Genomic DNA, 184,415 nt, shown 5'->3' with positions numbered 1-184,415 from the left:
TCGGCGTCGGTGAGGTGCCGGCCTTTATCCAGGGCGGTGCTGATGATCGTGGCGGAGCGGGAGGGTATTTGGGCTGATCCGATCGCGTCGGCGAGCGTTTCCCGTCGGGCGGGGAGGGATTGTCCGGCTGTTCCGGGCTGGGGGAGGACCTCGGCGGCGAGGGCGAGTCTGCGGCGGGCTTCGCTGATACTGATCCGCAATCGGGCGCGGAGGAACTGTGCCGTGTTCGGGTACCCGTCATCGAGCAGGGCCGCGTCCCCGGTCCGGGCGACCGCAGGAGCGTCGCTGCCCTGAGCGGCCTGAGCGGCCTGAGCGGCCTGAGCGGCCTGAGCGGCCTGACCGGCCTTACTGGTGACAACGTGTTCCTGGGTGCCTGACGGGGGCTCGGTCCAGCCCGTGCGCCAGCCGGGTTCGGCTGAGGACTGGGCGCCTCGAGCTTCATTCCGGGTTCGTTCCACCGCATGGGCCGCGACGACCTGCAAATACTCCAATGACCGCGACAGCTCCTCCACCCGACCAGCAAAATCCGCAGCCGCCTGGAAACCCAGCAGCCCGGCCTCGGTCGTGGCTGTGGTGCGCAGCTCTTCCACCGCCGAGGCACTGTCCTCCAACGCATGTGAAAGGTCGCCCGGCCGGGCGATGGTGTCTGGTCCATCAGGGGTCCATGGGAAAGGGGAGGCGGTCGCTGGGGAGGTCGTCGCTGGTGAGGCCGGACCGTCGAAACTCGTTGTTGCGGGACCGTGACTCGTTGCAGGACCCTGACCGGAGGCAACAAGCAGCGTCCCGGCGCCCGACGAATCCGTCCGCCGCTCCATCACCTGCCCGTCGCTGTCCATAGGAAAACCCTGTCACCCCGAACCCCCTACAGATCAGCCCCCAACCGGCCTATGTGGAAAAACTCCCTGCAACGAGCCCGAGCCGCCACCCGCGGAGGCGGCAGGTCGCCGTCGAGCGTTACGCCCGTCGAGCGTTACGGCCGTCGAGCGTTAGAGGGATCCAACCCGCACCGGATTACGGCGTTTGCGAAGCCGCTGCCGACGGTTCAAGATCCGCGAGCGTGAGAAGACGGACCGGGTCGACGCCAAATGGCACCGTGGAGGTCGGTGTAAGGTCCGCCCCAACATGGACCAGTTCGCCGGACGCCAGGGGGTGCCACCCGGGATTGTTGTCCATGGGCTCGGTGGCGAAGAGGACGTGGGGTGCCCGGGCAAGATCTGTGCTGCGGGAACTGATCCGCTTGCTCCTGGCATCGAGCGGGGCTCCGCGGTCCGGCGCTGTCGCGGGATTCCGTTTCAACATATAGAGAGGGTGGGTTGCTGGATACCGGAGGGCCCACATGTCGGTCGCCGTGGACAGGATGAAGTTGAGGCTGAAGACGGGCAGTTCGTGCGCAATCCAGTGGACAGCCTGCACAATGCCCGCACTAACATCGCCGCCGGCCAGACGGGTTTCTGCAGTGATCAGCGCGAAGAACCGCTCACTGTCGGATTGCCCCTGCACCAGTCCCATGACGCCGAGCGAGGTCAGCCGCCGGTCGAGTTCGTCCAGACCGTGAAGCACTCCGTTGTGGGCAAACAGCCGGTTGTCCTGCTCGAAGGGGTGGGTGTTGACCATAGTGAGCGCACCAGTGCTTGCATACCGGACGTGTGCCAGGAAGGTGGTGCTCTTCAGGTCGCGCGCCTCGCGGGCGAAAGCATGATCCTCCCAGGCCGCCAATGGTTGCTTGGCCACGCGGGCCTCGCCCTCGGCGTCGTACGTGCCTATCCCGGCCCCGTCCGGCTCTCGGTGGCTTTGCACCGAGAGGCTGTCCGGGGCGTCCAGCAACCAGAAGGTGGCTCGTACCGGTCGGGCTCCGGCATGGAGTCCAAAGAGACGGCACATGTGTGCCTCCTGTTCACGGGGTCAGTGATGGAATCCTTCTGCTTGCTTGTCGCCGGGCATTGGCGCGGTGAGGCTGTCCAGGTAGTCGACCTCTTTCTTCAGGTCTGCGAGGAAACTTGAAGCGAGGTCGCGCGTGAAACCGTTCCGGACCACGATCCTTTGAACCGTGATGTCACTGAGGCCGTCGGGCAGGGGATAGGCCGGCACCAGCCATCCATTCATCCGCAACCGCTCCGACAAGTGGTGCAGGTTCCAGTGCTCGGTGTGGCCGTCCTTGAGCTGCCAGGCGAAGACGGGTATGTCTGAACCATCGCTCCATAGGGTGAAGGCGTCCATGGCGCCGATTTCGTTGGACAGGTAGAGCGCAACGTCCCGGGAGGTCGCCTGAACCGACCGGTACCCTGCAAAGCCGAGCCGCAGAAAGAGGTAGTACTGCAACAGGACCTGGGCGCCGGGCCTTGAGAAGTTCAGCGCAAAGGTGGGCATATCACCACCGAGATAGCTGACGTGGAAGATCAGGTCTTCGGGCAGTGCCGCTGCGTCCCGCCAGACAACCCAGCCGAGGCCGGGGTAGACCAACCCGTATTTGTGGCCTGAGGTGTTGATGGAAGCAACCCGAGGGAGCCTGAAGTCCCAGACCGTTTGTGGCTGCAGGAAAGGTGCCACCATGGCTCCGGAGGCGCCGTCGACGTGGATGGGAATGTCCAGGCCGCGGCGTTCTTGAATGTCGTCGAGGGCCTCGGAAATCAGGCGGACGGGTTCGTAGACGCCGGTGTATGTGACACCCATGATGGCTACGACGCCGATGGTGTTTTCGTCGACGTACTGGTCCAGGTCATGCCCGTCGAGCATCGGGTGTTCAGCGGAGACAGGAACGAACCTGGGCTCCACCTCCCAATAGTTGCAGAACTTTTCCCAGCACACCTGGACGGCGGAGCTGAGGACGAGATTGGGCTTGTCGGTTGGCTTCCCTGCCTCGCGCCGGGCGTGCTGCCAACGGCGTTTCAACGCCAGGCCGCCCAGCATGCAGGCTTCGGAGGAGCCGATGGTGGATGTTCCGATGCTCTTTTCCGGGTCCGGCGCATTCCACAGGTCCGCGAGCATCCGCCAGCATCGAGTTTCGATGAGTGCCGTTTGAGGGTACTCGTCCTTGTCGATCATGTTCTTGTCGAACGTTTCGGCATACAGCTGGGACGCTTCGGGTTCCATCCATGTCCCCACGAACGTCGCGAGGTTCAGTCGCGAGTTTCCATCGAGCATCGCTTCGTCGTGGACAACCTGGTAAGCCGTGGAGGGCAGGGCCTCGCCCTCGGGCATGGTGAAGCGCGGAAAGATGGTTGATTCTCCGGGCCTGCTGAACAGGGGATTGAGTTCGACGGCGTTGTTCGGCTCGCGCTGTGACGTTCGATGGGATCTGCTCATGGGCTGGCTCCTAGGGGCTCGTCCTCGGGAATGGTCCGCGCGCTGCGGAGCAATACCTGTCTGTGGCTCACGCTACCTGCGGAAGCTGGCAAGCCCAAACACTGGCGGGCGCTTCATGGCGCGGTAATGCGCGGTCATCCGCGATGTTTAGTGGTGCTGCGCGACTGGCTAGTCCGGAATTTCCATCTGGAAGCCACACCCGTCGCAGTGCAGGACCCGGGTGTTGAGGTAGACCTCAAGCTCCGGATCGACGATGCGCCCTGTGGTGGCGGACAGCCGGGTCAGCTTCCCCGGGCCGGTGTGCATGGGGAGCCCGCAATGCAGGAAGTGCTTACCAAACTGCAGCAGCCCGGCGGATGGCTTTGCGGTGTTGAGGACCTCGGCCACGTCCGCGACGGTTGCTGCGTGGGCGCGGAAGGAACCGCAGTTTCTGCAGTTGTAACCGACGCGAACAAGGCCCATCGAGAGTTCGGAATGGGCATCGATGGTGTCGACCATGAGGTGTTGGTTGGTGCGGCACTTTTCGCAACTGGGTTGGCGTGCCTGGTGGGAGGAAGAAACAGGTTGCTGTGCTGACTGAGCAGTCATTGTGGACCCTGACGGGTTAAAGAGAGGTGGATACCTTTGGCACAAGTACGGTGTCTCCTCCCTGAGCGTAAGCTCCTCCCGCCCTGAATGGCAAGCGCCGGAATTCCAGTGAGACATCATGCTCGTGAGGGAAAACATTGACCGCCTGATTGGCCTGGACGGAAACGTCCGCACTGGTTGACGGCGATGTATCACCGCAAGTGCCGCTACCGCAAAGGCGCTGGCGATGGGACGATCTTCGTATGGGCGAACAGGAGCGAGACCAGCCCGACGCGTCGTCGGGTGCAGCGTCAGAGGACCGGGGAGACCCGACAACCCAGCAGATGAGGACCGTAGGGCAGCGCCGTCGGGAAGCCGAACGCAAGTTGGACCTGCACCTCGAAAAAGCCAGCCACAAGGGTGAACCGTCCGCTAGCGAAGGCGAGGATCATTCCGAAGCATAGATCCGCCGGCCGAGGACGGATGCTTGGGATGGCCCATCGGCTGGTCGCTGCTGTGGGCCTCTCCGTGGTGCAGCTGCATGGCGCTGTGGATGAGCGGGAAGTGGCTGAAAGCCTGCGGCGTATTGCCCAGCTGCCGTTGGGTGCGCGGGTCCCATTCTTCGCTGAGCAAGCCAACATCGTTGCGCAATGTCAGGAGCCGTTCAAAGAGTTCCGTAGCCTCATCCTTGCGGCCTATGCCCAACAAGGCGTCGACCAGCCAGAATGAGCAAGCCAGGAAAACGCCTTCATCGCCGGGCAGTCCGTCGTGGCCGGAATCGGTGCGGTAGCGCAGCACGAAGCCGTCCTCGGTGAGCTCCTTTTGGATGGTGTCCACCATCCCGACCACTCCGGGGTGCCTGTGCGGCAGGAAGCCAACACGGGGTATCAGGAGCAGGCTCGCGTCGAGTTCCTTGCTGCCGTAGGCCTGGACGAAGGTGTTGCGGGTTGTGTCGAAGCCCTTGGCCATGACGTCGGCGTGTATTTCGCTCCGCAGGGCGGCCCAGCGGTCGTGGGGTCCCGGCAACCCGGACGTGCGCACGGCCTTGACCATGCGGTCGGCGGCAACCCATGCCATCACCTTTGAGTGGGTGAAGTGCTGCCGCGGGCCACGCATTTCCCACAGGCCGTTATCTGGCTTGTCCCAGGCTCCTTCGAGGTACTCCATCAGTGCCACCTGGATGTCCCAGGAATTGTCCACGGTGCCCGCGGGAGAAGCGGCACGCGTGAGGGAGAGGCCGTCCAGCACCTCACCCCAGACGTCCAGCTGCAGTTGCGGCGCGGCGGCGTTGCCGGTGCGGACCGGCTGTGAACCTTCGTAACCGGAAAGCCACGGTACGTCTGCCTCGGGGAGTCTCCTGGCGCCGTCGAGCCCGTAAACAATCTGAAGTTCGGAAGGGTCTCCGGCGATGGCGCGGAGCAGCCAATCACGCCAGGCGGCGGCCTCTTCCGTGTACCCGGCCGCGAGGAGGGATTGCAGGGTCAAGGTGGCGTCACGCAGCCAGCAATAACGGTAATCCCAGTTGCGGGGACCGCCAATCTGCTCCGGCAGCGACGTGGTCGCTGCTGCGACGATCCCGCCGGTGGGCGCGTAGGTCAGGGCCTTGAGGGTGATCAGGGACCTCTCGACGGGTTCTTTGTATTTGCCCGCCATTTCACTGCGGCCGATCCACTCAAGCCAGAAAGACCCGGTGGCCCCAAGGGCGCGGTAGGGGTCGATCCGCCGTGGTTCTTTCTCGTGGCTCGGGGCCCAGCGGAGCACGAAAGGGACCTTGTCGCCGGCGCGGACGGTGAAGTCGCTGTAGGTCCGGCGATCCCGGCCTTCGAGCGGGGCGTGTGTTGTGAGGTAGGCGGAATCAGGGCCGGCCACCGCGCTGATGCCGTGCTTTCCGTGCCGTACCCACGGCACTACCCGGCCATAATCGAAGCGCAGGACCAGCTCCATGTGCATGTCCACCTCGCCGGAGAGCCCTTCGACGATCCGCACCACGTCCACTGCGTCATCGCGGACCGGCATGAAGTCGATGACCCGCACGGAGCCGCCGTCGACGTCCCATTCGGTTTCCAGGATCAGTGTGTCTTCGCGGTACTGGCGGCGGGTGCAGACTCCCTCGCTTGGTGTCCCGGCGGGTGCGATCAACCAGCGGCCCGCTTCGGGGGAGTCCAACAATGCCGCGAAGCACGCGGGCGAATCAAACCGGGGAAGGCACATCCAATCAATGGACCCGCTCCGCCCCACGAGGGCGGCAGTGTTCAGGTCCCCGATCATCGCATAGTCCTCAATCCTGGCCATGGAAACGATCCTAGTCCGCGCCACCCCGGCAATGACCACCACGGTGATGCGCGGGAGGGTCTGGCCTCGCGTGGGTGGTCGTGCTACCAATGACCCAGGAACTACTTCCGGGAGAATCCATGGCTGACGATCTGCCTGTCCTTGTAGTTGGCGCCACCGGTTTCCTGGGTGGCCAGGTTGTTGATGAGCTGCTCAAGCGCGGCAAGAAGGTCCGGGCCCTGGTCCGGCCGCAGTCCAGCGCGGCGAAGCTCGAGGCGAAGGGCGTGGAAGTAGTCCGGGGCGATATGCTCGACGCCGGTTCCCTGATCACCGCGATGACGGGCGTGTCCGCGGCTGTCTCGACGGCTGCCGGATATACGCGGAACGACAAGAACGCCAAAGCCATCGATACCTATGGCAACAGCAACCTCGCGGTTGCGGCCAAATACGCCGGCGTGCCGCGGTTCGTTCTCATCAGCATCGTCACCAGCGACCAAACACCACAAATCCCGCACTTCTGGAACAAGAAGCTGGCAGAGGACAAGCTGGAGGAACTCGGAGTGCCTTTCGTTGCCCTCCGTCCCGGGGCTTTCTTCGACCAGGTGGCCACCATGGGTGGCGGGAACCCCTTCGATAGGGGGCGGCTCACGTGGCTGGGTTCCAAGGATGTGCCGCTCACGTTCGTGCTCGCCAGCGACCTTGCCGGGTATTTGGCGGAGGCGGTGGACGCCGACGTGGCTGACGGGGAGAGGATCGATATCGGCTGGACCCGCCCGGTCAGCATCCTCGAGGTGGCCTCACTGGTTGAGAAGCACTCCGATAAGCCGGTCAAGGTCATGGCAATGCCCGAGCCCTTGCTCATTGGCCTCGGCAGGGTCACCTCAAAGGTCGTCCCGCTGGTCAGTGACATGGCCAGCATGGTGGCATGGTGGGATACCGGGAAATACGTGGCCGACACCCGCCGCCAGGAGCAGGTCTTCGGCCCGGTTCCCACCCCGGAGGAAGCAATCGCGAGGCTGGCGGCCCGCTTCGGGCGCTGAACACAGCGTTGCGCAAATGCTGGTGGCAGAGGCGAAAGATAAGTATCCTGATGACACGAATCCGGCGGAGGTCGCTACCTCGCGCTGGACAAACATGAGGAGCACTTTATGAGAATCGGTTCTTCCATTGCCCTGATCGCCATCGGTGCCATCCTGGCGTTCGCGCTCGCCCCCGGACTCATCCCCTTCCTGGACCAGGTCCTGGTGGGGTACATCCTGATCGTCGTTGGCGTCATCGGCCTGATCATCTCCATTGCCATGTCCAACAGGACCCGCCGCACCGTCGTGGAACGGCGCACGGCGCCGACGACAGTAGTTGAGCATCGTCCCGAGGTCTGAGCGCGGCTACAGGTTCAGCAGCCGACCTTAAGGCAAGAAAGGCACGACGGCGACCTTCCGCCGTCGTGCCTTTCCTCATGTCCCGCGGTGGGCGGCAGGACACTGCGCACGGCGTAGGCTGCTTTCATGGAGAAGACATTCGACATCGAGCCCGTGAACCAGAACGAATACCTGGTGCGCTGGCGATCTGAAGGGCAAACCGGGGAATCCCTGGTCCACACCAACCCGGAATTCCTCGCCGAAGCCGGCCTGGACGGCTTCGACGAGCAGCTGGTGGTTGAAGAAACCACCACCTACTTGGCGGAGCACCAGCCCGTGATCGACTTTCCCCAGACTGTGGACCTGGAAGAGATCGCGGCAGCCTACGGGGATTATGCGGAGCAGCTCAAAGCGCGGCTCGGGGCCCGGTAGTTCCGATTCCGATGCGGACCAGTGACTACTTGATCAGGTCCGCGGCCTGTTTCATGAGTGCTCCCGCAGTAGCCGCGCCGTTCTCTCCGGCCCCCTTGCCGGACGCCGTTGCGGAGATCATGACGCCGTCCTTGATGGCGTAGGCCATGTACGTGCTCTGCGAGGAGCCACCCGGCGTCGTGATGTCCGTCTTGTAGGCGACCGTTCCGGGAACGGTGTTGATGCCGTCGTACTTCGCGGTGGACACGTTCATCGATTGGCCCGCCATGGACAGCGTCATCTTCGCGCACTTCGCAGCTTCGGCGCTGCTTGCGTCAACGCTTTCCTGGAGCTTCTTGACATCCAGACCCGACGTCAGCGTCACCATGGTCATCACGCCGGATGCGGCGTTCAAGTCCGCGCCTGCTGCGGTGGTTGAACCGGCCAGGACATCCGATCCACCAAGGGTGGAGAGCTTGTTGCACTCGGCCGGTTCCACCGTGAACATGCTCATGAGCGCTTTCATCGGATTTTCCTGGGCGAGTTCTTCGCTGGAAGCGACGGTAAGGTCTGCGCCCGACGGGCTCTTGATGCTTTTTACCAAGGCCACGAGCTCGTCATTGGTGTACTGCTTGGCTGCGGTAGGGGTGGCGGAGGGCTCCGGCTTAGCCGCATCCGTAGACGCCGACGAACCCCCACAGCCGGTCAGAGCCATCATTACCAGCGCCGATGCTGCCGCGCCCTGCAGTGCAAACTTCTTCACAATCTTCCCCCATTGGTCCTGTGCGTGGTGCCCGGACTATTCCCAGGCTATTCCCAGACGGGATAACACTATCGATAACCGCCCACGTGGACCAGCGAGGTTGGCTCAGGCGTCGACGTCGGCCGTCACCCGTTCGCCGTTGAAGTACTCCAACTCCCAACCGTCCGTGACGTGGTGGTGGGCAAGGTTCAGGACGGCGTTCTGGACGCTGTCCAGCGTTCGGCCGATGGCGCGATTGAGCGTCAAACGGATCAGGGTGCCGTGCGCAACCACCAGGACGCGCTTGCCGGCGAACTCACTGGCCAGTGACTCAAGTGCCGCCAGTCCGCGCGTGGCAGCGTCGTCGTCGCTCTCGCCTCCGCGGAAGCCGCCGGGGATACGCAGTGCCTCCAGCTCGGGGCCCGCCTGCAAGCCTTCCGCAGGCCCAAAGCTGCGTTCGATGAGGTCGGGAACGAGCCGCGAAACAGTGAGTCCCAGGCCCTCGGCGATGATCTCCGCGGTCTCGGCAGCACGGCCCAACGGCGAAGACACCACCACATCCCACTGCCGGTCCGACAATGCGGCCACCGCGTCGCGCGCCTGGCCACGACCGACGTCGTTGAGCGGGATATCGGTGGAACCCTGCAACCGGCGCTCTGCGTTCCAGTCGGTCTGGCCGTGGCGGACGAGGGCGAAAGTTGTTCGGGTCATGCTTTCCATTGTGCCTTGCGCCCAGGCGGGTGGTCGAAGTCAGCTCTCCTGGACGGCGGTCTCTGTCGTCTCGCGCTGGGTGGCTGCCCAGCTGGCGAGCATTTTCAGTGCGTCATCTGAAGGTGTGCCCGGATCGGCGGTGTACACGTTGATGCGCAGTCCGGGGTCGGCGGGAAGTTCCATTGCTTCGTAGCTCAGGTCCAGGTCACCGACGACGGGGTGGTGGAGCCGCTTGCGGCCGGTGCGGTGGTATTTCACGTCGTGCCGGGCCCACCGTGTGCGGAACTCTTCGCTGCGGGTTGAGAGTTCACCCACCAGGTCCGTGAGGTCCTTGTCGTAGGGGTTTTTCCCTGCCGCTGAGCGCAGAACCGCTACGACGTCGTCCGCGCTGCGTTCCCAATCGGCGAAGAACTCCTGCGCTTTCGGGTTCAGGAAGGTGAACCGTGCGCTGTTCGGCGGGGTGACCTTTTCGGCCATCATGTCCAAGTACAGGGCCCGGCCGAGTTCGTTGGCGGCAAGGACGTCGCCACGGTCGTTGCGTACCCAGGCGGGCGCGGTGGTGATCGCATCGATGACGCGCTGCACACTGGGACGCACCGTCTGCGGGCTGCGCTTTCGCCGTACCCGCGGGGAAGCGGTGGCAGCGCGGGCCAGATCAAAAAGGTGGGCCGTTTCGGCGTCGTCGAGTTTGAGCGCACGGGCGAGGGCTTCAAGGACGCTGTCGGAGGCGCCGGAGAGGTTTCCGCGCTCAAGCCGGATGTAGTAGTCGATGCTCATCCCGGCGAGCATCGCGACTTCCTCGCGGCGCAGCCCGGTAACGCGCCGGTTACCGCCATAGGCAGGCAGGCCGGCTTCCTCCGGCGTGATCCGTGCACGGCGGGAACTCAGGAACTTCCGCACGTCATCGCTCTGTGTCATGGCATCCACGCTACGCGCCCCCACTGCGATCAGGGAGGGACTGGCGGTACCCGGATCGACAGTGACTCCCGGAGCATAAGGAACCACTGTTGCATTGAAAGCACGAAACCTGCCACGGCCCTAATCCGGCCCACCTGCATACCGTGAAAGGCATGATCATGGAACTTACCCTCAACAACGGCGTAACGATGCCGGCCCTTGGTCTTGGCGTCTTCCAAAGCGCCCCCGAGCAGACAACGGCGGCCGTTGAGGCTGCGCTCGCTGCCGGGTACCGGCACATCGACACCGCCGCAGCGTACGGCAACGAACGAGAGGTCGGCCAAGGCATCAGGAAATCGGGACTTGACCGTTCCGAAGTGTTCATCGAGACCAAGGTCTGGGTGAGCGACTATGGCTACGACCAGACGCTGCACGCCTATGAGAAGGCTGTCGGCAAGCTCACCTCGGGTTACCTTGACCTGCTCATCCTGCATCAGCCGGCCCCCGACCGCTTTGACAAGACCGTCGCGGCATATAAGGCACTTGAAACCCTTCTGGCCGACGGTCGGGTGCGGGCTATCGGGGTCAGCAACTTCATGCCACACCACATGGAGCAGCTGCTCGACTCCACGACTGTTGTCCCGGCAGTGAACCAGATTGAGCTGCACCCGTACTTTGCCCAACTGTCCGTCCAGGCAAAGGATGCCGAGCACGGCATTCTTACCCAGGCGTGGTCACCGATCGGCGGCATCACTTTCTATCCAGGATGGGGCGGTGAGGACCGCCGCAACGTCATGCAGGACCCGGAGATTGCCGTCATCGCTCAGGCCCACGGGAAAACCCCGGCGCAGGTCATGCTTCGCTGGCACCTGCAGCAGGGCCGTTCGGCTATCCCCAAGTCAACCAATCCGGCGCGCATCGCCGAGAACTTCGACGTGTTCGGCTTCGAACTCTCTACCGCGGAGCTCGCGGCCATCGACGCCCTCGACACCGGCGTCCGCAGTGGACCGGACCCCGACGTGGCGCGCGAAGAACGTTTCGCCATGGTCATCCCCGAAGCCTGAGAGCCACCACCCACAACGAGTATCACGGACGATGACGCCGCATTGCCCTTCCCCCCTCTTAATAAGTATCCTGATTACTAATCTGGTGAACCGGATGATGCTGTTTGGGCTGGGGGTCGCTCAAGCCGTGGTTGTTGAAGCAGTCGGCGACGCGCGGCTACCGTGAAAGTTTGATTGACGGCATTGCTTGGTAACGGCGGACCCCACGGGGTTACGTGGAGCCGGGTGGGGCCTGAAGGGCGTGACAATTCGTGGGCAACAATGACGAGGCCGTGGACTCCCGCGTCCCCGATTCCATCGACGACACACTGGATGGCCGATACCAGCTGGGTCCGGTTTTGGGCCGTGGGGCCATGTCGACCGTGTACCGGGCCACTGACCTGCTTCTTGGCCGTGACGTGGCCATCAAGATCTTCCTCCCGGGCTCCGGCGACGATTCGTTCCGTGCCCGGCAGGAAACTGAGATGCGTCTCCTGGCCAGTTTTGACCACCCCGGGCTGGTGGCTGCCTTCGACGTGGGCGTCGATACCCGCAACGACGAAGAGCGGGCGTACCTGGTCATGGAACTCGCTGAAGGCCGTGACCTCCGGGCCCTATTGGCCGACGGTCCGCTCACCGTCCCCGAGGTTGCCCGCATCGGGGCGCAGATCGCGGGCGCACTCTCCCAGGTGCATGGCCACGGCGTCATCCACCGGGACATCAAGCCGGCCAATATCCTGGTATCCGACGACGCCGGGCTCGCCCAAAAGGTTAAGCTGGCGGACTTTGGCGTCGCCCTGGTGGTGAACGACAGCCGCCTGACGGCAACGGGCTTTACCGTGGGCACCGCCCAGTACCTCAGCCCCGAGCAGGCGCAGGGCCTGGGCCTGACACCCGCGAGCGACATCTACTCATTGGGGCTGGTGCTCCTTGAGTGCCTCACCGGCAAGGCTGAATACCCCGGCACCCCTATCGAGACCGCTTCGGCGCGCCTGCACCGAGCGCCCGAAATTCCGGCCGGGTTGCCTGCCCCGCTGCGTTCACTGCTGGTGTCCATGACTGACATGGATCCCGGAAAACGTCCCGCCGCGGCTGGCGTAGAGCAGGCCCTTGCGGATGACCGAATCCAGGCCGGGCGCAGGACGGCGGTGCTGCCGCCTTTGCCCTCCCGGCCGCCGGTGCGCGCTGCCGAAACCAAGGTTTCGATGGCCACGGTCATGACCCTTCACAAGCGGCGGCCCAAGACTGTCTGGGGTGTCGGAGCGGCCGCGGTGACCGTGCCTTTGGCGCTGGTGCTGTTCACGCAAGGGCTGGCTCCCTCAGGTTCCACAGCAGACAACTCCCTGCCCGCAGAATCGGAGGTGTCGCAAGCGGATCCGCAGCCTGCCGCACCGGTTGTTCCGGTTGTGCCGACGCCCGCCGGTGTCACACCCGTCGAGGCCGACCCCGCGGCCGCCGTTCCTGCTGAAGTGGTCAACCTGCCGCAACCTGCGCCGGTCCCTGCCGTCCAGGCGCCTGCTCCCGTCCCGGCCGTGGTGCCGGGGGCAGTGACGGCGGATGAGAAGGGCAAGGATCGTGGCGGCAACAAGCCGGACAAACAAAAAGGAAGCGGCCCCGCCAAGCAGCCCAAGGACCGGTAAGAAAGGCACGACGGCGGGTGTCCGCCGTCGTGCCTTTCATCGCCAGGTGCGTGGCTAGGGTTCGGCGGGAAAGCTGACCGCCACCGTGGTGCCGCCGCCCGGTGTTTCTGCGAGGTTGAGATCCCCACCGTGTGCTTTGGCGATGTTGCTGCACGTAGCCAGGCCGAGGCCGGAGCCTGGTCCATCACCATTGCGTCGCAGGCGCACCAGGGGTTCCAGGACTTTGGCGCGGTCCTCCAGCGCGATGCCCTTGCCGTTATCGGCCACGAACACGGTGGTGCCGTGGTAGTTGGACACGCCGCTGATGCGGATCCTGAGTTCCCGCTCGGGGCTGCTGTAGTTCATGGCGTTGGACACCAGGTTCTGGAGCAGGATGCGGAGCTGGCCCCGGTCCGCACGCAAGCTGATGTCTTCAACTTCCACGATTCCGGCGTGCTCCACCCCGAGGTCGCCGATGACCTCCTCCGTGACTTCCCGCAAGGAGATCTGTTCCGGCTGGATTCCGCCACCCACGCGGGAGTAGCTGAGGACGTCTTCGAGCATGCCCAGCATCCGCCGCCCGCTGGCACCGATCCGGTCCAGGTATCGTGCGGCAGTGCTGTTTGGTTCGACGTCGGGGTCGTCCTCCACCAACTCCACATAGCCCAGGATGGTGGTCAGCGGGATGCGGAGGTCGTGGCTGACCCTGCCCGCGAAACCGGCAAGCTTGGCGTTGCTGTCCTTGAGTTCGCTATAGGTCCTGTCCAGCTGGACGGTGCGGTGCTGCAGCTCAAGCAGCTCCACCACCTGCTTGGCGAGGACCTCCAGCATGCCCACCTGTTCAGGCCGCAGTTCCTTAGTCTTGTCGGAGAAAACGCAGAGTGTGCCCGGGACAAAACCCGACTCGGTCTGCAGGGGCACGGAGGCATAGAAGCGTACTTTGCCGATTTCCCCGGTGACGAACGGGTTGTCGGCGAAACGCGGATCCTTGGAAGCGTCGGCCACGACGGTCCGTTCACGCGACAGGAAGACTTTTGCGCACATCGAATCTTCGCGGGAGCACACGCCCGGGTCAACGCCCCAGGCGCCGATCTGGTGCTGGTACTCGGCACTGATGATGTTCACCACTCCGAATGGAGCGCCGCACAACTCGGTGGCGAGACGCACGAGGTTCTGCAGGGCGCTCATCACCGCTGCGTTGGGAAGCAAGGTGGAGCCTGCCTCGGGGTCCAATCCGTACTCCTGAAGTTGCAGGTCACGGCCGAGGTCGTCGGTGAAGGACAGCTGCCCCCGAACTTCCGTCATTAGAACATTCCCCCCAAGCTTCTTCAGGATTCCCTGCCGATACTACCGGGGAAATAGCCCGGATGGTTTACTAAGGGGCATGAGCGAGCAGGTCCCGGCTCAGTCCGGCGATTCCGACGCCATCGACCTCTCCCTACGGACGCCGGCAGAGCGGTCCCGTACCTTTACCGGGATCCTGGTCAACACTGCCCTGGCGAATATCACCACCAGCTATCTGTGGTTTGCGTTGACCTTCTGGGTGTACCTGGAAACCCGCAACGTCATTGCCACAGGGGTGATCGGCGGCGCTTACATGCTGTTGATCGCCCTTTCCAGCATCAGTTTCGGCACGTTCGTGGACCGATACCGGAAGCTTGCCGTGATGCGGTTCGCCGGAGCCTTCACCATGGTGATGTTTGTGCTCTCAGGCCTCATGTTCCTGGTGACGCCGGAACCGGCGCTGCTGGACCTTGCCCAGCCGTGGTTCTGGATCTTCACGGTCATCATCCTTGTCGGTGCGGTGGTGGAGAACCTGCGCAACATTGCCCTCTCCACCACGGTGACCATCCTGATCGAACCCGATCGGCGGGCCAACGCCAACGGCCTGGTCGGGATGGTGCAGGGGCTGATGTTCATTGTCACTTCCGTGCTCTCGGGCCTGTCCGTGGGCCTGTTGGGGATGGGCTGGACGGTGGTGGTGGCCATCGTCATGACCGTTCTCGCCTTCGCTCATCTGCTGAGTCTCCGGCTGCCCGAAGAAGTGCGTGCTGCTGCGTCCGATGCCCAAGGCGGCTTTGACCTGCGCGGATCATGGGCGGCCGTCATGGCGATCTCCGGGCTGTTCGCGCTGATCCTGTTCTCAACGTTCAACAACTTCATCGGCGGCGTCTACATGGCGCTGATGGACCCCTACGGCCTGGAGATGTTCTCCGTGGAAATGTGGGGAACTGTCTTCGCCATCGGAGCCACGGGCTTCATCCTGGGCGGCGCGTTGATCGGCAAATTCGGTCTTGGGCAGAACCCGTTGCGGACCTTGCTCCTTGCCGTGGCAGTCATGGGACTTGTGGGGGCCGTGTTTACGTTGCGCGAATGGGCCTGGCTCTACATTGTGGGGATCTGGCTCTACATGGCCTTGGTTCCCGTGGTGGAAGCGGCTGAACAGACCGTCATACAGAAGGTGGTGCCGCTCCACCGCCAAGGCAGGGTCTTTGGCTTTGCCATGGCTTTCGAATCCGCAGCGGCACCTGTTACTGCTTTCCTCATTGCCCCGATCGCCCAGTTCTGGCTCATCCCCTATGCCCGCTCCGCGGATGGTGCAGCCCGGTTGGAGCCGTTGTTGGGTGAGGGGACGTCCCGCGGCATCGCGCTGGTGTTCCTTGCGGCCGGCACCATCATGATCGTGGTGGCCGGGATCGCGTTCCTTACGCCGGTCTACCGGAGGGTCTCCGCTTCATACGCCGGGTCCGGGGCGAAGGAGACGGAGAGCGAGAACGCGGCGACCAATTGAAAGCCCACGCCGTAGGCGACAGCCCGCTGGGCCGGACACCAAAGGCAAGAGACGCACGACGGCGGGAGGTCGCCGTCGTGCGTTTGCGTCAGTCCGCGCTCGGGTCACCTACGCCATGAAGGCGAGGTCCTCACGCCTGACCCTGAACCGAAGGGGTTCGCCGCGTGCCAGCCGCAGTGCCTCGTCGACGGCGCTCGCCGCCATCCGCTCAAGCTCGCTGCCCAGGGAACCCGCGACATGCGGGGTCAGCAGCACATTGGGATGGGTGTAAAAAGGGGAATCGGAGGGCAGCACCCAGGGCGTCGTGACGTCCAGGATGGCGTACAGGTCACCCTGTTGGACCCTGGCGAGCAGCGCATCCTGGTCCACCAGCTCGCCTCGGGAGGTGTTGATGAACGTTGCGCCCGGCCGCATCCGCTGCACCATCGCCGCGTCCATGAGGTTCCTGGTGGAGGGCAACGACGGCGCGTGGAGGCTCACGACGTCCGAGGTCGCCACCAGTTCGTCCAGGCTGACGCTGACGACGCCGAGGGCCGCAGCCGCAGCATCGTCCAGGTAGGGATCCGAAACCACGACCTCCAGATCGTAGGGGGCGAGCAGCCGGATGACGTGCCGGCCGATCTTTGAAGCCCCAATGATCCCTACTCTTTTGCGGTAATTTCCCATGTCCGGAAAGAGCTGCTCGGGCAGCACCTCGGTCCGGGTAGTGTGCAGGGCCCGGGCAATCTGGAGGACCCGCTTGTTGGCGAGGATGATCATGGCCACGGTGTATTCGGCCACGGGGATGGCGTTGGCGTCGGCCGCGGAGCTGACCTGGATGCCACGTTCCCAGCAGGCTTCACCAACGTGGTGTTTCACGCTTCCGGCGGCATGCAGGACGTAACGCAAACGCGGCGCGGCATCCAGGACAGTTTCGTCGATCAGGGGGCAACCCCAGCCGGTGATGAGGACATCGGCGTCAGCCAGCAAGGAACGGCCGGCCGATGAATGGAAGTCCTGGATGGGCGCGCGGCCCAGCAGGTTGACGGAAGGTTCCAGTGGGTCCAGGCTTCGCGGCGGAAACACGGCCCGGGCTGTGTGGGCCGGCATGGCCAAGGCAACGTTCAAGTTCACTTGACGCTCCCTGCAGTGAGGCCGGATTTCCAGAAGCGCTGGAGCAGGATGAACGCCACCAGCAGCGGAATGATGGACAGCAATGAGCCGGTGATGACCATGGGTGTGAACTCGGGTTGGGGCAGCGCGTAGCCCTGCCAGATGGAGATGCCTACACTGACGGGAAGCAACTTCTGGTCCTGCAGCATCACCAGGGGAAGCATGAAGTTGTTCCACACGCCCACGAACTGGAACAAGGCGATGGTGACATAGCCGGGCATCATCATGGGCAGGCCCAGGGAGAAGAAGCTGCGGATCGGTCCCGCGCCGTCAACGCGGGCTGCTTCCAGGGTCTCAGCAGGGACATACGCCGCCGAGTAGACCCTGGCCAGGTACACGCCGAACGGATTGCACAGCACCGGGATGAGAATGGCCCAGACGGTGTTGGTGATACCAAAGACCGAGGCCAGCAGGTACATGGGCAGGACGGTCGCGGTGTTGGGAATCAGCACGCCCACCAGGACGATGCCAAAGAATGAGTCCTTGCCACGGAACTGGAATTTGTCGAAAGCGTAGCCGGCCAGGACAGAGATCAGCCCACCGAAGACCGCGCCGAAGGCGGCATAGAACATCGAGTTCGCCATCCAGCGAAGGAAGACTCCGCCGTCCTGGTTCAGCACGGCGGCGACGTTGTCGAAGAATGCCGGCTGGCCGAATGCGTAAGCGGCGGTGCCGTAGAGGTCTGCCGTGTTCTTGGTGGATGCAAAGAGCAACCACACCACGGGAAGGACCATGTAGGCGCAGCCCAGGATCAGGAGCGCATTGACGGTGAACGAACTGGCAAAACCGCCGCTGCGGGCAGAACGCCGCCGTTTCAGTGGCGAAGCCGGAGCGGAAATCCCCGGGCGCGACATCGTTGAGGTGCTCATGCTTTGTTCGTCCTTGAGCTGAAGCGGGTGACGGCCCAGGACAGCACGGCGGCCATGAGCGCGATGATGATGGAAGCGGCGGCGGCCTGGTTCAGGTTGTGCCGGTTGAACGCGGCGTCGTAGGCCCACATGTTGGGAACCCAGGTGCTGGTGACGGACGCCGTGGCCTTGGAAATAATCGACGGTTCCGTGAACAACTGAAGCGTTCCGATCACCGTAAACAGCATGATCACGCTCAGGGCCGGGAGGATCAACGGCAACTTGATGCTCAGGGCACTCCGGATCTCACCGGCCCCGTCAACGCGGGCTGCTTCCAGGATTTCCCGCGGAACAGCCTGCAACGCGGTGAAGAGGATGATCACGTTGTACCCGGTCCATTCCCACACCGCAATGTTCACGATGGAGGGCAGGATCATCTGGTGGTCCAGGAAGTTCACCGCAACCCCACCCGATTCCAGGGCTGACACGATCGGGCTGACACCGGGTGTGTACAGGTACGCCCAGATCAGTGCGGCGATGACGCCTGGGACCGCATGCGGGAGGAAGACCAGCAACTGAAAGAGCTTCCTGGCCCGTGCCACGGCAGCATCCAGCAGGAGCGCGAAAGCGAGCGCCCCGCCCACCATGCACGGGATGTAGATGGCACAGTACAGGGCGAGCCTGCCGATTCCTCCCACAAAGCTTTCCGACTGGAGGACCTGCAGGTAGTTTTCCAGGCCCACGAACGATGTTTTGGCCTCGCTGAAGCCAAGACCGGATTTCTGCTGGGCAAAGAAGCTCAGCACCACCGCGTAGATAACAGGTGCCACCATCGCGACGGCGAATACTGCGAAGAAGGGGGTGAGGAACAGTGCCGCCGTCCGTCCTCCCGTTCCGGACATGGGGCGTTGTTTGCGGGATCCCGGGCGTTTGGTGCCTCGGACGGAAGGTACTTGGGTGACCATGGTTAATCTCCTCGCCGGCTGGTCGGCCCGGTACTCCCGGGCCGACCAGCCTCGCGGGCCTACTCCTTGACGGAGAGGCCGTTCTGCTTGAGTCCGTCAACGGTGGCCTTCTGGGCCGCATCCACGGCATCCCGGACCTTGCCCCCCGTGCTCAACGTGCCGTAGGCGTCCTTGAGGGCAGTGTTGGTGATGTCCCAGTTGGGACCCCACTGCCAGCCCGGTGTGATGGTGGAGTAGGCCTTGTTGAAGACTTCGTAGATGTCGTTACCGAAGTAGCTGGCATCGAAAGCGCTTTGCGCAACGGGGGTCAGCCCCGGCGAGGCGAGGAAAGCGGAGCCGGTGTTGCCGCGGGCCTTGATGGCGTCCGGGCTGGTGGTCAGGTATTCGATGAACTTCGCCGCCGCAGCAGGGTTCTTGCTGCTCTTGGTGACGTTGAAGCTGGAGCCACCGTAAAAGGCGTCCGACGGCGAACCCCAGTTAGGCACCTCCGCTGCGATCCACTGGCCCTTCTGCCCGCTGGCTTCGGTGCGCTTCTGGATGCCGGTTGCGCTCCAGTTGGCCCCGAGGACACCCACGACGGCGCCGCTGGCCAGGTCCGCGGACCATTCGTCGCTGAAGGACTGCTGGACTTTGACGATTTTCTGGTCGATCAGCTTCTGCCAGTAGTCCGCTACCTTCTGCGTGGACTGGTCATTGATCCCGACCTTCCAGCTGTCCGCGTCGGTACCGAACCATTTGGCCCCGGCCTGCCAGGAGAGGGCTGCGGTCAGGGCAGCTTCGTTGGGGTTGAAGCTGGCCAGGTGGGCTTCGGGCGCCACGGCCTTGATCTTTTGGCCTGCGGCCTCGAACTCTTCCCAGGTCTTGGGCACCCCGACGCCGGCCTTCTCCAGCACGTCTTTGCGGTACCACATGATCATCGGGGCTGCGTCGTAGGGGAGCGCGTAGGTCTTTTCGTCGAATTGCACCAGGGCTTTGGTCTCATCGCTCAGTTTGTCGAGGGTTGCGGCCTTATCGATCAAGCCGTCCAGGGGCTGGAGTTGGCCGTTGCTGACGAACTGCGGCAGCTGGGGGTATTCGATGGTGGCAACATCGGGGCCGTTGCCGGCTGTGATGGCGGTGGACAGCTTTGCGTACCCTCCGCTCGCGCCGTTGGGAACGGTCTCGAAGGTGACTTTGATCTTGTCCTGGCTGGCGTTGAACGCGGCAGCCACTTTGTCCATTCCGGCCAGCGATGACCAGAAAGTGACGGTGCCGGTGGGGTCCCCGGTAGGGGCGGGCGCGGATGTCGCGGCCGGGGAACTGCCGCAGCCGGTGATGAGGGCGGCGCTGGCCATGAGGCTGACCGTTCCGAGCAGAAGCTGGCGACGCTTCATTCTGTTCTCCTTTGAAGTTCACGATGCGAAGTTGCGGAGTGCTCAGGGGCACTTTCGAACTAATCACCATTGAATCCACAAAAGTGAACATTCACCACGAAGTGAACAGAAGTAAACAAGAAGGGGCTTGAAGCTACCTTCGCGTTGAGTCCCGGACCACCAACGCGGGCGATAGGTTGACCCGCTGGAGCGCGGACGTGCCTCCACGTCCGGCTCCGATGCGGTCCAGGCACATCCGCAAGGCCTGGTGGCCGACGTCGTACTTGGGTGGTGCCACAGCAGTCAGAGGGACTGCCCCCAAAGCCGCAATCTCGTCGTCGTACGCGATGATCGCGAAGTCCTTCGGGATCCGGACTTCCTTTTCCTGGCAGACGCTGGCGAACTGGAGGGCGTCCTCGTCCGTGTGGACGATTGCGGCCGTGACCTGCGACCCGGCACACCAGGACAGGATTCCGTCCACCATGACCCGATGCGCCTGGGGATCGTTTTGCGCGCGCGGCATAGTGCGCACCAGGGAATCGTCCCGGGCATGGCCTGCCCGCTGCAGGGCCAGGTGGAAGCCACTGATGAGCTGTGGGGCGGTGGGGCTGTCCTCGCGCAGACAGATGGCGATGCGTTGGTGGCCCAGCCCGAGGAGGTGGTTCACGGCGATTTCCGCGCCGCGGACGTGGTCGCTGCGGACCGATTCGAGGCGGCCGTGGTCCAGGGCGTCATCGATGGATCGCTCCACCACTACCACCGGAACCTCCGCTTCCGCGAGCAGCCCCAGTGTTTCAGTGCCCGCGAGCGACTGTCCGCCGGGCGTGACAAGGATCCCGTCCACGCCGTGCTCGTAAAGCCGTTTCAGCTGGCGCCGTTCTTCCGCCCCCGAGTAGTTCGAGACCCCCAGCACCAGCCGTACGCCCGCTTCCTGCGCCGCCGCTTCCGCACCCCGGATCACGCCCGGAAAGTAGTACGACGCCGACGGCACGATCATGCCGACCGTCGCCAGCGGCCGCCTGCCGCCGGGACGCCAGGTGGTGGATCCGGCGTTACCAGGGCCAGGCTTTCCGCCGCTTGAGATGGCACCCCCGTGGACCCGCTCCAGGAGGCCCCGCTCGGCGAGGACCGCCAGGTCCCGCCTGATGGTCATCCCGGAAGTGCCGATCTTGGCGGCGAATTCCCCGGCGTTGAGGGATCCGTGAAGGGCGAGTTCCTTCAGGATGAGCTGTTGGCGATCCTCGGACAGCATGCGGGACTCCGTCTATCAAGTTCACTTGTGTTCAGTTTGTTCATTATGAACCAGAAAACCTCGTCGGCGGGAGCGCGAATGCCCTAGCTGCCAACTTTCACAACGGAAACCTCGACGGCGGCGGCGCGGGGGAGGAGGTGCCTCCGGATCGCGTCGGCTACTTCGCGGGCTACGGCCGGGGCCGGACGGGGTGTGCTGACACCGATCCGCGCTTTGACTGCCAGAGTGCCGGCCGTGTCCGTCAGGCCAATCAGGGGGAGGGGTTCGCCTGTGACCGCGGACAGCGCTGCGCCGGCGATTGACTGCCACAGCGGCTGCGCGGGGTAGACCGCGCTGACGCCAGGAACGGATTGGACCACGTCCAACAGTTCTTCGGCCACGCCGGTCGGAGGGGTGGACGCGGATGGCTCCGCGGCTTCCAGGGGCTCGGTCATGGCTGCTCCTCCAGGACATCGGTGACGGTGATGTTGATGGCTTCGATGGCGAGTTCGGTGTGGGTGGCCAAGGTCCTGGCCAGTTCCTCCCGCAACTGGTCGGCCCGCTCCTCCATGGAGTGCCCGTAGACAACCGCTATCTCTACCTCCACGGTGATCAGCGTCCCGGGGGTGGTGACGTCGCCATGTAGTCGGCATTTGCCGGCGGCCGTGCCTGGATGTGCGTCAACAACGGACCGGATCAGTGCCGAGATGGATCCTTCGGTTTCCCAGAGGGTGTCATCAGGATGGACCGACTGCAGGGGGATGCTCCGCCCCGGCCGCAGTTCCAGCCGAAGGTTGTCGAGAATGGACTGCATCCAGTCATCACTGCCTGAACCGGCGTCGGCCACGTCCGAGCTGAGGAGCTCACTGCCCAAAGCAGAGAGCTTTCGCAGGGATGCGAGGCCCGCTTGGCATTCGGGGCATGAGTCCAGGTGGGCAGGGTCAGCGATCTGCCCCGTGTCCAGGTAGGCGCTCAATTCCGCCAGGCTATGCCCGCATTCGAGGGTGTCTCGGGGGTAGTTCATCGCCATTCCTCCATCCTGCGCGCCAGGGTAATCCGGGCCCGGGCCAGACGGCCCCGGACACTGTCGGGGCTGATGTTCAATGTCAGCGCAATCTCCTCGTAGCTCTGGTCATTGAATTCCTTGAGCACCCAGCAACGCCGCTGTTCCTCGGGAAGGGCTGCCAGCGCGGCCTTCAGCGCCTCCACCCGTGAGCTGCTGAGGGCATTCCCCTCGGGGTCTTCAGGCCGGGGCCGTGTGTGCTGGTCCACGTGGTTCTCCGCATCATCAAGGTCCGCGTGGTTACGGCGTTTGCGCAGGTAATCGATGCTCCGGCTGCCAACGATCCTCAACAGCCAGCCCTTGACCGCAGCGGGGTCGCGAAGGCTGTCCAGCTGCTTCCATGCCTGCACCAGGGTTTCCTGGACGACGTCGTCGGCGTCTGCCAACGAGCCGGTCAATCGTCGCGCAGTGGCCCGCATCAACGGACCGTGCCGGCGGGCAAGCGCTTCGAAGGCAGCGGTGTCGCCGTCGGCCGCGCGGCCCGCCAGCAGGGCGTCGGGTACGAGGTCCAGTTGATGCTGGGCTGCGGGTGAACCAGTCACGTTCCTGCCTTCCTGTCCTCGTTGGTCTGTCCGGAATCACGTTGGCTCATCGCGCGCGCTGGGCCCCGGACGTCCGGGTGCGGGCGCCGCTGGTGATTCTCACCAGTACGGGCACCGGATGGCCCAGCCACGAATCGATCTGCCGGACCAGCTGTTCAGCGGTATCCGCCAGCTCCCGCGGCGAGCTTCCGTGACGGGCTTCCATGCGTAGCCGCAACGCTGTTCCCTGCCGGGACTCCCACGCGGAGACCGATGTGGCCAGGACGTTCCGGTTCCCGCTGAGGGCATCCTGCACCGCCGCGGAAATGAGTCCGACGTCCACCACGGTCCGCCCGTCGGCTCCTTCGGATCGTTCGGCCAGGCGTGGCGTCCGCCCCCCGCCTTGGGAAGCCAGCCATGCGGCGCTGAGTCCAGCACCGAGCAGGAGGACGCCGATTCCGGCCACCAGCCACCAGCTCCGTGCCGGTCCCGGGATGGGTGCGGTGCTTGCCAGTTGCCGAACCTGGTCCGTGAGGTTCGAGCCGATGGTCGTCCACGTGTCGGCAACTCCCGGCAGGGTACCGGCCGCGATGAGTGCGGCTCCGGCGCCCAGCAGGATGATCCCCAGGATCGCCAGCAGGATGCGGTTAAGCGCCCGATTGGTTCGTCTCATTGTCCTACCGCTCCTTCGTTCGCGACCCGGACTTTGCCCGTGACCTGCCGGTCGAGCGCGTAGGCGGCCAGTTCGCCGTCGAGCGCTGTTTTGATGGACGCAAGGTCCAAGGAAACGCCCGACGTCGGACGCACCTGGACGCGCACGGAGCGTCCGCCGACGGTTGTGGTCACTTGACCCGGTGCCAGGCCCGCAGCGAGGCGCGACGTGCTGGACACTGCGGCGGCGATGACGTTGTCGTCCACGACTGTGGCGATGCGGTCGCTGGCCAGCGCGCGCCGGGCGCGGCGACCTTTGCCTACGGCCACGCTAACCAGCAGGAGCCCCAGGATTCCCACGCCGACACCGGCGGCGGTCAGCCCTGCCGGCACGGTGGAGCCGGGGAGCCCGACGAGCCACTGACGGAGGTGGGCTGGGCTGGCCAGCAGCGGCCGGTCATTGAGCAGCCACAGGACGCTTTCCGCAGCCAGCCAAAGGAAAACGAGGAGCAGGATACTTGCCACAATGATCGACGGGAGGGCCCGCGAGGAATGGGTTTCGCGTCGGACCAAGCGCCGAAGGGTTCGATCCTGGGTCATTCCACTCTCCTTTCCTTGGATTGCTGGGGCTTGGCTCCCATGAGCCTGATGTCCACGCGGCCAAGTTCCAACCCGGTCAGCTCCAGCCCCCGGGCCACCAGTTCGGTGCGCACTGCGTGGGCTTGGTCGAAAACGGTGCCGCCCCCGTCCCTACGTGGTGCCAGAAGCGGGGGAAGAGCCATCTTCACCGTGAGGTTGACGCCCAGCTTTCCGGCGTCGTCCTCCAATTCAGCCCGCACTTGGTGCGGGTCCACCCGGAATGCGCGGGCGGTGATTGCTTCCACAGTCTTTTGCAGTGCCGAACGGGCGATTCGGGTGTGTCCTGCCCTGGCCGGCGTGGTCGTGGCAGGCATGGTCCCGGCTTCCCCGCTCATGTGGAGGAGCGCTTGCCCGACAAGGCATCCAGCACCCCGCGGAGGTCAAGCTTTCCTTCGGCGGAGCGGCCCAGCACCGCCCCGATCGCCATGAACAGGGCTGTCAGCAGCAGGCCCCAGAACCCGAAAGCCAACGAAACGACAGCCAGGACCGCGCCTACGGCCAGGCCGGTGATCGTGTGGCTCATGCGACCCTCGGCTCACGCCCGGCATCATCGGCGTCCGAATCCTCGGACGGGACATGGATGTCCGTGATCGTGATGTTGACTTCCGTTACTTCCATGCCCACCAGGTCCTCGATTGCCGTATAAACGGCGTCGCGGGCGTTATCAGCCACTTCCTGGAGCGGGTGCGGGTACTCGACGACCAGGGTGACGTCGACTGCCACTTGGGTCTGGCCAACTTCAACGCTGACACCTTGCGTGAGGTCTTTCTGGCCGACCTTTTCACGGAGTGTTCCGATAGCCCTGGCTGCGCCGCCGCCGAGGGCGTGGACACCGGGGATTTCCTGGATGGCGATACCGGCGATCTTGGCAACGACGCCGTCGGCGACGGTCGTGGCTCCGCGCCCGTCCTTACCCTTATCCAGTGCCCCTGCCGGGGTGGTGGCGGCGGTGTTCTTGGCCGGTACGTCTGCCGGGGTGTGCGTCTGAACGGTCATGGCATTGACTCCTATGCGGTGGGTTTGCGGTGGGTTTGCGGTGGGTGCGGCGCGTTCTGCGCCGTCATGAATAAGACGTGCCGGTGCGGTGATTCCTCACGCACAGTTTTGTGTGACGTGCATCACTGCTGGTTTCTTGATGCGGAATCATGTAGTTAGATTGCCATATAACTAGCCAATCAAGTTACATCTGTCCTTGGAGGAAGCGCTATGACTGTTGCATTGACGACGGGAACGACGGCCCAAGCTCTTCCCGGGCCTGCGCAGGAGGGTGCCCCCTCCCTGTCTGCGCCATCGCGGCGAACCATGTTGCTGGACGACGTCTGGGCGGCCTCGGCTCGAGTTGAGAGCCTGCAGTGGGAAATGGACGGAGCAGAGGACTCTTTATTGCAGGCCATGAGAAGTGCGGCCGCGGCGGGAGCGCAGCTCCCCGATCTTGCGATCGCGTCAGGGCTGGGCTTCGCCGACATTGAGCGCCTGCTAAACAGCGGCCCCACTCAGGCGGGTCGGGCGGAGATCGGAAATTCTTGACCCAATCTTGAGATGACCCGGCGGGGTTCTTGAGGGCCCGGTCCGATGGTTGAAACATCAGCCAACAGAGTTGATGGAACTTCCAGGAAGGACCACCGAGATGCCTGACCAGATCACCGCCCTGTCCGTCAGTACCGGCCCGGCGCCTGTCACGTCCAGCCCGCTCGCCGGAACGGCCGAGCCTTCCCGGCACGCAGCCGAGGTCCCGGGCCAGACCCGGGCCGTGGTGAGCGTACGCGAGCAGTTCAACCCGCTCGGCGTGGGCCTGAGGAGTATCTGGCCTCAGTCGGTGGTCGGGTTCTAAAGCCCGCAAACGAGTTGTGGCGGGCAGGCACCCAAGGTGCCTGCCCGCCGTCGTTAATGCGGTGGCTTGGACAACGATCGAATGGCACCATGGAGTGCAGGCGATAGCTAAGGAGGCTTGTCATCAAAGAGGAGATGAAGAAGGCAGCTGATGTGGCCGAGGACGCCTCGAACTCCCGTGCCTTCGAAATCGTTGCCAGAACCGGCTTTGCCGTGAGTGGGTTGTTGCATCTGCTCATCGGTGTCATCGCCTTGCAACTGGCGTTCGGGCGTACGGGTGAAGCCGATGTGTCCGGGGCTGTGGCATCCCTGGCTAACCAACCTGCCGGTCCGTTCCTGCTCTGGGCCTGCTTCGCTGCTTGTACAGCGTTGGCGCTGTGGCAGTTGGGCAACGCCGTCCTGGGTTACCGCAGGAAGTCGGACAATAAGCCTGGCAAGCGGTTCTCCGCAGCTGGCCAGGCCCTGGTATTCGCCGCGCTCGCCGCCACGATCATTTCCTTCATCATGGGCAAAGGCCGGAACAGCCGGGAATCCACCAGCGACTGGACCCTAACGCTCCTGAAAGCTCCTTTCGGGGTTTTCCTGCTGGTCGCAGTGGGCGCGGGCATTGCCATCACGGGCATAGTTTTCGCAGTGCGTGGCTTCAAGCAAACGTTCACCCGGGACTTGTCCCTGTCGTCCAACCACAGTGTGCGGAAGTTCCAAACCGGTGTTGGCGTGGTGGGCTACATTGCCAAAGGAATAGCCCTCTTCCTTGTGGGGCTCTTGGTGGTCATTGCAGCGCTGCGGGCACAGCCCGAGCAATCCACGGGGCTGGACGGCGGCCTCAAGGCCCTCAAGGAGCAACCGTACGGGCCTTACCTTCTGGCGGCGGTTGCCGTTGGCCTTATTGCGTATGGGTTGTTCATGATGGTCAAGGCCCGGACGTTGCGGACGTAGACCCTGGCAGAATGCGGCCCTGCCGCGTCGGGGGCCTACGGAAGAACGACCAACGTAAAGAACCCGGAGGCTGCAGTGCAGTCCTCCGGGTTCTTTGCTGTATTCAGGTGTTACGGATGGCTGGAGCCCGAGGCTTCGTCGTCCGGCTCGGATGAAAATGGACGATCCTTCGGGGTGTCCTCCGTGTTGCGCTCATCAAGCTCGGCGTCAGCTGAAGGGACCGTCTTCTCGGCGTAGTCACCTTCGGTGTAGTCTCCGCCGGCGTCGTCCTTCAGCGTTTCGGGTGAAGCGCCTGCGTCGCCGTAGTCGCCCTCAACATACTGGCCGTCCAGTTCCTCGCCGTTGGCGTCCCGATTCTGGTTGTTAGCCATGGTGTGCCCTGCGGTTGGTGAGGAGTCCCCAGATCAGCAGGACAATGATGGAACCGCCGATGGCCAGCAGCCAGGTGGTCAGGGAGAAGAATTCCTGCAGGCCCGTGCCAAAGATGAGGCCGCCGATCCAACCACCCAGGAGGGCACCGACGACGCCCAGCAGGAGGGTTACCAGCCAGCCGCCACCCTGGCGGCCGGGAAGAATAAGCTTTGCGATAGCGCCGGCCAAAAGACCAAGCAGTAGAAAACCAAAGAAACCCATTTTTGTTCCTTCTTTCTTGTTGATGGAAATTCCATGAACATTATGAAGAGGTTCAGTTCATCGGGTGCCTGTTCCAGTGTTCAGGCACCTTATTGGGGCCCTTGAAGGCCCTTTTCAATGCGGGGATTGGAACGGTTACGAAACCCCGATGAATTTGTTAACGACGGCCAATAAAGCACTCCTGCCGATTGGGTCGGTCTTGCTGCTACACCAGTAACGCTAGCCGCTCAGCGGACTAGTAGCAAGTAACCTGTCTAATTGTGGGCATGCGGCCCCCGCCACTGGGATCCAAGGATTTGCGGGCAGGCGGCTATGAACGGAGCCTTCAACACCCTTGGCTACCCCTTGGGGTTACCCGCCGAGCCGCTTCAGCTTGGCCTGGCCGAGGTTGCCTTGCTCCCCACATGGAGCACCCTGTTGGTGGTCGATTAATAGGTCTTCGGCTCCAACTTGTCCAGCCCTGGAATAACGGCTGGATGGTTGCTCTAAATTCCGCAAATGTTCACGGATCGGCACATTAGTAATGTACGCGTGACAGCAGGTGCGCTACCCGGCTAGTGTCGAAGGACAAACACCTCGGAAGGAGTGATTGCTGTGAAAGGGAAGGCATTGTTCGCCGTTGGCGTGGCTGTCGGCTACGTGTGGGGATCCAAGTCCTGGCCGGAGGTGTACCGCCGGCTTCGCGGGGGTACCGAGAAGGTTCTGAACAACCCCGACGTCCAGCAGAACGTCCACCAAGCCACTGAGGCCGTCCAAGAGTCCGTACCGGACATCCTGGACAACCTCTATGAGGCGGGAAAGAAGCTGCTCGAGAAGGCCGAAACCCTGTTCCCGGGGATCAGTGCCCCGAAGTCAGGCCAGGATTCCAACTCCAAGCCCACTGTTACGACGGTGCCCACGGTCACGTCGGACGTCATCTCGGATCCCGCGTTGGATGACAGCACGGGCGCAGACTGGACGGACGAGGGCGGCGCCGCGCCGGAGGGACCTGCAACTAATACGCGACCCCGCTCCTAGTTGGAGCGGTCAATGGACCGCAGGATCGCCTCGCCCAACTCCTTGGGCTTGGTGAACTGCGGCCAGTGGCCTGTTGGCAGGTCGATGTAGTCCACGTCCCGGATCCTCGCGAGCTCAGCCGTGAACGGATGCCCGGCGTCCATCCACTCCTTGAGGAGCGAGGACGGGAATTCGCAGGCGATGATCGTGGCGGGGACCTCGTAGCGCCGCACATCCTGTAGGTGTTGTTGGTCGAACGCGACACCCTTGGGCTGGGGAATCGCGCGGGCGCGGAAAGATTCGCGCAGTTCGTCGGTGAGGTCAACGAGGTCTTCCTCTTCGAAGGCTTCCCACGGCGGCAGCGGAATCTCGTCGCCGTCGTCGGGCAGTTCGTCATTGATGACACCGCCCTCGCCCAAGGGGCCGCTGTCCACGTAGATGGCGCGGGCTACGCGGTCCGGGCGGGCATCCGCCACGCCATGAATGATTGCCCCTCCGCCTGAGTGCCCTACCAGGATGACCTTGCCTTCGAGGGAGTCCACGGTGGAGGCAACGGCGTCGATGTGTGTCTGCAGGCCGATTCCCGCACGGCTTGCACCGGCCGACTCCAGTCCGGGCAGTGTGAGCGGATGAACTGTGTGCCCTGCTGCCACCAGTGGAGGCGTTACCTCCGCCCAGGATGAGGCGTCCAACCAGAAACCGGGTACAAGGATGATGTCCATGCCGGTACCCTACGGGAGCCCACCGACAGTATGTAAGGCCTCCCCGCCCTGCAGCCCCTCGGCCTGCATCGGATGCTAGTTGGATAGGGGTTGACGTGCCGTGGATCACGAGCCATAGTTATCGTATACGATTTCGTACCTGATAACGCTTGATGAAGCGTGCTCGCCGAAGAGGAGGACCCGTGACGCTGGAGTTCCGGACCCAGGAAGTCAACCAGGACATGCTGGCGCGGACGCGCAAAGTCATTGCCGTCCACATCAACTACCCCAGCCGCGCAGCCCAGCGGGGCCGCACGCCGCAGCAGCCCTCCTACTTCCTGAAGCCAGCAACGTCCCTGGCGCTTGGTACGGCCGACGCTCCGGGAACTGTTGAACGGCCCGCCGGTTGCGAGCTGCTCGGCTACGAAGGGGAGATCGCCTTGGTCATGGGCAAGGCCGCCCGCCGGGTAGGGCTGGAGGACGCGTGGAGCCATGTCCAGTGGGTTACAGCGTCCAACGACCTCGGCGTCTACGACCTCCGTTACGCGGACAAGGGCTCCAATGTCCGGTCCAAGGGCGGCGACGGCTTCACGCCTGTCGGTCCTGCACTGATCCCGGCAGACGCTGTGGATCCCGCTGCGCTGCGGATCCGGACCTGGCACAACAACGATCTCGTCCAGGACGACACCACGGAGGACCTGCTCTTCCCGTTCGCGCAGCTCGTCGCGGACCTCTCCCAGCTGCTCACCCTGGAAGAAGGCGACATCATCCTCACCGGCACCCCGGCCGGCGCGTCGGTCGCCCAGCCGGGAGACGTCGTCGAAATTGAGGTCACCGGCGGTGAATTCAGCAGCGGACGGCTGGTTACCAAGGTGACGGAAGGTACGACGCCGTTCGCGGACTTTGGTGCCCAGCCCAAGAGCGATGACACCCAGCGGGAAGAGGCATACGGTTCGCGGGAAGCTGCGGGTCTTGAGGCTTCGGAACCGGCGGCTGCCGCAAGTGTGCTGACGCCGGAGTTGAAAGCCAAGCTCGAATCCGTCGCGACGGCCACGTTGTCTTCGCAGCTGCGCAAGCGCGGCCTCAACAACGTCAGTATCGATGGGCTGCAGGCCACCCGCCCGGACCGCAAAGTTGTGGGCCTCGCTCGGACGCTGCGCTACGTTCCCAATCGGGAGGATCTCTTCAAGACCCACGGTGGCGGGTTCAATGCCCAGAAGCGCGCCATCGATTCCGTCAACGAAGGCGAAATCCTGGTCATGGAAGCCAGGGGAGAAAAGGGTACCGGCACGGTGGGGGACATCCTCGCGCTGCGGGCCCAGGTTCGCGGGGCAGCTGCGATCATCACCGACGGCGGCGTCCGCGACTACTCCGCCGTGGCCGATCTGGAGATGCCCACCTACTTCGCCAACCCGCACCCGGCCGTGCTGGGACGCAGGCATATCCCGTGGGATACGGACATCACCATCGCCTGCGGCGGGGCCACCGTGCAGCCCGGCGACATCATCGTGGCCGACTCCGACGGCATTCTGGTGATCCCGCCGGCCATCGCCGATGAACTCGTGGATGACTGCATTCAGCAGGAAAAGGAAGAGACGTTCATTTTCCAGATGGTCCAGGAAGGCAACAGCGTGGACGGGCTCTACCCGATGAACAAAGAATGGCAGGCGCGGTACGCGAAGTGGGTCACAGCCGAGTGGAACGCCACGCAAAGCCCGGAAGGAGCATCCGGTGACTGAAGCCGCCGTCGGAAGTAAGTCCCAGCAGGCCTATGACGCCGTCAAGGCCAGGATTGTCGAGGGTACCTACACCCCGGGCTACCGGCTGGTGCTGGCGAAGATCGCCGAGGATCTGGGCTTCAGCGTGGTTCCCGTTCGCGAAGCAATCCGCCGCCTGGAAGCCGAGGGGCTGGTGAAGTTCGAACGTAACGTCGGAGCGACGGTGTCCGGAATCGATCCCACCGAGTACCTGTACACGATGCAGACGCTGAGCATCGTCGAGGGTGCGGCTACTGCGCTGTCCGCACCTCTGATCGATGCCGTTGCCATAGAACGCGCACGGGCGGTAAACGAGGAGATGCGCGAATGCCTGGACCACTTTGATCCCGTCCGCTTCACAACACTTAACCAGGATTTCCACAGCATTCTGTTCGAACACTGCCCCAATCCACACATCCTTGACCTCGTCCATCGGGGCTGGAACAGGCTGGCGTCCCTTCGCTCGTCCACGTTCCGCTTCGTGCCCGGCCGGGCCCAGGAATCCGTGCGCGAACACGAGGCACTGCTGCAGCTCATCGAATCCGCAGCGGATGCCGACACCATCGAAAAAGCAGCCCGACAACACCGCGCCGCCACCCTGGACGCTTACCTCTCCACAGCAAAGAACCAGTAAGGACTTCAACGATGACGACCTCAGTAGAAACCAGCAAGCATTACATCCCCGAGAACCTCCCCACGCACATCCAGCACTTCATCAACGGCGAGTTCGTTGACTCCCTCTCCGGCAAGACCTTCGACGTCCTGGACCCCGTATCCAACGGCAATTACGCCACGGCCGCTGCCGGCCAGAAGGAAGACATCGACCTCGCCGTCGCCGCAGCCCGCGAAGCATTTGTGAACGGTCCTTGGCCGAAGATGAAGCCCCGCGAACGTGCCCGCGTGCTGAACAAGATCGCCGACGCCGTCGAAGCCCAGGAAGCCCGCCTCGCCGAACTCGAAACCTTTGATACCGGCCTGCCGATTACCCAGGCCAAGGGCCAGGCCCTCCGCGCCGCCGAGAACTTCCGCTTCTTCGCGGACCTGATCGTCGCCCAGTTCGACGACGCCATGAAGGTCCCGGGTTCACAGATCAACTACGTCAACCGCAAGCCGATCGGCGTCGCTGGCTTGATTACGCCGTGGAATACCCCGTTCATGCTCGAGTCCTGGAAGCTCGCACCGGCCCTGGCAACCGGCAACACCGTGGTCCTGAAGCCGGCCGAGTTCACGCCACTATCTGCCTCCCTGTGGGCGCAGATCTTCAAGGATGCGGGGCTGCCCGACGGCGTGTTCAACCTGGTCAACGGCCTGGGCGAGGAAGCCGGGGACGCCTTGGTCAAGCACCCTGACGTACCGCTGATTTCCTTCACGGGCGAGACCACCACCGGACAGACGATCTTCCGGAACGCCGCCGAAAACCTCAAAGGCCTGTCCATGGAGCTCGGCGGCAAGTCCCCGTGCGTCGTGTTCGCTGACGCGGACCTGGACGCTGCGATCGACTCGGCCCTGTTCGGGGTGTTCTCCCTTAACGGCGAACGCTGCACCGCCGGCTCACGCATCCTGGTAGAACGCGCCATCTACGACGAATTCTGTGAAAAGTACGCCGCCCGCGCCAAGAACATCGTGGTGGGCGATCCCCACGATCCCAAGACCCAAGTGGGTGCGCTCGTCCACCCTGAGCACTACGAGAAGGTCGCATCGTACGTGGAGATCGGCAAGTCCGAAGGCCGCCTCCTGGCCGGTGGCGGCAGGCCCGACCACCTGCCCGAAGGCAACTACATCGCACCCACGGTGTTTGCCGACGTCGCACCTGACGCACGGATCTTCCAGGAAGAAATTTTCGGGCCGGTCGTGGCCATCACGCCGTTCGAGAACGACGACGAAGCCCTCGCCTTGGCGAACAATACCAAGTACGGCCTGGCGGCCTACATCTGGACCCAGAACCTGACCCGTGCGCACAACTTCTCCCAGAACGTCGAAGCCGGCATGGTGTGGCTAAACAGCCACAACGTCCGTGACCTCCGCACCCCGTTCGGCGGTGTGAAAGCCTCCGGCCTGGGCCACGAGGGCGGTTACCGTTCCATCGACTTCTACACCGACCAGCAGGCCGTGCACATCACCCTCGGCTCAGTCCACACCCCCAAATTCGGCGCCTAAGACCTTTCAACGAAGAGAGACCATCATGAGCAACCCCTTCACCGGCCCCATCCCCACTCCCACGGTTCCTGCTCCGGATATTGTCCGGTGCGCGTACCTGGAACTCGTGGTCACGGACCTGGAAAAGTCCCGCGCCTTCTACGTGGACCTCCTCGGCCTGCACGTCACCGAGGAAGACGAGAACACCATCTACCTGCGCTCCTTCGAGGAGTTCATCCACCACAACCTGGTACTCCGCAAGGGCCCGGTCGCCGCAGCCGCTGCCTTCGCCTACCGCGTGAAGTCCCCGGCCGAGGTCGACGCCGCCGAGGCCTACTACCGCGAACTCGGCTGCCGGGTGGAGCGCCGCAAGGAAGGCTTCACCAAGGGTGTGGGCGATTCCGTCCGCGTCGAGGACCCGCTGGGCTTCCCGTACGAGTTCTTCTACGACGTTGAGCACGTCGAACGCCTCACCCAGCGCTATGACCTCTACTCCGCCGGAGAACTGGTCCGCCTGGACCACTTCAACCAGGTCACCCCCGACGTTCCCCGTGGGCGCAAGTACCTCGAAGACCTTGGCTTCCGCGTCTCCGAGGACATCAAGGACTCCGACGGCGTCACGTACGCCGCGTGGATGCACCGCAAGCAAACCGTGCACGACACCGCCCTGACCGGCGGCAACGGGCCGCGCCTGCACCACATCGCGTTCTCCACCCACGAGAAGCACAACATCATCCAGATCTGCGACAAAATGGGCGCCCTGCGCATCTCCGACAGGATCGAACGCGGCCCAGGACGCCACGGCGTTTCGAACGCGTTCTACCTCTACATCCTTGACCCGGACGGGCACCGCGTGGAGATCTACACCCAGGATTACTACACCGGCGACCCGGACAACCCCACCGTCACGTGGGACGTCCACGACAACCAGCGCCGCGACTGGTGGGGCAACCCCGTGGTCCCGTCCTGGTACACCGAGGCCTCCCTGGTCCTGGACCTCGATGGCAACCCGCAACCGGTCATCGAGCGGACTGATGCTTCTGAGATGGCTGTCACCGTAGGCGCCGACGGCTTCTCCTACACCCGCCCCGAAGGCGCTTCAGATACGGCAGAGGGCTTCAAGCTCGGGGCGCAGGTCTAAACCATGATGGACGCGAAGACGATCGAAGCCATTGCCGACGAACTCCTTGAGGCGAACCGCAACCGCAAGCCGGTGCCGCGCCTGACCGCACGCTACCCGGAGATGACGGTGGAGGATTCCTACGCCGTACAGCAGTTGTGGCGGCAACGGAACGAGGAAGCCGGGCGGACGCTGGTAGGGCGCAAGATCGGCCTCACGTCCAAAGCCATGCAGGCCGCCACGGGCATCACCGAACCGGACTACGGCGCGATTTTCGATGACATGGTCCTCGAAACCGGGTGCTCCGTGGAATGGGACCGGTACACGCATCCGCGGGTGGAGGTGGAGCTGGCCTTCGTCCTCAAGTCCGCCTTGAAGGGGCCGGGCTGCACCATCTTCGACGTCCTCAACGCCACCGACTACGTGGTTCCGGCCCTCGAAATCCTGGACTCCAGGATCGAAATGGAGGGCCGGACCATCGTGGACACCATCTCTGACAACGCCGCCATGGGTGCGATGGTGATCGGTGGGCGGCCGGTGCGTCCCGACGCCGTCGACCTCCGCTGGGTGTCGGCGATCCTCTACAAAAACCAGACCGTGGAAGAGACCGGGGTCGCTGCCGGAGTGCTCGATCACCCGGCCAACGGGGTGCACTGGTTGGCCAACAAGATCGCCGCGCACGGTGATTCGATGAAGGCCGGAGATATCATCCTGGCGGGCTCGTTTACCAGGCCGTTGTGGGTGTACAAAGGGGATACCGTTCACGCGGACTATGGACCGTTGGGAGTTGTGACATGTCACTTCAGCTGAGCCCTACCTTTTATTCGGCCCTTGCTTCCGCTGGCCGTCCACTCGCCGGCATGTGGGTGTGCTCCGGCAGTCCATTGGTAGCGGAAATCTGCGCCGGGTCCGGACTGGATTGGGTGCTGATCGACGCCGAGCACAGCCCCAACGGCCTCGAATCGATCCTCGCCCAGCTGCATGCCGTCAGCGGATATCCCGTCCAGGCCATGGTCCGGCCGCCGGTGAACGACACCGTGGTCATCAAGCAATACCTGGACCTCGGCGTGCAGAACCTCATGGTGCCCATGGTGAACTCGGCGTTCGAGGCGTCTGCCGCCGTTGCTGCGGTGAGGTATCCGCCGCATGGGGTCCGCGGCGTGGGATCCGCCTTGGCCCGTTCCTCGCGCTGGAACCGTGTTCCCGACTACCTTGGCTCCGCGTCGAATTCCATCAGCCTCACGGTCCAGATCGAATCCGAGGCTGCGGCATCGGCTGTGGAGGAGATCCTGGCCGTCGACGGCGTCGACGGCATCTTCCTGGGGCCCTCGGATCTCGCCGCCTCCATGGGGTTGCTGGGACAGCAGGAAAACCCGTTGGTGAGGGCCGTCGTCGAGCATTGCCTTGAAGCCGCCAAAGCGGCCGGTAAGCCTGCCGGCGTGAACGCCTTCAACCCCGATACCGCCCACGCCTACCTCGACGCCGGTGCCTCCTTTGTGCTGGTCGGCGCCGACGTTGCGGTGCTGGCGAGGGCGTCCGAAGGGTTCGCTTCAACGTTCATCCCGGTTCCCGAAACGGCCGAGCGCGAGAGCTACTGACGGGACTACTTCCGGGCCATGTACCACTCGGTGAATTCGCGGGCACGGCCGTCGTCGGCGAAGCGGATGACCCAGAGGTTGTCGTACGTGGGGTCGCCGTTGAGGTACGTGGTGAGGCCCTGGACGAACGCTGTGTCTCCGTCCTGGCCCAGGAGAGTCCATTCAAACGTCCAGTCCTCCGGCTGATCGGCCGAATCGCCGGACCAGTGCTGAACGATCTCATCATGCCCGTGCCACGGTTTCTCGGTGTTTGGCCGGTCGTAGTAGACGGCGTCCTCGGTGAACATGGCCCGGATATCGTCGGGCTCATTCGAGGTCCACGCTTGCAGGTACAGATCCATCCATGCGTTTACGTCGCTCATCCCACCGTTCTACCGTCTGCGGCCGTCGGGTTCAACGGGTTCTCCCCCCGCAGTGGACGACGCCGGCCCGTCAGTCTTCGTCGAGCGTCTCCGTTAGGTGGTGGGTTGGGATGCGGTCCCGGTCGTAGGTGATTTCGGTGTAACCGTGCGGCTGGGGACGGCCATCGGCGCCAAGGTTCACGAAGACTATTTCCTCGATGGTCAAGATGGCCTGGCGGGTGATCATGTTGCGGACTTCCGCGCGCATGGTCAGCGAGGTACGGCCGAAACGCTTCGCCGTCAGGCCCATCTCGATGAGGTCACCCTGGACCGCGGAGCTCACAAAGTTGATCTCCGAAATGTACTTCGTGACGGCCCGGCCGTTGCCCAGCTGGAGGATGGCGTAGATCGCTGCCTCTTCATCGATCCACTTCAGCAGGCTGCCACCGAAGAGTGTGCCGTTGGCGTTGAGATCCTCGGGCCGCACCCATTTGCGGGTGCGAAAGGTGATGTCTGCTTTTTCCATATCCCGAGATTATCGAACTGCCGCCGACTCCGCTTGATGTTGCTTAGCTACGCGGCTCCGCTCACGCCATCGCCGTGTGCGAGGCACTGTGCGAATCAAGCCGCTTGGAGTAGCAGTAGGACTCGTCGACGCCCACATACGGACCAAAATTGGGCACGGCCGCGAACCCGGCGCTTTCATAGAAGCTCCGGCCATCCGATTGGGCCGAGCCCGCCTCCGCCGCGATCACGGTGAATCCGTGGGAGTGCGCCTGGGCTTCGAGAGCTGCCAGGATGGAGCTCGCCACTCCTGAACCCCGGGCATAGGGGACCACGTACAACCTCTTGATTTCGGCTGTGTTCTCGTCCAGCATCCTGAGCCCACCGCAGCCCAAGGGCTGGCCTGAGCATTTCTCATAAGCCACGACGAACACCGCAGTGTCCGCTTCCGACGGCGGTGGTCCTGGCTCATGGTCGGTGCTCCCGAAACGGGAGTCCAATTCGGCTTGCTGTGCGGCCCGGAGGTCGGCGCCCACGGGGTTGGCCCACGTGACCTGCCGGATGTTGAGCCGTGGGTTGGTCTGCATCTATGCCTCAATTCGCCGGGTTCGTCGGAGGTGTCTATGCGTCTCAAGCCTAAGGAGCGGTGGTTACCACGGTGTTTCCTGCGCGTAAGCGTCGGGAGAAATGCTGGGCTTTCCCGCGTTGCGGGGCCCGGTCTGCACCTTTCGGAGTGGTTTTAGGGTGAAGAGCAGGCCTCGCAGTGTCAGATCAGGGTTGAAGAGCTTCGCCCGTGGGGTCCTCGGCGGTTTGGTCCGAGAGGGCCATACCGCCCACCGGCATCTGGTCCCAGTGAAGGACTTTCCAGCCGTTCTCCGGGTCGCCTTCCAGCGCGACTATTCCGGTGTTTGGGAGCTGGTGGGTTTCGGCGAACATCGTGTCGATGTCAGTTGCCCGCCGTCCCGCCCAGCAGCGGATCGCGGCACCGTGGCTGACGATCACAGCTGTCGAATGCCCTGCGGCGGCAACTTTGTCCACCGAAGCATCGAAGCGGGCGAAGAAGTCATGGCCGTTGAAAGCTCCCGGCATGCGCACGTCTAGGTCACCGTCCGTCCAGGCAAAGACTGTGCCCATGTAGCGCATGTGCGATTCGTGGTCGGTCTTCTTCTCGAGGGCGCCGGCTTCGATTTCGTGGACGCCCTCCAGGATCTCCGGTTCCAAGCCTGTAGCCTTCGCCAAGGGTGCCGCGGTCCGCTGGGTCCGCAGCAGGGTGGAGGTGTAAAGGGCCTCAATGCCTTCGCCCGCCAACGCCGCCGGCAACGCAGCCGCCTGTCGCTCCCCAAGTTCGGTCAGGCCAGGTCCAGGAAAAGCCGTGTCCAACTGGCCAGCAACATTTCCGGGGGTCTGTCCGTGCCTGATCAACAGGAGCTTCATGGCCGCTCCGCTCCTCTACGTCTAGCTGTTCGGGTGTGGACTGGCTGCGCTCCTGCCCGGTTGCTTCAAGCCAATCAGCTGCATGAGCCCGGCCAAAGCCCGACACGCCGTGTCTCGAACCCTTGGACGGGATGCTGAGGAAAACAACTGGGAAGGAGCGCTCTTCCGCCTGCCCACTGATACGCCCACGACGCGTTAAACGCCGACGGCGGGACGAGGCACCCAGCCCCGGCCCGCCGTCGTCGTGCGTTCCGCTTTACCGCAAGTGATCCACTTACTGCAGGTGGTCCACGAGTTTGTCGGCGATGCCGGTGTACTTACCCGGGGTCAGTGCCAGCAGGCGTGCTTCGGCGTCGGCTGAGAGGCCCAGGCCTTGCACGAATTCCTGCATGCGGGCACCGTCCACGCGCTGGCCGCGGGTGAGGTCCTTGAGGCGTTCATACGGGTTTTCCATGCCTTCAACACCGGCAATGGCCTCTGCGCGCATGACCATCTGGATGGCTTCGCCGAGCACTTCCCAGTTGGTGTCGAGGTCGCCTGCGAGGACTTCCTCGGCCACGTCGAGTGCCTTGAGGCCCTTGGCCACGTTGGAGATCGCAAGCAGCGAGTGCCCGAAGGCCACCCCGATGTTGCGCTGGGAGGAGGAATCCGTGAGGTCGCGCTGCCAGCGGGAAGTAACCAGCGTTGCTGCCAGGGTGTCCAAAAGGCCGTTGGAGATCTCAAGGTTGGCTTCGGCGTTCTCGAAGCGGATCGGGTTGACCTTGTGCGGCATGGTCGAGGAACCTGTGGCGCCCGCAACTGGGATCTGGCGGAAGTAGCCGATGGAGATGTAGCTCCAGATATCCGTGCAGACGTTGTGCAGGATGCGGTTGAACCGTGCCATGTCTGCGTAGAGCTCAGCCTGCCAGTCGTGGCTTTCGATCTGGGTGGTCAGCGGGTTCCAGGTGAGCCCGAGGCCTTCCACGAACGACTTGGCGACGCCTTCCCAGTCCGCACCCGGGACGGAGGCGACGTGGGCGGCGTAGGTGCCGGTAGCGCCGTTGATCTTGCCCAGGTATTCGGTCTTGGAGATACGTGCCAGCTGGCGGTTCAGGCGGTGCGCAATGACGGCCAGTTCCTTGCCGAGCGTGGTGGGCGTAGCTGGCTGGCCGTGGGTGCGCGACAGCATGGGAACAGAGCGGTTCGCTTCCGCCATGGCTTCGATCTGCTGGACGAGCGCCGTGGCATTGGGCAGCCACACGTTCTCCACTGCACCCTTGATGCCGACGGCGTAGGAGAGATTGTTGACGTCCTCGGACGTGCAGCCGAAGTGCACCATGGCCGTCAGGTGCTCAATGCCGATGGCGGGCAGGCGGCGGGCGATGTAGTACTCGACAGCCTTGACGTCGTGGACAGTGACGGCCTCGATTTCGGCAAGCTCGTTGACCGAGGCGGCGTCGAATTCGCTAACGATGGCGCGCAGCTTGGCGTTCTGCTCGTCCGACAGGGGACCGGCGCCCGGCAATACCGACTGGCTGGTCAGGTGGATCAGCCACTCGACTTCGACGTGAACGCGATCGCGGTTCAGGGCCGCCTCGGACAGGTAGTCGACGAGGGGCGCGACGGCGGCACGGTAGCGGCCGTCAAGGGGGCCAAGGGCGAGGGGTTCGGAAGCGAGGGACACGCGAGGGGATTCAGCCATGATGCCTATTCTTTCATGCCCGGCACGGAGGCCGGGAGTTGGTGACGGGGCTATGTGGACAGCCCTTCGGGTTATCCACATACACGACGGCGGCGCTTCCGCCAGGTGGTGCCGCTCCGTAGCGTCGTACCAACCGATCAGCCCAACCAATCAAGGGAGAACAAGGACATGAGCGTCGGCTTGATGCCTGCAGCCAACCCGCCGGTTTTCGATTCCCTGGAATGCGTGTCCCGTAGCCATGAAGTCCAGAGGCTCGCATGGCGAATCAAGGCTTGCGTTGACCAAGCAGATGCTGTCCTGGCAACACTGCGACGCGCGCAGCTGGACCACTGGCTGTCCCCGGCCGGACGCGCCTACCGGACCACTATTGCGGTGCACGCGTCTGCGCTCATGCGCGCCCGGGAGTCGTTGGATTCCGCGGCGGCCCTGGTTCTCCGGCACTCGCAGAACGTGTCCGTCTCGGGCGAGAGGGGTCCTTGATGTCCGACGCAGCTCCGGTGGGTGCCGATGAAGCTCCGAGGCCCGTGCCGCCTGCTCCCGACGGACCCCTCGCCATCAGGGGCGGTGTAGGTGGGGTGTCGTTCCAACTGGAGGAACTGCTGAGGGGCGCCAGCCAGCTTGATGATTTGGTACAACAACTTCTTCGGATCGAGGAGGAGACGCGTCGTGTCCAGGATGATTTGGAGCCCTTCCTCTACGACTCCTATGGTTCCGGCTGCGAGGCCATCAATGCGGTGGCCGATAGCCGAAAGGACGTGGGGCGAGTGCGCCAGGAACTGGTGGACGTCAGTTCCGATGTGCGGGCGAGCCACCGGGACTATGTCGAGGCGGAAGCCAAGGCCGCGCTTCCGCGGATCCTCAGCATTGAGGAGATGCGTTTGTCCAGCCCGCCCTGGCCCCCGGGCCGGGAAATGACGAGCGATCTCGCATCAGCCATTGTGCCGTTTTGGCTTGGAACGCGTGGGGCTGTGCGGAATGTCCTTGAGTCGCCGTTCGGTCCTGACATGCGCCCGAGGCCTGTGAGCGTGGAAAGAACCACCGAAACTGTGGAGAACGTGGAGCCGACCATGGGGGCGAGCCTCCGCCGGCTGGAGCAGCTCCATGCCCGGGGAGACGGCGAGATCGAGATCATCCGCCTTGGGAACAATGGCCAGACAACATGGATGGTCCTGATTCCCGGCACCCAACCCGATTCCGCGGCCACCAACCCTTTCGATATGCAGGGAATCGGGGAAGGGCTGGGTTACGACTCTGAAGCGATCATCCCGGCCGTAAGCCAAGCACTCCACGAAGCTGGTGCCGGGACTGGAGACCAGGTCGTCGCCGTGGGGCATAGCCAAGGAGGGATCCATGCCATGAACCTCGGCCAGAACAAGGCGTTCCTCAGTGAATTCGACCTCAAGTACGTGCTGACGGCCGGAGCACCCGTTGGGGGGATCACAACTGAACCTGGAATCAGTTCTCTGCATTTGGAACATGCCCAGGACTGGGTTCCCGGCACTGACGGCCGGATGAATCCGGACACGAAGGACAGGGTCACTGTAACGCTCAACAACGAGGTCAGGACGCCCGAGGGGGAAGGGCTAGGACTCGGGCCAGGGCACAACCAGGAGTACTACGCGGAAGGTGCGGATTTGGTGGGTGCAAGCCATGACGCATCCCTGATGGCGTCCACCGCGGTATTCGCTGGCGTCGTAGGGGCCGGCGGGGCAGCGAAGGTCACCCGTTACAAACTGACAAGGGCGCCCCTGCCGTTACCGTCATCGGACATAAACCCGGACGCGCCACCAACGCTCAGGGAGGCGAAAACGGCGGCCGGAGCACAGTAATCCGGCCTGTATTTAGCGTTTCCGGGCTCCAGGGATGAGTCCGGCCACCATGGAAATGATGCTGATGATGATTGAGGCCAGAATGGCGCTCCAGAAGAAGGAGTCAAGGGTGAGGTGTACTGGGGTAAAGCTGCTAAGCCAAGCCGTCAGGTACAGCATCGCGGCATTGATGACGATGGTGAACAGGCCAAGTGTCAGGATGGTCACCGGGAGGGACAGCAGCCTCACCAGGGGCCGGACAAAGGCGTTCACCACCCCGAAAATCAGTCCGATGAACAAATACGCCAGGACGATGCCTGCTGTGTCTGCCCCTTGGGTCAGTCCCGCGTTCGTGGCAGCCTTCTCGGTGGCGTTGGTGGTGATGTCCATGCCATCCAACAACCACGTGGCTACCCAGAGGGCGAGCCCGTTGATCAGGACGCGAATAATGAATGAACCCATGGCCCCATGCTTTCACACGGACCTGTTAAAGGGCTCGGCATCTCCCGCGGTTGGGCAAGTAGGCTTGAGGCCATGACTACTACTGACAACGCACCGGAGGGCGTAATCCCTCGTCCGGTCGTAGACAGGCTCCCTAAATACGCGGCAGGTAAACCACCAGCCCCGATTGAGGGCCTCACCAGCTACAAATTGTCGTCCAACGAAAACCCGCTGCCGCCGATTCCTGCAGTGTTGCAGGCCATCGCCGACCAGTCCGATATCAACCGCTACCCTGATCCGCTGGCCACAAAGCTCCGTAACGCCCTGGCCGGATTCCTTGACGTCCCCGCTGACGATGTTGTTACGGGTGCGGGCAGCCTTGGCGCGCTGAACCAGATCCTCGCCACCTTTGCCGGACAAAACGACGACGGGAAGCCGGATGAAGTCATCTACGCGTGGCGTTCCTTTGAGGCCTACCCCATTTGCGTAGGTCTCGCCGGCGCCGCCAGTGTCCAGATACCGTTGCTGGCAGATGGTCGGCACGATCTCGACACCATGGCTTCGGCGGTTACAGTGCGCACAAAAGTCATCCTGCTTTGCACTCCGAACAACCCCACTGGGCCGATCCTCACCGCAGCGGAAACGGAGCGCTTCATCCAATCCGTTCCCTCAAACGTGGTGGTGGTGATCGACGAGGCCTACCAGGAGTTCGTCCGCAACGGTGATGCGGTGGACGGAATCAAGCTGTACCGGAAATACCCGAACGTCGTAGTGCTGAGGACCTTCTCCAAAGCGCACGGTTTAGCTGGATTGCGTGTGGGATACAGCGTTTCAGGTCCGTCGCTGACCCAGCACCTCAGGGTTACCGCGACTCCCTTCGCTGTTTCGCAAATCGCGGAACGCGCAGCCGTGACGTCGATCGAGCATTTCGACCAGGTTGTGGAAAGGGTACAAAGCCTTGTGGAGGAGCGCGACCGCGTTTCTGCCGGGCTGAAGGAATTGGGCTGGTTCGTCCCTGAAGCCCAAGGCAACTTCGTTTGGTTGAATCTCGGCGAAAATAGTGCTGATTTTGCGGCGTTGGCGGCGGAACAGGCACTGTCGGTCCGAGCCTTCGCCAATGAAGGAGTCCGGGTAAGCATTGGCGAGGTTGAGGCCAATACCCGATTCCTGAATCTCTGTGCGAGTTATACAAAGGCGCCGCGCGGTTCCTAGCGGTTAACAAATGCGCCTCCGTTACTTACTGCGGATAAAGTAAGGGACGAAAGCCACAAGTATGCCCGTTCCGGAATGCATTCCGGAACGGGCATATATCCCAGCGACAGACATTGCCTGGCGCCCCGCCAACGGCAAGCAAGGAGACGGAATGGGCTCGACACAACTGCCCCCCGGGACGGAAGAAACTCTCGCGGCAACCACCGCGGCAGCGGCCGCGCCAGGCGAACCAGTCGAAATGGTTCAGTTGCTCGGGCCCGACGGAAAGCTCGGCACTGATCCGGTTTTCTCCGACTACGCCAAGCGAATTGATCCGGAGAAACTTCGCGTTTTCTACACGGACATGGCCAGAATCCGGCGTTTCGACCAGGAAGCCACCGCACTTCAGCGCCAGGGCGAACTTGCCCTGTGGGTTCCACTGACGGGGCAGGAAGCCGCGCAGATTGGGTCCGGCCACGCAAGCCAGTCGCAGGATTACATCTTCCCGACCTACCGCGAGCACGGCGTTGCGCTGGTCCGAAACGTGGATCTTGCCGAACTGCTTAAGCAATTCCGGGGTGTTTCGAACGGTGGCTGGGATCCGCGAGAGAACAACTTCCACCTCTATACCCTGGTCTTGGCCGCGCAAACCCTCCATGCAGTGGGGTACGCCATGGGTATCCAGCGGGACCAGAAGCTTGCAGCTACGCAGGACTCCACCGATTCCAAGGCTGCCGTGATTGCCTACTTTGGAGACGGTGCCAGTTCCGAGGGCGATGTCCACGAGTCCATGGTCTTTGCTGCGTCCTACAACGCTCCCGTGGTCTTCTTCTGTCAGAACAACCACTGGGCCATCTCCGTGCCCACTGAGGTCCAGACCAAGGTGCCCCTGGCCAACCGCGCCAAGGGATACGGCTTCCCTGGCATCCGTGTGGACGGCAACGACGTCATCGCAGTCCATGCCGTCACCGAATGGGCGCTCGAGCACGCCCGCGAAGGACGCGGCCCCGTGCTGATCGAGGCCTACACCTACCGGGTGGGAGCGCACACCACCGCCGACGACCCCACCAAGTACCGGGAATCCGCGGAAGAAGCGGCCTGGCGCGAGAAGGATCCGCTGGAGCGCCTGGAGAAGTACCTGCGTGCCGAGGGCCTCGCGGACGAAGCATTCTTTGACCAAGTGGACGCCGACGGCGACGAGCTGGCCAAGTACGTCCGCAGCACCACCCACGGCCTGGAAGTACCGGACATCCGTGAAGCCTTTGCCAACGTCTATGCGGAGCAGCACCCGCTGATTGCGGAAGAACTTGCCTGGTTCGAGGAATACTCGGCAGGCTTCGAAAGCGATGAGGAGACAGCTAACTGATGGCTACCATGACCATTGCGAAGGCCATCAACGAGGGCCTCCGTGCGTCGCTGACGAAGAATCCGAAATCGCTTCTGATGGGCGAGGACATCGGGCACTTGGGCGGCGTCTACCGAGTGACCGACGGTCTCATCAAGGAATTCGGCGATGATCGTGTCCTGGATACCCCCCTGGCCGAGTCCGGCATCGTCGGCACCGCCATCGGCTTGGCGCTCCGCGGCTACTCCCCGGTCTGCGAGATCCAGTTTGACGGGTTCGTTTATCCGGCCTTCAACCAGATCACCACCCAGCTGGCCAAGATCCATTCCCGCAGCTTGGGCAAGCTCACCGTTCCCGTCGTTATCCGCATTCCGTACGGCGGCGGCATCGGCTCGATTGAACACCACTCCGAGTCTCCGGAGGCACTGTTCGCCCACACCGCCGGTCTGCGGATCATTTCGCCTTCCAACGCCCACGACGCTTACTGGATGATCCAAAAAGCCATCGAATGCCAGGACCCGGTGATCTTCTTCGAACCCAAGCGCCGCTACTGGCTCAAGGGCGAGGTGGACGTGGAGAACGCCGGCCTGTCCGAGGATCCCTTCAAAGCGCACGTGGTTCGCGAGGGAACCGACGCCACGATCGTGGCCTACGGACCGTTGGTTCCCGTTGCCCTCGCAGCTGCCAACGCTGCCTTGGAGGACGGTCGAAGCGTGGAAGTTATCGATCTGCGTTCCATTTCGCCCCTGGACTTTGACACTGTGGAAGCTTCGGTCAAGAAGACCGGGCGCCTGATTGTTGCCCACGAAGCGCCCACCTTCGGAGGCATCGGCGGGGAGATCGCTGCGCGGATCGGCGAACGGGCCTTCCTGCACCTCGAAGCGCCGGTGATCCGGGTCGGCGGATTCCACATGCCGTATCCCGTTGCCAAGGTGGAAGAGGATTACTTGCCGGACATCGACAAGATCCTCGAAGCGCTCGACCGCTCCCTGGCTTACTAAACCGCCCTGATCCAGCCCGGCTCGCCGCTGGGTAACCGGAAATCGAGGACCACTGTGACTGTAAAGAAATTCAACCTGCCGGACGTCGGTGAAGGCCTGACCGAGGCCGAGGTCGTGGCTTGGAAGGTCAAGCCCGGCGACACCGTTGCGATCAACGATGTCCTGTGCGAGATCGAAACCGCCAAGTCTTTGGTGGAACTCCCTTCGCCCTTCGCCGGTACCGTCACTGAGTTGCTGGTGGAGGAAGGCATCACGGTGGAGGTCGGGACTGCGATCATCGCTGTCTCGGAAGGCGGTGCAACGGATGACGCCACCCCTGACGGAGCTGCGCCCCAGGGGCAGCCGACCGATGCGGTAGCGGCTGCGCAGGCCCCGGCCGCCGAGGAAGTTTTCACGCCCACGTACGGAAAGCTTGTTGCGGACGACAGTTCTGACTCAGGGCTCGCGGGCGGTCCGTTGGTAGGGTCCGGGCCCAAGGCCGACGCCGTCAAACGTCGTGCGCGCAAACGCCCGGCAGGGTCCGTGGTTCCGGCCATAACGGTTGCCGAGAACGCGGAAGGCACCGTCCAGGACAACCAGGCGCTGCTGGCCGCCAAAGCAGCCGAAGCACCGGTCGCCCACCGCACGACGCCGGTACGCGCCGTCGTCGAACCTGTCACCCAGGTGCCGGCAGCTTCGGCGCCGCAGACGCCTGCCTCCCAACCGGCCGTTTCCCAGCCCGCCGCCTCACGGGGTGCGGCCATCGGCGGAACCATCAGCGGCTTGGTCAGCAGGGTTCTGGCGAAGCCGCCTGTCCGTAAGTTCGCCCGTGACCTGGGCATTGACCTCGCCGACGTCGTCGCAACCGGACAACGCGGAGAAGTAACCCGCGAGGACCTGGTGAGCTACCAGGCGCAACGCGATGCCGAGCACGATCAGGCCGATTCCTTCTGGGGCACATCGAAGAAACCGCAGGACCAGCGCATAGAACGTGTGGCCGTCAAGGGCGTGCGCAAGGCCACCGCCAAAGCCATGGTGGATTCAGCGTTCTCGGCACCCCACGTGAGCATTTTCGTGGATGTGGATGCCAGCCGAACCATGGAGTTCGTCAAGAGGCTCAAGGTTTCGCGCGACTTTGAAGGCATCAAAGTGTCTCCGCTGCTCATCCTGGCCAAGGCTGTCATCTGGGCCGCGGCGCGCAATCCCAGCGTGAATGCCACGTGGGTGGAGAACGCTGACGGCAAGGGCGGTGCTGAGATCCATGTCAAACACTTCATGAACCTCGGCATCGCTGCTGCGACGCCGCGCGGGCTCATGGTTCCCAACATCAAGGATGCACAGGACCTCTCCCTCAAGGAGCTGGCGCTGGCGCTGAACGAGTTGGCCACCAAGGCGCGTGCGGGAAAGACGCAACCGGCGGAGATGCAGGGCGGAAGCCTGACGGTCACCAACATCGGCGCCCTAGGCATTGATACCGGCACTCCGATCATCAACCCGGGCGAAGTGGCAATCATCGCGTTCGGAACCATCAAGCAGAAGCCATGGGTCCTGGACGGCGAAGTGATTCCGCGCTGGATCACGACGCTTGGCGGTTCCTTCGACCACCGGGTGGTGGACGGCGATCTGTCGGCTCGTTTCATGGCAGATGTCGCCGCCATCCTGGAAGAACCGGCGCTGCTGCTTGACTGAACGGAACAGTGTGCCTGAAACGGCTACCCACACGGCCACGACCACTGGCGGCGAGCCCGACCACGTTCATCCCCAGCTGGTGGCGGGACCGTGGCGGACCGTGGCACGGGTGCTGACGGAGGTCTTCCAACCCCCGGTCGTTGTCCTGGTACTTTTGCTGATCAGTCCAGCGGTGGAGCCCGGCTTCCCCGGGACCATATGGTTTGGCCTGCTCGGGGCTTTCTTCGTGTGTGTCGTGCCGCTGGCCTATGTTCTGGTGATGGTCAAGCTGGGCCGGATCACCGACCACCACGTCAGCGACCGGCGTCAACGACCTGCCCTGCTGCTGATGGCCTTGGTATCGGTCGTTGCGGGCCTGGTAGTGCTCCAGCTCCTGAACGGTCCGGCCAGTGTTTCCGTGATGATCATTTCACTGATCGGCGGCATCGCAGTTTTGGCGGTGGTCAGCGCCTTTTGGAAGATGAGCGGGCACGCCTCAGCCTTGTCGGCCGCGGTGGTTATCGCCGTCCTGATGTTCGGACCAGCGTGGCTGCCGCTTCTCCTGCTGGTACCGGCAGTGGGTTGGTCCCGTTTGGTGTTGCGTGCGCACACGTTGGCGCAGGTCGTTGTGGGTTCTCTGTTTGGTGCCGTTGTTATTGCGGGCCTGTGGTGGCTGTTGCGTGGGTTGATGCTTTAGTCGACCGACTCCCGGGTCACCGCCTTGCCGTTCCTGATGACGGCCAGCGGAGAAGGCCGGTCAACAACCAATTCGGGAATGGACTCTGCAGCGAACTCGAGTCGGTCCGCAGATGCGGTTCCGGTAAATTCCTTGATGGCAGGCGCATTCAACAGCTCCGCCCCGGACGTGGTGGCAATCCGGAAGCACCGCTCCAAGTCGGAGTCCGTTAGAGCCCCTGTCCGGTAACCCAACAGATGCATCCGGTCCACCATGCTGCCCGTGCCAAACGGTGACCACGCATCCCGTACTCCGTCCGACCCGAGCGCAACCCTGACGCCATGGTGCTCCAGGACATCAAGGACAGGCACGGGGTCGGCCCCCAGGGCGCACGTCGCCATCCACATCCCTGCCTCAGCCATCACATCCAAGGTGGCCCCGAGCTCCGGCTGGTTGCTGTCGCTGAGGGCAAAGGCGTGCCCCACCGTGACTCGACCCTGCATGCCCTCCGCCATGGTCCGCTGTGCAATGAGCCGCAGCTGGGCCAAACCTGCAGCTCCTGTGTCGTGCAGGTGGATGTCCACGTCCCTGCTGTGCCTTCCCGCCAGGCCGAAGACAGCATCCAGATGACCGTGGACGTCGCCGTCGAGTGATTCCGGGTCGATTCCGCCTACTACGTCGGCTCCTTCTCCCAGCGAAGCCTCCATGAGTTCCACTGTGCCGGGATTGCTCAGCAAACCGAACTGAGGGAACGCGACGATCTGTACATCCAGGACTGACGATAGCCGCTCCGCTGCAGCCCTGACGCCATGGATGTTCTTCAGGCCAATCTGCGGACCGACGTCAACGTGGGCCCGCATCGCCATTGTCCCGTTGAGGACGGCTTGCTTCATCAAGGCGAAGGCGCGTTCCTCCACGCTGGCCGCGGCAGCAAGCTGTGCTTGCAGATCATTGCGGATCAGGGTCGCCAGATCGTTCGCCGGTTGACGGGATAACCAGCCCGATCCCCAGGTCGTTTTGTCGGGGTGAATGTGTGCGTCGACAAACCCCGGCGTAGTCAGGAGGGGACCGCCGGTGGAACGGGCAGGCGACTCCGATTGAAGAGAAAGTGTGTTCATGGGACTCCTGTCGTTTGAATTCATGATGGTATACCGAAAGCTCCCAAATAAACACGTTGGCAGTCAACACCCGCACAGTTCCGGGCAGGATAGCCGTGGTCGCTCCCATTTTCGCTCGGCCCCGCAAGCTTTGGCATACCAAAACCTGTACAAGTCGAGGCTGGGCGCCTACTCTAATGAACGACATTCATTTATGTGACGCGGATCGCATCGAGGAGAGCGCTATGAACACCAAACCTAAGCCTGCAGCGGGAGGGTCCTCCGGGGGACCGACGCTCAAGCGTGTCCTGGGGCTGCCATCGTTGGTGGCCTTTGGCCTGACGTCCATGGGGATACTGTCGGTCGTGGCGGTTTACGGGGCCGGAACCGAGATCAGCGACGGGCACTTGCCCGCAGCGTACCTCGCGGCGTTGGTTGCCATGTTGTTCACTGCCCATAGTTACGGCCAGATGGCCCGTCACGTCCCCGTCACCGGAGGGGCGTACGCGTACGCTTCGCGGGCGTTTGGCCACCCCGTGGGGTTCTTGGTGGGTTGGGCGATGATGCTTGACTACCTGTTCCTGCCCATGGTGAATTTCCTGCTCTTCGGCCTCTACCTCAACAGCCTTTTGCCCGGCATCCCCCCTCAGCTCGCCGTCCTGCTCTGCCTTCTGGCGGTGGGCGTCTTTAGCGTGATCGGAGTCGGCTGGATCAAGAGGATGAACTTCGTGGTGGTGTCCGCTTCCGTTGCGGTGATCCTGGTCTTCGTTGTCCTGGCGATCCTGAACGCGCCGAAGTTATCGCTGGAAAACGTGGTTCGTCCCCTTAGCCTTGGCGACGGCGGGATAGCGCCGGTTATGGCGGCAGCCGCAATTGTGGCTTTTGCCTTCCTCGGCTTCGATGGCGTGTCCACTTTGTCTGAAGAAGCCCGGAACCCCAAAAGGGATATTCCTCGGGGCATCATCCTCTCCACGCTCTTCGCTGGCCTGGGCTACACCCTGTTTTCCGTGGCCGGCAGCCTTATCGCACCGGAGTGGCGGACGATTCAGAACCTGGATGCCGCGGGGACGGAACTCATGCAGGCTGCCGGCGGAGATGTGCTGATGGTGGTGTTCGTGGTGGTGAATCTCGGCGGCCTGGTCCTGTGTGGAACTGCGGCCCAGATGAGCGTCAGCAGGGTCATCTATGCCATGGGAAGGGACGGGATCCTGCCCTCCGTCCTTGCCCGGCTCCAGCCGCGTTTCCGCACTCCGTATGTTGCTGCTTTGGCGGTTTCGGCCGTCTCGCTGGTTGCCCTCTTCATCACGTTGGAGCAGGCCGTCTTCATGATCAACTTCGGGGCGCTGATTGCTTTCGCAGTGGTGAACCTGGCAACCATCAAGGTGCTGTTCTTTGACCTGCGGAAGCGGGGAGGCGTGGGGATCCTGCGGAATTTGGTGCTGCCGCTGCTGGGGTTCGCCTCCATTGCCTGGCTGTGGACATCGCTTGCCTGGTTCACATATCTGCTGGGCGCGGCCTGGCTTGCCGTGGGAGTGGTTGTGCTGGTGCTTCGCCGCAGCAAGGCCGGGAATCAGCTGGCGCTGGACTTCGACGACGCCGTCACCAGTCACGCCGTCACGAGCCACGCCGCCCCCGGCGGCGACGCGACTCCCGGCAGCGACGAAACAGGCGGCAGCACGCCGTCGCAGTCGGCCGAGGGCGCGGGAATCCGCTAGAAGGCCGGGTAGTTGACCAGCAGGGCCTGGAGTTCCGTAGTGGACATGTGGTTCGCCATTTCCACGCTGATGCCCATGGCGACGGCGGCGACGGTGAGCATAGCCACGCATGCCACAGACAGGAAGCGCCAGTCCTTGCGGAAAACGCTGCGAATGGTCTCCGGCATTTCCAGGCTCGGGGAGATCATGTTGGGCGCGCTGTCCCAGGAGCCGTCGTCCAGCATCGCGATGATGCGGTCGTTGGCGCGGTCGAAGCGCATTGTGCTGATGTTGTTGCCGTGGCGGGCAAGCAGGATGTCATGTCCCACGCGTTGGCGCGGCTGCAAGGTAAGCAAGAAAAATCCCCTGAAAATCGAGAAGTGAAGGTGGCACGCGCCATTGGGGGCATCTCGATTTTATAACGGTTCAGTCAGCAGCCAGGCCGAAAAGACGCCAAACGCCGGGTGAGGCTCCCCACCCGGCGGCGTGATCCAGCTCGCTTACGGCTGGTCAGTCTTGGCGATGTAGACATCGCAGGGCGCCGTGTGGGCGACAGTGTTGGCGACGCTGCCCAGCACCCGGCCCAAGCCCTGCATGCGACGGTTTCCGACGACGATCAGCCGGGCGTCCTGCATCTCGGCTTCCTTGACGAGTGCCTCGCCCGGCTTGCCGCGCGCGGCTGAATAGGTCACTTCAAGGCGTTCGTCCTTGAGCCGCTCTGCTACGTCGCGGGCTACAGCCTCAGCTTCGGCGGCGTCGGAAACGATCCACCTGTCGGTGCCGATCTCCACAACTTCTGTCCGGTTGCTGTCGAAGGCGCTCACGACGCGCAGGCTCGCCCCCAAGCCGATGGCCAATTGCTGGGCTGCCTGGGCCGCCCTCATTGCCGTTTCGCTGCCGTCTACTCCTACAATCACAACTCCGGTCATTGTGCTGCTCCTTCAGTGGTGGCTTCGATGGCTTCCGCCAGGACGGGGGCCAGGCGGCGGACGCCTTCGGCTATCGTATCCGGGGGCACGGCACTAAAGGCGAGCCGAAGCTTGTTGGAGGGTCCGTCGGCGGGTGAGAAGGCTGCGCCGGGGATGAAGACAACGCCGGCGTCGATCGCTTTGCCCAGCAGTGGGTAGGTGTCCACGCCTTCGGGCAGGGTGACCCAAACGAAGAACCCGCCGTCGGGCCGCGTCCATGAGAGTCCGGACGGCATGTAGGTGTCCAGCGCCGACAGCAGGGCCTCGCAGCGTTCTGCGTACAACGACCGGTACGTGTCGATTTGGCCTTTCCAGTCGTAGTCCCGGAGGTAGGCCGAGACGAGCATCTGGTTCAACGGCGGTGGGCAGAGTGTTACAGCCTCGGAGGCAAGGTAGAAGCGGCGTTGGAGGTGCGCGGGTACCAGCGCCCAACCGATACGCAGGCCCGGGGCGAAGATCTTGGAGAATGAGCCCAAATAGATGACGTCGTCGGGGTTGGATGCACGCATCGGCGCAATCGGATGGCCGTCGAACCGCAGCAGTCCATAGGGGTTGTCCTCAAGAACGATAATATTCGAACTGCGGCATATATCGACGATGCGCTGCCTGCGTGCTTCCGCCAGCGTGATCCCGGAGGGATTGTTGAAGTTGGGGATCGTGTAGAGGAACTTGATGTTCTTGCCCTCTGCCTGGAGCGCCGCGATCCTGGCCTCCAGAAGCTCCGGCACCAGGCCGTCGTCGTCCATTTCGATCGGTTCCACCTGCACCTGGTACGCCTCGAACGTGTTCAGCGCGCCAACGTAGGTGGGGTTCTCAACCAGGACGACATCGCAGGGGTTGCAGAAGACCTTGGTGGCGACGTCCTGTGCGGACTGGGAGCCCGCGGTGATTACCACATTCTCGGGTAGTGCATCAGTGATGCCTTCAGCTGCCATGATCTCGCAGATTTGCGCGCGCAGTTCCTCGGTACCCTGGCCGCCACCGTACTGCAGGGCGGTCATGCCTTCTTCTGCGATGATGCGGGCTGCGGTCTGTCCAAGCTGCTCCAAGGGCAGCGACTGCAGGTACGGGTTGCCGCCTGCTAGGGACACAAGCCCGGGCCTCATCGATATGTCGAAGACATCGCGGACTGCGGACTGCTTAATGTTGGCGGCCCGCGCGGAGAACAGTTCCTCGTGCGGGTGGGCGGCCGTGGCGGCCCGCTCAATGGCGTCGATGGCTTCAGCGGGCAGTGTTGCGCCGGCATCCAATGTTTCGTGGGTCACAGTGAAAGGATACTCCTCGAGGTTGCTAATTAGGCAACATTTGTTTCGCTTACCATCCATTTTGACGGTCGCGCTTTACGCCGCGGACGCGAGGGGCTGGAATGTAGTTATGACAGCACATCGGGCATCCGTGACTAAGGCCGAACACTTCCACAAGCTCCACGACGCAGGCCGTGCGCCCTTGGTGTTGGTGAATGTGTGGGACGCGGCTTCCGCCCGCGTGGTCCAGGAAGCCGGTGCCGCGGCCATTGCTACCTCAAGCTCGGCAGTCTCCTGGAGTTTGGGATATCGGGACGGCGACCACGTGCCGTGGGGGCTGGCGATGGCAGCCCTCGGCCGCGTGGTTGCAGCCACCACGCTGCCCGTGACGGCGGATATAGAGACAGGCTATGGACGTACCGATGACGAGCTCCGGGCAACGGTCCACGCTGTTTTGGATGCCGGTGCCGTGGGCATCAATATCGAAGACTCCGGTGACGAGCCCCTGACCGATATCAACGAGCAGTCCCGCCGCATCGCCTTGATCCGCGCAACGGCGGACGACCGCGCCATCCCTTTGTTCATCAATGCCCGCACTGACACTTACCTTTCGGGGCGTTTCAACGAGGCCGCCTACGAGGAAACCCTGCGCCGCGCCGAGACCTACCTGACCGCCGGGGCGGACGGAATTTTCGTCCCCGGCGTCGTGGATCTGCACGTCCTCCACCAGCTGTCCAGCCGGATTCCGGCGCCACTCAACGCGCTGGCAGGGGTTGGGGCGCCGTCGCCTTTGGAATTGCACGACGCCGGCGTCCGCCGCGTCAGTATTGGCGGTAACACCGCCAAGGCTGCGTACGCCAAGGTGGCCAGGGTCGCCACGGAAATTCTGGGCGACGGAAACTGGGCCGGCCTGGCAGGGACGCGCAGCCACGAGCAAATGGACGCGTTGTTCGCGGAGGGCCCCAAGTACAGCCTGTAATTCCGGTATGGCAGTTGGGGCACGACGGCGGCCCCTGGCTTTAATGTCGGTCCTCGCCGGTAGCTTTGGTTCCGTAGAGGACGAGGGGAGGGTCCATGGCGCGACGCAGCGTGCAGTTCTGGCGGATCGAGCAACTTAATGGTGACGAGCTCAACCGGCCGTTTCCCGCCCGGCGGGTTGCCGAGGTCTTGAAGAATGCCCAGGATGCCGGGACGGACAGGCACTTCACCAGCGTGGATGGCACGGTGTTGCTTGCCCAGACGGCGTCGATGGCACCCCATCCCGTCATGCTCCTGGACCGGGTCCGCGACACCAACCTGCCAAGCGTGGGTGACTTCCTGGGGCGCCGCAAACCGCTTCCCCTGGCACCTGGCGACCACCTTTTGGAGACCACATATTTCGCATTCCTCAAACGGAATGTCGTCGCGGTCCTGACCAGTGGCAACGGTCCAAGGGCGTCCCGAATGGCCGAGTACCTGGAGGGCATGCTGGGGCTGGAACCCGGCCTTGTTCCGGTGGTCAGGGAGGATATCGAGGAAATCCTTGCCCGGCTGGAGGTGAGCCGGTTCGAGTTCGCGCTTCCCGCTGAGCGGTTGTCCGGAAGGCTCATGGAAGGTGAATGGGCTGACGTGCTGGACAGTGCCTCGCGCCTCATGAATGAGGGCACGTTCCGGATTTCCCTGAGCGTTGGCAGGTCAGGCAAGGCCGAGGACAAGCAGAGGATACGCGACCGCATTCAGCAACTGATCGACCTCTTCCGCAGGGCTGGATCAGTGGAGCACTTCGATTATGTGGTGGCTGAGGGCAAGGATTCGCTGACAGGAGACCGGGAAGTGGTGGACCTCTTGAAGGAAAGGTTCATCTCGCATGTCGAGGTGGACCGGGATGTCTTCAACGATCCCCAAAAATCGGTGGCGGAAGCCATTGCCATCCTCAACAAGCAGGCACGGGACAACGAGCCCTTCTTCGCGAGGACGTTGCCTGACCTCAAAGGGCCGCCAGATGCGGGCATCGTGCCTGACCTTGTCAGTGGGGGCATGTCCGCGATGCGCGCTGCCCTCGCCGACGCCGAAAGCCCGGACGTCGAAAGCCCGGACGTCGAGGAAGAGGCGGGCGGTGCCGGCCATGAGCTTGTTCGGGGTTGAGGTGGAGTCATCCGGCCCTCGACGAACCGCTTGGCGATGGTTTCTCTTGCATCCCATGGCGGACTATCTCTGGGCGGCCGTGGCGGTGTCACTGTGGTTGGGCGTAGCCCTGATCGCGGCTCACCCGCTGATGCTGGAAGATGTCGACGCCGGTGCGCGCCGGGCGCTGTTCCAAACCCTGGCCACCTTGGCGGGTGCGACGGCGGGCCTGACGCTCACCAGTGTTTCCATGCTGATCAACGTACTCGGCAAGAAGTCCGCCCCGGGGCAACGGGAGCTGCCCCTCGAGAGGCTCTCACCCCTTCATCGTCGCCAGATTGGCGAAGTGTTCCTTTTTGCCATTCCCGGACTGGGCCTGTTGGTGGTTGGTGCGCTGGTCACCGTCGTCCTTGAGGGTGATGGGCCCACCGGGCTGTGGATTCCGGAAGCGGTGGTGTTCGTCCTGGCGTTTGCCTCGGTCCTGGCCCTTCTGCGGGTGGCATGGGCACTCCGCCGGGTGTTGGCAATCGCCACTGCTTAGCGGGCCCACCTAGTCGGCCCGCGAATCCGTCGCCAGCCCGCGAATCCGTCGCCGGGCAGCGACGTGATAGCGGTCCAGGAACGGCTCAGCGCAGATTCTGGCTAGCGCACGCTCAGCGCCTCCGTGAGTGTCCTGCCGTTCACATAGATCTCAGCCCGCGAAGCCCCGCTGGCCGCGACGGCGGTGTGTGTCAGCTGCGCCTGGATGCGGGGTACGTCGCAGACACCTCCGGGACGCAGCGATCCGCTGAGGTTCACTACGACGGTTGAGCCGCTCATATAGCCGGACAGGAAATGCAGCGATGAGCCAGCGAGTGCGTCGTACAAGGTTGCGTCACCGTCCACAGGCAGGCCCCCTTCAAGCAGCCGTCCCAGCGTCACGGACAGCGGGTCGCCGGGGGTGGTTGCTCCACGCACCGGAACCAGGCTGTCGTTGCAGCCGAACCGCACGCCGCGGGCGCCGCCGTCGTTTATTGCAACGTAGTAGACCGCGGGACCCGCAGCGTCGACGTCGTCCGGCACCCGGGCGGCGCGGTTCGAGGGGAGGGGGACCGGCAGCGGTGTGGCTGGGTCGGTCGAAGGCGCGACGGCGGAGCCCGGTCCGGTCGCGGCCGCCGCGGGAGTGCTGACGGCGGGAGTGGGTGACGGGGGAGTGGCGGTGACCGGGCGGGCCGGAGCTAGCGAGGCTGATGGGATGGCAACTGACGGCATGGCGGGCACCGACGAAAATGACGGGCCCGGCGAGGCAGGGGCCACAGGACTGGCTGGCCGGGGAGGCGGCGTCACGGAAACTGTGGGCAGCGGCTCGGCGCTTTGCCGAGGGAGGGTGCCGGGACCCGTCGTGCAGCCAGCCACCCACAGGGCCAACGCCACGCAGGCAGCCGCGATCGTCGTCGTACCTTTGAGTCCCCGTCCGGCATGCATGACAGCCCCGCGCTCCTGTCCGTCCACCTGTACGTCCAACGTTAGGGCCGCAGGCCACAACGCAACATGCCGTTACGGTGACGGTTCGGACAAGAGTTGATCACGCCTGCCGGGTCATGGGCGGGTGGCCAGGTACGCAAATGCCCCCGTGGCGCAAGCTGCGGCACGGGGGCATTGAAAGCGGAAAGACTAGGCGGCTGCTTCTTCGTCTTGGGCAGCTGTCAGGGGCTCGAAGATGCCCTTGATCTGCTCAACGATCTCGGCGTCGTCCTTGGGGTGGAGTTCGGCGAAGCGGATCATGGAACCCGGCACGGCGAGCTTGACGTCCTCGAGGACCTTGGCGCCGGCGATGCCGACAGCCTTGCGGGCCTCGTCCTGCGCCCACACGCCACCGTACTGGCCAAAAGCGGTTCCGACGACGGCGGTCGGCTTGCCGGAGAGGGCACCGGCGCCGAACGGGCGGGACAGCCAGTCAATGGCGTTCTTCAGGGAAGCGGGAACGGTGCCGTTGTGCTCGGGGGTGACCAGCAGGATGGTGTCGGCGTCGGCTGCTGCTGCGCGCAGGGCGGCGGCCTCGGCCGGGACCTGGCCTTCGACGTCGATGTCTTCGTTGTAGAAGGGGATGTTGCCCAGGGAGTCGTGGATCTGGACGTCCACGTTCTCCGGTGCGTTCAGCTGGATGGCCTCCGCGAGCTTCTTGTTGTGGGAATCGGCGCGGAGGCTGCCGACGAGGGTAAGTACGGTGCTCTTGGACATGGTGTCTCCTTTGGGAAGCGATGTAAGCGTTGGTGCCTTCATCGATACTAAACGGACCGCAGTCCGCTTTCTATTCCCGGGTCTAGAATGTTTCTTGTGAGCTTCGTCCCCCTGCAGCCGGACCTGCCTCTCGGTTCGCCGCATGAGCGCAGCGATGCCGCGCGGAACCGTGAGCGGCTTCTCTGTGCTGCACGCGAGTTGGTGGACGAGTTCGGGGCTGAGGCATTAACCATGGATGCCCTGGCGTGCAAGGCGAAGGTTGGCAAAGGGACGGTCTTCCGCCGCTTCGGCAGTCGTGCGGGCCTCATGATGACCCTGCTGAGCGATGCGGAGTCCGACTTCCAGCGGGCCTTCATGTTCGGGCCGCCCCCTTTGGGCCCTGGCGCCTCGCCAGCGGAGCGACTGACGGCATTCGGTGAGGGCCGCATCTACTTCGTTCTCGAAAACGGCGAACTGCTGAAAGCGGCTGGTGCTGCCACCCGGAACAGGTTCGACGTCCCCGCGACGAAGCTCTCGCATCGGCATATGGAGGTCCTGCTGCGCGAAGCCGGTATCGCCGACCCCTGGGTCATGGCCATGTCCCTGACCTACGCCTTGGATCCTGAGCGGATTGTCGACGACGTACGGGTGCGTGGCATTTCCCCCAAGCGGCTCACCGATTCGTGGCGCGATGTCGTGGCCCGCTTGATGCGACCTGCCTAAGCGCCCCGCCTAAGCGCCCTGCCTTGTAGCCGGCATCGCGGCGCCGCAAAGAAACACTAACGGTCCAATTCGTGACGCAGCCTGTACATAACAATCTGGCAGCAGGCGGGAAACTGGCCCCGCCGAAGCAAAACGTGAAGCAGTTATTGTGGTAGTTTCCTCTTGAATGTGACGCATGCCATACATGGCTGGTGATCACTGAAGGGGTGTGGGGGCTCAACAAACCACTACGCCAATTCGTAGCTGACGCCGGCCACAGCCGGGAACCGCGGAAGGACGAGCTTTGAGTTTTGCCACGATTCGGGGCAGCAACCCGACATGCTGAAATATCTGATGAAGCGGTCGGGAATCTACCTGATCATGATCTTCCTGACCACAAGCGCCGGCTACTTCCTGGCCGTCTCGTCGCTCAAACCGGCGGTCCTTGAGCAGGAAAAGATTCCGCGGCCCACCCCCGAACAGGTGGCAGCATCCTTCAGGGGCCTCGGCCTTGACCCCGACAAGAATGCGTGGGAACGCTACGTCGAATGGCTTGGCGGCATCGTCACCAAGTGGGACTGGGGACGCAGCCCGAACGGCGCATATGTCAACGCCGAATTCGCGGATCGCGTGCTGGTTTCCACCCGGCTCTTCATTGCCTCGATCATCCTGACGCTGATCATCGGCGTCGCACTTGGCGTCTACTCCGCAGCACGCCAGTACAAGTTCCAGGACCGCGTCATCACGTCCTACAGCTACCTGGTCCACATTCTTCCGGCGCCCATCGCCTACTTCCTGGTCCAGCTTGGTGCCATCAGCATCAACGAAACCGTTGGGCAGCGCATCTTCTTCGTGACGGGAATTTCGACGCCGGGAATCGACCCCGGTTGGCCCGCTTTCGTTGACCTTGTGGCCCACTACGCCGTGCCCACCTTCGCGATGACCATCTTCGGTTGGGCCGGCTACCAGATCGCCCAGCGGCAATACCTGCTGGACAACGTCAACGCCGACTTCGTCCGCACCGCCCGCGCCAAAGGCCTCACCCGTAACCAGGCCATCACCCGCCACGCCCTGCGTGTCTCCTTCATTCCCGTGGCGCAGAGCATCGCGTTCACCATCCCGGCGATCTTCACCGGAGGCTTCTTCGCCGAAGCCATCTTCGCCTGGCCCGGCATTGGTTTATGGAGCATCCAGTCGATCGGTCTGCAGGACGTGAACGTAGCCACAGCCACGTTGGCTTACGGCTCGGTGATCTTCGCGATCGGGGCTATCCTGGCCGACTTCGCCACAACGCTGGTTGATCCACGAGTGAGGGTCCAGTAATGACGAACATCATCGATCCCATCGCGGAAATCGACGAGTCCCGGGTTGCCGACCAGGACGTCGTCATTGGGAAATCCCGCATCATCTTCCGCCGGTTCATGCGGAACCGGACCGCCGTCGCAGGTTTGTTCATCTTCCTGGCACTGTTCCTGTTTTCCATTTTTGGCGGGTTCCTGACCCCGTGGGACAAGGAAACCCTGGATCCGTTCAACATCGGGATGCCGCCGTCCCCGGACCACCTGCTCGGCACGACGCAGGCCGGCATCGACCTCATGGCGCTGATCGTTGATGGCACCAGGACCTCCATCCTCATTGGCCTGATTGTTGGCGGCCTTTCCGTCCTGATCTCCGCCGTGTACGGATGCACCATGGCGTTCTTCGGCGGCAAGGTCGATGCCACCATGCTGTTCATCCTGGAAGCGCTCATCATGATGCCCGCCATCCTGGTGGTTGCCGTGGCGACCAGTGGCAGCGGAGGACTCAAGAACCTCCCCAGCTGGCTCCTGCTGGTCATCGTCCTGCTCTTCTTCAGCTGGATGGGCACAGCCCGCCTGGTGCGCTCGCTGTCCATGTCGCTCATGCAACGCGACTACGTCAAGGCCGCCAAGTACATGGGCGTCCCCTCCCGCCGCATCGTGTGGCGCCACCTGGTTCCGAACATCGGCTCGCTGCTGGTGCTCGACTTCACCCGCGGCATCACGGGTGCGATCCTGGCCGAAGTGGCGTTTTCGTTCATCGGTATCGGCATCAAGCTTCCTGACGTCAGCCTCGGTGTCCTGATCGGCCAGGCCACGGGCCAGGTCTCGTCGTTCCCCTGGATGTTCTGGGTTCCGTTGACCGTCATGTTCCTGCTGACAGGCTCGCTGGCCATGATGAACGACGGACTCCGTGACGCTTTCGATCCCAGCTCCAGTTCCGTCGGCCGGGCGAAGCGGACCAAGCCCCAGACTGCGAAGAAGATCACCAAATGAGCACCAACACCACTCCCGCCGAACGCCTCCGCGATGCCGGACTGTACGCTCCGGGTGACGCCGTCCTCAGCGTCCGCGACCTCAACGTCCGCTTCAACTCGGAGAACGGGGTGGTCCACGCGGTCCGCGGCGTGGACTTCGACCTCATGCCCGGCAAAACCCTGGGCATCGTGGGTGAGTCCGGCTCCGGCAAGTCCGTCACGTCCATGGCCATCATGGGGCTCCTCCCCGAGACCGCGGACATCACCGGTTCCGTCCGGTACAAGGGCAAGGAACTGCTGGGCCTGAGCGATAAGGCCATGTGCAAGCACCGCGGCAGCGACATCGCCATGGTCTTCCAGGACCCGCTGTCCTCGCTGACGCCCGTCTACACGGTGGGCCACCAGATCATCGAGGCGCTCACGGTCCACAACCCCACCATGACCAAGCAGGCAAAAGAAGCCCGCGCCGTCGACCTCTTGCGGATGGTGGGCATCCCCAGCCCGAAGGACCGGCTAAAGGCGTTCCCGCACGAGTTTTCCGGCGGCATGCGCCAGCGCGTCATGATTGCCATCGCGATTGCCAACGACCCCCGCGTCCTCATCGCCGATGAACCCACGACGGCGTTGGACGTCACCATCCAGGCGCAGGTGCTCGAAGTCCTGCACACCGCGCAAGAGGAAACCGGCGCCGCCGTCGTCATGATCACGCACGACCTCGGCGTCGTAGCGGGCATGGCCGACGACATCATGGTGATGTACGCGGGCAAGCCCGTGGAAACCGGCACCGTGGAGGACATCTACTACAACCCGCGAATGCCCTACACGCTGGGCCTGCTGGGAGCCGTGCCACGCGTGGACTCCTCGGACAAGCAATCGCTGGTGCCCATCGAAGGGACGCCGCCCAACCTGGCGCAGCCCGTCATCGGATGCTCTTTCGCGGCCCGCTGCCCGATGGTCAGCGACGCCTGCCTGCACGGCGAACCGGAGCTGCTCGCGGTACCGGGTGTGCAGGGGCAGACACTTGGACACAAGGCAGCCTGCATCAAGGCCGATGAACTTTCCGGCGACGCCGATGCGCACAAGATCTTCCAGGCACCGCCCAAGCCCGTTTCAAAGTTCGACGGCGTAGCGCGCCTTGAGCGCGCAAAGGTCCTGGAACTCAAGGACGTGAAGAAGCACTTCCCGCTGCTCAAGGGTGCACTCATCAAGAAGCGCATTGGCACGGTCAAGGCCGTTGACGGGCTGAGCTTCGACATCCGCGAGGGCGAGTGCGTCTCGATCGTGGGCGAGTCCGGCTGCGGTAAGACCACCACTTTGCTTGAAATCATGGAGTTCCACCCGGACCAGATGGGCGAGGTGGTCATTGGAGGCGTGAGCAACAAGGCGGCCACAGACCGCAAGACCACCATGGCGATGCGCAAGGAAATGCAGATGGTGTTCCAGGACCCCACGGGTGCCCTGGATCCGCGCTTCACGGTGTATGAAGTCCTGGCCGAGCCCCTGGAAAACCTGGGGATGCCCAAGGCCGCCATCAGGAAACGCATCATGGAGCTCATGAAGCTGGTTGGCCTGCAGCCGGACCACGTGAACCGCTTCCCCAACCAGTTCTCCGGTGGTCAACGGCAGCGCATCGGCATTGCCAGGGCGCTCGCGGTCAATCCCAAGCTGGTGGTCCTGGACGAGCCGGTCTCTGCTTTGGACGTTTCAGTGCAGGCTGGCGTGATCAACCTGCTGGACAAGCTCCGTGCCGAACTGGGCCTGAGCTACCTCATGGTGGCCCACGACCTTTCTGTGGTCCGGCACATCTCGGACCGCGTGGCCGTCATGTACCTGGGCAAGATCGTGGAGACCGGGGACGTGGACGATGTCTTCGACAACCCGCGCCACCCCTACACCCGGGCCCTGCTCTCCGCTATCCCTGTTCCGGACCCGAACCTGGAACGTACCCGCGAGCGCATCATCCTGCAAGGCGACCTGCCCAGTCCGCTTGACGCACCCAAGGGATGTAACTTCGCTACACGTTGCCCGGTGTTCGCCGCGCTTCCCGCAGGGAAGCAGGAGAAGTGCCTTACTCTGGAGCCGCCACTGGCTTCTGAAGGTGCACAGGACTTCGCATGCTTCTACCCGGACGGAGAATTAGATGCCGACATGCTGGTGGTGCATGCCTGACAACACATGACGCATTGACATATATCCCTGGTCTCAACTCGCAAAAATATTCCAAGTCGTAAACATGAAGGGCAAACCATGAAGAAGTACACGACGATCGGTGGCGTAGCACTCGCAGCAGCGCTCATGCTCACCGCTTGCGGCGGGGGAACGCCGTCGGGTCCTGCCTCCCAGAAGGCAGAAGAAAGTGGCGGTGACATCAGCAAGCTGATCAGCGTCAACGCCAAGGAAACGAAGGACCTGGACCAGGGCGGCACGGTCACCCTGGCGACAGGCAGCATCGGCCCAGACTTCAATAACAACTCCAATGTGGGCAACAGCGCAGACACGTCGGCCCTGCTGACTCCGGTCAATCCGGTAGGCATGAGCAGCGGCGGAATCGGTGGTTGTTGGAAGCTGGACTTTGACGGCAAGGCTTCGCCCAACAAGGACTTCTGCGAGGACGTCAAGAGCGAAGTCAAGGACGGCAAGCAGACCATCACCATCAAGGTTAATGACAAGGCAACCTGGAACGACGGTACGCCGATCGACGTCAAGACCTTCCAGAACACCTGGAACATGCTCAAAGGCGAGGACAAGTCCATCGACATCGTCACCGCCGGCGCTTACGCCTTCGTTGATTCCGTCAAGGCTGGTGCCAACGACAAGGAAGTCATCGTCACCACCACTCAGCCCGTCTACCCCCTGGAAAGCCTGTTCTTCGGCCTGATCCACCCCGCGATCAACACCGCCGACATCTTCAACAAGGGCTTCGCCGGCGAGATGCACCCGGAGTGGATGGCCGGTCCGTTCAAGGTGGAGAAGTACGACTCGACGGCGAAGACCGTCACCATGGTTCCCAATGACAAGTGGTGGGGCCAGAAGCCGGTCCTGGACAGGATCATCTGGCGCCAGATGGAACCGAGTGCAACCATCGCGGCGTTCAAGAACGGCGAAATCGACGCAACCAGCGGCCGTACCCTGGGCCGCTACAAGCAGCTCGAAGGCACCAAGGACTCCGACGTCCGCCGCGGCCAGCGCCTCTTCGCCGGCGGCTTGAACCTCAACGCCAAGAAGCCCGCGCTGACTGACGTGGCCGTGCGCAAGGCGATCTTCACCGCCGTCGACCGCAAAGCCATCCGCGACGTCCGTTTCAACGGCTTGAACTGGTCGGAAGAGAGCTCGGGCTCCATGATGCTCATGCCGTTCTCCCAGTACTACCAGGACAACTACCCGGTGAAGGACACCGGCGCCGACGCCGCCAAGAAGGTCCTGACCGATGCCGGCTACACGGCCAACGACAAGGGCATCATGGCGAAGGATGGTGTTCCTGTTGCTTTCAAGATCACCAACTTCGGCGATGACCCCACTACCGCTGCCACTTCACAAACCCTGCAGAAGCAGCTCCAGGCTGCCGGCATGGACGTGACCATTGACCAGCGCGGCGACGCCGACTTCGGCAAGGTCATTGGTACCCGCGACTTCGATGTCACCATTTCCGGGTACACCGTTGGTTCGGATGCCACTGATGGTGTGAAGCAGTTCTACGATTCCTCCACGAACGAGAACGGTCTGGGCGACGCCGAGCTGGATGCTGAAATCAAGCGCCTGGCCTCCATTGCCGACGACAAAGAGCGCAACAAGGCAGCCATGGACGTGGAAAAGAAGCACATGGAGAAGTACTTCTCCATGGGTACGGTGCTGAATGGCCCGGAGATCCAGTTCGTGCACAAGGGCCTGGCCAACTACGGCCCGGCCCTGTTCAAGAGCAACTCCAACGTTCCGGACTGGACCACCATCGGTTGGGAAAAGGGCACCAAGAAGTAGCCCGCCCGCTGTAGTTTCCTGAAGGCCGGGAACCACGCCCAACCTGTTGATCGGTTTATCCGGTTCGATCGGTTCGGGGTTGGTTCCCGGCCTTCGCCATACCCCGATCCCTCTCTCACATCCCTCCCGTTTGGACCGATCCCTCTCTCACATCCCTCCCCCTTGGGCCGATCCCTCTCTCACCCGGTGAGAGAGGGATCGCGGGAAGGGGCTGTTTCGTGAGCGAGGGTCGGTAGCCTAGGGGCATGACTTCCACGCCTATCCGCACAGCCGTTGCCGGTTTCGGGCTCTCCGGCAGTGTTTTCCATGCTCCGTTCATCGCCGCCAACCCCGCGTATGAGCTCGCCGTCATTGCAACATCGGACGCGGCACGCCAAGCCAAAGCGAAGGACCGGTACCCGCAGGCAAAGATCGTCGACACTCCCGATGGCGTCCTGGCCCTCGCGGACCACCTGGATCTCCTCGTCATTGGCACACCTCCCGCAACCCACTACCCGCTCGCGAAAGCGGCGCTGGAAGCCGGTCTGGACGTCGCCGTGGATAAACCGTTCGTGGTCCACAGCAACCAAGGCGAGGAACTGATCCGGCTCGCGGCGAAGCTGGGTCGCGTGCTCACTGTCTATCAAAACCGGCGCTGGGACGCCGACGCCCTTACCGTGCAGAAACTGCTCGACGCCGGCACGCTGGGGACGGTGACCCGTTTCGAAGCGGGGATGGAGCGGTGGGCGCCGGCGATCGCGAAGGAATGGAAAGCCAGTGCCACGGCGGAGGACGGGGGCGGGGTGCTGTTCGACCTCGGCACCCATGTGCTGGACCTGGCTTTACGGTTCTTCGGGCCGGCGGAAGTGACTCACGCGGAGATCCGGGCCCGCCGCCCCCAGGAGAGCGCCGACGACGACGTATTCCTGGTCCTCGACCACAGATCGGGAGTGGTCAGCCACGTGACCATAAACCTCAACAGCCAGCTTCCCGGTCCACGCTTCCGGATTCTGGGTACCCGCGGCGGTTTCGTGAAGTTCGGGGCGGACCCGCAGGAACCCTACTTGTCCGAAGGCGGGCTGCCCACCGACCCGGAGTACGGCGTCGAGCCCGCGCAAAACCATGGGACCTTGGCGGTAGACGGCGAGCGCACCACGGTCCCCACCGAACGTGGAGCGTATCCGGAGTTCTACCGGTTGCTGGCGGACAAGATCGACGACGGCGGTACGGCGTCGTCGCGCCCGTTGCCTGTTGATCCGGCTGATTCGGTGGCCGTGCTCAAGCTGATTGAGCAGGCCCGGGGGCTGGTGTGATGTCGGCGCTCGCAACCACCGAGTAGATCGCTTTCAGGTCCGCATTGCCCTCGCGCGGCTGGCAGCTTCCGGTCAGCTGGACGACATCCGCCGCAGCGTTCTGGTCAACCACGGTGACCGCGGTGAACTGCGCCAGGGATCCAGCCTGGGGGTGGGTGTAACGGGCTTCCCGCACGTGCCAATCCCGGCCGTTGATGGTCACCGGCTCGGTACCCAGAAGGACAGCCTCGGGCAAGGATCCCAGGAACTGGTCTACCGATGCGGCAATGTCCTGCAGCCCGTACCCCGTGCGGCGGCGCGAGACGGAGATGACGACGTTCGCGGTGTAATTTCCTTCCATGGCCGGTGCCATCAACGCTCCCACCGCTTCGGGCACAACGTGCTGGGTCCAACCGGCCGGTGGGTTGAGTTTGATGGTGGGGTACGCGGGGAATGCTTCGGACGGGAAAACCTGCTGCGATGTCACGGGGAGCCCTTTCGGAGCCTAGTTGTTGACGAAGTCGATGAAACCGGTGACGGAGTCCATGAACCCTTTGGGGCTGAGCGTGATCTGGCCGCCTGCGCCCAGGCCCAGCTCTGCGGTGATCTTGGCACCTGCGCCGAGCGTAAGCCCGTCCTCGTCCAAGGAGACGGTGTAGTAGTGACTCTCACCTGCGCCCGCAGCAACTGTGCCGTTGAGCGTTATCTTCTGCCCCAGCACTTCCACGTATTGGCTCCCGGTCAGTTCAGCACCCGCGCCGGCGCTGAACGCGCTGCCTGTGACGTCCTTGTTCTTGACGCTGACTTCGCCTTCACCTGCGCTGGCCCATGCCCCGGCCCGCAGCTCTCCGCCTTGGCCCACACTGAACAGGCCTCCGGCAAACTCGGTCTCATTGTCCGTGGTGATCTTTTGGCCGGCGAACCCCTCACCGCCGCCGGAAAAGAGGAAGGGGCTGCTTGCGTTGGCATGGGCGCTGGCCTCTACCCCGGTCATGGCCCGGGTTGTGGAGGTGTTGGTAATCCAACCGTCAAAGAACTCAGAGCGAACCGTGGTGGTGTTCTCGGCCCCTGCAAACGCTTCACCGTTGGCGCTGGCGTGGGGGAGTCCGAGCCCGAACGGCACGCTGGCCTCAAACTCGCCGTTGGCGCGGGCTCCCACGAACGTTTCGTTGGTGACAGTGGTGTCCATGGGCCCGTATCCGCCCTTGGCCGCCCACGTCATCTGCCCGCCGGTGGATGCTTCGCCGGAGCCGCCCACTGTGATCCCGCCCGGTCCCATGGAGCCATGCGTTTCACCCGTTGCCTGGCTGTCGAAAGAACCCTCACCTTCAACTGTGACGGGGCCGTAGGTTGTTGGATCAAACGTGAAACCCAGTGTCCCTGAGCCGCTCCTGCCCTTTCCATCACCCAGCCCACGCCCCGGCCCGCCCAGGGAGGCTTGCTCCTGCTGTTCGGCATTGAGTTTCAAGGCCCGGGCGTTCTCCTTGAGGCATGCTGCTGCGGCGCCCAGCCGGCCCTGGAGATCACTGTGCCAGGCACTGCGGAAGCGGTCGGCGTCGTTGCCCCGCCAGTAGTTGCCTTGCTGGATCAATGCGTTGAGCTGCTGCCGCAGGCCACTGATCTTTTGTGCCTCAGAGTCCATTACTGCCGAAAGCCGCCGGAGATCTCCGACGTCGGCGCCCACCAATCCCTGTGCCATTACCAAACCAGTCCCATCACGTATCCCCTGAACGTAGCGACATTTGAAAACCTGCAGGCCAGTTTGGCGCCAGGCGTCTCCCGAGCATAACCAGTGCCAGGCAGGGCTGCCATGGGGAGAACTGCCGGTGTGAATAAAGCCCGCCAAAAAAACTTTCAGCAGGTGCGTAACCTCGTCGCGGTCCCCAGCGATGTAGGGGGTGTACGGGTCATGCCCGTGCATTGATCATCCGGCAGCGACCCAACAGCTGCCGGGGCAATCCCAAGTTTTTCGGAGGGTTTTATGTCCTTGTTCACTGTCCTTGCCACCAGCAAAGTCGCCGCGGGCGTCCTGGCCGCCGGAGCCGTGGCCGCCGGCGGAACAGGCGTAGCTGCCTTCAACGGCGCGCTTCCCCACGGTTTCCAGCAAACGGCGCATGATTTTGTTGGCGCTCCGGCCCCGGTCGACGGGAACACCGCCAAAGCAGTCACGTCTGAAGCAGCCGCCGCGACCGAAACGGCCAAGTCCAAGGCCGCTGACGCCGTCGGGACCGCGCAGTCCAAGGCCGCAGACGCTGCCGATGCGGGCCAGGCAAAGGCCGCCGACGCTGTATCCGACGCGAAGGCCACAGCCCAGCGCGCCCTCGCCACCTCACCGGAGGCCTTCGGCCTCTGCACGTCATTCCTCAATGGCGGACTCAAGTCTGACACCACGGTCCAGGGCTTCAAGTCCCTGACCATTGCCGCGGGCGGCGACGCAAAGGTTCAGGCGCACTGCCAGGCCGTCGTCGACGCCGGTAAGGCTGCCGGTCTGAAGGTGGACGGCTCCGCGAAGGCAGACGCCGACGTCGATGCTGCCGCCACTTCCGGACTGCCGGCGACGCCCCCGGTCCCTGCCGTCCCCGCGGTTCCGGCTGTTCCAGGTGTCCCCGCGGTTCCCGCGACCCCGGCTGCACCCGCAGTCCCGGTTCAGGTTCCCAGCCACGTTCCGGCCGTTCCAGGAGCTTCCCTCGATTCTGTCCGCTAAGCGGACAGGGGCTACGGTTTAAAGGCGGGGCTCCTTGGCTTAGGACAAGGAGCCCCGCTACTCAACGTGGGATGGAGGCGTCCACGGGTGCTTAACCCTTTGGCTGATGAATATGTGCAGGCGGATCAGGACGACCCCGCGCTGCTCTTCACGGCTGCCTACAACAGCTTCGCGGGGCCGGTCTTCGGCTACCTCCGTGCCCGGGGTGTGGACGACCCCGAAGCCGTCACGCAGGACGTCTTCCTGGCCCTCCATCCGCAGCTCGAAACACTGCAAGGCGGGCTGCAAGGGGCAAAATCCCTGCTGTTCTCCATTGCCCATGCCCGCATGGTGGACTACTACCGCAAACGTGCACGAACACCCGCTTCCACGCCTTACGAGCAGGACCTGGATGGCCGGCGCGCCCCGTCGGCTGAGGACCAGGCGTTCGGGAGGGACGCTGGCCTGGGGGTCTCGGACCTCCTGGAGGGCCTCGCGGACGACTATCGGGAAGTGCTGGCGCTGAGGGTCATTGCCGATCTTTCCGTTGAGGAGACAGCGGCCATCATGGGCAAGTCGCAGGGAGCGGTGAAGCAGTTGCAGCGCAGGGCATTGGGCGCACTGAAGAAACGGGCACAACAAACGAACGGCACGTCATGAGCGAACATTTTCCGCCCCGCGGGCGGCACGACGCGGAAGCGATCGACCACTTGTTGGCCGGTTCCGGGTTGGAGGGCGACGCCGGGGTCCGCGCCGAACTGCTCGAACTCCGCTCACTGGCGGCCACGGCGCCTTTGCCGTCCGAAGCGGTCCGGGCGCTGATGGTCCCGGCCCCCGCGGTGCGTGACGAACCTGCCGCACACGACGAACTTGCCGCGCGCGCCGAACCTGCCGCCCACGACGAACCTGCCGCCCACGACGAACTTTCCGCGCGGAGACGGAAGAAGCGCCGCACCGCCATTGCCGGCCTGGCCGTTGTTGTCTCCCTGGCAGGCGGTGCCACGGCTGCGGCCGCGTCCGAGGGTGGCATCCCGGGTGCTTTCCAGCATCTTGGGGCAGCCATCGGTTCGGTGGTTTCACAGCTGGCGCCCGGCGCGGGATCCGCTCCGAAACAGGGTGGCCCGGCGGGTTCGACCACTGAGTCGCCTTCCGGGGACGTCAGGCCCACTCCTGTGCAGAGCCAGCCCGGCCAGTCGCCCGCTTTGCCGGAGCCAAGCGCCCATGAACGCGGTTCCCAGGCGCAACCCGGCGGGAGCGCAGCAACAAAAGCGCCCAAGGTTCCCTCGCGGGGCGAGCCCGGCAACGGGGTCATTCCCACACCCCCGGCAGTACCCGTGACGCCTCCGGCCGTGGTTCCTCCTACCATCGACCCGGGAAAGCTTCGCCCGTCGGACCTCCCGGTACCCGTTCCCATCCGCCTGGAACCCTCACCGCCCGTCATCCCCTCGAAGTGACAGAAAATGCCAATGTTCGTCAGGAACATTGGCATTTTCTGCCATGTCGGCACGCCTTAAACCACGACGGCACGCCTTAAACCACGACGGCGGGGTGCGGCTTCGTGTGGAAGCCGCACCCCGCCGTCGTGCGGTTGTGGTTTTGTACGTTAGGCGGAAACCAGGCTGTGCCAGTCGTTGACGAGGGGCAGGTTGTGCGCCTCGGAAACGGAGTGGTGTGCCACGTGGCCGGCGGCGATGTTGAGGCCGGCAGCCAGGGCGGGGTCGCGGTCGAAGGCGGCCTTGACGCCCAAGTTGGCCAGTGCCACAGCGTAGCGCAGGGTGACGTTGGTCAGTGCGTACGTGGAGGTGTTCGGAACGGCGCCAGGCATGTTGGCAACGCAGTAGAAGATCGAGTTGTGGACCTTGTACGTCGGTTCCTGGTGGGTGGTGGGGTGCGAGTCCTCGAAGCAGCCGCCCTGGTCCACGGCGATGTCCACCAGCACCGAGCCCGGCTTCATGCGGGAGACGAGCTCGTTGGTCACCAGCTTGGGAGCCTTGGCGCCCGGGATCAGGACGGAGCCGATCACGAGATCTGCGTCGATAACTGACTTCTCGATCTCGTAGGCGTTGGAGGCAACGGTCTTCAGGCGGCCCTGGTAGAGGGCGTCGAGTTCGCGCAGCCGGTTGATGTTGATGTCCATGATGGTGACATCGGCACCGAGGCCCAGCGCCATGGCCGCGGCGTTGGTTCCCGCAACACCGGCACCCAGGACAACAACCTTGGCCGGGCGCACACCCGGTACGCCGCCCAGCAGGACGCCCTTGCCGCCGGCCGGAGCCATCAGCGAGGAAGCGCCGACCACGACGGACAGGCGGCCTGCTACCTCGGACATCGGGGCCAGCAGCGGAAGGGTGCGGCCTTCCTGCACGGTTTCGTAGGCGATGGCCGTGACGCCGGAGTTGATGAGCTCTGCAGTGAGTTCGGGCTCTGCGGCGAGGTGCAGGTAGGTGAAGAGGATGAGGCCCTTGCGGAAGCGGTGGTACTCGGCCGCGATGGGTTCCTTGACCTTCATGACCATGTCCGCACGGCCCCAGACGTCATCGGCTTCGTTGACGATTTCGGCGCCGGCGATCGAGTATTCCTCATCGGTGATGCCCGAGCCGAGGCCTGCGCCGCGTTCAACCAGAACGGTGTGTCCGTGCGTGCGGAATTCGTGGACACCTGCGGCCGTGATGGCTACGCGGAATTCGTTGTTCTTGATTTCTTTGGGGACGCCGATGATCATTTGTGGGCTCCATCGTTAGCGGCCTCTTCGGCCGAAAATGTGTTGCGGGCTGTGATTCCAGAATAAATCCGCCTGTGAGGCAGGCGACATGAAAGCCCGGGCGACCAGTGGGGAAAAGCCCGGAAATTCAACGATCTTCTTCCCATGGGCTCGACATTTGTCGAGCACTCAAGCGTCAGGTGTCGCCTCCTGTTGGTACGCTTTCCAAATGCAGCAGGACGTGGAACAGATCGTAGAACGCGTCGCGTTGAAGCTCGGCCGCGGCTTGTCACTGGAGGACCTCGACGGCGTCCTCCTCGCCTACAGCTCCAACCAGTCGCACGCCGACCGCGTCCGTGTGAACTTCCTGCTCAGCAAGCGCGTCCCCACTGACGTCAGCGCCTGGCAACTGTCCCACGGCATCTCCACGGCAGTACGCCCGGTGGTGGTTCCCGCCAACGACGAACTCGGGATGTTGGGTCGGGTCTGCGTCCCGCTCCTGGTCCGCGGATTCCGGGTCGGCTATCTGTGGGTGCAGCTGGACGTTGAAGAGCAAAGCGCGACGGCGATACTCGCCGAACTGCCCGGCGTACGGGATGAGCTGGACCTGCTGGCGGGACTGCTCCTCGACTCAAACACGGCCGAATCAGAGTTTCGGCGCCGCCGCGAGCAGGAGTTCCTTTCGGCCTGCAACGGCGAATCCAACGCGGTGGCTGCCGTAGCCGGGTGGAAGGAAATCCAGGGGCGGGGTCCGTGGCAGCTGGTGACCATCCTCGACCCGGACGGTGCCGGGTCCGCCGTCGACCCCATCGCAGCAACCCTGACCCACCGCTCGGCGGCGCTGCAGTCCACGATCGGTGTCAACGCTGTCTTGTTCAGTGCCGGAACCGAGACGCATTCGGTGGTCCTGTTCCGGGAATCAGGCGGGAGGGCAGACCACGCACAGGTACTGGTGCACTACCAACTGGAACTCGCCAAGCGCGCCGGAAGGACGGTGGACCGCGTCATCCTTGGCATCAGTGAACCATTCCAGGTGATCCGGCAGATCTCCAGCGCCTACCGCCAGTCCAAAGTAGCGGCCCAGGCTGCCGCGGTTGACCTGCCGCTGGGCGAGCTCGTGGAAAGCCGGGCGGTAGGGGTTTATCAGCTCTTTGATCGCCTTTTGGCGCCCGGTGGCTGGGATGACACCGGATCGGTCCACTACAGGACGCTGGAGGACCAGGACAGGAACGGCGAGCTCCTCCCGGTCCTGGAGTTGCTCTACGACAATGACAGTTCCGTCCAGGACGTCGCAGCGAAGCTCCATCTCCACAGGAGCAGCATCTACAACCGGCTGGGCCGGATCCGCCAGCTCATCGGGGCTGACCCGTTGAGCGGCGCGATCCGGCTTGAACTGCATGCGGCCCTGAAAGCACACCGCTGGGCTCGGCGACCCAGGATCTAGGTGGCCATTGCCAGGCGGTGGAGAAGCGGTTCATGACGAATGGTTGGCCCACATCAGACGAGCGAGGGGGCCAAACAGGGAAAAGCCCCTTCATATTGGCCCGAGACCGGCTGGACCATTTCCGGAAGCTGGGCGAAGTGGTACGTTGCGGTTTGTCTGCTGTCCGCGGACGTCGTGTGGGGGACGGACTGCTCCGTCACTGGTAGACGGAAGGTCTGACATTGCTGAGAAAATTTCGAGGGTTGGCGGCAGGAGCGGTTCTGGCTTTGGCGATGGGTGCAACAGGCTTGGCAGCACCCGCAATCGCAGCGGACACGACCGTCACGATAGACCCAACGATTGCCGGGGAAAGCGTTTCTGCAAACGGTGCCCCCGTTACCCTGCCAGGGGGCGCAACGTCGCTCGTCATCAAACTGCCCGCGGATTCGGCCGATATCGTAGCCAAGGGCATCACAAGCCTCAACTACTACTTGTACAACGGCCCAAATAGCCACTTCGCAGATGGGTCGGTGAACATTGACCCTGTGCACCTCACGGTCACGGTACCCATTCCGGCGAACTTCGCTGGACACGCCCCGGCCGACATGACCTACTGCAAGAACTCGTTCAACGTCTGCGGCAACGATCCGACCGCAACCCACTACACGGGGTACGAGGTGATAGTGGAAAGCTACGCGGATAGCGGGACGACATATCTGCCGATCTTCGCCTCAAGCGGCCTGATACAAGGCACGGGGCCTGGTGCAGCCACAGTGCCGATCGATCTGAGCGCACCCTCGGCTGTCACGAACACGTACTACGCCATGAACGCCAAGACAGCCACGTTGGCTGAGGCATCCGACAAGCTCATTATCAAAGCCCCGGCGGGGTACTTCACCACCGGCCCTGCGGGAACCTGGTCCGGGGTATCGACCCGGGCCTTCTTGATCGGAGGTTTCGGTGTCGACGGAGACGTCGCACTTTCGGCCAACGGCGCCACGGCTGTCGTCACCGTCAAATCCTCGCACATGTGGTACTTCTGCCAATCCGGGGATTCGGACCTTGAGCTTACACTCGACGGTAACAAAGGCGGCAAGACGGCGGTCACGAACATTAGCGTGGGGGCGCCGGCCTGCACCCAATCCTTTAGCGATGTCCCGGTGAGCAACCAGTTCTACAAGGAAATCCAGTGGCTCGCGAACAAGAAGATCACAACTGGCTACAGTGGCGGTCTTTTTCTGCCTTTGAACTCTGTAAACCGTGACGCGATGGCGGCGTTCATGTATCGGATGGCAGGCGAGCCTTCCTTCACCGCCCCTGATATCTCACCGTTCGCTGACCTCAAACCCAGCGACCAGTTCTATAAGGAAATAACCTGGCTCGCTCACCAGGGCATCAGCACAGGCTGGGATGAAGGCAGCGGAATCCACACTTACCGACCAGTACAAGCCGTCAACCGTGACGCCATGGCAGCGTTCCTCTACCGCTTCAGCGGCAAACCCGCGTTTGCCCCTCCTGTGTCGTCTCCTTTCCACGATGTCGCCACCGACAACCCCTTCTACAAAGAGATCACCTGGCTCGCGGCGCAGGGAATCTCCACAGGCTATGCCGACGCCACATTCCGGCCTGTCCAGCCCGTCAATCGCGACGCCATGGCAGCGTTCCTCTACCGCGAAGACACCTGGAACCTAACTCGCCGCTAGACGGGGGTTCAGCGTGCTGATGGGCTCGCTACGCAACAAACGGCGGTAGAACCTCCCTGGCATGGTGGGCCTGCTGGTGGTGCTTTCCTTGTCCGTCAGGCTGATCCTGAACTTTCCTCGCCGGAAGAAGCGCGCCTAGGAACGCCTCAACCGCTGGCAGCTCCACCGGCCCATCCTTCGCCTGAAGGTGGCGGTCCGGCTGCTGGTGCAGTACCGGCCATGCCATCCGATCGGCGTTGCCGTACGGGGCAGCCGGGTGCTCACTTCACGGCCTTCTTGGCCGCGTCCAGGATTGCGTCGAGGGCGGTCCCACTGGATTGCGGATTCGTTCCGGCGGAGGGGTTCCCGGTGGGGCGCGGCTTGGGAGTGGCGGTCGACGTCGGCGTGGGTGTCGGCGCGGGCGTCGGGGTGGTGGTCGGCGCCGGCGTGGTTGTCGGGGCAGGAGATGGCGCCGTGGTGACTGTATCGGCGGGCACATCGGTGGGGGCCGGGGCAGGCTGCGTCGGGACTGCCGCGGAGGTGCCCGGCGCCGGGTTAGCCGCCGAAGGCGCCGCCGAAGGAACCCAAACCGGGGCCGCAAGCGAGACGTGCGGGGCCGGAATCGACGACGGCGACACTTCAGAAGGTGTCTCGGGGACGGTCGCCGGCTGGCCGGCTGCCGATGAGGATGATGCTGTTGGTGCTGCCGACGAGGCCGACGGGGAGGACGCGGTGGAGTAGGAAGCCCGAGGCCCGGGCGCAGCCGAGCCTGAATCCCTGTCCCCACTGGCGCTCGCATCCTGGGCGGGGGTTTCATGGCCGAAGAACGGCAGCTCAAGGGCCTGGCCGAGGCCTCCGGCCGTGAGAACCAGTCCTACAGCGCCGGCAACAACGGCCATACGCTGGCTCATGTGCTTGACCGATGCGGCCTTTCGAAGCACGGCTTGGGGTTCGCGGTTGAACGACGACGAAGAGCCAAAGCCGGTCCTGGCTGGGACGGGAGTAGGTGCCGGCCCGGCAATGTCCACGATGGGGATGGCTGCCGTGGCGGGCTCCGAGGGTGCGGCCAGCTGCGTGTCCGGCTTGGGAGCTGCCGACGGCACGATGGGAATGGCTGCTGTGGGAGGGCCCGGAGTGGTCGACCTCGGTGCCGCGGCCTGGGCGGCCTGCACAGCCGGGATCGCGGCGGTGGCCGGTTCTGCGGGTTCGGCTTCAGCCCGGGCTGCCCTTTCCCGCTCGGCTGCCCGGGCAGCCGCGCGCGTGGTGGGCTGGGCAGCAGCGGCGGGTTCCGGCGTCGTACTTGGTGCCTGAGGCGCTGTTGTTGCTTCGGTGGCGGATCCGCTGGGTTCGGCCCGACGGCGTCCGGTTGGCTTGGTGCGCTCGCGTTCGATGAGGGCGCGGCGCGGCTGATCCATGGTTGGGGACATGGTGGTTGCCTCTCAACGCCTTCGAGGTTAGCTGTCGGGTTCGGACGAGGCCGTCCGGCCGCCAAAGCGGCTTCACCCCGAGGACTTGGAAAGTCCGGGAACTTGTGGGTCCCCCGCCTCTGCCGCGGGTCTGGCGGATCCCGGATTGCGGCAGAGCTCGGCGTCAATCCGGAAGCGGCCCAGCGGAGATACGGGTCGCCCTACGACGGTACATGAGCCGGAAAGTAAAGTCACATTAATGTAACGGACGGTAGGTCGGGCTAGAGGGGAGGCTCTGTGCGCCTAGGCTTCGGGGCCGGTGCGGGAGCCGGCAGCTCGTGCTGGAACTCCGAGCACTGCCGCCAACACGGCCAAGATATCCACCGCCTAAGACTAGCTTCGGCGTCCGACGGCAGGGTAGACATTTCCTATGGACCTGCCAGTGATGCCGCCCGTCTCGCCCATGCTTGCCAAGTCAGTTCCGGACATCCCCGATGTGGGCCACTACGAGCCCAAGTGGGATGGCTTCCGAACCATTGTCTTCAAGGACGGTGACGAGGTCATCCTGGGCAGCCGCAACGAGAAGCCCATGACGCGCTACTTTCCCGAGCTGGTTGAGGCGCTGAGGAAGAACCTCCCGGAGAAGTGTGTGATCGACGGTGAGATCGTCCTGATCGAGGGCAACAGGTTGGAGTTCGAAGTCCTCCAGCAGCGGATCCACCCCGCGGACAGCCGGGTCAGGATGCTCGCCGAGAAAACGCCGGCTTCCATGGTCGCGTTCGACATTCTTGCCTTGGGCGAGGAAGACCTGATGGGCAAGCCGTTCTCTGAGCGCCGGGCCATCCTTGAGTCCGCCTTGGCCAAGGCCGAACCGCCCGTCTATGTGACTCCGGCGGTAACAGACCTTGAGCGGGCCAAGGAATGGTTCGTGCAGTTGGAGGGTGCCGGCCTGGACGGGGTCCTATCCAAGCCGCTGGATGGAACCTACCAACCCAATAAGCGCGTGATGTTCAAGACCAAGCATGTTCGGACCGCGGACTGTGTGGTGGCCGGGTTCCGTTGGCACAAAACTGCGAAGGTGGTGGGTTCCATGTTGTTGGGGCTCTACGACGACGCCGGTCGGCTGCACCACGTGGGGGTGGTGGCATCGTTCCCCATGGCCAAGCGGGAAGCACTGGTTGCCGAGCTTGAGCCCTACCAGGTGGACCTCGCTGATCACCCGTGGGGCGAGTGGGCCAAGCAGGACGAGGCGGCCGGTGGTTCACGGATGCCTGGTGCCCAAAGCAGGTGGAGCGGGGGCAAGGACTTTTCGTTTGTGCCACTGCGCCCCGAGCTCGTGATCGAAGTGGCGTACGACTACATGGAGGGCGACAGGTTCCGCCACACCACGCAGTTCCGCCGCTGGAGGCCGGACCGGACTCCGGAGAGCTGCACGTACGCGCAACTGGAGGAGCCTGCCGATTACGACCTCGGGGAGATCCTGAGCCTGCCGTAGCGCGTTGCCACCCCGCTGTTACGTTGTTGGCCCGCAACGTAACAGCGGGGTAGCGACGAAATTACTCTTCGTGTCCCTGGTCGCTGCTCATGCTGCCTTCGGCCGGCGGTGTTTCGCCTGGGGGTACCCCTCCGCCTGGCTCCAATCCCGTGACGTTGCCGTCCAGGGGATCAGGGTTGGCCGAGGCCGCGGGATCGTCGTCCTCGTCCTGGCGCATGTCCGGATCTTCGTGGATGCTGTCCGCATCGGCGGTGGTGTCGAAGGGTCCGGTCGCGCCGCTCACGCCGAAGGTTTGGGGATCGTCTTCCGGGTCATAGCTGGTCATGGTCAAACCCTTTCGTAAGCAGACTTACTATTCGCTTGCCTGGCCAGCCTAGCGCGATCCCGCCGGAGCCAACAAGGGGCACCCAACCCAGGCTCCGGCGTCGTGCTCCGGCGCCTAACTGTGCTGGGTGGCCTAACTCCGCTGTGTGGTCGCGGCGACGAAGCTGCGGATGGCGTCCGCCACCGCTTGCGGCCGCATATGCTGCGCTACGTGCCCCACTCCGGGAATCTCCACCAGGCGCCCTTGGCCCACGGTTCGGGAGAGCCGGAGCGACCAGTCGGGGCCTGCCACCTGGTCCCGGCTTCCGCGCAGGACCAGCACAGGCACCTTGATGCCGGCCAGCCGCTTTTCGGTGGGATAGCCCATCATCACCGGGAGCTCGGTGAGGTACCAGCGGAGCCCGCAGCGGAAGTAGTCGGAGATGACGATCCAATTGGACGAGGGACTCTCGCGCAGGACGCCGTCCAAGGCAAGCGCCAGCGATTGCCGGAGGATACTCTTGTGCCTCGAATCCACCACCGGCCCCATCAACACCAGGCGCTGGACCCGCTCGGGCGCATGCAATGCCGCTTCGATGGCAAACTGCACACCCATGGAATGACCCACCAGGACGTACCGATCGATGCCCCGGGACGCCAAGGCTTCTGCGATGAAGGCGCCGTAATCCTCCACCTGAAGCTGCCTGTCCGGCTTGGCCGTGCCCGCGAAACCGGGCAGGTCGAAAGAGTAGGTTGGCGCGTGGGCAGCGAGGACAGCGTGGAGCCGCGACAAATACCGGTGCGACACCCCGATGCCGTGGATCAGGACGTACGCCGGTTCGTCCCCGGAGCCAGTCGCGGGTGTCCCAGCGGTCCAATGGATCCGACCGGCCAGTCCCGAAACCTCGACCTCGGCAACCTCAAACGTGGGCCGCTGCCTATTCGCTGGTTTCGTCATGGTCCTCGGACTGCTTCTTTCGCTGCGTTTCAAGCCACTCCATGATGGCTGCCTGCCGGATGCGACGATGCGTGCCCCGGTACTCCACGGGAATCTCGCCACGATCGGTCATGTTGCGCAGATACGTGTGCGAGATGCCCGCGAGCTCCGCTGCCTGGGATGTGGTGAGCATTTCCTCCACGCTGCTGACCGTCACCGTATCGCCCCGGCCCAGCCGGGCAAGGAGGTCGACGACGGCGTCCCTCGCCTGATCGGGCAGGCGGTGGACTGTGCCGTCAACGAACACAGTGATGTCGTTGCTGTCCTGGAGGGAACGCGCGAGATTCCGGGCGTCGTCGGCGGGGAGGCCGGCCGTGACGCGGGGAGCTATCAGTGCCATGCCAGAAGCCTAGCCCGGAAGAACCTACTCCGCGTCCAGGTCCGTCTCCAGCAGCTTCACCAGTGCGTCCAGCGCAGCATCGGCGCCATCGCCCTCGGCCCGCAACACCACAACATCGCCCTTCGCTGCGCCGAGCGTCATGAGCGAAAGGATGCTGGCGGCGTCGAGCGCGTCATCGGCAGGGGCGCCCTGCATGGCAATGGTGACCTCCACGGGCTGTTCGCCGGCTGCCTCTGCGAAGAGGGCGGCCGGGCGGGCGTGCAGGCCGGAGCGGCTGGCGATGGTGGCTGTGCGTTCAGGCATGGTTTTCTCCTGGTATTCCGGACGGATAGGGGCTAGAGCCCGAGCTCTTCAAGCACGGGAAGCTTGGCACGGACCCAGTCGCGCGCTTCGGTGGCGCTGGGAGCTGACAGGGCAAGGCGGGCCAGCTCCTGCGCCTGTTCCAGCGTGACGGTCTTCAACACGGTGCCGACTGCAGCGAGGGAGCGCGCGGTCATGGACAGTGTGGTGACTCCCAGCCCGGTCAGTACGACGGCGAGGGCCGGGTCCGCGGCTGCCTCACCGCAGACACCCACCGGCTTGTTGTTGCCTTCCTGGGCTGAACCTTCCACGGTGAGCTGCACTAGCCGGAGGACTGCGGGCTGCCACGGGGTGTTCAGTTCCGCGAGGGGCCCCAGTTGGCGGTCGGCCGCCATGGCGTACTGCGTGAGGTCGTTGGTGCCGAGGGAGGCGAACCCGACTTCGCGAAGGACGGTGGCGGATGTGAGGGCGGCTGAGGGAACCTCCACCATCACGCCCGGTGTCTTGATCCCGGCCGCGGCGCAGAGCGAAGCGAAGCGTCCGGCTTCGGCGGCCGTGGAGATCATGGGAGCCATGACCCAGACGTCGGCCTCGGATTCGGAAGCTGCCCGGGCGATGGCTTCGAGCTGCCGCTCAAGGACACCTGGAGTGGTGAAGTCCGTACGGTAACCACGCACACCCAGCGCGGGGTTGGGTTCGGTGGCATCCGTGAGGAACGGGAGGGGCTTGTCGGCGCCGGCGTCCAAGGTCCGCAGGACAACTTTCTTGCCCGGGAACGCATCAAACACGGCCTTGTACGCTGCGGCCTGCTCGTCCACGGAGGGTTCGGTGTCGCGTTCCAGGAAGCAGAATTCGGTGCGGAAAAGGCCTACGCCCTGGGCTCCGAGGCCGGCGGCTGCCACGGCATCCTTGGCTCCACCAACGTTGGCGAGGAGCGGTACCAGGTGGCCATCCGCCGTCGTGCCGTTTCCGTCGAATTCGGCGAGGGTGGCGGACGTTTCCGCCCAGGCGGTCGCAGCTGCGCGCTGTTCCTCACCGGGATCCAAGGTGACGGATCCCGCCGCGCCGTCCACGTACACTTCGGAGCCGTCGGCGATCGAGTCGACGCCGTGGGCGGCAACCACTGCCGGCAGGCCGAGTGAGCGCGCGATGATCGCGGTGTGTGACTGCGGTCCGCCTCCGGACGTTACCAAGGCGAGCACCACGGCCGGATTCAGCGTCGCGGTGTCCGCGGGAGCGAGGTCCTCGGCCACAAGGATAAAGGGGGTTTCGGAGGACGGGATGCCGGGAGCGGGCACGCCACGAAGTTCGGCCACAATGCGGGCCCGCACGTCCAGGACGTCTGTGGCGCGTTCTGCCATGTAGCCGCCGAGGTTGTGCAGCATTTCGGAGACGGATGCACCGGCTTCCCAGATGGCGCGTTCAGGGGAGGAGCCTGCATTGATCAGCTTGGCTGCCGATTTCAGGAGCATGGTGTCCTTGGCCATCAGGGCCGTGGCCTCCAGGACAGCTTTGCCATCGCCTGAGGCAGTGTCGGCGCGGCCCTTGAGTTCGTCGTGGACGGATTGGGCGGCCGCCTTCAAGCCGGCGACGGCGTCTTCCGGACTCAATCCCGCGGCCAACCGTTCGCCCGACGGCGGTTCGCTCACCGGCTTGGGCATCTGGCGGACGGAACCAATGATGCGGCCAGGGCTTACCCCTACGCCTTGGAAATTCTGCACTGAATCCTCTGTTCCTGCTTGTTGGTTCAGACCCGCCGGCGACGGCACCGGGAGCCCCATAAATAACTCTTGTGAGCCACTTCATATAGCAACGCTATAGGTGCTAGGGTAGCGGTTATGAGTTTCGATGACCAGCTTCCGCCCAAAATTCGGTTGCTTCGCGCAGCTGCCGAATTGCTGGCGAATTCGGAAGGGTCAGCGGTCTCAACGCGCCAGATCACCAAGCTTGCCGGGGTCACGGCGCCCACGCTCTACCACCACTTTGGCGACAAAGAAGGGCTTTTCGACGCCGTCGTTTCCGCCGGTTTCGAAGAGTATGTGGCGGGGGAGCGGGATTTTGCACCGTCCGGGGAGCCCTTGGAGGATGTCCGGCGGATGTGGGATAACCACGTCCAGTTCGGGCTGACCCAACCCCATCTGTATCTGGTGATGTTCGGCAACATCAGGCCGGAAAGCCGCCCAGCAATCGTGGCCGATGCTGAAGCGCTTCTGGAAGAGATGCTGAACAAGGCCGCTATCTCCGGTCAGATCAACGTGCCGCCCCGCGAAGCGGCACGAAGCATCCTTGCGGCCAACGTGGGCGTCACGCTCATGCTGATCGCAGAACCGGTGGAAGAACGGAACCTCGAGCTCTCAACGATGACCCGGGATTCCATGATTTTCGCCGTCTCCACGGACACCGCCCGTGGCGCCGCAGCGGACGACTCCGGCAAGTCCTCGGTTGTTGTTGCGGCAATCGCCCTGAATGCGGCACTGCAGGCCTCGCATTCGGACCAACTATCCAGCTCTGAACTGAAGCTTTTCCTTGAGTGGCTTCACCGTATTTCCAGCAGCTCCTAAGGCTGTTCTCGCTCGATCTGTATCGACTGACCCCGCGCCGCCGCGGGATACACGTTAGGAATTCACATGGCAACAGAGACAGTTGCGAAGCCCCGCACCAGCGCCCGCGTTGGTGTCCAAAAGTTCGGAACATTCCTGTCCGGCATGATCATGCCCAACATTGGCGCTTTCATCGCCTGGGGCCTCATCACGGCTTTGTTCATCAAAGTAGGCTGGATTCCGGTCCCGGAACTGGGTGGTTTCGGCACCAATGACAAGGGTGCCCCCAACGTCGGCATCGTTGGCCCCATGGTCACGTACCTCCTTCCGCTCCTGATCGCCTACACCGGCGGCCGGATGGTCTACGACGTCCGTGGTGGCGTCGTTGGCGCCATTGCCACCATGGGAGTCATTGCCGGTACGGACTCGCCCATGTTCATCGGTGCCATGATCATGGGCCCGCTGGGCGGCTGGACCATGAAGCAGATCGACCGCCTGTGGGACGGCAAGATCCGTCCGGGCTTCGAGATGCTGGTGAACAACTTCTCCGCCGGCATCTGGGGTGCAGCATTGGCGTTGGGTGGCTTCTACGGCCTCTCCTGGGTCGTCAAGCGTTTCACGGAAGGCGCAGGCAGCGTGGTCGAATTCCTGGTCAACAACGGCCTGCTGCCGTTGACCAGCATCTTCATCGAACCCGCCAAGGTACTCTTCCTCAACAACGCCATCAACCACGGTGTGCTGACTCCCTTGGGTATCCAGCAGTCGCTTGAACACGGCAAGTCCATCCTGTTCCTGCTCGAAGCCAACCCCGGCCCGGGCCTGGGCATCCTGCTGGCGTACATGTTCTTCGGCCGCGGCGCCGCACGGGCATCTGCTCCTGGCGCTGCCATCATCCAGTTCTTCGGTGGCATCCACGAGATCTACTTCCCGTACGTCCTGATGAAGCCGATCCTCATCCTCGCTGCCATCGGTGGCGGCATGACTGGCATCGCAACCCTGGCCATCACCAACTCCGGCCTCGTTGCTCCCGCAGCACCGGGTTCCATCATTGCTGTCATTGCCCAGACTTCACGCGATAGCTACATTGGCGTCATCCTCGCAGTTGTCCTTGCAGCGACGGTGTCCTTCCTCATTGCCTCGCTGATCCTGCGAACCTCCAAGAACAAGGGCGAGGACGATCTTTCCGCGGCCACGTCCCGCATGGAGGCCATGAAGGGCAAGAAGAGCTCGGTCTCCTCGGCACTGGTGGGCGACGCCGGCGGCCGCAGCGATGTGGCAGTACTGACCCGTCCCGTACGGAACATCGTGTTCGCCTGCGACGCCGGCATGGGCTCCAGCGCCATGGGCGCTTCGGTCCTGCGCAACAAGATCAAGGCAGCCGGCTTCCCGGACGTGAAGGTCACCAACTCGGCCATCGCCAACCTGAGTGACACTTACGACGTCGTCGTTACCCACCAGGACCTGACCGAACGCGCCCAGCCGAAGACCTCCAGTGCAGTGCACTACTCGGTGGACAACTTCATGAACAGCCCCAAGTATGACGACATCGTCGAACTCGTGAAGACCAGCAACGCCGAAGACGTGGCTTCGGGTACGGGCACGATCACGGAACCAGCCGCTGCCACAACTGAAGCAGCCGCCGCCCATGGTGCGCATGCTGCCGAGCCGGCCGCCGACGTCGAAGGTAAATCAGTGCTGCTGCGCGAAAGCGTGATCCTCAACGGCAAGGCGGGAGACCGCGACTCGGCGATCGACGAAGCCGGACAGCTCCTGCTGGACCGTGGCGCAGTGGACATGAGCTACGTCCACGCCATGCACGAACGCGAAGAATCAGTGTCCACCTACATGGGCAGCTTCCTGGCCATTCCGCACGGCACCAACGACGCCAAAGAGCACATCATGCACTCCGCGGTGTCCATCATCCGCTACCCCGAAGGCATCGATTGGGGCGGCAAGCAGGTGAAGTTCGTGGTCGGCGTGGCCGGCATCAACAATGAACACCTCCACATCCTGTCCTCCATCGCGAAGATCTTCACCAACAAGGCACAAGTTGCCCAGTTGGAGGAAGCCACCACGGTTGAGGAAGTCCTGGAGCTGTTCGGAAAGGTCAACGCATAGTGAAGGCAGTCCATTTCGGGGCAGGTAATATCGGGCGCGGCTTCGTGGGGTTGCTGCTCCACGAAGCGGGCTATGAGGTGGTGTTCGCCGACGTCGCGGACGCCCTGATCAGCCAGCTCGCCGAGGCCACCAGCTATGACGTCCACGAGGTTGGCGACAACCCTGCGGTGAAGACCGTGGAAGGCTTCCGGGCTTTGAACTCTGCGACGCAGGAAGCCACCGTTGTGGAGGAAATCTCGACGGCGGATGTGGTCACCACCGCGGTGGGGCCCCACATCCTGAAGTTCGTCGCTCCGGTGATCGCCCGCGGGTTGGCCGCCCGCCCCGTGGACCTGCCGCCGCTGCAGGTGATGGCATGCGAGAACGCCATCAATGCCACTGATGTGCTGCAGTCCGAGATTCGGGCCGCTTGGGACGACTCCGCCGGGGACCTGGACGCCGTCGCTGTTTTCGCGAACACGGCGGTGGACCGTATTGTCCCCAACCAGGCACCAGGCCAAGGCCTGGATGTCACGGTGGAGACGTTCTACGAATGGGTCATCGACCGGACGCCCTTCAAGGGCAACGCGCCGGTGATCCCGGGCGCCACGTTCGTGGACGAGCTTGGACCCTATATCGAGCGCAAGCTCTTCACGGTCAACACCGGCCATGCGTCGGCAGCCTACTTCGGTTACGCGGCGGGTATAGAGAAGATCTCCGACGCCATGGCTGATCCTTCGGTGGCCGCCAAAGTACGGGCCGTGCTGGAGGAGACCAAGGAACTCCTGGTGGCCAAGCACGGTTTCGATGAGGCTGCGCAGGAGGCGTACGTGCAGAAGATCCTGCAACGCTTCACCAACCCGCACCTCCCCGACACCGTGAACCGCGTGGGCCGCGCGCCCCTGCGGAAACTCAGCCGGCACGAGCGGTTCGTTGGTCCGGCAGCTGAGCTTGCCGAGCGCGGCGTCACCCCCGTGGCGCTGCTAGAGGCGATGTCCGCAGCCCTTCGGTTCGACGATGCTTCGGATGTCGAAGCCGTGGAGCTCGGAAAGCTGCTGTCCGAGCTGGACGCGGCCGCCGCCGTTGAACGGCTCACGGAACTCACGCCTGCGCACCCGCTGTTCCCCGCGCTCCAAAAACTCGTGGAGGACCGCCAAGCGGAGCTCTGACGCTCTCTCATGTTCCGCCCGGTTGGGCGTGACGCTCTCTCACGTTCCGCCGTGTTGGGCGTGACGCTCTCTCATGTTCCGCCTAAAGGCCCGGCGTCGAGCACTCACCTGAGTGTCCGACGCCGGGCCTTTCCGCGCCGGTGAGTGAGGGTTGGGGGGAAGCGGTTGGGATGTGAGTGAGGGTTGGGGGGGAAGAGGTTGGGATGTGAGTGAGGGTTGGTGGGAAGCGGTAGGGATGTGAGTGGGGGTTGGTAACAGAAAAGCACGACGGCGGGCACCCAACCGGGTGGCCGCCGTCGTGCTTTCAGTGTGCGGGTTTAGCGCGCTGCCGCGGTTTCGGCGTCTGCCATCGCCTTCCATTCGGCCACGCGGGCCTGATGCAGGGGCGATTTCCGGACCACCGCGTAAGCGGCACCCAGGATTGCGAACCAGATGGGCGTCACCAGCAGGGCGGTGAGTGTGTCCGGCTGCGTGGTCAGGGCCCACACCAGGAATGCGAAGAACGCGAACACCACCCACACCATCACAATGCCGCCGGGCATTTTGAACGGTGAAGCGGCGTGCTGCTCGGGGCGGCGTTTGCGGTACACCAGGTAGCTGGCCAGGATGATGGACCAAACGAACATGAAGCAGACGGCGGACACGGTGGTGACCATGTCGAACGCCACGCCAACGTCCTTGCCCGCGTAGAGAAGCGCGACGCCGGCCAGCAGCAGGACGCACGAGAGGAACAGTGCGTTCTGGGGTACTTTGCGGCTGGAGAGCCGGCCGAAGAGCTTGGGTGCGTCGCCGTCGTTGGCCAAGCCGTAGACCATGCGCGACGTCGAGTAGATGCCGGAGTTGGCCGAGGACATGGCAGAGGTAAGGACCACGAGGTTGACCACTGTGGCGGCCATGCCGAGCCCGGCAAGGGAGAACATGGCGATGAACGGGCTTTGGCCTGCCTTGAACTCGGTCCATGGGGTGACGGACATCAGGATGATGAGGGCGCCTACGTAGAAGAGCATGACGCGCAGGGGGATGGCGTTGATGGCGCGGGGAAGGTTGTGTTCCGGGTTCTTGGTTTCGGCGGCGGCTGTGCCCACCAGTTCGATGCCCACGAACGCGAAGACGGCGATCTGGAAGCCGGCCACGAAGCCCATGAATTCCTTGGGGAAGAACCCGCCGTGGCTCCAGAGGTTGGTGAAGCTGGCCGTTCCCGCATTGGACTGGAAGCCGGTGAAGATCATGACCAGGCCCACTACGATCAGCGCAACGATGGCCACGATCTTGATGAGCGCGAACCAGAATTCGGTCTCGCCGAAGGCTTTGACGGTGGGCAGGTTCAGGAGCAGAAGGATGATGATGGTGGCCAGGCCCGGGATCCAGAGCTGGATTCCCGGCCACAGCTCGTTGGCGTAGCCTGCGATCGCGATGACGTCCGCAACGCCGGTGACTACCCAGCAGAACCAGTAGGTCCAACCCGTGAAGAAGCCTGCCCACGGGCCCAGGAGATCGCCCGCGAAGTCACTGAAGGACTTGTAGTTCAGGTTCGACAGCAGGAGCTGGCCCATGGCCCGCATCACAAAGAAGAGCATGAAGCCGATGATCATGTATACGAAGATCACGGAGGGGCCGGCAACCGAGATGGTCTTGCCGGAGCCCATGAAGAGGCCCGTACCGATGGCGCCGCCGATAGCCAGGAGCTGGATGTGGCGGTTGCTGAGCGAGCGTGACAGGTGAGGCTCGCTGTCCCTGCTTGAGGAGCGGAGTCGCCCCTGTGTTGTCTGGTCGGACATTAGTTCAAGAACCCTTCGAAGGACCCGCCATAATAGTGACGGCCGTTACAAATGTGTTCGATAAAGCTATAGCTAATGTCTGACCAATTGCGAATCGGTCTGCATGGCGAAAGCTCCCCTGGTGAGAAAGGGAGCTTAGGCCGTTGTTTTGGTTGCTCGGATCAGGCGATTTGGCGCTTGTAGGCCGCGGTGGCAGATACGTAGGCGAGGACCAGGATTCCCAAGCACCAGGCCAAGGCTACCCAGATGTCGCTGCCCACCGGGCGCTGCGCGAACAGATCCTGGATGGTGTTCACAATCGAGGTGACCGGTTGGTTCTCCGCGAACCAGCGAACCGGTCCCGGCATGGTCTCCGTGGGGACGAAGGCCGAGCTGATGAAGGGCAGGAAGATCAGCGGGTAGGAGAAGCCGCCGGCACCATCCACTGACTTGGCGGACAGGCCTGCAATGATGGCGATCCAGGTGAGTGCCAGGGTGAACAATGCCAGGATTCCTGTCACAGCGAGCCACTCCAGCACGCTGGCTGAGGTGCGGAACCCCATGAGGAGCGCCACCAGCACGATGATTACCAGCGAGAGTCCGTTGGCAACGAGCGAGGTCAGGACGTGTGCCCACAATACCGACGAGCGTGCGATCGGCATGGACTGGAATCGCTCGAAGATGCCGCTCTGCATGTCGGTGAACAAGCGCACCGCGGTGTAGGCGATGCCTGAAGCGATGGCGATGAGCATGATTCCGGGGAGCAGGTAATTGACGTAGTTGTCAGTGTCGGTCCTGATGGCGCCGCCGAAGACGTAGACGAACAGCAGCATCAGGGCGACGGGTGTGATCGCGGTGGTGATGATGGTGTCCACGCTGCGGAAAATGTGCCGCATGGACCGCCCCAGCAGGACAGTGGTGTCTGAGAAGAAGTGGGTGTTCATGACCTGTCCTTTACTGAATCGTTGCTGCCTGCGCCCACGAGAGCCAGGAAGATGTCCTCCAGGCTGGGCTGCTTCTCGACGTATTCGATCTTGGCCGGTGGAAGGAGCTGCTTCAGTTCGGCGAGCGTTCCGTTGGCAATGATGCGGCCCTCATGAAGAATGGCAATGCGGTCCGCGAGTTGCTCGGCCTCGTCGAGGTACTGCGTGGTGAGCAGGACGGTGGTTCCCTGGTTGGCGAGCTTCTTCACGATATGCCAGACCTCCAGCCGGGCTTCGGGATCGAGGCCCGTGGTTGGCTCGTCGAGGAAGATCACTTTGGGGTCGCCGATCAAGCTCATGGCGATGTCCAGCCGGCGGCGCATGCCGCCGGAGTAGGCCGCCACTTTCCGGTTTCCGGCGTCGCTGAGGTTGAACTGGGCCAGCAACCAGTCCGCAATCCGGCCCGGGTTCTTCAGGTGGCGGAGCTTCGCCACCAGGACCAGGTTCTCCTTGCCCGTGAGGATCCCGTCCACCGCGGCGAACTGTCCGGTGAGGCTGATGGACTCCCGCACCCGCAGCGGCTCTGCCGCGACGTCAAAGCCTTCGACGGCGGCCGTTCCACCATCCGCTGCGAGCAGCGTGGACAGGATCTTCACCATGGTGGTCTTGCCCGCACCGTTGGAGCCGAGCAGGGCGAAGATGCTGCCTGACGCTACCTCGAAGTCCACCCCGCGGAGCACGTGGAGGTCCTTGTAGGACTTCTCGATGCCTTGGACGCTGATGGCCGTCATGATTCCGCTTCCTTTGCTTTGTCGATGGCCTTGATGAGGCGATCGCGTTCCTTGTCGATCCAGCGCTTTCCGCCATAGGCCTGTGCGAACGCTTCGGCGAATTCGATGGGGTCCTCGCCGACGATTTCGCTCACGGGCGTGCTGTCAATCGCGGCCCGTTCCCAGAGGTCTGCGAGGTCGGTGAACATCTGCACCATGGTGTCGCCCTCGGTAACACCGCCGTAGTACATGAGGTACCGGTTGAAAGCCGTCGCTGCGGTGAGGTACGGCTCCGGCAGGGCCTCCAGCCGGGCCCTTGCCTGCTTGAACTGCTTCTTCTGCTCGAGTGATCCGGTGACCAGTTCGATCCATTTCGCTGCCATGTTATTTCCCTTCCTTGCGGAGCTGTTCAAGCCGTTCGGACAAGAAGCTCCAGGTGTTCCAAAATTCGTTGAGTTCTTTTTCGCCTTGGGTGTTGAGCGTGTACACCTTGCGGGGTGGCCCTTTTTCGGACGGCCGCTTCTCGACGTCCACCAGGCCCTTCTGTTCGATCCTGACCAGTAGTGCGTACACGGTGCCTTCGGCGATCTCGGTGAATCCCTGCTCCCGGAGGAGCGTGGTGATTTCGTATCCGTAGGCTGCCTTTCCGGTCAGGAGGGCCAGGACGATTCCCTCCAATGTGCCTTTGAGCATCTCGGTCATTTGCTTGCCCATCAGACACCTCCATTCGCTACTCAGTATTACTAGCTACCACTACATAGTAGAACTAGGTACCGGTACTTAGCAATACTGAGTTCTAATGAAGATGGCATGCTGGGCTGGTGACTACAGAGTCCGGTTCCGCAACCACTTTGATGACCGCCGCCGTCGAGCCTGGAGTCTTCACCCTCCGCCGCGCCCAAAAGGGCGACCTGCCGCGGATCCTCGCGTTGCTCGTTGACGACCAGCTCGGCGCCGCGCGCGAAAGCCTCGAGGATTTGGGCCCTTATGAGCTGGCTTTTGACGCGATCGACGGCGACCCTTCCCACCTTCTGGTAGTGGGCGAACTCCAAGGCGACGTCGTGGCCACTTTCCAGCTCAGCTTCCTCCCGGGGCTTTCGCGGAAGGGGGCGTGGCGGGCGCAGATCGAAGCGGTCCGGGTGTCTGATGTCCTGCGTGGCCAGGGTGTTGGTGCGTTGATGATCGAGTGGGCCATTGACCAGGCGCGGGAGCGTGGATGCTCGCTGGTCCAGCTCACCACGGACAAGTCACGGGTCGATGCGCACCGTTTCTACGAGCGCCTGGGCTTCGTTGCGAGCCACGAAGGCATGAAGCTCGCGCTCTAGCCACTTGACTATTAGGTACCCTAACTATTAGGCTACCTAAATATGACGAGCACTTCGGATAACGCCCTTACCAACCTCGCGAAGGAATACCGCGAGGCCCTCCGTTTGGGCGTCTACATGTTCCGCCGCCTGGACCCGGAAGGCGAACTCACTGCCGCGCAGCTGAGCCTGCTCTCCATGATCCAGGACGCCGGCCTCAGGGTGGGCGACATCGCCAAGAACCTGGGGATCAAAGTCCCCAGCGCCACGGAGCAGATCATCAAGCTCGAGCGGGCAGGCCTGGTCACCCGCCAGCCCGATCCCGACGATTCCCGGGCCGTCCAGGTGGCCATTACCCGGGCCGGGACAGCCGCCGTCGAATCCGCCGACCAGCGGCGCAACGCCATGGTGGCCGAACTGCTCCAGGGCCTCAGCAGCCAAGAGATTGAGCAGCTCGCGGTTGCACTCCCAGTGATCGCCAAGCTCAACAGTTCATTCCAGAACTAACCAGAATCAACGCACCGACAAGGAGCCATTGAATGTCACGCCCGTTGGCTGACGCTTCAGCAAGCGCCGAAACAACCATCGAAAACACCCTCGAGGCTGAGAAAGCATCCCTCCTCAAACAGCCGAAAGCTGTATGGGCCACCGCCCTCGCGGCAGTTTTCGCGTTCATGGGCATCGGGCTCGTGGACCCCATCCTCCCTGCGATCGCCAAGAACCTCGAGGCGTCCACCAGCGAAGTGTCGTTGTTGTTCACCAGCTACTTCCTGGTGACCGCCGTCGCGATGTTGATCAGTGGTTTCGTGTCCTCCCGCATTGGCGGCAAGAAGACCCTGCTCATCGGTTTGGCGATCATCGTGGTGTTCGCGTCGCTCTCTGGCTTGTCCGGCAGCGTTGAACAGCTGGTGGGCTTCCGCGCCGGTTGGGGCCTCGGCAACGCGTTGTTCGTTGCCACGGCGCTGGCTGTCATTGTCGGCGTGGCCAGCGGTGGAACCGGCACGGCCATCATCCTGTACGAAGCCGCCCTTGGCCTGGGTATCTCGCTTGGCCCGCTGCTGGGCGCACTCCTTGGTGGATGGCAGTGGCGTGCACCGTTCTTCGGCACGGCAGTCCTCATGGCCGCCGCCTTCATTGCCCTGCTGGCGCTGCTGCCTAAAACCCCAGCCCCGGCCAAAAAATCGCGGCTCCGCGACCCGCTGCTGGCGCTTGGGCACAAGGGCCTCCGCACCACGGCCGCCAGCGCACTGTTCTACAACTACGGCTTCTTCACCATCCTCGCTTTCACGCCATTCATCCTGGGCATGGACGCTTACGGGATCGGCGGCGTGTTCTTCGGTTGGGGCGTCGCCGTGGCCGTCTTCTCGGTGTTCGTCGCTCCCGTCCTGCAGAGGCGCTTCGGTGCCGTCAAGGTCCTGACCGGCACGCTGGCCGCACTGATGCTCGACCTGCTCGGGCTGGGACTGGCTGCGTGGCACTCGGTGACTGCCGTCGTCGTGCTCGTTATCGTGGCCGGTGCCCTGCTGGGCATCAACAACACGGTCTACACCGAGCTGGCCATGGGCGTCTCGGATTCGCCGCGTCCTGTCGCGTCAGCCGGCTACAACTTTGTCCGCTGGATGGGTGGAGCGCTGGCTCCGTTCGCGGCGGCCCAGCTGGGCGAGCACTTCGGGCCGCAGGTTCCGTTCTTTGCAGGCGCTGTGGCCATGGTGATCGCGATCCTCGTGGCCTTCGGAGGTCGCAGTTACCTCAGTTCGCACGAGCCGCACCTGGTCTAACCCTTTACCTAAAAAACGAGCCCCGCGGTGATCCGCGGGGCTCGTTGTGCATCTACTTGGTTTCGTCCGAGGTGACCGGCAGCGGCGCTACCGGCGCCCCCTTGGGAACGAACAGTGTCTCGGCCTGCTCAAGGGACATGCCGTTCGTCTCGGGAACCTTGAACATCACAAAGAAGAACGACGCCGCCGCGAACGCCGCGTACATGGCGTACGTCAGGGGCAGCGAACCCGCCGCCATGATGGGGAAACTGAGCGTGATGGCAAAGTTCGCGATCCATTGCGCGGCCGCAGCCAGGCCCAGGGCGCGGGCCCGGATGCGGGACGGGAAGATCTCGCCCAGCAGGACCCAGACCAGCGGACCCCAGGAAGCCCCAAAGCTGACGACGAAGACGTTGGCAGCGACCAAGGCCACGGGTCCCCAAGCGCCGGGCAGCGAGATCTCGGAACCTGTTCCAGTCGCCGAGGAGAACGCCAACGCCATGACAGCCAGGGAGACGGCCATGCCGATCGAACCGGTCAGCAGGATGGGCCGGCGGCCGATGCGGTCCACCAGCGCGATGGCTACCAGTGTCACCAGGATGTTGGTGACCGAGGTGGCAACGGAGATGGTCAGGGAGTCCTTTTCCTGGAACCCGACTGCCTTCCAGAGCGTCGTTGAGTAGTAGAAGATCACGTTGATGCCCACGAACTGCTGCAGGACCGACAGGATGATGCCGATCCACACCACGGGGAGCAGGCCGAACCGGTTGCCGCGGAGGGAGCCCTTCTTGGTGGAAAGCTTTTCCTGCTGGATGGACTCGCGGATCTCGCGGATGTGCCGTTCGATGTCGTCGCCCGGGATGAGCCTCTGGAAGATGCCGCGGGCCTGGTCTTCCTTGCCGTTAAGCACCAGGAAGTGCGGGGACTCGGGCAGGCGGAACGCGATCAAACCGTACACGGCAGCTGGGATGGCGCACGCGATGAACATCCAGCGCCACGCCTCGATGCCCAGCCACAGCATTCCACCGGCACCGCCGGCTGTGTTGGCAAGGACAGCGTCGGACAGGAGAGCCGCGAAGATACCTGTGGTGATGGTCAACTGCTGAAGTGAAGCGAGGCGTCCGCGCACGTGGCGCGGGGAGATCTCGGAAATGTATGCGGGAGCAATGACGGAGGCCAGTCCGATGCCCAACCCGCCAACCAGCCGCCAGAAGACGAGGTCCCACACGCTGAACGCCAGGCCGGTTCCCACGGCACTCACCAGGAAGAGGAGCGCACCGATTTTCATGGCGGGGATACGGCCGTAGCGGTCGGCTACTTTGCCGGCCAGGTAGGCACCCGCGGCACAGCCCAACAAGGCAACAGCGACAGCGAAGCCCGTTACTGCCTCGCTCATGACGAACTCGTCCGCCATTGCGTCCACGGCGCCGTTAACAACGGACGAATCGAAGCCGAAGAGGAAGCCGCCCACCGCGCCGGCAACGGCCAGGCCGATCACCTTCCGCGAAACTGGGGGTGCGCCTTCGGTGCTGGAACTGGACATGGGACTCCCTTGGGGAATGGTGGTGTGGGATCGCGGTGCGGGACGTCGTCGGCTGTTCCGACGGGGACGCCGGTGCACTCGCGCTACACAGTGTGGCACGGCCCGTCACGCAAGTTCCAGTCAAGGCCTGCCAGATGACCTGTGTTCACTTTCTTAACCCAATAGGGGCTGGCTGTGAGCTGAGTGTTCCCTGAATGCTTCACAGGGTGTGTTTTCGGGGCTAAGTAGTCCTTGTTGGGTCAACTAATTGAACACAAAGCACGACGGCGGTCCTTGGGTCTGGTGCCAAACCCAAGACCCGCCGCCGTGGAGAGCTGAATCCGGTGCTAGTGAGCCGGAACGGAATCCTTGGCCGCGGCCTTGGGATCCGTGAGCTTCTTGTTGGGCAATGCGAAGCTGATCAGGAACGCGATGATCATGAGCCCGGCCGCAGTCAGCATGACCACATCGATGGCTTGGGCAAAACCTTCGGTGATGGGCCGGGTGAGCGTGCTGTTGGCCGAATGCAACCAGCTGGTGTCGTTCAGCGAGTCGTTATTGGCGCCGTTCTTGAAGAAATCAAAAAGCTTGGCATTCGCAGGGTCTGAGGCCACGGCTGGATCCCGCATGACGGCTTGGTAGTCAGGGCTGGCCGCGGCCGTCTTCATGCCATCGGCGATCTTGTCAGCTGCCGTGCTGAACAGCATGGAGATGAATACTGCCGTGCCCACTGCGCCACCCATGGAGCGGAAGAACGCAGCCGTGGAAGTACCCACGCCCATATCCTTCGGCGGAACCGAGACCTGCATGGCCAGCGTGAGTGGCTGCATGCAGAAGCCCAGGCCGACACCGAAGAACACCGCAATCAATCCGGGAACCCACAGGCCTGTGTCGACTCCCAGTACGAAGCCCATGACGGTGGCCGCGGCTGCCAGGATCGCGGTTCCCAGGATGGGGAAGATCCGGTAAACGCCGGATGAGGAGATGGTCCGCCCGGCCGAAATGGAACCGAAGAGGATGCCCACGGTGAAAGTGATCATCATCAGGCCTGCCTCAGTGGGGGTGAGGCCCTTCACCAGTTGCAAGTACATGGGCAGCATGGCAATCGCACCGAACATGCCGATGCCGATGATGAAGTTCAACAGCGAGGACAAGCCGAAGGTGGTGTTGCTGAAGAGGCGCAACGGGATCAGCGCGTAGTCGCCGGCACGCTTCTCAACCAGCAGGAATGCCACGATGCCGATGACGCCGAGGCCGTAGCAGAGCCAGGAACCGCCCGAAGACCATCCCCACGTGCGCCCTTGTTCAGCAACCAGCAGCAACGGAACGATGGCCAAAGTGATGGCCGCCGCGCCCCAGTAGTCGATCTTCTGCTTCACATGACGGGCAGGCAGGTGCAGGTACAGGAAGACCACCACAAGCGCAGCAAGGCCGATAGGCAGGTTGATGAAGAACACCCAGCGCCAGCCATCAAAGCCGAGGATGTTGGCTGAGCCGGCGAAAGCGCCACCAATTACCGGGCCAAGAACGGAGGAAATACCGAAGACGGACATGAAATAGCCCTGGTACTTTGCCCTGTCCTTCAGCGCAACGATGTCGCCGATGATGGTCAGCGCCAATGCCAGCAAGCCGCCGGCGCCAAGCCCCTGGATGCCACGGGCAATGGCGAGCTCAGTCATGGAGTGGACCGAACCCGCGTACAGGGAGCCGGCCAGGAACACCAGGATGGCAGTGAGGTACAGCGGCCGACGGCCAAAGATGTCGCTGAGCTTGCCATAGAGCGGCGTGCTGACGGTCGACGTGATGAGGTAGGCAGTGGTGGCCCATGCCTGGAGGGACAAACCATCCAGGTCGTTGGCGATGGTGTAGATGGACGTGGACACGATGGTTTGGTCCAACGACGACAGGAACATGCCGAGCATGAGTCCCACCATGACGGTGAGCGTCTGACGATGCGTCAGCACCTCACCGGCTGCCCGCACGGGCGTGGATTTGGACATATCTTCTCCAGAGATGGCAGAAAAGGGATTAAGCAGGATAGTTGCTTTCAGTAACTATCCTAATGCCTGTTTGATTCCCGGAGTGAGAATATTTCCTGGGCAGGGTCCGTTATTGACGGATCCGGCGGTATCAGCGCTCCACCAGGATGCCGTCCGGGTCGCAGTAGATCATCACGCCGGGCCGAACACGAACGCCATCGATGACAAGCTCGACATCTGCCTCGCCTGCACCGGTTTTGCTGCTCTTTCTGGGGTTGCTGCCGAGGGCCTTGACACCCAGGGGCAAACCGGAGATGGCCACGCGGTCCCGGACAGCGCCGTTGATGACCACGCCGGCCCATCCGTTGGCTACGGCGCTCTCAGCGATCATGTCGCCCATGAGCGCCGTCCGCAAGGATCCCTGGCCATCGATCACCAGGACGGCTCCCTCTCCTGGTGACCCGAGCACAGTCTTGACCAAGGCATTGTCCTCGAGGCACCGAATGGTCCGCACGGGCCCACTGAAGTGCGAGTGTCCGCCGAGGTCCTGGAACTGCAGGGATATGGACTCAAGTTCTTCGCCGCGTTCGTCGTAGAGGTCGGCGGTATTGGGGTGCTCGTTCACAATGCTGCTCCTTCGTCGGTTGATGCCACAGTAACCTCCCGAGTTCCCTCCCACCGTGCACTTTTCGGGCATATGTGGATAAAGGTCAGGATGGCGGTCCGGTGTCGTCCCGCCACGCTAGGCTGAATCCAAAGATTGATACGAGGGGGAATCTTCCATGAGCCTGTCCGACCTTCCGGGCCCGGTGCCGGACCCAGCCGCCATCCACGGCGGCACCGCCACGGCACTCGCCGAGCCGGTTGATCGGGTCAGGCCTCTTTGGGTCACTGGCGTGGTGCTGGTCAACCTGGGCATCAACGCCGCGTTTTTTGGTCCCCTCCGGGTGCTTCTGGGTCAGCAGGCCGCCCACTTTGACGAGGGCCAGAAGGAAGCGATCCTTGCGCTGGTGACGGGGTGCGGCGCGGCCGTTTCGATGGTGGCCAACCCCTTGTTCGGCGCCTTCAGCGACCGGACTACCTCCCGCTTTGGTCGCCGTGTCCCATGGGTCCTCATGGGTGCCATTCTCGGCGCGGTCGCCCTTGTGGCCTTGGCAGGTGCTCCGAACGTTGCCGTGATGGCGTTCCTGTGGTGCCTGGTGCAGGCGGGCGCCAACGCCATGTACGCCGCAATAACGGCCGCTGTCCCGGACCGCGTTCCTGTACCCCAGCGTGGAACGGTGGGCGGCTTGGCCGCCATGGGACAAACGGTGGGCATCCTCGTTGGTGCGGTGATCGCGGCCGTCGTGGCCGGAAACTTTGCCGCCGGTTACTGGGTGTGCGCAGCGGCGCTGTTGGCCGGCGTCGTGCTTTACCTGTTCAAGAGCGACGACCAACCCTTGCCGCAGCAGGAGCGGCCGCCGTTCAGCCTGTGGCAGTTCATCAAGGGGTTCTGGGTTTCGCCCAAACGCTATCCCGACTTTGCGTGGGCCTGGCTTACACGGCTGCTGGTCAGCACGGGCAACCACATGATCACCCTGTATCTTCTCTTCTTCCTCAGCGACATTGTGCGCCTGAAGGAGACCCAAGGGATTGAGCCTGAGTTCGGTGTGCTGGTCCTGACCGGTCTTTACGCGGTGACCGTCATCCTCACCAGTGTTCTGGGCGGACGCTTAAGTGACCGGATGGGAAAGCGGAAGCCCCTGGTCATAGCGTCGTCGGTCATCATTGCCGCGGCATCTCTGATTCTTGCTTTTGCTCCGACGTGGATCGGCGGACTTGCCGGCGCGGCCGTGCTCGGAATAGGTTTTGGGGCCTACCTTGCGGTGGACTTCGCGCTCATTACCCAGGTACTGCCCACTGCTTTGGACCGCGGCCGGGACCTTGGCGTCATCAACATCGCGAATTCCCTGCCCCAAGTCCTAGCCCCGGCGATCGCCTTCGTGTTCGTTCAGTTCTGGGGCGGCTACGTCTCGCTGTACGTAGCCGCCGCAGTCATCGGGCTCCTGGGCGCCGTGTTCGTGGTGAAGATCAAGAGCGTTGACTAGGCCTGGAAGACAGCCGTTGCGCGGCGGCTCTCGGTGCGGGGTCCCACGAAGCGAAAACTAGAAGAGGTCCGTGAACCCGCCCCAGCCCCAACCAACCACTCCGGAGCCGTTCCAGCCGCCCTTGCCGTTTCCGTAGTAGGCCTTCAGCTGGCCTGATCCGTCGACGGCGAAGACGTCGAAGTTTCCGTCACCGTTGATGTCTCCGGCACTGCCAATTTTGCTCAAGCCGTTCCAACCCTGACCCACAACACTCATGCCGTTCCAGCCGCCGGCGCCGTTGCCGCGGTATAGCTTCAAGGATCCTGCGGAGTCGCGTGCCAGGACGTCGACGTTGGTGTCGCCGTCGAAATCGCCGGGAGTGATGATGGTATTCAGGGCGTTCCAGCCCTGCCCGGCTACGGAACGCGGCAACCACCCTCCAAGCCCGTCGCCGGGGTAGAGATAGAGGACGCCGTTGGCATCGCGTGCGAGGACGTCGTTGGTGCCGTCGCTGTTGAAGTCCCCGGGGGAGACCAGCGCCGTGAAGATGTTCCAGCCGGTGCCCACCTTGCGTGGGCCCGTCCAGCCCCCGGCGCCGTCGCCGCTGTACAAGTAGAGGCCCCCGGCGGAGTCCCGGCCGAGCACGTCGTTGTTGCCGTCGCCGTCGAAGTCACCCGGGGACAGGACCGTGGGGAAAATGTTCCAGCCGACGCCTACCGTACGTGCGGGCTCCCAGGTGTTGTTGATGCGCGGGTACATCATCAGTGCGCCATCCGAGCGGCGGGCCAGCAGCTCGAAGGCGCTCCGGCTGGTGAAGCCGCTGGGCCGGTGGGACGCGGAGATGGGGGCGGTCTCTTCGCTGGCCACCTCCATGTTTTCGCAGGGGTAGTTTGCGACCAGGTGGGCGGCTATGGTCTTGCCGCGGTCCTCTTCGCCAAGGACGTAGTTGGGCCATGTGGGGTGGTCTGTGGCTACCTCGCCGTCGCGGGTCCAGTAGATGCGTGTGTCGGGACCGGCTCCGGCGCCACAGCCCTTATAGGCGTACGGGTCCCATGAAACTGTGAGTGTCGATCCGACGTAAGGGGCTCCGGTGATAACCGGCGGCTCCGGATCCATGGTTGCCATGGCGGGAGCCGGCGCAAACGTTGCCATGGCAACGACGGCCGCCGCGATCCCAGCCAGCGCCCGGCGCACGCCGAACGCAGGGCGTGATGAAGCACTCATTGTGTCCTCCCCAGACTTTTATGGGGTTAATGGTACCCCGGCTGGGATGTTGCTAGAAGATCGCTGTAAACCATCCGAAGCCTGCGCCGACGGCCTCCGAACCCTTCCAGCCGCTGCGTCCATCGCCGTAGTAGGCAACCAGCCGCCCCTGCTGGTCCACGGCATAAACATCGGGGAAGCCGTCGCCGTTGAAGTCCCCCGCAGCTCCGATCGACTTCAACGCATTCCAGCCGACGCCGATCATCCAGGATCGGGTCCATCCTCCGGAGCCGTTTCCTCCATAGAAGTACAGGTACCCGTTGCGGTCCCGCGCCAGGACGTCCACGGTGCCGTCACCGTTGAAATCTCCCGGGGTCACCAGTGCATCCATCACGTTCCAGCCGGTCCCGACGGCGGTACGCGCCAACCAGCCGCCGGCACCGTTGCCGGGGTAGAGGTAGAGGGCTCCGCCGGGCTCGCGGGCGAGGATGTCGTTGTTCCCGTCGCCGTTGAAGTCGCCCGGGCTGACGATGGAATCGAAGACGTTCCACCCGTTGCCGATGCTTCGGGCGGGCTTCCAGCCACCGGCGCCGTCCCCGCTGAACAGGTAAAGCCCTCCAGCTGTGTCGCGGACGATCACATCGCTTTTGCCGTCCCCGTCGAAGTCGCCGGGGGAGAGGGCCAGGTTAAAGATGTTGAACCCCCAACCCACCGTTTTAGCGGGGTCCCAGGCGCCGCCTTTCCGCCCGTACAGCAGCAGTGAGCCATCGTTTGCCCGGGTCAAAAGCTCGAAGCTCCGGCCAGTAAAGCCGGCTGCCCGGTTGACGTCCCCCACTGGCCTTGTCTCCGTGCTGTGCAGGGACTCGCCACCGCACGCGGTTTTGCTGGCAGTGACATGCACCGCCATGCGCGCCCCGGTGTCGTCGGGCCCCAGGTCGTAGCTTCGCGCCGTTTCGCCTGCCACCAGGAAACCGTCCCGGGTCCAATAAACAGTAAAGTCCGGCCCCTTGCCGCCTCCGCACCCGTAAAACGTGTACGGGCCAATATCTGCGGTCAGCTTCTGCCCGACGAACGCTGCACCGTTGAGGATGGGATCGGGACCGCTGGGAGCTGCCGACGCCGGTATTGCGCCAAGTGCCATGGCCGCCACAGTGGCGGCCAGCAGAGCTGCTGCCACCCGACGTCGAAATCCCTGCATGTGTTTCCTCCCGTGTACCAGACCTGTTGAGAAGTGTATGTGGGGGCGGCCACAATACGGGGGATCGGCGTGCATGCCGCGGCCTCGGTCCAACTCTCAGGAAACGGTCATTTAGCTCCCGTATCATTGATGCGATCGGCCAGCCGTGGGTCTCAACCCAGCCGGCCGTTTCCTTGTCAGCCTGCCAAGAGATCGCCGGAAATGCCCGTATCAAATTCACTGGAACCGTACTCCCTTGACCTGACCACGGGGTTGCCCCGTATGGCTGCCGCGCCCACCACACCGCGGCAGCAGCTCCGCTATGCCCGGATCCTCAGGACAGCAGCCGGCTTTGCCCAGCGGCAGTTCGATACCTTGAGCCTTTCTGACGTCGCTGCGCGCGCGGACGTGCCACTCGGCACGCTGTACCGGTACTTTCCCTCGACGGCCCACCTCATGCTCGCTGTGTACCGGCAACAGCTGCGTGAGCTCCGGGAGGGCGTCCGGCGTCGGGAAGGCAAGGGGCACGCGCTCGCTGGTTTGATGATGGAGATTTTCCACTTGAGGGTCATGCAGCCCGGCGTGGAGCACTGCCTGATCCGTCCCGCAGGCAAAGATGAGGATACGGCGCAGCTGTTGCGTGAAATTGACACCCTGTCCGAGGAAGTCGTTGGCTCGCTCAGCAAGGACACCGGTAAGGACACTGTGCGTGCCCGCATTCTGCTGCACCTGGTGAGTGGCCTCGTCCAGGCTGTCCGGTGCCGCCGGTTGTCCCTTTTTGAGGCAGAAAAGGACCTGAAGAAGGCCTGCACGCTGCTGACCGGCGATTAGCAAAGTCACCCGGTGGTCTAGACCGATCCCCTCCGAGAAGCCGCTTTATGGCATGACGTGGCTCACACTTTCGCTTGGTTGAACGTTTTACTCCTGAATCGTCTCTCTTGGTATTGAATCTTGTACCCTTCGCCGTTCCCTAGGCTGGAAGCACCGAAGCGGCTAGCAGCCCCCTTACCTGCAGAAGCAACGCCGGGCCAGCCACCCTTGGCCTGCACAGCAGTTCTGTTCCTGCCCTGACATCGTGCCGTGGGACCACGGCTAGCCTGAGGAGACAACGACGTGTCCATCGAGACAATTGCTACTGACAACGACGCCCTGGTACTGAGCGAAGAAGAGATCTTTGCAGCCCACGAGGGCGGCAAGCTGACCATCTCCAGCACCGTACCCCTGGACAACAAGCGCGATCTTTCCATCGCCTACACCCCCGGAGTTGCGCAGGTCAGCCGCGCAATCCACGCCAACCCGGAGCTCGCCCGCACTCACACCTGGGCAGAGCGCCTGGTTGTGGTTGTCAGCGATGGCACCGCAGTCCTCGGCCTCGGCAACATTGGGCCCAGCGCTTCCCTGCCCGTCATGGAGGGCAAGTCTGCCCTGTTCAAGTCCTTTGGCGATCTCGACTCCATTCCGTTGGTACTGAACACCACCAACGTCGATGAGATCATCGAGACCCTGGTCCGCCTCCGTCCGAGCTTCGGCGCAGTCAACCTAGAGGACATCTCGGCTCCCCGCTGCTTCGAGCTGGAAGAGCGCCTGATCGAAGCACTGGATTGCCCCGTCATGCACGATGACCAGCACGGCACCGCCGTCGTGGTCCTCGCAGCGTTGACCAACGCCGCCAAGGTGACCCAGCGCGAACTCGCCGGCCTCAAGGTGGTTGTCTCCGGTGCTGGTGCCGCAGGCATCGCCATCGCCGAAATCCTGCTGGCGGTTGGCATCAAGGACGTCATCCTGCTCGATTCCAAGGGTGTGGTGAACGCTGAGCGTGCCGACCTCGTGGCTGATCCCGGCAGTGTCAAAGCCCGCATGGCCGCACGCACCAACCCCCGTGGCGTTACGGGTGGCCCGGGCGAAGGCTTGACCGGCGCCGACGTTTTCGTGGGCGTCTCCTCCTCCAAGCTGGACGAAGAGCACTTGAAGCTCATGAATGATCAGTCGATCGTGTTCGCGCTGTCCAACCCGGATCCGGAAGTTCTCCCCGAGGTCGCCCAGCAGTACGCAGCCGTTGTCGCCACCGGCCGCAGCGACTTCCCCAACCAGATCAACAACGTCCTGGCCTTCCCCGGCATCTTCCGCGGCGCGTTGGATGCCGGCGCCCGCCGGATCACCCCGGCCATGAAGATCGCCGCTGCGAACGCCATCGCCGAACTGGCCGCCGAGGACCTTTCCGCCGACTACATCGTGCCGAGCCCGCTGGATGCACGCGTGGCACCGGCCGTCACCGCGGCAGTTGCTGCCGCTGTAGCTGAGTAGCGTTCACCAACACAAGACCGACGACGGCGACGCCGCCCGTGCTGGGGAGCGTCGCCGTCGTTCTTTAAGTGGCAGGCGGGGCGGCTGGCCGCACCTAGACTGGGGCCATGAACGCCGAACTCATCGTGACCATCCTGTGCGGCCTGGCCATAGCAGTGGGTGTCGTTGGAACCATCATCCCCGTATTGCCGGGCAGCATCCTGATCGGTGCAAGCCTTTTGGCATGGGCCATCTGGGGCGGCGCCGGTGGCATGGGATGGGTGATCTTTGCCGTGGGCATGCTGTTTGTGGTGTCCGGAATGGCGGCCAGTGCCGTGCTGACCGGCCGCAAAATGAAGCAGCACGGGATCCCCAACAGATCGGTGCTGATTGGCGTGCTGCTGGGTGTGGTGGGCATGTTCGTTATCCCCGTGGTGGGGCTCTTTGTGGGGTTCGCCCTGGGGCTTCTCCTCAGCGAGGTCCAACGCACGCGGAACTTCAAGATCGCGCTGCGGTCCAGTGGTGCCGCGCTGAAAGCCACCGGCATAGGGATGCTGGTGGAATTCGGACTCGCCTGCGCGGCGGCGACCACATGGATCATCGGAGTGTGGGCCGAGGCGGTCTACGGGGGCCCTTAAACACCCCCGCCGAGATGGCAGTTGATGACAATCCCGCGGCGCAGGACTGTCATCAAATGCCATCCCGGCGGAAGAGTCACCGGAGGGCGGGTGTCCCGGCAGGTGTGGTGACCTGCGCCGGGCGGAATGAGGCCCCGGCCCCGGGGAACAGGGGAACATCTATCCGGGCGTGCGTGTGGATCTGGTGCACCGTGGACTTTGTATATTCCGCTATTTCCGCAAGGGTGGTCACCCACATGCCTTCGAGGTCCTTGACCCGTTCAATCAACTGCTCCAGGGCCGCGGCCCGGGAGGGTCGGCCCGAGATGAACGGGTGGTTCGTCAGCACAAAGCAGCTGCCCTGGGAGTGGTGCGCCTGCGCTTCCAGGGTCCACATTTCCAACGCCTTCGCGGGGCTCTCAATGACCCCGCTGCCAGTGACTCCCGGGTAGAAGCCGTACTGCTCCCAGTCATCCAGCGCCCAGTCCACCGGGATCTCCACGATGTCCCGGGGGTCATTCTGGGCGACGGCCATGCGGTAGGGGGCATCGCCGTCGAGCAGGCTTGAATCGTAAAGGAACCCACGGTCCGCCAGCAGGGCGGGGGACTGCCAGTTCAGCTCCCACCAGGGAGCCCGGTAGCCCACCGGGCGGACGCCGGCCAGCGTGGCGAGGGCCTCCAGCCCCCGGTCCAGGTATTGGGCTTCAGTAGCGGCATCGATGCCCTGCATAGGTTCGTGCATGTAGCCGTGGTGGGCGATTTCGTGGCCGCCGTCGACAATCCTGCGGACCACATCCGGGTAGCTTTCGGCCGTGAACCCTGGAATGAAGAACGTGCCCTTGATGTCCTGGCGGTCCAGGATCTGCAGCAAGCGTGGGACAGCGATCTTGGGCCCGTAGGACTGGTGGCTCATCAGGGACATCCGCTTGGTGCTGGTGGGGTCGTGAGCGATGGTGCAGGACTCGGCGTCGACGTCGAAGGTAAAAGACGCTGCTGCCTGGAAGCCCTCAGGCCAGGTGATCGGGTGGACGGAGTCGGCGAACGCGGGCTGGCTCATGCTGTGGTCCTTTCAACAGCCGGGGCGGGTTCAGGGGAAGGCGCCGGTTGGGTGGCGGAGACGTGGTTGGAGTCCGTCAGGAGGTATTTTTTATGCGCACGGGGTCCCAGGACGGCGTACGCTGCGGCGCTGGTGAGTCCGCCGGCCAGCCAGGAGAGATCCCAACCACCCAGGGCCACGGCGATGGGGCCCTGTGTCGCAGGAACAAGCCCGTACATGAACAACCAGGTGCAGAAGATACCGGCCAGGAGGGACACGATGCCTGCCCAGTTGACCACCGGGAGCCGCCGCGTTCCGATGGGGTCGAACAGCCGATCAACTTTTGCCGGCCAGCGCCTTTCCAGCCAGAAATAGTGCACCAGCATCACGCCACCCCAAGCGGCAACCCAGGCGACCAGGCCGATCAGCCAGGCGTCCAGGACCGCGGCGAAGTCTTCCTGGAAGATGAAGAAGACAACAGCGGCCAGTGAGAAGACGCCCACGAAGAGGTTGAGCTTGCGGCGGTTGATGTTGATGTCCAGGGCTTGCGTGGCGACAGAGAACGTGTAGATGTTGAGGATGTTGGTGGCGATGGGGCCGTGCAGCACCATGAGCAGGACGGGCAGGGCCATGACGCCGAAGTTCTGGACGATCAGCTTGCCGGGGTCGATCTCGCCGCTGTTGGTGGCGAGGCTTGCGCCCAGGATTCCCAGCCAGACCACAGGGATGAATTGCCCCAGGACGGAGGCCAGATACACCTTGCGCCTGGGAACGGACGTGCTCACAAACCGGGAGTAGTCCGCAGCGTAGGTGAACCAGGTGATACCCCAGCCGATGCCGATGGCGGTCATCACGGCACTCATGGCTGCGATCCGGTCCGAGCCTTCAAGGATATTGCCGGCTGGACCTGCGTAGCCCCAGTCGATCTTCATGCCGAACCATGCCACGGCGGACATGACGGCCAGGATGATGATGGTGGGCGGAACCGTCCACTTCTCGAATGCTGCGATTGCTTTGTAGCCGAACCAGGCGATGGCCACCTGGGTAGCCATGATGGCCGTGGCGACTCCGATCTTCCAGGCGTAGTTCGAAGCTTCGGGGTCCACCCAGCCAAGGGTTCCGAACAATGCCATGACCAGGTCCAGGATGATCCAGGTGTTCACCGCGCACCAGCCGATCACCAGGATTGCCTGGATGGCCGCCGGAAAGTAGTTGCCGCGCCGGCCGAACGCCGCGCGTGCCAGGACCATGCCGGTGGCGCCGGTCTTTTGGCCCAGGAGGACGAAGCAGCCGAACAGGAGCATGCCGATCAGGTTGCCCAGGACCAGGACGGTTACGGTGTCCGCGAAGCCGAGGCCCAGGTGGATGCCCAACGCTCCGAGCACCCAGTTGATCGGGGCAAGATTGGCGCCGGCCCAGATCCAGAACTGTCCGGATACTTTGCGGGTGCGGTCTGATTCGGGGATGGGTTGCAGCCAGGCTTCGCTGTCATGGCCCGGCGCCGTTGCCGGTCCTGACAGCGTTGAGCCCGGCTTGGAAGAGCCTGTTTGCGCTGAACTCGAACGCGAAGAAGAGAGGTTGTCTTGCATGGGGAGAGCCTCCGTGTGTGAAAGGGACCCCTTAAGGCTATGTGCGTCAGATCACAGCAACAAGATACGATGTGTCTGAAGAAGTGCGTCCAGATCATACGGAGTGTCATGTCCATCCTGCTTGATCAGGCTCTCAAGAGCGAAGTACTCACGAAGGCCGACCCCATCATCCTGACGCGCATGGCCGACGCACCGCAGCGGCCGGTCCGCTGGGTCCACTCCAGCGAGGTTCTGGACATTGCCCCACTGCTTCGGGGCGGGGAGCTGCTCCTCAGCGGTGGCCAGGCTCTGGGAGCCGAGTCAGCGGAACGCCGCGCGGATTACATCCGGGAACTGGCCGCCCGCGGGATCGCGGCGCTCGCCTTGGAAACCGGACCGGCCCTCCCCGCCATCCCCGCGGACATGCTGGAAGCGGCCGAAACAGCGGGCCTTCCCGTCATAGAGCTGCGCCGGGTTGTTCCGTTTGTCGCCGTCATGCAGGAAATCAACTCGCTCCTGGTCAGCGAATCCGTGAAACACCTGCAACGCGGCGACCAGGCCAGCCACGCCATGGCCGCCGAACTCGCCCACGGCGGCGGACTCGATCAGCTCCTGACTGTGTTGGCTGATAGGACCGGGACAGGTGCCAGGCTGGTCTCGCCGTCGGGTGTCACGCTGGGCGCGTCCGCCGGACCCGCCCCGGGCGGTGTGGTCACCACCGTTGACGTTCCGGTTCGGGGCGTGCTGGCGGCCCGCCTTGAGCTGGTTGTGCCCGACGACGGCGACTCCGGACTCGCGCGCGTGGCGGGGGAGAGATCCGTGGACATCCTGGGCCTTGCCTTGCTGCAACGGATGCCGCCAGGGCTGAAGGAGTTGGCAGGCATAGAGCTGATGCGCGCCATCAATTCCGGCAGCCAGGCGTGGCAACTGCGGCAACTGGGCCCGGCGTCGGGATTTCCAACGGATGGCAAGGTGGCCGCGGTGGTGATCCGATCCACTGGAGCAGGGCATCTGCGGCCGGCCGTGGATACGGTGCTCCGGGAACAGGTGCCGCACAGCGCCAGCTACGCCAACAACGCTGAGTTGATCGCCCTGGCGGCACTCCCGGATGGCCATTCCAGCCGTACGGCTTTGGCTGATGCCTTGGCCGCCGTGGACATCCCGCCCGGATCCGTGGTGTCCGTGGGCCCGTTGGGGAGTGGGATTGACGATGCTCCGTGGTCCTTGGCCGAAGCTCGCCGTGCCCTGGATCTCGTTGCCCAGGAGAGCGGGTCAGGGAACGGCGGAGTCGTGGACGCCGAGGCCTTCGCCGTCGAGTTGCTGGCCCAGGAGTCCCTGGACGCCGCAACCCGGGAAGTGTTCGTACAGCGGCAGTTGGGGGCCGTCGTCGGGCATGACCGTTTGAAACGGTCGGAGCTGCTGCGGACGCTGACCGTGTGGCTGGATACCGGATGCAACACTGCCCAAGCTGCCCGCGAGCTGCACTTGGAGCGGCAATCCATGCATCACCGCTTGCAGCGGATTTTTGAGCTCTGCGGCGGAGATCCGCGGGGAACGGGCCGGCTGGCCGCCCTGCATCTGGCAACCCGGCTGGCGCGGTTGTAGCTCCCGGTGAACGCGAAATCGCGGGTCCGCTGCGAATTCGCATGCTAAAGAACAGCGAATTCGCAGCTGACCCGCGATCCCGGCGCAGCAAGCCCTACTTCAACACGATCGTCCTGTTCCCATTCAGGATGATCCGGCCCTCGCAGTGCCAGCGAACGGCGTTGCTGAGTGCCTTGCATTCGGTATCACGGCCGGCGGCTACAAGGTCCTCCGGGCCGAACGTGTGGTCCACTTCCACCACCTGCTGGGCGATGATGGGCCCTTCATCCAGCTCCCCGTTCACGTAGTGGGCCGTGGCACCCACGGTTTTCACGCCGCGGGCGTAGGCCTGGTGGTACGGCTTGGCACCCTTGAAGCTGGGCAGGAACGAGTGGTGGATGTTGATGGCCCGGCCGTCGAGCTTGCGTGCCAGGTCATCGCTGAGCACCTGCATGTAACGGGCCAGGACAATGAGCTCAACGTCCAGCTCATCGATGATCTCCAACAGGCGACCCTCGGCCTCGGGCTTGGTGGCAGCCGTGACGGGGACGTGGAAGAACGGAATCCCGTGCCACTCCGCCAGGCCCTGGTGATCGGTGTGGTTGGACACGACGCCCACCACGTCGATGGGCAGCTCACCGATCCTTGCCCGGAACAGGAGGTCGTTCAGGCAGTGCCCGAACTTGGAAACCATGATCAGCACGCGGCGTTTGTAACCCTGGCGTTCCAGCTGCCAGTTCATGGCGTACTTGTCGCCCACCGGCGCAAAAGCCTCCCGCAGGGCATCCACCGTGGAGGCATCGCCGTCGGACGCGAAGTGCACGCGCATGAAGAAGTGACCCTCGGCGCGATCGCCGAACTGTTTGTTGTCGATGATGTCGCAGCCGTGATCCAGCAGGAACCCGGACACTGCGTGCACGATTCCCGGACCCTCGGGACAATCCAGGGTGAGGACGTGTTCCACGGTGGTCTCCGGGCCGGAAGGAACGGCGGTTTCAGCTTGAATGGCAGTCATGGCTAGCACTCCACTACGTTGACGGCGAGGCCCCCACGGGAGGTCTCTTTGTACTTGGATTTCATATCTGCGCCCGTTTCGCGCATGGTCTTGATGGCTTTGTCCAGCGATACCTTGTGGCTGCCATCGCCATGCAGTGCAAGGCGGGCTGCGTTGATCGCCTTGACGCTGGCAATGGCGTTGCGCTCGATGCAGGGGATCTGCACCAGCCCGCCCACGGGATCGCAGGTCAGGCCCAGGTTGTGTTCAATGCCCACCTCGGCCGCATTTTCCACTTGCTCCGGAGTTCCGCCAAGGACTTCGCAGAGTCCGGCGGCGGCCATGGAGCAGGCCGAACCTACCTCGCCCTGGCAGCCAACCTCGGCGCCGGAGATGGAGGCGTTGATCTTGAACAGGATTCCGACGGCGGCCGCCGCCAGCAGGAACCGCACGACGCCGTCGTCGTTGGCTCCCGGAACAAACTTGGTGTAATAGTGCAGCACGGCCGGGACAATTCCGGCGGCACCGTTGGTGGGTGCAGTGACAATCCTGCCGCCCGCCGCGTTTTCCTCGTTCACGGCCAGGGCGAACAGGTTCACCCATTCCATGGCCAGGAGGGGGTCGGCTGAATTCGCGCCGTTCAGGTCGGCGTCGGTCTCGGAGAGCTTCTTGAACAACGACGGCGCCCGTCGCCTGACCTTCAGGCCTCCCGGCAGGATTCCCTCGGCAGAGCAGCCGTTGTCCACGCATTCCTGCATGACGGCCCAAATGCCCAGCAGCCGTTCACGAAGTTCTTCCTCGGAACGCCACACCAGTTCGTTGGCCAGCATGACGTCGGAGATGGACATGCCTTCGCGCCCGCAGATCTCCAGGAGTTGGTCTGCCGTGGTGAACGGGTATGGGAGCACCGTGTTATCTGCCACCACTTTGTCGGCTCCGGAGACGTCGCCGTCCACCACGAAGCCGCCCCCGATGGAGTAGTAGCTGCGCTCCCGAAGGACCGTGCCGGTGTGGTCCAGGGCCCGGAACGTCATGCCGTTGGGGTGGGCGGGGAGGGACTTGCGGCGGTGCAGGACCACGTCCTCGTCCCAATTGAAGTCAACGCGGTGATTCCCGCCCAGACGTAGCTCGGCGTCCAAGGCAGCGGCGGCCACCTGGTCATCCGCTGTGTGGGTATCCACAGTTTCGGGAGAGTGGCCCTGCAGTCCCAGCACCACGGCTTTGTCTGAGCCGTGGCCCCGGCCGGTGGCGCCCAGGGAGCCGAAAAGCTCAGCCTGGACGCGCACCGTGGCCGGGAGCTGGCCGGACGATTCAAGACCGTCCGTGAACTGCTTTGCCGCGCGCATCGGGCCGACCGTGTGTGAGGAGGACGGCCCGATGCCAACAGAAAACAGGTCAAGCACACTCAGTGCCATCAGGGGACCTCGGGGGAGGCGTATTCCCTCATGGCATCCAGGAGCCAACGGCCCAGGAAGTCGGCAAACGAGGCCCGGGGAAAGATCCGGTAGGAGTCCTCGGAGGTCTTCCACAGCATCACCGGGATGTGTGCAAGTTCCGTGGAAACAGCCGTGCCCGGCTTGAAGACCCTGGGGTGCAGGTCCAGGGAGCAAGTCTTCTCCAGGACTGCCCGGGCGTGGCTGCCGGAGAGCTCGAACGTGGTGCGGTTGGCGGACAGGTCCACCACCTGGCCGGCGTCGTTGCCCAAGGCAGTGGTCAGATCGCTGCCCAGGGAGCCGCCCAGGGAATCGTGGGCTTCCTCGGGAGCCACCACCAGGAACTCGGTGGGGCCGAGCCACAGGGTGTTGACGGAATCGTTGCCCGTCACCTCGCCACAAGCGGCAGGCAAGCCGCCGACGACGGACGCAACGCGGGCGCCGGCGTCGGACGTCCGGTCAACCCGGATGCCCACCATGGCCTGGTACGGGATCTCGGTGAGCGTCACTGTGCCCGGAACTGAGCCGGACGTGAACGCCTCAGCCAGGTGCTGGGCCGGGCTGCGGCGTGCACGGCTCACGGTTTCTGCGGGGGTTGCTGTTTCAGCCATCTTTGCGGGTCCCTTCAGCATCGAAAAGTACGGTTTCGCCAACAACCACGTCCACCAATTGGTCTCCCAGGGAGGCCTGGAGGGTTTCACCGATGCGGTTGCGGCCGTTTTGAATGAGGGCCAGGCCGAAGGAGCGGCCAAGCGCGGCGCTGTGGTAGCTGGAGGTCACGAAGCCTTCCATGGGGACGGGTCCGTTGGCCGGGTTGACCGGGATGCCCTTCTCCACCAACTGGGTGCCTTCCGGCAACCTCAGCGAGTGGTCCACGGGAAGGACACTGACCAGGTGCTTGCGGTCCTCGCGGCTGGCGTCCTCCCGGAGGTAGGAGCGCTTGCCGACGAAGTCCTTGGCCTTGGAAACAATCCAGTCCATGCCGGCGTCCTGCGGGGTTACCGTTCCGTCGGTGTCCTGCCCAACAATCGGGTAGCCCTTTTCGGCGCGGAGCACGTGCATGGTTTCGGTGCCGTACGGGGTGATGTTGAACTCCGCACCCGCGGCAGCAACAGCTTCCCAGGTGTTGAGTCCGTACCAGGCCGGAACGTTGATTTCGTAGGCGAGTTCACCGGAGAAGGAGATACGGCAAACACGTGCCTGCACTCCTGAGGCCAGTGTGGTTTCGCGGAACGTCATGAACGGGAAGGCTTCAGCGTCAAGGCCACCGTTTTCGGCGAGCTGCGGGGCAACCTTGGCCAGGACTGCGCGGGACTTCGGGCCCACGACGGCGATGGTGGTCCACTGCTCCGTCACGGACGTGAACACGACGTCCAGTTCCGGCCACTCCGTCTGGTGCCACTCTTCCAGCCAGTCCAGCACCTTGGCGGCGCCGCCTGTTGTGGTGGTCATGAAGTAGCGGTCCTCGTCCAGGCGAAGGGTCACGCCGTCGTCGAAGATCATGCCATCCAGGGTGCACATGACACCGTAGCGGGCGGATCCCGGGGCGAGCTTCTTGAACGCGTTGGTGTACACGCGGTTCAGGAATTCACCGGCGTCCTTTCCGCGGATTTCGATCTTGCCCAGCGTGGTGGCGTCCATGAAGCCCACGGAATCGCGGACGGCAGCGCACTCACGCAGGACCGCGGTGTCCATGTCCTCGCTGCCCTGCGGGTAGTACCAGGGGCGCTTCCACTGTCCAACATCTTCAAACAGTGCGCCCTGGGCAACGTGCCACGGGTGGATTGAGGTGACGCGGGCGGGGTCGAACAGCTCGCCGCGCTGGCGGCCTGCCAACGCTGCGAAGGCCACGGGTGTGAACGGTGCACGGTACGCGGTGGTGCCGATCTCGCCCACTCCGGGGATGCTCTCGGCGCCGCCGAACTTCAGCGCAGCGGCGATGACGCCGATCGCGTTGACGCCGGACGTCTTGCCCTGGTCGTTCGCGGTGCTGATGGAGGTGTACCGCTTGACGTGTTCCACGGACCGCATGCCGGCACCGGTGGAGCGAAGCACATCGGCTACTGACTGGTCGCGCTGGAAGTCGACGAAGTGGTGGTGCCATTCGCCCGGCTCACCGGTCTGGCCGGGAACCAGCCAGAGCTGGCGGCTCGGTGCGCTGGCCACGGGTTCCTGCAGTTCCACCGGGGTGGTTGCCGACTCAAAGCCGGCAGCAATGGACGCTGCTGCTCCCGCGGAAATGCCCTCGGCCAGGCAGTCCTCGAGTTCAAAGGTGCCACGGCCTGCACCCACCACCTGCTGATCGCGGACCGGCTTGGCGGGAATGAAAGCTGCGAGCTCGTCGTCCCAACGCAGCTTGCCTTGGCGCTGGCTGTGGAGGTGGACCACCGGGCTCCAGCCACCGGAAACGGCGAGCAGATCGGCAGCCAGCTGTTCGACGCCCGAGGTGAGTTCGCCGTCGTCGTTGATGCTGCGGACGGTGACGCCATTCAGGCGGCCGTTCTCATCCGCGGAGGTGTCCGCCACGGCGCTGCCGATCAGTACCCGGATACCGGACTCGACGGCGGCAGCGGCCTTTGCGCTGATCTGCGGACGGGCGTCCACGACGGCGGCAATCGCCACGCCTGCTGCCTTCAGGTCCGCGGCAAGCGCGTAGGCGGAGTCGTTGGTGGTGGTGATGACCACCCGCGAACCGGCGGCGACGGCGTACCGGTTGAGGTACGTGCGTGCAGCGGAGGCGAGCATGATGCCCGGACGATCGTTGTTCTCGAACACCAGGGGACGTTCGTGGGCGCCGGGGGCCAGGACAACCTGCTTAGCACGGATGTGCCAAATACGCTGGCGGGAGACTCCCGGGGCTGCAGGAACGCTCAGGTGGTCCGTGCGGTTCTGGGCTGCGATGAAGTAGTTGGAATCATAGGAACCGAAAGCGGTGGTGCGGTTCAGCACCGTGCATTCCGCGGCCGAGACCAGCTCCGCTTCAACGTCCGCAACCCATTCCAGGGCCGGCTTGCCCTCAACGGTGTCGGCCAGGCCTTCAGCGGTGGAACCCGAAAGCAAGGCGCCGCCGAGCTCGGGCTGGTCGTCGATGAGGATGACGCGGGCGCCGGTGCGGACGGCCTCGCGGGCAGCTGCCAGGCCGGCAATGCCGCCGCCAACTACCAGGACGTCGGTGTGGACGTACTTTTTGTCGTACTCGGCCTTGTCCTCGTTAGGGTCCAGCTTGCCCAGACCTGACAGGAGCTCAATTTTCATGCCGTCCACCAAAGACACTGCCGTGGCGGGAAGCATGGACTCGGCTACGTGGCCCGGGAAGCGAGGGGCGATCTTGACCAGGGCGTTGGACTCTTCCACGCCGGCGGCCATGATGCCGCGCGGGCGGTCCTCGTAAAGGGAGTTGCCGGCGTTGATGTGGCCGTTGGCCAGCAGCGCCGATGCGATGGTGTCACCCGGGTGGCCAGTGAATTCCTGGCCGTCCACGGTGAAGCGCCAGGAGATGCTGCGATCGATGCGTCCGCCGGTGGCGAGGCGTGCGTTCTTGCTGGTCACTTCTAGACTCCTTCCGAGGAGGTGGGTGCGGTGGTAGCGGCGCCGGTGCTTGTGGTGGCGGCGCCGGGGGCCAAGCCGGGTTCCTGGCCGAACTCGCCGGTCTGGCTGAACTCGCCCGGTTTGTCTGCCTGGAGATCGGGGCGTTGCTGGCCCATCGCGTAGATCGAGTGGATGTCGTAGCTCACGGTGTCCCGCAGCATGTTGAACCACTGGCGGCACCCGGTGCTGTGGACCCAGCGCTCGGCGAAAGTGCCCTTGGTGTTCTCGCGGTAGAAGAGGTACTCGGCCCACTCGCGGTCCCTGAGCTCGTTGGGGTTTTCCGGGTAGGCGATGTGCGCCTGTCCGCCGTAGTGGAATTCGGTTTCGTCGCGTGGCCCGCAGTTGGGGCAAGAAATGAGGAGCATGTCTGTCCTGTCCTGGCTAGTGGGCCACGGCTGCGGCGCCGTGTTCGTCGATCAAGGCGCCGGTCTCGAAGCGTTCCAGCGCGAACGGCTTGTTCAGCTTGTGCGGCGCACCGGTGGCGATGGTGTGCGCGAAGGTCAGGCCGGCTGCAGGGGTCCCCTTGAAGCCGCCGGTTCCCCAACCACAGTTGACGAACATGTTCTCCACGGGGGAGAGGCCCACAATCGGTGAGGCGTCCAGGGTGGTGTCCACAATGCCGCCCCAGGTCCGGAGCACGTGGGCCCGGGCGAAGATCGGGAAGAGCTCCACCGCTGCTGCCATCTGCTCCTCGATCACGTGGAACGAGCCGCGCTGGCCGTAGCCGTTGTAGGAGTCAACGCCGGCGCCCATCACCAGTTCGCCCTTGTGAGCCTGGGACACGTAGACGTGAACGTGGTTGGACATGACCACCGTGGGGTGGACGGGTTCGTGCAGTTCGGACACCAGTGCCTGGAGCGGGTGCGACTGGATCGGCAGGCGGAAACCGGCCATTTCCGCCAGGACCGAGCTGTGGCCGGCGGCGCAGAGGCCTACCTTTTCGGTGTTGATGGTGCCGCGGGTGGTCTTGACGCCGGTGACGCGGTTGCCGTCCTTGATGAAGCCGGTGACTTCACAGTTCTGGATGATGTCCACGCCGAGTTCATCGCACTTGCGGGCAAAGGCCCAGGCCACGTGGTCGTGCTTCGCGATGCCTGCACGCGGCTGGTACGTGGCACCCATGACGGGGTAGCGGATGTTGTCGCTGATGTTCAGGATGGGGCAGAGTTCCTTGACCTGCTGCGGGTCGAGCCACTCGGCATCCACACCGTTGAGCCTGTTGGCACCCACGCGGCGGACACTTTCGCGGACATCGCCCAGGGTGTGGGCCAGGTTCATCACGCCGCGCTGGCTGAACAGGAAGTCGTACTCCAGCTCTTCCGGGAGGATCTCCCAAAGCTTGAGGGCGTGCTCATAAATGGCGGCGCTCTCGTCCCAGAGGTAGTTGGAACGGATGATCGTGGTGTTGCGGGCCATGTTGCCACCGGCCAGCCAGCCCTTTTCCAGGATGGCGATGTTGGTCATGCCGTGATTCTTGGCCAGGTAATACGCCGTGGCCAGGCCGTGGCCGCCGCCGCCGACAATGACGGCGTCGTAGCTCTTCTTAGGGTCCGGGTTGCGCCAGAGGAAGTCCGGGTGTTCGGGGAGGTGGTCTGCACTCACTGGGCTGCTCCAATCAGTTCTGCTTCGAGGTTGGCCTTGGCGCCATTGCCGAGGTGTGGGTAAAGGGGGAACTTGTCGGCCAGCGCGGTGACGCGGTTGCGGAGTTCGACGGCGGTGGCATCGTCCAGGGCGACGTCACCTTCGGTGCCTGCTTCAGTTCCTGCGGAGGTGCCGCTCTGTGCCGCGGCGATCAACGCCGTCGCAATGATGTCCGAGACTTCAGTGAAGTCTTCGGCGCCGAAGCCGCGAGCGGCGAGGGCCGGGGTACCAATGCGCAGGCCGGAGGAAACCATGGGTGGCCGGGGGTCGAACGGGACGGCGTTGCGGTTGACCGTGATGCCGATCCGGTGCAGGGTGTCTTCGGCCTGCTGGCCGTTCAGTACCGAGTGGCGGAGGTCTGCGAGCACCAGGTGGACGTCAGTTCCGCCGCTGACAACGGAGATGCCGGCGGCCGCAACGTCGTCCTGGAGGAGGCGCTGGGCAAGGATCTTGGAGCCTTCCAATACGCGGACCTGTCGCTCCTGGAACTCGGGCTCGGCGGCCATCTTGAAAGCGACGGCCTTGGCGGCGATGACGTGCTCCAGCGGGCCGCCCTGCTGACCGGGGAACACTGCCGAGTTAACCTTCTTGGCGATGTCGGCGTCGTTGGTCAGAATCACGCCACCGCGGGGTCCGCCCAGGGTCTTGTGGGTGGTGCTGGTGACAATGTGGGCGTGCGGAACGGGGCTGGGGTGCAGTCCCGCTGCCACCAGCCCGGCGAAGTGGGCCATATCAACCATGAGGTAAGCGCCCACCAGATCGGCAATGCGGCGGAATTCAGCGAAATCCAGCTGCCGGGCGTAGGCGGACCAGCCGGCGACGATCAGCTGCGGCTTGTTTTCAAGAGCCAGGCGTTCAACTTCGGCCATGTCCACGGTGTGGGTGTCCTCGCGGACGCCGTAGGGAACAACGTTGTACAACTTGCCGGAGAAGTTGATGCGCATGCCGTGCGTCAGGTGGCCACCGTGGGCCAGGTTCAGGCCCATGATGGTGTCGCCCGGGGTAATGAGTGCGTGCATGGCGGAGGCATTGGCCTGGGCACCGGAGTGCGGCTGGACGTTCGCGTACTCGGCGCCGAACAAGGACTTCAAGCGGTCAATGGCCAGCTGCTCGATCACATCAACGTGTTCGCAGCCGCCGTAGTAGCGCTTGCCCGGGTAGCCCTCGGCGTACTTATTGGTCAGCACCGATCCCTGCGCCTGCATGACGGCGGTGGGAGCGAAGTTCTCGGAAGCAATCATTTCCAGCGTGGACTGCTGGCGGATGAGTTCCTGGGCGATCGCCTGATCGACCTCCGGGTCCGCCTGGGACAGCGGGCGGATCAAGGGTTCAACCATGGTGTTCTCCTTCAAAGCTTGTCTGGGTGTCGACTGTTAGGCAACTGATATATTAGAACTGTTGCCATAGTATGTTGGAGATCACATAGTCGTCAACAGGTCAGTGGTAATCCATCCGGCAGACTGGGAATGCGACTAACGGGAGAGAGCAATGAGCGCAGCACTGGAAGCATTGGAATCCGTTCCGCAGGGCACATCCCTCGCGGAGAACGCCTACCTGCTGCTGCGTGATCGACTCATCATGCTGGACATCAAGCCCGGTGACCCCATCAACGACGGGCAAGTCGCCGCCGAGCTCGGCATCGGGCGCACCCCCGTCCGCGAAGCCATCAAGCGCTTGGAAAGCGATCACCTGGTGGTGTCCTACCCCCGGCGCGGCACGTTTGCCACCGGCGTGGACATCACCCAGCTCGCCGAGGTTTCCGAGATCCGCGAGCTCCTGGAGCCCCTGGCCTCCCGAAAAGCCGCACGCATGGCTGGTCCTGCGATGCGGGAAGAGCTGCGCGCGGTCGCCGCTGCAATCAGTGCGCTGGACGGCCAGGACAATTCCTCGCAGGAACTCATGCGCTACGACATCCAAGTGCACCGGCTGATCTACAAAGCCTCGGCCAACGCGCACCTGGAAGACGTCCTGATCCGATACGACAACCTCGCCACCCGCATCTGGTGCCACATGCTGGAAAAGATGCCGTCCGTTTCGGGGCACATCTCCGAGCACGCCGAGCTCCTCACGGCCATTGCCGACGGCGATGAAGAACGCGCCGCCGAGCTCGCCCTGCATCACGTCGTCAGCTTCGAAGAGACCATCCGCAAGGTCCTCTAAGGCTTCTCGCCCTGCCGCCCTCCCGACTTCCGGCGGCGGGCTCCGCCTTCCGGCGGCGGGCTCATCCTCTGCGCGCTCGGTCGTTCCTCCCTTAGACGCGCGTTGCCGGATAACCCCACCCCCTCTTGACGCTCTCTCATATCCCTCCCGTTTGCGCCGAACCCTCTTTCACATCCCTCCCGTTTGGGGCGGACCCCCTCTCACGTTCCCCCGTTCTCCTCTGCTGCACGACGTCCCCTGAAGAGCAGTCGCCGTCGTCGCGCCTTTTGGGCGTCAGCGGTGAGTGAGGGTTGGGCTGAAGGGGGTGGGTTGTGAGTGAGGGTTGGGCTTGGAACTCCGTTGAATGCAACCCGACATCGCTGAGAGCAACTCTAATGACAACTCAACCGCGGACCTTCAAAAGCTCACCCTGCTCCGAAAGCGCCAAGAATCCGTTCAACAACCACCCTTGACCGTGACCGCCAACACACTTAGTCTGATGCAACAGTGTTGCGTTGAATGCAACCCCAAAGATTTTGGTGGACCATGAGCAATGAATCCTCAGTGGCAGCCGACCAAGGCAGCCCTTCCCCCAGCCTCAACCGGACAACCAATTCCAACCATGGAGTCAGCAAAGACACTCGACGACGAGTAGTCACCGCAAGCTTCATCGGCAACTTCGTCGAATGGTTCGACTACGCGGTCTACGGTTACCTGGCTGGCATTATTTCTACAGTTTTCTTCCCCGAGTCGGACCGTCAGACGGCCCTGCTCGCAACCTTCGGCGTATTTGCCGTCAGCTTCTTCGTAAGGCCCCTCGGCGGTTTCATCTGGGGCCACATCGGGGACAAGCTGGGCCGCAAGCAAGCGCTGAGCCTGTCAATCGTCCTGATGTCCGTGGCGACGTTCTGCATCGCACTGATCCCCGGCTACGCCACCATCGGCGTGATGGCGCCGATCCTGCTTCTTCTGGTGCGCGTCGTCCAAGGCTTCTCCGCAGCGGGGGAGTACGCCGGGGCGTCAGCTTTCCTGGTGGAGTACGCGCCGGCGAATCGACGCGGACTCTATGCCGCCGTCGTGCCTGCCAGTACCGCAGCGGGCCTGCTGCTGGGATCCTTGCTGGCCGCCCTGCTCAGTTCAGCGATGACCCCGGAGCAGCTCAGCGAGTGGGGTTGGCGGCTGCCGTTCCTGTTGGCTGCGCCGATGGGCTTGATCGGCCGGTATATCCGGACCAAGCTCGAGGACACACCGGCATTTCGGGAGCTCGCGGCCAAGGACAACGCAGTCAAGGCCCCTGCATTCGCCATGTTCAGGACGTACCGGAAGCAACTCATCATTGCCACCGGCGCGGTGTTGCTGAACGCGGTGGGCTTCTACGTGATCCTCAGCTATATGCCCACGTACTTGTCGGAGGAACTGGGCTTTGGCGCAACGGAGTCGTTCCTGGCCACGACCATCGCCCTGGCCAGCTACATCGGCTTCATCTTCCTGACCGGAATGGCGTCGGACAAGTTCGGCCGCAAGCGGATGCTCATCACGGCGTCGGTCCTGTTCGTGCTGCTGACGGTGCCGGCGTTCATGCTCCTGGATACGGGCAATTTCCTGGTGATCGTCCTGGTGCAGATACTGCTGGGCGGCATGCTCACCCTGAACGATGGAACGCTGCCGAGCTTCCTCGCCGAGCTCTTCCCCACGAAGGTCCGATACACCGGATTCGCCGTCAGCTTCAACCTCTCCAACGCCTTGTTCGGCGGCACCGCGCCGTTCATGGCCACCCTTCTTATCGGCATGACCCACAACCAACTGGCTCCCGGTTGGTACCTCGTGGCTGCCGCCCTGGTTTCCCTCATCGCGGTCCTGTTTGCCGCGGAGTCTTCCAAGAAGCCTCTGCTGCAGGACTAGAACAACCAACCCATTGAAAGGAAAGATCATGACCATCACGCAGAACGAGGCCGTCAACGATGTCGCCAAGCTCGAGCGCACCAAAGTCCTCAACAACGGCGAAAAGGTCTCGCTGACCTTCTCCGACGCGGAATTCGAACGCCGCCTAGCCGGACTCCGGAGCATCATGGCGGAGAAGGAACTCGACGCCGTCATCCTCACCAGCTACCACTCCATCAAGTACTACTCCGATTTCCTCTTCACGTACTTCGGCCGGTCTTACGGGATGGTGGTCACCAAGGATGACGCCGTCACCGTTACGGCAAATATCGACGCCGGTATGCCTTGGCGCCGCAGCTACGGCGAGAACCTCGTGTACACGGACTGGCGCCGTGACAACTACATCCACGCAATCCAGGAGGTCCTTCGGACCCGGGGCATCAACCCGCGGCGCATCGGCGTCGAAGACGATTCCCTGTCGCTGGACAACCGCAACAAGATCCAGGCCGCTTTCTCCGGTGCAACTCTGGTGGACGTGGCGCAGGATGCGATGCGTCAGCGCATGATCAAGTCCGCCGAGGAGATCGCCGTCATTAAGCACGGCGCCCGCATTGGTGACCTCGGCGGCGAGGCCATCCGCAACGCCATCACGGCCGGGATCTCCGAGTACGAGGTTGCACTGATCGGTACCGAGGCCATGGTCCACGAAATCGCCCGGACGTTCCCGGATTCTGAAATCCGCGACACCTGGGTGTGGTTCCAGTCCGGCATCAACACCGATGGTGCGCATAACTGGGCAACCACCCGCAAGATCCAGGAACACGACATCCTGTCCCTGAACTGCTTCCCCATGACAAGCGGCTACTACACCGCCCTGGAGCGCACCCTGTTCTATGGTGAACCGGACGCCCGCTCGCTGGAACTGTGGAACATCAACGTGGAGGTCCACAAGCGCGGACTGGAACTCATCAAGCCCGGCGCCGTGTGCAAGGACATCGCGGCAGAGCTCAACGAGATCTACATCAGCCACGGACTGTTGGCCAACCGGACGTTCGGCTACGGCCACTCCTTCGGTGTGCTGAGCCACTACTACGGACGCGAGGCCGGTCTTGAACTCCGCGAGGACATTGACACCGTCCTGGAGCCCGGCATGGTGGTGTCCATGGAGCCGATGATCACGGTGATGGACGGCCAGCCAGGTGCGGGCGGCTACCGTGAGCACGACATCCTGGTGGTCGGCGAAGACGGCGCCGAGAACATCACCAAGTTCCCGTTCGGCCCCGAGTACAACATCATCGGAGCCTAGTGACCAACCGGTGGGCGCAGTGCACGGCGCCCACCGGCTTCCCAGTGGAAGACCGGACCAAGACCCGAAATATAGTGAACCCATGACTCCCACGGAATCCACCGAGACTCTTGACACCGGCAACAGCAACGGCGACGGCAAGGGAACCTCTGTCATCGTCAACGCAATCGCTGTGCTGAAAAGCTTCAGCGCGGATGAACCCCTGCTTGGAGTCACCGAAATCGCGGGCCGTGTGGGCCTGCACAAGAGCACCGTCTCCCGCATCCTTGCGACGCTTGAACAGGAGAACCTGGTGGAGCGCGACGTCGATTCGCGCAGGTTCCGCTTGGGGCTGGGAATGATCGCCATGGCGGGCCCGCTCCTGGCCGAACTCGAAGAGCGCCGCGTCGCCTACCCAGTCCTGCGCGAACTGACCGAGCGCACGGGGGAGACCAGCGCGCTCATGGTGTGGAACGGCGTCGAATCCATGTGTGTGGAGCAGATTCCCAGCAGGCATCAGGTGAAGCACCTTGCCCCTTTGGGTGCACGTTACAACGAGGCCCTGAGCTCTTCCGTGCAGGTGTTCCTGGCTGCCGAAAACAGCGACAGGGTCCGCAACCTGCTGCACAGCAACGCGATCACCTTGCCTGGCCTGGACGACGACTCGGTGGAGGCCTACATGGTCCGGCTGGCGGAAGCGGCGGAACGTGGCTGGTCCGTGAACTTCGGGGAGACGTCCATCGAGGAAGTCGGCGTGGCCTCGCCGGTCTACGACCACCGCGGCGACATCGTGGCAGCCGTTCTGATCCCTGCGCCAAAGTTCCGGGTCTCGCAGGACACTTTGACGAGCCTGGGCGAAGCCTGCGCCGCCGCGGCGGCCAAAGTGACCACCCGGCTGGGTGGGCGCGCCCCGCGCTAGGTGGGTGTGAGTGAGCGTTGGGCGGAAGCCGGTGGGATGTGAGTGAGCGTTGGGGGGTAGCACAACGGTACGGCGACCGCCCCCTCAAAGGGAGCGGTCGCCGTCGTGGTTCAGGACGTGTGCGGAGGGCTTACATGCTCCTTCGCGCTGTGGTCCTTTCGTCCATGACATCCCGGCCGAGCCAAACGCCCAAACCGATCATGGCAACGCCAAGGATCAGGTGCAGCCAGTTGTCAGCCGTGTTGAACGGGATGAAGTTGGCGCCCGTTTCCTGGTTGATGACCAGGCCGTAGATCCAAAGAACGATGTATACGGCGCCGCCGCCCAGGAGGAACAGGCGGGCCATGCGATCGTTCCTTGCCATGGCCAAGCCGGCCGCGCCAAACAGCAGATGGACGATGTTGTGGAGTATGGACACTTGGAAGACTCCAAGCAGCATGGCGCCGGAATCATGTCCCGCAAAGGTCATGGCGCCGTAATTGGTGGTGATTCCCGGGATGAAGCCCAGGACGCCAACCAGCAGAAATACAATGCCAACGCCCATGGCGGTGTTGCGAAGTGTCAACCCCATCATGTGGTGGTGTTCGGCGGGGTGCGAAGCGGTGGTCATCAGTCCTCCCTTTCACGCGGTTACCCGGCTCTTCTCATGGAGAGCCGACCTGCGGCAAGGGTGTGGCAAAACCTTGCCGACGCCGCCATAATACTCCTGAAATGCCTCCGATAGCAGGGGATGTGCCCAGTTCAGCGACGATTAGCATGGTCTTATGAGCCAAGCTCCCCACGGACGCGTGCACACGATCTTCCATGACACGCGGGATTTCACGCCTTTCCGCGGTGGCCATGTCCGCACCCCGGTCCGGGGGCTCACGGACGGTGTGGGCGGAGTGCTGTCCGGCGTGCTCAGTGGCAGGGACCAGGCAAGGATTTCCGTCGTTGGCAGTGTGCCGCGGCTGAGGATGTTGTCGTCCAAGCCTGCCAAGGCCATGCACGACGCTGTTTTTACCTCCACCGAGCCCGAGCGGCTCCTCGCGCTTGGCCGGATGTACCCCGGGTGGGCCGGGTTGTGCCTTGTGGTGTCGGGTCTGCTGACCTACAAGCATGGGGGCTACCTGCGGGCTTCGGAACTGCTGCAGCGCGGCTTAACAACAAGGATCGACGACGACGCCAGCCAGTTCTCGTCCATCTACCTTGGGCAGGTGGTCACCCGGGTGGAGGTTGCCGAGCGCATTGAAGTTCCGGTTCTGTTCAGCGAGGAGTCGGTGTTCCTGGCGTTGTCCCATTGCCTCCGGGAGATGGGGATGATGGAAGCCGCGCTGGAAGCGGTGGTGGGCCTGCCGCCGTCGTTGCCTTCTGCCTTGGCGCGTTGCACGGCTGCCTATTCGCTGGGCCGCCACCGGGATGTGGTGTTGTGGACCGAAGGCTTGCTCAACACAGACGACCTCTCGGCAGCGTTGCTCCTGATCCGGGCCCGGTCGCAGCGGGCGCGGGGTGACGTGGACTCCGCGCAGGCTGCCCTGAAGGAAGTGCTTCGCCGCCGTAAGACCAGCCTGGTGTTGCGGAATGATGCCATGACCGACAGGGCTTTGTTGGCCTTGGACCAGGGGCGTCGGACGTTGACGCCGTGGGCCAGGAAACCAGCCCCGGCTGAGGAACTCGAAACGCTGGAAGTCATCCGCAAGGACGCCGAGATGCGCCGCTTGTGGGAGAACGACTTCAGGCAGCTGGGCGGCGAGTAAAAGAACCTTTCGCCATTACTAAACAAGCGGTTTCCAAGCACATCCAGGTCCTCGAGCATGCTGGGTTGGTGACGCGTTCACGCGACGCGCAGCGCCGCCCCGTTCACCTCGACGCCGCAGCCCTTGAGCGGTTGACGGCCTGGCTGGACCAGTACCGGCTGATCGCCGAGCGTCGCTTCCGGCTGCTCGACGAACTCCTGGCCAGCGATGGTCCCGCGGGGCTGCGGAGAAATAGGGAAGAGGAACTGACATGAGCAATCCAACCACCATCACCGTTGACGACGGCGTCCCGTTCGTTGACACAGTCCGCGAATTTGATGCCCCGGTCAGCGCGGTCTTCAAGGCCCACGTGGACCCCGACCTCCTGGCGAAGTGGCTCGGCCCGCGAAGCACCACCATGAACGTCACGGAATACAACACGGTGACAGGCGGCAGTTGGCGGTACGAGAGCGGCGACGGCAACAACCCGTGTTCCGGCCGGGGTGTCTTCCACAAGGTAGACCCTGACGCGCTGATCATCATGACCTTCGAATTCGACGGCGCCCCGGACCAGGTGGGCATCAGCACCACCACGTTCGAGGAAGTGGATGGGCGGACCCGGATAGTCGCCCACGAGGTCTACCCCTCAGTGGAAGCACGGGATATGGCGCTGGCGACCGGCATGAATTACGGCGTGATCGAGGGCTATGAGCGGCTCGACGAGTTGCTTTCTGCCTAGGCTGAAGCGCCGGCCAATGCCTGGACCAGCAGGGGAATGAGCTGCTCGGATAACAGCACTGCCCCCAGCCCGATCATGATGACCCCGCTGACCAGGGTGACCACCTTGGCTGCGCCAGGCCGTGATGCCAGCAGTTTCCGGGACGTCAAAGCAACCGCTGTGTAGACCACTGCAGCCAGGAACACGAAGGTCAGGCCGAGCAAGCCGGACTGGACGGGGACGGGAAGTGCTGCTTCGGGGCTCACGAACTGCGGCACCAGCGCCACGAAGAACAGCAGGCCTTTTGGGTTGATGCCGCTGGTGCCCATTCCCTGCAGGAACGTCCGGAGCGGGTTGGCGGAATGCACGACGCCGGCTTCCGCACTGAAGCTGGCACCTCGCCACGACCGGATGGTTGCGACGCCAAGCCACAGCAGGTAGGCGGCTCCGGCGACGGTGAGCCAGCCCAGCAGCCCCGGTACACCTGCCAGGAGTGCGGCCAACCCTGCCGCCATCAGCACGGTGTGGATGACGTACCCGCTGCACAATCCGGCCACTGCCGGGACAAAGCTACGCTGGCGCAGGCCGGCGGAAATGGAGTATGCCCAGTCGACGCCCGGGGTGCAGGCCAGGGTGACCGCAACGAGGATGAAGGCGAGGAACAGCTGCGGATTCACGGTTTTCTCCAGGGGTTGTTGAGCTAGGAAAACTCTAGGCAAATTCGGGCCATAAGTGTTCGCTTATTTAGCTCAGGCACTCCTGTTCTGAGTAAGATATTTGCGTGATTGACGGAATCGATAGAAGTATTTTGCGCCACCTCCGTGAAGACGGAAGAATGACTGCGACGGCTCTCGCCTCGAAGGTGGGTTTGACCGTGGCACCATGCCACCGACGTCTCAGGGACCTGGAGTCCTCGGGGGTGATTCGTGGGTATCGTGCGGACATCGATCCCGCGGCGCTGGGGCTGGGGTTTGAGGCCATTGTCTTCGTCACCCTGCGCCAGGTTGAGCGCACCATCATGGCGGAGTTCGAAGAGCGCGTTGCGGCGAGCCCCAACATCGTTGAGGCCCAGCGCCTGTTCGGCTCGCCGGACTATCTGCTGAAAGTCATCGCCGCCGACCTGCCCGCCTACCAGCGCTTTTACGACGACGAACTTGCGGCACTGCCAGCGGTGGAACGGCTGACGTCAACGCTGGTCATGAAGAACCTGAAGACCAACATCGGGCCTCCCGTTTAGAACTACTCCGACAACAAGCCAGTTGTCCTGTACGGAATCACTTCCCTGAGGAACATACTGGTGGAGGTGCGCACAATCCCTGGGCACAGCCGGATTTCCTCGGAAACGCGGTACAGGTCGTCGGGGCTTTTGGCGACGACCCTGATGATGAGGTCGGTGTCGCCTGCGGGCGCATGGCACTCCAGGACTTCGGGGATCTTCCGGAGCGCGGCGATGGCTTCGTTCAGGTGGCTTTGGTCGAGTTCGGCACTGACCGCGGCGGCAACTCCGCGACCCAGCGCCGATGGAAGGACGCGGCTGCTGTTGGCTCGCAGGGCTCCGGACGCGCTCATTCGTTCAAGTCGGGACTGGACGGTCCCGCGGGCAAGGTGCAACTTTTGGGCAAGCACCATGATGGGGACCCTCGGGTCTTCGTCCAGGGCGCCGAGGATTCGGCGGTCCGTTGCATCCAGTTCCTGCAAAGTGACCACTTCCTGCCGTCTTGTTGTTTACTAACTGGTCAAATCGACCAGTCAAGTCACCGTCCGTTGCTCCAACTGTATGCCTTCTGCTGAAATGGTGGCAACGAAGCAGGGAGAAGCTACCGCTGATCCCCGCACGGCGCCAAGGCACCCGGAACACCACCCGGAGCCCTGTACAGGTTTCCCGCAAGGAAGCAGCCGCTGATTGACTCTTGTTCACAGCATTGTCATTCATCACTCGCCCGTTCGTTTGGGCAGCAAGTAAGAGCCCCTGAGCCACCGGATCGTTGCGGTAGCTGAGGGGCTCTTGCCTTGCCTGGCCCGGGCGCCCCTCCGCATAGGCTTGGGGTATGACTTCCGCCGGACGCTTCGCCCCGAGCCCTTCGGGCGAACTGCACGTCGGCAACCTTCGTACTGCGGTCCTTGCCTGGCTCTTCGCGAAATCCACTGCCCGGAAGTTCCTGCTGCGCGTCGAGGACCTTGACCGCGCGCGGTCCGGTGCGGAGGCTGAGCAGCTCCGCGATCTGGAGGCTATCGGCGTAAGGTGGGACGCCGCCGTCGTACGCCAGACCGAGCGTACGGCTCTCTACGATGACGCGATCGCCCGGCTGACTGCCGAAGGTCGCACCTATGAGTGCTTCTGCACCCGCCGCGAAATTCAGGAAGCTCCCTCGGCCCCGCATGCTCCGCAGGGTGCTTATCCGGGGACGTGCCGGGAGCTGTCGCACGCTGAACGGGAGATCCGCAGGGCCTCGCGTCCGGCGTCCATACGCCTGCGGTCGGACGTTGCGGAGTGGGCTGTTGAGGACCAGTTGAGCGGGAGATTCGTGGGCATGGTGGACGACTTCGTCCTCCGCCGGAACGATGGCGTCACCGCCTATAACCTGGCCGTTGTGGTGGACGACGCCGAGCAGGGAATCGACCAAGTGGTCCGCGGCGACGACCTCCTCCCGTCCACCCCGCGCCAGGCGTACCTGGCCACGCTGCTTGGCGCACCGGTACCCGAATATGCCCACGTTCCGTTGGTGGTAAACCACGACGGCGTGAGGCTGGCCAAGCGCGACGGCGCGGTGACGCTGGGAGACCTCGCCGCCGTCGGAATTCCTGCCAAACGTGTCCGGAACCTGATCCTCGAATCACTCGGTCTCCCGGCGGGGCCGTTGGAGGACGCGCTCCCGTTTTTCGACCCGGAGCGGCTGCCCCGGGAGCCGTGGGTGTGGAAAACTCCCACAGGCTGAAACGACGTCCCAGTAGGCTGTCTGGATGCACTCACAAGTGATCGCCCCCGGTTTCGAACCAGTTGCCGAGCTCTTCGCTCGTTTCCTCGACCAGGATCCCGAGTATTCCGCGCAGGTGGCGGCCTACCATCGGGGCGTTAAGGTGCTGGACCTCAGCGGCGGTCCGCACATCCGTCCTGATTCTGTCACCGGAGTCTTCTCCTGTTCAAAAGGCATGGCAGGATTGGTGATCGCGTTGCTGGTGCAGGATGGCGTGCTTGATCTCGACGCGGAGGTGGTCAAGTACTGGCCCGAGTTTGGTGCGCAAGGCAAGGGGTCCATCACCGTCGCGCAGCTGCTGTCCCACCAGGCCGGGCTCCTGGGGGTGGAAGGCGGACTGACTCTGGAGGAGGTTAACAACTCTGAACTCGCCGCGGCCAAGCTGGCAGCGCTTGCTCCGTTATGGAAGCCAGGGGCGGCCTTCGGCTACCACGCTCTCACCATCGGAATCTTCATGGAAGAGCTGTGCCGTCGCATCACCGGTTCCACGCTGCAGCAGGTCTTCGAGCAGCGAATCCGGTCTCTTGCGGGTGCGGACTTCTACTTGGGTCTGCCGGAAGCCGACGACGCCAGGTTTGCGCGTTTCCGATGGGCCGCGGATCCGTCGTGGCCCTGGGTGGATCCCGCCAGCCACTTCGGCCTGGCGGCGAATTCTGCCGTGGGCGACATTCTGGACCTGCCGAACATACCGGAAGTGCGGGCCGCGGGGCTGAGCTCCGCGGCGGGTGTCGCGAGCGCCGATGGTATGGCCAGAATTTATGCTGCCGCGCTGACCGGTTTGGCTGTGGACGGTGACGCCGCAGCGGGTGGCGGCCAGCCCGCCGTCGGACCCTTCCTGACAGAGGAAACCATCCGTACGGTGACAGCTGAGCAGGTGTTCGGCATCGACCGCGTGTTTGGGGAGACTGGTTGCTTTGCCACTGTTTTCATGAAGTCGCACACCCGGATGCCGTTCGGCAGTTACCGCGCTTTCGGGCACGACGGCGCCAGCGCATCTCTGGGGTTCGCGGACCCTGTGTATGAACTCGGCTTTGGATACGTGCCGCAGCAGGCCGAGCCTGGGGGAGTGGGCTGCCGCAACTTCCTGTTGAGTTCAGCCGTGCGCCAGGCGATCGAGGGACGCGCCGCGTAAAGCTACGGAGTGAGCTTCGCTGCGTGCACGCCGGCTGCCATTCCGGCCCACAGTGTGTCCGTGGTGGCATTGACGATGTCATCCACGGTAGTGCCGTCCAGGTGATTCCCCGCGGCAAGAACGGCCGCTCCGTGCAGGCTGACGAAGCACACCATTGCTAACGTCCCGGGGTCGCCTTCGGCCAACTCTCCGGCGTTCTGCCCTTCGACGATCATGGCTTGGGCGACATGGATTCCCTGTTCGGCCGTGCTCCTCAGTTCGGCGCTGGAATCCGGATGGTGCTTGCTGGAGTACATGACGGTCAGGAGGGCGGGGTGGGCAACAGCGAACTCCACGTACGCCTTCCCGACGCCGACGAAACGGCTCCGAAGCCCGGCGCCCGACTCAGAGGCGTTACGGATGAGGCTGTTCATCAATTCAAAGCCGGCCAGGGCCAGGGCATCGATCAGGGCCTGTTTATCGCGGAAATGCTTGGCCGGCGCGCCGTGGCTGACGTTCATCTCCCGCGCCAACTGGCGCAGGGATAGGCCATCCACACCAACGTCCTCGATGGATTCCATGGCGCGCTCCAGCAGGGCCTCGCGGAGCTTTCCGTGATGATAGGGCTGCTGGGTCATGCTTCGAGTCTAAATGAAAGTAGTCATTGACAACAAAGTAGGCACTGCCTACCATGTAGACACCGACTACTTCAGTTACCCATCCAATCGATCGGAACCCACCATGACCATGACCTACTCCGGCACCACGGCGCTCATCACGGGCGCAAGCTCAGGACTCGGCGCCGAGTTCGCCCGACAGTTTGCTGCCCGGGGTGCTGGCCTCGTCCTGGTCGCGCGACGTGCGGACCGGATGGAGGAGCTGGCAAAGGAGCTCCGCTCCAAGCACGGCGTCACCGTCACGGTACTTCCCATGGACCTGGGCCGCCCCGGCGTTGGCAAAGAACTTTTCGAGGAAGTCAGCAGCCGTGGGATCACCGTGGACACGCTGATCAATAACGCAGGCTTCGGAACCCACTCGCCGTTCGTCGAGGAAGAGCCGGATGTCATTGCCTCCGAAATAGCCCTCAACGTAGCTGCGCTTGTTGATATCACCCGGTCCTTCCTTCCCGGCTTGCTCACCTCCGGAACCGGGGCCTTGGTCAACGTGGCCAGCACGGCCGCGTTCCAGCCCATCCCCGGCATGGCAGTGTACGGAGCCACCAAAGCGTTCGTGCTCAGTTTCACGGAAGCCGTTGCCCATGAAACCAAGGATTCCGGGCTCAACGTGCTTGCCCTGTGCCCCGGGGCGACCAGCACGGAGTTCTTCGACGTCGTGGGAAGCCAGTCCGCAGCAGCAGGCCGCATGCAGTCCTCCGAACAGGTCGTTGGAACCGCGCTGAAGGCACTTGACCGCAAGGGCACGCCAGGAAGCGTGGTTTCCGGCTGGGCCAACCGCATCGCGGCCGGTTTCGCGCAGCGATTGCCCAGGGCCGTCACCGTTGCCATCGCGGCGCGGGCTGTCCAGGACTGACGCGGGCCCTCCGGTGTTGTCCCTGCGGGGAAGCAGATAGCCTGAAGACAGGGCCGAGCCTCATCGGCGCCGCACCCATCCGAAGGCCAACATGACCGAATCACGCTTCACTGTAGAGACCGCCCAAGTCCTGGCAGAGGTGGCCCACAACCGGCAGAAGGACAAGCTCAAGCGCCCGTATCGCGAGCATGTCCTGGCCGTTGGCGACGCGCTCGCGGATTTTGACGAGGACATCCAGATCGCCGGCTACCTTCACGACATCGCCGAGGACACCCCCATCACCAGGCAAGCCCTGCTGGACATGGGGGTGTCCGAGCGTGCTGTGGACATCATCGAACGCGTCACCCGCCGCTTCCACGACGATCCGGACGATTACGACGCCGGCATCCGCTTCGTAGCGGAGGACCACGACGCCACGTTGGTGAAAATCGCCGACAATGCACACAACTCGTTGCCTGAACGGGTCAGGGCGCTCGCGGAAAAGTGGCCCGACAAACCGCCTACAACCCGGTACGCCGATGCCCGTCCGGTCCTGTACACGGCCGTTCCCCGGGAAGAAGTGGAGTTGATCCTGCAGCGGATCAACCCGCACCTGCTCCAGGAACTGGACGACATCGTTCCCGAATAGGCTTACTTGCCGTTGCGGGGCCCGCTCTGCACGCTATGAAGGCGATTTGGGGTGCAGAGCAGGCCCCGCAACGCGTCAGCCGGCGGCCGCTTCGAGCCGCCGAAGTGCAGCGGCCCGGCCCTTGTGTCCGCGTCGTTCGTCGAACGCGATGGACAGGCCCAGCACCGCCATCATTTCCAGCATGCACAGAGGCACGGAAGCCCCAGCTGCGGCCATGGCAATGCTTCCCGCCAAGGCAAGGACTACTACGGCCGTGCTCACCAGTAGGTCGCGGTCACGGCCGAGCATGATGCTGTAGAGCGTGGTGAGTGAAACCTTGAAAAGGATGATCGGGATGGCGATCGATGCCACGGCTCCGGCCGCCGGGACCTGGGCTTCGTGGTCGATGAAGTAGGCCGCAATATGGAGCCCTGCGCCGGTGGCCGCGATGGCCGCGAAAATGATCATGTGCCCGTAGCCGAAGACCCAGGAGCGGTGCCGCTGCAGATGAAGGGCAGGGCCTGCAGGGAGGATGAAGTAGATCCACCACATGGCGAACGCCAACCCGGTACCGCTGAAACCAACCAGTGCAGCATCCACCGACCAGCCGTGGGTGGCGACGATGGCGCGCAGGGTTTCGATGGCCCCGATCAAGCACTCTCCCAAGGCAATGATGGCCAAGAGCCCGTACCTTTCCGCGATGTGGTGGGCGTGCCAGGGCGTACGGATCTTGCGTTCGGCGAAGTAGGGCGTCGCCATCTCCAGCACGAAGAGGGGAGCGGCCATCAGGAACGTGGTGAGCACATCGGTCTCGATCACCAGGGCAAGGACCCAGCCGATCTGGACAACCGCCAAGTACTTCGCGTAACGGAGGCATGTCTCGCGGCGTTCCGGGTCTTGGCGGGCAGCGCGCAGCCATTGGAAGATCAAGGCCACGCGCATGATGATGTAGCCGATAAGGATGGCCACGTTGTCGACGTGATCCCCGTCGACAATCGAGTGGAACATCGGTTCGATACCCATGGCCAGGATCAAGACGCCCACCATTTGCACCATGGTGACCACGCGGAACACCCAGTCATCCGTGTCGTAGGCGCTGGCGAACCAGGTGAAGTTGATCCAGGCCCAAATCACGGCGAACATCGCGAAGCTGAAACCCAGCAGGCCGGCGCCGAAATGCGCCTCGGCGACGGCATGTGCGAACTGGTTGCCGGCAACACCGAAGGCGATCACAAATGTCAGGTCGAAAAACAGCTCCAGCGGTGTGGCAGTGCGGTGTTTCTCGTGGGGATCGCGGCCGCCCATGGTGGACAGGGCATGGCGAAGTGGGTTCGTGGACATGGCTCAAAGATTACCGTTGCCGCGACCTCAGCGGGTGGCTCGGCCTAGACGCGGCCCAGGGCGTCGATGTCTTCCAGGAAGTCCTGGTGGACCTCGGCGCTGACGGTAGTGCGGGTGTCGGCGATTGCGTCGAGGTAGTCCTGCGTGACAGGTCCTTTCCGTCCGTTCGCCCCACCCGAAGCCGCACCGTCGTCGTACACGGCTTTTTCCAAGGCGCGCTGGGAGGCGCTGCGGGCAGCGAACTCGATGTCCGCCGGCGAGAATCCCTCCGTCCGGGAAACCAGCAATGGGATGTCCACCGAGTCCACCACCGTGGCTGGGATGAAGCGTTGCCACATGGCTTCGCGGGCGTGGACGTCCGGCAGGCCGATGGGGATGACGTAGTCGAACCGGCCGTGGCGCAGGAACGCGGTGTCCAGGGCGCGGATGAAGTTGGTGGCGCACACCAGGAGGCGGCCGGGTTGTTCGCGGAAGGCCGGGATGATTTTGAGGAGCTCGTTGGTAACGCCCTGCAACGGCGAAGGCGGATCGCCTGCGCGCTGGGAGGCGATCTCTTCGACCTCGTCGATGAACACGACCGCGTGCTCGAGCTCGGCGATTTCCAGGAACGTTTCGCGCAGTGCCCCGGCCAGGCCTTTGGGGTCGGAGGCCAAACGGGAGGGGAAGACTTCCACGAACGGCCACTCCAGCCGGGAGGCGATGGCCTTGGCGAAGGTAGTCTTGCCGGTGCCCGGCGGACCGAACAGCACCACTGCGCGCGGCGGAACGACGCCGTATTCGTCGGCGAGGTCTGCTTCGGCCAACGGCAGCACCAGCCGGCGCTCCAGGAGTTCCTTCTCCCGCCGCATGCCTGCGACGTTCTCCCAGAGATCACGGGCCAAGATGCGCCCGCCAAGCAGCCCGAGCGCGCCGAGTTCCTGGCGTTGCACCGGGATGGTCCGTTCGAAGTAGCGCAGGTTCTTCTTGACGACGAAGCCGCGGCCCAGGAACGCCTCGACGCGCGTTTCCGTTTCCGGCATCAGTGCGGAGAGCTTGTTGAGCCCGTGCGGGGCCATGCGGTTTTCGACGGCGGACAGCAGCGAGGTGCCGATGCCACGGCCGCGGAACTCGGTGAGGGTGGCGAGAAAAACGATCCAGCCTTGGTCGTGGGCGGCGCGTCCGACGGCGGCACCCACCACCTGCTCGCCCTGCACCGCAACCACTGCGTGGTCCTTTTCGCAGGAGGCGAGGACCTCGGACAGTGCGTACACAGGTTCAACACCGTCAGCTTTGAGCGACTCCCAGAGGTGCAGGATGCCGTCCAGATCGGACGAGTGGAAGTCCCTGATGCGCCAGTTCGTCATGCTCATAACTCCTCGGTGGATCGCCGTTGATGCCTTGGAGTTGAGCATAGGCGAATCACTGCTGCCGAAGGTTGCGCCCCCGTTGCGTTACGAAACGGGATGCAACCGCACTCCTGGGGTGCTGCGTGCCGTGGCTCGGAAGTACTCCTGGCGCTGGCTTCCCAGGCCCTCAATTTCCACCTCCACCACGTCACCCGGCTGGATGAACGGGAACCGGCCGGACATGGCTACCCCTTCCGGCGTTCCCGTGATGATGACATCACCGGGTTCAAGGACCATGTACTGGCTGAGGTGGTGGACGATCGTGGCGGGGTCGAAGATCATGTCCGAGGTGCTGGAGTCCTGTCGGGATTCGCCGTTGACCACGGTCTGGAGGTGCAGGTTGTCCGGGTCGATGTCGGAGGCGGGAACCAGCCACGGACCCAGGGGAGTGGAAGCCGGCAGGGATTTGCCCTTGGTCCACTGTCCGGCCGCGCCCGGGATTTGGTATTCGCGCTCGGAGAGGTCATTGGCTACGGCGTAGCCTGCGATGCAGTCTTCCGCCTCCTCAAGGGAGGAAAGGTATGACGCTTCCCGGCCGATCACGATTGCCAGTTCCACTTCGTAGTCGTACTTTTCCGACGACGGCGGGATGGGGGCAGCGTCGAAAGGGCCGACTATGGTGTTGCTCGGCTTGAGGAACACCACGGGTACCTCGGGCGGAGTTGCACCGGATTCTGCTGCGTGGGCGGTGTAGTTCAGGCCGATGGCCACCACGGCACCGGGCCGGGCCACTGGTGCGCCGACGCGAAGCCCCACCGCGGAGATTTCGGGGAGTTCGCCTTTGTCCAGGGCCTCACGGGTGCGTGCGATGCCGTCCGAGGCGAGGAAACCGCCGTCGATGTCGTTGGTCAGAGCCGTGAGGCTGAAGTATTTCTCGGTTCCGTCGGCGTCCTGGGCGATGACTGCCGGTTGTTCGTTTCCGGCCGTACCCAGCCTGGCGAATTTCAAGGTCATGGCTTCCTCCGTGCGTTCGGGACTAACATCCGAACTCTAGTGTGAAGTTGTCGCCCTTGCTTCGGAAATGTGACCCGTTGACAAGTAATACATCAGATGTTTAGTGTCGGTGGGAATCTGGACTTCAAGATCCGAATGAGCACCGTGATACTCAGCTTTCCGAACAGCCCTGCATGGAAGGAAACCCGTTGATCCAGCACGCACCATGGTTTGAAGAGGCCCGTTTGGGGATGTTCGTGCACTGGGGACTCTATGCGCTCCCTGCCCGGCATGAGTGGGTGATGAACCGGGAGGAAATCAGTGTTGAAGCCTATGAACAGTACTTCCGGCGCTTTGATCCGGATCTTTACGATCCCCGTGATTGGGCCCGTGTCGCCCGTTCCGCGGGTATGAAGTACGTGGTCCTCACCACCAAGCACCATGACGGCTTTTGCCTGTGGGACTCGGCGCTGACCGAGTACAAGGCCACCAACACGCCAGCCGGCCGGGACCTGATCACCCCGTATGTCGAAGCGCTCAGGGCCGAGGGACTGAAAGTCGGTTTCTACCACTCGCTCATCGACTGGCACCACCCGGACTTCACCATCGACGGGGTACACCCGCAACGCAACGCACCCGACGTCGAGAGTTTGAACAGCGGACGGGACATGGCCCGCTACCGGGAGTACCTGCACGGCCAGGTGGGAGAGCTCTTGAGCAACTACGGCACTATCGACTACCTGTTTTTCGACTTTTCCTACGCGGGGCTCGAGCAGGAGGAGTTCTGGGGCGGCAAGGGCCGGAAGGACTGGGATTCCGAGGCCCTGCTGGCCATGGTGCGGGAGTTGCAGCCCGGAATCGTCGTCAATGACCGGCTGGATATACCGGGAGACTTCATCACGCCGGAACAGTACCAGCCCGCCGGCCCCATGATGCTCGACGGCGTCCCGGTCACCTGGGAGGCGTGCCAGACCCTCAATGGCAGCTGGGGCTACGACCGCGACAACCTCGACTACAAGTCCGTGGATATGCTCATCAGGATGCTCGTTGACGGGGTGTCCAAGGGCGGCAACCTGCTCCTGAACGTCGGCCCGACAGGGAGGGGCGCCATCGATCCCCGGGCATTGGCCTCGCTGGAAGGAATTGGCGAGTGGATGACGTTGCACTCCCGCTCCATCTACGGCGCCGGGGCCTCGGCATTCACAGCCCCGCCGGATGCCCGCTACACGCAGCGCGGTGACCGGCTCTACGTGCACCTGTTCGCGTGGCCGTTTGAGTACGTCCATCTCCCGGGCCTGGCCGGCAAGGTCGAGTATGCGCAGTTGCTGAACGACGCCTCCGAGGTGTTCCTCCGTGAAGTCGATCCCCAGCAGCAGGCAATGAACTTGACCCCTGGCGGCCAGCCTCCCGGAACGTTGACCGTGAAACTCCCGGTCCAGCGGCCCGACGTAGCGGTTCCGGTGATTGAACTGTTCCTGAAGCCCGGTGAGCGGGTGGATCGCGCTTAGCGGTTTGCCCGGGGGAGGAATGGGGTATCCACAAAGTATGGGAGTTGCCTTGACACCACTGAACCTCGGCAAGCTCGGTTTCGGCGGGGCGGGCATCGGTAACCTGTACCGGGCCATCCCGGACGGGGAAGCCCTTGCCACCGTTCTCGCTGCCTGGGACGCGGGCATCCGGTACTTCGATACGGCCCCGCACTACGGCTTGGGCCTCTCGGAGCAACGGTTGGGTGCGGTCCTCCGGGACAAGCCGAGGGACGACTTCGTGATCTCCACCAAGGTGGGCCGGCTGCTCGAGCCGAACGCTGCCGGTGGCCAGGATCCGGAGGGCTTCGACGTTCCAGCTACCGCCAAGCGCGTGTGGGACTTCTCCGAGGCGGGGATTCGCCGCAGCATCGAGGATTCGCTGGACCGGCTTGGCCTCACCCACGTGGATATCGCCTACCTCCACGATGCCGACGTCCACGATCTCCGGGAAGGGATCACGCAGGGGCTGCCGGCTTTGGAAAAGCTACGGTCCGAAGGCGTCGTCAAAGCCATCGGCGTTGGCCTCAACTCGACCGAGGCGGCATTGGAATGCGTCGAGGCCGCCAACCTGGACCTCGTCATGCTCGCTGGCCGATACACGCTACTGGAGCAGCCCACGGTTCCGCTCCTGGAGCGCTGTGTGGAGCGCCGCACCGGCGTCGTCAATGTTGGCGTCTACAACTCGGGCCTCCTGGCCCGTCCCGACGTCCCGGACGATGCGCACTACAACTACGATCAGGCGCCGCCACACCTATTGGAGCGGGCGCGACGCCTGGCGGAAGTTTGCCGCGACTTCGGGGTGGAACTTCCGACGGCGGCGCTCCAGTTCCCGCTGCGCCATCCGGCCGTGGTGAACGTGACGGCCGGGGCGACCTCTCCCGAACAGGTTGCCTCGAACGCCGCGCGGATGGAGGAACCGGTTCCCGAAGAGCTGTGGAACGCCCTGGCGGCCATAGGCAGTGACACCCAGTCCGGCGGTTAGAGCGCCTGGCGCAACCAGTTCTCCACGCCGCTGATGTGCACGGTGGCCAATGCCCGCACCAATTCCGCATCACCGCGCTCCAAAGCGTCCGTGATGGCCCGATGCTCGGACAGGGTGTGGGCGACAGCCTTCTCCTGGGTCAGCCCCCGCCAGATCCTGGCCCGCACCGTGCTGCTCGACAGGGCTTCAAGGAGGCTGCCGAGGTAGTCGTTTCCCGCGGCTTCGGTGATGATGCCGTGGAATTCGAGGTCGTGGGCCACGAGCTCCTCGACGTCCGTGTTCTCGTCGATGCCGTCCATGGTGCCGCGAAGCCTCTTGAGATCTTCGGCGGTGATTTTCCCTGCTGCCAAGTGTGCGGTGGCCGGTTCAAGGATTCGTCGGACCTCGAAGAGCTCAAGGATGGACCGGTCCTGGTGCAGGTCCACCACGAACGCCACGGCCTCGTTGAGGAGTTTGGCGTCGAGGCTGGTCACGTAGGTTCCATCGCCACGGCGGACGTCCAGCACGCGGATCAGTTCGAGGGCCTTCACCGCTTCGCGCAGCGAACTCCTTGAAAGACCAAGCCTTTCGCTCAGTTCCTTTTCCGGCGGAAGTCGATCGCCGGCCTTGAGTTCCCCACGGATCAGCATGTCCTTGATCTTGCCGATCGCCTCATCTGTGACAGCCATGGACCAATAGTAGCCACCAATGATCGGATGTCTGCTTACGCCGCGTAGGGCATTAACTTACGACGGCGGCACCTGGGTTCCGCAGGTACGGAACCGGGTGCCGCCGTCGTGAGTTGGCGTTTGTTACCTGTCGCCGCCCGGAAGGGGGCGGTTGGCGATAACCGGGGCGCTGCCGGTGTAGCCATCGCGGGTGGCGGCAAGCTCATGGATCTGCTTGCGGCACAGGAACCAGCCCCAGACCATGAGGCCACAGGCGAATGCGGTGACCAGCATGGTGAGCGGCGACTCGATGAACACCATGACCAGCACGCCGGCCAGGAAGATCAAGGACAGCCAACCCGTGTACGGAGCTCCGAAAAGCCGGAAGGACGGGCGCTTCACCCAGCCCTTGTCGGACCAGCGTTTCAGTTGCATCTGGCACAGGACGATGGTGGCCCAGGTGACGATGATGCCCACGGAGGCGACGTTGAGGACGATTTCGAAGGCGTCGGACGGGACGAGGTAGTTCAGCGGAACACCCAGCAGCGAGACGCCTGCGGTGATGGCGATACCCCCGTAAGGAACGCCTGCCTTGTTCATGCGCTGCGCGAACTTCGGAGCCGAGCCGGCCACCGACATGGAGCGAAGGATACGGCCCGTGGAGTAGAGGCCGGCGTTCAGTGACGACAGGGCAGCGGTGAGGACCACGAGGTTCATGATGACATCCACGCCTTGGACACCGATGGAGCCGAAGAACGTCACGAACGGGCTGACGCCCTTCTGGTACGAGGTGTAGGGGAGAAGCAGCGCGAGCAGGATGACCGAGCCAACGTAGAACACCGCGATACGGAAGACCACGGAGTTGATGGCCTTGGGCATGATCTTCTCGGGGTTGGGCGTTTCACCGGCAGCGGTACCCACGAGCTCGATGGAAGCGTACGCGAACAGCACACCCTGCATGAGGATAATCATCGGCAGGATGCCGTTCGGGAAGATGCCGCCGTTATCGGAGATGAGGCTGAAACCGACCGTCTGGCCATCGACGGGGGTACCGAAGATGACGAAGTACGTGCCAACCAGGAGGAAGGCCACCAACGCGGCCACCTTGATCAGCGCGAACCAGAACTCCATTTCGCCGAAGACCTTCACCGATACCAGGTTGAGGCTGAGGACAACGACCAGCGCGATCAGGGCCCAGGCCCACTGCGGAACGGCGCCCATCCACGGGACGTACTTTCCGAAGAAGTTCATGTACAGCGCGGCCGCCGTGATGTCCACAATCGTGGTGGTGGCCCAGTTGATCCAGTAGAACCAGCCCGAGACGAAGGCTGCCTTCTCACCATAGAACTCACGGGCGTAGGAGACGAAGGATCCCGACGACGGGCGGTGCAGAACGAGTTCACCGAGTGCGCGAAGGATCAGGAACGCGAAAAAGCCGCAGACTGCGTAGGCGATTACCAGCGACGGGCCAGCTGCGTTGAGCCGGCCGCCGGCGCCCAGGAACAGGCCGGTGCCGATGGCGCCACCGATCGCGATCATTTGGATCTGGCGCGGCTTCAGGTCCTTGTGGTAGCCGGAGTCCTCCTTGTGGAGGGATTTCTCCGTGGCATGCGCTTGGGCCGGGACCGTGTGGTCCGTGATGGGGTTGGTCATTGGAATCCTTAGGGGTGTCCTGTTGGGGTGTCCATGGGAGTGCCCGGTTCGGGATCCGGGCTCGCTGGACAGTGCCGCGTGGGGTATGCCTCATGGGGCGTAACGGCTGGCGGAAGCCGCTGGGTTATTGGCCAGTTTGAGCCTATTTGCTCAGATTCGCCAGACGTTCAGGGCTGAGCAGTTCTTCGAGCTGGGACGCGGTCAGCAGACCATGTTCCAGAACGAGCTCTGCAACGCCCTTGCCCGTTGCCAGTGCCTCCTGCGCAATAGCAGTGGCGGAGGCGTAACCGATATGGGGGTTCAATGCCGTGACAAGGCCGATCGACTGCTCCACGGTAAGCCGTAGCCGTTCGGTGTTTGCGGTGATGCCCCGGACGCAGCGGGCCGTAAGGGTGCGGCACGCTGCTTCCAGGTGGGAAATGCTCTTGTGCAGGCTGTGCACAATGATCGGCTCGAAGGCGTTCAACTGAAGCTGGCCCGCCTCCGCGGCCATGGTGACGGTTACATCGTTGCCGATGACCTCGTATGCCACTTGGCTGACCACTTCCGGGATCACCGGATTGATCTTGCCGGGCATGATCGACGAACCCGACTGCACAGCCGGAAGGTTGATCTCGCCCAAACCCGCACGCGGTCCCGAGGACAGCAAGCGGAGGTCGTTGCAAATCTTGGAAAGCTTCACAGCCACACGCTTGAGCACACCTGAGAGGTGCACGAAAGCGCCGACATCCTGGGTGGCCTCGATCAGGTCCGCGGCCGTGAGCAAAGGAAGGCCGGTGATCTCTGCCAGGTGGCGGCATGCAGCGTCCGCGTAGCCGGCCGGGGCGTTCAAGCCCGTTCCGATGGCGGTTGCCCCCAGGTTGATCTCGTGGATGAGCATGTGCGACTCGTCCAGGCGGGCCCGGTCCTCGCCGATGGTGACGGCGTAGCCGCCGAACTCCTGGCCCAACGTCATGGGGACTGCATCCTGAAGCTGGGTGCGGCCCATCTTCACCACGGTCCGGAACTCACGGCCCTTTTCGGCGAAGGCCACCTCGAGTTCCTCCAGGGCCTCCAGCAGTTCCTTGACCGAGAAGATCGTGGCCAGGTTCACCGCCGTTGGGTAGACGTCGTTGGTGGACTGGCTCAGGTTGACGTGGTCATTCGGGTGCAGCTTGGAGTAGTCACCCTTGGGGTGGCCCAGAATTTCCAGCGCACGGTTGGCGATGACCTCGTTGGCATTCATGTTGGAGCTGGTGCCGGCGCCGCCCTGGATCACGTCCACCATGAACTGGTCCTGCAGCATGCCGTCCATGATGTCCTGGCAGGCTTGATCAATGGCCCCTGCGCGCTCGGCGTCCAGGAGTCCGAGCTCGTGGTTGGTGCGGGCTGCGGCTTGCTTCACAGCGGCCAGGCCCCTGACAAGGTGCTTGTTGGTGGAGAGCGGCTGCCCCGTGATGGGGAAGTTCTCGATGGCGCGGAGGGTATGGACGCCCCAGTAGGCGTCCGCGGGTACATTGCGGTCGCCCAGAAGGTCGTGTTCGGAGCGGAGGGGGATCGCCTGATCGACGGTGGTCATAGCTGTCCTTGGTTTAGTTGCTGAAAATTTGGGCTGCACGGAGTTCGCCGACCGGAAGGCCGCCGCCCAGTACGGGTGGGCTTTGAAGCGTGTCCAAGCTGCCGCCGTCGACACCCAAGTGGCGGAGGACCTCAACGGTGACGGGCATGCGGGCGCGGTCACCGCCGTCGGAAATCTTCACGGCGACGCCCGTGCCGTCGGGGAGTCCCACCAGCTGGAGGCCTTCAAAGCCGTCCTTCGCAAGCAGTCCCGGGACGGCGCGCATCAAAGCCGTGACGTCGCGGCCTTCACCGGCGACCATCTCCGGGAAACGGCGCATGGCGTGCGCCACCTTGCCCTCGTTGGTGTTCGGGTCCGCGGCGGCCAGGCGACCGTATGCCCGGGCCATTCCGTGCAGCGAGTGGGCAAAAAGCGGTGTTCCGCAGCCGTCAGTGCTGACCGCCGCGGCTTCCTCGCCGGTGAGTTCGGTAATGGTGTCGCGGACCAGGACTTGCAACGGGTGCTCTGGGTGCAAGTACCCCTCCACAGGCCAGCCATTGATGACGCAAACGGCGGTCATGGAAGCGTGCTTACCTGAACAGTTCTGCGCGATCCGGGTGGGACCGTTGCCGGCGCGAAGCCATTCCTCGCGCTCTTTTACTCCATAAGGGAGGTCAGTGCTGTTGGCCAGGTCCTTTTCGGTAAGGCTGTGCAGCTTCAGGATTTCCTGGGCGCCGCTGCGGTGCATTTCTGCCCCCGAGTGGCTTGCTGCCGTGAGTGCCAGAAGGTTCTCCGGGATGTCCAAACCGGCTTTAAGGAGTGCAACCGCCTGGAGCGGCTTCAGGCTTGAACGCGGGTACATCGGCGCATCCGGCTCACCTGCTGATGCTGCTGTGCTGCCGTCTTCGTTCAAGGCGATCAGCGAGCCGTAATGGATGCTCTCCACCAACCCGTCGCGGGTTACCTCGACGAGCGGAACGTGGTTGGGCGCATTCCGCGCCTCGGCCTGATGGGCCGGTGCTGCTGGGACGGTCATGGTGTCCTTTGGGTGGGTCATTTGCTGAGGATCGTGTCCAGGGCGACGCTGACGGCCTGAAGGTGGTCGGCCATTGCCTTGCTGGCGGCTTCGGAGTCGCCGGCTTCGATGGCGTTGAGCACTGCGAGGTGTTCCTCGTCGGAGCGGTGCTGCCGGTCCGCCACAAGGTTGAGGGTTTCGGACTGGTGGGCCAAGGCCTCGCGGATGTCTGAGACAACGCTGGCGAACACCCGGTTTCCGCTGGCGCGGGCGACGGCGGAGTGGAAAGTGGCGTCCAGGTTCACCCAGGCCTCGGGATCGGTCTCGTTGAGCATTTCCTGAACAATGTCCTTGAGGTGCTCGAGCTCCTCGTCGGTCCGTCGTTGGGCCGCAAGCCCGGCGGCCGGGATCTCGATGTGGGGACGTGCTTCGTTAAGATCGCGCGCGCTGTACTGTCCCAAGGTAAGGTCGTTAGCGACCTTGTTGGCCACAATGAAAGTGCCCTTGCCGGTTTTGGTCATGGTCAGGCCCAAGGTGTTGCAGGACCTCAAGGCCTCCCGGATTACTGAGCGGCTTACGCCGTACTGGGCGGCGAGCGTCGCCTCGGAGCTCAGCTTGGTGCCGACGTCGAACTGGCCGCCCTCGATGGCGCGCCTCAGGGCCGCGAAGACCGCTTCAGCTGCGGAAATGCGGGAGATCGGGGTGTGCGCAGCGGCATGGCCCGGGAACTCGGGTTGTCCAGCTGTCCGGCTGTCTGACAGGTTCACGCTTTGAATATGGCACGGGTCACAAGGCACTGTCAACGCTGAAAGAACCGCTTCACGGTTTGGCGAACGACGGCGGCAATCGCCACTGCCGTTCAGCTCACCTTCGCATGGTTCTCGATGGAGCGAAGAATGCTGATCAGCTGCCCAATTTTCTCATCGCCGAACAGCACATCCGGGCCGGACGGGGCCAGCTCGTTGTATGGAGAGTTGAACAAGGCTTTTGGGCTGACTTTTCCGTTTTCCATCAGATGAGTGGTCAGTACGTTGAGGAAGTTCAGCTGCTGGGCCGTGAGCGTCGTACCGGCCACAAACTCTGACAACGCTTCCTCGACGGCTTCGCGGTCCAAACCAACCAGGGAACGGACAAAAAGGCCGAGCCCATCGTTGGCGGCGCGATTCAAGTCTTCGAGCGAACCCAAGCCGCTTTCCAGGAGTATGCGTTCTAGCTCTTCGAGGTCCAACTCGGTCAGTTGCTTGTTGCGTCGCAGCCGTTGGATGGTTGCGTGCTCCTCGTATTGTGCCAAGTACGAACGCATTTTCTCTTTATAACGGGGGAGGTCCACGAAGCCGTTCGTTGCACCCACCAGTTCAACTTCCTCAAGCACGCCGAGCTCGTCCTGGAAGTTTGTATAGACCACCTTGCGTTTCCGCTTTTCAATGAGATGGACCAGTCCCCGGAGCCGCCGACGGATTTCCTCCAGCCACTCCAAGGAAACAGATTGCCATTCCTCGTCGTGCAGGATTGTTTCCAGCAATGGCAGTTGAGCGGCGATGGCCGGGATGCTCTGCTGGTCTTGCAGGGCGGAGGCTATTGCTTGGATCTTTATCCGGAACGGCCCAACCGCCGATTGCTGCAGGGACGCCAATTCTGTCTGGAGCATCAGATAGTCAAAGCGCTTGGCCTCTTCCGTGCCCGCGGGCGCGCCAATGGAAGAGAGCTTGGCGATCTCGGTTTGCAAAGCCTGGAAGTCCTCGGCCGCCAAGGAAGTCCACGCTGTTTCCTCGGTGAACCTGTCCACCCATTTGCGCGCTGGCTTGACGAGGAAGTTGTCCAGCGGCAGCCGGTCAACTGTGTGTTTCAGGGTTTGTCGAAGGTCGGTAACGACTGGCGCTTGAGGATCCCATTGAAGGTCAGCAAACGTTTGGAGGAGCCGGACGCGTGCAGCAAACGTTGTCTCCGCAAGTGATTTGCCCAGCGACCCTTCGTTGCTGGGCATGCCTGCATTGAAAAATTCGGCATTGCGGCAGAGATCGAAGATGAAGAAGTCCTTCTTGTCCTCGCCCGGCCCGTACAGTTCCGGGCGCAGGCGCGTACCGCGGCCCACCATTTGCCAGAACTTGGTCTTGGACCTGACCATCTTGAAGAAGACAAGGTTGACGACGTCCGGCACGTCTACGCCGGTGTCCAGCATGTCTACTGAAATGGCGATGTGGGGGTTGCTCTCGGTGGTCGAGAATTCGTCGATGAGATTCTGGGCGTAGTTCACCTGATAGGTGATGACGCGAGCAAACTGGCCCTTGTAAGCCGGGTAGTTCTTGTCAAAGCGTTCAGCAATGTACTCCGCGTGCTTGTTGTTCTTCGCGAAGATGATGGTCTTGCCCAAGCGATCCCCGCCGGCAACCTTGTGGCCGCGGGTCATAAGGACTTCCAACGCCTTGTCCACTGTGTCGGCGTTGAAGAGCCAGGTATTGATCGCGGTGGCGTCCACGGAATCCGGGATTTCACCGTCTTCATCCCACTCGAGCTGGTCCCACTCTTCTTTGGCAGCTTCAGAAAGGTCCTCGTAAGAGATACCTTGATCGGGAAACTTCAGCGGAACCGGAACGACACGCGGCGGCACGAGATATCCGGCCTCGATGGCTTCGCTGAGTTCATAGGCAAACGTCGGAACGTTGTCCTCGATGCCGAAGAGGCTGTAGGTGTTGCGGTCCACCTCTGACTGTGGCGTGGCCGTCAGCCCGATGAGGAGCGAATCGAAGTACTGGAAAATTGCCCTGTACTTTTGGTAGACCGACCGGTGGGCTTCATCGACGATGATGAGGTCGTAGTGGCCAATGCCAAAGGTCCGCTGTCCGAGCTTTCCCTCGGTCCTGTTGATGAGGTTCATCATTGTCGGATATGTCGCCACGTGGATGCGGCTGTCTGCTTCTTCGCCCGAGCCGAGAATGACGGGACTGGAACCGGGCAGGTGGGCCTTGAACGCATTTGCCGCTTGCTTGACCAAGGCAACCCGGTCGGCGAGGAATAGAACGCGTTTGGCCCAGTTGGCTTCCTGCAGGAGCTTGGCGAGTGCGACGACAGTGCGCGTCTTGCCCGTGCCTGTCGCCATGACTACAAGCGCCTTGCGCTCGCAGTCCTTCTCGTAAGCTTCCGTGACGGCCCGGATGGCGTTGTGTTGGTAGGGGCGTTCGACGATCGAGTTGTCGATTGCCTGTTCAGCCAGGGGCTTTCGGCTCTGTCGGCGGTTGACCAGTAGTTGCAGTTGATCTCTAGTGTGGAATCCCTGCACCGCGCGTTCCGGGTACATGGTGTCGTCCCACATCCAAGTCTCGTAACCGGAGGTGTAGTAGATGATGGGGCGCCGGCCGTATCGACGCTCCAGGCAGTCGGCGTACAGCTTGGCCTGTTGCTTTCCAACATGGGGATCTTTGGTGGTCCGCTTCGCTTCGACCACCGCCAGAGGCAGTCCGTCAGCGCCCCACAGCACGTAATCCACGTAGCCGACGCCACTGAGCGTGCCGCTTGCCGTGGGCATGGTGTCGACCTTGAATTCGCGGTCTTCTGTGTTGCTGAGCGGCCAGCCCGCCTCGTGGAGTTCCAGATCGATGAGGTGCCTGCGGGTCAGGGCCTCGTCATAGTCATGGTGGTCGGGGACCGTCTGGTTCTGCTTCTTGGCCTCGGCAACTTCGGCCTGCAGAATCTCCAGCTGGGCCTTGAGGTCAGCGGAGTCGGCAGCTGCCTGTGCAAGCGCCTCGTCCTTTGCTTTGAGCTGACTTTCGAGTGCTTGGAGTTCTTCGGGCGACTGCTGTTGGACCGGAGTCTTAGGTTTTGGGGTCAGGGCCGAGGCGTCGAAAATTAACGACGGCGGCAGCTGGCTACCGGTTTTGGCGTAATTCCTGGCGAGCCAATAGCAAACGTGGTGCAGTTCGCGAAGCACGAGCTCAGCGCCTTGGATGGTGGGGCCAACGGAGTTGTGAACCGCATTGTTGCCGGCTTTGCGGATGATCGTGAGCTTGTTGGCAATGGGCCCGCCCACAAGATTCTTGAACGTGGGCTCGTTCAGTAGCGCGTTGAGGTCATCTTTATAGGGGATCACCAAACCTGGCTCTACTTGGTAAAGCCACTCAACAATGCGTTCGATGGTGTAGCGGGCGTAGAACACGGAAGCGCGGGGATCGACCCTGGCGAATTGTTCGGCCCGGCGTGCTTGTTTGGCCAACTCGGGCCACTCGCCCAGCATGAACCCAAAGTTGCTGGTAACTGCCCCCATGCAGCCGTCTCCGATCCGTTGCTCCGTTGTCCTGGAAGTAGTCAATCACGACACTGCGACTGTTTAGTCTTCATTTCAGACCGGTGGCCCCGACCAATGGCAAACGTTGTACTTTGGCAATAGTGTCATCGGCGATTTTCGGTACGGAGCCCAGCTGGGATTTCAGCTCTTCGCGGGCAGCTTCGAATGCTTCCACAATGCCGCCACAATAGTGTTCGATTATGTCCCGGGCAGCGTCTGCACCAACGCCAAATTGGACGCTTGTCGAGGCCAGCATCTGCTTGCTGATTCTCTGAAGCCTGTACTCGCCTTTCACGCTCATGGCCAAGTCGATGCTTGAGTCCCCATCCCAATACGGCGCGTAGGTGGCGAGGTCGTAGAGCGGCGATAACTGTGCCCGATTGCCGTTGAGGAGCAGGGAGTAGTTTTTGGCATGCGCATCGGTGCAACCCGCCACGGTGTTGAAAACGAGGGCCCGGTACAGCCTTTCTCCTGCTGCACGGCGGTCTGCTTCAAAAGGAAGTGATCGTACAAGACCGGCCATATCGCTCGCGCCCGGCCCGCCGTCACGGTGCTGGTATTTCTTGGCCGGAGAAACACTCAACGCCTGGCAAAAGTCTTCTTGGTGGAGGCGATGCCAGGTTCCATTCACTTCCTGGCGGTCATAACGGCGTGTTACAAAAACGTCCCAGTCACCGATGCGGTTCAGTTCGGACGTGGCCACTTCGAGCCCCAGAAAAGCTGCCGCCCTCATGGTCAGCTGCTCCACTAGATCCAGGCGACTTAAGTTGCCCGCCGCGGGTTTCAGGATGTGCGTCGTAGGAGTGGCGTCTTCTGGAACTGCCCACTTGCCGTTTGGAAGTTGATGCAGGGCAATTTTTGGCTGTGCCCCAGCTAGGCTGAAACGTCCTGCTGCATCGTCGTAGGGTGTGCCGTCCTTGTATTCAGTCACCACATGATCCAGCAACTCCGACACGTCTGCGTCCGAAACGGCCTTCACCGACGTTCTGGAGAGGGTGCCATCTGAAGAACCTTTGCCGGGCGCCATGAATTGCAGCGCACCCGCGACGTCGGCACCGATGTGTTCGAGGATTGCGAAAGGGTTGGACGGGGACACCCGGAACCGTCGGGCAATCGTCTGCAGTGCCCCTTCACTGTCGGGCAGGAGCCCTTGCAGAAAGGGGAGCACACTGCGCTTCTTGTGCAGGGTGGCGGCCAGCGGCATGGATAAGGACAGCGGTGTCCCATTCGGGGCTGCCTGGTATTCGGGGTCGTAGCGGAAGGTCAGATTTCCCGACGGCGACTGTTCAACGCGCCCGCACAGCGTCCCGTCCATGAAGACATCAAGAGCGCGGGAACTCACCACCGGACCGCTCCCGTTTCGCTGTCGCGGATTGCGATTTCGAAACCGAGGGCTTGGAAGACATCCATGAACTTGGACGTTTCCACCGACGCTTTACCGGATTCGAGATCGATGACGAAAGTGCGTGAGACGCTGGCTCGCCGGGCCAACTCTGCTTGGGACCAAGCTCGTTCTTCACGCAGCTCACGGACAAGGGGTCCTGCCTCGCGGACTGTGCGCATTAGTTGCTCCTGTCGCCGTACGGCAACTTCTACTTATGTCGCCGTACGCCGACTTTAGCATTTGCTGCCGTACGGCGACAGGTCTCTTTCGAGCTGAGTTAATGCTTAGAGTTCGCCCTTGAACGCGCGGCTCTGGAGCGACGCGAAGAGTGCGTCCAGTTCCGCCAAGTGCTTGCGGTGGGTCTCCTTCAAACGTTCGACGGCGGCAACTCGGGTCGCGAAGGTCTGCTGCAGTTCGAGGGGCGGTACGGTGACAGGGAGTCGACGTAGCCGATCTAGGGTGATCTCCTTGAAGGTAGCGCCTTTGACGCTTCTTTGTATCCACCGCTGGCTGGGCTCTGCGCGTAGGTACTCCAACAGATATGAGCTGATTACGTCCGGCCCTGGGGCAATTCTCGCCGTGCCCTGAGTTAGGTTGGCGCCATCCAAGGCAGGAGGTACCAGAGCAACCGTGCCTACTGTGGCCCGAATGCTCATTACGATGTCGCCTGCGGAGACTCTTGAACGCTCAAATTTGGCGGCAATTGCCGGGTCCGTTCGCCGAAGTTTTTCAGCAGCGATACGCCCATCGGACAAGTCGCCCGTGCGAATGTAGGGTATGCCCCCAGAAAACTCCTCACCCGCTTGAACGATTCCGTAAGTCACTATTGTTCCAGGTGCGACGACGTCGGCAAGTTCAACGGACGACCTCTGGTGTTGGGTTTCCTCAAACATTGAGTGGAAGATCGACTGAGTCAGCGTGTCGAGGTGCGCGATGGTTTGGCGGCGGTTCGCGCGGAGCTCGTCGGCCTTATCCAATATCGCCGCAATTCGCCGCTGCTCTCGCACTGGCGGATATGGAACCTCCATATCCAGGAAGATCGGATTGGGGAGTGACCTTCTTCTCGCCGTTGAGCCTTGAAGTTTTGCTTTGTAGAATTCGATGGCAAGTGGTGATTTGAGGAACCGCTCGAGGTAGGCAGGATCCGTTGCTGATCTGTTTTTGAGGTTCCACACTGCGTAGGCAGGGCTAACGATTCCCGCAGGAACAGTTCGTTGGAATGCCAGAACAGCTTCGTCAATGGGAAATCCAACGACGAGTTGGTCCTTCTGAACAACCTTGTACTGCGACAAGTCCGCTCCCGCGACTCGTTTCTTGAACTTCTCACCTTGTGGGATGAGTCCTTGACGCATTGTCATGGAGAGAAGAGGGTAGGCTTCGGTGCCAGCTCGGCCGACCTTTGCAGCTTCAATCAGTTGCCCAAGCTTCACTTCAGCAGCTCCCGCAGGTCATTCATGCCCTCGGTGATCTCAGCCTCGAGTTCGTCGAGCGCCGCCAGGATTTCCTCGGGCGCAGCATGCTCGATCTCTTCGTACTCGACCTCCTTGTACCGGTTCAGAGAAAGGTCGTAGTCGTTCGCCTCGATCTCAGAAAGTGGAACACAGAACGACTGGTCCGTGCGCGCCCGCTCAAGTTCCGCCGTCGTGCGCTGATTCCAACGAGAGAGGACGTCCTCAAGGTCGGAAGAGCCGAGCGGCGTGCGCTTATCATCGAGGCTGAAGCCGTCGGACTTTACGTCGTAGAACCAGACGTTGTCCGTGCCGCCGGAGTTGGTTTTTGTGAAGAAGAGGATGGCGGTGGAGACGCCGGCGTAGGGCTTGAATACGCCGGATGGGAGTTTGACCACGGCGTCGAGCTTGTGCCCCTCGACCAGTGTTCTGCGGAGGGACTTGTGCGCGCCGCTGGAGCCGAACAGAACGCCGTCGGGAACGATCACTGCAGCTCTTCCGCCGGGCTTAAGCAGCTTGATGAACAGTGCCAGAAAGAGGAGTTCGGTCTTCTTCGTCTTGACGACGCTCAGCAACTCCTTCGACACATTCTCGTAGTCCAAGCTGCCGGCGAACGGCGGATTAGCGAGGATGACGTGGTACTTCTCTTCCTCGATGGAATGCAGGTCGGCAAGTGAATCGCGGTAGGAGACGTCCGGGTTCTCCACTCCGTGGAGGAGCATGTTCATAGAACCGATGCGAAGCATGGTGGAGTCGAAGTCGAAGCCATGGAACTGCTCGTGATGGAAGAACTTACTGGTCTCGTCATTGGTGAGGAGATTGCTGTTGTTCTTACGGAGGTATTCGCCGGCCTGAACCAGGAAGCCGCAGGTGCCAGCGGCCGGATCACAGATGGCTTCGAGCGGCTGGGGTGCTGTCATCGCGACCATGAGGTCGATGATGTGCCGTGGGGTTCGGAACTGTCCGTTGGTACCCGCCGATGCCAGCTTAGACAACATGTACTCGTAGAGATCGCCCTTGGTGTCGCGGCCCTCCATGTTGATGGAGTCGATGACATCCACCACCTGCTTCAAGACACCCGCGTTCGGAATCTTGAACTGCGCATCCTTCATGTGGTGGCTATAAGTGGAGTCTTCGCCGTTGGACTGCTTGGTCAGCTCAGTTCGGAGGAACGGGAAGATGTTCTGCTGGAAGACCGTGAACATCTCAATCTGACCAAAGTCCTTGAACTTCGACCAGCGGAGGTCCGAATAGGGGCGGCCCTGGGGGTCAACACCCTCGGGGAACACTGCGTTCTCGATCGGCTCGCCTAAGATGTTGGCCTGCTTCTCCGCCCGAGTCTGGTTCTCGTCCAGGCGCTTGAGGAACAGAAGGTACGTGATCTGCTCGATGACTTCCAGCGGGTTCGAGATACCGCCGCTCCAGAACGTATTCCAGACTTTGTCTACTTGGGACTTGATTTCACCTGTGATCACTCATGCGAGTTTAGTGCGTTTTCTGAGGCGCTGAGCCCGACGACAGCGAAGGCCTGGCACCGCCGGATCGGGCGGTGCCAGGCCTGGCTTACGGGTTTGTCAGCAGGGACGCCAAGACTTGCCGCCGGGAGCGTAGCAGCGTGGTCCCGTGTATCCCGGGTAGGGATTCGATTGGGCCGGTGGAGCCGCCGGCACGTAGTTTTGGGCTGGCGGAACGTACTGCTGGGCAGGAGGCACATAGGGTGCCGGGAGGTTGCGTATCCGCTCTGCCTCGGCAGCTGCTGCGGCTGCCCGCGCCTGTTCTGCTGCGGCGGCCTCATCGGCAGCCTTCTTTGCTGCTGCCTCTGCTTCCGCGGCGGCCTTTCGTTCTGCCTCCGCTCGCGCGGCAGCGGCCATCCGTTCCTCTTCGGCCTTCTTCTCGGCCGCTGCGAGTGTCTTTTCCTGATCCTTGAGCTGGTTGTGCGCAGACTCAGCCTTGGTTATTACAGCCGTCAGGGCGGTCAACTTTGTGGCTGATTCGCTCGCAGAGTAGGCGGCCCAGAGGATCGAGTTTTCTGTGTCCCTCGCCGCGGACAGCAAGTCCTTGGCTGATTTGGCGGCAAGAATCGCAGTTGCCAGTCCAGTAGCGGATGCTCCCGCTCCGGCCGACGTCGTTGCTGGCGCCGCACTTTGGGCCGCTGTCAGTGCTTCGTTGGCAGCTGCCAGTTGCGCAGGGAGGGTGCACTCGATGTCCTCTGCGAAGAGCCCGGACTTGGCAGTACGCGCTTCCTCAAAGGCAGCTTCGACCGGCGGCAGGAACTTACGGTTTTCGCCTACGACCATCGGAACTCCAAGGCCGCGACGGGCGATCTCGGCGTTGACCAGCTGATTCTTGGCATTGAAGACACCGGCCAAGGTGCGTCCGTATTTGTCATGGCGTTCGACGTCGAACTCCAACCGGACTTTGCTGCCCACCGGAAGTACCTCCTCCAGATGCTTCGAGGCTTCTGGGCCCAGGCATTCGGTGGGTTTGTTCGGGTCCTTGGTCTCCGGCGTGTTGATATTCAGCAGCCGGATCGTCTGATCGTTGTTGTTGATGGAAACCACCACCGTGTCCCCGTCAACTACCCTGACGACAGTGCCAGAGTCGGCGTTCGCAGCGGCCGCAGCAATCAGCGAGCCGGTAACGACGGCTACAGCGGCTGTTGCTCCAATAATTAGTTTCCGCATGATGTCGGGCCTCCCAAGGGGAGGTGCAATGGATGATGGCTGTGGGGCAGCCTGGGTTGGGCGCGCAAATAGTCCCCCAATTATGCGAATGAAGTGATGAGTTGGCTGCTCAGCAGCCGAGATCACTTTAAGCTACAACTCGCCATCCGCCGGTTTAGCATGGCCTGCGGAGATATTGTGACCCCTGCTTGTCACAATGGACCATGCTCTTCACCAAAAAGTCCCTCACCGCCGATGGCTTCACCGGGTTCAGGCCGCTCGACGAACTCGATCCCATGCGGATTCCCCAGGGACCCGGCATCGTTGTGGTGCTCCGCCCAGCGGATTTTGAGCCTGCATTCCTTAGCAAGAGCACTGCAGGGACATTCAAGAAGAAGGACCCCTCCCTCAAACGGGAAGCGCTGGAAGCCGAGTGGCTCCCGGAAGCTTCCGTGCTCTACGTGGGCAAAGCCAGCGCCGGCAGCCAGGGCAACCGAGGGCTTCGCAAACAGATCCAGGAGTTCATGGACTACGGCCGTGGGCGTCCGACCGTCGTGTGGGATGCCCGACTCATCTGGCAGTTGCGGGACGCCCTCGACCTGGTGATCGCCTGGAAGGAACTCCCCGCGTCCGAGGTCAACGCGGCCGAAGCCGCCTATCACGCTGATTTTGTGGCCACTTTTGGCCGGCTTCCGTTTGCCAACCTTGTCCAGGCGCGTGCCCGGAAATAGGGGTTAACGTTCGACGGCGGACGGTCGGCTGGCGTTGTCGACCTCCCGCGCGCCTTGGATCCGGCGCATAATGTGATCCATGACGGCCAGTGACCCCGCTCGTGGCAAACCGGAAGGGCTTCGCATCACCGTAGAGGTGCCGGTTCTCAGCCTCGGCGCCGGCCTTGCCGACTACGGGGGACTCGGACGCTACGTCGACTCGCTCCGTAAACCGTCGGGACTCCATATGACACTCCTGCACGTCGGGATTCTGAACCACCTTCTGGCGGACATCGAGTCGTGGACCAAAGGGCGCTCGACGCCGGAGTACGTTCTTCCCGAAATTGTGAGCTGGCTGACCGAGCTGCCGGTTCTGGAAGGATTCCTGGGCAAGTCCAGCCGGTTAGTTCCACTGGGCGGTGGGCGGTTGATGGGCCTTGAGGTGGACGTTCCCCAAGAGGTCCACGACTACCAGGCCCTCTTGGTTCAGGGGCTCCACGTTCTTCTGGACGATCTTGGGCTCGACAATATCGACGATTTCATCTTGGGCTCACCGGCCCTTGGCTACAGATCCCCGCGGTGGCTGCCCCATATCGCCATCGGTAAAGCAAAATCCCGGCACGAAGACCCTATTGAAATCGCGCCCGTGGCCATCGGGTTTGGTGATTCCCGGATCCGGAACAGGGAGGCGCTGCCCTCGGCACAATGAATTGTTGTTGGGAGTTGACGCACGGGAAGTTCTACAGCCCGTAGAATATTATGCGTCTCCCGTTTTCTACCTGAGGACTCCCATGCAGCCGCGCACCCTGTTTCGTACCGTCGCCTTTGCCGAGGCCGTAACGTGGACGCTGTTGCTGATTGGGCTCTTCCTTAAGTACGTCACCCGCACCACGGACGTGGGCGTGAGCATCGCTGGCGGCATCCATGGATTCGTGTTCCTTTGCTATGCCGCCACGGCTGCCTTCACCTGGATCAACCAAAAATGGTCCACACGCACTGGCCTGCTTGCGATCCTCTCGGCAGTCATTCCTTATGCCACTGTCCCCATGGAGAAGTCGCTGGACCGTCGCGGTCTCCTTGCCGGAGGCTGGCGTTTGGTCGCTGGGGGAGAGGACCCGCGCGGTGGTTTGGAAAAGACCCAGGCTTGGGTATTGAGGAATCCGATCCTCGCTGTGCTGGTGACGCTCGTGGCCGTGGGAGTGGTCTTTAGCTTCCTGCTCTTCATGGGCCCTCCCGGTACCTGGTTCTCCTGACCTTTCATCGGCCAAAGCGATGAAATCCGGTGTCGTCCCTGGAGGGCCGGACGCAAACGTTGGACGAGGCCCCGTCGGCAGGCTCCGACGCCGACGGCGGGACACAGTCCCGGCATGCGCTCAAAAGAAGCACACTTGCCAATGCCACAATGGCCGACTTCACGCGGGCAGAGGCTGAAAACCGGGCAACGAATTGTCGTTTCATCGCAGGTACTTCTCCCTAGGGATTAATTGGCATGGGCGGTCTATGGGCTGATCGGGAGTTGAAGATTTTGGGCGTGACGGCATCGGGTGCCCGCCCAGTCCGTAGTGCTGTCCTGCTACTTGGCCGTTTGTGGGCAGCCCCATGATGTGGGGTTTTGGTCGCAGGTGTCGGCGACGAGGGCTTTTTCTGTTTTCCAGACGTGGATGGTTGTTGGTGGTGTGGTGGGGGTGAGGGTTCCGTTGCGGGGTAGGGGTGGGCCGTTGTTGACGGAGTAGGTTCCGGTGTAGGTGGTGGTGAGTGTGGTGGGGTAGTTCCCGGTTTGGGTGTAGGTGTGGCTGTTGCGGGTGTTGGTGGTGAGCCATTGGGTTTGGGGGATGGGGTATCCGGCTTGGGGTGTGGGGCCGAGGGTGGTGCCGTCGCCGTAGTTGTAGGTGTAGTTGGTTGGTGTTGCGGTGAGGTGGACGTTTTGGCCGAGGATGGTGAGGTCGAAGGTTTGTTGTTTGGGTGTGGTGTAGAAGTTGGTGGGTCCGCCTTTGAGGGTGTTGGGGAAGGGTTGGGCTTGGAGGGTTCCTGGGTTGATGGGTAGTTGGCGGAAGTCGTTGAGGATCCGGGCGGCGATGTTGGCCAGGACGTCCTCGGGTTTGGTGTCGTAGAGGCAGGTGGGTCCGCTGACTGTGGGGTAGTCGGTCCAGACCGGGTTGGTGATTGATTTCGGGGCTTGTCGCCAGATCACTGGTGTGCCTGGTTCGCTGTCGGGTGTTTTCGGTGGGCAGTCCAGGGTGAGGCAGCCTTTGTCCGGGGTGTCTGTACCACCGGAGCGGCAGTGGACATCGGCCATGTACTGGTTCGGGTCCTCGGTGCCCGGAGCCGTGCCGGTGAGGCTGGGCGCCAGCTGTCCTGTTACTGGATCAAGGCTCCATACAGCTCCGAAGTCGACAGTCTTCGCCTGTCTGTTAGCGCTGCCCCAGGTATCAGACGTCTCAGTTGACCGCGCATGTGGGGTCGCGCCCATTATGGTTAGGGCCACAGTGAGAGCTCCCAATAGGAATCGGGATTTGTCAGCGGATAACACCCGTATCCACCAACTTCCAAGCCGATTGATAGGACGCAACAAACACGAAGGCATCGTTTGTCGCTTTGTCTGCCGGGCGGCCCATGGTTCCGTCTGCGTTGTAGTAGGAGATTTCGTCCTGTAGAAGTTGGACCTTGGCCAGATGGGAAGTTTCCGTTGGGTCCCATTGCATCTCAATCGTCGGTATGCGAACTCGACCACCAACCATCCAACGACCATCTCTGTAGCTGTCCAGCGGTGCGCGATTCAAACTCGTGCAAACACCGCAGGCAGGATCGCTCAAGGCCTCAAGTTCGGTGATGTCTCCGGTCTCACTCGCGTAATTTGCGACCGCGTAGTAATACCCAATAAACGCCTCCAACCCCGCCTTCGAGTTCTCCTTCGCCAACTCCGGCATCACCGGTACAGGCACATTCTGGGCCTTGCCTTTCGCATCAGCCGGCTTGTAGGCAGCGGAAGAACTCGAAGTAGCCGAAGCAGCCGGCATGGTCGCGCTCGAGGCGGGTGGCGCCGTCGTCGTGGTAATGGCGGAGGGTGGTTCGCTGGGAGTTGGGCCGCCCTGGCAGCCGCCCAGCAGCAACACAAGGACGATGCCCACGACGAAAGTCCGGGCATTCGAAGACGAAAAAGTAGCACGTGAAACGCGAGACATGACAGGCTCCCCAGCAGCTGTTCGGCGGTGTGCCGGTCAGTCTAGGCCGGGGCAGGTGAAGGTTTCATGTCAGAAAATGCGGCCTGTGGAAAACCGCCACAAGAGCTATCCCCGCAGCTTCTCCATGTCCCGGCGGTCCTTCTTCGTGGGCCGGCCAGCGCCGCGATCGCGCTGGGGCAGTCCGAGCTTGGGGGCCACCGGCCGAGGGGGCGTGTGGTCTGTGAAGCAGTGCGAGGCAGCTTCGGCTCCGACACGCTTGGCGATGAGCCGCCGCACCTCAAGGATCCGTTCCCATCCGGATTCACGCACGCGGATGGTGTCGCCGATGATCACGCTTTGCGAAGCTTTTACCGGGTTTCCGTTGATCCGGATGTGCCCGGCGCGGCAGGCGGCAGTAGCGGCGGACCGGGTCTTGTAGGCGCGGATCGCCCATAGCCAGGCGTCGACGCGGACGTTCGCTGGGGATGACGACGGGATGCTCATCCATGAATTGTCCCCGATGACAGGGATCTGTGCACGGCGGACAAGCGTCCTGGGGGCCTACATGGGCCCACGATCGATATGACTTGCAGCAATTCAATAACTCATATAGCTGGACAATGAATCCTGCATGGAAGGGCTCGGCGCCAAATTCCAATGCAAGGAGATATTGCCGCGACGCTTAATATGCAATCCCGCAGGATCACCGGTTTTGGCTCAACCCGTGTGTTAGCGTGTTTCCCGTACTGATCAGTACATATAGCTGGAGGTCAATAGTCTTTGATCGAACGGAATAAGTAATTGACAAGAGCTATGAGAATTTCCCTGCTTTCTTCAGTGCGGCAGCAGTCGGCAGCAAGCTGAGCTGATGTCACAACAGGTCAATTCAACGGAGGATACGGCGGCGTCGGGCGCGGCCTCCCACACCGTCCTTTCGCAGCGGACGTTCGCCTCCTTGGCTGGGACCATGTTCGCAGTCGATCTCCTGAGCGCGGGAAATGGGGCCATTGACCTCGCCTTCGTGGCACCGTTTGGGGCGCTCATGGTGGCCGGCATCGGCCTGGGCGATCTGGTTACCGCACTGTTTATGGCCTTCTTTGCGGGCATCATTGACGTCTTTGCAGTGAAATTGGCTCGTGCCGAGGGACGGAACGAGGCCAGCGAGCTATTGCCCAAATTGTTTGCGGCCCTGCTTCTGGTTGCTGCCGTTTGGACTGCTGCCGGTCTGCTGGTCAGCCGGATTGTTCCGCTGATATTCGATGTTGTCGGGTCTGAGCCCGCTGTGGCTGGCATTGCAACCGACTACTTGACGGTGCGAATGATTGGCATTCCGTTTACGTTGGCCCTGGCAGCCGTCTCGATCACCCTCCGCGTCGTGGGACGCCAGCGGGCTTCAATACTTCTCATCGCCACAGTGTTTGTGCTGAACGCGGCCTTCAACGCCGCTCTGGTTTATGGCCCGCTGAAAGTAATGGCAGCTAATCCGGTGATGGCGGTGGCCATTGCGACGGTGATCGCCCAAGTTCTGACTGCAGCTTGCGGTTTTGTCATTCTCGTTCGGCATTTCTCCCGATCCCGAGGTGAGCGCGCCGCGGGTGCTGAGCAACAGCGGATCCTTCCATTGACCCGGGAGATGTTCACGACGAGCCTTGGCGTCGGACTAAGGCAGATGAATAACTACGCCGCAGCCGTGGTGCCCTTCATGCTGATCAGCCGTTTGGACGTAGGCACTGTCGCCGCTGCAGCGGTGGCGACGAGAATCTGGACCCTCTACTGCCGGGTACCGCAAGCGACCCTTGGCGCCGTCGGCGTCTTTGTCGGATACTCCCGGGGCCGCAGCCAGCAGGATGCCCACGCCGTAGTGCAACGTTCGCGCAAGTATGTTGTCTGGCCGAGTTTCATCGCCGCTGCAGTCGTGGCAGTGGCCGTCCCGGTCCTTGCCAAGGTTTTGGGCGGTGACCAGGTTGACGTCGGACTGGTCTGGACCTTGACTGCCGCGTATCTCATCGCGGTTCCCGCCTACGTCGTAGAAAATCTGTGCGGCGAGATCCTGACGGTGGAACAACGGGCTGCATGGCTTTCCGTGCCATCAACGGTCGTCACGTACCTGGTAACCATTCCGCTCGCCGTCGTCGGGATCCTGGTCTGGGAATCGGCGCTGGTGGCCGTTGCGTCCGCAGCTGCCGCATCGCTTCTGCTGGCCCTGACGTACAGCATGCGGACCCGGCAGCTCGGGTACCGGCTCATCGGAGGGTCCTGAACTACCGCACCGTCACCTCTACGCGCTGCGCCATGTTGTTCCCGATGCCCTGGTAATTCCACACCTGTTCCGTGGGTTGCAGCGCACCCGACGCATCCATCGCCCGGCACCGCAGTACGTGCTCTCCCGGGCTCGCGACCCACACCATGGACCACGAACGCCACGCAAAATCACCCAGCGCCGGTTCCAAGTGCGCGGGCATCCATTCGCCGTCGATCCCCACTTCGACCCGCTCCACTTCGCCGTGACCGGACCATGCTCGCCCATGCAGCATCACTGGACCGGCGTCCACTACGCGGCGACGCGTGAAGAAATCGGGAATGCCGGGAGGAATCATCAGGGAGCGCACACGGATATGCGTCACAGGCAGGCCCGGCCCGTCGGGTCCCTGCAGGTAGTGATACGCGACCGCCTGCTGGAATCCCATGAACCGCGATGTCACAGCTTCGATCGACGTCAACCACTTCACGCTCGCCATGCCGTACCAGCCGGGCACCAGCAACCTCAACGGATACCCGTGCTGTAGCGGCAAGGGATTTCCGTTCATGGCATACACCAGCATGACTTCGGGATGCATCGCCTCAGCGATCCAAAGGCTGCGCGCGTATGGCTCTTCGACCCCGTTTTGGATGCCGCTGTCGGCACCGGTAAAGACAAGTTCGACGGCGTCACTCGCCAAACTCGCTTCCTCCAACAGGGGTGCCAAGGGAGTTCCCGTCCACTCCGCGGTGCCCACTGCTCCCAGGCCCCAAGGCTGGCTTAGCGGACGCGGCTGCAGGAGCGAGCGCCCATTTCCGGCGCACTCCAAGGTGACAGGCATGGTGACGGAGGGCCTGGCTTTGATGTCATCCAGGCTCAACTCAAGGCCGCGTTGGAAAGAACCGCCCAACCGCAAGCGCCAGTTCTCTGCGGACACATGGGGGATGTCGAAGTGGATGAGCAAGTAATGAAGGCCGGCGGGTGTGATGTCGTCGTGCAGGGCCTCCAACGGCATGGAGTGGTTCCGTCCGGAAAGCTGCAGTTCTTCATGGGTCAGCGGACCGTCGGTGGGCTGCCCGGAAGTGGGCTGCCCTGAAGTGGGCTGCTCGGAAGTGGGGGCTTTTTGCTTGACGTGGTGATCGGACATGGGACGGCGGCGTTCTACTGGAAGCTAAACGCTGCGGAGTGCCGCAGCACCTAGGACAAGGATCACGCCGCGGGCAGAACTCCGTCAATAGCCCGTTGCGGGGCCCGCTGAACAGGGAAAATCACCCCAACACCCTGCAGGGCGGGCCCCACAACGGGAGGTGGCTACCGGCGTCGTAGTTCCGGGTATTCGAGGTGCGGCGCGACGGTGCCGGCATCGCGTTCCAGGAAGTTGACGGCGGGGGCCACGATGTCGTCGATTTCATCCAAAACGGACTCGCTCAGGACCACGTCCGCTGCCTTGAGGTAGTCGGTCAGGTGGTCCTCGGTGCGTGGCCCGATGATCACACTGGTCACGGCAGGGTGGTTCAGTGCAAAGGCAACAGCGAGTTGGATCAGGGTCAATCCATGCCTTGCCGCCAGTTGGGCCAAAGCATCGGCGGCGTGCAGCTTGCCCTGGTTGAATGGAGCATTCACGTCGAACCGGCCGGGGAGAGCGGAGAATCGCGAGCTTTCCGGCTGTCCGGAGCCCACGCGGTAACCGCCGGCCAGCCACCCGCCGTCGAGCGGGCCGTAACTCAAAACCCCGACGCCGTATTGCTGGGTGATGGGGAAGACGTCGCGTTCGTTGGCGCGGACCAACAGAGAGTACGGAACCTGGTCGACCACCGGCGGCGTCAGGTGGTTGGTGTTGGCGATCCACTGGGCCTCAACAAGCTGCGCCGGGCTGAACACGGAGGTGCCGTAGTACAGGATCTTGCCCTGCCGGATGAGGTCGTTGAGAGCGGTGATTGTCTCAAGGAGGTCGGTGTTGTAATCCGGCCGATGCGCCTGGTAAAGGTCGATGCGGTCCGTATTCAGGCGCCGCAGGCTGTCCTCCACAGCCCGGACTATCCACCGCCGGGAATTGCCGGCGTGCGCAGGGTTGGATCCCATTTGGCCGTGGAACTTCGTGGCAAGGAAAACGTCGTCGCGCCGGCTGTGGATAGCTTGGCCCACAACTGTCTCGGCTTCTCCCTGCGAGTAGATGTCGGCTGTGTCGACGCTGGTGATGCCGGCGTCAAGGGCGGCCTTGATGATGCGGATGCTCTCGGCCGGACCCGTAGGTGCGGCGCCGGTGCCGAAGTTCAGGGTGCCCAAGGTGAGGGGGCTGATCAGGGCGCCAGTGCGCCCAAGCGTACGTAGCTCGTTGAGGCTCATGGTGGCTTCCTGTGGAGGGGTAGTGCTGGGATGTTCAATCGAGGCTACACACGGCCGTCGATGGCATAAACGCAAGCGGTAGAACTTCTTCGCTTTTCGTCTTGCGGAGTAATGGAAGGGGCCATATTCCGCGACATTTCTTGACACACGGCAACACAAATGTCTTTCGGATCAACAAATATTGCCGTTCTCCTGCACAGGTGAATTATGGGAAGGGAACTCAAGCAACGCACGAAGGGGACAGCGGAATGACACAGACCACAGTGGAAGAAACGGCGGCCATCAAGGCTGCCTTTGCGCAGTTCCCGTCAGGAGTCGCAGCGTTCAGTGCGATGGTGGACTTCACGCCGGAAGCCCTGGTGGCATCGTCCTTTACGGTGGGTGTTTCGCTCGAACCACCATTGGTGATGTTCGCGGTGCAGAACTCCTCCACAACCTGGCCGAAGCTCAGGCAGGCCCAGCGTCTGGGTGTCTCGGTCCTCGCCGAAGGGCAGGAAGGGGCCGCACTCCAGCTGGCCTCGAAGACCCGTGATCGCTTCGCCGGACTCGACACGAGCGTCAGTGACTCAGGCGCAGTCCTGATCGACGGTGCGGTGCTGGGATTCGAATGCGAAGTTGTGTCTGAGACGCCGGCCGGGGACCACGCAATCGTGGTCCTGGAGGTCAAAGCAACCACCATCAACCATGAAACCAAGCCGCTGATCTACCACGGCGCAGCGTTCCGGCAGTTGGCCGCCTGAGCGCTGCTAGGAGTTGCGGCTGGCGCTGCTCAGCGAACCCTTACGGATCGGGCTCGAAGACTTTCCATTCTTGGAAGTGTTCGGGCCTGATTTTTTGGTCCCGTTTCCCGAGCCCGGTTTGCTGGGGGCATCAGGCTTGGATGTACTGCCTGGTGTCTCCGGGGTCTTCGGGGCAGGCTTCTTTCCATTGGGCGGGGGTGCGGGGTCATCCAGATCGCGGACCGTGACCTTAATGGCCGGTGGTTGAGTGGCTTTAGCGCGTTCAGCGGCCCGTCGGTCAGCTTCGGCCACGGCGTCTGCCCAGTCCTTGGCGAGAACGGGTGGTTCCTTGGCGGCGGCCACAACGATCGGATGGTGCGCGGCCTGGTGTTCCACTACGGACTTCACTTCCGCGGGTTTGGGCAGCTTGCGGGGGTCCACTTTAGCCTTCCACGCGCCGTCCTTGACGGCTGCGGACGCACCTGAGAGCCGCCGTCGGACGCTTCCAAAGAGGTCCCGCGGGGGCGCCGCGGGAGCGCCAGGTGCAGTGGCAGGCGCGGGAGCCGGGGCCTCGTAAGACGAAACATTGGCAAGGGCCGATTCCAGGACGTCGGCCTCTTCAGGAGCCGGTACGCGCGCGGGGTGCGGGGGCAAATGAACGATGGGGGTAGTGGCCTTCTTCGGGAAAATTCCCACCAGCGCCAGAAGAATGATCGACAGTAGCCGCCCGACTCCGGCAACAACCAGAGTGATGATAACGATCAACCCGAGACCAAAGAACATCAGGACAGCGAGTCCCAGCGTTCCCAAGTACGTCAGGTTGATGGCGAGTGTTGTCGGATCCTCCACGTAGCCCCCCTGGCTGTCGTTTTGTGATGCGCGCATTGCCCACCTCGCTTGCTTACCTAGCCTAAGGTCCAGCACCGACGGAATCACGCCCCGCCTCACACTCTGGCCGGGTTGTTTCAAAGCTGTTATCTCGCATGGGAAAATATGTTGCCCAGCTCTCATTTAAAGCCTCAGATTGGGACTCCGTGACCCCTGACTTGACCCGCCTCCGCAGCGGAATGTGCCCATGTCTCTCCGGGGACCAGTACGACGATTGCTGCGGCCGTTTTCATCGCGGCGAATCCGACGCGCCGACAGCCGTTCAACTCATGCGCTCCCGGTACTCGGCTTTCGTTGTCCTTGATCCGGAATACCTGCTCAGGACCTGGCACGCTTCCACCCGTCCGGGTTCCATGGGCCTGGACCCGGACATCCAATGGCGGCGCCTGGACGTCCTGGACACATCAAGCGGCGGGCCCCTGGACTCGAAGGGCACCGTGGAGTTCGCTGCCCATTACAGGCTCGACGGCGAACGTGGGCTCCAGCGGGAACTCAGCCGTTTTGTGCGGGAGGGCAAGCGCTGGTTCTACGTGGACGGCGACGTGCGCTGACCCCGCTCCTTCCCAGTTGCCTCCACATTGCCGGCGGCTATTGAGGAAACTCCGCGGCCACGCGTGTGGTGCGCACGTTGTTCTGCGCACTAACTGGGAGGGAACGCAGCGGGAAGCCCTCAGCGATACTTTCGGTGCAGGTTCTCCTTGCTGGAAGCGCCCGGCGCCGCATCACCAATCCACGGACCGGTGCCCTCCGACTGGTCCAGCACGCCTTCCTCCATCCAGACGTAGTCACCGGCGAGGACTTTGCGGGAAAGATCGCGGTCCCCGTCGTCGGTGTTTCGCCACAACTGGTCGAAGTACTCGTCCACGCGGACCCGGGCCTGTTCGCAGAAAGCATCGGCGAGTTCGAACGCGCCGGCACCCTGCGCCGGGTTGGTTCGGAGGATCATCTCAGCCCGTGAACAGCACGCCGCCATTGCAAACAGCTCCGCACCAATATCAACGATCCTGCCCAGGAACGCCTGCTTGAACTCGAGCTTCGCCTGCCACCTGCCCATCCCGTAGAACGTCTGCCGGGCAAGCCGCCTGGAGGACCGCTCCACGAACCGCAAGTGCTTGCCGAGCCGCCCGAACTCCGCGAAGGATCGCGGGTCCATGCCGGCGCCGGCAACCAGCTTGGGCAACCAGCGCGCATAGAAACCGGAGGCTCCGACGGCGGCCCTCGCCTTATCCTGCAGGCTTGCGTCCGCTGCGGCGAGGTCGCCCGCGGCGGCAAGGTGGGCATCCACGGCTTCGCGGGCGATCAGGAGTTTCATGATCTCGCTGGAACCTTCAAAGATGCGGTTGATGCGGAGGTCCCGGAGGAGTTGTTCGGCGGGTACCGCACGTTCTCCGCGGGCCTCCAGGGACTCGGCGGTTTCGAAACCCCTGCCGCCCCGGATCTGTACCAGTTCGTCGGCGATCCTGCAGCTCAGTTCCGTGGACCACAGCTTGGCCAGCGCCGCTTCGATGCGGATGTCCTTCAACCCGGCGTCGGCCATCTCTGCGGACAGCTCAAAGACGGCTTCCAACGCAAAGGTGGTGGCCGCGATGAACGCGATCTTCTTGCCTACGGCTTCGTGCTGACCTACCGGGCGGCCCCACTGGGTCCGGGCGTTGGACCATTCACGCGAGATCTTCAGGCTCCACTTCCCTGCGGCGACACAAAGCCCCGGAATGGAAAGGCGGCCGGTGTTCAGGGTGGTCAGGGCAATCTTCAGTCCTTGGCCCTCCCTGCCCAGGCGGTTCGCCGCGGGCACACGGACCTGGTGGAACCGGGTCACACCGTTTTCAATGCCGCGCAGGCCCATGAAGGCGTTCCTGTTTTCCACCGTGATGCCGGGGGAGTCCATCTCAACAACGAAAGCGGAAATACCGCCCTTGTGCTCCGTCCCATCCGCATCCGTGTGCGCAGGGACCCTGGCCATCACCACCACCAGTTCGGCGATCACGCCGTTGGTGGTCCACAGTTTGACGCCGTCCAGAAGGTAAGAGTCGCCGTCGTCGGCCAGCACGGCAGTGGCGCCCATGCGCGCGGGGTCGCTGCCGACGTCGGGCTCTGTCAGGAGGAACGCCGTGATGGCGCCGGCGGCGCAGCGCGGCAAGTACTCCTTCTTCTGTTCGGGTGTGCCGAATTCCTTGACTGGTTCCGGAACGCCGATGGATTGGTGTGCCGAGATCAGCGCGCCGAGGCTCGGGTGCACGGAACCCAGCAGAGCCAGGGCGCGGCCGTAGTAGACCAGGGACAGTCCCAGGCCGCCGTATTCACGGGGAATCTTCATTCCAAAGACGCCCAAATCGGCGAGCCCGGCCAGGTATTCATCCGGGATCCGGGCGTCCCGCTCGATGACCCGGCCGGACATGGTTTTGGCGAACGCGACCAGACGTTCCATGAACTCCTCGCCCCGTTCCACATCTTCCGCCTTGGACTGTGGCCAGGGGTGAATGAGGCTGAGGTCGAAGCTGCCCAAGTAGAGGCCCTTTGCGAAGCTGGGCCTGTTCCACTCGGTTTCGCGCGCGGCTTCCGCGACGGCGCGTGCTTCTTCAGCAGTGGCGTTGACGCTTGCGGCAGTGAGGCTGTTGTCGGTGGCGGACGTCATGGTTTAACTCCTCTAGCCGGTTGTGCCGGATGGAGCCAGGGTCCGCCTCGGGTGGGAACCCTTCAGCTGTCCCTCAATGCTACCCGCGGGTAGCTGCCCGTGCCAGAGGAGATCTGCGGCTGGAATTCGGCCGGGATTTCCACCTGGCCGGCGTGGTGGACCAGGCTGTCCCACGCAAAGTTGATGCCATGGACAAGGCCTCCCAGCACGCCTTTAACGGTGTACCAGACCATGCCCATTGACCCAATGAGAACGATGGTCGCCATTGCTGCTGCCGCAATGAATGCAGCCAGAAGCACGGCGATCAATAGCGTTCCAAGAACTACGTACGTGCCAGTTTCAAGCGCAGTGACATCGAAATCCATGGTTCCCCCCGGGGCGACGGTGCGTGGGTCGACGCGGCGTGGCTGCGTCGATGCTCTGACATTAGGGGCGGGCGCGCATTCCGGCCAGTGCAGACGCGCGCCGCGGACGCGTTGATACGGGATCGAAACCATACCAGACGGTAGGTTACGGAATGGTTGCGGCGGCGGTCCCCGCGGGTGCTCGGCGGGGGTCCCTGCTGGCGTCCGACGGCGGTACGTCGGTGCCGTCCGACGCCCCTGCGACGCTCTGCCGTAACCTTGTACGGGGCAGTTTCCGCTGCCAGCCAGGTTTCGCAGCAGCTGAAGGAGAGTAATTGTCCCGTTCAGCCATGTCCTCAGCGGACGCCATCAGTGCAAGGCTCCGCGACCTCGAACTGTTAACCAAGGGCCCGGCATGGGCTCTGACGCGGTCCGCGCCTTGGGTGATCGCAGTGCTTCAGGCGTCCTTCACCCGCACCCGGCCGCAGCTTCCGCTCGAAGAGTTCCATGCCGACGTCGATGCTTTCCTTGAGCAGCTCCGCCGCCAGGACCCGGCACTGGGTGGCCAGCAAAACGGCAAACTTTTCGGTGACGAATGGACGCGCAAACAGTTCCTGACGCGTCGTAACCAATCGGGCCAGATCGTCTACGAAGTCACAGAACCGGCTGCCCGCGTGCTGGCATTCCTCGACAGCCTGTCCAGCGAACGGTCCACGCTGAATGGTTCCCGGCTGGGCACCCTGCTGGGGGATGTGGAGAAGCTCGCCAACGAGACCAACCCGGACCAGAGTGCCCGTTTGGAAGCCCTGGAGGAAGAGATCCAGGAACGCCAGCAACTGGTGGAGGACATCAGCTCCGGCGAATTCGATGGCCTCCTTGACGACGAGGAAGCGGTGGAAGCGGCCGGCAACATCCTGGACCTCGCCGCGAGCCTGCCCGCCGACTATAAGAAGATGCGTGACCGCATCGAGGAACTGGTGGGTGAACTCCGCAACCAGATCATCGAAGAGTCCTTGAGCAAGGGCGCCACCATGGCCCAGGTCCTGGAGGCCGACAAACGGCTGCGCCAAAGTCCCGAGGGACGCACGTTCCGCTCCTTCACGGCGTTCCTGGAAGACCCGCAGCAGCAGTCGCGCTTCCGTTCCGCGATCGGCGAAGTGCTGAGCCGGCAGTTTGCGGACGACCTTTCCCCCGAGGATCGCGAAACCCTCAAGAACCTCGTGGCGGAGTTGCGGTATCAACACAGCCAGATCCAGCGGATCTACGGCAAGCTCTCGGAGAGCCTCAACACCTACATTCAAAGCGACGACGTGCGGCAGTCGGTCAGTCTGCGCAAGGTCCTTGCCGAGGCCGAGCAAGCGATCCGCTCGATGCCGTATGAGCGGGACCGGCCCGGACTGGTTCGTGGGCCCGTCCTGTTCAACGCAGGGTTTGAGTCGCTGTCCATGGTCAAGCTCTTCGATCCCGACGAGTTTGCTACCCCTCCACGCCTGGCCGATCCCATCGCTTTCAGCGACTCGGACCGGGTTCGCTCGGCCCGCACCGGCAAGGCCAAACCCGCCGTTGTCCGGGCCGCGATGGCAGGATCAGCCACATTGGCCGAGGCCTGGGAAAACCTTCCCGCCGAGGAACGGCACATCAACACGGTCCGCACCCTGCTCTCCATGGCGCTCCAGGGCGGCGCGGGCTTCGACCGCACCGCCTATGAACACATTGACTTCGAACAAATCGACGGCAGCATCCGCACTGCGTACCTGCCTGTCGTCACGCTGAATGAGGATTCTGATGACTGAGGAAATCACGACGACGGACGTCACCGACGCCGGCGAGGTCACCGTGCCGGACGGGGTAACCGTGCCGGACGGGGTCACCGAGGAAGCCAGCCATCCCGATCCCTTCCGGGTCACTCCACGCGACTCCTTCGTGGACGGCGCTGCCCTGTTCCCAGGCGACACCGGGGTGCTCCCGATGAAGGTCCGCCAAGCACTGGTAAAGCTCCTCAAAGGTCCGTACATTGATGGCGGTCGGGAAGAGAAGTTGTGGACCACCCTGCTGGACAACCAGCTGATCCTCCGCAGCCGGCTCTCGGAACTCTTCCTCACCTTGCAGTTGGATCACGACCGTAAAATCGCAGTCCTCCGCCCCGTCGATCCGGAGCTCATCGGAGCCAGCTCCCGCTCCAGCATCCTCCGTCAACAGCGTGCCCTGAGCCGCGTCGAAACCATCGTGCTGTTGAGGCTCCGCCTCCTGCTGGACCGCCATGTCACGGCCCAGACGGACCCGACGATCACCCGCGAGGAGATCTCGGACCTCGTTGCCAATTACACCCCCGCCGGCCAACAGGATGCCCTGCGCGACTCCGACGTGGTCACCCGCACCATCACCAAACTCCTGGCCCGCCAACTGCTCCTCCCTACCCCCTTGGACGACAGCTACACGATCAGCAATGCACTCCCGCTGGCCCTGCCTTTCGAAAACATCGGCGACATCCCGGCCCAAATCGAAGCCCTCGTGGCCGTAGCATCCGACGAATCAGGAACAGAACCCCTCCTGGACCTGGACTCCAATTCGAATCAACCCGCGCCCGCAGAGGAAGATCTGGACGACGAAGCGGAAGATGACGGGCCCCCGAAGGCGAGCACCGCCGTCGAGCGTTCTTCGGCAGAAACCGGCGGTGACACAGAACTGAGCGGCGATGCCGGAGACATGCGGCAGCATGCGTCTAAGCGAGGTACGAGCGAGCATGCAGAGCATGTGTCCGGTACCGCCGCGGACGGAATCGCCGCGGACGCAACTACTGAAGGGCAAGCCAAGTGACCATCGCAAGCATGCTCCCGCTCGGCGAACTCAGCAATCCCGGCCAAATGCGCCTGGCCCTGGTTCAGGTGGTCAACTGGGGCACCTTCCATGGCGCCCACACCATGCACGTCGACCGCAAGGGCACCCTCCTGACCGGTAACTCCGGCGTTGGCAAGTCCACGCTGTTCGATGCCATGCTTCGCGTGTTCGATGCCCGCCCGCGCTCCAACGAGGCCGCCGCCCAGCGGTCCGGCGGCGCTGTGGAGGACAAGAGGACCACGTTCACCTACATGCGCGGCAAGGTTGGTGATAAGGCCGTGGGCGATAGCTCGGCCAGTGCCTTCCAGCGGCCGGGTGCCACCTGGTCCGCCGTCGCACTGACGTTCGATAATGCGGCCGGCACGAAGGTGACGGTGTCGGCGCTGTTTGACCTGCCGAAGAACGGCACGGAATCCAGCGTGGGGCGCTTCTACGTCATCGACAGCAAGCCCCTGGACCTTGAAGCGATCGAGGGGATCGCCCAGAAGCGCTTCACGAAGGGTGCGCTGGAGGGGATTTTCCCGGACGGCCAGGTGTTCGACGTCCATAAGGCGTTTGCGGAGCGTTTCCGTAGGCTCCTGGGCATCAATTCTGACCAGGCGTTGCCGCTGCTTCGGGTGATCCAGGCCGGAAAGGGCCTGGGCGGCAGCGTGAACACGTTCTTCCGCGAGCAGGTTCTTGACGCGCCGGCCACCTTGGCGGCTGCGGACGATGTGGTGGAAGAATTCAGCAACCTGATGTCCATTCGGCAGCGTTTGGAGGACGTCCGCCAGCAGCGCGATCAGCTGGCTCCTGTTCCCGGGTTGAATAAGGAGTACGCGCAGGCGTTGCTGGACGCGAACCGCCTCCGGGAGCTGGCCGGCGAGGAGTTCGAGGCCTACAAGCAGCAGCTCGCCGTCACGGTGCACGCCAAGACGCTGGCCCGGTTCAAGGAGCTCGCGCAGTCCAAAGCCCAGGAGCTGGCCGCCGAGCGCACTGTCCGGGATGCCCTTTCCAAGGAACTCCGCGACCTTGAGCTGGACTACAACAACCGCGGCGGCAACGCCATTTCGGCCATAGAGCAGTCGCTGGAGAACGCCAGGGTTGGCCTGAAGCTGCGTGAACAGGTGGAGGATTCGGCCAGGAAGGCGTTGGCTGATGCCGGCCTGAACCTTGAATGGTCGGCCGAAGGCTGGGATCAGGCGCATGAGCAGGCAGCTGCCCGGTCCGCTGAGTTGAAGGACGATTCGGAGGCCTTGAAGGAGCTCCGTTTCGAGGCTTTTGACGGCCATGCCACGAAGAAGCGTGAGCTGGCGGCCGCCCAGCAGGAATTGTTGTCGTTGCGGTCGCGCAAGTCGTTGCTGCCGCCGTCGAGCATTGAAAACCGGGCCGCCATCGCAGCTGCCACCGGTGTCCCGGAAGAGCGCATGCCGTTCGGCGGCGAGCTGATCGACCTCGCCGAAGGGCAGGAGCAGTGGCGCCCCGCCGCCGAGCGCGCCCTGCGGAACCTGGCCACCACGTTGCTGGTTCCGGGCGAGCATTTTGCAGCTGTAACGCGGTATTTGAACGACAACACGGTCCGCGGGGCCCTGCGCGCAGTGGACGTGTCCAAGCCCTTGGCGGGCGGCGCCCTGGCTGTGGAGGACGTGTCCGACGGCGACCTCTTGACTAAGTTGAGCATCCTCACCTCTGGTGCCAATGCCGACGCCGGGGAATGGATCCGCGAGCGGATCGCCTTGGACTTCGCGTACCCGTGCGTGGAGGACCCGGACGAATTGGCCTCAATGGAGAAGGGCCTGAGCCTGGGCGGCGTAGTCAAACGCAACAGGCACACCGTGGAGAAGGACGACCGGTTCACCAGCCGGCAGGATTACGTCCTCGGATTCGACAATGCTTCGAAGCTCGAACTTGTCGCAGCCCGCGTTGGTGAACTCGAAAACGAGTTGGCCAAAGCAGCCGAGTTGGCCCAAAGCCGCGAAGACTCACACCAAGGCATGGCCCGGCAGCTCGAAGCGCTGCGCCGGGTTGCTGAAGACGAGCGACCGTGGGAACAGGTTTCCGCGGCAGTGGCAGCCGATGAGCTGGCTCGGATCGAACAGCGCCTGGCGGATGCGCTCGCAGCCCAGGCGGACCTTGAACCGCTGCGGGCCACCATCGAAGTCGTGCGCGAAAAGCACCAGTCATCGACGGGTGCGGCCGCTGTGTTGCAGAGCGAATACAAGGCGCTCGACCATCAGATGACCACCGCTGACGGCCTGCTCGATGCGGCGAGGCTGAAGCTTGAGCAGGCACCGCCGTCGGGGTCCACCGTGGCTGCCCTTGAGCCGTACTTCGCGGGTGCCGCGGAGGTGTCGGAGCTGCACGAGCTGGACAACCTGGCTAACGCAGTCCGGAACACCTTGCTCGATGAGCTGCGCGGCGCGGAGTCGCGCGCCCAGGCGACGGCCGAGCGGCTGACCCGCATGTTCGAGGCGTTCGTCCGCGACTGGGGGAGTGCCATCAGCGCGGACCACGGCACGTCAATCGGGGCCGCCGGCGACTTCGAATCCCGGTACCACGCGATTGTTAGCGATGGCTTGCCCGCCCAGGAGGCCGAGTTCCGGCGGTTCTTCAACCAGCGCACGCACGAGTCGTTCAGCACGCTCCTGCATTTGCTGGATGAGGAACGCCGCAGCATCACCAGCCGCATCCTCCCGCTCAACGGGATCCTCTCCCAGGTGAACTTCCATGAGGGAAGCTACCTGGAACTGGATATCAAGCAGACCCTGCCTCCGACGGCCAAGGTCTTCAAGGACGCCATTCAAAACGCTTTGAAGGCCAAGCACACCCGCCCATCCCGCGGCGCCTCCGCTTCAGCTGCGGAGGTGGACGACGACGCCGAGCTCACCGCCCGCTACAAGTCGCTCGAAACCCTGGTTAAGCGGCTCGGTTCGCAGACGCCGGAGGATCGTCGGTGGCGTGCCGAGGTTTTGGATGTCCGCGGGCACTTGTTCATCCAGTGCAAGGAACACCGGGTGGTGCCTGCGAAATCGGTCAAGGCTGGGAAGAAGAAAACCGAAGTCTTCATGCATGCGGATACCGGCTCCATGTCCGGCGGTGAGCGCCAGCGCTTTACGGCGTTCATTATGGCTGCCGCGCTGAGCTACCAGTTGGGCATTGCAGAGCAGGGTTTCACGACCTACGGCACAGTGATGATGGACGAGGCTTTCGTCCTGGCCTCGGAGGAGTTCGCGGGTGCCGGCATCAAGGCCCTTCACGAGTTCGGCTTCCAATTGCTGTTGGCTGCCCCCGAAAACGTGATCGACCTGTCCCGGCACCTTGGCTCCGTCACGGAAATCCTCAGGGACAAGCGGACCAACCGTTCGGGTGTCCTCACGGCGCCCGTCATCGCCGGACCCGGTGAGCCTGGGGCCTGGCGGTCAGAGGCAAACCCTGTGGACATCGTCCTGCGCTGAACCGGCTGATGTCGGCCTTCGGAGAACGAGACAACGACATCGACGTGGAGGCGGATGGAATATGCATTTCCGCCTCCACACCGAATGAAGGCTATTTAGTGGTTAGGACGTTCCACAGGATCAGGTCGTGCGCGTGTCTTGCTTTGTCATCGCCGCGGAAGTCCGCCTCCTTGATGGTGCCACCTGTGTCGATACCGATGCTGGAGGTCGACGCGAATCGTCCCATCATCGATTTGTTGGAGAGCATCGAGACCGAGCGGATGTTCTTATAGGGAATGGACACAACGGCGAGCTTGTTCCCGACAAAGCTCTTGTCCTGCAGAATGACGCGCATATTGGTAATGCCGACAAAACCGGTTCCGACACCGATGCAGTCGTACACGGCGTAGACGATTTCTCCCTGGAGCAGTCCTGCTCGGATTTGTTCAAGCTGCTCGGGCCTGTCGTGAATGATGTCAGTCAAGGTGCGCTCCCTTATTAGTCGCGAAGGGGAACGCCGTGGGCGTCCCGCTGAAAGTAGGAGGCGCCGGCGAGGATCATGATGCCCTCCACCAAGCCCCAAAGACCAACCAACCCGAACGTAAAGATGCCTACGACCACGGTGAGGACGAGCTGGATGATGCCTATAGTCGTGTAGCCCAGATAAAAGCGGTGAATGCCGAGGCCGCCAAGGAAAATTCCGAACAATCCTGCCGCGATCTTCGATTTCGGCTGCGGATAACCGTAGGCAGGATTCGGGAGCGGAGGCTGCGCCGAGTACTGCGGTTGCGAGGGTGTCGCTGGTTGCGCTGCGAACTGGGGCGGTTGAGGAGCTGGCGGCTGGGCGGAATAATGCGGTGGCTGGAGTGTCTGCTCTTGTGGTCGGAACTGCAGAGGGCTCTGGGTTGTCGGGTACGGATCCGGCGGGGTGCTTTGGCCGCCTTGCGAAGTTGGGTTTTGGTCGGGGTAAGAGGAAGTCATGCTGATGCCTTTCGGAGAATGATCGATCAGTCCACGGGTGACTGGCGGCATTCCTCGACGGCATCCCCCAGAATCCATGTGCCGTCATCATTTTCACTGAAATGACATTGATTGTTTTGATATGGCCAATTATTTCGGCCTGCGTGTGTCGGGATGATCAATTCGAAGACGAACTGGAACTCCTCGCAGAAACCGACACCTACATTGCGGACCAGTCCCGGCTTTCCTGCCAATTGACCTACGAGAGTTCCTGCGGAGGCGCTACGGTGACCATCGCCCCGGAATAGTGTCCGGACCAGAAATCAGGCAGCAGCACAGCGCGTCCTCGTGACGCGCTGTGCTGCTGCTTGTTTTGTCGGCTAGCGCTTTGAGTCGCCGCGGACGCGGTCAAGGAAGAGCGCCGTGCGGGATTCCAGCCCGGCGATCTGTCGGAGAACGACGGCGGCCGGGTCCGGGTTGATTTCGTTGGCGGGCGGTTCTTTGCGCACATTGGTGCTGCAACCGAACTCAGCGCAAATCAGGGTTCCCACGGTGTTCCCGTCTTTGCCGGATTGCCCGGCTTTCTTGGCGACCCACAGGTAAACGTCGTCTTTGGAGAACACGTCGCGGCACAGTTCGCAGAGGACTACCCGCCTCTTCCCGGAGCCGCCCTCGGGTGCCCGGAGCAGGACGCCTGTGAGCTTCCCCTGGTGCGGCACCACGAGGTAGCCGCGCTGGGGCATCTTCTCGTCACGCCAACCCAGGAACTCGAGGTTATCCCAGTCGAGGCTGTCAAAGTCGGCGGGAAGGTTGAGTTTTGCAGCCTCGGATCGGCTGGCGTTAATAAAGGACGAACGGACCTGTTGGGCGGTGATTTTATGCATGACAGTGCTTCCTTGGAAATGGTCGACGTCCGCGCACCGTGAATCGGCCGCGGGGTGGCAAGGGACGTCGGTCATCAGCGCGAAGGGCACAGCAAGGGGCGCCCGCTAGAATCCGGGGCGGTCCGTGATGCCTGAATTGCCTAAAAGGATGCCGACGTGTGGGGGAGTGCCAAGCAGGCCAAAATGGCCACCTCGCTGACTGTGGCAGCAGCAACTGATGCAGTGCGCATGCTCAACCCCTCGTCGTTCTTTGGAAGCGGTAGTCCGCTGCCGCTATCCTCCCAAATTCCCGGCGGCGCTGTCCACCCGATGTGAGTGAGGGTTGGTGGGAAGGGGTGGGGATGTGATTGAGGGTCGGGGTGAAGGGGTGGGGATGTGAGTGAGGGTTGGTGTGATCTGCGCCTCAATCGGGAATAGGTGACGTAAATGTTTCTTAATTATCCTCAGGCTAGGCTAGCCTTACTTAGGTTCGCATCACTTACCTAAGGAGTCCCGTGGCTTCCCTCCTCCCACGCCGCGCCCTGCTGAAAACCGCAGGTACCGCGACAGCCGCTTTGGCCGCCGTCGCCCTCACCCTCACCGGCTGCTCCACTGGCCCCGCAACGTCCACGCCGGCGAGTGAGCAGGCTCAGTCCGCAGCATTCCCGGTGACCATCAAGAACGTCTTCGGCGAGACCACCATCAAGGAACAGCCCAAGCGCGTTGTTACCGTCTCGTGGGTCAATGACGACGTCGCCATCGCACTGGGCGTTGTGCCCGTGGGCGTTCCCAAGAACGAGTGGGGCAACAACGACAAGGGCTCCACCCCTTGGAAGGACGCGGCACTCGAGAAGCTCGGCGCCGGTTTCGGCACCGACAAGGCCCCGGCGCAGTTCTCCGAAGCTGACGGCATCAACTTCACCGAGATCGCCAAGCTCAACCCGGACGTTATCCTGGCTGCCTACTCCGGCTTGGAAGAGGCTGACTACAAGAAGCTCAGCGAAATCGCCCCGGTTGTGGCGCAGCCTGAGCTCGCGTACGGCACGCCGTGGCAGGAAAGCACCACCCTGATCGGTAAGGCGCTGGGCAAGGAAGCCGAAGCCAAGAAGCTGATCGAGGACACCCAGGCCACCGTTACGGACAAGGTTTCCAAGTTCCCGCAGATCAAGGACAAGACCTTCATCTACGGCAACCTCGAACCGGCCAAGAGTGACGGAGCCAACGTTTACACGGCCATCGACAACCGTCCCCGGTTCCTCTCGGAAATCGGCATGAAGCTCGCCCCCGTGGTGGAGCAGAACACCAAGAGCAAGACCGAATTCTTCATCCCGTGGTCCGCTGAAAAGGCGAATGAGCTGGCATCCGATGTCTTCGTCACCTGGGTCCCGGACTCCAGCACGGCAGACGCCATCAAGGCGGACCCGCTGCTCGGCCAGATTCCGGCCGTCAAGAAGGGCGCACTGGTTGCCGACTCGGACCAGACCCTGACGCTCGCCATCTCCGCTTCCTCGCCGCTGAGCCTGCCGTGGGCCCTGGACACGTTCCTGCCGCAGCTCGGTAAAGCAGCAGACGCAGCAGGCAAGTAACAGCGATGAAATCGAGTACGACGACGGCACTCCAGGTGCGTGGCAACGGCACTTTGGTGTCGGCTGGCCTGGGAGAAACTACCCCCGAGGCAGAGCGATCCGGTGCTTCCACCGGTTCCCGGGGCACCGCAGCGAAGCGCTCTGCGTGGCTGATGGTGGCCGTCGTCGTACTTGCCGCAGTATGTGCCGCATCCCTGGCGATCGGTGCCCGCGGACTTTCCCTCACCACTGTGTGGGAAGCCCTCACCCACTTCAATCCGGCGGACGGCAACCACGCGGTTGTTATTGCCCGCATTCCCCGGACAGTCCTTGGACTTCTGGCCGGTGCAGCACTCGGCCTGGCCGGTGCAGCGATGCAGGGTGTGGCCCGCAACCCGTTGGCCGATCCCGGCATCCTGGGCCTGAACGCCGGCGCTGCCCTGGCAGTCGTCCTCGGCATCTATGTGTTCGGCATTGGCTCACTCTCCGGCTACATCTGGTTCGCCTTCATCGGCGCCGCAGCGGCCGCCGTCGTGGTTTATGCCATTTCGTCCCGTGGCCGCGACGGCGCGACGCCGGTCAAGCTCGCCTTGGCGGGCGCGGCTTTGAGCGCCGGGCTCTTTTCCCTCATGAACGTGATCCTGGTTTCAAGCCAGGACACCTTCGACCGCTTCCGTTTCTGGCAAGTAGGCAGTATTGGTGGCCGTGACTGGTCCGTGCTCCTGCCCGCGCTGCCATTCCTGGCGATCGGTGCCGTCATAATCCTCACCGGTGGCAGGGTCTTGAACAGCCTGGCGCTCGGGGACGACATCGCCCGCGGCTTGGGGCAAAATGTCGCACTTTCCCGTGGAATCACCGGACTGGGCATTGTCCTGCTGTGTGGATCCGCTACCGCGTTGGCCGGTCCCATTGGATTCCTGGGACTTGTCATTCCCCACGCCGTCCGCTCCCTGACCGGCCCGGACTACCGATGGATCCTTCCTTTCTCCGTGGTGACCGCCCCTATCCTGCTGATCACGGCCGACATCATTGGCCGCGTCATCCTGCTTCCGGGCGAAGTACCCGCCGGGATCATGACGGCCCTCATCGGAGCCCCCGTCTTCATCTGGCTCATCCGCCGCGGCAAGGGGGCAGGCCTGTGAGCACCCTCCATAAAGCCCCCGCCGAGGTGGCACCTAATGCCAACAAACACCCTCATCTTTTGCCACTTCGGCGCGCGTTGAGCCCTACGTTCTTCCTTGGCGTGGCCCTCGTGGTTATGTTTGCCGTGTACGTGCTCCTGGGCAGCTACACCGTCACCATCCCGGACTTCTTCACGATCGTCATCAACCACCTGACGGGCGGGGAAAAGATCCCGGGCGCCAGCTTCATCGTCATGGAGCACAAACTGCCCCGCGCGGTGGTCGGAACCATGATCGGGATTGCCTTCGGCCTGGCCGGCGCACTCTTCCAGACCATGCTGCGGAATCCGCTGGCAAGCCCGGACATCATCGGCATCAGCTACGGGGCCAGCGCGGCAGCCGTGACGGCGATCGTCATTTTTGGGGCCTCCGGTGCTGTTGTCTCCTGGGCAGCTTTGGGCGGGGCGCTCGGTGTCGCAGCCATCATCTATGCGATCTCCCGGGGCACCGGCTCAGGCGCTGGTGGCGGCAGCAGGGGCAACGCTGCAGGCAACCGCCTCATCCTCGCAGGCGTGGGAATCGCCGCTGCGCTCCACGCGGTGGTCAACTTCCTCATGACCCGTGCAGACATCCGCACGGCCGCCGACGCCCTCATCTGGCTCAACGGTTCGCTGAACTCAGCCACCTGGGACCGGGCAGGGATCCTTGCGGTTTCCATGCTGGTGCTGGTCCCCGCAGTCATCGCCCTGGCTGGCCCGTTGCGGATCCTCGAACTCGGTGACGACACTGCGGCCGGTCTTGGCATCAAGGTGAACGCAACCCGGCTGGGACTGGTGCTGACCGCCGTCGGATTTGCCGCCGTCGCAACTGCCGCGGCAGGCCCGGTGGCGTTCGTCGCGTTCCTCGCCGGACCGATCTCGCGCCGCATCGTCCGCAAACCCAGCCTTCCGGCGTCGGCCCTTACCGGTGCGCTGATTGTGCTGCTGGCAGATTTCTTTGCTTCCAATATTGCCCCCGTCATCCTCGACGGAACCGTCCTCCCGGTCGGCGTCATCACCGGCGCCCTCGGTGCACCCTTCCTGCTGTGGCTGCTGGTCACGTCGAACCGAAAGGAAGCCTGATATGGCCGTCCTCAATGCCCAGGACCTGACGCTCCAGTACGAGCAACGAAAGGTAGTGGAGGGGCTCTGCACCGAAATCCCCGAAGGAAAGGTGACCATGATCGTGGGCGCCAATGCCTGCGGCAAATCCACGCTCCTTCGCGGACTCTCGCGGCTCCTGAAGCCGGCCGGCGGTGCCGTGACCCTCGATGGCAAGGACATCCACACCCGCCCCGCCCGCGAACTTGCCCGCACGCTGGGCCTGCTGCCGCAGCACCCCACTGCTCCTGACGGCATCACCGTGCGCGACCTGGTTGGCCGTGGGCGCTATCCGCACCAGGGCTTCTTCCGGAGCTGGAGCGCAGCGGACGACCTCGCGGTGCAGCGCGCGCTCGAGGCCACGGACACGCTTGAGCTTGCCGAGCGGAGCATCGACGAACTCTCCGGCGGGCAGCGGCAGCGCGTTTGGATCGCCATGGCCCTGGCGCAGGAAACCGACGTCCTTTTGCTGGATGAGCCCACTACCTACCTTGACCTTGCACATCAGGTAGAAGTCCTGGACCTGATCACCGATCTCAACCGACGCCGCGGAACCACCGTCGCAATCGTGCTCCATGACCTTAACCTCGCCGCCCGGTACGCAGACCACGTCATCGCCATGAAGGGCGGGTGCATCGTGGCCGAAGGCCCAGCCCCTGTTGTGGTGACCGAGGAACTCGTGTTTAACGTCTTCGGCCTGGAATCCCGAGTGGTTCCGGACCCCATTTCAGGCACACCGCTGATCGTCCCCATCGGACGCCACCACGCACGCCCCGCAGCAACCAAGGAACTGGAGATCGCCTCATGAGTGCACAACCGACACAGGCCGCGGCAAGTGCCGCAGTGGAGCCCATGACCCTCGCCTTCGACGTCACCGTGACGGCAGTGCAGGAATTGAGCCCCAACTTCCGACGCATCACGTTCGGTGGTTACTCCCTGCGTGACTTCGGCGTTGCCGGGGACACCCTGGACCTCCGCGTGAAGCTGATGATTCCCTCCTTCGACGCCGCCGGGCAGCAGATTCCGCTGCCTCCCTTCAAGATGGAAGAAGCCGGCTGGTACCGGGAATGGCTGGCCATGGATCCCGCCGTCCGCGGTGACATGCGCACCTATACGGTTCGCTCCGAACGGCTCGACGCCGTGTACCCCGAAATCGACATCGACTTCGTCATGCATTTCGACGACGACGGCCACGGCGGCCCCGCGGCCAACTGGGCCGTTGCCGCGAAACCCGGCGACGCGATCACCATCATCGGGCCCAACAACCGGGCAGCCCAGTGCACCACAGCCGGTGCCTACGGTGGGATCGAATGGCGTCCCGGCCTCGCCCAACGTGTCCTGCTGGCGGGCGACGAAACCGCGGTGCCGGCCATCAGCGCCATCCTCGAAAGCCTCCCCGCCGACATGACCGGCCATGCGTTCTTGGAAGTGCCCTCGGCAGCGGATTTCCAGGACATCTCTACCCCGGCCGACATCGAAATCACGTGGCTGGCCCGGGGCGCTGCCATTGGGCGATCCCGTCCGCACGGCGAGCTCCTCAAGGAAGCCGTGGCCAAAGCAGTTCCTGTGCCCGGCTGGGTAGGCCTCAAGGGCGCCGCGACGGCCGCGGGCCCCGAGCCCGAAGACGTAAATGTGGATCAGGACATCCTCTGGGAAACCCCACAGCGCATGGACGCCGCAGCCATCGAGGCCACTAAGAACCCCACGCTGCCCGCCGGTGCGCTGCCGTTCTACGCCTGGATCGCCGGCGAGGCCTTCGTCATCAAGGAGATGCGGCGGTACCTGGTGCGCGACGTAGGCATCGACCGCAAGCAGGTTGCGTTCATGGGGTACTGGCGTCGGGGCAAAGCCGAAGGCTAATCCTCTCCGCTGGGTGGCCGCTTGGTTCGGTGGCAGCTTGGCCGCTTGCCGACCATCCTCTGCGCGCTCGGTCGTTCCTCCCTAAGACGCGCGCTGCCGGATGCCCGCCAACCGCCTTCCCGACGCTCTCTCACATCCCTCCCGCCTTCCCGACGCTCTCTCACATCCCTCCCGCTTCCGGCGGATGCTCTCTCACATCCCTCCCGCTTCCGGCCGACGCTCTCTCACATCCCTTTTCCCGAGTTCACTTGGGGTTGGCTCGCACTTAACCGCGCGGCGGTAGCGTCGGGCAGGTGGTGGCTGGGGAGAACGTACGACGGCGGTTTGTCGCCTTGGGGGATTCCTTCACCGAAGGCGTGGGGGACCCAAGCAAGGTCCTGCCCAACGGGGTCCGTGGCTGGGCCGACCGGGTGGCCGAAAAGTTGGCCAAGGCCGAGCCGGGCTGGGAGTACGCCAACCTCGCCGTTCGCAGCAAGAGACTCCGGCACGTCATCGACGAACAGCTTGAGCCGGCGCTTTCCATGGAACCGACGCTGATCACGCTGTATGCCGGCGGTAACGACATCCTGGATTTTGGAACCGACATGGATGCGCTCCTGAATGACTACGAATTGCTCGTCGCGCGGTTGAGCGGAACCGGCGCTACGTTGGTGCTGTTCACTGGCTTCGATGTGAAGGTGTCCGCCGTCCTGGAGCCCTTCAAGAAGCGCAACACCCTTTATAACCAACGCGTCCGCGACATAGCAGCCAGATACGGAGCCGTCCTGGTGGACTATTGGTGCTTCGACGCCTACAAGGATTCACGGATGTGGGCCCCGGATCGGCTCCACATGTCCAAGGCAGGCCACAAGTACCTGGCCGCCCAGGTCCTGGACCACCTCAACGTGCCGCACAAGATCTCGCTCAAGGAGTGGGATCCACCTACCCGCTTGTCTGTGCGCGAGTGGGAACGCCGGCAGCGCCGTTGGGTTAATGACTGGGTGGTGCCTCTGTTCGGACGCAAACTGCGGGGCATCACGCTGGGGGATACCTTGAACCCGCGTTGGCCGCAGCCGGTCCAGGTTCCGCGCAAGGGCGGGCTGAAAAAGCTCATGCAGGACCGGGAGGCAAGGCAGTGAAGGAACAGACCAAGTTCGTGGCCCTCGGAGATTCCTTCACGGAGGGTGTTGGCGACATCGACCTGCGGCTGCCGAACAATTGCCGCGGCTGGGCCGACAGGGTGGCCGAGGAACTCGCCAGGGCCGATGACCGGACAAGATACGCCAACCTGGCCATCCGGGGGCGCCGCCTTCAGCGGATCATCGATGAACAGATCGAGCCCGCGTTGGCCATGCGTCCTACGTTGGTCAGCTTCTACGCGGGCGGGAACGATCTATTGATGGCAAGGCTGAACATGGCCCAGCTCATGCGGGACTATGAGCATGCAGTGCGCCGCCTGAAGGCCAGCGGAGCCACGTTGCTGTTGTTCACGGGCTACAACGTCCCTTTGTCCCCGTTGCTTGAACCCCTCAAGGTCCGCACGGCCATCTATAACCGCAACCTTCGGCGGATTGCCGCGAAGTATCAGACGCTCCTGGTCGACTACTGGTGCTTCGAAAAGTTTCAGGACCCCCGCATGTGGGCCCCGGATCGCCTGCATATGGCTTCTCCCGGACACAGCTACATGGCCAAAAAGGTCCTGGAGGTCCTGGGGGCGCCGCACTCGCTCCAGTCACCGGCGCTCGCCGCTCCCCTTCAGCGGTCCCTGGCCAAGAACATCGTCGACGACGTCACCTGGCTGAAGCGCGATGTGGGACCGTGGTTTTCGCGCCGGCTCCGGGGCGTTTCAAGCGGGGACCACCTGGGTGCCCGTTGGCCGGAACCGATGCCCGTGGTGCTCCCCGAACGGCTTGGTACCGCCAGAGCGCGGGAGGATCAGTTGTCGAGCAGGTTTTCGTAACCCTCCGCGACGCTGGTTGCGGTGAATTCGATGATCTCGAAGTCAGCTACGCCATTGCTGTAGAAGGGGTCCTTGGCCAAGGATGCGTCCAGCGTGGCCCGGTCGACTTTGGACAGCAGCACGCCTCCCGTGGCTGGGACGCGACGGCCCGACGCGAGGAAGATCCCGCCGTCGAACGCGTCCTTAAGCCAGGCCATGTGGCCTGGGCGGTGAAAGTCGACAATTTCGTCGGGAACCTTGTAGGTCAATGAGACAACGAACATGCGCACAGCCTATCTGTTGGGCCGTCAGGAAGACCTAAGGAAGCTGCGGATTCTCATAAGATGGGTTCATGACTCAACCCCGCTGGCTCAACGCCGACGAACGCCGTGCCTGGCTGGCGCTGCTCAGCATCAACACCTTGCTCCCTTCGGCGTTGGACACCCAGCTGCAGTCGGCCGGCAAGCTCTCCCTTTTCGACTACAACGTGCTGGCCATGCTTTCCGAAACTGAAGGCCGTTACCTTCCCATGAGCGAGCTCGCTGCGCGGACAAGCGCCTCCTTGTCGCGGCTCTCGCATGTGGTCACCAAGTTGCAGAAGCGCGGCTGGGTTGAACGGCAGGCGCACCCGGGCGATGCCCGTGTCACCGTTGCGCACCTGACTGAGGCCGGCATGTCCACCATCGTGTCCCTTGCCCCGGGGCACGTGGAATCCGTGCGCACGCTGATGCTCGATTCGTTGAGCCCGGAGGATGTCGCGGACCTCGCACGCATCGGTGAGAAGATCGTGGCCCGCCTGGACAACAACCACTGGATCCTTCGGGACTCCTAGGCGGACGAATAGCCCTGGGCTTTGTGGCCGCAACAGGTGAAGTGGCAAACTGACGGCATGGATTTTTCTGCCCGATATGTTGCCCTGGGGGACTCGTTCACGGAGGGTGTTGGAGACGACGACCCCACCCGCCCCAACGGCGTTCGCGGCTGGGCCGATGTGGTGGCCCAGCAGCTCGCCCACAGCAACGAGGGCTTCGGCTACGCCAATCTCGCCATCCGCGGGCGGAAACTCCGCCAGATCATGGCAGAGCAAGTGGATGCCGCCGTCGCCATGAACCCAACCTTGGTGACGCTGTACGCGGGGGCGAACGACATCCTGCGGCCCAAGATCGATATTGATGCGCTCTTGGAGGAATACGACGCCGGCATCGCCAAGTTGAGCGCGACGGGCGCCACGGTGGTCCTCTTCACGGGCTTTGACGCGAAAGGCTCAAAAGTCTTCAGCGCCATGCGCGGGCGTACGGCCATTTACAACGAGCTGGTCCGTGAGATCGCGGAAAACCATGGTGCCCTGCTGGTGGACTACTGGCGGTTCGACGAATACGACGATTGGCGCATGTGGGGCGAGGACCGGATGCACATGTCCACCGCAGGCCACGTCAATATGGCAAAGCGGGTGCTGGACGTCCTGGAGCATGAGCACGCGATCGAGGTGCCGGAGCTCGCACCGATGAAGCTGGCCAACAGGGTGGAATCCTTGAAGGCCAATGCCCGCTGGGTCAGGGAATCCGCGGCTCCCTGGGTATCGCGCCGCCTGCGGGGAGTCTCATCAGGGGACGGCTTGAGCCCGAAGTACGCCGAACTGGTCAGGCCGCTCTAAGCGGCTTCCCTGAAACCGGGCGTCGAAAGAAGCGTTCCATCCCGGCGGACCGCCAGCACTTCGACGCCCCACCCCTCCACGGCCCGGTCCAGTGCACTCGTGCCACCGGCGACGATGGCCGTCGCAAGGACGTCGGCTGTCACGATGTCCGACGCGGCAACGGAGACTTGGGCGAATTCGGGCCTGCTCGAACCAACTGCCCATATATGTTCCCCGCGTTCTGCCGATCCGGACGTAGCCAAGGCGCTCATGGAACCCAAGGGAAAAGCCCCCAGCAACGCTTGCCGGTTCAACGGATCCACGATGCCCGCAAGCCACGGTTCGCTGGTGTCCGGAGTTCTGTGGCCGGGATCGGGCGACCCACTCACCAGCACGTCACCGCCGGCGTTGACGCACCAGTTTTGCAACCCAATCGCCCTCAACGACAATGCCGCTTCCCGCATGGCATGTGCTTTCACGATCCCTGACAGGTCCAAACCGCCATCCGGCCGCTCTGCCGTGAAGGCTCCTTCCGTGGCAAGTCGCCACTCGGATGCCTCGGAGTAGAGCTCCTGCATTGTGTCCGAGGCGGAGGCCAGGGCCAGCTCGCCGCGGTTCAAACGGCTAGCCTCCGAGCCTGCCCGGTAAAGGCTGAACGTCAGGTCCAGTTGCGTGAAAATGCCTTCAACCACCTCGACGGCGGATTCAACCTCATCGACGGCGGTCTCAGCAGGCGCTGTGCTTGCCACGGTCAGGCTCACCACGGTGCCCATGCTGGGGAACGTGCGGGCCCGGAGCCGTTGCGGCTTAGAAGTTCGCTGCATCGAGGGCCGCCTGGAGGGAAGTCAGGTAAGCATCGCTGGTTACAGTCGCGCCTCCGACGGTTTGGACGTTGGCGGACTGGGCCTGCAGGACTTCGGACCTCAGGATGGGAGCTGCCCGGCTGCTGATCTGCGCGGATTTCCGTTCCGCATCCGTGAGCTGGAGTGGCGTGACCTCGGTGATCTTGCCGTCCTGGATGGTGACCCGGACCTGGACCGTACCGAAGCGGGTCTGAACCTGAGTGCCGTCGTAAGTGGCCGCCGTCGTACTTCCTGTGTTGCCGCCGCCGCTGCTGGTTCCGGACTTGCCGGTTGTCCCACTGTTTCCCGTACTTCCGGTATTTCCGCTGCTGGCGGTGCTGCTCAGGCTGGTTGTGGTCGCTGTGCCGGTCTCGGCGATATGGGCCCCTGACTGCCAGCCGGCCAGGAGGACGCCCGCCGATGCCACTGCGGTGGCGAGGGCTGCTCGAATTCTCACCAGTCGAACCTTTCGTAGTGGAGTTGTTCCGTGGGGACGCCCGCGGACTGGACGTCCCGGATAACCGATGCTGCCCAAGGCGCAGGCCCGCAAACATAGACGTCGGCATCAGTGATGTTCTGAACGTAGGAGTGGAGTCCAAAGCCGGCCCGAACCGCGTCCTCCGGTAGCCACGGGTGGTCGCCCTGGGACCGCGGCCCCGTCAGGTGGAAGAGGGTGGCGCCCCGGGTTTGGCACAGGGCCATGATTTCCCGGTCGAGGAAGAGTTCGGTTTCGTCGTGGCCGCGGATCAGCACAGTTGCGTCGCCGGGCTGGAATGGCGTTGATTCAAGCAACGAGCGCAGGGGAGTAATGCCAATTCCGGCGCCGATCATCACTACCTTGTTGCGGGTCCTGGCGGCCGTGCTGAACATGCCATAGGGTCCCTCGATGGCCACCCTGGTGCCGGGTTTGATGTGCTCCAGGTCGGCTGTGCCTTTGCCAAGTGCGCGGACAGTGATGCGGAGTTTCCCGGGCTGGTTGCCCTGTCCGGTAAAGGGCTCGGCGGACAGGCTGAACGGATGCGGTTGCCACCATTGGCCTGGCGCCAGGAAGCGCCAGAAGAAGAAGCGGCCGCCGGAACCTGCCAGCCGCGCAAGGTTGCGGCCCGTCATTTCGATGCTGAAGACACCCGGGGAAACCCGGACCACCCTGCTCACGGTGATTTGATGCCTGAATGTAGCCGCGATGGGCTGCCAGATCCGGAACCAGAGCAGGGCCGCGCCGGTACCCACGCAAAGCACCAGCCAGTACCAGCGCTGCCAGGTGCCTTCCGCAAACAGCCCGCCCACGCTGAACTGGTGCGGGATGGCAGTCCCCACCGCCGCGTAGGTGAGCAGGTGGATTGCGTACCAAAATTCGTAGGGGAACTTGCGGCGGACAGCCACCAAGGACGTCACCACCACGGCAATGAACAGCGCCGTTGAGACGAAAGCAAGCCACATGTCCGGAACATTCACCCACAGCGAGACCGACTCACTGACAGGATCCAGTCCCTCCGCAGCGCCGTACCCGACAGCCAGCAGCACACCGTGGGCCAGCAGGAGATAAAGAGCCGGTTTGCCCAGGGTCTTGTGGACCTCCAAGGCACGGTCGTGTCCGATGGTGTTGTCAATGAACGGAATCCTGGCAGCCAGCAGCAACATCAGCAGGACGATATCCATGCCAATCAAGCCGGCAACGATCCCGAGCGCCGTCATCGTTCCCGCGAAGCTCGAGAAACCGTTCGCCCCGCCGTCGGCCAGCCACAGGGCCACCGACGCTGCACCCGACAACCACGCGAGGCCTCCCAGAAGGTCGGCCCGGGCCAGCCGCCGTCGTGCCTGCGACTGGAAACGTTCGACGGCGGTGGGCCGCTTCCCTTTGGCCCCTTCCGGAGCGCTTTTCACCGGTGAGCCGGAGGTAAGTAGCGAGGTCATGAATCAAGACTCGCCATGATTCCTTTCATTCTGCTGTGAAAGGGCTGGCGAGGGCTTATGATTCCTGATTGGCCTTAATTTGGCCTGACCCGTAGAATAGTTAGGCGCTAGGTAGTGCGGATCGTGTGCAATTGCTCCGGTTGGTGGTGAGTGTCAGTCTGACTGACCTCCCGGTGGCCGGTAGTTAGGGGCTCAAGTTGCGTGCATTCCTGTATTCGCCCGGTATCCCAGGTTCCGATTCAGTGGTTTCCACTGCTCTGTCCTGAGGCCAACCTTCTTCGCCGCTGTTGCTGCGGAAACTACCGAAATGGTTTGGACCGGATGCGGACACTGCCTGTCGCACGGTAACGCAGGAACATCTGCACGCCGTTACATTCAATCTTTGGAGGAGAGTCATGGCAGCACACTGCCAAGTGACCGGAGCCGAGCCGGGCTTTGGACACAGCATTTCGCACTCGCACCGTCGCAACAAGCGTCGGTTCGACCCGAACATTCAGAAGAAGCGCTACTGGGTTCCGTCCCTGCGCCGCAATGTCACGCTGACCCTGTCAGCCCGTGGCATCAAGACCATCGACGTACGCGGCATCGACTCAGTCGTTGCTGACATCCTGGCACGAGGAGTAAAGCTCTAATGGCAAAGGACAAGGACGTACGTCCGATCATCAAGCTGAAGTCCACTGCGGGCACCGGTTACACCTACGTAACCCGCAAGAACCGTCGTAACGACCCTGACCGCCTGGTCTTGAAGAAGTACGACCCCAAGATCCGCCAGCACGTCGAATTCCGAGAGGAGCGCTAAACACATGGCAAAGAAGTCCAAGATTGCTCGCAACGAGCAGCGCAAGGTCATTGTTGAGCGTTACGCTGCCAAGCGTCTCGAACTGAAGAAGACCCTGGTTGACCCCAACGCGACTGACGAAGCACGCGAAGCTGCACGCCTCGGCCTGCAGAAGCTGCCCCGCAACGCCTCCCCGATCCGTCTGCGTAACCGCGACCAGATCGACGGCCGTCCCCGCGGTACGCTCCAGAAGTTCGGTATCTCCCGTGTTCGCTTCCGCGACATGGCTCACCGTGGTGAGCTCCCGGGCATTACCAAGTCTTCCTGGTAATCACGAAGTCCTGAAAAGGCCGGCAACCGTTATGGTTGCCGGCCTTTTTTGTGTTTAAGCCCCGTGGCCTTCGTTTCGGGTGGACGCTCTCTCACGTTCCGCCTGTTTGGTGTTGACGCTCTCTCACGTTCCGCCTGTTTGGTGGGGACGCTCTCTCATGTTCGGCTGGTTGGGGGTGTTCGACGGCGGTGGGTTGGGGTGGGGTGTTTGGCGTTGGGTTTGGTGGTGGGTGGGTGTTGTGACGGGGTTCACGCCTGCGGTTTTGTGGTTGTTTTTGGAGATTGAGAGGCTGTTTTGGGGGTTTTGGCCTGTGTTTGTAAGGGTTTGTGGTGGTGTTGGGGGTGATTTGTGTGGGGGCGTGTGGGCGTGTAATGTCTTCTGAGTCGCCGCGAGTGAGACAGCTTGGAGCTGGACGCCGTGGAGGCCGAACCCCCTTGATAACAGCCTGAAAAATGGTTCGCTTTTTAGCGTTCCTGTGCAGGGCGGGGCCGGTTGATTGGCTCGGGAATCACGGAAACGTTGATTTGCGAAGTGCTGGTTGATCGGGTAAGCTTGAAAAGTTGCTCCGGAGCGATCCTGGACCCCTTGTGGGGTGTGGGTGGTGCCGGTAAGTGTCTGTTGTTTGAGAACTCAATAGTGTGCCAAGTTTGTTGATACCGATTGTTTTTTGATTGGTTGAAATTTATGCCAGTTCTGTCATGCACCCCCGTGTGTGGTGGGCTGGTTTTCAGCTGGTTTCGAA

Annotated in this window: 181 protein-coding genes, 3 pseudogenes and 1 riboswitch; of the genes and pseudogenes, 86 read left to right on the top strand and 98 right to left on the bottom strand. The window is 63.2% G+C overall.

Features of this window, described 5'->3' with window-relative positions:
- From LRQ04_RS15475 to LRQ04_RS15460, 4 genes and pseudogenes are all read right to left on the bottom strand, one after another.
- A pseudogene (locus LRQ04_RS15475) lies at positions 1 to 836 on the bottom strand (HNH endonuclease); the annotation flags it as partial.
- Positions 837 to 1,011: 175 nt separating this feature from the next.
- A complete protein-coding gene (locus LRQ04_RS15470) occupies positions 1,012 to 1,881 on the bottom strand; it encodes a class II glutamine amidotransferase (protein ID WP_235521222.1) in 870 nt (289 codons plus the stop codon).
- Between the two features lie 21 nt (positions 1,882 to 1,902).
- The gene (locus LRQ04_RS15465; protein WP_235521219.1) at positions 1,903 to 3,303 is read right to left on the bottom strand and encodes a glutamate decarboxylase; all 1,401 of its coding nucleotides are present in this window, start codon (positions 3,301 to 3,303) and stop codon (positions 1,903 to 1,905) included.
- A 168-nt stretch (positions 3,304 to 3,471) separates the two neighbouring features.
- The gene (locus tag LRQ04_RS15460) at positions 3,472 to 3,801 is read right to left on the bottom strand and encodes a hypothetical protein (RefSeq protein WP_235521218.1); all 330 of its coding nucleotides are present in this window, start codon (positions 3,799 to 3,801) and stop codon (positions 3,472 to 3,474) included.
- A gap of 332 nt (positions 3,802 to 4,133) precedes the next feature.
- On the opposite strand from LRQ04_RS15460, the gene LRQ04_RS15455 reads away from it, so the two are divergent.
- Positions 4,134 to 4,334 (top strand): hypothetical protein, encoded by a 201-nt coding sequence (locus tag LRQ04_RS15455; RefSeq protein WP_235521216.1) that lies wholly within the window; start codon positions 4,134 to 4,136, stop codon positions 4,332 to 4,334.
- On the opposite strand, the gene LRQ04_RS15450 is transcribed toward LRQ04_RS15455, so the two are convergent.
- A complete protein-coding gene (locus tag LRQ04_RS15450) occupies positions 4,303 to 6,162 on the bottom strand; it encodes a glycoside hydrolase family 15 protein (protein ID WP_235521214.1) in 1,860 nt (619 codons plus the stop codon). The genes LRQ04_RS15455 and LRQ04_RS15450 overlap by 32 nt on opposite strands.
- Positions 6,163 to 6,281: 119 nt before the next feature.
- On the opposite strand from LRQ04_RS15450, the gene LRQ04_RS15445 reads away from it, so the two are divergent.
- The 3 genes from LRQ04_RS15445 (at position 6,282) to LRQ04_RS15435 (ending at position 7,931) form a co-directional block, all read left to right on the top strand.
- On the top strand, positions 6,282 to 7,181 hold the full coding sequence (locus LRQ04_RS15445; protein WP_235521213.1) for an SDR family oxidoreductase: 900 nt from the start codon (positions 6,282 to 6,284) through the stop codon (positions 7,179 to 7,181).
- Between the two features lie 108 nt (positions 7,182 to 7,289).
- Complete coding sequence (locus tag LRQ04_RS15440; protein ID WP_235521211.1) at positions 7,290 to 7,520, top strand: DUF6458 family protein; 231 nt, start codon at positions 7,290 to 7,292, stop codon at positions 7,518 to 7,520.
- A 126-nt stretch (positions 7,521 to 7,646) separates the two neighbouring features.
- Positions 7,647 to 7,931, top strand: coding sequence for a hypothetical protein (locus LRQ04_RS15435; protein WP_235521209.1), 285 nt, complete (start codon positions 7,647 to 7,649; stop codon positions 7,929 to 7,931).
- A gap of 25 nt (positions 7,932 to 7,956) precedes the next feature.
- Here LRQ04_RS15435 and LRQ04_RS15430 read toward each other — a convergent pair whose 3' ends face one another.
- The 3 genes from LRQ04_RS15430 to LRQ04_RS15420 form a co-directional block, all read right to left on the bottom strand.
- Positions 7,957 to 8,673: a hypothetical protein gene (locus LRQ04_RS15430; protein ID WP_235521207.1), complete on the bottom strand. Its 717-nt coding sequence runs from the start codon at positions 8,671 to 8,673 to the stop codon at positions 7,957 to 7,959.
- Positions 8,674 to 8,778: 105 nt separating this feature from the next.
- On the bottom strand, positions 8,779 to 9,372 hold the full coding sequence (locus LRQ04_RS15425) for a histidine phosphatase family protein (protein WP_235521205.1): 594 nt from the start codon (positions 9,370 to 9,372) through the stop codon (positions 8,779 to 8,781).
- Positions 9,373 to 9,402: 30 nt separating this feature from the next.
- Positions 9,403 to 10,281 carry a helix-turn-helix transcriptional regulator gene (locus LRQ04_RS15420; protein ID WP_235521204.1) on the bottom strand — a complete coding sequence of 293 codons (879 nt, stop codon included), beginning with the start codon at positions 10,279 to 10,281 and terminating at the stop codon, positions 9,403 to 9,405.
- Positions 10,282 to 10,439: 158 nt separating this feature from the next.
- On the opposite strand from LRQ04_RS15420, the gene LRQ04_RS15415 reads away from it, so the two are divergent.
- Both LRQ04_RS15415 and LRQ04_RS15410 read left to right on the top strand, forming a co-directional pair.
- The gene (locus LRQ04_RS15415) at positions 10,440 to 11,324 is read left to right on the top strand and encodes an aldo/keto reductase (RefSeq protein ID WP_235521232.1); all 885 of its coding nucleotides are present in this window, start codon (positions 10,440 to 10,442) and stop codon (positions 11,322 to 11,324) included.
- 251 nt (positions 11,325 to 11,575) lie between these two features.
- Positions 11,576 to 12,943: a serine/threonine-protein kinase gene (locus LRQ04_RS15410; RefSeq protein ID WP_235521201.1), complete on the top strand. Its 1,368-nt coding sequence runs from the start codon at positions 11,576 to 11,578 to the stop codon at positions 12,941 to 12,943.
- A 54-nt stretch (positions 12,944 to 12,997) separates the two neighbouring features.
- Here the strand turns inward: LRQ04_RS15410 and LRQ04_RS15405 are convergent, their stop codons facing one another.
- Complete coding sequence (locus LRQ04_RS15405; RefSeq protein ID WP_235521200.1) at positions 12,998 to 14,227, bottom strand: GAF domain-containing sensor histidine kinase; 1,230 nt, start codon at positions 14,225 to 14,227, stop codon at positions 12,998 to 13,000.
- A 79-nt stretch (positions 14,228 to 14,306) separates the two neighbouring features.
- On the opposite strand from LRQ04_RS15405, the gene LRQ04_RS15400 reads away from it, so the two are divergent.
- Complete coding sequence (locus LRQ04_RS15400; protein WP_235521198.1) at positions 14,307 to 15,713, top strand: MFS transporter; 1,407 nt, start codon at positions 14,307 to 14,309, stop codon at positions 15,711 to 15,713.
- 108 nt (positions 15,714 to 15,821) lie between these two features.
- Here LRQ04_RS15400 and LRQ04_RS15395 read toward each other — a convergent pair whose 3' ends face one another.
- The 13 genes from LRQ04_RS15395 to LRQ04_RS15335 form a co-directional block, all read right to left on the bottom strand.
- Positions 15,822 to 16,826 carry a hydroxyacid dehydrogenase gene (locus tag LRQ04_RS15395; protein WP_235521196.1) on the bottom strand — a complete coding sequence of 335 codons (1,005 nt, stop codon included), beginning with the start codon at positions 16,824 to 16,826 and terminating at the stop codon, positions 15,822 to 15,824.
- Positions 16,823 to 17,734 carry a carbohydrate ABC transporter permease gene (locus LRQ04_RS15390; RefSeq protein WP_235521195.1) on the bottom strand — a complete coding sequence of 304 codons (912 nt, stop codon included), beginning with the start codon at positions 17,732 to 17,734 and terminating at the stop codon, positions 16,823 to 16,825. The genes LRQ04_RS15395 and LRQ04_RS15390 overlap by 4 nt, the downstream gene beginning before the upstream one ends.
- Positions 17,731 to 18,678 (bottom strand): carbohydrate ABC transporter permease, encoded by a 948-nt coding sequence (locus LRQ04_RS15385; RefSeq protein WP_235521194.1) that lies wholly within the window; start codon positions 18,676 to 18,678, stop codon positions 17,731 to 17,733. Before LRQ04_RS15385 ends, LRQ04_RS15390 begins: the two co-directional genes overlap by 4 nt.
- A gap of 59 nt (positions 18,679 to 18,737) precedes the next feature.
- Positions 18,738 to 20,051 (bottom strand): sugar ABC transporter substrate-binding protein, encoded by a 1,314-nt coding sequence (locus tag LRQ04_RS15380; RefSeq protein ID WP_235521192.1) that lies wholly within the window; start codon positions 20,049 to 20,051, stop codon positions 18,738 to 18,740.
- A gap of 133 nt (positions 20,052 to 20,184) precedes the next feature.
- Positions 20,185 to 21,282, bottom strand: coding sequence for a substrate-binding domain-containing protein (locus tag LRQ04_RS15375; protein ID WP_235521190.1), 1,098 nt, complete (start codon positions 21,280 to 21,282; stop codon positions 20,185 to 20,187).
- 83 nt (positions 21,283 to 21,365) lie between these two features.
- A complete protein-coding gene (locus LRQ04_RS15370) occupies positions 21,366 to 21,716 on the bottom strand; it encodes a hypothetical protein (protein WP_235521188.1) in 351 nt (116 codons plus the stop codon).
- Positions 21,713 to 22,285, bottom strand: coding sequence for an Asp23/Gls24 family envelope stress response protein (locus tag LRQ04_RS15365; RefSeq protein ID WP_235521186.1), 573 nt, complete (start codon positions 22,283 to 22,285; stop codon positions 21,713 to 21,715). Before LRQ04_RS15365 ends, LRQ04_RS15370 begins: the two co-directional genes overlap by 4 nt.
- Positions 22,282 to 22,866, bottom strand: coding sequence for an RNA polymerase sigma factor (locus tag LRQ04_RS15360; protein WP_235521184.1), 585 nt, complete (start codon positions 22,864 to 22,866; stop codon positions 22,282 to 22,284). The genes LRQ04_RS15365 and LRQ04_RS15360 overlap by 4 nt, the downstream gene beginning before the upstream one ends.
- Before the next feature lie 46 nt (positions 22,867 to 22,912).
- Positions 22,913 to 23,518 carry a hypothetical protein gene (locus LRQ04_RS15355; protein ID WP_235521182.1) on the bottom strand — a complete coding sequence of 202 codons (606 nt, stop codon included), beginning with the start codon at positions 23,516 to 23,518 and terminating at the stop codon, positions 22,913 to 22,915.
- A complete protein-coding gene (locus tag LRQ04_RS15350) occupies positions 23,515 to 24,096 on the bottom strand; it encodes a hypothetical protein (RefSeq protein WP_235521180.1) in 582 nt (193 codons plus the stop codon). The genes LRQ04_RS15355 and LRQ04_RS15350 overlap by 4 nt, the downstream gene beginning before the upstream one ends.
- Positions 24,093 to 24,449, bottom strand: a complete 357-nt coding sequence (locus LRQ04_RS15345) for a hypothetical protein (RefSeq protein ID WP_235521178.1) — start codon at positions 24,447 to 24,449, stop codon at positions 24,093 to 24,095. The genes LRQ04_RS15350 and LRQ04_RS15345 overlap by 4 nt, the downstream gene beginning before the upstream one ends.
- A 17-nt stretch (positions 24,450 to 24,466) precedes the next feature.
- On the bottom strand, positions 24,467 to 24,658 hold the full coding sequence (locus LRQ04_RS15340) for a DUF2273 domain-containing protein (RefSeq protein WP_235521176.1): 192 nt from the start codon (positions 24,656 to 24,658) through the stop codon (positions 24,467 to 24,469).
- Entirely contained in the window at positions 24,655 to 25,131 is a 477-nt protein-coding gene (locus LRQ04_RS15335) for an Asp23/Gls24 family envelope stress response protein (RefSeq protein WP_235521174.1), read from the bottom strand. The genes LRQ04_RS15340 and LRQ04_RS15335 overlap by 4 nt, the downstream gene beginning before the upstream one ends.
- 210 nt (positions 25,132 to 25,341) lie before the next feature.
- Between LRQ04_RS15335 and LRQ04_RS15330 the strand changes: the two genes are divergently transcribed.
- From LRQ04_RS15330 to LRQ04_RS15320, 3 genes are all read left to right on the top strand, one after another.
- On the top strand, positions 25,342 to 25,662 hold the full coding sequence (locus LRQ04_RS15330) for a hypothetical protein (RefSeq protein ID WP_235521172.1): 321 nt from the start codon (positions 25,342 to 25,344) through the stop codon (positions 25,660 to 25,662).
- Positions 25,663 to 25,762: 100 nt separating this feature from the next.
- Complete coding sequence (locus LRQ04_RS15325) at positions 25,763 to 25,966, top strand: hypothetical protein (protein WP_235521169.1); 204 nt, start codon at positions 25,763 to 25,765, stop codon at positions 25,964 to 25,966.
- 134 nt (positions 25,967 to 26,100) lie between these two features.
- Positions 26,101 to 26,904 (top strand): DUF1206 domain-containing protein, encoded by an 804-nt coding sequence (locus LRQ04_RS15320; RefSeq protein WP_235521167.1) that lies wholly within the window; start codon positions 26,101 to 26,103, stop codon positions 26,902 to 26,904.
- Positions 26,905 to 27,014: 110 nt separating this feature from the next.
- Here the strand turns inward: LRQ04_RS15320 and LRQ04_RS15315 are convergent, their stop codons facing one another.
- Both LRQ04_RS15315 and LRQ04_RS15310 read right to left on the bottom strand, forming a co-directional pair.
- Entirely contained in the window at positions 27,015 to 27,275 is a 261-nt protein-coding gene (locus tag LRQ04_RS15315; RefSeq protein ID WP_235521165.1) for a hypothetical protein, read from the bottom strand.
- A complete protein-coding gene (locus tag LRQ04_RS15310; protein WP_235521163.1) occupies positions 27,268 to 27,537 on the bottom strand; it encodes a GlsB/YeaQ/YmgE family stress response membrane protein in 270 nt (89 codons plus the stop codon). Before LRQ04_RS15310 ends, LRQ04_RS15315 begins: the two co-directional genes overlap by 8 nt.
- Before the next feature lie 594 nt (positions 27,538 to 28,131).
- Between LRQ04_RS15310 and LRQ04_RS15305 the strand changes: the two genes are divergently transcribed.
- On the top strand, positions 28,132 to 28,554 hold the full coding sequence (locus tag LRQ04_RS15305) for a hypothetical protein (protein ID WP_235521161.1): 423 nt from the start codon (positions 28,132 to 28,134) through the stop codon (positions 28,552 to 28,554).
- Here the strand turns inward: LRQ04_RS15305 and LRQ04_RS15300 are convergent.
- Positions 28,551 to 29,255 carry an alpha/beta fold hydrolase gene (locus LRQ04_RS15300; RefSeq protein ID WP_235521159.1) on the bottom strand — a complete coding sequence of 235 codons (705 nt, stop codon included), beginning with the start codon at positions 29,253 to 29,255 and terminating at the stop codon, positions 28,551 to 28,553. The genes LRQ04_RS15305 and LRQ04_RS15300 overlap by 4 nt on opposite strands.
- A 221-nt stretch (positions 29,256 to 29,476) precedes the next feature.
- On the opposite strand from LRQ04_RS15300, the gene LRQ04_RS15295 reads away from it, so the two are divergent.
- The 6 genes from LRQ04_RS15295 to LRQ04_RS15270 are packed head-to-tail and all read left to right on the top strand — an operon-like array spanning position 29,477 to position 35,845.
- Positions 29,477 to 30,973, top strand: a complete 1,497-nt coding sequence (locus LRQ04_RS15295; protein ID WP_235521230.1) for a fumarylacetoacetate hydrolase family protein — start codon at positions 29,477 to 29,479, stop codon at positions 30,971 to 30,973.
- The gene (locus LRQ04_RS15290) at positions 30,966 to 31,625 is read left to right on the top strand and encodes a GntR family transcriptional regulator (protein ID WP_235521157.1); all 660 of its coding nucleotides are present in this window, start codon (positions 30,966 to 30,968) and stop codon (positions 31,623 to 31,625) included. The genes LRQ04_RS15295 and LRQ04_RS15290 overlap by 8 nt, the downstream gene beginning before the upstream one ends.
- Before the next feature lie 11 nt (positions 31,626 to 31,636).
- A complete protein-coding gene (hpaE, locus tag LRQ04_RS15285) occupies positions 31,637 to 33,148 on the top strand; it encodes a 5-carboxymethyl-2-hydroxymuconate semialdehyde dehydrogenase (protein ID WP_235521155.1) in 1,512 nt (503 codons plus the stop codon).
- 25 nt (positions 33,149 to 33,173) lie between these two features.
- The gene (gene hpaD, locus LRQ04_RS15280) at positions 33,174 to 34,268 is read left to right on the top strand and encodes a 3,4-dihydroxyphenylacetate 2,3-dioxygenase (protein WP_235521153.1); all 1,095 of its coding nucleotides are present in this window, start codon (positions 33,174 to 33,176) and stop codon (positions 34,266 to 34,268) included.
- 3 nt (positions 34,269 to 34,271) lie between these two features.
- Complete coding sequence (gene hpaH, locus LRQ04_RS15275; protein WP_235521150.1) at positions 34,272 to 35,057, top strand: 2-oxo-hept-4-ene-1,7-dioate hydratase; 786 nt, start codon at positions 34,272 to 34,274, stop codon at positions 35,055 to 35,057.
- On the top strand, positions 35,042 to 35,845 hold the full coding sequence (locus tag LRQ04_RS15270; RefSeq protein WP_235521148.1) for an HpcH/HpaI aldolase/citrate lyase family protein: 804 nt from the start codon (positions 35,042 to 35,044) through the stop codon (positions 35,843 to 35,845). The genes hpaH and LRQ04_RS15270 overlap by 16 nt, the downstream gene beginning before the upstream one ends.
- Before the next feature lie 5 nt (positions 35,846 to 35,850).
- Here LRQ04_RS15270 and LRQ04_RS15265 read toward each other — a convergent pair whose 3' ends face one another.
- The 5 genes from LRQ04_RS15265 to purB all read right to left on the bottom strand — a co-directional run bounded on the left by LRQ04_RS15265 (position 35,851) and on the right by purB (position 39,805).
- Positions 35,851 to 36,207, bottom strand: coding sequence for a nuclear transport factor 2 family protein (locus LRQ04_RS15265; protein ID WP_235521146.1), 357 nt, complete (start codon positions 36,205 to 36,207; stop codon positions 35,851 to 35,853).
- A gap of 70 nt (positions 36,208 to 36,277) precedes the next feature.
- A complete protein-coding gene (locus tag LRQ04_RS15260) occupies positions 36,278 to 36,712 on the bottom strand; it encodes an acyl-CoA thioesterase (RefSeq protein WP_159706417.1) in 435 nt (144 codons plus the stop codon).
- Between the two features lie 61 nt (positions 36,713 to 36,773).
- A complete protein-coding gene (locus LRQ04_RS15255) occupies positions 36,774 to 37,277 on the bottom strand; it encodes a GNAT family N-acetyltransferase (RefSeq protein WP_211710764.1) in 504 nt (167 codons plus the stop codon).
- Between the two features lie 184 nt (positions 37,278 to 37,461).
- Positions 37,462 to 38,124, bottom strand: a complete 663-nt coding sequence (locus tag LRQ04_RS15250; protein WP_235521145.1) for a histidine phosphatase family protein — start codon at positions 38,122 to 38,124, stop codon at positions 37,462 to 37,464.
- A 274-nt stretch (positions 38,125 to 38,398) separates the two neighbouring features.
- Positions 38,399 to 39,805 carry an adenylosuccinate lyase gene (gene purB / locus LRQ04_RS15245; protein WP_235521143.1) on the bottom strand — a complete coding sequence of 469 codons (1,407 nt, stop codon included), beginning with the start codon at positions 39,803 to 39,805 and terminating at the stop codon, positions 38,399 to 38,401.
- Between the two features lie 168 nt (positions 39,806 to 39,973).
- Here purB and LRQ04_RS15240 point away from each other — a divergent pair, with 168 nt between their 5' ends.
- Positions 39,974 to 40,285, top strand: a complete 312-nt coding sequence (locus LRQ04_RS15240; RefSeq protein ID WP_235521141.1) for a hypothetical protein — start codon at positions 39,974 to 39,976, stop codon at positions 40,283 to 40,285.
- Positions 40,285 to 41,634 carry a hypothetical protein gene (locus tag LRQ04_RS15235; protein ID WP_235521139.1) on the top strand — a complete coding sequence of 450 codons (1,350 nt, stop codon included), beginning with the start codon at positions 40,285 to 40,287 and terminating at the stop codon, positions 41,632 to 41,634. Before LRQ04_RS15240 ends, LRQ04_RS15235 begins: the two co-directional genes overlap by 1 nt.
- 12 nt (positions 41,635 to 41,646) lie before the next feature.
- Here LRQ04_RS15235 and LRQ04_RS15230 read toward each other — a convergent pair whose 3' ends face one another.
- Entirely contained in the window at positions 41,647 to 42,075 is a 429-nt protein-coding gene (locus LRQ04_RS15230; RefSeq protein WP_235521137.1) for a phage holin family protein, read from the bottom strand.
- A 72-nt stretch (positions 42,076 to 42,147) separates the two neighbouring features.
- On the opposite strand from LRQ04_RS15230, the gene LRQ04_RS15225 reads away from it, so the two are divergent.
- The 5 genes from LRQ04_RS15225 to LRQ04_RS15205 all read left to right on the top strand — a co-directional run bounded on the left by LRQ04_RS15225 (position 42,148) and on the right by LRQ04_RS15205 (position 47,935).
- On the top strand, positions 42,148 to 43,266 hold the full coding sequence (locus tag LRQ04_RS15225; protein WP_235521135.1) for a histidinol-phosphate transaminase: 1,119 nt from the start codon (positions 42,148 to 42,150) through the stop codon (positions 43,264 to 43,266).
- A 151-nt stretch (positions 43,267 to 43,417) separates the two neighbouring features.
- On the top strand, positions 43,418 to 44,611 hold the full coding sequence (gene pdhA / locus LRQ04_RS15220; protein ID WP_235521134.1) for a pyruvate dehydrogenase (acetyl-transferring) E1 component subunit alpha: 1,194 nt from the start codon (positions 43,418 to 43,420) through the stop codon (positions 44,609 to 44,611).
- Positions 44,611 to 45,591 carry an alpha-ketoacid dehydrogenase subunit beta gene (locus tag LRQ04_RS15215; protein ID WP_235521133.1) on the top strand — a complete coding sequence of 327 codons (981 nt, stop codon included), beginning with the start codon at positions 44,611 to 44,613 and terminating at the stop codon, positions 45,589 to 45,591. The genes pdhA and LRQ04_RS15215 overlap by 1 nt, the downstream gene beginning before the upstream one ends.
- A 54-nt stretch (positions 45,592 to 45,645) precedes the next feature.
- Entirely contained in the window at positions 45,646 to 47,259 is a 1,614-nt protein-coding gene (locus LRQ04_RS15210) for a dihydrolipoamide acetyltransferase family protein (RefSeq protein WP_235521132.1), read from the top strand.
- Positions 47,260 to 47,338: 79 nt separating this feature from the next.
- A complete protein-coding gene (locus LRQ04_RS15205; protein WP_235521228.1) occupies positions 47,339 to 47,935 on the top strand; it encodes a phosphatase PAP2 family protein in 597 nt (198 codons plus the stop codon).
- On the opposite strand, the gene LRQ04_RS15200 is transcribed toward LRQ04_RS15205, so the two are convergent.
- Positions 47,932 to 49,032 (bottom strand): amidohydrolase, encoded by a 1,101-nt coding sequence (locus LRQ04_RS15200; RefSeq protein ID WP_235521131.1) that lies wholly within the window; start codon positions 49,030 to 49,032, stop codon positions 47,932 to 47,934. The genes LRQ04_RS15205 and LRQ04_RS15200 overlap by 4 nt on opposite strands.
- Positions 49,033 to 49,256: 224 nt before the next feature.
- On the opposite strand from LRQ04_RS15200, the gene LRQ04_RS15195 reads away from it, so the two are divergent.
- Entirely contained in the window at positions 49,257 to 50,726 is a 1,470-nt protein-coding gene (locus LRQ04_RS15195; protein WP_235521130.1) for an APC family permease, read from the top strand.
- Here LRQ04_RS15195 and LRQ04_RS15190 read toward each other — a convergent pair.
- The 3 genes from LRQ04_RS15190 to LRQ04_RS15180 form a co-directional block, all read right to left on the bottom strand.
- Positions 50,723 to 51,034 carry a hypothetical protein gene (locus LRQ04_RS15190; RefSeq protein WP_235521227.1) on the bottom strand — a complete coding sequence of 104 codons (312 nt, stop codon included), beginning with the start codon at positions 51,032 to 51,034 and terminating at the stop codon, positions 50,723 to 50,725. The two genes, LRQ04_RS15195 and LRQ04_RS15190, sit on opposite strands and share 4 nt — an antisense overlap.
- 171 nt (positions 51,035 to 51,205) lie before the next feature.
- Positions 51,206 to 51,634, bottom strand: a complete 429-nt coding sequence (locus LRQ04_RS15185; RefSeq protein WP_235521129.1) for a universal stress protein — start codon at positions 51,632 to 51,634, stop codon at positions 51,206 to 51,208.
- Positions 51,631 to 52,938, bottom strand: a complete 1,308-nt coding sequence (locus LRQ04_RS15180) for a PLP-dependent aminotransferase family protein (RefSeq protein WP_235521127.1) — start codon at positions 52,936 to 52,938, stop codon at positions 51,631 to 51,633. The genes LRQ04_RS15185 and LRQ04_RS15180 overlap by 4 nt, the downstream gene beginning before the upstream one ends.
- Positions 52,939 to 53,047: 109 nt before the next feature.
- On the opposite strand from LRQ04_RS15180, the gene LRQ04_RS15175 reads away from it, so the two are divergent.
- From LRQ04_RS15175 to LRQ04_RS15165, 3 genes are all read left to right on the top strand, one after another.
- Complete coding sequence (locus tag LRQ04_RS15175; protein ID WP_235521125.1) at positions 53,048 to 53,896, top strand: isocitrate lyase/phosphoenolpyruvate mutase family protein; 849 nt, start codon at positions 53,048 to 53,050, stop codon at positions 53,894 to 53,896.
- Positions 53,897 to 53,991: 95 nt separating this feature from the next.
- The gene (locus LRQ04_RS15170) at positions 53,992 to 55,041 is read left to right on the top strand and encodes a hypothetical protein (protein WP_235521123.1); all 1,050 of its coding nucleotides are present in this window, start codon (positions 53,992 to 53,994) and stop codon (positions 55,039 to 55,041) included.
- 55 nt (positions 55,042 to 55,096) lie between these two features.
- Positions 55,097 to 55,561 carry a hypothetical protein gene (locus tag LRQ04_RS15165; RefSeq protein ID WP_235521122.1) on the top strand — a complete coding sequence of 155 codons (465 nt, stop codon included), beginning with the start codon at positions 55,097 to 55,099 and terminating at the stop codon, positions 55,559 to 55,561.
- Between the two features lie 101 nt (positions 55,562 to 55,662).
- On the opposite strand, the gene LRQ04_RS15160 is transcribed toward LRQ04_RS15165, so the two are convergent.
- Together LRQ04_RS15160 and LRQ04_RS15155 are read right to left on the bottom strand one after the other, a co-directional pair.
- A complete protein-coding gene (locus LRQ04_RS15160; RefSeq protein ID WP_235521120.1) occupies positions 55,663 to 56,511 on the bottom strand; it encodes a GerMN domain-containing protein in 849 nt (282 codons plus the stop codon).
- A 162-nt stretch (positions 56,512 to 56,673) separates the two neighbouring features.
- Positions 56,674 to 57,240, bottom strand: a complete 567-nt coding sequence (locus tag LRQ04_RS15155) for an NAD(P)H-dependent oxidoreductase (protein ID WP_235521117.1) — start codon at positions 57,238 to 57,240, stop codon at positions 56,674 to 56,676.
- 96 nt (positions 57,241 to 57,336) lie between these two features.
- Between LRQ04_RS15155 and LRQ04_RS15150 the strand changes: the two genes are divergently transcribed.
- From LRQ04_RS15150 to LRQ04_RS15125, 6 genes are all read left to right on the top strand, one after another.
- Positions 57,337 to 57,942, top strand: a complete 606-nt coding sequence (locus tag LRQ04_RS15150; protein ID WP_235521115.1) for a TetR/AcrR family transcriptional regulator — start codon at positions 57,337 to 57,339, stop codon at positions 57,940 to 57,942.
- 318 nt (positions 57,943 to 58,260) lie between these two features.
- Positions 58,261 to 59,244, top strand: coding sequence for an ABC transporter permease (locus LRQ04_RS15145; RefSeq protein WP_235521114.1), 984 nt, complete (start codon positions 58,261 to 58,263; stop codon positions 59,242 to 59,244).
- Positions 59,244 to 60,215 carry an ABC transporter permease gene (locus tag LRQ04_RS15140; protein WP_235521112.1) on the top strand — a complete coding sequence of 324 codons (972 nt, stop codon included), beginning with the start codon at positions 59,244 to 59,246 and terminating at the stop codon, positions 60,213 to 60,215. The genes LRQ04_RS15145 and LRQ04_RS15140 overlap by 1 nt, the downstream gene beginning before the upstream one ends.
- Entirely contained in the window at positions 60,212 to 62,365 is a 2,154-nt protein-coding gene (locus LRQ04_RS15135; protein ID WP_235521110.1) for an ABC transporter ATP-binding protein, read from the top strand. The genes LRQ04_RS15140 and LRQ04_RS15135 overlap by 4 nt, the downstream gene beginning before the upstream one ends.
- A 78-nt stretch (positions 62,366 to 62,443) precedes the next feature.
- Positions 62,444 to 64,171 carry an ABC transporter family substrate-binding protein gene (locus LRQ04_RS15130; protein WP_235521109.1) on the top strand — a complete coding sequence of 576 codons (1,728 nt, stop codon included), beginning with the start codon at positions 62,444 to 62,446 and terminating at the stop codon, positions 64,169 to 64,171.
- Between the two features lie 245 nt (positions 64,172 to 64,416).
- Complete coding sequence (locus LRQ04_RS15125) at positions 64,417 to 65,463, top strand: Gfo/Idh/MocA family oxidoreductase (RefSeq protein ID WP_235521106.1); 1,047 nt, start codon at positions 64,417 to 64,419, stop codon at positions 65,461 to 65,463.
- Here LRQ04_RS15125 and LRQ04_RS15120 read toward each other — a convergent pair.
- Positions 65,429 to 65,929 (bottom strand): hypothetical protein, encoded by a 501-nt coding sequence (locus LRQ04_RS15120; protein WP_235521105.1) that lies wholly within the window; start codon positions 65,927 to 65,929, stop codon positions 65,429 to 65,431. The genes LRQ04_RS15125 and LRQ04_RS15120 overlap by 35 nt on opposite strands.
- A gap of 18 nt (positions 65,930 to 65,947) precedes the next feature.
- On the bottom strand, positions 65,948 to 67,141 hold the full coding sequence (locus LRQ04_RS15115; protein WP_235521103.1) for a WXG100 family type VII secretion target: 1,194 nt from the start codon (positions 67,139 to 67,141) through the stop codon (positions 65,948 to 65,950).
- Between the two features lie 282 nt (positions 67,142 to 67,423).
- On the opposite strand from LRQ04_RS15115, the gene LRQ04_RS15110 reads away from it, so the two are divergent.
- The 3 genes from LRQ04_RS15110 to LRQ04_RS15100 all read left to right on the top strand — a co-directional run bounded on the left by LRQ04_RS15110 (position 67,424) and on the right by LRQ04_RS15100 (position 69,579).
- Positions 67,424 to 68,146, top strand: coding sequence for a hypothetical protein (locus LRQ04_RS15110; RefSeq protein WP_235521101.1), 723 nt, complete (start codon positions 67,424 to 67,426; stop codon positions 68,144 to 68,146).
- A gap of 87 nt (positions 68,147 to 68,233) precedes the next feature.
- Positions 68,234 to 68,785, top strand: coding sequence for an RNA polymerase sigma factor (locus tag LRQ04_RS15105; RefSeq protein WP_235521097.1), 552 nt, complete (start codon positions 68,234 to 68,236; stop codon positions 68,783 to 68,785).
- Positions 68,782 to 69,579, top strand: a complete 798-nt coding sequence (locus LRQ04_RS15100) for a hypothetical protein (protein WP_235521095.1) — start codon at positions 68,782 to 68,784, stop codon at positions 69,577 to 69,579. The genes LRQ04_RS15105 and LRQ04_RS15100 overlap by 4 nt, the downstream gene beginning before the upstream one ends.
- Positions 69,580 to 69,728: 149 nt before the next feature.
- On the opposite strand, the gene ald is transcribed toward LRQ04_RS15100, so the two are convergent.
- Entirely contained in the window at positions 69,729 to 70,847 is a 1,119-nt protein-coding gene (ald, locus tag LRQ04_RS15095) for an alanine dehydrogenase (RefSeq protein ID WP_235521093.1), read from the bottom strand.
- A gap of 208 nt (positions 70,848 to 71,055) precedes the next feature.
- On the opposite strand from ald, the gene LRQ04_RS15090 reads away from it, so the two are divergent.
- A complete protein-coding gene (locus LRQ04_RS15090) occupies positions 71,056 to 72,270 on the top strand; it encodes a CdaR family transcriptional regulator (protein ID WP_235521091.1) in 1,215 nt (404 codons plus the stop codon).
- A 287-nt stretch (positions 72,271 to 72,557) separates the two neighbouring features.
- Entirely contained in the window at positions 72,558 to 73,952 is a 1,395-nt protein-coding gene (locus LRQ04_RS20710) for an S-layer homology domain-containing protein (protein ID WP_308194951.1), read from the top strand.
- A 260-nt stretch (positions 73,953 to 74,212) separates the two neighbouring features.
- On the opposite strand, the gene LRQ04_RS15080 is transcribed toward LRQ04_RS20710, so the two are convergent.
- On the bottom strand, positions 74,213 to 75,358 hold the full coding sequence (locus LRQ04_RS15080; RefSeq protein ID WP_235521090.1) for a hypothetical protein: 1,146 nt from the start codon (positions 75,356 to 75,358) through the stop codon (positions 74,213 to 74,215).
- A 2-nt stretch (positions 75,359 to 75,360) separates the two neighbouring features.
- A riboswitch (cyclic di-AMP (ydaO/yuaA leader) is annotated at positions 75,361 to 75,504 on the bottom strand.
- 263 nt (positions 75,505 to 75,767) lie between these two features.
- Between LRQ04_RS15080 and LRQ04_RS15075 the strand changes: the two genes are divergently transcribed.
- On the top strand, positions 75,768 to 76,832 hold the full coding sequence (locus LRQ04_RS15075; RefSeq protein WP_235521089.1) for an ATP-dependent DNA ligase: 1,065 nt from the start codon (positions 75,768 to 75,770) through the stop codon (positions 76,830 to 76,832).
- Between the two features lie 61 nt (positions 76,833 to 76,893).
- Here the strand turns inward: LRQ04_RS15075 and LRQ04_RS15070 are convergent, their stop codons facing one another.
- The 5 genes from LRQ04_RS15070 to ptsP form a co-directional block, all read right to left on the bottom strand.
- Positions 76,894 to 77,157, bottom strand: a complete 264-nt coding sequence (locus LRQ04_RS15070) for a DUF6480 family protein (protein WP_235521087.1) — start codon at positions 77,155 to 77,157, stop codon at positions 76,894 to 76,896.
- 132 nt (positions 77,158 to 77,289) lie between these two features.
- On the bottom strand, positions 77,290 to 78,093 hold the full coding sequence (locus LRQ04_RS15065; protein WP_235521085.1) for an alpha/beta fold hydrolase: 804 nt from the start codon (positions 78,091 to 78,093) through the stop codon (positions 77,290 to 77,292).
- Positions 78,074 to 78,472 carry a helix-turn-helix domain-containing protein gene (locus LRQ04_RS15060; RefSeq protein WP_235521083.1) on the bottom strand — a complete coding sequence of 133 codons (399 nt, stop codon included), beginning with the start codon at positions 78,470 to 78,472 and terminating at the stop codon, positions 78,074 to 78,076. Before LRQ04_RS15060 ends, LRQ04_RS15065 begins: the two co-directional genes overlap by 20 nt.
- A 24-nt stretch (positions 78,473 to 78,496) precedes the next feature.
- A complete protein-coding gene (locus tag LRQ04_RS15055) occupies positions 78,497 to 78,775 on the bottom strand; it encodes an HPr family phosphocarrier protein (RefSeq protein WP_235521081.1) in 279 nt (92 codons plus the stop codon).
- Positions 78,776 to 78,807: 32 nt separating this feature from the next.
- Positions 78,808 to 80,493 carry a phosphoenolpyruvate--protein phosphotransferase gene (gene ptsP / locus LRQ04_RS15050; protein ID WP_235521080.1) on the bottom strand — a complete coding sequence of 562 codons (1,686 nt, stop codon included), beginning with the start codon at positions 80,491 to 80,493 and terminating at the stop codon, positions 78,808 to 78,810.
- Between the two features lie 117 nt (positions 80,494 to 80,610).
- Here ptsP and LRQ04_RS15045 point away from each other — a divergent pair, with 117 nt between their 5' ends.
- From LRQ04_RS15045 to LRQ04_RS15035, 3 genes are all read left to right on the top strand, one after another.
- Entirely contained in the window at positions 80,611 to 81,333 is a 723-nt protein-coding gene (locus LRQ04_RS15045; RefSeq protein ID WP_235521078.1) for a TetR/AcrR family transcriptional regulator, read from the top strand.
- 66 nt (positions 81,334 to 81,399) lie between these two features.
- On the top strand, positions 81,400 to 83,430 hold the full coding sequence (locus LRQ04_RS15040; protein ID WP_235521075.1) for a PTS mannitol transporter subunit IICBA: 2,031 nt from the start codon (positions 81,400 to 81,402) through the stop codon (positions 83,428 to 83,430).
- Positions 83,430 to 84,578, top strand: coding sequence for a mannitol-1-phosphate 5-dehydrogenase (locus tag LRQ04_RS15035; protein WP_235521073.1), 1,149 nt, complete (start codon positions 83,430 to 83,432; stop codon positions 84,576 to 84,578). The genes LRQ04_RS15040 and LRQ04_RS15035 overlap by 1 nt, the downstream gene beginning before the upstream one ends.
- 317 nt (positions 84,579 to 84,895) lie before the next feature.
- On the opposite strand, the gene cycA is transcribed toward LRQ04_RS15035, so the two are convergent.
- From cycA to LRQ04_RS15010, 5 genes are all read right to left on the bottom strand, one after another.
- The gene (gene cycA, locus LRQ04_RS15030; protein WP_235521071.1) at positions 84,896 to 86,356 is read right to left on the bottom strand and encodes a D-serine/D-alanine/glycine transporter; all 1,461 of its coding nucleotides are present in this window, start codon (positions 86,354 to 86,356) and stop codon (positions 84,896 to 84,898) included.
- A gap of 161 nt (positions 86,357 to 86,517) precedes the next feature.
- A complete protein-coding gene (locus LRQ04_RS15025) occupies positions 86,518 to 87,279 on the bottom strand; it encodes an ABC transporter permease (RefSeq protein WP_235521069.1) in 762 nt (253 codons plus the stop codon).
- On the bottom strand, positions 87,276 to 88,049 hold the full coding sequence (locus LRQ04_RS15020; protein WP_235521067.1) for an ABC transporter ATP-binding protein: 774 nt from the start codon (positions 88,047 to 88,049) through the stop codon (positions 87,276 to 87,278). Before LRQ04_RS15020 ends, LRQ04_RS15025 begins: the two co-directional genes overlap by 4 nt.
- The gene (locus tag LRQ04_RS15015; protein ID WP_235521065.1) at positions 88,046 to 88,411 is read right to left on the bottom strand and encodes a DUF1048 domain-containing protein; all 366 of its coding nucleotides are present in this window, start codon (positions 88,409 to 88,411) and stop codon (positions 88,046 to 88,048) included. Before LRQ04_RS15015 ends, LRQ04_RS15020 begins: the two co-directional genes overlap by 4 nt.
- Position 88,412: 1 nt before the next feature.
- Positions 88,413 to 88,742: a PadR family transcriptional regulator gene (locus LRQ04_RS15010; protein WP_235521063.1), complete on the bottom strand. Its 330-nt coding sequence runs from the start codon at positions 88,740 to 88,742 to the stop codon at positions 88,413 to 88,415.
- Between the two features lie 140 nt (positions 88,743 to 88,882).
- Between LRQ04_RS15010 and LRQ04_RS15005 the strand changes: the two genes are divergently transcribed.
- The 3 genes from LRQ04_RS15005 to LRQ04_RS14995 are packed head-to-tail and all read left to right on the top strand — an operon-like array spanning position 88,883 to position 91,110.
- Positions 88,883 to 89,353: a GNAT family N-acetyltransferase gene (locus LRQ04_RS15005; protein WP_235521225.1), complete on the top strand. Its 471-nt coding sequence runs from the start codon at positions 88,883 to 88,885 to the stop codon at positions 89,351 to 89,353.
- Positions 89,354 to 89,395: 42 nt separating this feature from the next.
- Positions 89,396 to 89,839, top strand: coding sequence for a MarR family winged helix-turn-helix transcriptional regulator (locus LRQ04_RS15000; RefSeq protein WP_235521061.1), 444 nt, complete (start codon positions 89,396 to 89,398; stop codon positions 89,837 to 89,839).
- Between the two features lie 32 nt (positions 89,840 to 89,871).
- Positions 89,872 to 91,110, top strand: a complete 1,239-nt coding sequence (locus LRQ04_RS14995) for an MFS transporter (RefSeq protein WP_235521059.1) — start codon at positions 89,872 to 89,874, stop codon at positions 91,108 to 91,110.
- A 52-nt stretch (positions 91,111 to 91,162) separates the two neighbouring features.
- Here LRQ04_RS14995 and LRQ04_RS14990 read toward each other — a convergent pair whose 3' ends face one another.
- From LRQ04_RS14990 to rraA, 3 genes are all read right to left on the bottom strand, one after another.
- Complete coding sequence (locus LRQ04_RS14990) at positions 91,163 to 92,632, bottom strand: sugar porter family MFS transporter (protein ID WP_235521057.1); 1,470 nt, start codon at positions 92,630 to 92,632, stop codon at positions 91,163 to 91,165.
- Positions 92,633 to 92,958: 326 nt separating this feature from the next.
- Positions 92,959 to 94,611, bottom strand: coding sequence for an MDR family MFS transporter (locus LRQ04_RS14985; RefSeq protein WP_235521055.1), 1,653 nt, complete (start codon positions 94,609 to 94,611; stop codon positions 92,959 to 92,961).
- Positions 94,612 to 94,741: 130 nt separating this feature from the next.
- Positions 94,742 to 95,215, bottom strand: a complete 474-nt coding sequence (rraA, locus tag LRQ04_RS14980; protein ID WP_235521053.1) for a ribonuclease E activity regulator RraA — start codon at positions 95,213 to 95,215, stop codon at positions 94,742 to 94,744.
- A 157-nt stretch (positions 95,216 to 95,372) separates the two neighbouring features.
- Here rraA and LRQ04_RS14975 point away from each other — a divergent pair, with 157 nt between their 5' ends.
- On the top strand, positions 95,373 to 96,677 hold the full coding sequence (locus tag LRQ04_RS14975) for an MFS transporter (protein WP_235521051.1): 1,305 nt from the start codon (positions 95,373 to 95,375) through the stop codon (positions 96,675 to 96,677).
- Between the two features lie 57 nt (positions 96,678 to 96,734).
- Here the strand turns inward: LRQ04_RS14975 and LRQ04_RS14970 are convergent, their stop codons facing one another.
- Positions 96,735 to 97,880: an FG-GAP-like repeat-containing protein gene (locus tag LRQ04_RS14970; protein WP_235521049.1), complete on the bottom strand. Its 1,146-nt coding sequence runs from the start codon at positions 97,878 to 97,880 to the stop codon at positions 96,735 to 96,737.
- A gap of 52 nt (positions 97,881 to 97,932) precedes the next feature.
- Positions 97,933 to 99,057: a VCBS repeat-containing protein gene (locus tag LRQ04_RS14965; RefSeq protein WP_235521047.1), complete on the bottom strand. Its 1,125-nt coding sequence runs from the start codon at positions 99,055 to 99,057 to the stop codon at positions 97,933 to 97,935.
- Between the two features lie 201 nt (positions 99,058 to 99,258).
- Here LRQ04_RS14965 and LRQ04_RS14960 point away from each other — a divergent pair, with 201 nt between their 5' ends.
- The 3 genes from LRQ04_RS14960 to LRQ04_RS14950 all read left to right on the top strand — a co-directional run bounded on the left by LRQ04_RS14960 (position 99,259) and on the right by LRQ04_RS14950 (position 101,957).
- On the top strand, positions 99,259 to 99,867 hold the full coding sequence (locus LRQ04_RS14960) for a TetR/AcrR family transcriptional regulator (protein ID WP_235521046.1): 609 nt from the start codon (positions 99,259 to 99,261) through the stop codon (positions 99,865 to 99,867).
- A 282-nt stretch (positions 99,868 to 100,149) separates the two neighbouring features.
- Positions 100,150 to 101,340 (top strand): NADP-dependent malic enzyme, encoded by a 1,191-nt coding sequence (locus LRQ04_RS14955; RefSeq protein WP_235521044.1) that lies wholly within the window; start codon positions 100,150 to 100,152, stop codon positions 101,338 to 101,340.
- Positions 101,341 to 101,447: 107 nt separating this feature from the next.
- Positions 101,448 to 101,957 (top strand): DUF456 domain-containing protein, encoded by a 510-nt coding sequence (locus LRQ04_RS14950; RefSeq protein WP_235521043.1) that lies wholly within the window; start codon positions 101,448 to 101,450, stop codon positions 101,955 to 101,957.
- Between the two features lie 76 nt (positions 101,958 to 102,033).
- Here the strand turns inward: LRQ04_RS14950 and LRQ04_RS14945 are convergent, their stop codons facing one another.
- Positions 102,034 to 102,993, bottom strand: coding sequence for a polysaccharide deacetylase (locus LRQ04_RS14945; RefSeq protein ID WP_235521041.1), 960 nt, complete (start codon positions 102,991 to 102,993; stop codon positions 102,034 to 102,036).
- Positions 102,990 to 104,561 carry a cytosine permease gene (locus LRQ04_RS14940; RefSeq protein WP_235521040.1) on the bottom strand — a complete coding sequence of 524 codons (1,572 nt, stop codon included), beginning with the start codon at positions 104,559 to 104,561 and terminating at the stop codon, positions 102,990 to 102,992. The genes LRQ04_RS14945 and LRQ04_RS14940 overlap by 4 nt, the downstream gene beginning before the upstream one ends.
- A 108-nt stretch (positions 104,562 to 104,669) precedes the next feature.
- Between LRQ04_RS14940 and LRQ04_RS14935 the strand changes: the two genes are divergently transcribed.
- Positions 104,670 to 106,145 (top strand): PucR family transcriptional regulator ligand-binding domain-containing protein, encoded by a 1,476-nt coding sequence (locus tag LRQ04_RS14935; RefSeq protein ID WP_235521038.1) that lies wholly within the window; start codon positions 104,670 to 104,672, stop codon positions 106,143 to 106,145.
- A 94-nt stretch (positions 106,146 to 106,239) separates the two neighbouring features.
- On the opposite strand, the gene purU is transcribed toward LRQ04_RS14935, so the two are convergent.
- The 7 genes from purU to glyA are packed head-to-tail and all read right to left on the bottom strand — an operon-like array spanning position 106,240 to position 115,117.
- Positions 106,240 to 107,139 (bottom strand): formyltetrahydrofolate deformylase, encoded by a 900-nt coding sequence (purU, locus tag LRQ04_RS14930; RefSeq protein WP_235521037.1) that lies wholly within the window; start codon positions 107,137 to 107,139, stop codon positions 106,240 to 106,242.
- A gap of 2 nt (positions 107,140 to 107,141) precedes the next feature.
- Positions 107,142 to 108,533, bottom strand: coding sequence for an L-serine ammonia-lyase (locus LRQ04_RS14925; RefSeq protein WP_235521036.1), 1,392 nt, complete (start codon positions 108,531 to 108,533; stop codon positions 107,142 to 107,144).
- Positions 108,533 to 109,162, bottom strand: coding sequence for a sarcosine oxidase subunit gamma (locus LRQ04_RS14920; RefSeq protein WP_235521035.1), 630 nt, complete (start codon positions 109,160 to 109,162; stop codon positions 108,533 to 108,535). The genes LRQ04_RS14925 and LRQ04_RS14920 overlap by 1 nt, the downstream gene beginning before the upstream one ends.
- Positions 109,155 to 112,100: a sarcosine oxidase subunit alpha family protein gene (locus LRQ04_RS14915; protein WP_235521034.1), complete on the bottom strand. Its 2,946-nt coding sequence runs from the start codon at positions 112,098 to 112,100 to the stop codon at positions 109,155 to 109,157. The genes LRQ04_RS14920 and LRQ04_RS14915 overlap by 8 nt, the downstream gene beginning before the upstream one ends.
- A 2-nt stretch (positions 112,101 to 112,102) precedes the next feature.
- A complete protein-coding gene (locus LRQ04_RS14910; protein WP_235521033.1) occupies positions 112,103 to 112,504 on the bottom strand; it encodes a sarcosine oxidase subunit delta in 402 nt (133 codons plus the stop codon).
- Between the two features lie 16 nt (positions 112,505 to 112,520).
- Positions 112,521 to 113,741: a sarcosine oxidase subunit beta family protein gene (locus LRQ04_RS14905; protein WP_235521032.1), complete on the bottom strand. Its 1,221-nt coding sequence runs from the start codon at positions 113,739 to 113,741 to the stop codon at positions 112,521 to 112,523.
- On the bottom strand, positions 113,738 to 115,117 hold the full coding sequence (glyA, locus tag LRQ04_RS14900; RefSeq protein ID WP_235521030.1) for a serine hydroxymethyltransferase: 1,380 nt from the start codon (positions 115,115 to 115,117) through the stop codon (positions 113,738 to 113,740). The genes LRQ04_RS14905 and glyA overlap by 4 nt, the downstream gene beginning before the upstream one ends.
- A 151-nt stretch (positions 115,118 to 115,268) precedes the next feature.
- Between glyA and LRQ04_RS14895 the strand changes: the two genes are divergently transcribed.
- From LRQ04_RS14895 to LRQ04_RS14880, 4 genes are all read left to right on the top strand, one after another.
- A complete protein-coding gene (locus LRQ04_RS14895) occupies positions 115,269 to 115,940 on the top strand; it encodes a GntR family transcriptional regulator (RefSeq protein ID WP_235521027.1) in 672 nt (223 codons plus the stop codon).
- A 525-nt stretch (positions 115,941 to 116,465) separates the two neighbouring features.
- Positions 116,466 to 117,821 carry an MFS transporter gene (locus LRQ04_RS14890; RefSeq protein WP_235521025.1) on the top strand — a complete coding sequence of 452 codons (1,356 nt, stop codon included), beginning with the start codon at positions 116,466 to 116,468 and terminating at the stop codon, positions 117,819 to 117,821.
- Positions 117,822 to 117,849: 28 nt separating this feature from the next.
- The gene (locus LRQ04_RS14885; RefSeq protein ID WP_235521024.1) at positions 117,850 to 119,106 is read left to right on the top strand and encodes an aminopeptidase P family protein; all 1,257 of its coding nucleotides are present in this window, start codon (positions 117,850 to 117,852) and stop codon (positions 119,104 to 119,106) included.
- 82 nt (positions 119,107 to 119,188) lie between these two features.
- Positions 119,189 to 120,004, top strand: coding sequence for an IclR family transcriptional regulator (locus tag LRQ04_RS14880; RefSeq protein WP_235521022.1), 816 nt, complete (start codon positions 119,189 to 119,191; stop codon positions 120,002 to 120,004).
- A gap of 130 nt (positions 120,005 to 120,134) precedes the next feature.
- Here LRQ04_RS14880 and LRQ04_RS14875 read toward each other — a convergent pair whose 3' ends face one another.
- Entirely contained in the window at positions 120,135 to 120,614 is a 480-nt protein-coding gene (locus LRQ04_RS14875) for a DUF4383 domain-containing protein (RefSeq protein WP_235521020.1), read from the bottom strand.
- Positions 120,615 to 120,768: 154 nt separating this feature from the next.
- On the opposite strand from LRQ04_RS14875, the gene LRQ04_RS14870 reads away from it, so the two are divergent.
- The 3 genes and pseudogenes from LRQ04_RS14870 to LRQ04_RS14860 all read left to right on the top strand — a co-directional run bounded on the left by LRQ04_RS14870 (position 120,769) and on the right by LRQ04_RS14860 (position 122,458).
- Positions 120,769 to 121,740, top strand: a complete 972-nt coding sequence (locus tag LRQ04_RS14870; RefSeq protein WP_235521019.1) for a hypothetical protein — start codon at positions 120,769 to 120,771, stop codon at positions 121,738 to 121,740.
- A pseudogene (locus LRQ04_RS14865) lies at positions 121,740 to 121,994 on the top strand (ArsR/SmtB family transcription factor); the annotation flags it as partial. The gene LRQ04_RS14870 and the pseudogene LRQ04_RS14865, both read left to right, overlap by 1 nt.
- Complete coding sequence (locus tag LRQ04_RS14860; protein ID WP_235521017.1) at positions 121,991 to 122,458, top strand: SRPBCC family protein; 468 nt, start codon at positions 121,991 to 121,993, stop codon at positions 122,456 to 122,458. The pseudogene LRQ04_RS14865 and the gene LRQ04_RS14860, both read left to right, overlap by 4 nt.
- On the opposite strand, the gene LRQ04_RS14855 is transcribed toward LRQ04_RS14860, so the two are convergent.
- Entirely contained in the window at positions 122,455 to 123,114 is a 660-nt protein-coding gene (locus LRQ04_RS14855) for a LysE family translocator (protein WP_235521015.1), read from the bottom strand. The genes LRQ04_RS14860 and LRQ04_RS14855 overlap by 4 nt on opposite strands.
- 104 nt (positions 123,115 to 123,218) lie before the next feature.
- Between LRQ04_RS14855 and LRQ04_RS14850 the strand changes: the two genes are divergently transcribed.
- Entirely contained in the window at positions 123,219 to 123,674 is a 456-nt protein-coding gene (locus tag LRQ04_RS14850; protein ID WP_235521013.1) for an Lrp/AsnC family transcriptional regulator, read from the top strand.
- Between the two features lie 2 nt (positions 123,675 to 123,676).
- Here LRQ04_RS14850 and LRQ04_RS14845 read toward each other — a convergent pair whose 3' ends face one another.
- Entirely contained in the window at positions 123,677 to 124,135 is a 459-nt protein-coding gene (locus LRQ04_RS14845) for an Lrp/AsnC family transcriptional regulator (RefSeq protein ID WP_235521224.1), read from the bottom strand.
- 350 nt (positions 124,136 to 124,485) lie between these two features.
- Between LRQ04_RS14845 and gluQRS the strand changes: the two genes are divergently transcribed.
- Both gluQRS and LRQ04_RS14835 read left to right on the top strand, forming a co-directional pair.
- Positions 124,486 to 125,373 carry a tRNA glutamyl-Q(34) synthetase GluQRS gene (gene gluQRS, locus LRQ04_RS14840; RefSeq protein WP_235521011.1) on the top strand — a complete coding sequence of 296 codons (888 nt, stop codon included), beginning with the start codon at positions 124,486 to 124,488 and terminating at the stop codon, positions 125,371 to 125,373.
- A gap of 25 nt (positions 125,374 to 125,398) precedes the next feature.
- Entirely contained in the window at positions 125,399 to 126,544 is a 1,146-nt protein-coding gene (locus LRQ04_RS14835) for a serine hydrolase domain-containing protein (RefSeq protein ID WP_235521009.1), read from the top strand.
- Between the two features lie 2 nt (positions 126,545 to 126,546).
- On the opposite strand, the gene LRQ04_RS14830 is transcribed toward LRQ04_RS14835, so the two are convergent.
- A complete protein-coding gene (locus tag LRQ04_RS14830) occupies positions 126,547 to 127,161 on the bottom strand; it encodes a TetR/AcrR family transcriptional regulator (RefSeq protein WP_235521007.1) in 615 nt (204 codons plus the stop codon).
- Between the two features lie 13 nt (positions 127,162 to 127,174).
- Between LRQ04_RS14830 and LRQ04_RS14825 the strand changes: the two genes are divergently transcribed.
- Together LRQ04_RS14825 and LRQ04_RS14820 are read left to right on the top strand one after the other, a co-directional pair.
- The gene (locus LRQ04_RS14825; RefSeq protein ID WP_235521006.1) at positions 127,175 to 128,053 is read left to right on the top strand and encodes an SDR family oxidoreductase; all 879 of its coding nucleotides are present in this window, start codon (positions 127,175 to 127,177) and stop codon (positions 128,051 to 128,053) included.
- A gap of 91 nt (positions 128,054 to 128,144) precedes the next feature.
- Complete coding sequence (locus LRQ04_RS14820; protein WP_235521004.1) at positions 128,145 to 128,681, top strand: phosphohydrolase; 537 nt, start codon at positions 128,145 to 128,147, stop codon at positions 128,679 to 128,681.
- Positions 128,682 to 128,756: 75 nt separating this feature from the next.
- Here LRQ04_RS14820 and LRQ04_RS14815 read toward each other — a convergent pair whose 3' ends face one another.
- The 3 genes from LRQ04_RS14815 to LRQ04_RS14805 all read right to left on the bottom strand — a co-directional run bounded on the left by LRQ04_RS14815 (position 128,757) and on the right by LRQ04_RS14805 (position 132,340).
- The gene (locus tag LRQ04_RS14815; RefSeq protein WP_235521003.1) at positions 128,757 to 130,001 is read right to left on the bottom strand and encodes a low temperature requirement protein A; all 1,245 of its coding nucleotides are present in this window, start codon (positions 129,999 to 130,001) and stop codon (positions 128,757 to 128,759) included.
- Between the two features lie 44 nt (positions 130,002 to 130,045).
- Positions 130,046 to 131,344 carry an ATP-binding protein gene (locus LRQ04_RS14810; protein WP_235521001.1) on the bottom strand — a complete coding sequence of 433 codons (1,299 nt, stop codon included), beginning with the start codon at positions 131,342 to 131,344 and terminating at the stop codon, positions 130,046 to 130,048.
- 87 nt (positions 131,345 to 131,431) lie between these two features.
- Complete coding sequence (locus tag LRQ04_RS14805) at positions 131,432 to 132,340, bottom strand: fumarylacetoacetate hydrolase family protein (protein ID WP_235520999.1); 909 nt, start codon at positions 132,338 to 132,340, stop codon at positions 131,432 to 131,434.
- Positions 132,341 to 132,528: 188 nt separating this feature from the next.
- On the opposite strand from LRQ04_RS14805, the gene LRQ04_RS14800 reads away from it, so the two are divergent.
- Positions 132,529 to 133,827 carry an alpha-L-fucosidase gene (locus LRQ04_RS14800; protein WP_235520997.1) on the top strand — a complete coding sequence of 433 codons (1,299 nt, stop codon included), beginning with the start codon at positions 132,529 to 132,531 and terminating at the stop codon, positions 133,825 to 133,827.
- A gap of 37 nt (positions 133,828 to 133,864) precedes the next feature.
- Positions 133,865 to 134,830, top strand: a complete 966-nt coding sequence (locus LRQ04_RS14795) for an aldo/keto reductase (protein ID WP_235520995.1) — start codon at positions 133,865 to 133,867, stop codon at positions 134,828 to 134,830.
- Here LRQ04_RS14795 and LRQ04_RS14790 read toward each other — a convergent pair.
- From LRQ04_RS14790 to LRQ04_RS14740, 11 genes are all read right to left on the bottom strand, one after another.
- Positions 134,827 to 135,498, bottom strand: coding sequence for a FadR/GntR family transcriptional regulator (locus LRQ04_RS14790; RefSeq protein ID WP_235520993.1), 672 nt, complete (start codon positions 135,496 to 135,498; stop codon positions 134,827 to 134,829). The genes LRQ04_RS14795 and LRQ04_RS14790 overlap by 4 nt on opposite strands.
- A gap of 123 nt (positions 135,499 to 135,621) precedes the next feature.
- The gene (locus tag LRQ04_RS14785; RefSeq protein WP_235520991.1) at positions 135,622 to 137,130 is read right to left on the bottom strand and encodes an amino acid permease; all 1,509 of its coding nucleotides are present in this window, start codon (positions 137,128 to 137,130) and stop codon (positions 135,622 to 135,624) included.
- 142 nt (positions 137,131 to 137,272) lie between these two features.
- Positions 137,273 to 138,688 carry an aspartate ammonia-lyase gene (locus LRQ04_RS14780; protein ID WP_235520989.1) on the bottom strand — a complete coding sequence of 472 codons (1,416 nt, stop codon included), beginning with the start codon at positions 138,686 to 138,688 and terminating at the stop codon, positions 137,273 to 137,275.
- 13 nt (positions 138,689 to 138,701) lie between these two features.
- Entirely contained in the window at positions 138,702 to 139,703 is a 1,002-nt protein-coding gene (locus LRQ04_RS14775) for an asparaginase (protein ID WP_235520987.1), read from the bottom strand.
- A gap of 17 nt (positions 139,704 to 139,720) precedes the next feature.
- Positions 139,721 to 140,449 carry a FadR/GntR family transcriptional regulator gene (locus LRQ04_RS14770; protein ID WP_235520985.1) on the bottom strand — a complete coding sequence of 243 codons (729 nt, stop codon included), beginning with the start codon at positions 140,447 to 140,449 and terminating at the stop codon, positions 139,721 to 139,723.
- Between the two features lie 92 nt (positions 140,450 to 140,541).
- Positions 140,542 to 143,940 carry a DEAD/DEAH box helicase family protein gene (locus tag LRQ04_RS14765; protein ID WP_235520983.1) on the bottom strand — a complete coding sequence of 1,133 codons (3,399 nt, stop codon included), beginning with the start codon at positions 143,938 to 143,940 and terminating at the stop codon, positions 140,542 to 140,544.
- 70 nt (positions 143,941 to 144,010) lie between these two features.
- Positions 144,011 to 145,276: a HipA domain-containing protein gene (locus LRQ04_RS14760; RefSeq protein ID WP_235520982.1), complete on the bottom strand. Its 1,266-nt coding sequence runs from the start codon at positions 145,274 to 145,276 to the stop codon at positions 144,011 to 144,013.
- Between the two features lie 23 nt (positions 145,277 to 145,299).
- Positions 145,300 to 145,524: a helix-turn-helix domain-containing protein gene (locus LRQ04_RS14755; protein ID WP_167510528.1), complete on the bottom strand. Its 225-nt coding sequence runs from the start codon at positions 145,522 to 145,524 to the stop codon at positions 145,300 to 145,302.
- Positions 145,525 to 145,629: 105 nt separating this feature from the next.
- Positions 145,630 to 146,775 carry a restriction endonuclease subunit S gene (locus LRQ04_RS20705; RefSeq protein WP_235520979.1) on the bottom strand — a complete coding sequence of 382 codons (1,146 nt, stop codon included), beginning with the start codon at positions 146,773 to 146,775 and terminating at the stop codon, positions 145,630 to 145,632.
- A complete protein-coding gene (locus LRQ04_RS14745; RefSeq protein WP_235520978.1) occupies positions 146,772 to 148,268 on the bottom strand; it encodes a class I SAM-dependent DNA methyltransferase in 1,497 nt (498 codons plus the stop codon). Before LRQ04_RS14745 ends, LRQ04_RS20705 begins: the two co-directional genes overlap by 4 nt.
- 99 nt (positions 148,269 to 148,367) lie before the next feature.
- Positions 148,368 to 149,477, bottom strand: coding sequence for a thermonuclease family protein (locus tag LRQ04_RS14740; RefSeq protein ID WP_235520976.1), 1,110 nt, complete (start codon positions 149,475 to 149,477; stop codon positions 148,368 to 148,370).
- Positions 149,478 to 149,680: 203 nt separating this feature from the next.
- On the opposite strand from LRQ04_RS14740, the gene LRQ04_RS14735 reads away from it, so the two are divergent.
- From LRQ04_RS14735 to LRQ04_RS14725, 3 genes are all read left to right on the top strand, one after another.
- Entirely contained in the window at positions 149,681 to 150,187 is a 507-nt protein-coding gene (locus LRQ04_RS14735; RefSeq protein WP_235520975.1) for a hypothetical protein, read from the top strand.
- Between the two features lie 79 nt (positions 150,188 to 150,266).
- Positions 150,267 to 150,875 (top strand): hypothetical protein, encoded by a 609-nt coding sequence (locus LRQ04_RS14730; RefSeq protein WP_235520973.1) that lies wholly within the window; start codon positions 150,267 to 150,269, stop codon positions 150,873 to 150,875.
- Positions 150,876 to 150,957: 82 nt separating this feature from the next.
- Positions 150,958 to 151,419 carry a DUF3817 domain-containing protein gene (locus tag LRQ04_RS14725; RefSeq protein WP_235520971.1) on the top strand — a complete coding sequence of 154 codons (462 nt, stop codon included), beginning with the start codon at positions 150,958 to 150,960 and terminating at the stop codon, positions 151,417 to 151,419.
- 320 nt (positions 151,420 to 151,739) lie between these two features.
- Here LRQ04_RS14725 and LRQ04_RS14720 read toward each other — a convergent pair whose 3' ends face one another.
- The 3 genes from LRQ04_RS14720 to LRQ04_RS14710 all read right to left on the bottom strand — a co-directional run bounded on the left by LRQ04_RS14720 (position 151,740) and on the right by LRQ04_RS14710 (position 153,831).
- Complete coding sequence (locus LRQ04_RS14720) at positions 151,740 to 152,651, bottom strand: hypothetical protein (RefSeq protein ID WP_235520969.1); 912 nt, start codon at positions 152,649 to 152,651, stop codon at positions 151,740 to 151,742.
- A gap of 31 nt (positions 152,652 to 152,682) precedes the next feature.
- Entirely contained in the window at positions 152,683 to 153,294 is a 612-nt protein-coding gene (locus LRQ04_RS14715) for a DUF6318 family protein (RefSeq protein ID WP_235520968.1), read from the bottom strand.
- A gap of 159 nt (positions 153,295 to 153,453) precedes the next feature.
- A complete protein-coding gene (locus tag LRQ04_RS14710; protein WP_018779945.1) occupies positions 153,454 to 153,831 on the bottom strand; it encodes an RNA-binding S4 domain-containing protein in 378 nt (125 codons plus the stop codon).
- A gap of 364 nt (positions 153,832 to 154,195) precedes the next feature.
- Between LRQ04_RS14710 and LRQ04_RS14705 the strand changes: the two genes are divergently transcribed.
- Positions 154,196 to 155,587 (top strand): MATE family efflux transporter, encoded by a 1,392-nt coding sequence (locus tag LRQ04_RS14705; protein ID WP_235520966.1) that lies wholly within the window; start codon positions 154,196 to 154,198, stop codon positions 155,585 to 155,587.
- 1 nt (position 155,588) lies between these two features.
- On the opposite strand, the gene LRQ04_RS14700 is transcribed toward LRQ04_RS14705, so the two are convergent.
- Positions 155,589 to 156,713, bottom strand: a complete 1,125-nt coding sequence (locus LRQ04_RS14700) for a sulfite oxidase (RefSeq protein ID WP_235520964.1) — start codon at positions 156,711 to 156,713, stop codon at positions 155,589 to 155,591.
- A 164-nt stretch (positions 156,714 to 156,877) separates the two neighbouring features.
- Entirely contained in the window at positions 156,878 to 157,912 is a 1,035-nt protein-coding gene (locus LRQ04_RS14695) for an aldo/keto reductase (protein WP_235520962.1), read from the bottom strand.
- A gap of 248 nt (positions 157,913 to 158,160) precedes the next feature.
- Here LRQ04_RS14695 and LRQ04_RS14690 point away from each other — a divergent pair, with 248 nt between their 5' ends.
- Positions 158,161 to 158,652, top strand: a complete 492-nt coding sequence (locus tag LRQ04_RS14690) for a flavin reductase family protein (protein WP_235520960.1) — start codon at positions 158,161 to 158,163, stop codon at positions 158,650 to 158,652.
- Positions 158,653 to 158,658: 6 nt separating this feature from the next.
- On the opposite strand, the gene LRQ04_RS14685 is transcribed toward LRQ04_RS14690, so the two are convergent.
- A complete protein-coding gene (locus LRQ04_RS14685; RefSeq protein ID WP_235520958.1) occupies positions 158,659 to 159,516 on the bottom strand; it encodes a hypothetical protein in 858 nt (285 codons plus the stop codon).
- Positions 159,517 to 159,614: 98 nt separating this feature from the next.
- Between LRQ04_RS14685 and LRQ04_RS14680 the strand changes: the two genes are divergently transcribed.
- The gene (locus LRQ04_RS14680; protein WP_235520957.1) at positions 159,615 to 160,070 is read left to right on the top strand and encodes a YchJ family protein; all 456 of its coding nucleotides are present in this window, start codon (positions 159,615 to 159,617) and stop codon (positions 160,068 to 160,070) included.
- 119 nt (positions 160,071 to 160,189) lie between these two features.
- Here the strand turns inward: LRQ04_RS14680 and LRQ04_RS14675 are convergent, their stop codons facing one another.
- Positions 160,190 to 162,154, bottom strand: coding sequence for an acyl-CoA dehydrogenase family protein (locus LRQ04_RS14675; RefSeq protein WP_235520956.1), 1,965 nt, complete (start codon positions 162,152 to 162,154; stop codon positions 160,190 to 160,192).
- A 62-nt stretch (positions 162,155 to 162,216) separates the two neighbouring features.
- On the bottom strand, positions 162,217 to 162,519 hold the full coding sequence (locus LRQ04_RS14670; protein WP_235520955.1) for a hypothetical protein: 303 nt from the start codon (positions 162,517 to 162,519) through the stop codon (positions 162,217 to 162,219).
- Positions 162,520 to 162,833: 314 nt separating this feature from the next.
- Between LRQ04_RS14670 and LRQ04_RS14665 the strand changes: the two genes are divergently transcribed.
- The 3 genes and pseudogenes from LRQ04_RS14665 to LRQ04_RS14655 all read left to right on the top strand — a co-directional run bounded on the left by LRQ04_RS14665 (position 162,834) and on the right by LRQ04_RS14655 (position 168,770).
- Complete coding sequence (locus LRQ04_RS14665) at positions 162,834 to 164,291, top strand: DUF3375 family protein (protein ID WP_235520954.1); 1,458 nt, start codon at positions 162,834 to 162,836, stop codon at positions 164,289 to 164,291.
- Positions 164,284 to 165,120, top strand: a pseudogene (locus LRQ04_RS14660) (DUF4194 domain-containing protein); the annotation flags it as partial. The gene LRQ04_RS14665 and the pseudogene LRQ04_RS14660, both read left to right, overlap by 8 nt.
- Positions 165,121 to 165,311: 191 nt before the next feature.
- Positions 165,312 to 168,770, top strand: a complete 3,459-nt coding sequence (locus tag LRQ04_RS14655) for an ATP-binding protein (RefSeq protein ID WP_235520953.1) — start codon at positions 165,312 to 165,314, stop codon at positions 168,768 to 168,770.
- A gap of 91 nt (positions 168,771 to 168,861) precedes the next feature.
- Here LRQ04_RS14655 and LRQ04_RS14650 read toward each other — a convergent pair whose 3' ends face one another.
- From LRQ04_RS14650 to LRQ04_RS14640, 3 genes are all read right to left on the bottom strand, one after another.
- Entirely contained in the window at positions 168,862 to 169,233 is a 372-nt protein-coding gene (locus tag LRQ04_RS14650; protein ID WP_235520952.1) for a PH domain-containing protein, read from the bottom strand.
- Between the two features lie 14 nt (positions 169,234 to 169,247).
- The gene (locus LRQ04_RS14645; protein WP_235520951.1) at positions 169,248 to 169,730 is read right to left on the bottom strand and encodes a TM2 domain-containing protein; all 483 of its coding nucleotides are present in this window, start codon (positions 169,728 to 169,730) and stop codon (positions 169,248 to 169,250) included.
- 359 nt (positions 169,731 to 170,089) lie between these two features.
- A complete protein-coding gene (locus LRQ04_RS14640) occupies positions 170,090 to 170,593 on the bottom strand; it encodes an FBP domain-containing protein (RefSeq protein WP_235520949.1) in 504 nt (167 codons plus the stop codon).
- A 494-nt stretch (positions 170,594 to 171,087) separates the two neighbouring features.
- Here LRQ04_RS14640 and LRQ04_RS14635 point away from each other — a divergent pair, with 494 nt between their 5' ends.
- The 7 genes from LRQ04_RS14635 to LRQ04_RS14605 all read left to right on the top strand — a co-directional run bounded on the left by LRQ04_RS14635 (position 171,088) and on the right by LRQ04_RS14605 (position 178,196).
- Positions 171,088 to 172,158: an iron-siderophore ABC transporter substrate-binding protein gene (locus LRQ04_RS14635; RefSeq protein WP_235520947.1), complete on the top strand. Its 1,071-nt coding sequence runs from the start codon at positions 171,088 to 171,090 to the stop codon at positions 172,156 to 172,158.
- A gap of 5 nt (positions 172,159 to 172,163) precedes the next feature.
- Positions 172,164 to 173,279 carry an iron ABC transporter permease gene (locus tag LRQ04_RS14630; RefSeq protein WP_235520945.1) on the top strand — a complete coding sequence of 372 codons (1,116 nt, stop codon included), beginning with the start codon at positions 172,164 to 172,166 and terminating at the stop codon, positions 173,277 to 173,279.
- A complete protein-coding gene (locus tag LRQ04_RS14625) occupies positions 173,276 to 174,379 on the top strand; it encodes an iron chelate uptake ABC transporter family permease subunit (protein ID WP_235520943.1) in 1,104 nt (367 codons plus the stop codon). The genes LRQ04_RS14630 and LRQ04_RS14625 overlap by 4 nt, the downstream gene beginning before the upstream one ends.
- Position 174,380: 1 nt before the next feature.
- A complete protein-coding gene (locus tag LRQ04_RS14620) occupies positions 174,381 to 175,205 on the top strand; it encodes an ABC transporter ATP-binding protein (RefSeq protein ID WP_235520941.1) in 825 nt (274 codons plus the stop codon).
- The gene (locus tag LRQ04_RS14615; RefSeq protein ID WP_235520939.1) at positions 175,202 to 176,257 is read left to right on the top strand and encodes a siderophore-interacting protein; all 1,056 of its coding nucleotides are present in this window, start codon (positions 175,202 to 175,204) and stop codon (positions 176,255 to 176,257) included. Before LRQ04_RS14620 ends, LRQ04_RS14615 begins: the two co-directional genes overlap by 4 nt.
- A 296-nt stretch (positions 176,258 to 176,553) precedes the next feature.
- Complete coding sequence (locus tag LRQ04_RS14610) at positions 176,554 to 177,375, top strand: SGNH/GDSL hydrolase family protein (RefSeq protein WP_235520936.1); 822 nt, start codon at positions 176,554 to 176,556, stop codon at positions 177,373 to 177,375.
- The gene (locus LRQ04_RS14605; RefSeq protein ID WP_235520934.1) at positions 177,372 to 178,196 is read left to right on the top strand and encodes an SGNH/GDSL hydrolase family protein; all 825 of its coding nucleotides are present in this window, start codon (positions 177,372 to 177,374) and stop codon (positions 178,194 to 178,196) included. The genes LRQ04_RS14610 and LRQ04_RS14605 overlap by 4 nt, the downstream gene beginning before the upstream one ends.
- Here LRQ04_RS14605 and LRQ04_RS14600 read toward each other — a convergent pair.
- Positions 178,172 to 178,459, bottom strand: coding sequence for a YciI family protein (locus LRQ04_RS14600; RefSeq protein WP_235520931.1), 288 nt, complete (start codon positions 178,457 to 178,459; stop codon positions 178,172 to 178,174). The genes LRQ04_RS14605 and LRQ04_RS14600 overlap by 25 nt on opposite strands.
- Before the next feature lie 68 nt (positions 178,460 to 178,527).
- Here LRQ04_RS14600 and LRQ04_RS14595 point away from each other — a divergent pair, with 68 nt between their 5' ends.
- Positions 178,528 to 179,007: a MarR family winged helix-turn-helix transcriptional regulator gene (locus LRQ04_RS14595; protein ID WP_235520929.1), complete on the top strand. Its 480-nt coding sequence runs from the start codon at positions 178,528 to 178,530 to the stop codon at positions 179,005 to 179,007.
- Positions 179,008 to 179,064: 57 nt separating this feature from the next.
- Positions 179,065 to 179,829 (top strand): SGNH/GDSL hydrolase family protein, encoded by a 765-nt coding sequence (locus LRQ04_RS14590; RefSeq protein WP_235520927.1) that lies wholly within the window; start codon positions 179,065 to 179,067, stop codon positions 179,827 to 179,829.
- Here the strand turns inward: LRQ04_RS14590 and LRQ04_RS14585 are convergent.
- The 3 genes from LRQ04_RS14585 to LRQ04_RS14575 are packed head-to-tail and all read right to left on the bottom strand — an operon-like array spanning position 179,826 to position 182,564.
- Positions 179,826 to 180,632 (bottom strand): FAD:protein FMN transferase, encoded by an 807-nt coding sequence (locus tag LRQ04_RS14585; RefSeq protein WP_235520925.1) that lies wholly within the window; start codon positions 180,630 to 180,632, stop codon positions 179,826 to 179,828. The two genes, LRQ04_RS14590 and LRQ04_RS14585, sit on opposite strands and share 4 nt — an antisense overlap.
- Complete coding sequence (locus LRQ04_RS14580) at positions 180,616 to 181,107, bottom strand: FMN-binding protein (protein WP_235520922.1); 492 nt, start codon at positions 181,105 to 181,107, stop codon at positions 180,616 to 180,618. The genes LRQ04_RS14585 and LRQ04_RS14580 overlap by 17 nt, the downstream gene beginning before the upstream one ends.
- A complete protein-coding gene (locus LRQ04_RS14575; protein ID WP_235520920.1) occupies positions 181,104 to 182,564 on the bottom strand; it encodes a ferric reductase-like transmembrane domain-containing protein in 1,461 nt (486 codons plus the stop codon). The genes LRQ04_RS14580 and LRQ04_RS14575 overlap by 4 nt, the downstream gene beginning before the upstream one ends.
- A gap of 395 nt (positions 182,565 to 182,959) precedes the next feature.
- Between LRQ04_RS14575 and rpmB the strand changes: the two genes are divergently transcribed.
- Genes rpmB through rpsN form a run of 3 tightly spaced genes read left to right on the top strand, consistent with a single transcriptional unit; the run spans position 182,960 to position 183,673 of the window.
- On the top strand, positions 182,960 to 183,196 hold the full coding sequence (gene rpmB, locus LRQ04_RS14570) for a 50S ribosomal protein L28 (RefSeq protein ID WP_011776361.1): 237 nt from the start codon (positions 182,960 to 182,962) through the stop codon (positions 183,194 to 183,196).
- On the top strand, positions 183,196 to 183,363 hold the full coding sequence (gene rpmG / locus LRQ04_RS14565) for a 50S ribosomal protein L33 (RefSeq protein WP_003798558.1): 168 nt from the start codon (positions 183,196 to 183,198) through the stop codon (positions 183,361 to 183,363). Before rpmB ends, rpmG begins: the two co-directional genes overlap by 1 nt.
- Before the next feature lie 4 nt (positions 183,364 to 183,367).
- Complete coding sequence (gene rpsN, locus LRQ04_RS14560) at positions 183,368 to 183,673, top strand: 30S ribosomal protein S14 (RefSeq protein ID WP_011776360.1); 306 nt, start codon at positions 183,368 to 183,370, stop codon at positions 183,671 to 183,673.
- Positions 183,674 to 184,415 lie beyond the last annotated feature (742 nt).

It is taken from the genome of Paenarthrobacter sp. AR 02 (genome assembly GCF_021538675.1).
Classification (GTDB): domain Bacteria; phylum Actinomycetota; class Actinomycetes; order Actinomycetales; family Micrococcaceae; genus Arthrobacter.
This window is presented reverse-complemented; position numbering and strand designations above follow the sequence as displayed.

Coding starts and splice junctions, on each gene's coding strand:
- LRQ04_RS15470 (WP_235521222.1), bottom strand. CDS start 1,881: ATGTGCCGTCTCTTTGGACTCCATGCCGGAGCCCGACCGGTACGAGCC.
- LRQ04_RS15465 (WP_235521219.1), bottom strand. CDS start 3,303: ATGAGCAGATCCCATCGAACGTCACAGCGCGAGCCGAACAACGCCGTC.
- LRQ04_RS15460 (WP_235521218.1), bottom strand. CDS start 3,801: ATGGTCGACACCATCGATGCCCATTCCGAACTCTCGATGGGCCTTGTT.
- LRQ04_RS15455 (WP_235521216.1), top strand. CDS start 4,134: ATGGGCGAACAGGAGCGAGACCAGCCCGACGCGTCGTCGGGTGCAGCG.
- LRQ04_RS15450 (WP_235521214.1), bottom strand. CDS start 6,162: ATGGCCAGGATTGAGGACTATGCGATGATCGGGGACCTGAACACTGCC.
- LRQ04_RS15445 (WP_235521213.1), top strand. CDS start 6,282: ATGGCTGACGATCTGCCTGTCCTTGTAGTTGGCGCCACCGGTTTCCTG.
- LRQ04_RS15440 (WP_235521211.1), top strand. CDS start 7,290: ATGAGAATCGGTTCTTCCATTGCCCTGATCGCCATCGGTGCCATCCTG.
- LRQ04_RS15435 (WP_235521209.1), top strand. CDS start 7,647: ATGGAGAAGACATTCGACATCGAGCCCGTGAACCAGAACGAATACCTG.
- LRQ04_RS15425 (WP_235521205.1), bottom strand. CDS start 9,372: ATGGAAAGCATGACCCGAACAACTTTCGCCCTCGTCCGCCACGGCCAG.
- LRQ04_RS15420 (WP_235521204.1), bottom strand. CDS start 10,281: ATGACACAGAGCGATGACGTGCGGAAGTTCCTGAGTTCCCGCCGTGCA.
- LRQ04_RS15415 (WP_235521232.1), top strand. CDS start 10,440: ATGGAACTTACCCTCAACAACGGCGTAACGATGCCGGCCCTTGGTCTT.
- LRQ04_RS15405 (WP_235521200.1), bottom strand. CDS start 14,227: ATGACGGAAGTTCGGGGGCAGCTGTCCTTCACCGACGACCTCGGCCGT.
- LRQ04_RS15400 (WP_235521198.1), top strand. CDS start 14,307: ATGAGCGAGCAGGTCCCGGCTCAGTCCGGCGATTCCGACGCCATCGAC.
- LRQ04_RS15390 (WP_235521195.1), bottom strand. CDS start 17,734: ATGAGCACCTCAACGATGTCGCGCCCGGGGATTTCCGCTCCGGCTTCG.
- LRQ04_RS15385 (WP_235521194.1), bottom strand. CDS start 18,678: ATGGTCACCCAAGTACCTTCCGTCCGAGGCACCAAACGCCCGGGATCC.
- LRQ04_RS15380 (WP_235521192.1), bottom strand. CDS start 20,051: ATGAAGCGTCGCCAGCTTCTGCTCGGAACGGTCAGCCTCATGGCCAGC.
- LRQ04_RS15375 (WP_235521190.1), bottom strand. CDS start 21,282: ATGCTGTCCGAGGATCGCCAACAGCTCATCCTGAAGGAACTCGCCCTT.
- LRQ04_RS15370 (WP_235521188.1), bottom strand. CDS start 21,716: ATGACCGAGCCCCTGGAAGCCGCGGAGCCATCCGCGTCCACCCCTCCG.
- LRQ04_RS15365 (WP_235521186.1), bottom strand. CDS start 22,285: ATGAACTACCCCCGAGACACCCTCGAATGCGGGCATAGCCTGGCGGAA.
- LRQ04_RS15355 (WP_235521182.1), bottom strand. CDS start 23,518: ATGAGACGAACCAATCGGGCGCTTAACCGCATCCTGCTGGCGATCCTG.
- LRQ04_RS15350 (WP_235521180.1), bottom strand. CDS start 24,096: ATGACCCAGGATCGAACCCTTCGGCGCTTGGTCCGACGCGAAACCCAT.
- LRQ04_RS15345 (WP_235521178.1), bottom strand. CDS start 24,449: ATGCCTGCCACGACCACGCCGGCCAGGGCAGGACACACCCGAATCGCC.
- LRQ04_RS15340 (WP_235521176.1), bottom strand. CDS start 24,658: ATGAGCCACACGATCACCGGCCTGGCCGTAGGCGCGGTCCTGGCTGTC.
- LRQ04_RS15335 (WP_235521174.1), bottom strand. CDS start 25,131: ATGACCGTTCAGACGCACACCCCGGCAGACGTACCGGCCAAGAACACC.
- LRQ04_RS15330 (WP_235521172.1), top strand. CDS start 25,342: ATGACTGTTGCATTGACGACGGGAACGACGGCCCAAGCTCTTCCCGGG.
- LRQ04_RS15325 (WP_235521169.1), top strand. CDS start 25,763: ATGCCTGACCAGATCACCGCCCTGTCCGTCAGTACCGGCCCGGCGCCT.
- LRQ04_RS15320 (WP_235521167.1), top strand. CDS start 26,101: ATGAAGAAGGCAGCTGATGTGGCCGAGGACGCCTCGAACTCCCGTGCC.
- LRQ04_RS15315 (WP_235521165.1), bottom strand. CDS start 27,275: ATGGCTAACAACCAGAATCGGGACGCCAACGGCGAGGAACTGGACGGC.
- LRQ04_RS15310 (WP_235521163.1), bottom strand. CDS start 27,537: ATGGGTTTCTTTGGTTTTCTACTGCTTGGTCTTTTGGCCGGCGCTATC.
- LRQ04_RS15300 (WP_235521159.1), bottom strand. CDS start 29,255: ATGGACATCATCCTTGTACCCGGTTTCTGGTTGGACGCCTCATCCTGG.
- LRQ04_RS15295 (WP_235521230.1), top strand. CDS start 29,477: ATGCTGGCGCGGACGCGCAAAGTCATTGCCGTCCACATCAACTACCCC.
- hpaE (WP_235521155.1), top strand. CDS start 31,637: ATGACGACCTCAGTAGAAACCAGCAAGCATTACATCCCCGAGAACCTC.
- hpaD (WP_235521153.1), top strand. CDS start 33,174: ATGAGCAACCCCTTCACCGGCCCCATCCCCACTCCCACGGTTCCTGCT.
- hpaH (WP_235521150.1), top strand. CDS start 34,272: ATGATGGACGCGAAGACGATCGAAGCCATTGCCGACGAACTCCTTGAG.
- LRQ04_RS15270 (WP_235521148.1), top strand. CDS start 35,042: ATGTCACTTCAGCTGAGCCCTACCTTTTATTCGGCCCTTGCTTCCGCT.
- LRQ04_RS15265 (WP_235521146.1), bottom strand. CDS start 36,207: ATGAGCGACGTAAACGCATGGATGGATCTGTACCTGCAAGCGTGGACC.
- LRQ04_RS15260 (WP_159706417.1), bottom strand. CDS start 36,712: ATGGAAAAAGCAGACATCACCTTTCGCACCCGCAAATGGGTGCGGCCC.
- LRQ04_RS15255 (WP_211710764.1), bottom strand. CDS start 37,277: ATGCAGACCAACCCACGGCTCAACATCCGGCAGGTCACGTGGGCCAAC.
- LRQ04_RS15250 (WP_235521145.1), bottom strand. CDS start 38,124: ATGAAGCTCCTGTTGATCAGGCACGGACAGACCCCCGGAAATGTTGCT.
- purB (WP_235521143.1), bottom strand. CDS start 39,805: ATGGCTGAATCCCCTCGCGTGTCCCTCGCTTCCGAACCCCTCGCCCTT.
- LRQ04_RS15240 (WP_235521141.1), top strand. CDS start 39,974: ATGAGCGTCGGCTTGATGCCTGCAGCCAACCCGCCGGTTTTCGATTCC.
- LRQ04_RS15235 (WP_235521139.1), top strand. CDS start 40,285: ATGTCCGACGCAGCTCCGGTGGGTGCCGATGAAGCTCCGAGGCCCGTG.
- LRQ04_RS15230 (WP_235521137.1), bottom strand. CDS start 42,075: ATGGGTTCATTCATTATTCGCGTCCTGATCAACGGGCTCGCCCTCTGG.
- LRQ04_RS15225 (WP_235521135.1), top strand. CDS start 42,148: ATGACTACTACTGACAACGCACCGGAGGGCGTAATCCCTCGTCCGGTC.
- pdhA (WP_235521134.1), top strand. CDS start 43,418: ATGGGCTCGACACAACTGCCCCCCGGGACGGAAGAAACTCTCGCGGCA.
- LRQ04_RS15215 (WP_235521133.1), top strand. CDS start 44,611: ATGGCTACCATGACCATTGCGAAGGCCATCAACGAGGGCCTCCGTGCG.
- LRQ04_RS15200 (WP_235521131.1), bottom strand. CDS start 49,032: ATGAACACACTTTCTCTTCAATCGGAGTCGCCTGCCCGTTCCACCGGC.
- LRQ04_RS15195 (WP_235521130.1), top strand. CDS start 49,257: ATGAACACCAAACCTAAGCCTGCAGCGGGAGGGTCCTCCGGGGGACCG.
- LRQ04_RS15185 (WP_235521129.1), bottom strand. CDS start 51,634: ATGACCGGAGTTGTGATTGTAGGAGTAGACGGCAGCGAAACGGCAATG.
- LRQ04_RS15175 (WP_235521125.1), top strand. CDS start 53,048: ATGACAGCACATCGGGCATCCGTGACTAAGGCCGAACACTTCCACAAG.
- LRQ04_RS15170 (WP_235521123.1), top strand. CDS start 53,992: ATGGCGCGACGCAGCGTGCAGTTCTGGCGGATCGAGCAACTTAATGGT.
- LRQ04_RS15165 (WP_235521122.1), top strand. CDS start 55,097: ATGGCGGACTATCTCTGGGCGGCCGTGGCGGTGTCACTGTGGTTGGGC.
- LRQ04_RS15155 (WP_235521117.1), bottom strand. CDS start 57,240: ATGTCCAAGAGCACCGTACTTACCCTCGTCGGCAGCCTCCGCGCCGAT.
- LRQ04_RS15145 (WP_235521114.1), top strand. CDS start 58,261: ATGCTGAAATATCTGATGAAGCGGTCGGGAATCTACCTGATCATGATC.
- LRQ04_RS15140 (WP_235521112.1), top strand. CDS start 59,244: ATGACGAACATCATCGATCCCATCGCGGAAATCGACGAGTCCCGGGTT.
- LRQ04_RS15135 (WP_235521110.1), top strand. CDS start 60,212: ATGAGCACCAACACCACTCCCGCCGAACGCCTCCGCGATGCCGGACTG.
- LRQ04_RS15130 (WP_235521109.1), top strand. CDS start 62,444: ATGAAGAAGTACACGACGATCGGTGGCGTAGCACTCGCAGCAGCGCTC.
- LRQ04_RS15125 (WP_235521106.1), top strand. CDS start 64,417: ATGACTTCCACGCCTATCCGCACAGCCGTTGCCGGTTTCGGGCTCTCC.
- LRQ04_RS15115 (WP_235521103.1), bottom strand. CDS start 67,141: ATGGCACAGGGATTGGTGGGCGCCGACGTCGGAGATCTCCGGCGGCTT.
- LRQ04_RS15110 (WP_235521101.1), top strand. CDS start 67,424: ATGTCCTTGTTCACTGTCCTTGCCACCAGCAAAGTCGCCGCGGGCGTC.
- LRQ04_RS15100 (WP_235521095.1), top strand. CDS start 68,782: ATGAGCGAACATTTTCCGCCCCGCGGGCGGCACGACGCGGAAGCGATC.
- ald (WP_235521093.1), bottom strand. CDS start 70,847: ATGATCATCGGCGTCCCCAAAGAAATCAAGAACAACGAATTCCGCGTA.
- LRQ04_RS15090 (WP_235521091.1), top strand. CDS start 71,056: ATGCAGCAGGACGTGGAACAGATCGTAGAACGCGTCGCGTTGAAGCTC.
- LRQ04_RS15080 (WP_235521090.1), bottom strand. CDS start 75,358: ATGTCCCCAACCATGGATCAGCCGCGCCGCGCCCTCATCGAACGCGAG.
- LRQ04_RS15075 (WP_235521089.1), top strand. CDS start 75,768: ATGGACCTGCCAGTGATGCCGCCCGTCTCGCCCATGCTTGCCAAGTCA.
- LRQ04_RS15070 (WP_235521087.1), bottom strand. CDS start 77,157: ATGACCAGCTATGACCCGGAAGACGATCCCCAAACCTTCGGCGTGAGC.
- LRQ04_RS15065 (WP_235521085.1), bottom strand. CDS start 78,093: ATGACGAAACCAGCGAATAGGCAGCGGCCCACGTTTGAGGTTGCCGAG.
- LRQ04_RS15060 (WP_235521083.1), bottom strand. CDS start 78,472: ATGGCACTGATAGCTCCCCGCGTCACGGCCGGCCTCCCCGCCGACGAC.
- LRQ04_RS15055 (WP_235521081.1), bottom strand. CDS start 78,775: ATGCCTGAACGCACAGCCACCATCGCCAGCCGCTCCGGCCTGCACGCC.
- LRQ04_RS15045 (WP_235521078.1), top strand. CDS start 80,611: ATGAGTTTCGATGACCAGCTTCCGCCCAAAATTCGGTTGCTTCGCGCA.
- LRQ04_RS15040 (WP_235521075.1), top strand. CDS start 81,400: ATGGCAACAGAGACAGTTGCGAAGCCCCGCACCAGCGCCCGCGTTGGT.
- cycA (WP_235521071.1), bottom strand. CDS start 86,356: ATGTCCGACCAGACAACACAGGGGCGACTCCGCTCCTCAAGCAGGGAC.
- LRQ04_RS15025 (WP_235521069.1), bottom strand. CDS start 87,279: ATGAACACCCACTTCTTCTCAGACACCACTGTCCTGCTGGGGCGGTCC.
- LRQ04_RS15020 (WP_235521067.1), bottom strand. CDS start 88,049: ATGACGGCCATCAGCGTCCAAGGCATCGAGAAGTCCTACAAGGACCTC.
- LRQ04_RS15015 (WP_235521065.1), bottom strand. CDS start 88,411: ATGGCAGCGAAATGGATCGAACTGGTCACCGGATCACTCGAGCAGAAG.
- LRQ04_RS15010 (WP_235521063.1), bottom strand. CDS start 88,742: ATGGGCAAGCAAATGACCGAGATGCTCAAAGGCACATTGGAGGGAATC.
- LRQ04_RS15005 (WP_235521225.1), top strand. CDS start 88,883: ATGACCGCCGCCGTCGAGCCTGGAGTCTTCACCCTCCGCCGCGCCCAA.
- LRQ04_RS15000 (WP_235521061.1), top strand. CDS start 89,396: ATGACGAGCACTTCGGATAACGCCCTTACCAACCTCGCGAAGGAATAC.
- LRQ04_RS14995 (WP_235521059.1), top strand. CDS start 89,872: ATGTCACGCCCGTTGGCTGACGCTTCAGCAAGCGCCGAAACAACCATC.
- LRQ04_RS14990 (WP_235521057.1), bottom strand. CDS start 92,632: ATGTCCAGTTCCAGCACCGAAGGCGCACCCCCAGTTTCGCGGAAGGTG.
- LRQ04_RS14985 (WP_235521055.1), bottom strand. CDS start 94,611: ATGTCCAAATCCACGCCCGTGCGGGCAGCCGGTGAGGTGCTGACGCAT.
- LRQ04_RS14975 (WP_235521051.1), top strand. CDS start 95,373: ATGAGCCTGTCCGACCTTCCGGGCCCGGTGCCGGACCCAGCCGCCATC.
- LRQ04_RS14970 (WP_235521049.1), bottom strand. CDS start 97,880: ATGAGTGCTTCATCACGCCCTGCGTTCGGCGTGCGCCGGGCGCTGGCT.
- LRQ04_RS14965 (WP_235521047.1), bottom strand. CDS start 99,057: ATGCAGGGATTTCGACGTCGGGTGGCAGCAGCTCTGCTGGCCGCCACT.
- LRQ04_RS14960 (WP_235521046.1), top strand. CDS start 99,259: ATGCCCGTATCAAATTCACTGGAACCGTACTCCCTTGACCTGACCACG.
- LRQ04_RS14950 (WP_235521043.1), top strand. CDS start 101,448: ATGAACGCCGAACTCATCGTGACCATCCTGTGCGGCCTGGCCATAGCA.
- LRQ04_RS14945 (WP_235521041.1), bottom strand. CDS start 102,993: ATGAGCCAGCCCGCGTTCGCCGACTCCGTCCACCCGATCACCTGGCCT.
- LRQ04_RS14940 (WP_235521040.1), bottom strand. CDS start 104,561: ATGCAAGACAACCTCTCTTCTTCGCGTTCGAGTTCAGCGCAAACAGGC.
- LRQ04_RS14935 (WP_235521038.1), top strand. CDS start 104,670: ATGTCCATCCTGCTTGATCAGGCTCTCAAGAGCGAAGTACTCACGAAG.
- purU (WP_235521037.1), bottom strand. CDS start 107,139: ATGACTGCCATTCAAGCTGAAACCGCCGTTCCTTCCGGCCCGGAGACC.
- LRQ04_RS14925 (WP_235521036.1), bottom strand. CDS start 108,533: ATGGCACTGAGTGTGCTTGACCTGTTTTCTGTTGGCATCGGGCCGTCC.
- LRQ04_RS14920 (WP_235521035.1), bottom strand. CDS start 109,162: ATGGCTGAAACAGCAACCCCCGCAGAAACCGTGAGCCGTGCACGCCGC.
- LRQ04_RS14910 (WP_235521033.1), bottom strand. CDS start 112,504: ATGCTCCTCATTTCTTGCCCCAACTGCGGGCCACGCGACGAAACCGAA.
- glyA (WP_235521030.1), bottom strand. CDS start 115,117: ATGGTTGAACCCTTGATCCGCCCGCTGTCCCAGGCGGACCCGGAGGTC.
- LRQ04_RS14895 (WP_235521027.1), top strand. CDS start 115,269: ATGAGCGCAGCACTGGAAGCATTGGAATCCGTTCCGCAGGGCACATCC.
- LRQ04_RS14890 (WP_235521025.1), top strand. CDS start 116,466: ATGAGCAATGAATCCTCAGTGGCAGCCGACCAAGGCAGCCCTTCCCCC.
- LRQ04_RS14885 (WP_235521024.1), top strand. CDS start 117,850: ATGACCATCACGCAGAACGAGGCCGTCAACGATGTCGCCAAGCTCGAG.
- LRQ04_RS14880 (WP_235521022.1), top strand. CDS start 119,189: ATGACTCCCACGGAATCCACCGAGACTCTTGACACCGGCAACAGCAAC.
- LRQ04_RS14875 (WP_235521020.1), bottom strand. CDS start 120,614: ATGACCACCGCTTCGCACCCCGCCGAACACCACCACATGATGGGGTTG.
- LRQ04_RS14870 (WP_235521019.1), top strand. CDS start 120,769: ATGAGCCAAGCTCCCCACGGACGCGTGCACACGATCTTCCATGACACG.
- LRQ04_RS14860 (WP_235521017.1), top strand. CDS start 121,991: ATGAGCAATCCAACCACCATCACCGTTGACGACGGCGTCCCGTTCGTT.
- gluQRS (WP_235521011.1), top strand. CDS start 124,486: ATGACTTCCGCCGGACGCTTCGCCCCGAGCCCTTCGGGCGAACTGCAC.
- LRQ04_RS14835 (WP_235521009.1), top strand. CDS start 125,399: ATGCACTCACAAGTGATCGCCCCCGGTTTCGAACCAGTTGCCGAGCTC.
- LRQ04_RS14830 (WP_235521007.1), bottom strand. CDS start 127,161: ATGACCCAGCAGCCCTATCATCACGGAAAGCTCCGCGAGGCCCTGCTG.
- LRQ04_RS14825 (WP_235521006.1), top strand. CDS start 127,175: ATGAAAGTAGTCATTGACAACAAAGTAGGCACTGCCTACCATGTAGAC.
- LRQ04_RS14820 (WP_235521004.1), top strand. CDS start 128,145: ATGACCGAATCACGCTTCACTGTAGAGACCGCCCAAGTCCTGGCAGAG.
- LRQ04_RS14815 (WP_235521003.1), bottom strand. CDS start 130,001: ATGTCCACGAACCCACTTCGCCATGCCCTGTCCACCATGGGCGGCCGC.
- LRQ04_RS14810 (WP_235521001.1), bottom strand. CDS start 131,344: ATGACGAACTGGCGCATCAGGGACTTCCACTCGTCCGATCTGGACGGC.
- LRQ04_RS14805 (WP_235520999.1), bottom strand. CDS start 132,340: ATGACCTTGAAATTCGCCAGGCTGGGTACGGCCGGAAACGAACAACCG.
- LRQ04_RS14795 (WP_235520995.1), top strand. CDS start 133,865: ATGGGAGTTGCCTTGACACCACTGAACCTCGGCAAGCTCGGTTTCGGC.
- LRQ04_RS14790 (WP_235520993.1), bottom strand. CDS start 135,498: ATGGCTGTCACAGATGAGGCGATCGGCAAGATCAAGGACATGCTGATC.
- LRQ04_RS14785 (WP_235520991.1), bottom strand. CDS start 137,130: ATGACCAACCCCATCACGGACCACACGGTCCCGGCCCAAGCGCATGCC.
- LRQ04_RS14780 (WP_235520989.1), bottom strand. CDS start 138,688: ATGACCACCGTCGATCAGGCGATCCCCCTCCGCTCCGAACACGACCTT.
- LRQ04_RS14775 (WP_235520987.1), bottom strand. CDS start 139,703: ATGACCGTCCCAGCAGCACCGGCCCATCAGGCCGAGGCGCGGAATGCG.
- LRQ04_RS14765 (WP_235520983.1), bottom strand. CDS start 143,940: ATGGGGGCAGTTACCAGCAACTTTGGGTTCATGCTGGGCGAGTGGCCC.
- LRQ04_RS14760 (WP_235520982.1), bottom strand. CDS start 145,276: ATGGACGGGACGCTGTGCGGGCGCGTTGAACAGTCGCCGTCGGGAAAT.
- LRQ04_RS14755 (WP_167510528.1), bottom strand. CDS start 145,524: ATGCGCACAGTCCGCGAGGCAGGACCCCTTGTCCGTGAGCTGCGTGAA.
- LRQ04_RS14740 (WP_235520976.1), bottom strand. CDS start 149,477: ATGCGGAAACTAATTATTGGAGCAACAGCCGCTGTAGCCGTCGTTACC.
- LRQ04_RS14735 (WP_235520975.1), top strand. CDS start 149,681: ATGCTCTTCACCAAAAAGTCCCTCACCGCCGATGGCTTCACCGGGTTC.
- LRQ04_RS14730 (WP_235520973.1), top strand. CDS start 150,267: ATGACGGCCAGTGACCCCGCTCGTGGCAAACCGGAAGGGCTTCGCATC.
- LRQ04_RS14725 (WP_235520971.1), top strand. CDS start 150,958: ATGCAGCCGCGCACCCTGTTTCGTACCGTCGCCTTTGCCGAGGCCGTA.
- LRQ04_RS14710 (WP_018779945.1), bottom strand. CDS start 153,831: ATGAGCATCCCGTCGTCATCCCCAGCGAACGTCCGCGTCGACGCCTGG.
- LRQ04_RS14705 (WP_235520966.1), top strand. CDS start 154,196: ATGTCACAACAGGTCAATTCAACGGAGGATACGGCGGCGTCGGGCGCG.
- LRQ04_RS14700 (WP_235520964.1), bottom strand. CDS start 156,713: ATGTCCGATCACCACGTCAAGCAAAAAGCCCCCACTTCCGAGCAGCCC.
- LRQ04_RS14695 (WP_235520962.1), bottom strand. CDS start 157,912: ATGAGCCTCAACGAGCTACGTACGCTTGGGCGCACTGGCGCCCTGATC.
- LRQ04_RS14690 (WP_235520960.1), top strand. CDS start 158,161: ATGACACAGACCACAGTGGAAGAAACGGCGGCCATCAAGGCTGCCTTT.
- LRQ04_RS14685 (WP_235520958.1), bottom strand. CDS start 159,516: ATGCGCGCATCACAAAACGACAGCCAGGGGGGCTACGTGGAGGATCCG.
- LRQ04_RS14680 (WP_235520957.1), top strand. CDS start 159,615: ATGGGAAAATATGTTGCCCAGCTCTCATTTAAAGCCTCAGATTGGGAC.
- LRQ04_RS14675 (WP_235520956.1), bottom strand. CDS start 162,154: ATGACGTCCGCCACCGACAACAGCCTCACTGCCGCAAGCGTCAACGCC.
- LRQ04_RS14670 (WP_235520955.1), bottom strand. CDS start 162,519: ATGGATTTCGATGTCACTGCGCTTGAAACTGGCACGTACGTAGTTCTT.
- LRQ04_RS14645 (WP_235520951.1), bottom strand. CDS start 169,730: ATGACTTCCTCTTACCCCGACCAAAACCCAACTTCGCAAGGCGGCCAA.
- LRQ04_RS14640 (WP_235520949.1), bottom strand. CDS start 170,593: ATGCATAAAATCACCGCCCAACAGGTCCGTTCGTCCTTTATTAACGCC.
- LRQ04_RS14630 (WP_235520945.1), top strand. CDS start 172,164: ATGAAATCGAGTACGACGACGGCACTCCAGGTGCGTGGCAACGGCACT.
- LRQ04_RS14620 (WP_235520941.1), top strand. CDS start 174,381: ATGGCCGTCCTCAATGCCCAGGACCTGACGCTCCAGTACGAGCAACGA.
- LRQ04_RS14615 (WP_235520939.1), top strand. CDS start 175,202: ATGAGTGCACAACCGACACAGGCCGCGGCAAGTGCCGCAGTGGAGCCC.
- LRQ04_RS14600 (WP_235520931.1), bottom strand. CDS start 178,459: ATGTTCGTTGTCTCATTGACCTACAAGGTTCCCGACGAAATTGTCGAC.
- LRQ04_RS14595 (WP_235520929.1), top strand. CDS start 178,528: ATGACTCAACCCCGCTGGCTCAACGCCGACGAACGCCGTGCCTGGCTG.
- LRQ04_RS14590 (WP_235520927.1), top strand. CDS start 179,065: ATGGATTTTTCTGCCCGATATGTTGCCCTGGGGGACTCGTTCACGGAG.
- LRQ04_RS14585 (WP_235520925.1), bottom strand. CDS start 180,632: ATGCAGCGAACTTCTAAGCCGCAACGGCTCCGGGCCCGCACGTTCCCC.
- LRQ04_RS14575 (WP_235520920.1), bottom strand. CDS start 182,564: ATGACCTCGCTACTTACCTCCGGCTCACCGGTGAAAAGCGCTCCGGAA.
- rpmB (WP_011776361.1), top strand. CDS start 182,960: ATGGCAGCACACTGCCAAGTGACCGGAGCCGAGCCGGGCTTTGGACAC.
- rpmG (WP_003798558.1), top strand. CDS start 183,196: ATGGCAAAGGACAAGGACGTACGTCCGATCATCAAGCTGAAGTCCACT.
- rpsN (WP_011776360.1), top strand. CDS start 183,368: ATGGCAAAGAAGTCCAAGATTGCTCGCAACGAGCAGCGCAAGGTCATT.